The 221,949-nt window shown below is 70.4% G+C and carries 226 protein-coding genes, 2 tRNA genes and 1 pseudogene (2 of these 229 running past the window's edge); 108 read left to right on the top strand and 121 right to left on the bottom strand.

Translation table 11 applies throughout. The features are described 5' to 3' along the window. Positions 1–455: the 5' portion of an AIR synthase family protein gene (locus LT971_RS09235; protein WP_237006636.1), read on the bottom strand. The gene continues 559 nt to the left of window position 1, outside the view; only the first 455 of its 1,014 coding nucleotides appear in the window; its start codon is at positions 453–455; its stop codon lies off the left edge, out of view. A gap of 108 nt (positions 456–563) precedes the next feature. On the opposite strand from LT971_RS09235, the gene LT971_RS09230 reads away from it, so the two are divergent. Together LT971_RS09230 and LT971_RS09225 are read left to right on the top strand one after the other, a co-directional pair. Then, positions 564–1,643: an aminopeptidase gene (locus LT971_RS09230; RefSeq protein ID WP_237006635.1), complete on the top strand. Its 1,080-nt coding sequence runs from the start codon at positions 564–566 to the stop codon at positions 1,641–1,643. A gap of 202 nt (positions 1,644–1,845) precedes the next feature. After that, entirely contained in the window at positions 1,846–2,289 is a 444-nt protein-coding gene (locus LT971_RS09225) for a hypothetical protein (RefSeq protein ID WP_237006634.1), read from the top strand. A gap of 27 nt (positions 2,290–2,316) precedes the next feature. Here LT971_RS09225 and LT971_RS09220 read toward each other — a convergent pair whose 3' ends face one another. From LT971_RS09220 to LT971_RS09200, 5 genes are read right to left on the bottom strand one after another with little or no spacing between them, the layout of a single operon-like run. Next, a complete protein-coding gene (locus LT971_RS09220; protein ID WP_237006633.1) occupies positions 2,317–3,027 on the bottom strand; it encodes an ABC transporter ATP-binding protein in 711 nt (236 codons plus the stop codon). Then, complete coding sequence (locus tag LT971_RS09215; RefSeq protein ID WP_237006632.1) at positions 3,020–3,835, bottom strand: ABC transporter ATP-binding protein; 816 nt, start codon at positions 3,833–3,835, stop codon at positions 3,020–3,022. The genes LT971_RS09220 and LT971_RS09215 overlap by 8 nt, the downstream gene beginning before the upstream one ends. Next, a complete protein-coding gene (locus tag LT971_RS09210; protein ID WP_237006631.1) occupies positions 3,828–5,021 on the bottom strand; it encodes a branched-chain amino acid ABC transporter permease in 1,194 nt (397 codons plus the stop codon). Before LT971_RS09210 ends, LT971_RS09215 begins: the two co-directional genes overlap by 8 nt. Then, positions 5,022–6,032 (bottom strand): branched-chain amino acid ABC transporter permease, encoded by a 1,011-nt coding sequence (locus tag LT971_RS09205; RefSeq protein ID WP_237006630.1) that lies wholly within the window; start codon positions 6,030–6,032, stop codon positions 5,022–5,024. Positions 6,033–6,042: 10 nt separating this feature from the next. Then, positions 6,043–7,281 carry an ABC transporter substrate-binding protein gene (locus LT971_RS09200; RefSeq protein WP_237006629.1) on the bottom strand — a complete coding sequence of 413 codons (1,239 nt, stop codon included), beginning with the start codon at positions 7,279–7,281 and terminating at the stop codon, positions 6,043–6,045. Between the two features lie 179 nt (positions 7,282–7,460). On the opposite strand from LT971_RS09200, the gene psmA reads away from it, so the two are divergent. Together psmA and LT971_RS09190 are read left to right on the top strand one after the other, a co-directional pair. Next, entirely contained in the window at positions 7,461–8,222 is a 762-nt protein-coding gene (gene psmA / locus LT971_RS09195) for an archaeal proteasome endopeptidase complex subunit alpha (RefSeq protein ID WP_237006628.1), read from the top strand. A 79-nt stretch (positions 8,223–8,301) separates the two neighbouring features. After that, on the top strand, positions 8,302–8,634 hold the full coding sequence (locus tag LT971_RS09190; RefSeq protein ID WP_237006627.1) for a thioredoxin family protein: 333 nt from the start codon (positions 8,302–8,304) through the stop codon (positions 8,632–8,634). A 5-nt stretch (positions 8,635–8,639) separates the two neighbouring features. Here the strand turns inward: LT971_RS09190 and LT971_RS09185 are convergent, their stop codons facing one another. After that, positions 8,640–9,374 carry a DNA-directed RNA polymerase subunit epsilon gene (locus tag LT971_RS09185; protein WP_237006626.1) on the bottom strand — a complete coding sequence of 245 codons (735 nt, stop codon included), beginning with the start codon at positions 9,372–9,374 and terminating at the stop codon, positions 8,640–8,642. Between the two features lie 493 nt (positions 9,375–9,867). On the opposite strand from LT971_RS09185, the gene LT971_RS09180 reads away from it, so the two are divergent. Beyond that, a complete protein-coding gene (locus tag LT971_RS09180; protein ID WP_237006625.1) occupies positions 9,868–10,629 on the top strand; it encodes an HpcH/HpaI aldolase family protein in 762 nt (253 codons plus the stop codon). A 21-nt stretch (positions 10,630–10,650) separates the two neighbouring features. On the opposite strand, the gene LT971_RS09175 is transcribed toward LT971_RS09180, so the two are convergent. Then, positions 10,651–11,280, bottom strand: coding sequence for a DsbA family oxidoreductase (locus tag LT971_RS09175; RefSeq protein WP_237006624.1), 630 nt, complete (start codon positions 11,278–11,280; stop codon positions 10,651–10,653). Positions 11,281–11,720: 440 nt separating this feature from the next. Between LT971_RS09175 and nucS the strand changes: the two genes are divergently transcribed. Continuing rightward, positions 11,721–12,443, top strand: a complete 723-nt coding sequence (gene nucS, locus LT971_RS09170) for an endonuclease NucS (protein WP_237006623.1) — start codon at positions 11,721–11,723, stop codon at positions 12,441–12,443. Here the strand turns inward: nucS and mutS are convergent. Both mutS and LT971_RS09160 read right to left on the bottom strand, forming a co-directional pair. Continuing rightward, positions 12,415–15,069 carry a DNA mismatch repair protein MutS gene (gene mutS, locus LT971_RS09165; protein ID WP_237006622.1) on the bottom strand — a complete coding sequence of 885 codons (2,655 nt, stop codon included), beginning with the start codon at positions 15,067–15,069 and terminating at the stop codon, positions 12,415–12,417. The two genes, nucS and mutS, sit on opposite strands and share 29 nt — an antisense overlap. A gap of 82 nt (positions 15,070–15,151) precedes the next feature. Further along, on the bottom strand, positions 15,152–15,586 hold the full coding sequence (locus tag LT971_RS09160; RefSeq protein ID WP_237006621.1) for a CopD family protein: 435 nt from the start codon (positions 15,584–15,586) through the stop codon (positions 15,152–15,154). 143 nt (positions 15,587–15,729) lie between these two features. On the opposite strand from LT971_RS09160, the gene LT971_RS09155 reads away from it, so the two are divergent. The 4 genes from LT971_RS09155 (at position 15,730) to LT971_RS09140 (ending at position 19,274) form a co-directional block, all read left to right on the top strand. Further along, a complete protein-coding gene (locus LT971_RS09155; RefSeq protein WP_237006620.1) occupies positions 15,730–16,728 on the top strand; it encodes a carbohydrate kinase family protein in 999 nt (332 codons plus the stop codon). Between the two features lie 24 nt (positions 16,729–16,752). After that, positions 16,753–18,492 (top strand): MutS-related protein, encoded by a 1,740-nt coding sequence (locus LT971_RS09150; RefSeq protein ID WP_237006619.1) that lies wholly within the window; start codon positions 16,753–16,755, stop codon positions 18,490–18,492. Between the two features lie 32 nt (positions 18,493–18,524). Beyond that, on the top strand, positions 18,525–18,998 hold the full coding sequence (locus LT971_RS09145; RefSeq protein ID WP_237006618.1) for a cupin domain-containing protein: 474 nt from the start codon (positions 18,525–18,527) through the stop codon (positions 18,996–18,998). A 63-nt stretch (positions 18,999–19,061) separates the two neighbouring features. Next, the gene (locus LT971_RS09140; RefSeq protein ID WP_237006617.1) at positions 19,062–19,274 is read left to right on the top strand and encodes a DUF6199 family natural product biosynthesis protein; all 213 of its coding nucleotides are present in this window, start codon (positions 19,062–19,064) and stop codon (positions 19,272–19,274) included. 7 nt (positions 19,275–19,281) lie between these two features. Here LT971_RS09140 and LT971_RS09135 read toward each other — a convergent pair whose 3' ends face one another. Beyond that, entirely contained in the window at positions 19,282–19,941 is a 660-nt protein-coding gene (locus LT971_RS09135) for a hypothetical protein (protein WP_237006616.1), read from the bottom strand. 90 nt (positions 19,942–20,031) lie between these two features. Between LT971_RS09135 and LT971_RS09130 the strand changes: the two genes are divergently transcribed. After that, complete coding sequence (locus LT971_RS09130) at positions 20,032–20,547, top strand: DUF21 domain-containing protein (protein WP_237006615.1); 516 nt, start codon at positions 20,032–20,034, stop codon at positions 20,545–20,547. Between the two features lie 50 nt (positions 20,548–20,597). Here the strand turns inward: LT971_RS09130 and LT971_RS09125 are convergent, their stop codons facing one another. The 13 genes from LT971_RS09125 to LT971_RS09065 all read right to left on the bottom strand — a co-directional run bounded on the left by LT971_RS09125 (position 20,598) and on the right by LT971_RS09065 (position 33,048). Then, positions 20,598–20,759 (bottom strand): DUF8014 family protein, encoded by a 162-nt coding sequence (locus tag LT971_RS09125; RefSeq protein WP_237006614.1) that lies wholly within the window; start codon positions 20,757–20,759, stop codon positions 20,598–20,600. A gap of 4 nt (positions 20,760–20,763) precedes the next feature. Then, a complete protein-coding gene (locus tag LT971_RS09120) occupies positions 20,764–21,498 on the bottom strand; it encodes a GNAT family N-acetyltransferase (protein ID WP_237006613.1) in 735 nt (244 codons plus the stop codon). A gap of 43 nt (positions 21,499–21,541) precedes the next feature. Further along, a complete protein-coding gene (locus tag LT971_RS09115; RefSeq protein ID WP_237006612.1) occupies positions 21,542–21,982 on the bottom strand; it encodes a DUF8055 family protein in 441 nt (146 codons plus the stop codon). Continuing rightward, positions 21,982–23,643, bottom strand: coding sequence for an FAD-dependent monooxygenase (locus LT971_RS09110; protein ID WP_237006611.1), 1,662 nt, complete (start codon positions 23,641–23,643; stop codon positions 21,982–21,984). Before LT971_RS09110 ends, LT971_RS09115 begins: the two co-directional genes overlap by 1 nt. Beyond that, entirely contained in the window at positions 23,636–25,348 is a 1,713-nt protein-coding gene (locus LT971_RS09105; RefSeq protein WP_237006610.1) for an electron transfer flavoprotein subunit alpha/FixB family protein, read from the bottom strand. The genes LT971_RS09110 and LT971_RS09105 overlap by 8 nt, the downstream gene beginning before the upstream one ends. A 2-nt stretch (positions 25,349–25,350) precedes the next feature. Further along, positions 25,351–26,205 carry an electron transfer flavoprotein subunit beta/FixA family protein gene (locus LT971_RS09100; RefSeq protein WP_237006609.1) on the bottom strand — a complete coding sequence of 285 codons (855 nt, stop codon included), beginning with the start codon at positions 26,203–26,205 and terminating at the stop codon, positions 25,351–25,353. Positions 26,206–26,207: 2 nt separating this feature from the next. Further along, positions 26,208–26,537 (bottom strand): 4Fe-4S dicluster domain-containing protein, encoded by a 330-nt coding sequence (locus LT971_RS09095; protein WP_237006608.1) that lies wholly within the window; start codon positions 26,535–26,537, stop codon positions 26,208–26,210. 156 nt (positions 26,538–26,693) lie between these two features. Beyond that, a complete protein-coding gene (locus LT971_RS09090; RefSeq protein WP_237006607.1) occupies positions 26,694–27,281 on the bottom strand; it encodes a 50S ribosomal protein L15e in 588 nt (195 codons plus the stop codon). Positions 27,282–27,422: 141 nt separating this feature from the next. Continuing rightward, positions 27,423–28,412, bottom strand: a complete 990-nt coding sequence (locus LT971_RS09085) for a restriction endonuclease (protein WP_237006606.1) — start codon at positions 28,410–28,412, stop codon at positions 27,423–27,425. Positions 28,413–28,503: 91 nt separating this feature from the next. Next, positions 28,504–30,204 carry a DUF7282 domain-containing protein gene (locus LT971_RS09080; RefSeq protein ID WP_237006605.1) on the bottom strand — a complete coding sequence of 567 codons (1,701 nt, stop codon included), beginning with the start codon at positions 30,202–30,204 and terminating at the stop codon, positions 28,504–28,506. A gap of 76 nt (positions 30,205–30,280) precedes the next feature. Continuing rightward, complete coding sequence (locus LT971_RS09075) at positions 30,281–30,655, bottom strand: 2Fe-2S iron-sulfur cluster-binding protein (protein WP_237006604.1); 375 nt, start codon at positions 30,653–30,655, stop codon at positions 30,281–30,283. A gap of 120 nt (positions 30,656–30,775) precedes the next feature. Further along, entirely contained in the window at positions 30,776–31,678 is a 903-nt protein-coding gene (locus LT971_RS09070; protein WP_237006603.1) for a serine/threonine-protein kinase RIO2, read from the bottom strand. Positions 31,679–32,217: 539 nt separating this feature from the next. Beyond that, entirely contained in the window at positions 32,218–33,048 is an 831-nt protein-coding gene (locus tag LT971_RS09065) for a bacteriorhodopsin (protein ID WP_237006602.1), read from the bottom strand. Between the two features lie 142 nt (positions 33,049–33,190). Between LT971_RS09065 and LT971_RS09060 the strand changes: the two genes are divergently transcribed. Continuing rightward, entirely contained in the window at positions 33,191–34,003 is an 813-nt protein-coding gene (locus tag LT971_RS09060) for a lipoate--protein ligase family protein (protein ID WP_237006601.1), read from the top strand. Between the two features lie 11 nt (positions 34,004–34,014). On the opposite strand, the gene LT971_RS09055 is transcribed toward LT971_RS09060, so the two are convergent. Beyond that, on the bottom strand, positions 34,015–34,548 hold the full coding sequence (locus LT971_RS09055; RefSeq protein WP_237006600.1) for a redoxin domain-containing protein: 534 nt from the start codon (positions 34,546–34,548) through the stop codon (positions 34,015–34,017). Between the two features lie 82 nt (positions 34,549–34,630). Here LT971_RS09055 and LT971_RS09050 point away from each other — a divergent pair, with 82 nt between their 5' ends. The 3 genes from LT971_RS09050 (at position 34,631) to LT971_RS09040 (ending at position 37,602) form a co-directional block, all read left to right on the top strand. Then, positions 34,631–35,464, top strand: a complete 834-nt coding sequence (locus tag LT971_RS09050) for a deoxyribonuclease IV (protein WP_237006599.1) — start codon at positions 34,631–34,633, stop codon at positions 35,462–35,464. Positions 35,465–35,644: 180 nt separating this feature from the next. Beyond that, positions 35,645–36,451 (top strand): class I SAM-dependent methyltransferase, encoded by an 807-nt coding sequence (locus tag LT971_RS09045; protein ID WP_237006598.1) that lies wholly within the window; start codon positions 35,645–35,647, stop codon positions 36,449–36,451. Between the two features lie 53 nt (positions 36,452–36,504). Beyond that, entirely contained in the window at positions 36,505–37,602 is a 1,098-nt protein-coding gene (locus tag LT971_RS09040) for an aminopeptidase (protein ID WP_237006597.1), read from the top strand. A 112-nt stretch (positions 37,603–37,714) separates the two neighbouring features. Here LT971_RS09040 and LT971_RS09035 read toward each other — a convergent pair whose 3' ends face one another. Then, positions 37,715–38,362, bottom strand: a complete 648-nt coding sequence (locus LT971_RS09035) for a DUF7095 family protein (protein WP_237006596.1) — start codon at positions 38,360–38,362, stop codon at positions 37,715–37,717. Between the two features lie 95 nt (positions 38,363–38,457). On the opposite strand from LT971_RS09035, the gene LT971_RS09030 reads away from it, so the two are divergent. The 3 genes from LT971_RS09030 to ncsA all read left to right on the top strand — a co-directional run bounded on the left by LT971_RS09030 (position 38,458) and on the right by ncsA (position 42,456). Next, positions 38,458–39,843 carry an MFS transporter gene (locus LT971_RS09030; RefSeq protein ID WP_237006595.1) on the top strand — a complete coding sequence of 462 codons (1,386 nt, stop codon included), beginning with the start codon at positions 38,458–38,460 and terminating at the stop codon, positions 39,841–39,843. 85 nt (positions 39,844–39,928) lie between these two features. Further along, a complete protein-coding gene (locus tag LT971_RS09025) occupies positions 39,929–41,305 on the top strand; it encodes an HD domain-containing protein (protein ID WP_237006594.1) in 1,377 nt (458 codons plus the stop codon). 182 nt (positions 41,306–41,487) lie between these two features. After that, positions 41,488–42,456: a tRNA 2-thiolation protein NcsA gene (ncsA, locus tag LT971_RS09020; protein ID WP_237006593.1), complete on the top strand. Its 969-nt coding sequence runs from the start codon at positions 41,488–41,490 to the stop codon at positions 42,454–42,456. A gap of 166 nt (positions 42,457–42,622) precedes the next feature. Here the strand turns inward: ncsA and ftsZ (LT971_RS09015) are convergent, their stop codons facing one another. The 3 genes from ftsZ (LT971_RS09015) to LT971_RS09005 all read right to left on the bottom strand — a co-directional run bounded on the left by ftsZ (LT971_RS09015) (position 42,623) and on the right by LT971_RS09005 (position 44,742). Continuing rightward, positions 42,623–43,807, bottom strand: a complete 1,185-nt coding sequence (gene ftsZ, locus LT971_RS09015) for a cell division protein FtsZ (RefSeq protein WP_237006592.1) — start codon at positions 43,805–43,807, stop codon at positions 42,623–42,625. Between the two features lie 4 nt (positions 43,808–43,811). Next, positions 43,812–43,979 carry a transcriptional regulator CdrS gene (cdrS, locus tag LT971_RS09010; protein WP_089668569.1) on the bottom strand — a complete coding sequence of 56 codons (168 nt, stop codon included), beginning with the start codon at positions 43,977–43,979 and terminating at the stop codon, positions 43,812–43,814. Positions 43,980–44,154: 175 nt separating this feature from the next. After that, positions 44,155–44,742 carry a double zinc ribbon domain-containing protein gene (locus LT971_RS09005; RefSeq protein WP_237007039.1) on the bottom strand — a complete coding sequence of 196 codons (588 nt, stop codon included), beginning with the start codon at positions 44,740–44,742 and terminating at the stop codon, positions 44,155–44,157. A gap of 118 nt (positions 44,743–44,860) precedes the next feature. Between LT971_RS09005 and LT971_RS09000 the strand changes: the two genes are divergently transcribed. Continuing rightward, positions 44,861–44,934, top strand: a tRNA-Tyr gene (locus LT971_RS09000). Between the two features lie 322 nt (positions 44,935–45,256). On the opposite strand, the gene LT971_RS08995 is transcribed toward LT971_RS09000, so the two are convergent. The 3 genes from LT971_RS08995 to LT971_RS08985 form a co-directional block, all read right to left on the bottom strand. Next, positions 45,257–46,126 carry a UbiA family prenyltransferase gene (locus LT971_RS08995; protein WP_237006591.1) on the bottom strand — a complete coding sequence of 290 codons (870 nt, stop codon included), beginning with the start codon at positions 46,124–46,126 and terminating at the stop codon, positions 45,257–45,259. A 114-nt stretch (positions 46,127–46,240) separates the two neighbouring features. Then, on the bottom strand, positions 46,241–47,266 hold the full coding sequence (locus tag LT971_RS08990) for a lysylphosphatidylglycerol synthase transmembrane domain-containing protein (RefSeq protein ID WP_237006590.1): 1,026 nt from the start codon (positions 47,264–47,266) through the stop codon (positions 46,241–46,243). Between the two features lie 57 nt (positions 47,267–47,323). Beyond that, complete coding sequence (locus LT971_RS08985; protein WP_237006589.1) at positions 47,324–48,295, bottom strand: alkaline phosphatase family protein; 972 nt, start codon at positions 48,293–48,295, stop codon at positions 47,324–47,326. 273 nt (positions 48,296–48,568) lie between these two features. Here LT971_RS08985 and LT971_RS08980 point away from each other — a divergent pair, with 273 nt between their 5' ends. The 3 genes from LT971_RS08980 to LT971_RS08970 are packed head-to-tail and all read left to right on the top strand — an operon-like array spanning position 48,569 to position 50,443. After that, positions 48,569–49,153 carry a hypothetical protein gene (locus LT971_RS08980; protein ID WP_237006588.1) on the top strand — a complete coding sequence of 195 codons (585 nt, stop codon included), beginning with the start codon at positions 48,569–48,571 and terminating at the stop codon, positions 49,151–49,153. Then, a complete protein-coding gene (locus LT971_RS08975; protein ID WP_237006587.1) occupies positions 49,146–49,919 on the top strand; it encodes a nucleotide-binding protein in 774 nt (257 codons plus the stop codon). Before LT971_RS08980 ends, LT971_RS08975 begins: the two co-directional genes overlap by 8 nt. Next, positions 49,916–50,443 carry a DUF8054 family protein gene (locus LT971_RS08970; protein WP_237006586.1) on the top strand — a complete coding sequence of 176 codons (528 nt, stop codon included), beginning with the start codon at positions 49,916–49,918 and terminating at the stop codon, positions 50,441–50,443. The genes LT971_RS08975 and LT971_RS08970 overlap by 4 nt, the downstream gene beginning before the upstream one ends. An 86-nt stretch (positions 50,444–50,529) precedes the next feature. Here the strand turns inward: LT971_RS08970 and LT971_RS08965 are convergent, their stop codons facing one another. The 9 genes from LT971_RS08965 to LT971_RS08925 form a co-directional block, all read right to left on the bottom strand. After that, positions 50,530–50,676, bottom strand: coding sequence for a hypothetical protein (locus LT971_RS08965; RefSeq protein WP_237006585.1), 147 nt, complete (start codon positions 50,674–50,676; stop codon positions 50,530–50,532). Positions 50,677–50,873: 197 nt separating this feature from the next. Beyond that, the gene (locus LT971_RS08960; RefSeq protein ID WP_237006584.1) at positions 50,874–56,249 is read right to left on the bottom strand and encodes an integrin alpha; all 5,376 of its coding nucleotides are present in this window, start codon (positions 56,247–56,249) and stop codon (positions 50,874–50,876) included. Between the two features lie 384 nt (positions 56,250–56,633). Continuing rightward, positions 56,634–57,131, bottom strand: coding sequence for a DUF7261 family protein (locus LT971_RS08955; protein WP_237006583.1), 498 nt, complete (start codon positions 57,129–57,131; stop codon positions 56,634–56,636). Further along, entirely contained in the window at positions 57,128–57,574 is a 447-nt protein-coding gene (locus LT971_RS08950; protein WP_237006582.1) for a DUF7262 family protein, read from the bottom strand. The genes LT971_RS08955 and LT971_RS08950 overlap by 4 nt, the downstream gene beginning before the upstream one ends. Beyond that, complete coding sequence (locus LT971_RS08945) at positions 57,567–58,232, bottom strand: DUF7263 family protein (protein ID WP_237006581.1); 666 nt, start codon at positions 58,230–58,232, stop codon at positions 57,567–57,569. Before LT971_RS08945 ends, LT971_RS08950 begins: the two co-directional genes overlap by 8 nt. After that, positions 58,229–58,711, bottom strand: coding sequence for a DUF7266 family protein (locus LT971_RS08940; RefSeq protein WP_237006580.1), 483 nt, complete (start codon positions 58,709–58,711; stop codon positions 58,229–58,231). Before LT971_RS08940 ends, LT971_RS08945 begins: the two co-directional genes overlap by 4 nt. Next, the gene (locus LT971_RS08935) at positions 58,708–59,427 is read right to left on the bottom strand and encodes a DUF7289 family protein (protein ID WP_237006579.1); all 720 of its coding nucleotides are present in this window, start codon (positions 59,425–59,427) and stop codon (positions 58,708–58,710) included. The genes LT971_RS08940 and LT971_RS08935 overlap by 4 nt, the downstream gene beginning before the upstream one ends. Then, positions 59,424–61,271 carry a type II secretion system F family protein gene (locus tag LT971_RS08930; protein WP_237006578.1) on the bottom strand — a complete coding sequence of 616 codons (1,848 nt, stop codon included), beginning with the start codon at positions 61,269–61,271 and terminating at the stop codon, positions 59,424–59,426. Before LT971_RS08930 ends, LT971_RS08935 begins: the two co-directional genes overlap by 4 nt. After that, positions 61,268–63,436 (bottom strand): type II/IV secretion system ATPase subunit, encoded by a 2,169-nt coding sequence (locus LT971_RS08925; RefSeq protein WP_237006577.1) that lies wholly within the window; start codon positions 63,434–63,436, stop codon positions 61,268–61,270. Before LT971_RS08925 ends, LT971_RS08930 begins: the two co-directional genes overlap by 4 nt. A gap of 136 nt (positions 63,437–63,572) precedes the next feature. Between LT971_RS08925 and LT971_RS16530 the strand changes: the two genes are divergently transcribed. From LT971_RS16530 to LT971_RS08905, 4 genes are read left to right on the top strand one after another with little or no spacing between them, the layout of a single operon-like run. Beyond that, the gene (locus tag LT971_RS16530; RefSeq protein WP_237006576.1) at positions 63,573–64,538 is read left to right on the top strand and encodes a DUF4129 domain-containing protein; all 966 of its coding nucleotides are present in this window, start codon (positions 63,573–63,575) and stop codon (positions 64,536–64,538) included. Next, positions 64,538–65,116 (top strand): DUF7269 family protein, encoded by a 579-nt coding sequence (locus LT971_RS08915; RefSeq protein WP_237006575.1) that lies wholly within the window; start codon positions 64,538–64,540, stop codon positions 65,114–65,116. Before LT971_RS16530 ends, LT971_RS08915 begins: the two co-directional genes overlap by 1 nt. Beyond that, positions 65,116–66,378, top strand: a complete 1,263-nt coding sequence (locus tag LT971_RS08910) for a DUF58 domain-containing protein (RefSeq protein ID WP_237006574.1) — start codon at positions 65,116–65,118, stop codon at positions 66,376–66,378. The genes LT971_RS08915 and LT971_RS08910 overlap by 1 nt, the downstream gene beginning before the upstream one ends. Continuing rightward, the gene (locus LT971_RS08905) at positions 66,375–66,869 is read left to right on the top strand and encodes a DUF7519 family protein (RefSeq protein WP_237006573.1); all 495 of its coding nucleotides are present in this window, start codon (positions 66,375–66,377) and stop codon (positions 66,867–66,869) included. Before LT971_RS08910 ends, LT971_RS08905 begins: the two co-directional genes overlap by 4 nt. Here the strand turns inward: LT971_RS08905 and LT971_RS08900 are convergent. Continuing rightward, the gene (locus LT971_RS08900) at positions 66,866–67,822 is read right to left on the bottom strand and encodes an AAA family ATPase (RefSeq protein WP_237006572.1); all 957 of its coding nucleotides are present in this window, start codon (positions 67,820–67,822) and stop codon (positions 66,866–66,868) included. The genes LT971_RS08905 and LT971_RS08900 overlap by 4 nt on opposite strands. Before the next feature lie 101 nt (positions 67,823–67,923). On the opposite strand from LT971_RS08900, the gene LT971_RS08895 reads away from it, so the two are divergent. Together LT971_RS08895 and LT971_RS08890 are read left to right on the top strand one after the other, a co-directional pair. Further along, positions 67,924–68,008, top strand: a tRNA-Ser gene (locus tag LT971_RS08895). 321 nt (positions 68,009–68,329) lie between these two features. Next, complete coding sequence (locus LT971_RS08890) at positions 68,330–69,412, top strand: S1C family serine protease (RefSeq protein WP_425293271.1); 1,083 nt, start codon at positions 68,330–68,332, stop codon at positions 69,410–69,412. Here LT971_RS08890 and LT971_RS08885 read toward each other — a convergent pair. Then, positions 69,409–69,762 (bottom strand): DUF192 domain-containing protein, encoded by a 354-nt coding sequence (locus LT971_RS08885; protein ID WP_237006571.1) that lies wholly within the window; start codon positions 69,760–69,762, stop codon positions 69,409–69,411. The genes LT971_RS08890 and LT971_RS08885 overlap by 4 nt on opposite strands. 60 nt (positions 69,763–69,822) lie before the next feature. Here LT971_RS08885 and LT971_RS08880 point away from each other — a divergent pair, with 60 nt between their 5' ends. After that, positions 69,823–70,368 carry a DUF7097 family protein gene (locus LT971_RS08880; protein ID WP_237006570.1) on the top strand — a complete coding sequence of 182 codons (546 nt, stop codon included), beginning with the start codon at positions 69,823–69,825 and terminating at the stop codon, positions 70,366–70,368. 14 nt (positions 70,369–70,382) lie between these two features. On the opposite strand, the gene LT971_RS08875 is transcribed toward LT971_RS08880, so the two are convergent. Further along, positions 70,383–72,155: a hydantoinase B/oxoprolinase family protein gene (locus LT971_RS08875; protein WP_237006569.1), complete on the bottom strand. Its 1,773-nt coding sequence runs from the start codon at positions 72,153–72,155 to the stop codon at positions 70,383–70,385. After that, positions 72,155–74,200 (bottom strand): hydantoinase/oxoprolinase family protein, encoded by a 2,046-nt coding sequence (locus LT971_RS08870; RefSeq protein WP_425293276.1) that lies wholly within the window; start codon positions 74,198–74,200, stop codon positions 72,155–72,157. The genes LT971_RS08875 and LT971_RS08870 overlap by 1 nt, the downstream gene beginning before the upstream one ends. A gap of 244 nt (positions 74,201–74,444) precedes the next feature. Between LT971_RS08870 and LT971_RS08865 the strand changes: the two genes are divergently transcribed. Both LT971_RS08865 and LT971_RS08860 read left to right on the top strand, forming a co-directional pair. Beyond that, entirely contained in the window at positions 74,445–74,996 is a 552-nt protein-coding gene (locus LT971_RS08865) for a GMP synthase subunit A (RefSeq protein ID WP_237006567.1), read from the top strand. 9 nt (positions 74,997–75,005) lie between these two features. Beyond that, positions 75,006–76,877 (top strand): DUF2070 family protein, encoded by a 1,872-nt coding sequence (locus LT971_RS08860; protein WP_237006566.1) that lies wholly within the window; start codon positions 75,006–75,008, stop codon positions 76,875–76,877. A 142-nt stretch (positions 76,878–77,019) separates the two neighbouring features. Here LT971_RS08860 and LT971_RS08855 read toward each other — a convergent pair whose 3' ends face one another. From LT971_RS08855 to truD, 7 genes are all read right to left on the bottom strand, one after another. Beyond that, a complete protein-coding gene (locus LT971_RS08855) occupies positions 77,020–77,262 on the bottom strand; it encodes a DUF3194 domain-containing protein (RefSeq protein WP_237006565.1) in 243 nt (80 codons plus the stop codon). A gap of 3 nt (positions 77,263–77,265) precedes the next feature. After that, entirely contained in the window at positions 77,266–77,640 is a 375-nt protein-coding gene (locus tag LT971_RS08850; RefSeq protein WP_237006564.1) for a prefoldin subunit beta, read from the bottom strand. A gap of 117 nt (positions 77,641–77,757) precedes the next feature. Beyond that, entirely contained in the window at positions 77,758–78,021 is a 264-nt protein-coding gene (locus tag LT971_RS08845; RefSeq protein WP_237006563.1) for a KEOPS complex subunit Pcc1, read from the bottom strand. A gap of 7 nt (positions 78,022–78,028) precedes the next feature. After that, positions 78,029–78,163: a DNA-directed RNA polymerase subunit P gene (locus LT971_RS08840; protein WP_129114797.1), complete on the bottom strand. Its 135-nt coding sequence runs from the start codon at positions 78,161–78,163 to the stop codon at positions 78,029–78,031. Between the two features lie 5 nt (positions 78,164–78,168). Next, the gene (locus LT971_RS08835; RefSeq protein ID WP_237006562.1) at positions 78,169–78,468 is read right to left on the bottom strand and encodes a 50S ribosomal protein L37ae; all 300 of its coding nucleotides are present in this window, start codon (positions 78,466–78,468) and stop codon (positions 78,169–78,171) included. Positions 78,469–78,675: 207 nt separating this feature from the next. Further along, entirely contained in the window at positions 78,676–79,398 is a 723-nt protein-coding gene (locus LT971_RS08830) for a DUF2103 domain-containing protein (protein WP_237006561.1), read from the bottom strand. A gap of 120 nt (positions 79,399–79,518) precedes the next feature. Next, positions 79,519–80,880: a tRNA pseudouridine(13) synthase TruD gene (gene truD, locus LT971_RS08825; protein ID WP_237006560.1), complete on the bottom strand. Its 1,362-nt coding sequence runs from the start codon at positions 80,878–80,880 to the stop codon at positions 79,519–79,521. Between the two features lie 84 nt (positions 80,881–80,964). Between truD and LT971_RS08820 the strand changes: the two genes are divergently transcribed. Beyond that, positions 80,965–82,452 (top strand): carotenoid oxygenase family protein, encoded by a 1,488-nt coding sequence (locus tag LT971_RS08820; protein ID WP_237006559.1) that lies wholly within the window; start codon positions 80,965–80,967, stop codon positions 82,450–82,452. On the opposite strand, the gene pth2 is transcribed toward LT971_RS08820, so the two are convergent. Beyond that, a complete protein-coding gene (pth2, locus tag LT971_RS08815; protein ID WP_237006558.1) occupies positions 82,427–82,765 on the bottom strand; it encodes a peptidyl-tRNA hydrolase Pth2 in 339 nt (112 codons plus the stop codon). The genes LT971_RS08820 and pth2 overlap by 26 nt on opposite strands. An 83-nt stretch (positions 82,766–82,848) precedes the next feature. On the opposite strand from pth2, the gene LT971_RS08810 reads away from it, so the two are divergent. The 3 genes from LT971_RS08810 to LT971_RS08800 are packed head-to-tail and all read left to right on the top strand — an operon-like array spanning position 82,849 to position 84,992. Further along, positions 82,849–83,466, top strand: a complete 618-nt coding sequence (locus LT971_RS08810) for a YIP1 family protein (protein ID WP_237006557.1) — start codon at positions 82,849–82,851, stop codon at positions 83,464–83,466. A 33-nt stretch (positions 83,467–83,499) separates the two neighbouring features. Continuing rightward, positions 83,500–84,087, top strand: a complete 588-nt coding sequence (gene dcd, locus LT971_RS08805; RefSeq protein ID WP_237006556.1) for a dCTP deaminase — start codon at positions 83,500–83,502, stop codon at positions 84,085–84,087. Then, the gene (locus LT971_RS08800; RefSeq protein ID WP_237006555.1) at positions 84,084–84,992 is read left to right on the top strand and encodes a thiamine-phosphate synthase family protein; all 909 of its coding nucleotides are present in this window, start codon (positions 84,084–84,086) and stop codon (positions 84,990–84,992) included. Before dcd ends, LT971_RS08800 begins: the two co-directional genes overlap by 4 nt. On the opposite strand, the gene LT971_RS08795 is transcribed toward LT971_RS08800, so the two are convergent. The 6 genes from LT971_RS08795 to LT971_RS08770 all read right to left on the bottom strand — a co-directional run bounded on the left by LT971_RS08795 (position 84,984) and on the right by LT971_RS08770 (position 91,172). Beyond that, positions 84,984–85,751, bottom strand: a complete 768-nt coding sequence (locus LT971_RS08795; protein WP_237006554.1) for a DUF7551 domain-containing protein — start codon at positions 85,749–85,751, stop codon at positions 84,984–84,986. The two genes, LT971_RS08800 and LT971_RS08795, sit on opposite strands and share 9 nt — an antisense overlap. A 201-nt stretch (positions 85,752–85,952) precedes the next feature. Next, on the bottom strand, positions 85,953–86,702 hold the full coding sequence (locus LT971_RS08790) for a 4-phosphopantoate--beta-alanine ligase (protein WP_237006553.1): 750 nt from the start codon (positions 86,700–86,702) through the stop codon (positions 85,953–85,955). 55 nt (positions 86,703–86,757) lie between these two features. Continuing rightward, positions 86,758–87,603 (bottom strand): pantoate kinase, encoded by an 846-nt coding sequence (locus LT971_RS08785; protein ID WP_237006552.1) that lies wholly within the window; start codon positions 87,601–87,603, stop codon positions 86,758–86,760. Positions 87,604–87,703: 100 nt separating this feature from the next. After that, positions 87,704–88,978, bottom strand: a complete 1,275-nt coding sequence (locus tag LT971_RS08780) for an ABC transporter ATP-binding protein (RefSeq protein WP_237006551.1) — start codon at positions 88,976–88,978, stop codon at positions 87,704–87,706. After that, positions 88,971–89,981, bottom strand: a complete 1,011-nt coding sequence (locus tag LT971_RS08775; protein ID WP_237006550.1) for an ABC transporter ATP-binding protein — start codon at positions 89,979–89,981, stop codon at positions 88,971–88,973. The genes LT971_RS08780 and LT971_RS08775 overlap by 8 nt, the downstream gene beginning before the upstream one ends. Beyond that, the gene (locus tag LT971_RS08770) at positions 89,982–91,172 is read right to left on the bottom strand and encodes an ABC transporter permease (protein ID WP_237006549.1); all 1,191 of its coding nucleotides are present in this window, start codon (positions 91,170–91,172) and stop codon (positions 89,982–89,984) included. 100 nt (positions 91,173–91,272) lie between these two features. Between LT971_RS08770 and LT971_RS08765 the strand changes: the two genes are divergently transcribed. Then, positions 91,273–92,334, top strand: coding sequence for an ABC transporter permease (locus tag LT971_RS08765; protein WP_237006548.1), 1,062 nt, complete (start codon positions 91,273–91,275; stop codon positions 92,332–92,334). On the opposite strand, the gene LT971_RS08760 is transcribed toward LT971_RS08765, so the two are convergent. Next, positions 92,331–93,506, bottom strand: a complete 1,176-nt coding sequence (locus LT971_RS08760) for an ABC transporter permease (RefSeq protein ID WP_237006547.1) — start codon at positions 93,504–93,506, stop codon at positions 92,331–92,333. The two genes, LT971_RS08765 and LT971_RS08760, sit on opposite strands and share 4 nt — an antisense overlap. Before the next feature lie 99 nt (positions 93,507–93,605). On the opposite strand from LT971_RS08760, the gene LT971_RS08755 reads away from it, so the two are divergent. Both LT971_RS08755 and LT971_RS08750 read left to right on the top strand, forming a co-directional pair. Then, on the top strand, positions 93,606–94,595 hold the full coding sequence (locus LT971_RS08755) for an ABC transporter permease (RefSeq protein ID WP_237006546.1): 990 nt from the start codon (positions 93,606–93,608) through the stop codon (positions 94,593–94,595). A gap of 125 nt (positions 94,596–94,720) precedes the next feature. Further along, a complete protein-coding gene (locus LT971_RS08750; protein ID WP_237006545.1) occupies positions 94,721–95,731 on the top strand; it encodes an ABC transporter permease in 1,011 nt (336 codons plus the stop codon). Between the two features lie 15 nt (positions 95,732–95,746). On the opposite strand, the gene LT971_RS08745 is transcribed toward LT971_RS08750, so the two are convergent. Together LT971_RS08745 and LT971_RS08740 are read right to left on the bottom strand one after the other, a co-directional pair. Next, complete coding sequence (locus tag LT971_RS08745) at positions 95,747–96,454, bottom strand: phosphoglycerol geranylgeranyltransferase (RefSeq protein WP_237006544.1); 708 nt, start codon at positions 96,452–96,454, stop codon at positions 95,747–95,749. A 176-nt stretch (positions 96,455–96,630) separates the two neighbouring features. After that, positions 96,631–97,596, bottom strand: coding sequence for a transcription initiation factor IIB (locus LT971_RS08740; protein WP_237006543.1), 966 nt, complete (start codon positions 97,594–97,596; stop codon positions 96,631–96,633). A 181-nt stretch (positions 97,597–97,777) separates the two neighbouring features. Here LT971_RS08740 and rnhA point away from each other — a divergent pair, with 181 nt between their 5' ends. Together rnhA and LT971_RS08730 are read left to right on the top strand one after the other, a co-directional pair. After that, on the top strand, positions 97,778–98,377 hold the full coding sequence (rnhA, locus tag LT971_RS08735; RefSeq protein WP_237006542.1) for a ribonuclease HI: 600 nt from the start codon (positions 97,778–97,780) through the stop codon (positions 98,375–98,377). Then, complete coding sequence (locus LT971_RS08730; protein ID WP_237006541.1) at positions 98,370–98,918, top strand: DUF7108 family protein; 549 nt, start codon at positions 98,370–98,372, stop codon at positions 98,916–98,918. The genes rnhA and LT971_RS08730 overlap by 8 nt, the downstream gene beginning before the upstream one ends. Before the next feature lie 122 nt (positions 98,919–99,040). Here the strand turns inward: LT971_RS08730 and LT971_RS08725 are convergent, their stop codons facing one another. Then, positions 99,041–99,391 (bottom strand): PadR family transcriptional regulator, encoded by a 351-nt coding sequence (locus LT971_RS08725; RefSeq protein ID WP_237006540.1) that lies wholly within the window; start codon positions 99,389–99,391, stop codon positions 99,041–99,043. Between the two features lie 113 nt (positions 99,392–99,504). Here LT971_RS08725 and LT971_RS08720 point away from each other — a divergent pair, with 113 nt between their 5' ends. From LT971_RS08720 to LT971_RS08710, 3 genes are all read left to right on the top strand, one after another. Next, a complete protein-coding gene (locus LT971_RS08720) occupies positions 99,505–100,038 on the top strand; it encodes an inorganic diphosphatase (protein ID WP_237006539.1) in 534 nt (177 codons plus the stop codon). Between the two features lie 280 nt (positions 100,039–100,318). Then, positions 100,319–101,431 carry a DHH family phosphoesterase gene (locus LT971_RS08715; RefSeq protein ID WP_237006538.1) on the top strand — a complete coding sequence of 371 codons (1,113 nt, stop codon included), beginning with the start codon at positions 100,319–100,321 and terminating at the stop codon, positions 101,429–101,431. 57 nt (positions 101,432–101,488) lie between these two features. Continuing rightward, the gene (locus LT971_RS08710) at positions 101,489–102,847 is read left to right on the top strand and encodes an alkaline phosphatase family protein (RefSeq protein WP_237006537.1); all 1,359 of its coding nucleotides are present in this window, start codon (positions 101,489–101,491) and stop codon (positions 102,845–102,847) included. Positions 102,848–102,940: 93 nt separating this feature from the next. Here LT971_RS08710 and LT971_RS08705 read toward each other — a convergent pair whose 3' ends face one another. Further along, positions 102,941–104,014, bottom strand: coding sequence for a tubulin/FtsZ family protein (locus LT971_RS08705; protein WP_237006536.1), 1,074 nt, complete (start codon positions 104,012–104,014; stop codon positions 102,941–102,943). 79 nt (positions 104,015–104,093) lie between these two features. Between LT971_RS08705 and LT971_RS08700 the strand changes: the two genes are divergently transcribed. Genes LT971_RS08700 through LT971_RS08650 form a run of 11 tightly spaced genes read left to right on the top strand, consistent with a single transcriptional unit; the run spans position 104,094 to position 115,088 of the window. Continuing rightward, positions 104,094–104,528 carry a DUF7310 family coiled-coil domain-containing protein gene (locus LT971_RS08700; RefSeq protein ID WP_237006535.1) on the top strand — a complete coding sequence of 145 codons (435 nt, stop codon included), beginning with the start codon at positions 104,094–104,096 and terminating at the stop codon, positions 104,526–104,528. Further along, complete coding sequence (locus LT971_RS08695; RefSeq protein WP_237006534.1) at positions 104,525–105,016, top strand: DUF7311 family protein; 492 nt, start codon at positions 104,525–104,527, stop codon at positions 105,014–105,016. The genes LT971_RS08700 and LT971_RS08695 overlap by 4 nt, the downstream gene beginning before the upstream one ends. Continuing rightward, positions 104,961–106,757 carry a type II/IV secretion system ATPase subunit gene (locus LT971_RS08690; RefSeq protein WP_237006533.1) on the top strand — a complete coding sequence of 599 codons (1,797 nt, stop codon included), beginning with the start codon at positions 104,961–104,963 and terminating at the stop codon, positions 106,755–106,757. Before LT971_RS08695 ends, LT971_RS08690 begins: the two co-directional genes overlap by 56 nt. Further along, positions 106,754–108,334, top strand: a complete 1,581-nt coding sequence (locus LT971_RS08685; protein ID WP_237006532.1) for a type II secretion system protein — start codon at positions 106,754–106,756, stop codon at positions 108,332–108,334. The genes LT971_RS08690 and LT971_RS08685 overlap by 4 nt, the downstream gene beginning before the upstream one ends. Before the next feature lie 32 nt (positions 108,335–108,366). Beyond that, the gene (locus LT971_RS08680; RefSeq protein ID WP_237006531.1) at positions 108,367–108,837 is read left to right on the top strand and encodes a DUF7283 family protein; all 471 of its coding nucleotides are present in this window, start codon (positions 108,367–108,369) and stop codon (positions 108,835–108,837) included. Further along, on the top strand, positions 108,815–109,213 hold the full coding sequence (locus tag LT971_RS08675; protein WP_237006530.1) for a DUF7285 family protein: 399 nt from the start codon (positions 108,815–108,817) through the stop codon (positions 109,211–109,213). Before LT971_RS08680 ends, LT971_RS08675 begins: the two co-directional genes overlap by 23 nt. Further along, complete coding sequence (locus LT971_RS08670) at positions 109,210–109,665, top strand: DUF7284 family protein (protein ID WP_237006529.1); 456 nt, start codon at positions 109,210–109,212, stop codon at positions 109,663–109,665. The genes LT971_RS08675 and LT971_RS08670 overlap by 4 nt, the downstream gene beginning before the upstream one ends. Further along, positions 109,662–112,631 carry a DUF7286 family protein gene (locus LT971_RS08665; protein ID WP_237006528.1) on the top strand — a complete coding sequence of 990 codons (2,970 nt, stop codon included), beginning with the start codon at positions 109,662–109,664 and terminating at the stop codon, positions 112,629–112,631. Before LT971_RS08670 ends, LT971_RS08665 begins: the two co-directional genes overlap by 4 nt. A 23-nt stretch (positions 112,632–112,654) precedes the next feature. Then, on the top strand, positions 112,655–113,086 hold the full coding sequence (locus tag LT971_RS08660; RefSeq protein ID WP_237006527.1) for a DUF5791 family protein: 432 nt from the start codon (positions 112,655–112,657) through the stop codon (positions 113,084–113,086). Then, complete coding sequence (locus LT971_RS08655) at positions 113,086–113,979, top strand: SDR family oxidoreductase (RefSeq protein ID WP_237006526.1); 894 nt, start codon at positions 113,086–113,088, stop codon at positions 113,977–113,979. Before LT971_RS08660 ends, LT971_RS08655 begins: the two co-directional genes overlap by 1 nt. Positions 113,980–113,999: 20 nt before the next feature. Further along, positions 114,000–115,088 carry an aldo/keto reductase gene (locus tag LT971_RS08650; protein WP_237006525.1) on the top strand — a complete coding sequence of 363 codons (1,089 nt, stop codon included), beginning with the start codon at positions 114,000–114,002 and terminating at the stop codon, positions 115,086–115,088. Between the two features lie 3 nt (positions 115,089–115,091). On the opposite strand, the gene LT971_RS08645 is transcribed toward LT971_RS08650, so the two are convergent. Further along, positions 115,092–115,259, bottom strand: a complete 168-nt coding sequence (locus tag LT971_RS08645; RefSeq protein WP_237006524.1) for an HVO_0758 family zinc finger protein — start codon at positions 115,257–115,259, stop codon at positions 115,092–115,094. A 108-nt stretch (positions 115,260–115,367) separates the two neighbouring features. Here LT971_RS08645 and LT971_RS08640 point away from each other — a divergent pair, with 108 nt between their 5' ends. The 6 genes from LT971_RS08640 to LT971_RS08615 all read left to right on the top strand — a co-directional run bounded on the left by LT971_RS08640 (position 115,368) and on the right by LT971_RS08615 (position 121,522). Continuing rightward, complete coding sequence (locus LT971_RS08640; protein WP_237006523.1) at positions 115,368–116,567, top strand: MFS transporter; 1,200 nt, start codon at positions 115,368–115,370, stop codon at positions 116,565–116,567. 27 nt (positions 116,568–116,594) lie between these two features. Then, complete coding sequence (locus LT971_RS08635; protein ID WP_237006522.1) at positions 116,595–117,689, top strand: glycosyltransferase family protein; 1,095 nt, start codon at positions 116,595–116,597, stop codon at positions 117,687–117,689. Positions 117,690–117,715: 26 nt separating this feature from the next. Next, positions 117,716–118,171: a DUF7109 family protein gene (locus tag LT971_RS08630; protein ID WP_237006521.1), complete on the top strand. Its 456-nt coding sequence runs from the start codon at positions 117,716–117,718 to the stop codon at positions 118,169–118,171. Positions 118,172–118,225: 54 nt separating this feature from the next. Further along, a complete protein-coding gene (locus LT971_RS08625; protein ID WP_237006520.1) occupies positions 118,226–118,891 on the top strand; it encodes an NUDIX hydrolase in 666 nt (221 codons plus the stop codon). Between the two features lie 78 nt (positions 118,892–118,969). After that, positions 118,970–120,604 carry a hydroxysqualene dehydroxylase gene (locus LT971_RS08620; protein WP_272904765.1) on the top strand — a complete coding sequence of 545 codons (1,635 nt, stop codon included), beginning with the start codon at positions 118,970–118,972 and terminating at the stop codon, positions 120,602–120,604. A 114-nt stretch (positions 120,605–120,718) separates the two neighbouring features. Continuing rightward, on the top strand, positions 120,719–121,522 hold the full coding sequence (locus LT971_RS08615; RefSeq protein ID WP_237006519.1) for a DUF7388 family protein: 804 nt from the start codon (positions 120,719–120,721) through the stop codon (positions 121,520–121,522). On the opposite strand, the gene LT971_RS08610 is transcribed toward LT971_RS08615, so the two are convergent. Further along, positions 121,509–121,673: a hypothetical protein gene (locus LT971_RS08610; protein WP_237006518.1), complete on the bottom strand. Its 165-nt coding sequence runs from the start codon at positions 121,671–121,673 to the stop codon at positions 121,509–121,511. The two genes, LT971_RS08615 and LT971_RS08610, sit on opposite strands and share 14 nt — an antisense overlap. A 122-nt stretch (positions 121,674–121,795) precedes the next feature. On the opposite strand from LT971_RS08610, the gene LT971_RS08605 reads away from it, so the two are divergent. Next, complete coding sequence (locus LT971_RS08605; protein WP_237006517.1) at positions 121,796–122,923, top strand: NAD(P)/FAD-dependent oxidoreductase; 1,128 nt, start codon at positions 121,796–121,798, stop codon at positions 122,921–122,923. 6 nt (positions 122,924–122,929) lie between these two features. Here LT971_RS08605 and LT971_RS08600 read toward each other — a convergent pair whose 3' ends face one another. Together LT971_RS08600 and LT971_RS08595 are read right to left on the bottom strand one after the other, a co-directional pair. Continuing rightward, entirely contained in the window at positions 122,930–123,448 is a 519-nt protein-coding gene (locus LT971_RS08600; RefSeq protein ID WP_237006516.1) for an Hsp20/alpha crystallin family protein, read from the bottom strand. Then, positions 123,445–123,603, bottom strand: a complete 159-nt coding sequence (locus LT971_RS08595) for a DUF7559 family protein (RefSeq protein ID WP_237006515.1) — start codon at positions 123,601–123,603, stop codon at positions 123,445–123,447. Before LT971_RS08595 ends, LT971_RS08600 begins: the two co-directional genes overlap by 4 nt. A 99-nt stretch (positions 123,604–123,702) precedes the next feature. Between LT971_RS08595 and LT971_RS08590 the strand changes: the two genes are divergently transcribed. Genes LT971_RS08590 through LT971_RS08580 form a run of 3 tightly spaced genes read left to right on the top strand, consistent with a single transcriptional unit; the run spans position 123,703 to position 127,537 of the window. Next, positions 123,703–124,962, top strand: a complete 1,260-nt coding sequence (locus LT971_RS08590; protein WP_237006514.1) for a glycosyltransferase family 87 protein — start codon at positions 123,703–123,705, stop codon at positions 124,960–124,962. A gap of 11 nt (positions 124,963–124,973) precedes the next feature. Further along, positions 124,974–125,804 carry a DUF429 domain-containing protein gene (locus LT971_RS08585; protein WP_237006513.1) on the top strand — a complete coding sequence of 277 codons (831 nt, stop codon included), beginning with the start codon at positions 124,974–124,976 and terminating at the stop codon, positions 125,802–125,804. Between the two features lie 35 nt (positions 125,805–125,839). Beyond that, positions 125,840–127,537: a radical SAM protein gene (locus LT971_RS08580; protein WP_237006512.1), complete on the top strand. Its 1,698-nt coding sequence runs from the start codon at positions 125,840–125,842 to the stop codon at positions 127,535–127,537. Positions 127,538–127,606: 69 nt separating this feature from the next. On the opposite strand, the gene LT971_RS08575 is transcribed toward LT971_RS08580, so the two are convergent. After that, complete coding sequence (locus LT971_RS08575; protein WP_237006511.1) at positions 127,607–128,041, bottom strand: TRAM domain-containing protein; 435 nt, start codon at positions 128,039–128,041, stop codon at positions 127,607–127,609. Positions 128,042–128,126: 85 nt separating this feature from the next. Beyond that, positions 128,127–128,948 (bottom strand): YkgJ family cysteine cluster protein, encoded by an 822-nt coding sequence (locus tag LT971_RS08570; RefSeq protein WP_237006510.1) that lies wholly within the window; start codon positions 128,946–128,948, stop codon positions 128,127–128,129. 165 nt (positions 128,949–129,113) lie between these two features. On the opposite strand from LT971_RS08570, the gene LT971_RS08565 reads away from it, so the two are divergent. Beyond that, complete coding sequence (locus LT971_RS08565; RefSeq protein WP_237006509.1) at positions 129,114–130,991, top strand: PKD domain-containing protein; 1,878 nt, start codon at positions 129,114–129,116, stop codon at positions 130,989–130,991. Between the two features lie 21 nt (positions 130,992–131,012). On the opposite strand, the gene LT971_RS08560 is transcribed toward LT971_RS08565, so the two are convergent. Further along, positions 131,013–131,813 (bottom strand): MBL fold metallo-hydrolase, encoded by an 801-nt coding sequence (locus LT971_RS08560; protein WP_237006508.1) that lies wholly within the window; start codon positions 131,811–131,813, stop codon positions 131,013–131,015. Positions 131,814–131,849: 36 nt separating this feature from the next. Next, the gene (locus tag LT971_RS08555; protein WP_237006507.1) at positions 131,850–132,119 is read right to left on the bottom strand and encodes a helix-turn-helix domain-containing protein; all 270 of its coding nucleotides are present in this window, start codon (positions 132,117–132,119) and stop codon (positions 131,850–131,852) included. A gap of 118 nt (positions 132,120–132,237) precedes the next feature. Between LT971_RS08555 and LT971_RS08550 the strand changes: the two genes are divergently transcribed. From LT971_RS08550 to LT971_RS08540, 3 genes are all read left to right on the top strand, one after another. After that, positions 132,238–132,636: a PPOX class F420-dependent oxidoreductase gene (locus LT971_RS08550; protein WP_237006506.1), complete on the top strand. Its 399-nt coding sequence runs from the start codon at positions 132,238–132,240 to the stop codon at positions 132,634–132,636. Positions 132,637–132,699: 63 nt separating this feature from the next. After that, positions 132,700–133,404 (top strand): class I SAM-dependent methyltransferase, encoded by a 705-nt coding sequence (locus LT971_RS08545; RefSeq protein ID WP_237006505.1) that lies wholly within the window; start codon positions 132,700–132,702, stop codon positions 133,402–133,404. A 47-nt stretch (positions 133,405–133,451) separates the two neighbouring features. Next, complete coding sequence (locus tag LT971_RS08540) at positions 133,452–134,375, top strand: glycosyltransferase family 2 protein (RefSeq protein ID WP_237006504.1); 924 nt, start codon at positions 133,452–133,454, stop codon at positions 134,373–134,375. Between the two features lie 31 nt (positions 134,376–134,406). Here the strand turns inward: LT971_RS08540 and LT971_RS08535 are convergent, their stop codons facing one another. Then, a complete protein-coding gene (locus LT971_RS08535) occupies positions 134,407–135,225 on the bottom strand; it encodes an amidohydrolase family protein (RefSeq protein WP_237006503.1) in 819 nt (272 codons plus the stop codon). A 114-nt stretch (positions 135,226–135,339) separates the two neighbouring features. Between LT971_RS08535 and LT971_RS08530 the strand changes: the two genes are divergently transcribed. Beyond that, positions 135,340–136,686 (top strand): APC family permease, encoded by a 1,347-nt coding sequence (locus LT971_RS08530; protein WP_237006502.1) that lies wholly within the window; start codon positions 135,340–135,342, stop codon positions 136,684–136,686. On the opposite strand, the gene LT971_RS08525 is transcribed toward LT971_RS08530, so the two are convergent. The 3 genes from LT971_RS08525 to LT971_RS08515 are packed head-to-tail and all read right to left on the bottom strand — an operon-like array spanning position 136,670 to position 138,642. Then, complete coding sequence (locus tag LT971_RS08525; protein WP_237007037.1) at positions 136,670–137,275, bottom strand: trimeric intracellular cation channel family protein; 606 nt, start codon at positions 137,273–137,275, stop codon at positions 136,670–136,672. The genes LT971_RS08530 and LT971_RS08525 overlap by 17 nt on opposite strands. A 14-nt stretch (positions 137,276–137,289) precedes the next feature. Beyond that, positions 137,290–138,045 (bottom strand): SAM hydrolase/SAM-dependent halogenase family protein, encoded by a 756-nt coding sequence (locus tag LT971_RS08520; RefSeq protein WP_237006501.1) that lies wholly within the window; start codon positions 138,043–138,045, stop codon positions 137,290–137,292. Positions 138,046–138,093: 48 nt separating this feature from the next. Then, a complete protein-coding gene (locus tag LT971_RS08515) occupies positions 138,094–138,642 on the bottom strand; it encodes a nicotinamide-nucleotide adenylyltransferase (RefSeq protein WP_237006500.1) in 549 nt (182 codons plus the stop codon). A 178-nt stretch (positions 138,643–138,820) separates the two neighbouring features. Between LT971_RS08515 and lonB the strand changes: the two genes are divergently transcribed. The 4 genes from lonB (at position 138,821) to LT971_RS08495 (ending at position 144,887) form a co-directional block, all read left to right on the top strand. Then, entirely contained in the window at positions 138,821–140,899 is a 2,079-nt protein-coding gene (gene lonB / locus LT971_RS08510) for an ATP-dependent protease LonB (RefSeq protein WP_237006499.1), read from the top strand. A 319-nt stretch (positions 140,900–141,218) separates the two neighbouring features. Then, positions 141,219–142,493, top strand: a complete 1,275-nt coding sequence (locus LT971_RS08505; protein WP_237006498.1) for an MFS transporter — start codon at positions 141,219–141,221, stop codon at positions 142,491–142,493. A 72-nt stretch (positions 142,494–142,565) separates the two neighbouring features. After that, complete coding sequence (locus tag LT971_RS08500; protein ID WP_237006497.1) at positions 142,566–143,225, top strand: CPBP family intramembrane glutamic endopeptidase; 660 nt, start codon at positions 142,566–142,568, stop codon at positions 143,223–143,225. Positions 143,226–143,285: 60 nt separating this feature from the next. Further along, positions 143,286–144,887, top strand: coding sequence for a methyl-accepting chemotaxis protein (locus LT971_RS08495; RefSeq protein ID WP_237006496.1), 1,602 nt, complete (start codon positions 143,286–143,288; stop codon positions 144,885–144,887). Here the strand turns inward: LT971_RS08495 and LT971_RS08490 are convergent. Beyond that, positions 144,884–145,339, bottom strand: a complete 456-nt coding sequence (locus LT971_RS08490; protein ID WP_237006495.1) for an MGMT family protein — start codon at positions 145,337–145,339, stop codon at positions 144,884–144,886. The two genes, LT971_RS08495 and LT971_RS08490, sit on opposite strands and share 4 nt — an antisense overlap. A gap of 82 nt (positions 145,340–145,421) precedes the next feature. Between LT971_RS08490 and trpC the strand changes: the two genes are divergently transcribed. From trpC to LT971_RS08470, 4 genes are read left to right on the top strand one after another with little or no spacing between them, the layout of a single operon-like run. Then, complete coding sequence (gene trpC / locus LT971_RS08485) at positions 145,422–146,231, top strand: indole-3-glycerol phosphate synthase (RefSeq protein WP_237007036.1); 810 nt, start codon at positions 145,422–145,424, stop codon at positions 146,229–146,231. After that, positions 146,228–147,526, top strand: a complete 1,299-nt coding sequence (gene trpB, locus LT971_RS08480; protein ID WP_237006494.1) for a tryptophan synthase subunit beta — start codon at positions 146,228–146,230, stop codon at positions 147,524–147,526. Before trpC ends, trpB begins: the two co-directional genes overlap by 4 nt. Continuing rightward, positions 147,523–148,377, top strand: coding sequence for a tryptophan synthase subunit alpha (gene trpA, locus LT971_RS08475; RefSeq protein ID WP_237006493.1), 855 nt, complete (start codon positions 147,523–147,525; stop codon positions 148,375–148,377). The genes trpB and trpA overlap by 4 nt, the downstream gene beginning before the upstream one ends. Positions 148,378–148,401: 24 nt before the next feature. Then, positions 148,402–149,199 (top strand): 2-amino-3,7-dideoxy-D-threo-hept-6-ulosonate synthase, encoded by a 798-nt coding sequence (locus tag LT971_RS08470; RefSeq protein ID WP_237006492.1) that lies wholly within the window; start codon positions 148,402–148,404, stop codon positions 149,197–149,199. On the opposite strand, the gene LT971_RS08465 is transcribed toward LT971_RS08470, so the two are convergent. Next, positions 149,196–149,498: a hypothetical protein gene (locus LT971_RS08465; protein ID WP_237006491.1), complete on the bottom strand. Its 303-nt coding sequence runs from the start codon at positions 149,496–149,498 to the stop codon at positions 149,196–149,198. The genes LT971_RS08470 and LT971_RS08465 overlap by 4 nt on opposite strands. A gap of 102 nt (positions 149,499–149,600) precedes the next feature. Here LT971_RS08465 and LT971_RS08460 point away from each other — a divergent pair, with 102 nt between their 5' ends. Then, positions 149,601–150,764, top strand: coding sequence for a 3-dehydroquinate synthase II (locus LT971_RS08460; RefSeq protein WP_237006490.1), 1,164 nt, complete (start codon positions 149,601–149,603; stop codon positions 150,762–150,764). 33 nt (positions 150,765–150,797) lie between these two features. On the opposite strand, the gene LT971_RS08455 is transcribed toward LT971_RS08460, so the two are convergent. The 3 genes from LT971_RS08455 to LT971_RS08445 all read right to left on the bottom strand — a co-directional run bounded on the left by LT971_RS08455 (position 150,798) and on the right by LT971_RS08445 (position 153,008). Beyond that, complete coding sequence (locus tag LT971_RS08455) at positions 150,798–151,208, bottom strand: zinc ribbon domain-containing protein (RefSeq protein ID WP_237006489.1); 411 nt, start codon at positions 151,206–151,208, stop codon at positions 150,798–150,800. A gap of 102 nt (positions 151,209–151,310) precedes the next feature. After that, entirely contained in the window at positions 151,311–151,985 is a 675-nt protein-coding gene (locus LT971_RS08450; protein WP_237006488.1) for a type I 3-dehydroquinate dehydratase, read from the bottom strand. A 63-nt stretch (positions 151,986–152,048) separates the two neighbouring features. Continuing rightward, positions 152,049–153,008: a transcription initiation factor IIB gene (locus LT971_RS08445; RefSeq protein WP_237006487.1), complete on the bottom strand. Its 960-nt coding sequence runs from the start codon at positions 153,006–153,008 to the stop codon at positions 152,049–152,051. A gap of 285 nt (positions 153,009–153,293) precedes the next feature. Here LT971_RS08445 and LT971_RS08440 point away from each other — a divergent pair, with 285 nt between their 5' ends. After that, positions 153,294–154,004: a cobalamin-binding protein gene (locus tag LT971_RS08440; RefSeq protein ID WP_237006486.1), complete on the top strand. Its 711-nt coding sequence runs from the start codon at positions 153,294–153,296 to the stop codon at positions 154,002–154,004. Between the two features lie 25 nt (positions 154,005–154,029). After that, positions 154,030–154,587 (top strand): DUF84 family protein, encoded by a 558-nt coding sequence (locus tag LT971_RS08435; RefSeq protein ID WP_237006485.1) that lies wholly within the window; start codon positions 154,030–154,032, stop codon positions 154,585–154,587. Between the two features lie 11 nt (positions 154,588–154,598). On the opposite strand, the gene LT971_RS08430 is transcribed toward LT971_RS08435, so the two are convergent. Then, positions 154,599–156,440 (bottom strand): flippase-like domain-containing protein, encoded by a 1,842-nt coding sequence (locus LT971_RS08430; RefSeq protein WP_237006484.1) that lies wholly within the window; start codon positions 156,438–156,440, stop codon positions 154,599–154,601. A gap of 268 nt (positions 156,441–156,708) precedes the next feature. Here LT971_RS08430 and LT971_RS08425 point away from each other — a divergent pair, with 268 nt between their 5' ends. Then, the gene (locus LT971_RS08425; protein ID WP_237006483.1) at positions 156,709–156,951 is read left to right on the top strand and encodes a DUF7123 family protein; all 243 of its coding nucleotides are present in this window, start codon (positions 156,709–156,711) and stop codon (positions 156,949–156,951) included. A 388-nt stretch (positions 156,952–157,339) separates the two neighbouring features. Here LT971_RS08425 and LT971_RS08420 read toward each other — a convergent pair whose 3' ends face one another. From LT971_RS08420 to pyk, 5 genes are all read right to left on the bottom strand, one after another. Next, positions 157,340–157,945 (bottom strand): winged helix-turn-helix transcriptional regulator, encoded by a 606-nt coding sequence (locus LT971_RS08420; protein WP_237006482.1) that lies wholly within the window; start codon positions 157,943–157,945, stop codon positions 157,340–157,342. A 68-nt stretch (positions 157,946–158,013) separates the two neighbouring features. Beyond that, positions 158,014–159,192, bottom strand: coding sequence for an SPFH domain-containing protein (locus LT971_RS08415; protein WP_237006481.1), 1,179 nt, complete (start codon positions 159,190–159,192; stop codon positions 158,014–158,016). A gap of 106 nt (positions 159,193–159,298) precedes the next feature. Then, complete coding sequence (locus LT971_RS08410) at positions 159,299–159,898, bottom strand: NfeD family protein (RefSeq protein WP_237006480.1); 600 nt, start codon at positions 159,896–159,898, stop codon at positions 159,299–159,301. A 32-nt stretch (positions 159,899–159,930) separates the two neighbouring features. Next, entirely contained in the window at positions 159,931–160,128 is a 198-nt protein-coding gene (locus LT971_RS08405) for a DUF7312 domain-containing protein (RefSeq protein WP_237006479.1), read from the bottom strand. 37 nt (positions 160,129–160,165) lie between these two features. After that, positions 160,166–161,902, bottom strand: coding sequence for a pyruvate kinase (pyk, locus tag LT971_RS08400; protein ID WP_237006478.1), 1,737 nt, complete (start codon positions 161,900–161,902; stop codon positions 160,166–160,168). 105 nt (positions 161,903–162,007) lie between these two features. On the opposite strand from pyk, the gene LT971_RS08395 reads away from it, so the two are divergent. Further along, entirely contained in the window at positions 162,008–162,298 is a 291-nt protein-coding gene (locus LT971_RS08395; protein ID WP_237006477.1) for a GYD domain-containing protein, read from the top strand. Between the two features lie 164 nt (positions 162,299–162,462). Here LT971_RS08395 and metG read toward each other — a convergent pair whose 3' ends face one another. The 7 genes from metG to ppsA all read right to left on the bottom strand — a co-directional run bounded on the left by metG (position 162,463) and on the right by ppsA (position 171,910). Continuing rightward, positions 162,463–164,544 carry a methionine--tRNA ligase gene (gene metG / locus LT971_RS08390; protein ID WP_237006476.1) on the bottom strand — a complete coding sequence of 694 codons (2,082 nt, stop codon included), beginning with the start codon at positions 164,542–164,544 and terminating at the stop codon, positions 162,463–162,465. Between the two features lie 234 nt (positions 164,545–164,778). Then, entirely contained in the window at positions 164,779–165,471 is a 693-nt protein-coding gene (locus LT971_RS08385) for a LiaF transmembrane domain-containing protein (protein WP_237006474.1), read from the bottom strand. A 42-nt stretch (positions 165,472–165,513) separates the two neighbouring features. Next, complete coding sequence (locus LT971_RS08380; protein ID WP_237006472.1) at positions 165,514–166,086, bottom strand: VTT domain-containing protein; 573 nt, start codon at positions 166,084–166,086, stop codon at positions 165,514–165,516. Positions 166,087–166,158: 72 nt separating this feature from the next. Then, positions 166,159–167,226: a tyrosine decarboxylase MfnA gene (gene mfnA / locus LT971_RS08375; protein WP_237006470.1), complete on the bottom strand. Its 1,068-nt coding sequence runs from the start codon at positions 167,224–167,226 to the stop codon at positions 166,159–166,161. A 45-nt stretch (positions 167,227–167,271) separates the two neighbouring features. Then, entirely contained in the window at positions 167,272–168,243 is a 972-nt protein-coding gene (locus LT971_RS08370) for a hypothetical protein (protein WP_237006468.1), read from the bottom strand. 92 nt (positions 168,244–168,335) lie between these two features. Further along, positions 168,336–169,583, bottom strand: coding sequence for a M48 family metallopeptidase (locus tag LT971_RS08365; protein WP_237006466.1), 1,248 nt, complete (start codon positions 169,581–169,583; stop codon positions 168,336–168,338). Positions 169,584–169,648: 65 nt separating this feature from the next. Continuing rightward, positions 169,649–171,910 (bottom strand): pyruvate, water dikinase, encoded by a 2,262-nt coding sequence (gene ppsA, locus LT971_RS08360; RefSeq protein WP_237006464.1) that lies wholly within the window; start codon positions 171,908–171,910, stop codon positions 169,649–169,651. Between the two features lie 132 nt (positions 171,911–172,042). Between ppsA and LT971_RS08355 the strand changes: the two genes are divergently transcribed. Continuing rightward, positions 172,043–172,447: a hypothetical protein gene (locus tag LT971_RS08355; RefSeq protein ID WP_237006462.1), complete on the top strand. Its 405-nt coding sequence runs from the start codon at positions 172,043–172,045 to the stop codon at positions 172,445–172,447. Here the strand turns inward: LT971_RS08355 and LT971_RS08350 are convergent. Genes LT971_RS08350 through LT971_RS08340 form a run of 3 tightly spaced genes read right to left on the bottom strand, consistent with a single transcriptional unit; the run spans position 172,444 to position 175,779 of the window. After that, positions 172,444–173,355 carry a PhzF family phenazine biosynthesis protein gene (locus LT971_RS08350; RefSeq protein ID WP_237006460.1) on the bottom strand — a complete coding sequence of 304 codons (912 nt, stop codon included), beginning with the start codon at positions 173,353–173,355 and terminating at the stop codon, positions 172,444–172,446. The genes LT971_RS08355 and LT971_RS08350 overlap by 4 nt on opposite strands. 56 nt (positions 173,356–173,411) lie before the next feature. Next, complete coding sequence (locus LT971_RS08345; RefSeq protein WP_237006458.1) at positions 173,412–174,299, bottom strand: universal stress protein; 888 nt, start codon at positions 174,297–174,299, stop codon at positions 173,412–173,414. Positions 174,300–174,345: 46 nt separating this feature from the next. Continuing rightward, positions 174,346–175,779: an alpha/beta hydrolase gene (locus tag LT971_RS08340; RefSeq protein WP_237006456.1), complete on the bottom strand. Its 1,434-nt coding sequence runs from the start codon at positions 175,777–175,779 to the stop codon at positions 174,346–174,348. A gap of 126 nt (positions 175,780–175,905) precedes the next feature. On the opposite strand from LT971_RS08340, the gene LT971_RS08335 reads away from it, so the two are divergent. The 3 genes from LT971_RS08335 (at position 175,906) to LT971_RS08325 (ending at position 178,323) form a co-directional block, all read left to right on the top strand. Next, positions 175,906–176,607, top strand: coding sequence for a phosphoribosyltransferase (locus LT971_RS08335; protein WP_237006454.1), 702 nt, complete (start codon positions 175,906–175,908; stop codon positions 176,605–176,607). An 85-nt stretch (positions 176,608–176,692) separates the two neighbouring features. Next, a complete protein-coding gene (gene mtnP / locus LT971_RS08330; RefSeq protein ID WP_237006453.1) occupies positions 176,693–177,547 on the top strand; it encodes an S-methyl-5'-thioadenosine phosphorylase in 855 nt (284 codons plus the stop codon). Positions 177,548–177,621: 74 nt separating this feature from the next. Then, the gene (locus tag LT971_RS08325; protein ID WP_237006451.1) at positions 177,622–178,323 is read left to right on the top strand and encodes a DUF7504 family protein; all 702 of its coding nucleotides are present in this window, start codon (positions 177,622–177,624) and stop codon (positions 178,321–178,323) included. Here the strand turns inward: LT971_RS08325 and LT971_RS08320 are convergent. From LT971_RS08320 to LT971_RS08300, 5 genes are all read right to left on the bottom strand, one after another. Beyond that, positions 178,320–179,480, bottom strand: a complete 1,161-nt coding sequence (locus LT971_RS08320; RefSeq protein ID WP_237006450.1) for a segregation and condensation protein A — start codon at positions 179,478–179,480, stop codon at positions 178,320–178,322. The two genes, LT971_RS08325 and LT971_RS08320, sit on opposite strands and share 4 nt — an antisense overlap. Continuing rightward, positions 179,473–183,045 carry a chromosome segregation protein SMC gene (gene smc, locus LT971_RS08315; RefSeq protein ID WP_237006449.1) on the bottom strand — a complete coding sequence of 1,191 codons (3,573 nt, stop codon included), beginning with the start codon at positions 183,043–183,045 and terminating at the stop codon, positions 179,473–179,475. The genes LT971_RS08320 and smc overlap by 8 nt, the downstream gene beginning before the upstream one ends. 21 nt (positions 183,046–183,066) lie before the next feature. Further along, entirely contained in the window at positions 183,067–183,357 is a 291-nt protein-coding gene (locus LT971_RS08310) for a DUF7518 family protein (protein WP_237006448.1), read from the bottom strand. Positions 183,358–183,440: 83 nt separating this feature from the next. After that, complete coding sequence (locus LT971_RS08305) at positions 183,441–183,758, bottom strand: hypothetical protein (RefSeq protein WP_237006447.1); 318 nt, start codon at positions 183,756–183,758, stop codon at positions 183,441–183,443. Further along, positions 183,755–184,105 carry a winged helix-turn-helix domain-containing protein gene (locus tag LT971_RS08300; RefSeq protein ID WP_237006446.1) on the bottom strand — a complete coding sequence of 117 codons (351 nt, stop codon included), beginning with the start codon at positions 184,103–184,105 and terminating at the stop codon, positions 183,755–183,757. Before LT971_RS08300 ends, LT971_RS08305 begins: the two co-directional genes overlap by 4 nt. Positions 184,106–184,237: 132 nt before the next feature. Here LT971_RS08300 and gatB point away from each other — a divergent pair, with 132 nt between their 5' ends. Both gatB and LT971_RS08290 read left to right on the top strand, forming a co-directional pair. Next, a complete protein-coding gene (gene gatB / locus LT971_RS08295) occupies positions 184,238–185,713 on the top strand; it encodes an Asp-tRNA(Asn)/Glu-tRNA(Gln) amidotransferase subunit GatB (RefSeq protein WP_237006445.1) in 1,476 nt (491 codons plus the stop codon). 80 nt (positions 185,714–185,793) lie between these two features. Continuing rightward, on the top strand, positions 185,794–186,216 hold the full coding sequence (locus tag LT971_RS08290) for a GNAT family N-acetyltransferase (protein ID WP_237006443.1): 423 nt from the start codon (positions 185,794–185,796) through the stop codon (positions 186,214–186,216). Between the two features lie 64 nt (positions 186,217–186,280). Here LT971_RS08290 and LT971_RS08285 read toward each other — a convergent pair whose 3' ends face one another. Beyond that, complete coding sequence (locus tag LT971_RS08285; RefSeq protein WP_237006441.1) at positions 186,281–186,670, bottom strand: DUF7994 family protein; 390 nt, start codon at positions 186,668–186,670, stop codon at positions 186,281–186,283. 256 nt (positions 186,671–186,926) lie between these two features. Between LT971_RS08285 and LT971_RS08280 the strand changes: the two genes are divergently transcribed. The 4 genes from LT971_RS08280 to LT971_RS08265 all read left to right on the top strand — a co-directional run bounded on the left by LT971_RS08280 (position 186,927) and on the right by LT971_RS08265 (position 192,074). After that, positions 186,927–189,419, top strand: a complete 2,493-nt coding sequence (locus LT971_RS08280) for a DNA topoisomerase I (protein ID WP_237006439.1) — start codon at positions 186,927–186,929, stop codon at positions 189,417–189,419. Between the two features lie 312 nt (positions 189,420–189,731). Further along, the gene (gene nreA / locus LT971_RS08275) at positions 189,732–191,000 is read left to right on the top strand and encodes a DNA repair protein NreA (protein ID WP_237006438.1); all 1,269 of its coding nucleotides are present in this window, start codon (positions 189,732–189,734) and stop codon (positions 190,998–191,000) included. 31 nt (positions 191,001–191,031) lie between these two features. Beyond that, a complete protein-coding gene (locus LT971_RS08270; protein ID WP_237006436.1) occupies positions 191,032–191,250 on the top strand; it encodes a hypothetical protein in 219 nt (72 codons plus the stop codon). Between the two features lie 38 nt (positions 191,251–191,288). Continuing rightward, positions 191,289–192,074 (top strand): CPBP family intramembrane glutamic endopeptidase, encoded by a 786-nt coding sequence (locus LT971_RS08265; RefSeq protein ID WP_237006434.1) that lies wholly within the window; start codon positions 191,289–191,291, stop codon positions 192,072–192,074. Positions 192,075–192,235: 161 nt separating this feature from the next. On the opposite strand, the pseudogene LT971_RS08260 reads toward LT971_RS08265, so the two are convergent. Both LT971_RS08260 and LT971_RS08255 read right to left on the bottom strand, forming a co-directional pair. Then, positions 192,236–193,906, bottom strand: a pseudogene (locus LT971_RS08260) (methyl-accepting chemotaxis protein); the annotation flags it as partial. A gap of 115 nt (positions 193,907–194,021) precedes the next feature. Beyond that, positions 194,022–194,318, bottom strand: a complete 297-nt coding sequence (locus tag LT971_RS08255; protein WP_237006432.1) for a DUF5789 family protein — start codon at positions 194,316–194,318, stop codon at positions 194,022–194,024. Positions 194,319–194,408: 90 nt separating this feature from the next. On the opposite strand from LT971_RS08255, the gene LT971_RS08250 reads away from it, so the two are divergent. Then, a complete protein-coding gene (locus LT971_RS08250) occupies positions 194,409–195,371 on the top strand; it encodes a cell division protein CdpA domain-containing protein (protein ID WP_237006430.1) in 963 nt (320 codons plus the stop codon). On the opposite strand, the gene LT971_RS08245 is transcribed toward LT971_RS08250, so the two are convergent. From LT971_RS08245 to LT971_RS08235, 3 genes are read right to left on the bottom strand one after another with little or no spacing between them, the layout of a single operon-like run. Next, a complete protein-coding gene (locus LT971_RS08245) occupies positions 195,368–195,799 on the bottom strand; it encodes a Mut7-C RNAse domain-containing protein (protein ID WP_237006429.1) in 432 nt (143 codons plus the stop codon). The genes LT971_RS08250 and LT971_RS08245 overlap by 4 nt on opposite strands. After that, a complete protein-coding gene (locus LT971_RS08240; protein WP_237006427.1) occupies positions 195,796–197,574 on the bottom strand; it encodes a DNA polymerase/3'-5' exonuclease PolX in 1,779 nt (592 codons plus the stop codon). Before LT971_RS08240 ends, LT971_RS08245 begins: the two co-directional genes overlap by 4 nt. Then, complete coding sequence (locus LT971_RS08235; RefSeq protein ID WP_237006425.1) at positions 197,571–198,005, bottom strand: DUF5788 family protein; 435 nt, start codon at positions 198,003–198,005, stop codon at positions 197,571–197,573. The genes LT971_RS08240 and LT971_RS08235 overlap by 4 nt, the downstream gene beginning before the upstream one ends. 120 nt (positions 198,006–198,125) lie before the next feature. On the opposite strand from LT971_RS08235, the gene LT971_RS08230 reads away from it, so the two are divergent. The 3 genes from LT971_RS08230 (at position 198,126) to LT971_RS08220 (ending at position 200,835) form a co-directional block, all read left to right on the top strand. Continuing rightward, on the top strand, positions 198,126–199,115 hold the full coding sequence (locus LT971_RS08230; RefSeq protein WP_237006423.1) for a rhomboid family intramembrane serine protease: 990 nt from the start codon (positions 198,126–198,128) through the stop codon (positions 199,113–199,115). A gap of 4 nt (positions 199,116–199,119) precedes the next feature. Further along, a complete protein-coding gene (locus LT971_RS08225; protein WP_237006421.1) occupies positions 199,120–199,914 on the top strand; it encodes an endonuclease V in 795 nt (264 codons plus the stop codon). Between the two features lie 99 nt (positions 199,915–200,013). Further along, on the top strand, positions 200,014–200,835 hold the full coding sequence (locus LT971_RS08220) for an SDR family oxidoreductase (protein ID WP_237006419.1): 822 nt from the start codon (positions 200,014–200,016) through the stop codon (positions 200,833–200,835). 21 nt (positions 200,836–200,856) lie between these two features. Here the strand turns inward: LT971_RS08220 and LT971_RS08215 are convergent, their stop codons facing one another. Both LT971_RS08215 and LT971_RS08210 read right to left on the bottom strand, forming a co-directional pair. After that, entirely contained in the window at positions 200,857–201,972 is a 1,116-nt protein-coding gene (locus LT971_RS08215; protein WP_237006417.1) for an ArsA family ATPase, read from the bottom strand. Positions 201,973–202,023: 51 nt separating this feature from the next. After that, a complete protein-coding gene (locus tag LT971_RS08210; RefSeq protein WP_237006415.1) occupies positions 202,024–203,124 on the bottom strand; it encodes a pyridoxal phosphate-dependent aminotransferase in 1,101 nt (366 codons plus the stop codon). A 94-nt stretch (positions 203,125–203,218) separates the two neighbouring features. Between LT971_RS08210 and LT971_RS08205 the strand changes: the two genes are divergently transcribed. The 3 genes from LT971_RS08205 to LT971_RS08195 all read left to right on the top strand — a co-directional run bounded on the left by LT971_RS08205 (position 203,219) and on the right by LT971_RS08195 (position 204,650). Then, on the top strand, positions 203,219–203,563 hold the full coding sequence (locus LT971_RS08205; RefSeq protein WP_237006414.1) for a nuclear transport factor 2 family protein: 345 nt from the start codon (positions 203,219–203,221) through the stop codon (positions 203,561–203,563). 67 nt (positions 203,564–203,630) lie between these two features. Next, positions 203,631–204,146, top strand: a complete 516-nt coding sequence (locus tag LT971_RS08200) for a CinA family protein (protein ID WP_237006412.1) — start codon at positions 203,631–203,633, stop codon at positions 204,144–204,146. Positions 204,147–204,167: 21 nt separating this feature from the next. Continuing rightward, positions 204,168–204,650, top strand: coding sequence for a metal-dependent hydrolase (locus LT971_RS08195; RefSeq protein ID WP_237006410.1), 483 nt, complete (start codon positions 204,168–204,170; stop codon positions 204,648–204,650). Here the strand turns inward: LT971_RS08195 and LT971_RS08190 are convergent. Continuing rightward, positions 204,647–205,402 carry a PHP domain-containing protein gene (locus LT971_RS08190; protein WP_237006408.1) on the bottom strand — a complete coding sequence of 252 codons (756 nt, stop codon included), beginning with the start codon at positions 205,400–205,402 and terminating at the stop codon, positions 204,647–204,649. The genes LT971_RS08195 and LT971_RS08190 overlap by 4 nt on opposite strands. A 108-nt stretch (positions 205,403–205,510) precedes the next feature. Between LT971_RS08190 and LT971_RS08185 the strand changes: the two genes are divergently transcribed. Together LT971_RS08185 and LT971_RS08180 are read left to right on the top strand one after the other, a co-directional pair. Beyond that, entirely contained in the window at positions 205,511–206,692 is a 1,182-nt protein-coding gene (locus tag LT971_RS08185) for an acyl-CoA dehydrogenase family protein (RefSeq protein WP_237006406.1), read from the top strand. 323 nt (positions 206,693–207,015) lie between these two features. Then, positions 207,016–207,357: a DUF7565 family protein gene (locus tag LT971_RS08180; RefSeq protein ID WP_237006404.1), complete on the top strand. Its 342-nt coding sequence runs from the start codon at positions 207,016–207,018 to the stop codon at positions 207,355–207,357. Positions 207,358–207,410: 53 nt separating this feature from the next. On the opposite strand, the gene LT971_RS08175 is transcribed toward LT971_RS08180, so the two are convergent. The 7 genes from LT971_RS08175 to LT971_RS08145 form a co-directional block, all read right to left on the bottom strand. Beyond that, positions 207,411–207,680: a HalOD1 output domain-containing protein gene (locus LT971_RS08175; protein WP_237006403.1), complete on the bottom strand. Its 270-nt coding sequence runs from the start codon at positions 207,678–207,680 to the stop codon at positions 207,411–207,413. Between the two features lie 247 nt (positions 207,681–207,927). Further along, the gene (locus LT971_RS08170) at positions 207,928–208,368 is read right to left on the bottom strand and encodes a transcription elongation factor Spt5 (RefSeq protein WP_237006401.1); all 441 of its coding nucleotides are present in this window, start codon (positions 208,366–208,368) and stop codon (positions 207,928–207,930) included. Position 208,369: 1 nt separating this feature from the next. Next, positions 208,370–208,543, bottom strand: a complete 174-nt coding sequence (locus tag LT971_RS08165; RefSeq protein WP_237006399.1) for a protein translocase SEC61 complex subunit gamma — start codon at positions 208,541–208,543, stop codon at positions 208,370–208,372. Between the two features lie 179 nt (positions 208,544–208,722). Further along, positions 208,723–209,904 carry a cell division protein FtsZ gene (gene ftsZ, locus LT971_RS08160; RefSeq protein ID WP_237006397.1) on the bottom strand — a complete coding sequence of 394 codons (1,182 nt, stop codon included), beginning with the start codon at positions 209,902–209,904 and terminating at the stop codon, positions 208,723–208,725. Between the two features lie 27 nt (positions 209,905–209,931). Then, on the bottom strand, positions 209,932–211,293 hold the full coding sequence (locus tag LT971_RS08155) for a D-aminoacyl-tRNA deacylase (RefSeq protein WP_237006395.1): 1,362 nt from the start codon (positions 211,291–211,293) through the stop codon (positions 209,932–209,934). A 37-nt stretch (positions 211,294–211,330) separates the two neighbouring features. Beyond that, on the bottom strand, positions 211,331–212,683 hold the full coding sequence (locus LT971_RS08150) for a calcium:cation antiporter family protein (protein ID WP_237007035.1): 1,353 nt from the start codon (positions 212,681–212,683) through the stop codon (positions 211,331–211,333). 77 nt (positions 212,684–212,760) lie between these two features. Then, positions 212,761–213,717 carry a calcium/sodium antiporter gene (locus LT971_RS08145; RefSeq protein ID WP_237006393.1) on the bottom strand — a complete coding sequence of 319 codons (957 nt, stop codon included), beginning with the start codon at positions 213,715–213,717 and terminating at the stop codon, positions 212,761–212,763. 78 nt (positions 213,718–213,795) lie between these two features. Between LT971_RS08145 and LT971_RS08140 the strand changes: the two genes are divergently transcribed. The 6 genes from LT971_RS08140 to LT971_RS08115 all read left to right on the top strand — a co-directional run bounded on the left by LT971_RS08140 (position 213,796) and on the right by LT971_RS08115 (position 218,801). Continuing rightward, a complete protein-coding gene (locus LT971_RS08140) occupies positions 213,796–214,596 on the top strand; it encodes a shikimate dehydrogenase (protein WP_237006391.1) in 801 nt (266 codons plus the stop codon). Between the two features lie 26 nt (positions 214,597–214,622). Next, positions 214,623–215,219, top strand: coding sequence for a helix-hairpin-helix domain-containing protein (locus LT971_RS08135; protein WP_237006390.1), 597 nt, complete (start codon positions 214,623–214,625; stop codon positions 215,217–215,219). 15 nt (positions 215,220–215,234) lie between these two features. Beyond that, positions 215,235–216,740: an aminodeoxychorismate synthase, component I gene (pabB, locus tag LT971_RS08130; protein ID WP_237006388.1), complete on the top strand. Its 1,506-nt coding sequence runs from the start codon at positions 215,235–215,237 to the stop codon at positions 216,738–216,740. Next, positions 216,737–217,312 carry an anthranilate synthase component II gene (locus tag LT971_RS08125; RefSeq protein WP_237006387.1) on the top strand — a complete coding sequence of 192 codons (576 nt, stop codon included), beginning with the start codon at positions 216,737–216,739 and terminating at the stop codon, positions 217,310–217,312. Before pabB ends, LT971_RS08125 begins: the two co-directional genes overlap by 4 nt. After that, complete coding sequence (locus LT971_RS08120) at positions 217,297–218,154, top strand: aminotransferase class IV (RefSeq protein WP_237006386.1); 858 nt, start codon at positions 217,297–217,299, stop codon at positions 218,152–218,154. Before LT971_RS08125 ends, LT971_RS08120 begins: the two co-directional genes overlap by 16 nt. Positions 218,155–218,360: 206 nt before the next feature. Continuing rightward, positions 218,361–218,801, top strand: a complete 441-nt coding sequence (locus LT971_RS08115; protein ID WP_237006384.1) for a Rieske (2Fe-2S) protein — start codon at positions 218,361–218,363, stop codon at positions 218,799–218,801. Here LT971_RS08115 and LT971_RS08110 read toward each other — a convergent pair. Beyond that, a complete protein-coding gene (locus tag LT971_RS08110) occupies positions 218,798–219,088 on the bottom strand; it encodes a transcriptional regulator (protein WP_237006383.1) in 291 nt (96 codons plus the stop codon). The two genes, LT971_RS08115 and LT971_RS08110, sit on opposite strands and share 4 nt — an antisense overlap. A 58-nt stretch (positions 219,089–219,146) precedes the next feature. Between LT971_RS08110 and LT971_RS08105 the strand changes: the two genes are divergently transcribed. Then, entirely contained in the window at positions 219,147–220,115 is a 969-nt protein-coding gene (locus LT971_RS08105) for a nucleotidyltransferase family protein (protein WP_237007034.1), read from the top strand. Here the strand turns inward: LT971_RS08105 and LT971_RS08100 are convergent, their stop codons facing one another. Beyond that, entirely contained in the window at positions 220,116–220,847 is a 732-nt protein-coding gene (locus LT971_RS08100; protein ID WP_237006382.1) for a diphthine--ammonia ligase, read from the bottom strand. A 37-nt stretch (positions 220,848–220,884) separates the two neighbouring features. Next, positions 220,885–221,949, bottom strand: the 3' portion of a protein-coding gene (locus tag LT971_RS08095; protein ID WP_237006381.1) for a DUF373 family protein. Its footprint extends 87 nt past the window's final position; 1,065 of the gene's 1,152 nt are visible here — the last part of the coding sequence; the start codon falls outside the window, past its right edge; its stop codon occupies positions 220,885–220,887.

Below are 221,949 nucleotides of genomic sequence, written 5' to 3'. Positions count from 1 at the left end.
GGGAGCACGAGGTCGTCGCGTTCACCGACCGCGAGCGCCGTCGCGCCGCCCACGGTCGGGAACGAACACCCCTCGTAGGTGCCGGTGTGCCCGGTCGTCAGGCTCGCCCCGAGGCTCCGGGCCTCCCGGTCGAAGACGTCCCAGATCGCGTCGAACGTCGCCGCGCTCGTTCCCGGCGGGAGATTCAGGTCCACCGCGAGGTGTGCCGGCGGCAGCCCCGAGAGCGCCACGTCGCTGACGCAGATGTGGAACGCGAACCACGCCGCGCGCTCCAGCCCCAGCGCCCGCAGCACGAACACCGGGTCGGTGGCCAGCGCGACCACCCGGTCGCCGACGCCGATTGCCCCGAAGTCCGCGCCGTAGGTCGGCCCCAGCACCACGTCGTCCCGGTCGGCGCCCGTGCGGCCTGCGATGTACTCGTCGAAGAACGCTCCGCTGGCCTTCCCGTCGTCCATACCCCGGCTTGTGTACCGGGACACAAGAAGCCGATGCGGCTCGTCTCAGACTGCTTCCAGAACTCTCCTTCTGGAAACCCTTTTTGTGCATCGACGGGACTTCCGAGTATGGACCCCCGCGTTCGCAATCACGCTGACGTTGTCGTCGACCACTCACTGGACGTCCAGCAGGGCGACCAGATTGTCGTCATGGCACCGCCCGCCGCGGAGGACTTCGTCGTCGCCCTCCACGAGGCCTGCGGCGAGCGGGACGCCAACCCGATGTGGGTCGCTCGCAGCAGCCGCGCGTCTCGCGCGCAGTTGCTCGCGGCCGACCCCGACCAGTTCGCGCTCGCGGAACACCTGAAGGCGGTCGCCGAAGCCGCCGACGGAATCGTGCAGGTGCGAGCGAACACGAACGCCAGCGAAATCAGCGACGTCCCTCCTGAGAAGCTCGCCGCTCGCGGCCGGTCACAGGAGGCACTCCAGGACGCCTTCGACCCCGAGGACATGTGCATCACCCAGCACCCCACGGCCGGCAACGCCCAGCAGGCCGAGATGTCCACCGCAGCCTACGAGGCGTTCGTCTACGACGCCGTGAACAGAGACTGGGACGCCCAGCGCGCGTTCCAGGCGCAGATGGTCGAGATTCTCGACCCCGCCGAGGAGGTCCGCGTCGTCTCCGGTGACACCACCGACGTGACGATGAGCGTCGACGGAATGGTCACCGTCAACGACGACGGGAAGACGAACCTCCCGGGCGGGGAGGTGTTCACCGCACCGGTCCCAGATAGCGTCGAGGGGACTGTCCACTTCGACAAGCCGGTCGTCTGGCAGGGCAACGAGATTCTCGACGCCACCCTGACGTTCGAGGACGGCGAGGTCGTCGACTTCGCCGCCGACCAGAACGAGGCGACTCTGGAGGGTGTACTGAACACCGACGAGGGCGCCCGCCGGCTGGGCGAGCTCGGCATCGGGATGAACCGCGGCATCGACCGGTTCACGAGCAACATGCTGTTCGACGAGAAGATGGGCGACACCGTCCACTTCGCGCTCGGCCGTGCTATCGAACAGACGGTCCCCGAGGGCCAGCCGCAAAACGAGTCGGTCACCCACCTCGACATGATCGTGGACATGAGCGAGGACTCGTACATCGAGGTCGACGGGGAGATCGTGCAGCGCGACGGGACGTTCCGGTTCGAGGAATAGCGAGGGGCTGAGCGAAGCGAAGCCCCTCGGAAAGGCGAACGGGGAGCGTAGCGACCCGTGAGCAGTAGCGCAGGTCCGAGCGAAGCGAAGCCCCTCAGAATGGCGAGCGGGGAGGAACGACCCGCGAGCACGCCCTACGGCCCGGTCCCGCCCGCAGAGAACCCCACAAACGCATATCGTCTCCGTCCGCGTAGCGTACGGCATGGGCCCCGAAGCCACATCTGTCGCCGGCGATTCCTGGCTCGTTCGACCAGCCGTCCTGCTCGCGCCCCTCGGCGTCTGGCTCGCGATGGCCGTCCTCGCCGTCGCCAACGGGGTGGTTCGGGAACTCGTGGTGATTCCCCGGGTCGGCGAGTACCCCGGCCACGTCCTCAGCACCCTGCTGCTGGTCGGCGCCATCCTCGCCGTCTCGGCGGCGTACTTCTGGAGCACCGGGACGACGTACACGGACCTCGAACTGGTCGCCGTCGGCGCCGGGTGGACCCTGCTCACCGTCGGCTTCGAGTTCCTCGTCGGCTACGCCGAGGGGACACCGGTCTCGGTGACGCTCGGCCAGTACGACGTGTTCGCTGGACAGGTCTGGATTCTCGTGCCGGTCACGCTGCTGGTGGCGCCGTCCCTCTTCGGTCGCGTGCTGACGGCGTAACGGCGAGAGAACCGGCGGACTGAGCCGTCAGCCGCCGAGGTAGAGCTGGCCGACCTCGGGGTTGTCCAGCAGCGCGTCGGCGTCGTCCTCGAAGCGCACCGTCCCCTGGTCGAGGACGTAGCCGCGGTCGGCGATGCTCAGTCCCTCGACGGCGTTCTGCTCGACCATCATGATGGCCGTCCCGAGGTCGTTGACCGTCTGGACGTTGTCGAAGACGTCGTCGACGATGCTCGGCGCCAGTCCGGCCGACGGCTCGTCGATGAGCAGGACGTCCGGCTCGGTCATCAGCGCGCGAGCGAACGCCAGCACCTGCCGCTGGCCGCCCGACAGCGTGCTCGCCTTCGCCGAGCGCTTGTCGTCGAGGATGTCGAAGCGGTCGTACAGCCGGTCGATGGTCTCCGCCAGCCCGGACTCCCGGGAGACGCCGCCCATCCGGAGGTTCTCGTCGACGGTCATCGACCCGAAGACGTTCTCGATCTGGGGGACGTAGCCCATCCCCGAGCGCACGAGGTCCGCCGGCTCGGCGCCGGTGATGTCCTCGCCGCGGAAGGTCACCGACCCCTTCCAGGGCGTCAGCAGCCCGAAGACGGTCTTCAGCACCGTCGACTTCCCGGCGCCGTTCGGCCCGATGAGGCAGACGATCTCCTCGGACTCGAGGCGCATGGAGAGGTCGTCGAGCACCTGCACGTCGCCGTACCCGGAGTCGACGCTGTCGACGTCGAGGACGGTGTCAGTCACCGCCACCACCCCCGAGGTACGCCTCGACCACCCGGTCGTCGTTTTTGACCTCGTCGGGACTGCCCTCCATCAGCACGGCGCCCTGATTCAGCACGACGATGGGGTCGGCGAGGTCCATGATGAACCCCATGTCGTGCTCGATGATGAGGAACGTGATGCCGTCCTCGTGGAGCTCCCGGATGATGGCCTTGAGCTTGTTCGCGAGCGTCGGGTTCACGCCCGCCACCGGCTCGTCCAGCAACAGCAGGTCGGGCTCGGCGAGCATCGCCCGCGCGAGCTCGACGAGCTTGAGCTGGCCGCCGGAGATGTCGGTCGCGGGCTGGTCGGCGAGGTGGGTGATCTCGAAGCGCTCCAGCAGCTCCTCGGCCCGCTGGAGGTTCTGTCGCTCCTCGGCCGCCACCGCGTCCGGCTGCGTGAACAGCGGAATCACGGACTCGCCGAGCTGGCGCTGCGGGCCGACGAGCATCGCCTCGCGGACGGTCATCCCCTCCAGCTTCCGGGGCGTCTGGAAGGTGCGGACGAGCCCGTGCTCGGTCACCTCGTGGGGGTCCATGCCGGTCGTCTCCTCGCCGTTGACGACCACGGAGCCGCCGTCCGGCTCGTAGAACCCCGACACGAGGTTGAAGAACGTCGACTTCCCGGCGCCGTTCGGCCCGATCATGCCCGTGATGGTGCCGCGCTCGACTTCCATCGTCACGTCGTCGGTGGCTGTCAGGCCGCCGAACGTCTTCCGGAGGTTCTCGGTGCGCAGGACCGCGTCCCCGGCTTCCTCCGGCTCTTCGCTGCGCGCCGCTGCTGGTTCACTCATCCGTCTCACCCCCGCGGTGCGCGCCCGGCCAGATGAGCTCTTTGCGGGGCGGCAACACGCCCTGCGGCCGGAACCGCATCACGGCGATGATGAGCGCGCCGACGGCGAACAGCCGCCAGGACGCCCCGACGCCGAGCCCGCGGGACCCCTCGACGATGGCGACGATGACGACACCGCCGAACAGCGCGCCGCGGTTCGAGCCGCTGCCGCCCAGAATCACGGCGATCCACGCGTAGAACGTGAAGATGGGGTCGAAGATGCCGGGCGTGATGAAGTAGTTCGAGTACGAGTAGTAGACGCCCGCCAGCATCGCGACGACGCTTCCGAGCACGAACGCCTGCATCCGGAACGCGTACGTGTTCTTCCCAAGCGCCTCCGCCAGGTCCTCGTCGCTGCGGATGGTCCGCAGCACGCGGCCCCACGGCGACCGGTGGACGCGTCGCAACACGACGTAGGACACGACGACGAACCCGGCGACGATGGCGAAGTTCAGGAGCCCGTTCCAGAACTGGTAGCCGAGCGTGTAGATGCCGAGGTCGACGGTCCCGACGTCGCTGGCGAACGTCCCGAGGACCGGCACCCCCTCGAAGAACAGGGGGATGCCGCCGATGCCGTTCGTGCCGTTCGTCCACGACTGCTGGTTGCGGACGACGAGCCGCAGCACTTCGGCGAGCCCGAGGCTGGCGATGGCGAGGTAGTCCTCGCGCAGACTCAGCGTCGGGATGCCGATGGCGAGCGCGAGCACGACGGTCGCCGCGACGGCGACGAACAGGCCGGCGATGGGTGAGACGTCCCACGGGAGCGGCGACCCGCTCGCGGACAGCAACGCGGGGACGTACGCGCCGAGACCGAAGAACGCCGCGACGCTGAAGTTGATGAGGCCGGCGTACCCCCACTGGACGTTCAGGCCCAGCGACAGCAGCGCGTACATGCCCGCCAGCGACACCAGGAACAGGAGGTACGTCGGCGACACCAGCCCGACGAGCACGCCAGCGAGCAGTGCGACCGCGGCGGCGGCGATGCCGTAGTTGGTGAGGCGTTCGACGCGGCGCTGGCTGGTGTCCACGCCGCCTTCGAACGCAGACCTGCTGCCCCCGGGTCCGTTCCCGCCGGCTTCAGCGCTGCTGCCGTCGTCGGCGCCCTCGGGCTCGATGTCGTCCTCGGGCTCGTGGCTGTCGTCGGCCATCTACGACACCCCCTCCCCGGCGATGCCGGTCGGCCGCACGAGCAACACGAACACCATGATGACGAACGCGATGGCGTTGGCGTACGCCGGCTCGATGGGGAGCCCGACGTCCGAGAGCACGGGCGTCAGGCGGTTCACCATCCCGATGACGACGCCGCCGAGCATCGCGCCGTAGACGCTGCCGATGCCACCGAGGATGACGGCGGCGAAGATGACCAGCAGGAGGTCGAACCCCATCCGGGGGCCGAGCTGGTTGTACAGCCCGAGGAACACGCCGCCGGCGCCCGCGAGCCCGGCGCCGATGACCCACATCGACGTGATGACGCGCTCCGTGCGGATGCCCGAGACCTTCGCGAGGTCCTCGTTGTCCGCGGTCGCGCGCATCGTCCGGCCGAGCGTCGTGTACTGGAGGACGACGTGCAGCGCCGCGACGAGCACGGCCGCGACGAGCACGATGGCCAGCTCGTGTTCGGTGATGGTGATGCCGGTAGCGGCCTCGATCCACGGAACCGGTCGGAGCACGGCGACGTCGTACTCGGTGAAGTCCGTGCCGAACTGGAGCTGGACGACCGCCCGGTAGACGAACGCCACGCCGATGCTCGTGATGAGCAGACCGATGGAGTCCGTGTCCAGCGGCCGGTAGATGAAGTAGTGCGTGGCGACGGCGACGACGGCGGCCGCCGCGATGCCGGCCAGCAGCGCCGCGTAGAACCCCAGCGGGAGCGCGAGCAGTTGGGGGCCGGCGGTGCCGACGGCGCCCAGCGTGACGAGTCCGGCGTACGCGCCGACGGTCATCGTGTCGCCGTGCGCGAAGTTCGCGAAGTCGGCGATGGAGTAGACGAGCGACAGCCCGATGCCGCCCAGCACGATGATGGCCGAGAACACCAGCCCGTTCACGAAGTAGTTCAGCAGCTGCGGGACGTAGTCGAGCCCGCCGACTGCGAGCCCCGGTGCGAGCGCTGCACCGGCGACGACACCGCCGCTCGGTTGCGCGACGAGAGTAGCGAGCATAGGCAGGGGGCTACTCGCCCGTGACGAAGCCCGACGAGACGTACTCGTGGTCCTCGACCGTGTACACCTGGAGGTACGCCACGGGGTCCCCGTTCTCGTCGAAGTCGATGGGGCCGCTGACGCCCTGGTAGTCGACGTCGCTGGGTCCGCCGCCGTCCGCCAGAATCTCGCTGGCCGCCTCGAAGGAGAACACCTCCTCGCCCTCCGGCCGGGTGACGTCCCGGATGACGTCGCCGAGCGCGGCGCCCGTGAACTCGTCGGCGGCCTGGATGGTGAGGGCGGCCGTCACCACGCAGTCGTAGGAGTACGCCGACCACGCCGTCGGCGACGAGCCGTACTCGTCCTCGAAGTCGGTGGCGAACGACTGGTAGTTGTCCTGGTCGACGGCCGCCGACGGCAACACCACCTTCATGCCGTCGAGACTCCCCTCGGGCGTGTTCACGAGCACGTCCGACCCCTGCACCGAGTCGGCGCCGTACCAGTCCGCCTGTGCTTCGACGCCGCTGCTGAACGCCTCCTGGGCCATCGTCGTGAACTCCGGCTGGTAGGTGACGAACAGCCACGCGCCCGCGTCGGTGTTCGCCATCTGACTGACGACGTTGCTGTACGAGGATTGCCCCTGGTCGTGCGAGGAGTTGTAGACGACTTCACCGTCGTAGGCGTCGACGAACGCGTCCGTGATGCCGGAGCCGTAGTCGTTGTTCACCCACGTGATGGCGACCGAGTCGTTGCCGTCCTCGCTGATGATGTCGGCGAGTGCGGTCGACTGGGTGCGGCCGGTCGGCGACATCCGCAGCAACCCGGGGTAGGTGCTGAGCGCGGGGCTGGTGGAGTTCTGGGAGAGCTGGACGACGTCAGTCCCCTCGACGACGCTCTGGTAGATGGCGATAGAGACGCCGGACCCGACCGCGCCGATGAGGAACGGGACGCCCTCCTGGTTGACGAGCTGCTGGGCGGCGCTGACGCCCGCCTGTTGCTGGCTCTGGGAGTCCTGGACGCTGATGGAGAGCTCGCGGCCGCCGATGGTGACGTCGTTGACGTCGTCCAGCGCCAGTTCGCGGCCGCGTTCGTTGCGCTGTCCGAACGCCGACAGCGACCCGGTCTGGGAGTCCACCATCCCGATCTCGTAGGGGCCGCTGTCGCCGCCACCGCCGCCGAGGTCGACACAGCCTGCCGTCGCGAGGATGCCGGCCGCGCCGGTCCCCTTCAGTACATCCCGCCGACGCAGTCCATTGTTGTCGTTTGTCATGGTATCACTTCTACATCGGATTGCATCGCATATACTACTTGCCCCTCCTTCGGTGGGTTTCGCGGGCTACGTATCGGGTTCTCGAACGGAACGGGGCGCACTGGCCGGCGCCCACCCCCACCCCTGCCGAAAGTCAAAGCCCTTTACGTCGGGGGGTCGAATAGGCACGCAAGGAAATCATGCAGGGTCAGAACCAGCAGCAGGCCTACGACCGGGGAATCACCATCTTCTCCCCGGACGGCCGCCTCTATCAGGTGGAGTACGCGCGGGAAGCAGTGAAGCGAGGGACGGCGAGCATCGGCGTCCGCACCCCCGAGGGTGTCGTCCTCGTCGTCGACAAGCAGACGCGGTCGCCGCTCCTCGAGGGCTCCAGCGTCGAGAAGCTCCACAAGGTCGACGACCACGTCGGCGCCGCCAGCGCCGGCCACGTCGCCGACGCCCGCCAGCTCGTGGACTTCGCGCGCCAGCAGTCCCAGGTCGAGCGCGTGCGCTACGACGAGCCCATCGGCGTCCGCACGCTCACGAAGGAAGTCACCGACCACATCCAGCAGTACACGCAGGTCGGCGGCGCGCGACCGTTCGGCGTCGCGCTCCTCATCGCGGGCGTCGAGGACGGCGAACCCCGGCTCTTCGAGACGGACCCCTCCGGCACCTCCAACGAGTGGAAGGCCGTCGCCATCGGGTCGAACCGCGGCGACATCCAGGACTTCCTCGAGGCCGAGTACGAGTCCGACCTCTCCGTCGACGGCGGCATCGACCTCGCGCTGCGCGCGCTGAACGAGGGCCGCGACGGCGCCCTCCAGGGCGACGGCGTGGGCGTCGCCGTCGTCGACGCCGACACCGGCGTCTACCGCGAGCTCGACGCCGAGGAGTCCCAGTCCTACATCGACGAGATCGAGGGCGCGGGCGACGAGGCCGCCGACGAAGAGACCGAGGAGTAACGCCTCCCGTCGGCGCCGAGTCGCGGCGGCGACCACCCTCGAACCAGTCCTTTTGCGTCTCCGCAGCCTATCGACCCGTATGACCGAACAGCGACAGAAGCCCGTCCGCGTCGCGGACGGCGACGAACTGGACGACGTGCTGGCGGCCCACGACCGCGTCCTCGTGGAGTTCTACACGAAGGGCTGCACGCTCTGTCAGGCCATCGAGCCCGTGCTGGGCAACGTCGCCCGCGAGACCGGTATCACCGTGGCGATGGCCAACCCCGGCGACGACGTCTCGCTCGTCGAGGACTGGCAGATCCGGAGCGCGCCGACGCTCGTGCTCGTCGAGGACGGCGAGGAGGTCGCGCGGCTCGCAGACGGCTTCCAGGGCGGGAGCGCAATCGAACAGTTCCTCGACGAGAACACGTAACCCGGCTACAGGTCGCCGGCGTCGTCGTCGCCGCTGCGTCCGTCCGTCTCCTCGGACAGCGACGGCAGGTGGGGGTCGCGGTGGGGGTTGCGGCCGTACGCTGGCAGGCCATTCTCGAGCTGGTCGGTAAGCACGCGCCGCAGCCGGTTCAGGCTCGTCTGGTCGAGCTCGTAGCGGTCCGCGAGCCGCTGGAACGTCGGCTCGTCGGTGACGTCGTGGCGCTTGTAGCGTTCGAACAGCGCCTCCATGCGGCCCTGCGTGAGCTCGGCGCCGTCGAGGTCGTCGAGACCGAAGTACTGGCGGCGGTCGACGTCGACGACGTGGCGGACGACGACGAGCGCGACCTTCTCGATGGCGCGCTGGCTGCCGAACGCCGTCAGGTCGATCTCGTCCATCACGCCGAGCGCGACGTCGCGCTGCCAGGGCGTCACGCCGATGGCGTTACAGAGCGCCTGCGTGGTCCGGAGGCGGTCGAGGCGGTGCGCGCGCTCGCTGGTGCCTTCGGTGGCGTGGTGGCGCTCGTCGTGCAGCCGCCGCACGCTGTCGGAGAGGTCGGCGTCGGGGGAGTCCGCTCGCCCGATGACGGTGGCGCTGGGGGAGACGACGCCCCACTGGCGGACCGTCGAGTCGCGGCGCGCTTCCGCGCGGGACAGTGACCCGGAGCCGGTCCGCGTGTCGACGACGCGCTCGGCGTCGTCGGGGTCCTCCCACTGGAGGCTGGTGCCGGCGTCTGCTGGCATACCCGGTGCTCCGTGCTTCCACCGAATAAACCCTCGGCCCGGCGACGCCGCTGGTGGGCGTCGCTACCGTGAGAATCTCCGCTCGTATCTTATCCTTGTCGCCAGAACCACTTAAAGAAATGTCGGCGGGCTGATGGCTACCCGGGCAGGAGGGACATCGAGCAGCGCGCGAACGGAACTGCTCGGGGTACAGACCAGTTGCTGGGGGACGTAAGAATCACCAGAACACCGCACGACGCCGCTCGTATCTATCCCTTGTCGCCAGAATCACTTAAACGAGCAGTCGGTAGGCCGACACGAGCGGGCTACGGGAGACGAGGCCGGGGCTACGAGGCGAGCAGTCAGCAGAACGCCGCGTCACGTCGCTCATATCTATCCCTTGTCGCCAGAATCACTTAAAGAACTGCGGGGGTGGGTGGGTACATCCGCCGTCGCCGCCGGCGGTGCTGCCGGATGCCGAACGGCTTTGCCTCCGGGCGCGAACGCACCGAGCATGCACACTGGCTCGCTCGCAGCGGCGCTTCGGGACGGCGACGCCCCGGTCGGGGCGTGGTCGACAGTCGGCCACCCCGCCGTCGCGGAACTGCTGGCCGCCGAGGCCTTCGACTTCGTGGTGCTGGACGGCGAACACTCCGAGAACACCATCGGCGACCTCGCCGACGGCGTGCGCGCGGTCGCCGCGTCCGACGGGAACGCCGACCCCGTGGTCCGGGTCAGCGGCGCCGACGCCGCCGAGATTCGGCGCGTGCTCGACCTCGGCGTCGCCGGCGTCGTCGTACCACAGGTCGAGTCTGCGGCCGAGGCCCGCGAGGCGGTCGCCGCCACCCGCTACCCGCCAGAGGGCCGCCGCGGCGTCGCTGGTGGCCGGGCCTCGGGCTACGGCAGCGACCTCGGCGAGTACGTCGAGAGCGCGAACGACGACGTCGCGACGATTCTCCAGATAGAGACCCCGGGCGCCGTCGCCGACGCCGACGATATCGCGGCCATCGACGGCCTCGACGCCCTGTTCGTCGGTCCGGCGGACCTCTCCGCGCGCCTCGGCGCGTTCGGCGACTTCGACGCGCCCGACTTCCGAGAAGCGGTCGAAGCCGTCGTCGCTGCCGCCGACGACGAGGGCGTCCCCGTCGGCACGCTCGCCACCACTCCAGAAGAAATCACCGTCCGGCGCGACGACTGGGGGATGGACTTCGTCGTCGCCGGCACCGACGTCGGCCACCTCCGGGCCGGCGCCCGGGCATTCCTCGAAGAGACGTAACTGCGGTCGCCGCTCGTCGCCTCAGACGCCCTCGACCAGCCGCTCGAGCTGGTTCGGCGGCACCGCGCCGCGCGCGCCGTGGCCGTCGTAGACGAACGTCGGGACGCCAGTGATGCCGAACTCCCGGGCGTCCGCAAACTCGTCGCGCAGCCGGTCGCGCCACGCCTCGTCGGCGACGACGTCCCGGATCTCGTCGGCGTCCAGCCCGACGTCGTCGGCGATGTCGGCGAGCACGTCGGCGTCGCCGACGTCGCACTCGTCCTCCCAGAGCGCCGCGAAGACGGCCTCGTCGAACTCGAGCCACTGCTCGGGGTACGTCTCCTTGACGTACAGGGAGGCGACCTGCGCCTGGAAGCCGTCGACGTCGCCGACCAGGTCGGTGCTCATCTCGTCGGCGCCGTACTCCTCACGCAGCCGATCGACGTTCTCCCGCGCCTCCTCGTAGTACTCCTCGTCTTTCCCGGAGTCGACGCTCTCGTCGAGCGTGCCGTCCGGGCGTCGCTGCCGGCTGCGCAGGTCGAACGGCTGCCAGTCGATCTCGAGGTCGGCTGCCTCGTCGTCGCGCGTCTCCCGGTAGGTCTCGAGGGACTGCCGCCCGAGGTAACAGAACGGACAGACGTAGTCCGAGTAGATGGTGATGGATTCCGTCACGCAGTCCTGTACGGGAGCCCGACAAAAGAGCACGCCGCCTCCGGGGGTGTGTGCCGGCAGCGCGGCCGCCGCTGCTCGGCGTCGGGAGTTCCGCAGAAGACCGCAGGTCGCCGCTCGTATCTATCCCTTGTCGCCAGAGTCACTTAAACGGGGATCGGGTCACACGTTCGGCGCAACGGATAGGGGTGCTCCGGCGGAACTCTCTGCTGCGTGGCCGGTGGCGTCGCCCACGGGCACGACTCGTGCCACTCGTCCCGCGGGCGTTCGGCGGCGGACTCTCTCCGACGGCCTGGTGCCGGGGCCTGCACTCCGCTATCTCCCCCGCCGCCGGACCGCCACCGGCCACGAGTGATACTCGCGGCAGCCACCAGTCCCGTCGTGGCCGTGCGCCGCGAGTCCACACCCGGTCGCTTTTGCGACCCGCGAGCCAACGGACTGCCGTGACGCACTCGCTCGCCGACCCGACGCTCGCCGACGCCGAGGCCTTCGCCAGCGACGCGAACGCCGACGGCCTCGCGGTGTCGCTGGTCGGTCCCTGCGAGGCCACGTTCAGCGGGCGAGCGCACCGCGACCTCGCCGCCGGCGTCCGCCAGCTCCTCTGGAAGCCCGACGACACGCTGCTCGTGCACGGCGCCGGTGGCCGCGACCCCGACGCGTGGGCGTCCGGCGGGACGGTCACCGTCGACGCGAACGACGGCCTCGTCGTCGCCTGCGACGGCGGGAGCGCTGCCGACGCGCTCCGCGTCCGCTTCGACGCCGTGCACGCCGCGACCGCCTTCGACCCGGTCGACGCCGACGCCACCACGGTCTCGGGCACCGAAGCCGACCTGAAGGAGCGAGTGCTCGCTGACCCCGACCTGATCGAGCCCGGATTCCGGCCGCTCGCCACCGAGCGCGAGACGCCCGCCGGCCGCGTCGACGTCTACGGCCGGGACGCCGACGGCACCGTCGTCGCCGTCGAACTGAAGAACGTCCGCGCGAGTCCGTCGGCCGCCTCACAGCTCGAGCGGTACGTCACCGCGCTCCGCCGCGACCTCCACGCCGACGCCGAGGTGCGCGGGATTCTGGTCGCGCCGGCGGTCACCGAGAAGACGCGGCGGCTGCTCGCCGAGAGCGGGCTGGCGTTCTCGCAGGTCAGTCCAGCCGACGCTGCAGGTCGTTGAGGACGTTCAGCGCCTCGATTGGCGTCAGCTCCGCGACGCTCACGTCGCGCAGTTCTTCGGCGAGGGCGCCGTCATCGACGGATTCTCTGCGCTGGCTGTCGGCCTCCTCTGCGGACGCTCCGTCAGTGGCCGCCTCGCTTTCGTCATCGACGGCCGACTCCGGGGCGTCGAGGAACTCGCGGGCGCGGTCCACGACGTCGTCCGGAACGCCGGCGGTCCGCGCGACCTCCACGCCGTAGGAGGCGGTCGCGGCGCCCTCCTGAACTTCGTGCTCGAAAGTGACGCCCTCCGGTGTCCGGGTCGCGGCGAAGTGGAGGTTCACGGCGTCCGGCAGCCGGTCGGCGTCCGCCGTGAGCTCGTGGTGGTGGGTGGCGAACAGCGTCGTCGCCCCGACCTCGTCGTGGACGTACTCGGTGACGGCGCGCGCGATGGCGAGCCCGTCGGTGGTCGACGTCCCCCGGCCGACCTCGTCCAGCAAGACCAGGGAGTCCTCGGTCGCCGCGCGCAGAATCGACGCGAGTTCGGTCATCTCCACCATGAACGTCGACCGGCCGCCGGCGATGTCGTCGCTCGCACCGACGCGCGTGAACACCCTGTCGACGACCCGGAGGCGGGCGCCTGCAGCGGGAACGAAGCAGCCGGCCTGCGCGAGCACGACGACCAGCGCGACCTGCCGCATGTACGTCGACTTCCCGCTCATGTTCGGGCCGGTGACGACGGCGACGCGCCGGTCGTCGTCGAGGTCGGTCTCGTTCGGCACGAACCCGGGTTCGGTGCGCTCCACGACCGGGTGCCGTCCGCCCTCGACGTGGATGCCGTCGGCGCCCATCTCGGGGCGAGCGTAGTCGTGGGCGGCCGCGACCGTGGCGAACGACGCGAGCGCGTCCAGCGCGGCGAGCGCCGACGCGACGGCCTGCATCCGCTCGGCCTCGGCCGCCACCCGGTCCCGGACCTCGACGAACAGGTCGTACTCGAGGTCCTGGGCGCGCTGCTCGGCGCGCACGATCTCCTCCTCGCGGTCTTTCAGTTCGGGCGTGACGTAGCGCTCGGCGTTCTTCAGGGTCTGCCGGCGCTGGTAGTCGTCGGGGACGGCGTCGACGTTCGCCTTCGTCACCTCGATGTAGTAGCCGTGGACGGCGTTCTGGCCGACCTTCAGCGAGTCGACGCCCGTTCGCTCGCGCTCGCTGGCCTCGAGGTCGTCGACCCACTGCTTGCCCGCGCGCTCGGTCGCCCGCAGGTCGTCGAGGTCGTCGTCGTAGCCGTCCCGGATGACGCCGCCATCGGTGAGTTCCTGCGGCGGGTCGGGGACGATGGCGCGGTCCAGCAGGTCCCGGATCTCCGGCAGGTCGTCCAGTTCCGCCCGGAGGTCCCGCAGCTTCTCGCAGTCGGCGTCCGCTAGCAGGCCACGGACTTCGGGTACGACGTCGAGGGTGTCCTTCAGCGACCGCAGGTCGCGGGCGTTCGCTCGGCCGCGAGACACCCGGGAGACCAGCCGCTCGATGTCGTAGACGTCCCGGAGGTGCTCGTGGAGCTCCTCCCGCGTGAGCGGGTCGCCGACGAGTTCTCCGACGGCGTCGTGGCGCGCCTCGATGGCCTCCGGGTCGACGAGCGGCCGGCGCAGCCAGTCCGTGAGCTCGCGGCGACCCAGCGCACACGCCGTCTCGTCGACTACGTCCACGAGCGCGGTGCCGTTCGCGCCGTGGACGCTGCGCTGCTCGAACAGCTCGAGGCTGCGCAGCGCGACGGCGTCCATCTGGAGGTACTCGCGGGGGTCGTAGCGCGTGACGTGGTTCAGGTACTCCAGGCGCTGGTGGCCTTCTCCGCCTCGCGTGTACTCGGCGTACGACAGCAGCGCGCCGCAGGCCCGCACCTCGGCGTCGGCGGCCAGCGCGTCCACGCTCCCGAAGTAGGAGGCGACCCGCTCCCGGGCGCTGGCGTGCTCGAAGGCGGTGTCGTCGTACTCGGCGACGAACGCCTCGTCCTCGAAGCGGTCGGGTGCGACCCCGGGCCCGACGACGAGTTCGGCGGGCGCGAACCGGCCGAGTTCGTCCCGCACCCGGGTCTCGTCGTCGAGGCTCGTCGCGTAGCAGTCGCCCGTCGAGACGTCCAGCAGCGCCAGCCCGAAGCCGCCGCCGGTGTACTCGCGGCTATCACCGCTCGTTCGTCCGGTGGAGCGTCGCTCCACCTGGTCACTGGCGAGCGCCGCCACGAAGTTGTTGTCCGCGCCCGCGAGCAGTTCGTCCTCCGTGATGGTGCCCGGGGTGACGACGCGCGTCACCGCCCGGTCGACCACGCCGCTGACCTCGTCGGGGTCCTCGACCTGGTCGGCGACGGCCACCCGGTAGCCGGCGTCCAGCAGGTCCTCGATGTACGGCTCGGCGTTGTCGATGGGGACGCCTGCCATCGGGTAGCGGCCCGTCGAGTCCTCGCGGGCGGTCAGCGTCACCTCGCAGATGCGGGCCGCCGCCTCGGCGGCCTCGCAGAACAGTTCGTAGAAGTCTCCCACCTGGAAGAGCACGAGGGCGTCGTCGTAGCGCCGCGTGAGCTCGAAGTACTGGCTCATCATCGGCGTCAGGTCGCCCTCGCTGTCGGCCATCGCGTCCGGGGGGCCGAGCGCCGCGTCCATGCCCGAGACGCAGGACGCCGACGCTGTTATGCCCACCGATTGGCGGGACGGCGCCGACTCACTGCGGTGCCAGCCGCCGGTCTCAGAGCAGGCCCGCGAGCACGAGCAGCGCCACGCTCACGACGCTGGCGGCGCCGAACCACGGCGTCGCGTCGTCGGCGGCCGCGGCCACGTCGACGCCGTCGGCGGTGAGCCGGCTCGTCGCAACGTGCGCGAGTCCCGCCAGCACCAGCCAGAGGCCGGTCATCCCGAGCACGAGGTGGCCCCGCGAGGACTCCGCCAGCACCTCGAACGTGTAGAGGGTCCCGGCGAGGTGGCCGCCGGACAGCAGCATGACGACGACGCTCGCGACGCTGAGTTTCGTGAAGCGGTCGGCGATCCACTCGACGGGCGCGGCGTCGAGGACCCCGCGGCGGGCTGCGGGCACGACGAACAGCGCGACGGCGAGCGTGCTCCCGGTCCACGCCGCGCCGAACACCGCGTGGACGACGCGAGCGGCAGTGATGTCGAAGCTCATCGGCCCCCACTTCGGAGACGACCCGAAATAACGCGTCGATGTGCGGCGGGCCCGACGGTCCGCACGCTTCCCGCGCCCCCTCGTACGCTGCTCCGGCTCGCCCGCCGGAGACTACTAAGTGCCCGCGGGCCGTCGACAGCGGCGTGCACACGCCAGAAGTGCTGGTCGCCGGCGAGACGCTGGTCGACCTCGTGCCGGCGGGGTCGGGGAGCCTCGCCACCGTCTCCGGGTTCGCGCACCGGCCCGGCGGCGCCCCCGCGAACCTCGCGTCCGGACTCCCCGCAGTCGGCCACTCGCCGCCGGCGCTCTGGACGCGCCTCGGCGACGACCCGTTCGGCGACTTCCTCCAGTCGGCACTGGCCGACCACGGACTGGACGGCGAGTTCGTGGAGCGGGGCGACGCGCCGACCGCGCTCGCGGTCGTCGCGCCGACCGAGGACGACGGCCCCCGGTTCTCGTTCTACGAGCGGGGCACTACGACCCTCGCCTTCGACCCCGAGCGGGTCCCGGACCCCGCCCGCTTCGAGTGCGTCCACGTCAGCGGCGTCCCTCTCGCCCATCCCGAGGGCCGACGGGCGATGCTCGCGCTCGCCGAGCGCGCCAGCGACGCCGGCTGTCTGGTGTCCGTCGACCCGAACTACCGGCCCGAGCTCTGGCGACGGCCCGACGACGCGGGTGACGCGCTCGGCCGGCTCTGCTCGCACGCCGACCTGCTGTGCTGTTCGGCCGCCGACCTCGCGCCGTTCGGCCTCGAATCGCTCGCCCGGGACGACCCCGAGGCCGCAGCCAGCGCGTTCCTCGACGCCGGTCCCGGCAGCGTGGACGCCGGCCCGGATACGGTCTTCCTCACCCGGGGCGCCGGCGGCGCGACCGTCGCCAGCGACGCCACCGGGGCGGACGAGCGCGTCACGCACTCGCTGCCAGCCTTCGACGTCGACGCGGTGGACGCGACCGGTGCCGGGGACGCCTTCTGTGCGGGCGTGCTCGCCGAGTTCGCCCCCGGGCTGTCGGCCGGCCGCCTCCGGGACGTGCTCGCGTTCGCCTCGGCGGCGGGCGCGCTCGCGACCACCCAGCGCGGTGGCTTCGGTGCACTGCCCGGCGAGGCGGCGGTCCGGCGGCTCGCGGAGACCACTAACGCTTAGTCCCGGGGCGACGCAGCCCGCCGTATGCGACTCGAAGCGTACTGGGGGGTCGGCCCGAAGACGGCCGAGCGTCTGGAGACCGAGCTGGGGACCGCCGACGCCGTCGACGCCATCGAGTCGGCCGACGTTCGCGCGCTCGTCGACGCGGGGCTGTCCCGCGGCCGGGCGACGCGCATCCTGCGGCGCGCGAACGGCGGCGCGGGGCTGGACGCGCTGGCGACCGACGACGCCCGCGAGGTGTACAAGGACCTCGTCGCGCTCGCGGCCGAGCACGCGGTCACGCCACACGCCGGCGACCGCATCCGGGTGCTCACGCCGCTCACCGACCGCGACGAGATGCGGGCGCGACTCGACGACGTCGAGGCCGCCCGGGAGACGTGGCGCGGCCTCAACGCCGACACCCGGACGGCGGTGCTCTCGGTGTTCGACGAGCACGCCGGCGACAGCCGCCGGGCGGCAGTCCGGACCGCGCTCGCGCTGCTGGACGAGGGCGCCACCGACGGCGTGTTCGCCGAACTCGCGGCCCTCGACAGGGACGCCCTCGACGCGGCCGCCGACGCGCTCCAGTACCTCGACGACGACGGTGGTGGTGTCCGCGAGGGCGCGGACGCGAAACTCGACCGGCTGCGGGAGCGCGCGGCGACGCTGTCGGCGCTCGAACGCGACACGTTCGACGTGCTCGAAGCCGTGCGGTCGGAGGGCGTCGAGGGCACCGAGGCGTTCCGGGAGGCGTTCGTGCAGTACGTCGCCAGCGAGGCCGACGTGGAGCCCCGACTCGTCCGCGACGCGATGGCGCCCGAGGCCGCCGACGCCGCCGACTTCGTGAGCACGACGCTCCGGGACCTCGCCGGCGACGTCCGGGAGCGCGCCGAGGACCGCGAGCGCGACGTGGTCGCCGACCTCCGCGGCGAACTCTCGGCCGCCCGCGACGAGGTCGAGGCCGCCGTCGACACCGTCAGCGACCTCGCCTTCCACCTCTCGCTGGCCCGGTTCGCCGAGGCCCACGACCTCACCCGCCCCGCGTTCGTCGACGGGGACGCGCTCGCTGTCGAGGACGCCCGGAACGTCGCGCTGGCGGCCGACGGCGAAGACGTCCAGCCGGTCACGTACGCCGTGGGCGACCACGAACTCCCGGGAGCGCCCTCGGGCGACCGGGTGACGGTCCTCACGGGCGCGAACTCCGGCGGGAAGACGACGCTGCTGGAGACGCTGTGTCAGGTCGCGCTGCTCGCCCGCATGGGGCTGCCGGTGCCCGCCGAGCGCGCCGCGGTCGGCGTCATCGACTCGGTGGTGTTCCACCGTCGCCACGCCTCGTTCAACGCCGGCGTGCTGGAAGCCACGCTGAACTCCGTCGTGCCGCCGCTGTCCACCGGCGAGCGCACCCTGATGCTCGTCGACGAGTTCGAGGCCATCACCGAACCGGGCAGCGCTGCCGACCTCCTCCACGGTCTCGTCACGCTCACCGTCGACGAGGACGCCCTCGGCGTGTTCGTCACGCACCTCGCCGACGACCTCGAACCGCTGCCCGAGGCCGCCCGCACCGACGGCATCTTCGCCGAGGGCCTGGACAGCGACCTCGACCTGCTCGTCGACTACCAGCCGCGCTTCGACACGGTCGGGAAGTCCACGCCTGAGTTCATCGTCTCCCGGCTCGTCGCGGACGCCGACGACCGGGCGGAGCGAGCCGGCTTCCGCACCCTCGCGGCCGCCGTCGGCGAGGAGGCCGTCCAGCGCACGCTCGCCGACGCCGAGTGGTCGGAGTAACGCTTTCCCCGCCGGCCGGTGTCTCCCCGGTCGTGCCACTCGTTCACGAAACTGAGTTGGACTGGGCCGAGACCGACGAGGGCGACGCCCGCTTCCGCCGCAAGCAACTCGGCGAGGCCGCCGGCGGCGACGCCCTCGGCGCCAGCCTCTACGAGCTCCCGGCCGGCGAGCAGTCCTGGCCGTACCACTACCACACCGGCAACGAGGAAGCCATCCACGTGCTCGCCGGCGAGGGCCTGCTGGTCCTCGACGGCGACGAGCACGCCGTCGAGGCCGGCCACTTCGCCGTCTTCCCGCCCGACGAGTCCGGCGGCCACCGCGTCGTCAACGACGGCGACGAGCCGCTGCGATACCTCGCCGTCTCCACGATGAACGACCCGGACGTCACCGTCTACCCCGAGATGGACAAGGTCGGCGTGTTCGCGGGGTCGCCGCCCGGCGGCCGCGGCGAGCGCACCGTCCACGGCTACTTCGACCGCGACGACACCGTCGACTACTGGGACTGACCCGGGCCGGCCCAGTCGTGGTTGGCGAAAACGCTTTTCCGCGCGCTGACCGACGCTCCGGGCATGCCGAGCCCCGCAGCGATACCCCTCCTCCTCGTCGGCGCAGCAGCCGCAGTCTGGCCCCGGCAGCTCTCCCTCTGGCAGGAACGCTGGGACAGCATCGGCAGCACGCAGAACTGGAGCGACGTCGAACCCGCCGAGTGGCGGGTGACTCTCACCCGGGCCGGCGGCGTGCTCGCGATGCTCGGCGGCGTCGCTGCATACGCGTTCCTCTGAGACCTGCTCAGACCCGGCCGGCGAGCGGTCCAGCGTCCCCGTACGCCGCCTGCCAGTACCAGATGAGCGGGACGCCGACCGCCGTCGGCGCCAGCCACGCCACCACCGACGGCACCGGACCGGCGTTCACGACGGCGACGGCGGTCACCGTCGCGACGTAGCCGGCGACCATCCGGGAGAGGTGGTCGACCAGCCACAGACGGTCGGCGCCCGCCCGGAACGCCCGGAGGTCGGCCGCGCCGACGAGCGCGCCGATGGTTCCGAACACCGCCATCACGACGCCGAACGGGTCGCCGCCGGCGAGCAGCCCGGCGCCCCAGCCGCCGAGCGCCAGCGACGCCGCGACGGCGACGACGGCCCCGCCCCAGTCGACCGCCTCCGGGGCGTCTCCGGGGCGCTTCCGGGCGAGCGCGCGGTACCCGGACAGCACGAAGTACCCGCTGAACACCGCCACGAGCAACAGGAACGTCCGGAAGGTCGTCGGGTCGACGGCGAACAGCGGGACCACCGTCGCCACGACGACGGCCATCGACCCGACGTAGACGCGCCCCGCCCGAACGTGGCGCTGTCCGCCCTTCTCCGTGGCGAGCGCGAGGCCGCCCGCGACGAGCGCGAGTGCGCCGGCCGCGACGTGCACCCAGAGCGCGACCCCCTCGACGGTCTCCATGCGGACAGGACGCGTCGTCCGCGGCAAAAGTGTTCGTGCCGGCGCCGCGCCGACCCACGGCTTTTGTGACTGCCCGCCGTCGCCGCTCACATGGTCGAAACGGCCGTCATCACGTCGCTCGTCGTCGTCGCCGCCCTGCTGGCGGTGTCGGCGTTCTTCTCCAGCACGGAGATCGCGCTGTTCTCGCTGTCCGACGACCGCATCGCCGAACTCGCGGCCGACGACGTCCGGGGTGAGGACCTCGTGGACCTCCGGGAGGACCCACACCGGCTGCTCGTGACGATTCTGGTCGGGAACAACGTCGTGAACATCGCGATATCGAGCATCCTCACGGTGCTGCTGGTGGCGTACCTGCCGCCGGAGCTCGCTGTCGCCGGGACGACGCTGGCGGCGACGACGCTCGTGCTCGTCGGCGGCGAGATTCTCCCGAAGTCCTGGGGGCTGGCGAACGCCGACTCGTGGGCGCTCCGCGTCGCGAAGCCGATGCGGTACGTCGGCCTGGTGCTGTGGCCGCTGGTCGTCGTCTTCGACGTGCTCACGCGCGGTGTCTCCGACGCGACCGGCGGCGACCCCGGCATCGAGCGGGAACTGCTCGACGACGAGTGACAGCTGGCCCGGAGCCTCAACTGGCGCGTCTCCAGCCGAAATCCAGCGCCCTACGGCCACTCGGCGTCCGCGTCCTCGATGGGCGCCGCGACCACGCCCGGCTGCTGGGCGAGGCTGCGGCCGTGCGGCAGGCAGACGTCGCGGTCCCGCCCCCGGGGGTCGTGGACGCGGACGGCCGCCGGCCGGTCGCAGCCGTCCTCCGCGCACTGCATCCGCTCAGAGCCGGCGGGCCATCATCACCTCGTCGACGTAGTCGTCGCCGAGGCGGTAGTGGTCCGCGCGCCGCGCCTCGATCTCCCAGCCGCGGTCCTCGAGGAACTCGATGGCCGCGTCGTTGGTCGACGGCGCGCTGTTGTACAGCTTCTCGTAGCCCCGGCTCGCCGCCCACTCGAGGCCGCGCTCGAGGAGGTGGCTGCCGATGCCGTGCCCGCGGTACGTCTCGATGACGCCGACGGTGAGCTTCGCGGTGTGTGAGAGTTTCTCCAGTTCGGAGCCCGCGAGGTGCACCCAGCCGACCACGTCGTCGCCGACGGTGGCGACGAAGAACATGCGTTCCTCGACCTCGTTGTGTCGCAGCAGGACGTCCTCGTGGTCGACGACGTCCGCGACGGATTCGGCCTCGATGTAACTGCCCTCGTCGGCGACCTGCCGGATGGCGCCGACCAGTCCGGCGAGGTCGGCCTGCCGGGCCGGCCGCACGACGAACTCCACGTCGTTCGCGCGGTGTTCCTCCGCCGCGGTGTCGTCGAACGCGATGGCGATTGTGCCGTCCTCGACGGTGAGGTAGCCGTCGCGCCGGAGGATGGCGACGTGGTGGCGGATGCCCCGCGGGTCCAGGCGGAGGCCGGACTCGAGGTCGTCGAACGAGCACTCGCCGTGGCGCTCCACGTAGTTGTACAGTCGTTCCCGGTCCTCGTGCCCGAAGTCCAGCCGACGCTCCTGATTCTTCATAATCGACCGTACAGAATCCGAGTATTTAGTCTTTTGTCACGTGTTACCGTGCCCCGCTGTCGTCGTCCGGGACGCGCGTCAGCACCGCCGCGACGTCGGCGACGTTCCGCGTGTCCACCAGCAGCTCCGCGGCCTGCCGGATCGAGACGTCGACGTCGCGCTCGACCCCGTAGCAGCGCGCGTACAGCGCCAGCCACGTGCAGACGGCGTCCTCCAGCAGCGACACCTCCACCTCGCTGAACGCCGCCAGACTCCCGCCAGTCCGTCCCTCCACGTAGACGGAGATGGCGGGGCCGACGCCCTCCCGGAGGTACGTCATCGCGCGCTCCTCGTCAGGCGGGTCCGCCGGCGGGTCGAAACACTCCCGGTCGCGCCGCGCGCGCGACGCCAGCCGCCGCACGCGCTCCCAGTGCGCCGACCGGTCGGCCGACTCCGGGTCCGTCTTCCCGGCCGGCTCGCCGCTGCGCTCCGGGTCTGCGGTCATCAGCCCTCCCTGAACTCCACGCCCTTCCCGCCTCGGGGGTGCTCCCAGTCGGTCTCCGCGACGACCGCACACGTTCCACACTCCACGCAGGGCTGCGTGTCGAGGCTCACGACGCGCTCCTCGTCGCCGTTAGACTGGACGGTCTCCGAGCGGTAGCAGCCGCCGCCGAAGCCCTCGGCGCTCACCGGACACGCCGTCACCGCCGTGCCGCTGGCCTCGTACGACTCGTCGACCACCTCGATGTGGGGGTTGCCGATGTCCGTGTCGTAGGTCAGGTCGCCGATGCGGTCGGCCAGACTCGGCGGCTCCACGTCCGACTCGCCCTCGATCCGCTCGCCGAGCTCTTCGGCGAGGACTCGCGGAATCGTCACGTAGGAGGTTTTCGTGTCGGGAATCGTCCCGAGTACGAACGGCGAGTTGAACAGCCGCTGGACGGTCCCCTCCAGCGCGCGCAGCCCGACCCGGCCGAGCGGCGAGTCCACGACGGCGTCGGTCAGCCGCTCGACGGCGTCGTGCTCGGTGACGGCGCTGGACGCCCGGTAGCGCGTCGGCCGGAGGTCGTCCATCACGCCCTCTCTGTGGAGCTTCTGCTCGTAGAGCTCCCCGGCGGTCACGTTCCCGCGCGTGCGGGACTCCACGAACGCCTCGGCGGCCAGCCCGCCGGCGGACACGGCGTGGTTCATGCCCTTGATGATGGGGCCCTGCGCCTGCATCTGGCCGGCGGCGTCCCCCACCAGCAACAGCCGGTCCTCGTGGGGCGACGGGTGGGCGGCGCGCTTCGAGTCCGGCACGAGCTTCGCCGAGTACTCCACCTCGTCGTCGTCGCCGTCGACCCACTGCGCCAGCAGCGGGTGCGTCAGCAGGCTGTCCAGCAGCTCGTGGGGCTCGGCGCGCTCCTCGGCCAGCGAGTCCAGATGGAACACCGTGCCGATGGAGAGCGTGTCCTCGTTCGTGTAGAGGAAGCCGCCGCCGCGCACGCCGTCGAAGAGGTCGCCGGCGAACAGGTGCGACGCTCCTTTCCCCTCGGGGACGTCGAAGCGCTCCTCGATTGCGCCGTCGGGGAGGTCGACGACGGCCTTCACGCCCTGGAAGTACTCGTCGGGCTCCGCGTAGTCCATCAGGCCGGCGTCCCGCGCCAGCTCCGAGTTCACGCCGTCGGCCGCGACGACGACGTCCGCACGGATGGGGTCGAGCTCGTCACACGTGACCCCGACAATCTCCCCGTTCTCTCTGAGGAGGCCGTTCGCGCGCACCTCGGTGAGGAGGCCGCCGCCGGTCTCCCGGGTCAGCTCGTGGACGCGCTCGGCGAGCCACGAGTCCATCCGCCGGCGCAACACCGAGTCACACCACGCCGTCCCCTCGTGGTGGACGCGGTCGAGGTCGATGGTGTGAACCTTGTCGCCGGCGACGTTGTGGATGTACGACTCCGTGACCGGCCGCTCGGACGCAGCGTCCCGGAACTCGGGGAAGAGGTCGCCGATGGTGTAGGGCGCGTCCTCCTCGGCGAACAGCAGGCCGCCGCTGACGTTCTTCGACCCGGCGTCGACGCCGCGCTCGAGGACGAGCGTCTCCACGTCGTTGGCCGCCAGCGTCGCCGCCGCCGCCGCACCGCCCGGGCCCGCGCCGACGACGACCGCCTCGTAGTGCTCGTGCTCAGTCATCGTCACCACCTCCGGTGGCCAGCGCCGCCTCGTCCAGCTCCCCGGACTCCAGCGCGTCGACCAGCGCCGGCAACACCTCGAAGAGGTCGCCCTCGACGTAGTAGTCCGAGAAGTCCCGGATGTCGGCGTCGGGGTCCGTGTTCACGGCGACGATGGTGTCGGCCTCGTCGACGCCGACCTTGTGCTGGATGGCGCCGCTGATGCCCGCCGCGACGTACAGCTTCGGCTCCACGACCTGCCCGGTCTCGCCGATCTGGCGCTCCTCGCGGGCGTACTGTTCGACGTGCCCCTCGAAGTCGTACGAGGACGTGACGATGCCCCGGGTGATGCCGAGCGCGGCGTCCTCGAAGGCGTCCGCCAGTTCGAGGCCGAGCTCCATCCCCGCTGTCGGGTCGTCGCCGATGCCGCGCCCGAGCCCGACCACGACGTCGTGGCCGGTGAGGTCCACGCCAGAGTCGAGTTCGTCGTGCTCCGTGACGTCGACCCGAAACCAGTCCTCGGGCAGCGCGAAGTCGTACTCGTAGGCCTCGCCCTCCCGGGCGGGGTCGGGGTCCGGCGCCTCGAAGCTCCCCGGGATGACCGACGCGCCCTGCGGGTGGAACTCCCGCGTGGGGTTGTCCAGACAGAGGATGGTCGAGTACTCGAACCCCGAGAAGTCCGGGCGCTTCATGTGGAGGACGGCCTCGAACTCGCGTTTGTCGCCCTCCCGGCCGGTCTTCGCTGGGTTCGAGATGACGGTGTCCTCGATGTACAGCCCCGAGCAGTCCGACGCCAGCCCGGAGTCGAGTTCGCCCTGCACGAGCGCCGAGAGGTCCCGGCCGTCGTCCGTCGCCGGGAACAACACGTACCGGGGCTCGTCGTAGTCCCGCCACGACGAATCCCCGGCGTCGGGCTCCTCGTCCAGAGCGAGGCCGGTCTCACCGGCCTCGTCGTTTCTCGGGCGGCTTTGCCGCCCGAGCGCACCGCCCGCCCGGGCCATCCCCGCGAACAGCTCCGTGTACGGCTTGTGCCGGAACCGCGCGAGTTCGGGGTCGTCCTGGTAGACGACGACGTCGGCGCCCAGCTCGACCACCTCGTCGGTGAGGTCCGCGACGCCGTCCCCGAGCAGCACGGCGACGACGCGCTCGTCCCGTCCGTACTCGTCGTTGTAGCCGTCCATCAGCCGGCGGGCCTTCCCGAGCATCTCACGGGAGACGTCCAGCAGTTCGCCGTCGGTCGTCTCGCAGTACACCCACATGTCGCGGTACGTGCCGTCCTCAAGGTCCTCGACGTACTGCTTGTCGGCGGTCGGGTGGTCGAGGTCGGGGTGGCGCTCCTCGGGCGGCGCCCGGTCGACGACCGTCTCCTCGTCGCTGCCCTGGATTGAGTCGACGCGCTTGTCGATGAGGCGGAGGACGTTGTCCCGACTCCCGGCCGCCTCCTCCATGTCGCGAATCTCTTTGAGACGGTCGACGCTGTCGACGTCCTGGAGCGCGTTCGCGATGTCGGCGGGGCTCATCTCCGTCGGGTCGAAGTCGCCGTCGCCGCCGTCCTCGCCGTCCTCGCGGAACTTCTCGATGCGGGACTCGACGAGCTGTTTCGCACCGACCCGGTTCTCGCCGGCCTTCTCCGCCTCGAGGATGTCCTCGAGTTCGTCGACGTCCTCGACGTCCTGAATCGCGGGGCCGAGCTCCGAGATGTCGTACTCGCCTGGGTCAAGCGCCATCGCTAGTCACCCCCCGCGAACCGCGACATCTCGTCGACGACCCCCGCCATCTCCTCCGGGTCCGACGGGTCGACCATCGTGGCGTCGCGCTCGGCTGGCGCCTTCGGAATCGGGTCGACGCCCGAGACGATGGTCGGCGAGCCGTCCAGCCCGATGAAGTCGGGGTCGAGGTTCAGGTCGCTGTGGTCCCAGACGGTCATGTGGTCCTCGTGCTCCCCGGCGCGCTGCCGGGTCTCCTCCCGGAGGTCCTTGTGTGTCAGGCGGTGTTCGGCGCGCCGGTACGACGGCTCGAACTCGGGGTCGGTGACGACGAACGCCGGCAGCGGCGCCTCCACGGTCTCGATCTCGTCGGCGTCGCCTTCGACGAGGCGCTTGGCGCGCAGCGTCCCCGCCTCGGTGTCGACGTCGAGCGCGACGACGTGCGTGACCAGCGGCCAGTCCAGACACCACGCTGTCTGCGGGCCGGTGTGGCCGGTCTCCCCGTCGGCGGTCTTGAACCCCGCGAACACGAGGTCCGGCTCCTCGTCCATGTTCTGGATGCCCGTCGCGACGGTGATGGCGGTCGCCCACGTGTCCGCGGCCGCCATCTCGCGGTCCGACAGCAGGTAGAGGTCGTCGGCGTACACCGACTCCATCGCCTCCCGGAGCACGTCGCCGTACCCCGGCGGCCCCATGCTCATCACGCTCGCCGTGCCGCCGTTCCGTACTTTCGCCTGGAGAGACGCGCGCAGCGCCGGCTCGTCGTTCGGGTTCATCACGGTCGGCGTGTCCCCGCGCTCGAGGTGGCCGTCCTCGTCGAAGGACACCTGTCCCTCCCGGAAGTCCGGGACGCCCTTGGTGAGGGTGACGGTCCGCATCGTCACGCCCTCCCCGCCCGGCCGGCGTCAACGTCGATGGCGTCGACCGGACAGACGTCCACGCAGAGCATGCAGTCGATGCACTGGCTCTCGTTGGCCGGGTCGGCTTTCAGTTCGGACTCCGGGTGGTCGGGGGTGTCGACCCACTCGAAGACGTCGACGGGACAGTCCTCCACGCAGGCGCCGTCGCCGATGCAGATGTCGAAGTCGACCGCGACGTGGGTGCCGTGGATGCCCAGCTTCTCGGGCTCCTCTACCGGCCCCCAGACGTCGTGGCCCTGGTGTGTGTCCACTCGCTCCCGGTTCTCCTCGAAGCTGGAATCTATGGCCATTGTCAGCTACCAACACGGTTCTCGCCCGCCCACAAAACTGTGCGGGTCGTTAATTATATACTAGCGGCAACCAGAAGCCGGCGCCGGCACTCCTGACCGGTCACCCGACGCCAGCGCGACCGCTACTCGACGCGCAAAAACGGGGAGAACGTGATGCTACTTCTTCCGCTTGCCGCTGGACTGGGACGGACGGTCCTTCTCCGTGCCCTTCCCGCGGTTCTGCAGGCCACGGCCGCGGCGACCCGCGCTCGTCTTCCCGCGGAACGCGCGGTTCTTGTGGCTGTCGTCGCAGATCCAGTTCAGGTCGTCGTCGTTCTCGATTGCGCCGTGCTCGGGGTCCAGCAGAATCACTTCGAACCACTTCTGCGAGCCGTCCTCACCCACCCAGTAGGAGTTCAGGGTGCGGAGGTTCACGTACTTCCGGCTCGCGCGCTCCTCGGCGATGCGCTGGAGGTTCTTCGCGCGACCGATGCGGTTGACGCCCTGGCGCTTCGTCCGGCGGCCCGCCTTGAAACGGGACTTCCGGGCGGTACCCTTCCGGACACTGACGCGCACGACGACGACGCCCTGCTTGGCCTTGTAGCCCAGCTCGCGGGCCTTGTCCAGCCGAGTCGGGTGGTCGACGCGCTCGATGGCGCCCTGTTTCCGCCAGTCCTGCTTGCGCTGCCACTGCAGCTCGGCGAGCTTCCCGTCGTCCGGGTCCCGCCAGGCTTCCTTGATGTGGGAGTAGAAGCTTCGTGCCATAGTTTGTCCGCGGGCGTTGCGTGGTTCAATTCTCGGTCGCCCGAGAATCACATCCCGTCCTGAGTGCTCAGGAGCCCACTGGAGCCCGCCGCCAGCGAGTTATCCACTGCTACTCCACGCCGGGGGTTAAGAACTTCGGAACTACTCCACGTCGAACGCGAGGTCGTGGCTGCGCTCGAAGCGCAGCCCCGGCCCCTCGTAAGTCTCGACGACCGTCGCGCCGTCGAAGTCGGCGGGCGCCAGGAACACGACGACGCCGCGCGCCGACCCGTTCCCCGGCACCGGCTTCGGGAGCTGGGTCGACCGGAAGGAGTCGCTGGCGTTCTCGAACGACTGCACCGACCGGAACGAGTCGTTGACCGCCAGCGCGAAGTGACTGTCACGCAGCGCCACCGTCTCGTTGCCGGCCGCCGACGCCTCGAACTGCACGACGACGAACGTCTGGCCGTCGGGCGCCGAGTAGTTCCCCAGCTCGGTCTGCGTCCGCGCATCCCACTGCACGGTCGCCGCCGTCTCGTTGGCGTCGGACAGCGACAGCGCCGTCACTGTGGGCCCGTCCGCACCGCCGCCACCGTCGCCGCCGCCACCGCCGACGAACGGCACCGACCCGAGCAGTGTCGGCCCGACGAACACGGCGGCCGCCACCACCATCGCCGCCACCAGAATCGGGACGACCGGAACCCCCGCCGGCACCGACACCGGCAGCGCCGGCAACTGGCCGAGCAGGCCGCCGCCACCGTCGCCGTCGCCACCGCCGTCGTGCTCGCCGACGAGGTGCTCCGCGCCCTCGTCGCGGACGGACGTCGCCAGCTCGTTCGGGTCAAGCAGGTGGACGTCCGCCGAATCCGCCGCGCTCCGCGCGCCGGTCGTGAACCGCCCGCGGGTCGCCATCACGCGCACGTCAACGCCCTTCCGGTCGCAGAACGCCGCGAAGTCCTCGACCTCGGAGGCGTCTACCTCCGTGTCGGCGTCGGGGCGCACGCCGATGAGGCCGCGCGTGCCGCTGTCCTTGTCCCCGGCGACCAGGTACGTGCCGTCGTCGTTGGCGGTCACCGACGTGTCCCAGCCCTTCTCGCCCCAGAAGTCCGCGAGGAACTCGGGGAACGACGACTCGGGCATCTCCTCGAACATCACCGACCCGCCCCCGTGTGTCGCACCAGTCCGGTCATGCAGCGGTCGTTCACCTGCAAGGAGCACACCCGCTGTACATAAACTGCCGGGGTCACTGTCGCCCCGCGAGCACCGCGGCCGCCGCCAGCGCCACCGCGACCAGCACCGGCGATAGCGGCATCGTTCCACCAGCGGACCCTCCCCCACCGGCCTGATTCGGCGTCAGCGGCACCGACTCCTCCGTGTCGAGGCTCCGCTGCGTGGTCGTCGGCGCCGCCGTCTCGTTGCCCGGCTCCGTGGTCGTCTCGTTCGTCACCGTCGTGGTGTCGTTCGCGGGTTCGGGCTCCGGACTCACGGTCGCGTTCGCCTCGACGACTGCTCCGTCGACCCGGTACGCCGCGTCGCTGTCGTCGAGTGTCCCGTTGCGGTTCGCGTCCGCCACGGCCCTCGCCGTCAGCACCGTCTCGTTGCCGAGGCGGTCCACGAGCGGCACGCTCACGTTCCCGTGGTCACCGACGCCGAGCTGTCTGGACACCCCGAGCGTGCTGCTGTTGTTCGACCGGACCACTTCCACGAACCCGCCGTGGGACAGCGAGACGTTCTCCACAGTCACCGCCCCCTGGTCGACCTGCTGGTCGGCGAACGACAGCGACCCCTCCGCCTCCGTGAGCTCGACGGTCTCCTCGCTTTCGCCCCGGTAGTTCAGCACCCACAGCGGGAACTCGCTGGGCACCGCCGCCGTCGAGAACGAGAAGTCCGTGGTGAACGACCCGTCCGCCCCGACCTCGACGACGTTGCGCCAGAGCTTCGCCTGTGGAGTCTCCTGGAGCGCCCGAACGTCCAGTGTCGTCTGCGGCGCGAGGTTTGTCTGCCCCTCCACGCGCAACTGCCGGTCGTCCCACGGCGCCAGCGCGAACGACGGGCTCGCCGACAGCTCGACGTCCGGCCTGACAACTGTCACGCGCTCGCGCACGAGAACCTCGTCTTCCTCGACCAGATTGCTCGACGAAGTCAGCGTCACCCGGAACTCGTAGGTGTTGTTCGAGTTCCGGTGTGGCGCCACGTCGGCGTCCCAGAACACGGCGAACTCGTCGGACTCGCCAACGTCAGAGACGACGTGGACCTCGCCGCCAGAGTACGTCTCCGCGACGGTGTTCGGCTCGGGGTCGATCTCGACGACTTCCGCCTCGATCGCGCTGTCCAGCCGGGCGTCGGTGCTGGACTCCGGCAGAGCCCACCCCAGCCCGCTCTCGTTCACCACGACGGCGGCGTAGTCGTCGCGCGCGACGGTGTCCCGGTCGCTGACGCTGCCGAGGACGCCCCCGACGTCCTGCTCCTCGAAGTCGAGGTCGTCGGGCGCGATGCCAGCCGTCCCCGTGGTCTCACCGCGCGGCAGGACTTCCAGCGTCCCGGCGGCCTGCTCGACGCCGTCGATGGTCACCGACAGCCGGTACTTCCCGGGTTCGAGCGACTGGTCGATCGGGGAACTCACGAGCTCGGCGCTCCCGACCGAGAGGAAGTCGGTGGGGTCCGCAGACGTCGTGTTGTACGTCTGCAGGGTCACCGTGTCTGTCCCCGACCCGCCGAGTGGCACGCGCACCTCGAAGCCGTCGGACTGACTCCCGATGGTCAGGTTGGCGTTCGTCGAGTGGCTCACCGAGATGTCGACGTCGTCCCCGCGCACGACCGTCACGTAGCCGTCGTTACCGAACGACGCCGACTCGTCGTTCGGGTCGGCGGCAGCCAGCGGTGTCGCGGCGACGCCGGCGACGACGAGCAGGAGGGCGACGGTCGCCGCAGCAGTGCGTTCCATGCGTGAAGTCCCCCGAGTTAGCCCGACGTTACCGGGCCCACGATATAAATGCGCGTGGGTAGCTGTGTCGCGGCCCTCACTCGCGGCCGCCCCACACGCGCTTCTCGGGGAGCAACTCGACGACCATGCCGTCCTCGACCGACAGCTGGCAGGACAGCCGCGGGTACCCGAACCGGGCAGCCAGCCGGTCGTGCCAGTGCTCGGGCTCGCGGCTGTCGCGCAGTCGCACGCCGCAGGTGGCACACAGCCCGCGGCCGCCGCAGTTCGCGCGCGCCGTCACCGTCGAGTACGGCGACAGCCCGGCCGCGAGCAGTGCGTCCCTGAGCGGTTCGCCCGCCGTCGCAGCGATCTCCGTGGTGTCCTCGCCGTGCTCGACGACGACCCGAGCGCACCCGTCGTCTCCGCTGGCGCTCTCGTCGCTGTCGTCGTCACAGCGCTCCGCGTCGCTCATACGACAGCGTCGCACTCCAGCCGGAAAACCCTCACACCGACTTGTTTACTATCGCGACATACGGTATATCGAAGCGACGCGGAGCAGTCGCTACGCCGTCACCGAGCCCACAGGACGAGGTCAGTAGTCGTCGACGCTGCCGAACTCGCCGCTCGCGACCGCGTCGGCGACGGCGGTGAGGTCGACGTCCGGGACGTCGCTTGGGTACTTCTGCTGGAAGTACCGCACGATGTTCTCGACGTCGCGGTCCAGCAGCTCGCGCGCGTTCTCGTGGTCGGCCGGCGTCGCCTGCGGCCAGTCGAACAGCACCACGCCGTCCTCGTTCACGAAGACGTTGTACTCGCTGACGTCCGCGTGCACGTACCCCTCGCGGTAGGCGGTAGCCACCTCCCGCAGAATCAGATCGAGGACGCCGCTGGCCTGCGCCGGCTCCAGTTTCGCCTTCGAGAGCTCAGTGCCGTCGACTTTCTCCATAACGATGGCGTGGCGGTTGTGGTCGACCGGCCGCGGCACGTTCACCGTGGGGTACAGTGTCTCCAGTGCGTCGTACTCGCGTTCGGCGGCCTTGCGCGCGGTGTACTGCCAGGACGTGTGTTCCTTCTCGCTCGTGTAGTCCCGGCCCCGGTGGACTTCCCGGAACTGCGTGTAGCCCTCGCGGTGGAACTTTAGCGCCATCGGCCGGAACGACTGCACCTCGTAGACGTCGCTCTCCTTGCCGACGCCGAGCGGCGAACCGAACCCTTCGACGGTGTCCCGTTCGGCGAACGCGTGCAGCGCGAGTACGTCGTAGCCCGCGAACGTGAGCTGGACGCCCTCGTACTGGATGGTCTTGCGCTCGAGGAACTCCCTGTCGAGCATCCGCTCGAGTCGGTAGTCCACCTCCTCTGGCGTGAGTCGCGCGAACTCCGGGAGTTTCTCCCGGCTCACCCACTCCGAGAACCGCATCCCGTGCTCGACGCCCGACAGCAGGTGGAAGTCCTCCGGGTCGAGGTCCGCGATTTCGTCGGCGACGTTCCGCACCATTCGCCCGAGCGTAGTCGGCCGTCGGGTATAAGCCCCGTGGAGGGGCACTCACCCGCCCCAGCCGAGACAACCACCCCGACTTAAAGAAACGTGGGTTCGGCCGCATTCCACCGGTCTGGCGATTGCAGCGCCGATTCTGTGACCACTGCGAATCCCTGATAAATCCTAATGCGCGATATAGAAACTGGGGATGCCCCAACCCACGCCGCGGGTAGACGGGGAGGAAGCCGCGCCGAGCCGGCGCAAATACGGGATTCACCGCCGCGGCCGCGAACTGGCCGGCCTGCTGGCCGGTGCTCGTCGCAGGCGCAGGTGTCACTGGCCCGTCGGCGTCTCCCGCGAGCGAACTGTCGAGGAAGTGATTGCCAGCTGTTTCCACTAGGGGCGTCGTCACAGCAGCCGTCAGTCAGCTACCGGGTGGTCGCGGCATCCAACATGCTCGTCGCGCTGCTGGCCGGCTGTTCTCGCGCGAGATGAGCCGTCGGCCAGTCGGTCTAGCGCTCGACCGACCGGCCCGAGTGCGGGGCACCCTCCACCCGCTAGTCGTCGCCGGGTGCGGCGCCGAGTGTGCTGCCTGCCGACGCCACCGTCCGCTCGTTGTCCGCGACCCACTGCAACAGCAGGAACGCGAACACGTACTTCGCGAAGATGTCCAGCAGCGAGTACGCCCACGACGTCAGGCCGACGGACTCGACGAGCGCCAGCCCCTCGACGCCGACGGCCCAGATGATGGGGTAGCCGAGCCAGAGCACGACGGTGAGCACGCGCAGTGTCTGGAAAATCTCGGCAGTCCCCGCGTCTTCGGCGGCTGCCGTCCACTCCGTCAGGAGGGCGTACAGGACGACCACGAAGAACGCACAGCTGACGAGGTAGAACGCCCACCGGAACAGCAGCGAGGACGTCGTCATCGCTGCCGCCAGCCCGGTCACGCACATTCCGATGTCCGCCGCGATGACGGTGAACAGGCTCCCACGGTCCACGTCGGCGAGCAGGCCGAGTGCGAGCAGTATCATCGGTGTCGACAGCGCCCACGTGAGGTACCGGCCCCACTGGCTGAGCACTTCCTCGCCGGCGAGAGGGTGTCCGGCCGGCATCTGGAGGAAGCCGACAGTGAGCCCCGACAGCAGGCCGAGGTAGCTCGATATCGACACGAGGGGAATCATCAGCGTCGCCCCCCAGATGAGCCGCGCGCGGCCGCCCCTGACGTTCCGGCCCATGTACACGAACAGCAGGACGGCGACGCCGGCGAGCGCGACGTTCACCCACAGCGACGAGTTCAGCAGGGCGTCGTCCCGTATCGCGGAGACGACGTCTGACTGTGCGGTCAGTAGCGATGCCTGCGCCGCGAACTCCACGCCTGATCCAGACATACGAATGACATGACTTGGCACACCCACATATAACCCGGACCAAATCAGGGCAGTTTCCCGGTCGAACGTCCGGACCTGCCCGCGGCGACTGGCTGCCGCGGGGTGACGAACCGCTTTTGCCACTCGCAGCGAAACGTGTGGTATGGCTCTTGCCGACCGGGAGTGGCGACTGATTCGCGAGGAGGCTCGCAGCGGGCCCATGCAGATGGCGCTGGAGGAGGTCGCCGCGCAGACGGCGGCCGACGGCGGGCCCCGCACGGTTCGGGCGTACACGTGGTCGCCGTCGACGCTCTCGATGGGGTACCGGCAGGCTGCCGACTCCGTCGACTGGACGGACGCCGACGAGGCCGGCGTCGACGTGACGCGCCGACAGACTGGCGGCGGCGGCATCTACCACGACGAGCACGCCGACATCTCCTACACAGTCGTCGGTCCCGCCGACGAGCTCCCGGGCGACCTCATGGAGTGCTACGACCTGCTCTGCGAGCCGATTCTCGACGCCTTCCACGAGATGGGCGTCGACGCCGCGTTCGTCGACGAGGAGTACCCGGCGCTCCACGAGCCGGCGTGCTACCTGCGCGCGCTCCACCCCGCCCACGACATGGTCGCCGGCGGCAAGAAGATCGCCGGGAACGCCCAGTACCGCACCCGGGACGCCGTCATCCAGCACGGCTCGCTGTCCTACGACCTCGCCGTCGACGACCACCTCGGCGTGTTCGCCGACCCGGGGGTCGACGAGGCGAGATTCCGAGAGCGCGTGACGAGCATCCGCGAGCAGGCCGGCATCGGCCGCGATGAGGCGGTCGAGACGCTGGCGGACGCACTCCAGTCGTGGTGTGGCGCGACCGTCGGCGAGTGGACCGACGACGAGCTCGCGGCGGCCCGGGAGCTCGCGGCAGCGAAGTACGCGACCGACGACTGGACCCGCGAGCGAACAGACCCGACCGACGCCTGACCTCGGGCCGCTCAGTCGAACCCGAACGTCTCCGGCTCCTGTGGCGAGAGCTCCTCGACGGCTTCCCTGATCTCGTCCAGTGGCGGCTGGTCCCGCGTCGGATCCAGCGGGTGGTCGCCCACCCAGCGGTACCGGACGACGCCGTCCTCGTCGACGAGGAACACCGAGCGCTTCGAGCGCGGGAACACCTTGAAGGTCCGGTAGCTCACGCCGAACGCGTCCGACACGGCGAGGTCGCGGTCGGAGAACAGCGGGAAGTCGATGTCGAGGTAGTCGATGAACTTCCGGTGGGTCGCCACGCGGGACTTGCTCGACCCGACGACGGAGACGTCGCTGGTGGACGTGAACCAGCCGTAGTCGCGGAAGGAACACCACTCGTCCACGCAGTCCGGACTGAAGTCGTTCGTGTAGAACACGACCAGCACCGGGCCGTCCGCGTACAGCTCCGACAGCCGCGTGGTCTCAGTGCTGCCGTCTGCACGCACGAGTTCTGCGGCCACGTCGGGGACCTCGTCCCCCACCGAGAGCGCGTCGTCGGAAGCCATACCGCCTCCTACACTCCCAGCGACGCATAGGCGTTGCGTCCGTCTCCGAAGCCGCTAAGTCGGCCCGGTCGCAGGGTAGGGTATGCGCGTCGGTGCACACGTCTCCATCGCTGGCGGTGTCGACAACGCCGTCGAGAACGAACTCGACGTCGGCGGGAACTGCGGCCAGATATTCACGCACTCGCCGCAGGTCTGGCAGGACCCGAACGTCGGCGACGACGAGGCGGCCGCGTTCCGCGAAGGGACGGCAGGCGACCTCGACGGTCCCTGGGTCATCCACTCGTCGTACCTCGTGAACCTCTGCACGCCCAAGGACGGTCTCCGGGAGAAGTCCGTCGACAGCATGCAGAAAGAGGTCGACGCCGCCGACAAACTCGACATCCCGTACGTGAACGTCCACCTGGGCGCGCATACGGGCGCCGGCGTCGACCAGGGTCTGGACAACGCCGTGAGCGCGCTCGACGAACTCGACGTTCCCGACGACGTCACCGTCCTCGTCGAGAGCGACGCCGGCTCCGGCACGAAACTCGGCGGTGACTTCGAACACCTCGCGTACGTCCTCGCGGAGTCCGAGCAGGACCTCGAAGTCTGTCTGGACACCGCTCACATGTTCGCTGCCGGCTACGATCTCTCGACGCCCGCGGCCGTCGACGACACGCTCGCCGAGTTCGACGACGTCGTCGGCCTCGACGACCTCGCCTGCGTCCACCTCAACGACTCCAAACACGAGTGTGGCACCAACAAGGACGAACACGCCCACATCGGCGAGGGGCTCATCGGCGAGGACGGGATGCGTGCGTTCGTGAACCACGACGGCATCACCGACCACGACGTCCCGCTCGTGCTGGAGACGCCGAACGAGGACGGCAAGGGATTCGCGTGGAACATCGACCGCGTCCGCGACCTCCGCGAGTGACCCCACGGTCAAAGACGCGTTTCAGTCTGGGCCGGAACTAAGTCCGAGCCGTCCCACGGTTCGAGTGCGTCCGCCCGCCTGCCATCCCACGCTCCCGCCTGCCATGGCGCCCCGGGAGCGCGCGGCGGACGGCCGCCCCGACCCGTCAGTTTTTCGCCCCTTCCCCCCTTCGCTGTGTCCGTGCGCGAGTTCAGCGCCGACTACCTCACGGAGACGCGCCGCGGCATGTGGAGCGACCGCGACGCGCTCGCGTCGCTGGACCTCGCCGGTCGCTCGCGGATTCTGGACGTCGGCGCCGGCACCGGCGAGCTGGCGGCCGTGTTCGCCGAGGAGTCCGACGCCGAGGTCGTGGCGCTGGACGCGGACCCGGGCCTGCTCGGGCACGCGGCCGACGCGGACCACCGGCTCGCGGGCGACGCCACCCGACTGCCCGTACGGGACGACGCCTGCGACCTCGTCGCCTGTCAGGCACTGCTCATCAATCTGCCCGACCCGGCGGCCGCCGTCCGCGAGTTCGCTCGCGTCTCCACGGACCTCGTGGCCGCCGTCGAACCCGACAACGGCGCCGTCACGGTCGACTCGACCGTCGACTCGGAGACGACGCTGTCGGCGCGCGCCCGCCAGTTCTACGTCGACGGTGTGCAGACGGACGTCGCGCTCGGCGCCGACGCCGCCGACCTCCTCGAGGACGCAGGGCTCGTGGACGTCTCGACGACGCGCTACGACCACACCAGAGTTACCGAGCCGCCCTACGACGACGCCGCACTAGAGGCCGCCGCGCGGAAGGCGACGGCCGACCGGCTCGCCGACCAGCGCCCCGAACTCGCCGCCGGCGGGCTCGCCGACGACGCCTACGACGACCTGCGGGCGGCGTGGCGCGAGATGGGGCGGGAAGTCGTCGCGCAGATGCAGGCCGGCGAGTACGTGCGCCGCGAGACCGTGCCGTTCTACGTGACGGTCGGCGCGGTGCCACGTGACAGCGAGTAGACCGAGGAGTCGTTCAGGAAACCCTTTTCGGCGGTCGCTGTCTCGGTCCGGGCATGGACGAGCGAGTGCGCCAGCACGCGGAGATTCTCGTGGACCACTGCGCCGACGTGCAGCGAGGCGACATGGTCCAGATCACGGCGAGCAAGCAGGCCGAAGACCTCGTCGTCGCACTGTACGAGGCCCTCGGTGAGCGGGGCGCCCGGCCGTCGCTGACGTGGAGCCTCCCGAAGGCGTCCCGGGCGTACGCGCGAGCGATGGACGAGGACGACTACACGACGAAAGCCCACGACCTCGCCGCGATCGAAGAGACCGACGTGGTGTTCCTCGTCGGCGGCGGGCCCAACGCCTTCGAGACGAGCGACGTGCCGCCGGCGAAGTCGCAGGCGGGCAGCCGCGCCCACCAGCCGATTCTCGAAGAGCGGCTGGGCACCCGGTGGGTCATCACGACGCACCCGACGGCCGCCGGCGCACAGCAGGCCGAGATGAGCACTGGCGCGTACGAACAGTTCGTCTACGACGCCGTGAACAAGGATTGGGCCGAGCAGAGCGAGTTCCAGGCCCAGATGGTCGAGCTGCTCGACCCCGCCGAATCGGTGCGCATCGTCTCCGGCGAGTCGACCGACCTCACGATGCGCGTCGACGGGATGCAGGCGCTGAACGACGACGGCGACCGGAACATGCCGGCCGGCGAAGTGTTCACGTCGCCGGTCCCGGACTCGGTCGAGGGCGAGGTGTACTTCGACAAGCCGCTGATGCGGCAGGGCAACGAGATCGACGGCGTCTCGCTGACGTTCGAGGACGGCGAGGTCGTGGACTTCGCCGCCGACCAGAACGAGGACGTCCTCGAGAGCATCCTCGACACCGACGACGGCGCCCGACGGCTGGGCGAGCTGGGCATCGGGATGAACCGGGACATCGACCGGTTCACGTACAACATGCTGTTCGACGAGAAGATGGGCGACACCGTCCACCTCGCCGTCGGCGCCGCCATCGACGAGTGCGTGCCCGAGGACCGCGAGTTCAACGACTCCGCCGTCCACATGGACATGATCGTCGACATGAGCGAGGACTCGTTCATCGAGGTCGACGGGGAAGTCGTCCAGCGCAACGGCACCTTCCGGTTCGAAGACGGCTTCGACACCGAACAGTAGCGCCCGACAGTGGCGAACAGGCGGCGGTCGCTCCGACCGGGACTGCCGCGCTCCCGCCGCCCCCGGCCGGCGTCGAGTCAGTACACACCGGGGGTGGTCCCGCTATCGTACTTCAAACTACGTCGCCGCGTACCGTCGCGCCTGTCGCGCGCTCGCGGCGCTCTTTCACCGCGTCGGCGGCCAGTTCGGCTTCGTCCTCCTCGGCGCCCAGCATCTCCAGCGCCTCGGGGAACGTCGGGAAGACGAGTTCGCCGTCCCGGAGCTTCTGGAGGGCGTCCTCGCCGCGCTGGCCGTCAGCGTAGAGGCAGACGCCGCGCGGGTCGAGGACGTGCTCGTAGGTCTCGGTGGCGAGCGCGCCCTCCAGGCGCTGCGTGACGTTGTCCTCGAAGCCGGCGTTGCAGACTTCGAGGTGGATGGGTTCGTCGTCGTCCACGAGGTGCGCGGCGAGGCAGCGCTCGGGCGCGACGTGGCCGTTCTCGTTCGCCCGCAAGTGCTCGGGGTGGGCGTCGGCCCAGGACGCTCGCACCGTCTTCCCGACGCCGGCGACGCCGTACTCGCGTTCGAACTCGTCGGCGCGGTCGGCGTCGTCGCCCCGCAGCAGGACGTCCTTCGTGAGGTAGACGTCGAGGCGGTCGACGGGGTCGAGGCCGAGCGCCACGTCGCCGTACACCCAGACCTCGCGGACGGGCACCGGCATCTCGTCGTCGACGACCGTGTCGAGCAGCGCCTCGACGCGGTCGACGGCGGCGTCGCGGTCCATACACCCCGTTAGCGGGCGTGTGCCGAAAACCGTTGTGCAACGCCGGTGGCTCCCGAACCCGAGGAGTAACGTGGGCGCCCTGCGTGGTCCCTGGTATGGCAGACGGCGCCGCCGAGGAGCCCGGGGAGGTCGACGCGTTCGACTCCTACCGGCAGTTCTTCGCCCTGGAGCCGGACGTGCTCGTGCTGTCGGTGGCGATGCTCGTGTTCAGCCTCGCCTTCCAGATGACCACGCGGTACGTCCCCGAGTACATCTTCACGCTCGGCGCCGGCGGCGCCGTCGTCGGCCTGTACGGCAGTCTCGGCAACCTCATCTCGGCGGTCTACCCCTACCCGGGCGGCGCGCTCTCCGACCGGGTCGGCTCCCGGGTGGCGCTGACGGCGTTCGCAGTCGTGACGACGGTGGGGTTCCTCGTGTGGGCGGCCGCCCCGATGCTGCCCGGGTTCGTCGTCCCCGAGGTCGCACTGGGGCCGCTGGACCTCGGTGGCTGGGCGGTCGGCGCGTGGGTGTGGGTGTTCGTCGGGCTGTTCCTGACGCAGGCGTGGAAGTCGTTCGGGCTCGGCGCGACGTTCGCCATCGTGAAGCAGTCCGTGGACCCGGGCCGGCTCGCGATGGGGTTCGCGAGCACCGAGATCTTCCGCCGCGTCGGCTTCCTGCTCGGGCCCGCCATCGCGGCCGGCGTGCTCGCCGTCTACGAGTTCCAGCTGGGGTTCCAGTACGTGCTCCTGCTCGCGACCGGGTTCGCGGCCGTCGCGACTGTCGCCCAGCACTCCCTCTACGACGCATCCGAAGACACCATCGGCGACTCTTTCGAGGGACTGGACGCCATCAGGCGTGACCTCGCAGCGATGCCCGAGACGCTGCGCCCGCTGTTGCTCGCGGACACCCTCATCCGGTTCGCGAACGGGATGGTGTACGTGTTCTTCGTCGTCGTCGTGACGCGATACCTCGACGTCGGCTTCACGGGGTTCGGCGTCTCGCTGCCCCCGGCGGCGTTCTTCGGCGTGCTGTTGTCCGTCGAGATGGCGGTCGCCATCCTCACGAAGGTCCCCGTGTCGAAGCTCGCCGAACGCACGGGCCTCAAGCCCGTGGTCGGCCTCGGCTTCCTCGTCTACGCGACGTTTCCGGTGTTGCTCGTCAACGCGCCCGCCGACCAGTGGGCGCTCGTCGCGCTGTTCGCGTACTCCGGGCTACGGTTCGCGGGACTGCCCGCGCACAAGGCGCTCATCGTCGGGCCCGCCGAGCAGGACGCCGGCGGCCGCGTCACGGGCACGTACTACCTCGTCCGGAACACCGTCGTCATCCCGAGCGCCGCGCTGGGCGGCGTCCTCTATCAGGGCGACTGGACGGCCCCGGTTCCGGTCGTCGACGCCACCCTGACTGCCGGACCCGAACTGTCGTTCACGCTCGCGACCGTCGTCGGGCTCGCCGGCGTCGCGTACTTCGCCGCGTTCGGTCGGGAGTTCGAGGCCTACGCCTGAAGACCGAAAGACGGAGGCCGCTGCCCGCCGTCCGTCCGACAATCTCCGAGCGGTCCGCTCGCCGGACCATCGTTCACCCCCAGCCATGCCAACCACGCAACTCAAGGACCCAGTCCACGGCTACGTCGAACTCGACGCGGCGCTCCTCGACGGCATCGTCGACCGGAAGCCGTTCCAGCGGCTCCGGCACGTCCGCCAGCTGTCGGCGACGAACCTCGTCTACCCGGGCGCGAATCACACGCGCTTCGAGCACTCCATCGGCGTCTACCACCTCGCGAAGACCGTCTTCGAGAACCTCCGCGAGCAGCGGTACTTCTACCAGGACGCCACCACCGCCGAGCTCGACGACATCCAGCGCACGCTGGAGTGCGCGGCGCTCCTGCACGACGTCGGCCACCCACCGTTCTCCCACCTCGGCGAGCGCTACCTCGACCGGCAGGAGCTGCTCGACAGACTCGCCGACTACGCCCTCCAAGAGACGTTCGCGGACGCCGGCGTCGGCGACGCGCCGCTCCGGGAGGCCAGCCCGCACGAGCTGTTCGGCTGCCTGCTCGTCTGCCGAGAGTTCGCCGACGCCCTCGAATCGATGGACGTCGCCCCTCACGAGGTGTGCGCCCACGTCCTCGGCTACAGCCTCGCGTACGAGCGCGGCGGCCGCTGGCAGCACGGCGTCGCCGCCCAGATACTCCACTCCCCAATCGACGTCGACCGCCTGGACTACATCACGCGGGACAACCAGATGACCGGCGCCGACGTCCTCAGCTTCGACACCGCCCGCATGGTCGCGTCTTACACCGCCCACCCCGACGAGGGGCTGGCGCTCTCGGACAAGGCTCTCTCCACCATCGGGAACTACCTCGAGGGCCGCATCGCGCTGTACATGTGGGTGACCCAGCACCACAAGTCGGTGTACGCCCACGCGCTCCTCCGGGACATGCTGGACGAACTCGACGCGCTCAGCGACGACCCCCCAGTGACCATCGACGCCGTCCTCGAGGGCGGCATCGACGACAACACCATCCTCGAACGCCTCCGGGTCGCCGCGCGCGACCACCCCGACTCGACGCTCGCCGACCTCTACGACCGCTTCCGCGGCCGCGAGTTCCCGGAGACGTGCTGGAAGCACCGCATCGCGTACGCCGACCGCGTCGACGCCGACATCGACGACTTCGGCGACTGGCTCTCCGAGCACGCCGACCGCCTCGAAGCCAGCCTCGCCGAGGAACTCGGCGTCCCCGTCCACGAGGTCTGGATCGAGCAGTCCTACGTCCCCGAGTACGAGCCCCAGGCCCTCGAAGACATCCCCATCGCGTACGGCGGCACCACGCGCTCGGTCGGCGACTGGGGGCTGTACGGCGACCGCGCCTTCGACTCGCCGATCCCGTTCGTCTTCGTCCCCTACGGCGTCGAGAAGCAGGCCACGCGCACGCTCACCGCCTGGTTCCACGACGAGACGGCCTGACAGCGCTGTTTCCTCTGCCCGCGCTCCACCACGTCGGCCAGCGGCCGTGCTTCCCTGCGAGCGAATCTGTGTCCCGGGTCCGCCCGCCGCACCGCGATTTGCTATCCCGGTATGTGATTTACGAGTCGCTGCTCGCGCGCGTCCCGAAACGGTGAAACAACCGACGCTGCTACGTGAGGCCGATGGACTGCACGAAGTGCGACCGCGACGCGGTGATGCACGCCGCCTACTCCGGCGCCCACCTCTGCGAGCCGCACTTCCTCGAGAGCGTGGAGCGCCGCGTGCGGCGGCGCGTCCGCGAGGACGACATGCTGCCCGCCGACGCCACCCCCGAGGACCCGGATACGTGGGTCGTCGGACTGTCCGGCGGGAAAGACAGCGTCGTCCTCACGGACATCCTCCACGACACCTTCGAGGAGGACCCGCGGGTCGAACTGGTCGCGCTCACGATTCACGAGGGCATCGAGGGCTACCGCGACGAGAGCCTCGACGCCTGCGAGGAACTCGTCGCCGAGCACGGCATCCGCCACGAGGTCGCGACCTACCGCGAGGAGTTCGACGTCGAGATGGACGACGTCGCCGAGGAGGATCCCCTGGACATGGCGCCCTGTGCGTACTGCGGGGTGTTCCGGCGGGACGTGCTCGCGCGGTACGCCGACGAGTACGACGCGGACAAACTCCTCACCGGTCACAACCTCGACGACGAGGCCGAGACCGCCCTGATGAACGTCTTCGAGGGGAACGTCGAACAGGTCGCCAAACACTTCGACGCGAGCCTCGGGCCGTTCGGGGAGCGCAACGAGAAAGACGGGATGATTCCGCGCGCGAAACCGCTGCGGGACGTCCCCGAGAAGGAGGTCGCGCTGTACGCCCAGCTCCGGGACCTCCCGGTCCACATGGAGGAGTGCCCGCACGCCAGCGAGGCGTTCCGCGGCGAGATTCAGGACCTCCTGCTCGAGCTCGAAGAGAACCACCCGGGGACCCGCCACTCAATCATGGCGGGCTACGAGGAGCTGGCGAGCCTCGCCGCCGACGAGTACGGCGGCGACGAAGACAGCGAGGCGGTCGGCGAGTGCGAGGCGTGTGGCGCCCCCACGACGCAGGACCGCTGCCGGAAGTGCGGGCTGCTCGACGCCGTCGAGTCGGTGTAAGACGAGCCGATATCGTCTTTTTCTGTCGCTCTCCCAGGGGGGAACTGTGAGTGCGACGCACAGCGTCGAAGCGAAGCACCTGGAGAACGGAAAACCGGAGACTGCGGGAGCGCCGACACTGGCCGGGCAGCGAGACGGACAGTGAAAAGGGACCGCGCGTGGCGGCTTACCGGATGACGTCGAGGCCGTTCTCCTGCTCGACCTCGTCCTGGCCGCCGTCGGAGTGCGCGCCGCCGAAGCCGCCCGCGGTGGTGTCCTCGGTCGCGCGCTCGGTCGACGCGTCGACGTCCTGGAGCTCTTCCCGGGACTTGTCGGCCTGCTTCTGCGTGCTCGGGCCGAGCACCTGCGCGGACTGCACGCCCGTCATGATGGCCATGACGCGCACCTTGCCCTTGTAGTTCTCCTGGATGCGGGCGCCCCAGATGACGTTCGCGCTCGCGTCCAGCCGTTCCGTGATGTTGTCTGCGATGCCCTCGGCCTCTTTCAGCGTGAGGTCCGGACCACCGGTAATGTGGACGAGACCGCCGCTCGCGCCGCGGTAGTCGACGTCCAAAAGCGGGTGGTTCATCGCGTCCTTCACGACCTCGTTGGTCTTGTTCTTGTCCTGGGTCTCCCCGACCAGCATTACGGCGACGCCACCCTGGTTCATGATGGCGGTCATGTCGGCGTAGTCGAGGTTGATGAGGCTGGGCTGGGTGATCGTCTCCGAGATGCCCTTGACGGTCTCCGCGATGATCTGGTCCATCACGGAGAACGCCTTGCCGATGGGCAGGTTCGGGACGTAGTCCAGCAGCCGGTTGTTGTCGAGGACGATGATGGAGTCCGCTTCTTCGCGGAGCTTCTCCAGACCCTCCTCGGCTTTGACGGTGCGGGCGCGCTCGACGTTGAACGGGGTCGACACCATGCCGACGACGATGGCGCCCTGTTCTTTGGCGATCTTCGAGATCACCGGCGCCGCGCCGGTGCCCGTGCCGCCACCCATGCCGGCGGTCACGAACACGAGGTCGGCGTCGCCGAGTACCTCCTTGATGGTACCCTGCGCCATCTCGGTGGCGCGCTCGCCCATCGAGGGGTCGCCGCCCGCGCCGAGGCCGTTCGTCAGGGACTTCCCGACGAGGATCTTCGTGTCGGCCTCGATCATCTTCAGGTGCTGTTTGTCCGTGTTGATGGCGACGGTGTCGGCGCCCTCGACGCCGATGTTGTACAGCCGGTTGACCGTGTTGTTGCCGGCGCCGCCAGCGCCGACGATGACGATTCGGGGGTCACCGAACTCGTCGCCGTCGCCGTCGGCGTCCATCTCGCGCTGTTCCGCTTCGGCGTTGTCGAGGGCGTCCTGGACGATGTCCTGCATCTGTCTACACCTTCGCCCAGTTCTTCGGACCGGTCTGGTCCGTCTGTTCGTCGATCATCTCGCGAACGGCCGAGCGAATCGCCTCGCTGCGGTTGGGGAACTTCCCCCGTTCGACCATCTGTTCCACCTCGTCGATCTGTTGTTCCGGAATCCGGAGTGTCACACGCTCCATATTTGGTATCCCCGTGTTGGTAAGACGGACCCGGTCTCCCGCTCTCGTGTCTTACACCGCCGGCCCGGCGCGAAGGGGCCACGCCGTCCGGCGGTCCCGTGTAAGACGACCGTCTTACGTACGACAACCCACACTGCCTTGGGATAAATAATTAACGGCGGTGTAAACAGGTGTCTTACCCCTGCCGGTCGAGAGCGTCCGCCGACGCCGTTCGCCGACCGCAGTGTGGACAGAACGACCAGTCAGCCCGCACCTCGTCGCCGCACTCGCAGAACACGCGATGTGTCGCCTTCTCCCCGCAGTTCGGACAGTACACATGGTCGCCAGACAGCGTCGACCCGCACTGGTTGCACGACCCGTCAGCGGCCGGACTGTTCTGCTGGCGGTCCGGGTGACGGTCGCCGCCCGCAGCTACGGGATCGCTCTCGGTGGCTGCCGTCCGCTCGGCCTCCACGCTCGTGGCGGCCGGCGACTCGACCGTGATATTCACGTTCACGTCCCGCCCACGACCCGCCGAAGCGTGGGTGTCTCCCCCGGCGCGGCGGTCGCCGAGCGCGTCCTCGACGAGCTCGTCCACGCGGTCCGCTACCACCGCGTCCAGCGACCCGGCGTCGCCGCCGCCGCCACCGTTCCCGACCGCGGGCTCGCCGTGCTGGGCGAGGTACGTGCGGAGCGCCTCCCGCATGACCTCGCTCTTCGAGGCGTCGAGGTCCTCGACGGCGGCGACGAGGTCGTCGTCCGCGCGGAACGTGACTTTCGACATGGCGATTGTCATACAGTACCAGCCCCCGGGTTATTAAATCCCTGGGCGTGTCCGACGGCTGTCTCCCGGCCCGAATGACAACCCTTAAATTTCGACCACGGCCTACGTTTGGGTGCATCCGCCCTTAGCTCAGACCGGTAGAGCAGTCGACTGTAGATCGACTTGTCCCCCGTTCAAATCGGGGAGGGCGGACTGCTTCTGCGCGAACGCGCGAACTCAGTGAGCCCGTGAGCGCGACGTACGTCCGCCCGAACCGAATTGAGCTCGTGAGTCGCGCGCAGCGAAGCGAGCACGTCTCACGGCGTTCAAATCGGGGAGGGCGGACTTCCTTCGCGAATCCAACCGAGTAGATTTGAAGACGGCAGCCGCAGGCTCGCGAGCCGAGTGAGCGGCACCGTCCGGGCTCGGTTCAACTCTGGGCAGGCGGACGTCTCCTGCGAACGCCGTCCGCACTCGTACGTCTGGGAGCGCGACTTTCTGAGAGCCGCGTAAACGACGTCGAGAACGGCCGCGGCTACAGGAATCCGCCGGCGTCTAGGGCGACTGCCAGCACTGCGAGCGCGACGTGTTCGCCGTCGACCACGAGACCGTAGAAGAGCGCGCTGCGGTCGGGCGTCGCGAAGGGGACGTAGGCCGCGACGTAGGCGTGGAGGGCGAGCAGGACGAGGAAGCGAGCGGGGAGCACGCTGGCTGCGACCAGAACGGCGACGGCGGCGGCGAGAACTACGTTGGCGGCGGCCGCGGCGCGACGGGCGGTGGCGGGGTCGTAGACGACGGGGACGGTGCGGATGCCGGCGGCTGCGTCGCCGTCGACGTCTTTCACGTCGAAGACGACGGCAGCGACGGTGATGACGGCGCCCGTCCAGCCCGCGAGCAGCCAGACGTGGGGGTCGCCGAGCTGGTGGGCGTACGCGCCGACGCCGAGCGGGACGGCTGCCCAGGCGGCGCCGACGAGGAGGTTCTTCACGAGGAATACGCGCTTGGCTCGCAGCCCGGAGTAGACGGCGACAGCGACGACGGGGAGCGCGACGAACTCGACGTGGGGGACGTCGCGGGTGGCGGCGAGCGCGACGGCGGCGGCGTAGAGGACCACGCCGGCGGCGAGGAGGCGGCGGCCGTGGCGGCGGGCGAACGAGGCGCGAGCGGGGAGGTTTGCGGCGTCGGCGTCGGCGTCCGTGACGCGGTCGGCGCCGTAGACGAACAGGGTGGCGGCGAACACTACGAACAGCGCGAGCGGGTCGAGTGGGGCGTCGACGAGCACGCTGGTCGTGGTGGCGGCGCCGGTGGCGGCCAGCGAGACGAGGAGGTTGCTGTGGACAGTCCAGCGCGCGACCGCGGCTGCGGGCCCGAGCCAGTCCGGGAGCGGGTGGCGAGTGGACGCCATCCGGTCGGTGGGGAGTCGGGGCCGCCGACGAATAAAGCCGGTTCGCGTGCCCGAACTTCGGGAATCGACGGCGAGCGTGGGCACTACTGGTCGCTGGCCTGTCGTCGCGGGGCGTCAGGCGTCTCGTGCCCGCGCCCGGAGCACGGCGAGGGACCCGCCGCCGACGGTCATCGTCAGCCAGAAGCCGCCGATGCGGTGGATGACGACGGCGGCGGCGACCAGCGGGGCGGTGGCGCCGGTCATCGCCGTGAGGAGGACGACGTGGACGGACTCGATGCTGCCGAGGCCGCCGGGGGTCGGGCCGATGCCCGCCATGGTGCCGACGGGGATGACGAAGAACGGGACGTAGAGCGGGATGGGGGTGCCGAGCGCGGCGAAGATGACCCACATCGCGGTCGCCTGACACACCATCCCCAGCGTGGACAGCGCGAGCGCTCTCGCGAGCCGTCTCGGGTCGGCAGCGAGGCGCTCCAGGGAGGCGAAGAACTCCCGGACGCCGTCCTCGACGCGTTCGGGCGTCGGGACAGAGACCCGGGGCACGACGCGTGCGAGCAGGCGCAGCGGCGGTGTGAGGACTCGCACCACGGTGGCTTTCAGCGCGTCCCGGACGTACCAGATGGCGAGCGCGAGCGCGCCGACAGTCAGCCCGAACAGGCCGACGACCCAGACGACCGACTGGAGCCGCGGACCAACGGTGCTGAACACGGCGTACGTGGCGCTGCCGACCAGCCCGAGACCGGTGGAGGGGACGAAGTTGAGCGCGTCGGCGCCGGCGATAGCCGCCAGCGCGGTCTCGTAGTCGGCGTCCGAGACGTCCGTCGTAAGGAGAGCAGCGACCGGCTCGCCGCCAGCCTGTCCGAACGGCGTGAGGTTGTTCGCGAACGCCGCGCCCGCGAACACGAGCACCGCCGACCGCACCGGCACCGAGATGTCCAGAATCCGCCAGACGACCCAGAGCGAGGCCCCCTGTACGACGACCCAGCCCAGCATCAGCCCGCCGGCGACGCCGACGAGCGGGAGGCTGGCGCGGCCGAGCGCGTCGAGGATGTCGCCCGTGCCGATGATCCAGAACATCACCGCGAACACGGCCGCCGCGGCGCCGAACCCGACCAGCGTCGACCAGACCTGTGACCGGTTCATTGTCGAGTCTGGGCGTGCCGTGTCCGACGCCGGTGCGTCGTGGCAGTGCGAGGGTCGTTACCGGTAGCCGAGTGCTTCGAGCTGTTCACTGTTGGGGTCCGTCTGGTTGGTGTCTGTGGCGGTGCCGTCGCGGACGGTCTTCCGCTCGTCGAACGGCGGGACCGCCAGCGGGACTCTGACCAGCGGCGTCGCGGGCGTGTTCGCGGGGTGGCCCCACTGGGAGAACTCGCCGACCCAGCGGCCGTCGCGCTCGCCGAGGAGGTCGCCGTGGTCGGCCGTGACGACGGTCTTCCCCTCGAGGTCGTCGACGAGCGCCTCGACGTGCTCCATCGCGAGTTCGAGGGACTCCCGGTACGCCGCCCGAACGGTCTCGGGCTCGACGAGCCCGGCCTTCACGGCGGCGTACGGCTTCGAGTCGTCCATCTCCGCGTCGCCCGACCGCATCGACTGGATGGCGGCGCCGCTCGGGAGGTCGTCGGCGGTCGGCCCGATGTAGGGGATGTGTGGCTGGACGAGGTGGACGAGCAGCCGCTTGTCGGGGTGGTCAGTGGCGGCCTCGCGGGCGGCCGCACAGACGTCCTCGGGCATGACGGTGTCGTACTCGTCGTTCCACTCGTCCTGCCAGACGTGGCGAATCTCGTGGAAGTCGCCGGTCGGCTCGTTCGCCACCCGGGGGTTCGAGTTCACGTACACGAGGTCGGATTCAGTCACCGACGGCGGGTAGTTCGCCGCGAGGTACTGGCCGGTGTCCGAGCCGGCCGCGAGCCGCGGTCGCAGGTCCCAGGAGGGGTCGGCGACGGACTCGAAGGTGTCGTACCGGCAGGCGTCGAGGACGATGCAGTTGTCCCAGTCCGCGTCGCCGATCGTGGTGGCTTCGGCGTCGCCGGTGCGGCGCTGGTACGCCCACCCGGCTCGCCGCAGCGGCGCGGTGAGGACGTGCCGCCAGACGAAGTCCGGCCCCTCGAGCCAGAACGACGGGTCCCGCCAGTTGTCCCGGAGCACTCCGAGGGTCCGTCGGAGTCGGTTCACAGCAGCCGTTGTCTCACCACGCTCATAAATCCGTTACAATCGCTCGCTCGGCCCACAGCGGGTGGGCTCACGCTTCCCGGACGACCCGTGGCCTGGAGGACTCTCGCCCGCCGGAGTCGGATGTCGAAATCACGTCGACGGCGTCGGCGCCCGTTGGTCTCCCGGGTGTGCCGTCGCCGGCGTTCGGGGCGCCTGCCGGCAGCGTTCCCCACGAGCATGATTCCGTTTCCCGAATGCGAAAATATTTCGTCCGGCACGGCGAATCCGCTGCACGTGACACTACTGGTCGCGGACGACGACGACGGGCGGACACTCCGGGACGCCCTCGGCTCGGGAGCGGTGCTCGTCGACGCCGACGCGGTCAGTGACGCCCTCGCGCGCCACGACCCGGACGTGGCCGTCGTAGACACGGACGCGGTCGCGGACCCGGGTGGCGTCGTGGCCGCGATTCGGTCTGGTGGCGGCGGCGTCCCTGTCGTCTCCGTGGGGGCTGTGGAGACAGACGCGGACGTGACGTGTCCGTCGAGGGACGCGGACGCACTCCGCGCAGCCGTCGACCGCGCCCGCCGGGTCGCAGAGTACCGGCGCTCTGTCTCCGACCTCTACGAGCAGTGCAAGAACCGGGAACTCGGCCGGCCGGACGAGGCGCTGCGGGAGTCGCGAGCTGACGCCGACAGCCGTCTCGCCGACCTGCCGGACGACCGGTGGGCCGTCGCGGCCGCCCTCCGACCCGACGCAGGCGACGAGGACAACGGTACCGTCGACGGCCACGACGGCGTCGACGCCGAGGACAGTGGTGCCGACAACGGCGCCGACGACCCGGAGCCGGACCCGGCGGAGGGGAGCGACGATGGTTGAGGCGTTCGCCGTGGCGTCCGGGAAGGGCGGCACCGGGAAGACGACGAGCACGCTCGCGCTCGGTCTCGCGCTCGCCGAGGACTACGACGTCACCGTCGTGGACGCCGACACCGGGATGGCGAACCTCCTGTTCCACGCGGGACTGGCCGACGTCGACGTGACGCTGCACGACCTGCTCCTGGCGGACACCGACGCGGCGGTCGCGGACGCCGTCTACGACCGCCACGGAATGCGCGTGGTGCCCTGCGGGACCAGCCTGAGCGACTTCCGCGCCGCGAACCCCGACCGGCTGCGGGACGTCGTCGCCGAGCTCGCCGCCGACACCGACGTCCTCCTGCTTGACTCCCCCGCCACGCTCGCGAGCCGCGACGCCGTCCTCCCGGTGGTGCTGGCCGACCGCACCGTGCTCGTCGTGGAGCCGACCATCCCCGCCATCTCCGACGCGCTGAAAGTCCAGGAGTACGCCGCCTCCTACGGCACCGACGTCGCCGGCGTCCTGTTCAATCGCGTGACCGACGGCGATGCCGTCGACCGCGTCGCCGCGAAAGCCGACCAGTACTTCGAGGGGCCGACGCTCGCCGCCGTCCCCGAGGACGACGCCGCGCGCGCCGCCCGGCGGGCGGGCGAACCGCTGCTCGCGCACGCCCCCGACAGCGACGCCGCCGCCGCGTACCGGGAGGCCGCCGACGCGCTCGACGTCCACGCCAGCGACGCCGACGCGGTCGCCGACCGGTTCCGGAGCGCGGTCGTCCCCGACCAGCCATGACGACGGAGACACCGGTGACGTTCTCCCGCGTCGCCGCGGACGCCGCCGAAGCCCTCGAGCTCGTTCTCGACCGCGAGCTCACGGGCTACGCCGAGTTCACGCCACAGGACGCGCTGCTGCTCGACGACGGCGGCGCCGGCGTCCTCGCGTTCGCGGACGGCGTCCCCACGCACGTCAAGCACGCCGGGACCGGCCGCGGTGGCGACGCCGCGCTCGCGGACCTCGCGGTCCCCGGCCCGCTGCGCGTCGAGTGCTTCGCCGGCGGCGACCCGCCCGTCCCCGAGACCGACCAGTTCGCCGTCTCGCCCGGCACGCCGGCGGAGCGACTCGCGGGCGACGCCGCCCTCGCCGACCGCACCCGTGCCGCCGCTCCCAGCGACCGCGCCGCCAGCGGCGAGTCGATGGACGCCGTCGAAGCGTTCCTCGAGGACGACGAGAAAATCGACGCCATCCGGGAGCGCGCGAGGGAGGAAGCGACCGAGCGCGCCGAGGAGTGGGGGTTCGAGGAGTTCGGGGAGGAATAATCTAGGTCAGACGGGCAAGGGTGGATCCTACGCTGCGTTCGGTAAGTCGTTCGGCATGGCCGGTTGCCGGTACTCGTCTCGGCCTCTTACCCGAGGAGAATGGAGCGTCCGACGTTCGCCTGACGAAGCCCTTCGATTATCGTCTTGTAGTCCCGGATCTCCACCTCGCTGTCGAACTTGCTGGCGGCGTCTTCCATTCCCTTTCCGCCCGCGTCCTCTACGAACTTGGCCATCGGCTGGTGGGAGCACGTGTCAATGGCATGGCCGCTCGAATCGAAAACATCCAACAAAGCCAGTTTCAAAATATTAAATAGCAAATAGAAGTATCTTTGGTGGGAATAATAACTAGCAGTAGCATGGCTTAGATAGTATGGCTTCAGAAAACGCGTCAACTAAATTCAATTAAAAAGAATAGTTACTATTTCAACTATCAGACACAGCTATTTTCATTTACATATTCATCATTTATGTCCAATAATATGATATTCCCTGTTTCATCGAGGTCGTTTTTATTTAGGATGAACTTCCCCGCTCCATTCAGGTCAGCCGCGGTGAACTCCACGGTCGTTGTTTTCGTGTCGCCGCTGCTATTATTGTAACGGACATTCAGTTCAATTGCGCCATCAAATTCAGAGATGGGATTATCCTCAGAATCTAATGGCGTAATTTGAGCATTACCACATCCGTCGAATTGGACGTTGAGCGAGAGATCTTCTGCCTGCAAACCACAGTTGATTTCGACGGAGTCCCGGATGTCGACGGCCTGGTCTCCATTGGTGGTTGTGGCGCTCAGGTCGTAGTTGCCATTATCGAGGCCGGAGACGGTTTTGTTGGCGCTATTGGAGTCTTTGGGGCCGAGGGTGATCGTTTCTTCGCCGTCGCCGATGGTGACGGTGACTTTGGCGTCGTTGGGGTTCGAGAGGTAGAGGGTGCCGTCACCGTTCTCGCACTCCTTGTCGACGCCGATATCGCCGGTGATGTCGCAGTTGATTTCGACGGAGTCCCGGATGCCGACGGCCTGGTCTCCATTGGTGGTTGTGGCGCTCAGGTCGTAGTTGCCATTATCGAGGCCGGAGACGGTTTTGTTGGCGCTATTGGAGTCTTTGGGGCCGAGGGTGATCGTTTCTTCGCCGTCGCCGATGGTGACGGTGACTTTGGCGTCGTTGGGGTTCGAGAGGTAGAGGGTGCCGTCACCGTTCTCGCACTCCTTGTCGACGCCGATATCGCCGGTGATGTCGCAGTTGATTTCGACGGAGTCCCGGATGTCGACGGACTGGTCTCCATTGGTGGTTGTGGCGCTCAGGTCGTAGGTGCCGTCGTCGAGGCCGGAGACAGTTTTGTCGGCGTTGCCGGAGCCTTCGGGTCCGAGGGTAATTGTTTCCTCGCCGTCGCCGATGGTGACGGTGACTTTGGCGTCGTTGGGGTTCGAGAGGTAGAGGGTGCCGTCACCGTCCTCGCACTCCTTGTCGACGCCGATGGCGCCGGAGATGTCGCAGTTGATTTCGACGGAGTCCCGGATGTCGACGGACTGGTCTCCATTGGTGGTTGTGGCGCTCAGGTCGTAGGTGCCGTCGTCGAGGCCGGAGACAGTTTTGTCGGCGTTGCCGGAGCCTTCGGGTCCGAGGGTAATTGTTTCCTCGCCGTCGCCGATGGTGACGGTGACTTTGACGTCGTTGGGGTTCGAGAGGTGTACGGCGCCGTCGCCGTCCTCGCAGTCTGCATCGACGCCAATCTGCTCGAGCTCTTCTTCGCAGGCTACGACGGTGAGCTCCGCCTGGGTCTGGCCGTCGACGGTGACGTTGTCTGAGCCGAACTGGTCGTCGGTGACGTAGCGGGCGTCGACGGTGTAGTCGTCGGCGGAGACGTCGATGGTGACGCTCTCGCCGGGTGCGACGTTGTCGACGGTGGAGCTGCCGGAGTCGTTGCGGATGCGGAAGTCGACGGCTTCCGGGCTGTCACTGGGGTTGGTGAGGGTGAGCTGTTCGCAGTCTTCAGAGACGACCGGAGTGTCGATTGGTTCTCGGCAGTCCTCGACGGTGAGGTCGGTCTGGGCCTGGCCGTTGACGGTGACGTTGTCGGAGCCGAACGAATCCTGAGTGACGTAGCGGGCGTCGACGGTGTAGTCGTCGGCGGAGACGTCGATGGTGACGCTCTCGCCGGGTGCGACGTTGTCGACGGTGGAGCTGCCGGAGTCGTTGCGGATGCGGAAGTCGACGGCTTCCGGGCTGTCACTGGGGTTGGTGAGGGTGAGCTGTTCGCAGTCTTCAGAGACGACCGGAGTGTCGATTGGTTCTCGGCAGTCCTCGACGGTGAGGTCGGTCTGGGCCTGGCCGTTGACGGTGACGTTGTCGGAGCCGAACGAATCCTGAGTGACGTAGCGGGCGTCGACGGTGTAGTCGTCGGCGGAGACGTCGATGGTGACGCTCTCGCCGGGTGCGACGTTGTCGACGGTGGAGCTGCCGGAGTCGTTGCGGATGCGGAAGTCGACGGCTTCCGGGCTGTCACTGGGGTTGGTGAGGGTGAGCTGTTCGCAGTCTTCAGAGACGACCGGGGTGTCGGTTGGCCCTCTGGGCTCTTCGCAGTCGATTTCGACAGTCTGGGAGTCGATGACCTCGCCATCGGCGATTGTCTCGACGGTGTAGTCGCCGTCATCGAGGAAGCTGATGATCTCCGAATCGTCAGTGGAGCCGTTGGCCTCGAGGGTGTACGAGTTGCTACCGACGGTGAATGTGACGGGCTCGTCGTTGGGGTTGACGACGATGAGCTGGCCGTCGAACTCGCCGCTGCACTTCGTCTCGATGGTGACCGGGTCCGGTTCTTCTTCCTCGTCGCAGTCGACGGTGATGAGGCCGTCGTCGATGTGTTCGTTGTCCTCAACCGTAGTGGCGTTCCACTGGTAGTCGTCGTCGTCGAGGTCCGAGATGGTGACGACGTCACCGCTGTTGCCGTCGGCGGCCAGCGTGTAGGTCTTGCCGTCGATGGTGAAGTTGACGCGCTCGTCGTTGGGGTTGGTGACGATGAGTCCGCCCTGTTCGTCGTCGCAGTCCTTTTTGATGATGAGGTCCTCAGGCTCGGGTTCGTCGCAGTCGACGGTGAGGACGCCGCCGCCGACGTGTTCACCGTCCTCGGTTTCGGCGTCCCAGTCGTAGTTGCCGTCGTTGAGATCGTCGAGGGTGATGGAGTCGCCGTCGTTGCCGTTGGCGGCCAGCTCGTATTCCGTTCCTTCGATGGTGAAGGTGACCTTCTGGTCGTTGGGGTTGGTGATGGTGACTTCGCCCTGTTCGTCGTCGCAGTCCTTGTCGACGATGACGTCGTCGGGTTCGTCGCAGTCGACGGTGAGGGTACCGCCGCCGACGTGTTCGCCGTCCTCAGTGGTGGCGCTCCAGTCGTAGTTGCCGTCGTTGAGGTTGTCGAGGACGAGGGTGTCACCGCTGTTGCCGTTGGCGGCCAGCGTGTAGCTGTCTCCCTCGATGGTGAAGGTGACGTGCTCGTCGTTGGGGTTCACCACCGTCAGCTCACCCTGCTCGTCGTCGCAGTCGAGGGTAACGATGACGTCCTCGGGCTCGGGTTCGTCGCAGTCGACGGTGAGGACGCCGCCGCCGACGTGTTCACCGTCCTCAGTGGTGGCGCTCCAGTCGTAGTCGCCGTCGTCGAGGTCGTCGAGCGTAACCGAGTCACCGCTGTTGCCGTTGGCGGCCAGCTCGTATTCCGTTCCTTCGATGGTGAAGGTGACGCGCTCGTCGTTGGGGTTGGTGATGGTGACTTCGCCCTGCTCGTCGACACACTCCTTGGTGATGATGAGGTCCTCGGGTTCGGGTTCGTCGCAGTCGACGGTGAGGACACCGCCACCGACGTGTTCGCCGTCCTCAGTGGTGGCGCTCCAGTCGTAGTCGCCGTCGTCGAGGTCGTCGATGGTGATAGAGTCACCGCTGTTACCGTCGGCGGCTAGCGTGTAGCTGTCGCCTTCGATGGTGAAGGTGACGCGCTCGTCGTTGGGGTTAGTGACGGTGACTTCGCCCTGCTCGTTGTCGCAGTCCTTGGTGACGATGACGTTCTCGGGTTCGGGTTCGTCGCAGTCGACGGTGAGGACACCGCCACCGACGTGTTCGCCGTCCTCAGTGGTGGCGCTCCAGTCGTAGTCGCCGTCGTCGAGGTCGTCGATGGTGATAGAGTCACCGCTGTTGCCGTTGGCGGCCAGCTCGTATTCCGTTCCCTCGATGGTGAAGGTGACGCGCTCGTCGTTGGGGTTGGTGACGGTGACTTCGCCCTGCTCGTCGACACACTCCTTGGTGACGATGACGTCCTCGGGTTCGGGCTCGGGTTCGGGCTCCGGACAGTCGCCGGCGATGAGGTAGGCGGCGCCGGCGTCGACGGCGCTGGAGTTGTTGAGCGGCGCGCCGACGAGGACGTCCTTGTCGCCGTCGCCAGTCACGTCCATCGCGTCGGAGACGGCGGTGCCGGCGCGGTCGCCCTCGCCTTCGCCGACGAGCGTCGCGTCGGCGGTGGAGAGGTTGCGTTCGGTCGCGGGGAACTCGCTGCCGGCGACGACGTAGACGGCGCCGGCGTCGACGGCGCTGGAGTTGTTGCCGGGTGCGCCCACGAGTACGTCCGCGTAGTTGTCACACGTCACGTCGCCGGAGCCGGCCGACGAGACCGAGTAGCCGGCGTAGTCGTCCTCGCCGCTGCCGACGAGTGTCGCGCCGGCGTCGGAGAGGTTCACCGTGCCGGCGTCGTCCTCGCCGCCGTAGACGACGTACGCGATCCCGGCGTTCGTTTCGCTGTCCTCGGTTTCGGCGAACGGCGCGCCGACGACGAGGTCGTCGTAGCTGTCGTTGTTCACGTCGCCGGCTTCAGCGGCGTCCCAGCCGGCGCGGCCGCGGGCGGCCTCGCCGCGGAGCTTCAGGTGCGCGTCGGCGAGCGAGACCGTGCCGGTGACGTTCTCCGTGAGGAGATAGGTGGCACCGGCGTCGGGGGCGGTGGAGTTGTTCCGGGGTGCACTCACGAGGACGTCCTGGCTGCCGTCCCCGTCGAAGTCGCCGGCTTCGGCGACGACCCAGCCGGCCGAGTCGCCCTCACCTTCCCCGGTGAGAATCGCGGTCGCGTTCGCCAGCGAGTCGACGCCGGGGTCCGCGTCGGAGACGACGTACGCGGCGCCCGCGTTGGATGCGGAGGCGTTGCTGCCGGGTGCGCCGACGAGCACGTCGTCGCCGCCGGGCCGGTTCACGGCGGCGACGGACCAGCCGGCGCGGTCGCCCTCGGCTTCGCCGCGGAGCACGTGGTCCGCGGTCGAGAGCGAAGCGTTCTCGGGGAGGCCGGACCCGCCGTCGACGACGTACGTCGTGCCGGCGGACTGTCCGTTGGTGTCTTCGAGGGGTGCGCCGACGACGAGGTCGTCCGTGCCGTCGTCGTCGACGTCGCCCGCGGCCACGGCGTAGCCGGCGCGGTCGCCGGCTTCGACGCCGTGGAGCGTGACGTTCGCGGACTCCGCGTCGATGTCGCCCTCCTCGACGGGGCCGTAGAACACGTAGACCGCGCCGGAGTTGTTACCGGCGGCCGAATCGTTCTCCGGTGCGCCGACGACGACGTCCTCGACGCCGTCGCCGTTCAGGTCGCCGTGTGCGAGCGCGGACCCGAACGTGTCGTTCGCGTCCGCTCCCGCGAACGTCGTGTTCGCGTCGGTGAGTGAGTTCGTCCCGGAGACGAGCGGCGTCTGCTGTACCGGACTGGCGGCCGACGTGTCGTTGGCGTCGCCGGTCACGTCGGCGCCCGTGGCGCCGGTCGTCGTTCCGACGACCCCGAGGCTCATTGGGGCGACGACGAGTAGGCCGACGACCAGTACTGTGAGTAGTCTGCTCGTCTGTGACGATGCGCTTCGCCGTTCGTCTGGTGGCGTGCCCATAGAATCGCCGTCAACATCTGTTGGCTTTGTTATATAACCCCGATTCGCGAGTAAGCTCGGACCCAGACGCGACACGCTTCGATTACGACTCGCGGCTCCACGTGCTGGCGACCGAAACGCGGTCTTACTGTCGCTGCCGGACGAACGGGAGTTCAGCCACTGCGACCTGTGGCCGACGCGAGCGTCACACAGTCGGACTCCCGAACCCGTCGCCGTCCCGGAGTAACGGCGGCCAGCAGCCGACGCTGCGTCGCAAGCCGACGGCCGCCGTCGTCTAGGCTGGACGAACTGTCAGTTCGGTCGGATTACTCGCGTGAACGCAGTCGTTCCGTCAGACGTCGTCACTCGGACGTCGTAGGCTGCCGCGACCACGACAGTCTCGTTCGCGCGCTCCTGGACGACGACCCCGCCGTCGCGCTCGCAGGCACCGAACGCCCGCCCCGGGCCGCCCGGACAGGCGACGGCTGCTGCCGCCGTCCCGTTCTCTGTCACGCGAACTGCGACCGCGTCCCCGAGCCGGCTGCGCTCCAGCGTCGCCACCTGTGGCCCGAGCGTCGCGCGGAACTCCCCGATTGCGGCAGTGCGCTCGGCCCACGGCGCCCCAGTCGCTCGCTCGGCCGCCTCGTCCACCAGCCGGTCCAGCGCGCCGGCGACCCGCTCGCCGTGGTCGGGGTCCGGCTCGGCGACCGCCGGTGCGTACCCGAACTGGAGGTAGGCGGCGGCGACGGGGACGAGCGCGAGCGCGGCCACCGCCGCGGCGACGAGTACGAGCTGGCCGCGCTGTTTCACGCGTACCACACCCAGATTGTGACCGTGCCGCTGCCCGTCGGGACGGTCGCAGTACCGGCCGGGACTGTCGTCGGGCGGGCGTGCCCGACGTCGCCATGCGGGGTCGCCACCCGGAACAGGAGGTTGTCGGGGAGGATGCGGTCGACCCGTCGTTCGAGCGCGTCCGCTTCCCTGTCGAAGGCCGCCTCGGAAGCCGCCACTTCCGCGAGCCGCGTGCTGTCGGCGTGCCGCGGCGGCTCGTTCGCGAGGACGGTGGCTGCGTCCCTCGCGTACGCGTCCAGCTGTGCCTCCTGAGAGACACCGCCAGCGGGCGTCCCGAACGCGAAGGCCGCCGCGACGGCGACGACGAACAGCACGCCGACGGCCGCCTCGACGGCCGGGAGCGAGACCTGCCCGCGGTCGGCTCGTCTCCATCTCCGGCAGCGGGTCGGGCCGTCAGGCATCGACGGTCACCGCCACGACGGCCTTCCTCGTGCTCTCGACCCGGTACTCGACTTCGACGGCGCTGGCGCCGAGGTCGCGGCTCGCGTCGAACGCGAGGGTCACGGTGTCGTACCGGGACAGCGAGAGGTCGTAGCGGCCGTCGAGCCCGTCGGGGTCGTGGAGGACGACGCGGTCGTTCGCCCGGACTGTCGTGACTCGCGTGCCGGTCGGCGGGTCGACGGTGAGCGTCGCGTTCGCGGTGCGCCGCGGGAGCGTCACCGCGTCCTCGGCGGGGAGTCCCGGGTCGAGTGTTCTGCGCTCGGCGTCGGCGACGAGAACGATGCGCCGTACCGTCTCGCCGCCTCCGGGGTCTCCCCGGGAAGCAACTGGGTCGCCGTCCAGTCGGACGCGACAGTCCACGTCGCCTGGGCAGACGTCGTCGCCCGTCGCGTTCTCGACGGCGTCCGCGGCGAGCACGTTCGCCCGCACCGAGAGTGGGCCGTCAGGCGCGACGAGCCGGTCCGCGAGCGACGCTGCGACGCGGGCGTTCTCGGGGTCGGTGTCTGCCGTCGCGAACGCGCCACCGGCGAGTGCGACCGCGACGCCGACGCTCGCGCCGACGAGCAACAGCGCTACCGCGAGCGCGGGCAGGTTCGCTTGCGCGCGACCCCCGGTCACGACCCGTCACCCCCGGCCTTCGCATCGTTCGACAGCACGACGACGAGTCCGCCGTCGGGATGGGGTTCGACGCGCACCACGCCACCGCCGCCTGCAGTCCACTCGCCGCGGACGTCCCGCACGCGGTCCGGGAGCACGAGCGGCGTCGACCCGCCGACGCTCGGGTGCTCGTGGGTCAGGACGAGGGCGTCGCCGTCTGCCCCGGGAGCGACCCGGTAACCGCGGTCGCGGATGCTCTCGGGCAGCGAGACGCGCCGCTCGACGGTCGCCGTCTCGCCGGCTGGGGGCACGCTCGCTTCGACCTCGGCGGCCGCGTGCTCCAGCGCCCGGTCCCCCACTTCGCCGCCTGCGGCGTCCCGGGCGTCCGGCACCACGCCGCCGTACAGCGTGGTGGAGACGGCAGCGACGAACAGCACGACGATGCCGGCTTCGAGGGCCTTCCCGACTGCCGGCGTGACCGCCCGAGCGCGCCCCGTCACTGCACCGACACCTCCGTCTCGTGGACGACGAGGTAGCCCGTGCGCACGCCGTCGAAGCTGGCGACGACGCTCGGGACGCCGTCGCCGTCGAAGTCCCGGGTCGTAGTCGTCGCGCCCTTCGCTTCGAACTGGCCGGCGACGGCGTCGACGTGTTCGGTCTCGACGGCGACCCGGTAGCCGCCGTCGCCGAGGGGCCGCCGGTGGTGGGTGACGTTCGACCGGACCGTGCGCGTGACGCCGTGCCCGCCGCCGCTGGCGGCCAGCGAGACGTCGCCGCGGAGTGCTGGCACGCTCACGACGAGCACGTCGGGGTCGGCCGCGACCGCGACCGGATTGCGGGTCGTCGCCCAGCCGTCGCCGGACACGAGCAGGCTGCCGGCGAGGTACGTGACGCCGCGGCTGCCCGCGGAGAAGCGGACGGCGTTCGCGTCCACGGTGGCGACGACGCCGCTCGTGTTCAGCACGCGGACTTCCCGGTCGACGACGTCGAGTTCGCCGTCGGTGAACGCCACGTCGCCGCGGTGGACGCCCGTGGTCTCGACGGGTTCGAGGGCGTCGTCGAGGTCGCTGGCGACCCGCCGGGTGTCGCTGGCGGCGGCGTGCTGGTCGACGACCGTGCCGACGCTCGCCGTCAGCGCGCCGAGCGCGACCACGGTCACGCCGAGCAGGATGGCGACGCCGACGACGTTCGACTGCGCGCGGCCGTCGCCCGTCACAGCATCCCCACCCCGGCGAAGACGACGTAGGCGACGGCGACCAGCAGCCCCGAGTGCAGCAGGCCGTCGTAGCGGCCGCGGTTCGCGGCGCCAGCGAACCAGCCACAGGACAGCATCGTCGCCTGCGTGACGACGTAGAACCGGAACCGGTCGCGGTCGAGGTCCACGGCGCCCGGGTCGATAGCGAGTCCGCCGGCGTTGGCGGCGTTCGAGACCGCCGAGAGCTGTGCGAAGCTGTCGAGGACGGCGAGGTTCACGGCGACCGTGATGCCGACGACCAGCAGGGCGGTCGTCCAGCCGACGGCGACGTAGACCAGCAGCCGGGAGCGCAGCGCGCGCTTCTCGTGGTACAGCCGCCCCACTTCGGCCTGCAGGGCCTCGAAGGCGGCGTCGGCGTCGCTGCCGGCGTCGAGCGCGCCCGAGACCAGCCCCACGGTCTGGGCGGCGAGCTGGGTGTCGACGCGCTCGACGAACCGCTGGAGGGCAGCCGCCCGGACGTCTTCCTCGTGGGTGGTGACCGCGAGGTTGAACGCGAGGTCGTCGACGTCCGGATTCAGCGGCCCGAGGTCGACGTCGTCGGCGACGCGCGAGACGGCGTCGCCGAACGGCCGGCCGAGGCTGACGTGGCCGGAGACGGCGTGGACGAAGTCCTGTATCTCGCGGTCTTTCGCGTCGTCGATGCGGGCGCGGCGGGCCGCGACGGCGCCGACGGGCACGGCGAACGCCACGTACGACAGGAGCGCGACGTTCGCGGAGTGCAGGTGCCAGTCGGCCAGCCAGACGCCGACGGCTGCGGCCGGCAGGACGGCCACGATGGCTGCGTCTGCGGGATTCCGGGCGGCGTTGACGGCGACCCCGAGTCCCGTCGACCGGCTGTGGCCGTGCCACGCGAACCCCCGGGGTCGCATCTCGCCGACGAGCCACGCGGCGAGCGCGCCCACGACGAGGACGAACACCGCGCTCCCGTAGACGAGGAGCGCGCGAACGGTCGTCGTCCCGGCTGGCGTGGCGACCGGCGCGCCGAGGCCGGGCGCGAGCACGCTCAATACCGTGGCGACGATGACCAGCAGCGCGGGCAACACGAGCAAGACGATGAACAGTTCGGCGACCAGCTCGAGGAACCCTGCCGCCCGTTCGCGGCTGCGTTCGCGGTTGTTCGCCAGCATCCGCGACTCGAGTTCGAGGTACTGCGCGACAGCGTCCGGCCCCTGGGCGGCGTGCTCGCGGAGCTTCAGGAGGAACGGCGCGAGCACGTCCCGGCTCGGGGTGTCGCGGGCGACCACCCGGAGGCCGCGGTCGACGCTCCCGGTGAGCTCGGCAGTGTTGAGCACGCTCCGGAACGCCGCGGCGGTCTCGCCGTAGGCGGCGGGGCGGTCGGCGACGCGCGCCAGGAGGGCACGCTCCTCGGTCGTGCCGGAGGCGAGCACGGAGAGGTAGCGGACGGCGCCCGGCAGTGTCGCCTGAATGTCCGACCGTCTCGTGCGCGCTCGCCAGCCGAGGTAGTGACCGCCCGCCCACACGGTAGCGCGTTTGACGACCAGCCCGAGCGGGACACCGACAGCCAGCCAGACGGCCGTCGGCTGACTCGCCGGCAGGGCCTCGGCGACAGGCGCGAGTGGGCCGACGCCGAGCGCGACCCCGGCGGCCGCGGCGGTCGCGGCGACCGCCGCGAACGCGAGCCAGGACGCGCCGTACACCCGCGCGAGGAAGACGTCGAACCCGGGGTCGAGGCGGGTGGCGCGGTAGCGCTTGCGGTCGGGGTCGTGGCGGTCGCGGTCGGCCTGCCGCGCGAACAGCGCGTACAGCACGCGGTCGACGACGCCGAGGGTGTCGCCGCTGGTCACTCGTCGACCCTCCGCTGGAGGCGTTCGACGGTCGCGGTCTCGTCGGTTCGGAGGTCCGACAGCAGCCCGAACAGCTCCTCGAAGTCGCTGACGTTCTCCCGGTGGAGGTACTCGACGTACCGGCGTTTCCGCTCGAACTCCTCGCGGACGGCGTCGACGGAGCGGTCGGTGCGGGCGGCGAGGTGGTCGAAGAACCGCACGTCCTCGACGCCCCGGAACGAGTAGTTGCTGTCGTCGCCATCGCCTGCTCCACCAGCGTCAGCGTCTCGTTCGGCGACGCGCCGGAAGTGGACCGCGCCGCCGTCCTTCTGGATGGTTTCGGTGGCGTCGTCGGGGTCGTCGACGAACTCCACGACTTCGCCGACGTAGCGGTCGCCGTCGACGTGCCGGGGGAAGACGACCAGGTCGACCTCCCGCAGGAGGTAGGCGGGGACGCCCTGCTCGACCGCCCGATTCACGAGTGTCTCGACGTCCTCGGCGTGGGTGGTGCCCACGACGCCGTGGCCGGTGTTGAGGACCTGCGCGAAGCTCTCGAAGCTCTCCCGGGTGTTGATCTCGGCGATGACCTCCACGTCGGGATTGAGATAATTGGTCTCGGTCATCAGGTCGGCCATCGAGACGCGCTTGAACTCGCGCTCGTGGTCGCGGGTGGTCAGGGAGACGCCGGTCTCGTGTGGGAGCCGGACCTCCCGGCTGCCCTCGTCGATGCTGATGGGCCGGTCGTCGAAGGGCACGAACGGCATGTGGGCGTTCATGAGCGTCGTCTTCCCGACGCCAGTGGGGCCGGAGTAGAGGACGACGCCGTGGTGTTCGTAGCCCATCCAGAGCAGCGCGACGACCTCGGGGGTGAGACTGTCGCGCTCGAGGAGGTCGACCGGCGTGAGCGCGTCGGCGGCCTGCTTCCGGATGGAGACGTGCGGGCCGTCCTCGCTGATGGCGGGGAGCGCGACCGCACACCGAATCGTGACGTCGTCGGTCACTTCGGCCGGTTCGAGGTTCACCTTCGCCGACGGATTGGAGGCGTTGAGCTCGACGCCGTCCCGCGCGGCGAGCTGCGTGACGAGGTTGACGAACCGCTGTTCGTCGTCGAGCACGAGGTTGGTCGGGAGGCGGTCGCCGTGTGCGCGCAGGCCACCGCGCGGGACGACTTTGACGCGCTCCCCCAGGCGGTTCGCTTCGACGTCCTCGAGGTGCGGGTCGCGGATTGGGACGGTGAGTTCGCCGTCGCCGACGAAGTCCCGGAGGACGTAGTAGGTGAGGTCGTCCAGTCGGTCGTCGCTGAACCGCCGGCCGACCGGCGGGACGGCGAGGTCGTACTCGGCGAGCGCGGCCCGAACGCGGTGGCGAGTGGCGTCGAGCCACGCTCGCGTGTTCCGGACGGTGAGCCGCCGGGAGAGCAGGGTGCGTGCGCGTTCGGCGACAAACTGGGTGCGGTCCCGGTCGTCCCCGAGGACGTCGGAGACGCTGGCTTCCCAGATGCGTTCCTTGCACTCGGCGACCAGTTCGTCGTCGCCCGGGAGGCGGTCGGGCTCGCGGACGGCGTACTTCGTGTCGAAGGCGTCCCGGCCGAGCACGTGCTCGCGGTAGACGACGACCGGAATCTGGAAGTCGCGGAACGGGACGGTGTAGCGGGCGAACCGCTCGGAGAGGAAGCGGTCGAGGTGCGGCGGGTCGGCGGGGAGGTCGGTCTCTGCGGGCGCGTACTCGCTCGTGTGGACGGCGAGGCTGTCGCGTTTCGCGTCTGCGACCTCGACGTCGTCGTCCAGTGCGAGTGGAGTCAGTTCGTCGAGCCCCCGCAGTTCACAGAGCGCGTGGAACTCCACGCGGCGCCGGGCGGCGCGCGAGCAGTCGGTGAGCCGCGCGACGACCTGGCGGTGTTTCTCGGCGAGCCCGTCGGCGACGCGCTCGCGAGTGCCTTCCCGCGTCCTCGGCCGGGAGAGCTGGGCGTCCGCGAAGTACTCTCGGACGCTGTCCAGTGCGCGGTCGTCGCTCGCGCCGAGGACGGGACACCGGGCGTCGTACGCGAAGTTGCCGTCGCGCGTCTCGCTGACGGTGACGACGACACCGGGGTGGACCTCGTACTGCGAGCGGACGTCGGGCGCGTACCACGCGTCCGGGCTGTCCGGGGGCTCGGGCGCGGGAACGGCGTCGACCTGCTGAGCCATTACGCCCGATTGCCTCTCTCACAGATATAAAATTTAGTAATTAGAACAGAGAATACTACTGCCGTCTGCGGGTGTGACCGCGTGCCGGGTGAAACCTTCGCAAGAAATATACTTTCGAGTGGATAACCGCGGGACAGTGGACCGTAACGTACGCGCCCTGATGATTGCCCTCCTCTGTGTCCTCGCCGTCTCTGTCGCGGCAGCGACGCTCGCCAACCCCCAGGCAGACGCCGGCGCGGGCTCGGGCGCCGGCAGCGCAATCCAATCGGGTACAGACGACCAGTCCGGCGACGACGAGAGCGACGCCGAGTCCAGCGCTCCGTCAGTCCCCATGACCGGTGAACCAATCAGTATCTCTGGCGCCTGCGTCCCGTTCCTGTTGTCGCCGACGTTCCTCGGCGCCGCTGCCGTCGTGCTCGGCGGCCTGACCTGGGGCCTGAAGCGCCGCGACGGCCTGCTGTACGCGGTTGCGGTCGTCGGACCGCTGACGCTGTTCCTCGCGCCGCTGTACTTCGTGCTCACCGACTGCGGCACCGGCCCCGAAGAGCCCTCGCAGGACGCAGCTCTCCTCCCCGAGATGGCCAACAGTTCCGGTTCGGGCGACCTCGGCGGTGAGGTCGGCGGGCAGGCCGCCAACCAGTTGCTCTCGCCGACCGTTCTCTTTGCCGTGCTCGTCGTCGTCGCTGTCCTGTTCGCGCTGCTGGCGTACCGCGCGAGCGGCGACGACGAGGCGGAGGCGGAGCCGGTCGACGTCGCCGAGACGCCAGAGCCGGCGGACCGAGACGCGCTGTCGGCCGTCGGTGCCGCAGCCGGTGAGGCCGCCGACCGCATCGAGAACGAGGCCGACGTGGAGAACGAAGTGTACCGCGCGTGGCGGGACATGACCGACCACGTCGACGTCCCCGACCCCGAGACGAGCACGCCCCGCGAGTTCGCGACGGCCGCCCGGGACGCCGGCATTGACGCCGTCCACGTCGACGACCTCACGGACCTGTTCCGCGAGGTCCGGTACGGCGGCGCCGACCCGACTGCCGACCGCGAGCAGCGCGCCGTCGACGCGCTGCGTGCCATCGAGGACCGCTACGCCGGAGGTGACCAGTGATGCTCCGGCGCTTCCTGTTGCTGTTCGGACTGCTGTTCGCCGCCGTCGGGTTCGCCATCGCGGCCGAACCAGGACTGGCCGCAGTCATCGGGTTCCCGCCGCTCCCGACGATTATCGTTGCCGGGCTGGCAGCCGCGTTCGCGCTCGCGGAGGGGACCGCTCGCCGCCACACCGACTTCCGGGACGAGACAGACGACGAGGACCGCAACGAGACCCTCGAACCGCGCGTCGAGGCGCCGCGGCCGGGCGAAGACATCGACGCCCGCCTCCGGGAGGGCGCCGGCATCCGGAACGCCGGCGCCGGCAGCGCGCAGTTCAGTGACCGCCTCCGGGCCGTGACCGTGCGCGCGCTCGCTGACGCCCGCGGGCTCGCTCCCGAGGAGGCAGAGCGCCAGCTCGACGAGGGCACGTGGACCGACGACACGACGGCCGCTGCGTTCTTCGCGGAGGACGTGGACTCGCCCGCGACCGACGTCGTCACGTCGATCGTCAGCGCAGACCCGGTCTACGAGCGGCAGGCCCAGCACGTCGTCCGCGAGCTCCAGCGCATCACCGGCATCGAGGGAGGTGAGCAGTGATGGTGTCCGAGCAGACCCACCGCTGGCGGGGCGCGGTCGCGCTGTCCCTCGTCGCGATCGCCATCGGCGCCACGACGCGCGTCCCCGGCGTCCTCGTGCTCGGCGTGTTCGGCGCCGCCGTCGCCGGCTACGCGAAGCTGTTCACGCCACCGACGCCGTCGCTGACCGTCGAACGGTCGGTGTCCGACGACGATCCCGAGCGCGGCGACGAGGTCCAGGTGACGCTGACGGTGACCAACGAGGGGTCGTTCCTCCCGGACCTCCGGCTGATCGACGGCGTCCCAGACACGCTGGCTGTCGTCGACGGCACGCCCCGGCTCGCCACCGCGCTCCGAGCGGGCAAGTCGGCGACGGTCACCTACACCGTAGAAGCCGCCCGGGGCGACCACCAGTTCGGCACCGTCGACATGGTCGCCCGCGACGTCACGGGCAGCCACGAGACGCGGACCTCGGTCCCGGCCGACACGGCGCTGGCGTGCGTGCCGGACCTCCCCGCGCTGGAGTCGTTCCCGCTGCGCGAGCAGACCGTCCAGCGCGTCGGTCGCGTCCCGACGTCGACGGGCGGCTCGGGCGTGGAGTTCCACGCGACCCGCGAGTACCGCTCGGGCGACCCCCTGAGCAGAGTGGACTGGAAGCGCCTCGCCCGCGACGGCGAACTCGCCACCATCCAGTTCCGTGAGGAGCGAGCCGCCACCGTCGTCGCGGTCGTCGACACCCGGCGCGCCGCCCACGTCGGTGACGCCGACGGTACGAACGCGGTCGAGTACGGCGTCGAAGCCGCGGGCGGTGTCGCGTCGGCGCTCCTCGACTCCGGTGACCAGGTCGGCGTGGCGTCGCTGGGCCCGCACTGGGCGTGGCTCGCACCAGGTCTCGGCCGCGAACACAGCGCGCGCCTCGAAGAACTCCTGGCGCGCGACCGCGGCTTCTCGGTGTCGGCGCCCGACCGCCGGTTCCTCGGCGCGCTCGTGTTCCGCCGGCTCCGCAAACACCTCCCCGACGACGCACAGGTGGTGTTCTGTTCGCCGCTCGTCGACGACGACGCCGCCGAGTACGTCCGCCGTCTGGAGGCCAGCGGCCACCCGGTGACGGTGGTGTCGCCGGACGTCACCGGCTCGGAGACGCTCGGCCAGCAGTTCGCGCGCATGGAGCGCGCCGTCCGCATCCGGTCGCTGCGCGCCGCGGGCGTCCGCGTCATCGACTGGGGCGCCGACGACTCGCTGGCGCTGGCGGTCGCCGACGCCGAACGGGGGTGGTCGGCGTGAGCGAGTTCGACGCCCGCCCGCCGACGCGCGCCGTCCTCCCCGCGGCCGTCGCGGCGGTCGTCGCACTGGTGCCGACGCTGGGCTCCAGCACCGGCCTCGCCGCGGGCGCTGCCGGCGCGCTCCTCGTCGTCGGCGGCGGCCTCCAGGGCAACCGCCGGTTCGTCTCCGTCGGCGCCGCGGCGCTGGCCGTCGGCGTCATCCTCGGCGCGGCGACCGGCATCGACCCGGGGTACGCGCTCGTCGGCGGCGTCGGCGCCGTGGTCGCGTACGACGCCGCCGAACACGCCGTCGGCCTCGGCGTCGACGTCGGCCGAGACGGCCGCGTCACGCAGTCCGTCGTCGTCCACGTGTTCTCGACGGCGGCGCTGTCGCTGGTCGTCGCGGCGGTCGCACTGGTGGTCTACACACTCGGACCGAGCAGCCTCCCGCTGACCGCGCTGCTCACGCTGCTGTTCGGAGGGACGCTACTGGCGTACGTCCTCCGCGACTAGGCGGCCTCGACGGTCGGCACCGAAACCTCACTGAGGACGCTGTCCACGATCTCCTCTTTCGCGACGTTCTCGACGGCTGCGTCGGGCGTCAGCACGATGCGGTGAGCGAGCACGTTCGGCGCCAGCCGCTTCACGTCCTCTGGCACCACGTACTCGCGGCCCTTCACCGCCGCGCGCGCCCTCGCAGCCTCGAACAGCCGCTGGGTGCCGCGCGGACTGACGCCGACTTCGACGCGGCGCTCCTCGCGCGTCGCGCGTGCGATGGAGACCATGTACTGGAGGAGGTCGCCCTCGACGCGAACGTCCTCGGGGGCCTGCTTGACGGTCTGCACGCGTTCGTCGTCCAGCACGGGCTCGACAGTCGGGCTCCGGGTGTCCCGGCCGGCCCGCCGCCGCAGCAGGTCGAGCTCGCCCGCCTCGTCCGGGTAGCCGATGCCGGCCTTCGCGACGAACCGGTCCATCTGCGCCTCCGGCAGCGGGAACGTCCCCTCCTGGTCGACGGGGTTCTGGGTCGCGATGACGAAGAAGGGGTCTGGCAGCTCCATGGTCTCGCCGTCGATGGTCGCCTGCCCCTCCTCCATCGCTTCGAGGAGCGCGGCCTGCGTCTTCGGCGGCGCGCGGTTGATCTCGTCGGCCAGCACCACGTTCGCGAACACGGGGCCGGGCTGGAACTCGAACTCGCGGGTCTTCTCGTTGAACACGTGCGTGCCGAGCACGTCCGTCGGCAGGAGGTCCGGGGTGAACTGCACGCGGCTGAACTCGAGGCCGAGCGCCGTCGCGACGCTCCGCGCGGTCAGCGTCTTCCCGGTGCCGGGAACGTCCTCGAGGAGGACGTGGCCGTCGGCGAGGAAGCCGACGAGGACCGTTTCGAGGAACTCGCGGTCGGTGATGACCGCCGACTCCACTTCGCTCAGGACGGCGTCGCACTCGTCACGCACACTGCTGGCGTCCATACCACGACGTTCCCCGCTGCCGGTTTATCGTTACCGGTTAGCACGACGCGCGTTTGCCGAACCGAAACCACTAAACTCGCGGACGGCCTCGCATCGAACGAGCCGAGGTAGCCTAGCCTGGCCAAGGCGGTTGCTTCGAGAGCAACTGTCCACACGGACTCAGGAGTTCAAATCTCCTCCTCGGCGCTTCTCTGGAACCTGCACCGGCCAACGACGGCTATGTCGCTGGTCGTGCGGTAGCGTGTCGACGAGGGAGATTTGAGCCCTGCGAGACGCAGCGTTCGAAAATCGCTACGCGATTTTCGAGGCAATCAGAAATCCTCGATTTCTGATGACGGCGACCGGAGGGAGCGACCGTCTCGCTCTGGTTCAAATCTCCTCCTCGGCGTTCTCCGGAACTCGCGACGTCGAGCCGTGGCTCTCTCGCCCTGTCCCGCACTGTCCGGCCACCAGCACTGCGTGCGGCGTCCCGAAGCTATTCCCGGTATTCGCCCGTACAGACGGGTAGTGACAGACTCCATGCCGAGCCGACGCGACGTTCTCCGGCTGGGGGCGGGCGCGCTGGTTGCCGGAGTAGCTGGCTGCAGCGGGGCGCCGACGAGTCAGGACGCGACGACGGATGAAGCGACGACGAGTGACCCGGCAACGAGTACGCAGTCCGGCGCGGAGAGCGTCTACACCGAGGTGTACCGGGAGAGCGTCGACTCCGTGGTGCTGGTGCAGGCCGACACCGGGCAGGGGACGGGGTGGGTGTACGACGACTCGGTGATGGTGACCAACGAGCACGTGGTCGGTGCGGCCAGCGAGGTCGACCTGCGGTTCAACGACGGCGAGTGGCGGACGGGGTCGGTGCTGGGCGCGGACCCCAACAGCGACCTGGCCGCCGTCGAGGTCCCGGACCCGCCGGCTGCGGCGTCACCACTCCCGCTGCAGTCGAGCGAGCCGGTGGTCGGCCAGGAGGTCGTCGCCATCGGGAACCCGTTCGCGCTCAGCGGGTCGGTGACGACCGGCGTTGTGAGTGGGACGGACCGCGCGATTCCGGCGCCGACGGGCTACCGGATTCCCGACGCCGTCCAGACCGACGCTGCCGTGAACCCGGGCAACAGCGGCGGGCCGCTGATGTCGCTGGACAGCGAGGTGGTGGCAGTAATCAACTCCGGCGGCGGGGACAACATCGGGTTCGGCATCTCGGCGGCGCTCACCGAGCGAGTGATTCCGAGTCTCGTGGCGGACGGCGAGTACGAGCACTCCTACGTCGGGCTGGCGTTCACGGCGGTGACGCCGGCCGTCGCGGAAGCCAACGGCCTCGACGAACCTCGGGGGCTGCTGGTGGTGTCGGTCGACTCGACCGGGCCGTCGGCGGACCTGCTGGAGGGCAGCGACGACACCGCGTTCGTGGACGGCGAGCGCGTCCGCGTCGGCGGCGACGTGGTGCTGTCCGTGGACGGCACCGACGTCGACACCTTCGAGCAGCTGCTCAGCCTGCTTGCACTCCAGACCAGTCCCGGGGACACGGTCACCGTCGAGTTCCTGCGGGACGGCGAGCGCCGGACGGTGGACGTCGAACTCGGCGTTCGCTCGGAGAACTAGTCGTCGACCCAGACGCGGTCGCCGACGCTGACGCCGTCTGCGGCGCCCGCCGGCAGTTCGACGAGCGTGTCGCAGCGCGCTTCCGCGCGTCCGGTCCACGCCGACATCGTCTCGACGTGCTGGACTTCCTCGTTTTCGACCCAGACGGCGTCGATGTCGAACGGCACGAACACCATGTGGGCGTCCCGCACCGACGGCTCGCCGAACGGGAACACGAGCGCGTAGTCGTCGGGAATCGACGAGCGGAACATCAGCCCGCGGGCCTGCGAGAGGAACGAGTCGGCCGTGTCGACGGAGCCGGCGAGCGTCCGGACGTCCTCGCCGTCGCCGGGGTCGTGGCGGACGTGCACGGTCGCAGTCGCACGCGGGCGGCGAAAAGCGTTACCCCGCGCAGCCACGACACGTCGACGATGAAGAAGACGCCGACCGGGACCGCCGTCGGGGTCGAGGACCCCTACGAGCACGCCGGCGTCTGCGACCACGCCACCGACGACGGCAAGTGCCGGTACGCCTTCGAGTTCCCGGAGCAGGACCGCGAGTTCGCCGCCGAACGCCGCGACGACGACTTCCGGTGTCCGGTCGCCGACGGCGACTGGGCGTGGGCGGACTGTCCGCACTACCGGTGTCGGCAGCGCGACCGCGAGTGCGTGCGCTGCGGGCTCGCGGAGCGCCGGCGCGCCCACAGCGACGACGACCGGCCGCTGCTCGAGGAGCACCACCTCGCGTACGACAGCGACGAGGACGTCGGCCACGAGATAACCGTCTACCTCTGCCGGTGGTGTCACGCGAAGGTCCACGACTCGTGGGCGCGCGTCGACGACGACGTGAACCCCGACCCGGAAGCCATCGCCGCTGCCGAGCGCCGCCGGAGCGACGAGCAGGCCGAACTCGGGTTCGAGTCCGCCGCAGAACGCTTCGACGACGGTCCCGGCGGTGACGGCGACAGCGACACCTGAACGAGCCGTCCGGGCTACTCGTCTGCCTCGCCGTCGGTGTTGTGCCGTCCGCCGGCGTCGTCGTCCAGCACTCCCGGGTGGTGTTCTCGGACGTACTCCCGGGTGAGCTTCCCGAGGGCGAGGTCCCGGCAGACGGCGTCCGCGTCGCGCTCCCCGGGGTCGCCGTGCCCGCCGCCGCCCGGCGTTCGGATGCTCACGACGGTCCCCGGTGAGAGGACGCGCACGCACTTCTCCGGGAGGCGCTCCCCGTGCTCGTCCTCATCGTCCTCGCCGTCGTGGCCGTCGGCGCCGTACTCGCCGTCCTCGAACGCCAGCACCTCGCCGCGCGTGCCGGGTTCGCCGCCAGCCAGCCCGTAGGGCGCGTTGCGGTGGCGGTCGGCGAGCAGGCTGAACCGGGCCTCGTGGTCGCGGACCTCGACGTCCCGCCGAAGGCCGAGACCGCCGCGGCTGGCGCCCGCGCCCCCCGAGTCCGGCCGGAGCGCGTACGCCCGGACCCGCAGCGGGTACGCCGTCTCCAGCACCTCGACGGGCGTGTTCATCGTGTTGCTCATGTGGACGTGGACGGCGTCCAGCCCGTCGCCCTCTGGCCGACCGCCGAACCCGCCGCCCTCGGTCTCGTAGAACGCGTACGGCTCTCCGTTTCGTGGGTCGGTGCCGCCGAAGGTGACGTTGTTCATCGTGCCCTGTCCGGCCGCCGGCACGCGGTCGGGGACGGCTTCGGCGAACGCGCCGAGCACGACGTCGGTGACGCGCTGGCTCGTCTCGAGGTTCCCGCCGACGACCGCCGCCGGCGGCTCGGGGTTCACGATGCTGCGCTCGGGCGCGTCGATGGCGACGGGCCGGTAGCAGCCGGCGTTCGGCGGAATCCCCGGGTCGGTGACGCATCGAACAGCGTAGTAGGTCGCGGAGGCGGTCACGGCGAAGACGGCGTTCACCGGCCCCTCGGTCTGCGGCGCGGAGCCGGCGAAGTCCACGGACACCTCGTCGCCGTCGACGGTGACGGCGGCTTCGACCGGCAGGTCGGTGGCGCCGCGGCCGTCGCTGTCGAGGACGTCCGCGAACGAGAACGCGCCGTCGGGTAGCTCGCGGAGTTCGGCGCGCATCCGGCGCTCGGAGTAGTCCTGAATCTCGTCGAAGGCCGCCGCGAGCCCGCCGGCGCCGTGCTCGTCGAGGAGGTCGTGGACGCGCTCGCGGGCCGTCTCGTTGGCGGCTCGCTGGGCGCGCACGTCGCCCCGGCGCTCGTCGGGCGTCCGGGTGTTCGCCAGCAGCAGGGCCAGCACGTCCTCGTCGACCTCGCCGCCCTCGACGAGCTTGACTGGTGGAATCCGCAGGCCCTCCTGGTAGATCTCCGTGGAGTCGGCGGCGACCGAGCCGGCCGTCGACCCGCCGACGTCGGCGTGGTGCGCGCGGTTCGCGGCGTACGCCACGAGCTCCGGGTCGCTGCCGCCGGACTCGGGCTCGGCGTACACGGGAGAGACGAGCGTGAGGTCGGGGAGGTGGGCGCCGCCACGGAACGGGTCGTTGAGGAGGACGGCGTCGCCCGGCGCGAGGTCGCCGTCGAAGGCGTCGACGGCCGCCGCGACGGAGAACGGCATCGCGCCGAGGTGGACGGGCATCGTCTCCGCCTGCGCGACGAGGTCGCCGTCGGCGTCGAACAGCGCCGTCGAGCAGTCCCGGCGCTCCTTGATGTTCGGCGAGTAGCCCGTCCGCACGAGGTCGGCGTTCATCTCCTCGGCGATGGACTCGCAGGCGTTGCGCACGACCTCCAGCGTGACGGCGTCGACCATCACGCCTCACCCCCGTCAGTGTCGACGACGAGGTGGCCGTGGTCGTCCACGTCCGCGGTCTGACCCGGGTGGACCACGACGGTGGTCGCGTCGTCCTCCACGACCGCCGGGCCGTCGACGCTCGCGCCGGCGGGCAGCCGGCTCCGGTCGTAAATCGGCGTCTCGGCGACCGTGCCGTCGAAGGCGACCGGGCGCTCCGCTCGGATTGCGTCGGCGGCGGTCGTCCCGGCGGCTGGCGGGTCGAATGCCGGCGGGTCGACGACGCCGCGCGCCCGCAGCCGAAGCGTCACCAGCTCCACCGGCTCGCCGCGGTCGGCGTGCCCGTAGCGCTCGGCGTGGCGGTCGTGGAATCGCTCGACTAGCGACCCGACCGCCGACTCGTCGAGGTCGCCGTCCGGCACGGGCACCGAGAGGTCGAACGACTGGCCGGCGTACCGGAGGTCGGCGCGGCGCTCGAACCGCCGCCGGGCCGGCGGGACGCCCTCGTCGGCCAGCCGGTCGACGGCGTCCTCCCGGAGGCCGGCGAATGCTCCGGTCACGACATCGGGGGAGATGTCCTCCACACGCCTCACACGGGAGACGCCGTGGTCGTGGAGTACGTCGCTGACGAGCAGACCGAGCGCCGACAGCACCCCCGCCGCGCGCGGCACGACTACCCGGGGCATCCCGAGGTCGGCGGCGAGTCGGCAGGCGTGCAGCGGGCCGGCGCCGCCGAACGCGACGAGCGCGAACGACCGCGGGTCGTGGCCGCGCTCCACCGAGACTTCGCGGAGCGCGCGCCGGAGGTTCGCGTTCGCCACGTCCAGCACGCCCCGGGCGGCGTCCTCGGGCGTGGCGCCGAGGTGGTCGCAGACGGGCGCGAACGCCTCCCGGACGGCGGCCTCGTCGGCGCCGAGGTCGTCGGCGAGGAAGCGGTCGGGGTCGATGCGGCCCAGCAGGTAGTGGGCGTCCGTCGTCGTCGGCCGGCCGCCGCCCCGGCCGTAGCAGACCGGGCCCGGGTCGGCGCCGGCGGACTTCGGGCCGACGTGGAGCGCGCCGCCGTCGTCCACCCACGCCACGGAGCCGCCGCCCGAGCCGACGGCGTGCACGTCGACCGTCGGGACGCCGACGGCGTAGTCGCCGACGGCGACGTCCGTCGCGACCACCGGCTCGCCGCCGCGGACGAGCGAGACGTCACACGACGTGCCGCCCATGTCCATCGTGAGCGCGTCGGCGAGCCCGCACTGTTCGGCGACGAACGACGCGCCCCGGACGCCCGCGGCCGGCCCGGATAGCAGCGTCTCGACCGGGCGCTCGCGGGCGGTGTCGGCGGCCAGCAGGCCGCCGCCCGACCCCATCAGCCGCAGCCCCGAGTCGACGCCGAACTCCCGCACCCGGGCCTCGAGCCCGGCGAGGTAGTCGGCCATCACGGGGACGAGGGCGGCGTTCAGCGCCGTGGCGAGCGTGCGCTCGTACTCCCGTATCTCGGGCAGCACGTCGCTGGACAGCGAGACGGGGGCGTCGACGCCGGCCGCACGGAGCAGGTCGGCGACCCGGCGCTCGTGGCTGTCGTCCTCGAAGCTGTACAAAAGCGAGACGGCGACGCTGTCCACCCCTTCATCGGCTGCGAGCTCGCGGCCGACCGCGCGAACCGCGTCCTCGTCCAGTGGGTCCAGCACGGCGCCGCGCTCGTCGAGTCGACCCGGCACCTCGACCCGCCGGTTGCGGGGGACGACCGGCTCGGGTTTCTCGGCGTCGAAGTCGTAGATGTCCGGCCGGGCCTGCCGGCCGATCTCCAGCACGTCCCGGAACCCCTCGTTCGTCACGAGCGCGGCGTCCGCCCACTCGCCCTCGAGTACGGCGTTCGTCGCGACGGTCGTCCCGTGGCTCAGAAACGAGACGGCGCCCGGCGCGAACCCCGCCGCGTCGCTGGCGGCCGCCAGCCCGGTCACTGCGCCCTCGGCCGGATTCTCCGGCGTCGATGGCGTCTTCTCCACGTGGACAGCGCCCTCCCGGACGGACACCACGTCGGTGAACGTCCCGCCGACGTCGACCCCCACGCGCACACGGTCGCTGCCGCTGCCGTCGTCGTCGCTGCCGCCGTCACCACCGGCGTCGTCGGCGGCGTCGCTGCTGCCGTCACTGCCGGCACCGTCGTCTCTCCAGCCGTTCGCAGTCACGCGACCTCCCCCGGGCGCTCGCGCGAATCCATGCACGGCTCCTCGCGGGCCACGCACCTAAATCCCGCCGCCGGCACGCCCTGTCAGCGAACGAGTGGGTTTTTACGCCGCTGTTGCCTACCCGGCGCCAATGACGCGAATCCTCGTCGTCGACAACCACGGGCAGTTCACCCACCTGGAGCACCGGCTGCTCCGGGACATGGACGGGGTGGACGTGGACCTCGTGGACAACACGACCCCACCCGAGGACATCGACGCGGACGGCCTCGTCCTCTCCGGCGGCCCCGACATGGACGACGTCGGCCACTGCCGGGAGTACCTCGACCTCGACGTCCCCGTCCTCGGTATCTGTCTCGGGCTCCAGCTCGTCGCGGACGAACTCGGCGGCAGCGTCGAGTCCGGCGACTACGGCGGCTACGCCGACGTCGACGTCCGCATCACCGACGAAGACGACCCCGTCGTCGGGTCGCTCGCGCCCGAGACCCGGGTGTGGGCGAGCCACGCCGACGAAGTCGTCACCGTCCCCGACGGCTTCACGCGCACCGCCGAGAGCGACATCTGCGGCGTCGAAGCGATGGGCGACGCCGACCGCGACATCTACGGCGTCCAGTGGCACCCCGAGGTCGCACACACCGAGGAAGGCGAGGAGGTCTTCGAGAACTTCGTCGACGTCTGCGCGTAGCGCTCCGCCATGACCGAGACCCAGGGCGAACTGGCGAGCCTCTCGAAGTACATCTTCCGCGCGCCCCGCTGGTACACGAGCGTCGCGCTCTCGCTGGTCGTCGCGGCGCTGGCGGGCATCGCGGCCTTCGACAGCCAGTACGTCATGGAGGACGCCTGGCAGGGCGTGTTCTTCATCGGCGTCCCGACCGCCGTCGCTGGCCTCGCCACGACGCCGGTCGACCGCTACTTCGGCGGCCAGCTCACGTACAACCGGTCGTCGCTGCTCGCGGTCGCCTGCGAGGTCGTCGTTGTCGTCGTGCTCGTGCTCGCCGGCGTCGTCGCCATCCTCGTCCCGCGGCTCGGCCAGAACTTCGTCTTCGACGCGCTCATCGCCGCGCTCGCGCTCGTGTTCGCCATCCGGTTCCTCGTGATTCTGGCGGTGTCCCGGAACTCGCTGCCCGTGTCCGCGGTGCCGGCGAGCATCCAGACCGCGACCGCGGGGATACTGCTGTTCGTCTACGGCGGCACGCTGAACTATCTGGCCGTCGGCGGGTCGCTGCTCGGCGCGTTCCTCGCGCGGCCCTCGCACGCACCCCCGGAGATCCAGTACGCGTTCGCGCCACGCGACTTCCTGTTGCTCGCCGCGATGACGGCGCTGTACGGCGGCGTCGCCTACGGCCTCGTCGTCGTCATCGACCGGCCGTGGAAGCGCAGCCTCGGCGTCAGCGTGCTGGACTTCGTCGGCGGCTTCATCGGCCACATCGCCGAGGGCACCCGGGAGCTCGAGGACTTCTTCGAGCAGATCGGCGAGGAGGCCGTCGTCCCCGTGACTGTCCTGTCGTTCCGGCGGACGAGCGACGAGACCGAGAAAGCCCGCTTCGTCCTCCCGATGATCCACCCGGGGCCGATGGGCGAGATCGGCGGCGGGAACCTCCCGCAGCGCGTCGCTGAATCCGCCACCGGGCTGGCGTTCCCGCCGCACGCGACCGCCGGCCACGACTTCAACCTCGTCACCGAGCGCGAGGTGGACACGCTCGTCGACGCCGCCGCCGACGCCTACGACCGAATCGAGTACACCGAGACCGCAACCGGGCCGGTGCGCGTCGAGGAGGGCGAAGCGAAACTGCTCGGGCAGGCGTTCGACGACAAGGCCCTGCTCGTGTCGACGTACGCGCCCGGGTTCGCCGACGACGTCGAGTACGCCGTCGGCCTGTCCGCGGCCGCCGAAGCCCGCGTGGAGGGCATGGACGACGTGTTGCTCGCGGACGCCCACAACTGTAACAACGGTCTCGATGGCGACGACCTCGGTCACGTCTACCCGGGCAGCGAGCGGTCCTTCCAGATGATTCAGGCCGCTGGCGCCGCCGCTCGCGAGCTCGAGGACGCCGACGAACACGTGCTCCGTATGGGCGTCGCGTGGGACCGCACGCCGTGGCGCCCCAGCGACGGCATCGGCCCCCTCGGCGTCCGCGTCTCCGTCGTCGAGACCGGCGGCGACCGCACCGCGTACGTGCTCGTCGACGGGAACAACATGGAGCCCGGGCTGCGCGAGGAACTGCTGGACGCCGTCGCCGCTGCTGGCGTCGGCCACGGCGAGATCATGACGACGGACACCCACATCGTGAACACCGTGGAGTCCAGCAACCAGGTCGGTGGCGCCATCGACTGGGACGACCTCACCGACGTCGTCCTCGACCTCACCGAGGAAGCCGTCGACGATCTCGAACCCGTCGAGGCCGGCATGGCCAGCGAGCGCGCGGAAGTCACCGTCTTCGGCAACGACCGCACGGAGACGCTGGCCAGCCACGCCAACGCCGTCATCGCGATGGGCGGCGCCGTCGCGGGGCTGGCGGTTCTCGCCACGGTCACCATCAGCGTCCTCGTCTTCTTCCTGACGTAGCGAGCCGGCCAGCCGGCACCCCAAACGCTGGCTCCGGACTGGCTCCGACAACCGCCACCACGACCACAGACACGGCTGGCGAGTGCAGCGAACGGCGAGAAACTACTGCCCTCGTCGCCGTCGTCGGTGGCGTTCCCGTCGCCTACTCGTCCTCGTCGAACAGGTCGTCGACGGCCGCCTGCGCGGCGAGCGCGGCGTCGTCGGCGGCCTGCTCCACGTCGGCGTCGGCGTCCGGCGCCCGGACGTAGACGTCCACGTCCAGCACGCCGTCCTCGAACGTCACCGTGATGTCGAGGTCGTCCACGTCACTGGTCTTGAGCCGGTCGAGCACGAGGCCTTCGGCGGCCTCGGCGGCCGTCTCGACGACCGCCTCGTCGGTCGGCATCCGTTACGCGCTCGGGCCGCCCATTGCGCCGCCGGCGCCGCCGAGCATGTCCTGGAGCTCCTCCTGGAGGCTCTCGAACTGCTCCTGCACGCGGTCCTCCTGCTTCTGGAGGGTCTCGACGCGAATTTCGAGGTCGTTGACCTTCTCGTCGAGGTCGTCGTGGGCGTCGTCGTAGCCGGTCTCCACGAGGAGCTCGCCGACCTCGCGGTACATCGTCGTGTCCTCGTCGATGTCACCGAGCGCGTCGAGCGCCGTCTCGGCCTCGGAGAGCTGCTGTTCGGCCTGCTGCTTCTGCGCGGTGACGTTCTGGGCCTTCTCCTGAAGGTCCTGAAGCTTCTCGAGTTTCTCCTGCGCTTCCGGCGGTAGGTTACCCTGCATACCTCTTCGGTGGCGCGCCCGACGGAAAAACCCCCGCTTTGTAGTCGCGCACCTGGACGCTGCCCGTCGCGGCGTCTCCACCCCAACAGCGGCGTCTTCGACGCTGCGACCGCGCGGCTACTCGCTGGGCGGGCCGGCTGCGGCGTCCGCGACGCGCTCGGCCACTTCGACGAGCGTCAGCCACGTGTTCTGGCCTGCGCGCAGCGCCGTCAGGTCAGTGGCGTTCACGGTCACCGTCACGGTGTCGCCGTCGCGGTCGACGGCGGCCCGGCTGCGGTCGCCCTCGATGTCACCCGCCTCGACCGTGACGCTCGCTGCGACGACGGACGCGACGGCCGGCGAGTCGTACCGGAAAACGAGCTCCGTCGAGTGCGACGGCACGTCCCTGCTACTCGACGCTGACTTCCTTCACGTCGCGGCTGCGCTCCTTCAGGAGCACGCGGTGGCCGCAGTACGGACAGCGCACGCCGCCGTATTCGTCGAGTTCGACGTCCCGCTTGCAGCGCGAGCACTTGTACGACATCGTAGTTACTCGCTGTCGTCGTCGCTGCTGCCGTCGGCGTTCTCGCCGAGTGCCGTGCGGATCGAGCGCGTGACCGTCTTGCCACCCGGCGTCTGGGGCTGGTACGCGCCGCCCGTGTACTTGTAGTCGCACTTGCCGCACTGCCAGATGCCCGTCCCCTGTCGGGAGACGGACTCGGAGCCGCAGTCCGGGCAGGCGTGGTTCTCGTTCATCGTGCCCTCGATGTCGGAGACGCGGCGGCGCGAGACGCGCCCGTAGCGCGCACCGAACCGGCCGGCGCTCCCGGTGGAGCTCTGGTTAGCCATAGTGGCAGCGTCTACCGCCGTCGCGTACATAAACGCTACGAGTCGCGTCCCCGAGTGTAACCAGGGGACGGACTGAACGAGCGGGGAGCGCGTGCTCGACCGGCGGGAGAGCACGGACTGGTCGAACGGCGAGGCTACCGAGTCGTGAGAGCGTAGCGACCCGTGAGCTGTGTGCCCGACCGAAGGGAGGGCACAGGACTGCGAGCGCTACTCCCGGAGGGCTTCCTCGGAGAGCGCGCCGTTGAGGTCTTCGCGGACGCGCTCGCCGGTCTCGCGGCTCATCGCCGTCGTGACGACGCGGTTCTCCTGGACGCTGGAGCCGTCTCGCACGAGCAGCCGGAGGTTGCCGTTGTTGTCGGCTCTCGTCACCTTCGCGCGGACGCCGGTGCGGGAGCCGGAGCCGCCGGCGTCGATTGGGCCCGGGATGACCTTCTTCACGTTGGGGTGCGCGGCGACCGTGCGGATGGCCTGCTGGCCGTCGCGGTCGCCGATGAGCGTCGAGTGCCGGCCACCGATCTTCTCTCGCGCGGGCTTCTCGACGACCTCGAGCACGCGGTCGCCGCGCCGGTCGAGCACCGACTGCACGGGGTCGTCGGGCTCGACGCGGTAGACGTCGTGGTGGAGGTCCGCGCGCACCGCCCGGATGACCTCGTGGTCGCCCGCGACGAAGACGTCCTCCGGGCGTTTTCTGCGGATCTCGTCGGCCACTCGGCCCGCGAAGTTCCGGAGTTCAACGACGCCCGTCTCCGCGCCGTCCTCCGGCACCGTCGTCACGTCGGTCCGGCCCACGACGTCCTCGTCGTCGAGGAACGTCAGCGTCGCGCGCTCCCGACTGCAGTCCGCCACCACCGCGTCGCAGTTCCCGGTCCGGCACACCAGACAGTAGTCGGCCGGCTTCTCCAGGGGCGTGCCACACCGCGAACACTCCATACGCCGAGAGAAGCGGTTCGCCGCGCAAAAGGACGGTGTTTCTCGGGAGGAAACTGGTTCCGCTGTTCGTCTTCCGCTGTGGTCGGCGACACTCGAAAGCTCCGACGAGGCCGGCGGACCTCAGAGCTCCAGCGGACTGGTCTTGAGGAACTCGCGGAGGACGACCGTGGCGTAGCTGCCGGAGGGCAGCGCGAACTCGAAGGTCAGCGGGTCGTGGTCGATGGCGAGGTCCGGCTGGAGGAGAATCGCGCGGCGGGTGCCCTGGGAGTCGAAGTTCCCGGGGAGGTCGAAGTCGGCGGGCGCGAGGTCGAGGTCGTCGAGGACGCCGCGGGCGATGTCGCCGGGCTCGCCGTCGGCGAACTCGGTGTCGGTGCCGACGAGGGGTGCGGTGACGAACGCGCGGCCGCGCTCGCAGTGCCGGGCCATCACGTCCACGCGGGACTCGGTGACGCGCTGTTCGCGCGAGGAGTCGGGCTGGGCGACCTCGGCGGCGGCGTCACTGTCGGCGAACCACACGACGTCGCCGGCGACCGGCTCGTGGAACGGCAGCCCGCGCTCCATGCGCTCGGAGAGTATCCGGTTGAAGACGTACGACTGGGCGGCGTTGACGAACAGCCGCTGGAGGTTCGACGGGAACGTCTCGACGGCGTCACGGAAGCTGCCGCCGTCCACGAGCTCGTGGAGCATCGTGCGCTCGTAGCGCAGGCGCTGCGGGAACTCCTCTAAGGCGCCCTCCCAGTCGCGGGTGTTCTCGACGTACTCGCGTGCAGCCCGGGAGTCCTCGGGCTCGTGCTCGGTGGGGTCGCCGAGGTACGCCATCGCGGCGCCCTCCCAGTCGTCCCGCAGGATGGCGAGCCCGACCTCGTGGGTGACGGGGCGTTTGCTGCCGAAGCGCTGCTGACCGAAGTAGTTCGGCACGCCGACCGCGAGACGCGACGCGTCTCGGGACGAGGGAGCGGGCGAAGCCCGCGAGCCGGCCACCTCACCGCCGGCGAATCCGGCGAGGTCGTCGGCGACAGCCTCGGCCTGCTCGGGAGCGTCGGGCTCCCGCACGACGATCTCGAAGGCGTTGCCGGCGAGGTCGCCGAACTCGAGGCCGCGACCCGCCCGCCCGACGACTTCGATGTCGGCGTCCCGGATCTCGGGCAGCTGGTCGGCGTCGAGGTCGCGGACGGCGAACAGCTGGGTGGTGACGGCGTGGCGGTCTTTCGTCCCCGCCCACGTCACGCGCTCGCGGCTCATTCCGACGCTGTTGGCGAGCTCGCGGGCGAAGTCGTTGGTGTCCCAGCGGCGCAGCGTCGCGCGCACGACGAGCCACGGGTAGTCGCCGGTCGGCGCGTCGACGGGCTGGGTGTCGAACGCCTCGAGCTCGCGCACGCGGAAGTCCTCGGGGGACTCGCGGAGCCGGCCGCCCGTGCCGTCGCTGTCGCTGGCGTAGTACTCCATCTCGACGGCTCGCTCGACCGGGTGTGCCTCGCGCATTCCTCGAGTACTCGGTGGGCCGGTGGCTTAACCCGGGCGGTTCCCCGCCACGGCTATGCTACCGGCGCTCGAAGGACGGACCGGATGCCGGACTACCGAGTCGGCTTCACGTCCTGCGAGACCGAACACGACGACGTCGAACTCCCGGTCGAGGGGAGCCTGCCGGGGTGGCTGTCCGGGGCGCTGCTGCGGAACGGCCCGGGAAAGTTCGAGGCGGGCGACTCCGAGTCTCACGAGAGGCCGGCGGATACAGACGACGCTTCCTTCGAGCACTGGTTCGACGGGCTGGCGATGCTGCGGCGGTTCGCGTTCCCGGGCGACGGCACGGTCCGGTACTCGAACCGGTTCCTGCGGACCGAGGAGTACCGGGCCGTTGTCGACGACGGTGGACTGGATGCCGGCCAGTTCGGCACGGGTGCGGCCGGCTCCCTGCTGGAGCGGCTCCGGGCGACACTGCTCCCGGAGGCGACCGACAACACGAACGTGAACGTCACGCTGGCGGGCGACTCCTTTCTCGCGCTGACCGAGGCGCCCGAGCGAGTCGCTTTCGACCCGGAGACGCTGGAGACCCAGGGGAGCTGGGCGTTCGACGACGAGCGCTCGGGCCACCTCGCCTGCGCGCACCCGGTCGTCGACCCGGACTCGGGCGCGACGTTCAATCTCCACGTGCGCTTCGGGCGGCGGCCGACGTACGTCGTCACGAAGCGCGCCGCCGGCGAGACCGCCCGCGAGGTCGTCGCTCGCGTCCGGTTCTCGGACGCCGTCTACGTCCACAGTTTCGCGCTGACGCCCGAGCACGTCGTCGTCGCGGCCTGCCCCCTCTACGTCGACGTCTGGGGGCTGCTTCGCCCGGGCGGCCCGAGTTCCTTCCTCGACGCGCTCGACTGGCGGCCCGACCGCCCGGCGCGATTCGTCGTGGTCTCCCGGGACACCGGCGAGGTCGTGGCGGCGCCGACGGCGCCCGCGTTCTTCACGTTCCACCACGCCAACGCGTTCCGGCGCGGCGACAGCCTCGTCGTCGACCTCGTCGCGTTCGAGGACGCGAGCGTCCTCGGCGACCTCTCGCTGTCGGCGCTCCGCGCGGGCTCCGTGACGACGCTCGCTGGCGACCTCCGGCGGTACCGGGTTCCTCTGGACGGCGACACCGCGAGTCCGGGCCGGGCGACGTTCCAGACGCTCGCCACCGGCGGACTCTCGCTGCCCCGGTTCGACGAGCGGCGGCGCGGCCGCCCCTCACGGTACGTCTACGCGACGCGGACGGGAGACGCCGAGGCTGCGCCGAACCATCCCGCTCGCGTGGACTGCTGGCGGCGAGAGACCGCCGTCTGGCGAGAGCCGGGGACGTTCTGCGGCGAGCCCGTGTTCGTCCCCCGCCCGGGCGGCGGCGAGGGCGACGGCGTGGTGCTGTCGGTGGTCCTCGACCCCGAGCGGGAGCAGTCGTTCCTGCTCGTGCTTGACGGCGAGACGTTCGCAGAGCGTGCGAGGGCGTGGCTCCCCCACGTGCTCCCGTTCGACTTCCACGGCCAGTTCTACCCGGACGCCGCGCTCAGAACAGCGAGAGGTCGCCCGTAATCTGGTCGACGTCGGCGTCGGGAGCGGGACCGATGGCGAGCGCCGTCGGCGTCCCCGGCTCCAGCTGGGTGCGGCCGGCGTCCGAGATGAGACCGGTAGGCAGCCCCTTGCGCTTGGCTTCCTCGGAGAGCTCGTAGAGCTCGCGCTCGCTGCCGACCTTCACGACGACCTTCGTCTGGCCCTCGTCTTTCCACTGCCGGACCGCGCGGTCGTCGGCGAACTCGTAGGCGTTCAGGGCGGCGTGGGCGACCTGCGCGGCGAGTTTCCCTTTCCCCATCCCGATGTCGGTGCGGGCGGCGATGACCTGTTTCATGCCCGGGGCAACGAGTGGGTCCGGCATAGCGTTGGCTACTCGCGGCCGAAAACGGGAAGCCGGAGCCGGACGCAGCACGCCGCATGGCTCCCCGCACGCCAGTCGTCGCCCCCCACGAGTACTTCGAACGCAACGGCTTCGAACTGCGGCCTGCCGCCACCGCCGTCACGCTCGCCGCGCTCTCGCTGGTCGTCGCCCTCGTCGGCTTCGGCGTCCTCGTCGTCCGCCGCTTCGAGACAGCCGGCGGCGGTGGCGACGTGAGCGGCGCCGTCTGGAGTGCGCTCGCGGGCTACCTCGTCGGTGTCGTGCTCGCGATCGCCATCGGGTGGGTCGTCGTCGCCGGCGTCCTTCACCTGCTCGCGCGCGCCGTGGTCGGCCACGACGGCGACTTCGGCGAGACACTCGTCGTCGCGGGCTGGGGGACGCTGCCGACCGTCCTCACGTCGTTCGTGGCGTTCGGGGTGCTCGCCGTCGCGCTCGGCGACGCGTCGACGACGACGCCCCGGATGTTCGCCGACCAGTTCCAGGCGAACGTCCGGCGCTCGTCGGTGCTCACCCACGCCGTCGGCTTCGTCGTCGCCGGCTGGGAGACGTACCTCTACGGCCACGGCCTCTCGGTGGCGTTCGACGCGCGCTCCTCGGGGCCGTTCCTCGTCGGCGGGCTGGTGGCGTACGGCGGCTGGCTGCTGACCCTCTTCTGAAACCTTTAGGCGACCCCGCTCAACTGTTGGTGTATGATACTCTCCGACCGGGACATCCTCGCGCGCCTGGCGGACGGCGACCTCGCCATCGAGCCCCTGGAGGACGTCGACCTCCAGGTGCAGCCGGCGAGCGTCGACGTCCGACTGGGCCGGCGCTTCCTGGAGTTCGAGCGCGCGAACGTCCCCTGCATCCACCCGAACCGCGAGGCGGAAGTCGAGGACTACGTCACCGAGACCGTCGTCGACGACGGCGACGAGTTCATCCTCCACCCCGGGGACTTCGTGCTCGGCACGACGAAAGAACGCGTCGAGGTGCCGCCGGACCTCGTCGCGCAGGTCGAGGGCCGCTCCTCGCTCGGCCGGCTGGCCGTGGTAGTGCATGCCACAGCGGGCTTCATCGACCCCGGGTTCGAGGGGCGGGTCACGCTCGAACTGTCGAATCTGGGGAAGGTCCCGGTGGCGCTGACGCCGGAGATGCGTATCAGCCAGCTCGTGTTCACGGAGCTGTCCTCGCGCGCCGACCGGCCGTACGGCGAGGAGCGCGGCTCGAAGTACCAGGACCAGGACGGCCCGCAGGCTTCTCGCATCCGGGGCGACCGCGAGTTCGGGGGCGAGCAATGAAGTTCATCGAGGAGGTCGTCGTCGAGGAGTTCCTGCCGACGTTCCGGTCGCTGCTGGCAGCCGACCTGCGGGAGCGCGGGCTCACCCAGCACGAGGTCGCCGAGCTGCTGGGCGTCAGCCAGTCGGCGGTTTCGAAGTACGCCCACGGCGACGTCGCGACCGACGCCGACATCGAGAGCGACGACCGGGTGCGCGAGACGGTCGAGCGCGTCGGCGAGGGGCTGGCCAGCGGCGACGTCTCACAGGTGCAGGCGCTCGTCGAGGCCGAGGTCCTCATCCGGCGGCTCTCGGCCAGCGGCGACCTGCTGGCGGAGCGCCACGAGGACGCGAACCCGGCGCTTTCGGAGTACGACGGCGACTTCACGGTCCACGACACCGACAGCGAGGTGCGGGTCCGCGAGCGGGTGCTGTCCTCGGTGCGGCGCGGCGTCCGGATGCTCGAACACACCAGTGGGTTCGCGACGCTGATTCCGGCGGTCGGCGCGAACCTCGTGGAGTGCACGCCGGACGCCGAGGCCGTCGAGGACGTGGCCGGGGTCCCCGGCCGGATTCTGGACGTGATGGGACGTACGGAGATTCCCGCCGAGCCGGAGTTCGGCGTGAGCGCGTACGTCGCCACCGTCCTGCTGGCCGCCCGGGACGCCGGCGCCGACGCGCAGGCAGCGCTGAACGTGACGTACAGCGAGGACACCGTCGAGGCGCTGGCCGACGCCGGCTACGACGTCGTGGAGTTCGACCCCGAGGGTGAGTCCAGCGGCGACGACAGCTACGTCCGGGACGCGGTCGCCGACGCCGAGGCCGTCGACGTTCTCTACCAGACGGGCGGCTACGGCGTCGAACCCATCGTCTACCTGCTCGCCGAGGACGCCCCCGAAGCCGTGCGGATGGCTCGCGAGCTACTCTGAGCCGGCGGTCGCCAGCCCGCGGGGGCCGCCCGTCGGCCTGACTTCGACGCGGTCGGCCACCGGTGTGAACGCCGGCGCCTGCACTGACTCCGTCGCCAGCAGCGCCACCGCCACCGGAAGGGTCACCGGCCCACGCGCGCCGGTCGCTGCAGCCGCGAATCGCCAGCCGTCGGTCGTCCGCGTGACCGTGTCGGCGAGGCCCGCAGCGGCGACGGTACCCAGCGCACCGCCCGGCGTCGCGTCGGCGCCGACGACGTCGACGCGGCCGGCGGCGTCCCGGAGCACCGACGCCCGCTCCCCGGGCGCGAGGTGGCTGTCGAGGGCGTCGGCCGTCGACGCCAGCAACACAACCGAGAGGTCGTCGACGTCAGTGGTCGCCTCGGCGGCGGCGAGGTAGTCGTCGAGCACGGCGCGCTCGGCGGCCTCGTTGCCGCTGGCCGACAGCGCCTCGAAGACGGCGCCGACGACGTCGTGGCAGACGTCCGAGCAGTCCGGCGCCTCGGCCGCCGCCGGCGGCACGGGCGTGCCGTGGACCACGAGGTCGTACCGTGGCGTCCAGGGGTCGTAGCGCGCGAGCGTCTCCCGGTACGCGGTCGCAAGCGAGAGCGCGTCGGCAGCCGTCTCCCGGTCCGGGAAGCGCAGGCCGGCCACTGGGAACGGTCGCTCGCCGGTGCGGCCGCACGCGACGACGAACCCGCCGTCGGGGTCGGCCAGCGCCTCAAGGCGGCCGCGGATGGTCGCGAGGTCGGTGCCGACCATCTCAGGCGTTCTCGTCGTCCGCGCGCCGACAGTAGCCGGCGAGCGTTCCGCTGTGGCCGCTGCACGACGCTTGCTCGCTGCGCCCACGAGCCGGGGGCGCGCGACACTCGATCTGGGTCACGTAATTTAGGCCAACCTAAACAATCAAAAGGCGTTCGGTTCCTGCCAGTGACGGGGTGTTCCCGCATCGTGCTCTGCCACTCACTCCTCCTCGCTCGCTCCCGTCCGAATCCTCTCCTCCGCGGCGGCCAGCGCCGCCCCGGCGTCGAACTCTTCGACGACCGCTTCCAGCTCCGCCCGGCTCGCGCCCCGCAGGTCGCGAGCGTGGGCCGTGATGTTCGGGATGGCGCGCACCGCGTTGTCCACGATGGGCACCGAAGCAGTCTGGGCCGACCGCGAGAGCGGGTTCAGGTCCACGACGAGCTCCGTCTTCCCCATGTCGGCGAGCGCCTCCGCTCGGTCACCGTCCTCCAGCGGCACCAGCACCACGTCGGCGTCGAAGATGCCGTCGCTGTCGACCTTCGCGCGCTCGTGGTCCAGCCCCGGAATCCGGGCGTCCGCCTTCGTCCCCTTCACCTCGTCGGCGCCGTGCTCGCGGAGGTACTCGGCGATGCGCTCGACGCGCTGTTCGGTCCTGTTGAAGAGGTTCACTTCGAGATCGGCGCCAGTCACCTCGGCCAGCTCGACGAGCTCGCCCGGGACGAGCGCGGCGACGTTCCCGTTCACCGACAGCACGGGGTGGTCGGCGAGCAGCAGGTGGGCGGCCGCCGCCCGCTCGGCGTCGTCGGCGCTCGGAATCGTCTGCTCGCCCAGCAGGTAGTCGTAGGCCTCCCCGCGGCCCTGCGCGATGAGTCCCTGCCGGCTCGTCACGCCCCGGTCGACGCCGTCCTCGATGCGGTGGCGGGTCACCAGCGAGTCGTGGCGCGGGTGGTCCTCGGGAATCTCGGTCATACCACAGGGTCGCTCCTCTCGTGCAAAAATCGCCCGCTCTCGGCGCAGCGGCCGGCTACCGCAGCGACGCGCCCGCCCGGTGAATCTCGCAGCGCTCGGCGTCGTAGCCGGCGTCGCTGAGCCCCGTGCCGAGCGCGAACACCGTCCGGCCGAGCATCGCCATCGCCGCCTCCCCGCCCTCGGCCCGGACGGCCGCGATGGCGTCCTCGACCTCGCCGTCGAGCAGGCCGGCGGCGCGCGCGAACCGCCGCGAGGCCGCGAAGAACTCGGGGAGCGTTGGGTCCGCCCGGAGGCCGTCCAGTGCGTCCTCGCCGGCCGCCGACAGCTCGCTCGTGTCGCCGCCGATGACTTCGCTGGTGGACAGCCCGCCGAAGGAGACGTACTCGACGTGCCCGCTCGCCGGCACGCCGTCGAGGCTGCCGTACGGCGGTGCGCCCGCCTCCAGTCGGACCGGGACGCCGCCGCGCGCCTGTGCGACCACGTCCCCGAGCCCGGTGCCGGCCTCGACCTCGGCGGCGTGCGCGACCCGCACGAGGTCGTTCTCCGACCGCCCACAGTCGAAGGCCTCGTTGGCCGCCAGCGCCGTCGCCAGCGCCGTCGCGCCGGACACGCCGAACCCCGCGCCCAGCGGCAGTTCGGTCTCGGCGTACACCCTCGCGTCCACGCCGAGCGCGTCGAGCACGCCGAACGCGCTTTCCACGTCCGTCGGGTCGCCGTTCAGCACGACATCGCGGCCGCCGCCGCCGGGCGCCACCGCGACCGTCACGCCCTCCGAGAGCGTCACACCCGCTCCCCGGGAGCCGGTCCGCGCCGACTCCTCGGCGTCCGACGCGCTCACGCTGAAGAAGCCGGTCACGTGCCCCGGCGCGAACGCGGTCACCGCCTCGCCGTCGCTGGTCATTGCATCGCCTTCGACGGCGGGCGACCGTAAGCGTTGCAGTCTCGGCGCGCGGCTCTCACCGGCCCACTGCCGCCCCCGCCTGGTGGCGAGTCGCCGCCGGTCAGTCGTCGTCGCTGGCCGAGAGCTCTGGCGGTGCGTGTTCGCTGGCGGCGCCGTGGAGGTGGCACGCGGCGGGGTGGCCGGCGTCGGTCTCCACGAGCTCCGGCGCCTCCCGCTCGCAGACCGTCTCGAAGGCGTCGCCGAGCCGGTCGGCGGCAGCTCCGGTGTCCCCGGCGAGCACGTCCTCGATGGCCGCCGAGATGACGGCGTCGGCGTCCCCGTCGGGGAGCTCCGGCGGCAGGTCGAACTCGTCGCGGACGTCCGCTGGTGACGCGAACTCGTCGCCGTCCACGTCGCCGTTCTCGACGGACAGCCGGAAGTCCAGCACCTCGCGGAACGAGTCCTCGGGGAAGTCGTAGTCCGCCGGCGGGACGACGCGGGGACAGCGCGGGTGGAACGAGCAGCCACTCGGCGGGTCCGAGGGGTCCGGGACGTCGCCCGTGAGCTCCACGGCGTCGCCGCGGTTCCGGGGGTCGGGGTCCGGGATGGACGCCAGCAGCGCCTCGGTGTACGGGTGCTGGGGGTTCGCGAACAGCTCCTCGGTGGGCGCCATCTCCACGAGCTCGCCGAGGTACATCACGCCGACGCGGTCACAGACCTGCCGGACGACGCCGAGGTCGTGGCTGATGAGCAGCATCGACAGCCCGAGCTCGGACTGGAGGTCGTCGAGCAGGGAGAGAATCTCCGCCTGCACGGAGACGTCCAGTGCGCTCACCGGCTCGTCGGCCACGAGCAGGTCGGGGTTCAGGATGAGCGCGCGAGCGAGCGCGATGCGTTGCTTCTGCCCGCCGGAGAACTCGTGGGGGTACTGGTCGGCGTCGTCCGCCGACAGCCCGACGCGCTCGAGGAGGTCCTCGACGATGCGGCGCTGACGGTCCCCGTCGCGCAGCCCGTGGATGCCCAGCGGCTCGGCGACGGACTCCCCGACGGTCATCCGGGGGTCGAACGCCGAGTTCGGGTCCTGAAACACCATCTGGGCGCGCCGCCGGAACGCCTGCTCGTCGTCGCTGCCGTACTCGGTGATGTCCTCGCCCTCGAAGTACACCTCGCCGCCGGTCGGTTCTTCCAGCCGGAGCAGGCTGGTCGCCGTCGTGGACTTCCCGCAGCCGGACTCGCCGACGAGCCCGACGGTCTCGCCCTCGTGGACGTCGAAGCTCACGCCGTCGACGGCCTTCACGTGGCCCGTCACCCGGCGCAGCAGCCCCGACCGGACGGGGTAGTGTTTCTCCAGGTTCCGCACCGAGAGGATGGCGTCCGCCTCGGACTCGTCAGTCATCGTCGGCCACCTCCAGCATCGCGTCCGGCAGTCTGTGCTCGTCGCCGTGCAGCACGCAGGACACCTCGTGGTCGCCGCCGACGTCCTCGAAGTCCGGCTGGCTGCCGGTCTCGCACTTCGGGACTGCGTGGGGACACCGCGGGTGGAACCGGCAGCCGTCCGGCGGGTCCGTCGGGTCGGGCAGCGACCCGCCGATGGTCTCCAGCGCGCGGCCCCTGCCGGGCAGACACTCCAGCAGCGCGCGCGTGTACGGGTGCGATGGGTCCTCGAATATCTGGTAGACGTCGCCGGTCTCCATCACCTTGCCCGCGTACATCACGACGACGCGGTCCGCGATCTCGGCGACGACGCCGAGGTCGTGGGTGACGAACAGCATCGCCATCCCACGCTCGTCCTGCAGTTCGTCGAGCAGCCGCAGCACCTGCGCCTGGATGGTGACGTCCAGCGCCGTCGTCGGCTCGTCGGCGATGAGCAGGTCGGGGTCGCAGGCCAGCGCCATCGCGACCACGACGCGCTGTTTCATGCCGCCGGAGAACTGGTGGGGGTAGTCGTCGATGCGCTCCTCGACGTCCCCGATGCCGACCCGGTCGAGCAACTCGACGGCGCGCTCGCGGGCCCGCGACTTCGGCACGTCGCGGTGCAGCCGGATGGCCTCCACGAGCTGGTCGCCGACCGTGTAGACGGGGTCGAGCGCGCCCTGCGGGTTCTGGAAGACGTGCCCGATGCGGCCGCCCCGGTACTCCCGCAGCGCCTTCCCGGAGAGCCCGGTGAGGTCTTCGCCGTCGAAGACCACCTCGCCGCCGGTGATCTTCCCGGGCGGCTGTGGCACGAGCTTCGTGATGGACTCGCAGGCGACGGTCTTCCCGGAGCCGGACTCGCCGACGAGACAGACGGTCTCGCCGGCCTCGACGTCGAAGCTCACGCCGTCGACGGCCCGCACGGTCCCGTCGTCGGTGTCGAACTGCGTGTGGAGGTCGCGCACGGACAGCAGCGGTTCAGTCATCTAGGCCACCTCCGATTGCGGGTCGAGCACGTCCCGGACCACGTCCCCGAAGACGTTGAAGGACACGACCGTGAGCACGAGGAACAGCGTGATGAACCCCGCAATCCACCACTTCTGGTGCCACGGCACGGGGTTCCCGGACAGCCCCCGCAGCAGCACCTCGCCCAGCGAGCGGTAGGCGACGTTGTTCAGCTTGAGGTAGGCGAGTGCCACCTGCGCGAGAATGAGCAGGGGAATCTGGCGAGTCAGGGCCGTGACGATGGTAGCAGTGGAGTTCGGAATCACGTGTTTGCGGACGACGTGGAAGTCGCTGGCGCCGGCGCTGCGGGCGGCGCGGACGAAACCGTCGGTGCGACGCTGCATCGCCTCCGACCGGACGAGGCGGGCGATGCCGCCCCAGTCGAGGAGGCCGAAGATGAGTGCGAGCGCGAACAGTCCCTGTCCGAGGTACATGGTCGCGAGAACGATGTAGACGACGACGGCGGGAATCGTCTGCTGGACGTCGACGTACCGCATCAGCACGTCGTCGACCCAGCCGCCGAAGTAGCCGGCTGCGGTGCCCACGGCGGTGGCGACGACGACCATGATCATCGCCGCCGACAGCGCGAGCTGGAGGCCGATCCGGATGGCGTAGACGATGAGCTTCACCATGTCTTCGCCGACGCGCGTGGTCCCCAGCGGGTACTGCCAGGTGCCGTGGCAGACGTCCCCGACGGAGTTCCCGACGCAGGTGTAGGGCCAGACGTCGGCTGCGTCGAAGGTCGCGAACACCGGCGGCTGGAGTTTCGTCCCGAAGTCGACGCGCGCCAGCCCGAACCACTCCGGGCCGACGACGCCGAGCACGCCGAACGCGAGGATGTAGCCGAGGCTGAGCACGCCCGCCGGCCGCCGCGCGAACTCGGCGGCGTACGACGCCGCGCGGTCGCGGTTCGCGGCCAGCGGGACGACGGCGTACCTGACGAACAGCACCGTCGAGACCAGGAACAGCCAGTCGATGCGGGTGACGTCCCAGTCCAGGAACTCGAACAGCTCCCGGGGTGCCACCACGTAGTCGTAGGTGAACAGCGCGGCGACCACCAGCAGGGCGGCGACGAGGCCGGCGGTCCGGAGGCGGACCGACCGCCACCCCCCGGACTCCGTGGCCCAGTCGATACTGGTGAACCGCGCTGATTCGAGCTCGGTGGAGGGCATCGTGACGTACGTGGGAAGCCCGGGCAACAATTATAAAACTTTGTGGACAAGTGTCGCGGGAACGCATGCCGCCCACGCCCTCCACCGTGGTCAGCTATCCGTGCAGTTCGCCAACCGCCCACTCCCGGGGTGCTCGCCAGCCGGCCTCCGGGTGGCGCCGTCCGAGCACCGGGGGACGCGGATGAGCTGGCCGGCGTACGTCGTCCGCCGGACCGCGCTCGCCGCCGTCGCCGCGTTCCTCGTCGTGTCGCTGACGTTCCTCGTCGTCGCGGCGAACCTCTACGACCCGTCGACGCCGCCGCTGCTCGACCAGTACGTCACGTACGTCGGCGACGTGCTCGTCTTCGAGTGGGGGTACTCGGAGTCGCTCGGTCGTCCCGTCGGCGACGTGCTCCTCGCCGCCATCCCGCGGACGCTCGCGTACGTGCTGCCCGCCATCGTGTTCACGTACGCCCTCGCCATCGCAGGCGGGCTCACTGCGGCGTACGCGACGCCGGGGAGAGACCTCTCGATGCGCGTGTTCGCGTACGTGCTGCTCGGCGTCCCCGTGATGGTGCTCGGGTCCATGGTCATCTTCCAGCTCACCGATACGTTCCAGTGGCTCTCTCACCCGCTGTGGTGCACGAACACTCCCGGACCCGGGCGCCCGTCGTGCTGGCCGCCGTTCGTGCGCCGCGGCTTCCCCTTCCTGCAGCCGGTCGCCTGGGGGCCGGACGGCCAGTACGGCTGGCCGAACACCGCCCCCTGGCGGTCGCTGAGCCTCCGATATCTGCTGCCGGCGGCCGTGCTCTCGGTCGGCCTCGCCACCGGCCTGTTCCGCCACGTCCGCAATCAGGCGCTCACGTACAGCTACTCGATGGCCGCGAAGATGCTGCGAGCGACCGGCGGCGGCCGGCTCCAGGAAGCCCGCCACGCCGTCCGGAACGCCGCGCTCCCGCTGCTGGAGGTGTCGTTCGCGGAACTCGTGTCCGTCATCGCGCTGTGGGCGTTCGTCGTCGAGGCGCTGTTCCACATCCCCGGCGTCGCGGCGTACGCCCAGATCGCGGTGCGGCTCCGCGACCTCCCGCTGCTCGTCGGGACGACCGTCGTTCTCGCGCTCGTCGGCGTCGGCCTCGGGCTCGTCCAGGACCTCCTCTACGGCTACCTCGACCCCGAGACCTAGTCCCGGGGGTCGAGGGCGTCTCGGGCGGCGTCCCCGGCGACGTTCAGGGACGCGACGGTCAGCGCGACGACCACCACGGCCGAGACGGTCACCCACCACTTCGCCATCCAGCCGCCCGAGATGTACCGGGCGGCCAGCCCCCGCCGCAGCAGCTCGCCGATAGAACGCATGTTCGACTCGCTCAACAGCAGGAACGCCAGCCCGACCTGCGTCAGAACCAGCATCGGCACGCGGCGAGAGAGGCTGGTCGCGATGGCGGGCGACGCGTTCGGCACGAGGTGCTTCCGGAGCACGTGCCGGTCGCTGGCGCCCGCGGTCCGCGCGGCCCGCACGTATCCCTCGCTGCGCTGCTTGATGACGTTGCTGCGCACGAGGCGGGCGATGCCGCCCCAGTCGAGGAGGCCGAAGAACAGCGCGAGCACGACCAGCCCCTTGTCCCGCAGCACGAGCGTCGCGACCAGCACGTAGACGACGACGGTCGGCACGGTCTGCTGGACGTCGACGTACCGCATCAGGACGTCGTCGACCCAGCCGCCGTAGTAGCCCGCGACCGCACCGACGGCGGTGGCGATGATGCCCATCAGGGCCGCTGCCGACAGCGCCACCATCAGGATCTCGCGCATCCCGTAGACGACCCACGAGAACACGTCGATGCCGAGCCCGCTCGTCCCGAACGGGTGTGCGAGGGTGCCCCGGCACTGCCCGCCGACGACCGGCCCGACGCACTCCGAGATGGCGTCGGCCGGCACCCCGAACAGCCACGGCGGCTGCAGCTGCTGGCTCAAACTGGCTCTCCCGATTCCCCTGAACTCTGGCGCGAACAGCGCCAGCAGGACGAACACCACGAGGTAGGCGACTGACCCGACTGCCAGCGGGTCGCCGCGCACGCGCCGCCAGTACCGGGCAGTTCGCTCCCGGTCGACGGCCGCAGGCACGAGGACGAACCTCGCGAACACGATTGCGCCGAACCAGAACAGCCAGTCGATGCGCTGGGGGTAGTACCTCCCCCACAGTGGGCCGCTGTGCAGCCAGTTGTCGTACACGAACGCAGCCGCGAGCGCTGCGACGGCGAGGACGAGGCCGACCGTCCGGAGTCGCACCCGGCGGCGGTCGTCGACTGAGGCCCAGTCGACACTGGTGAAGTCGGCTCCGTCGAGTCTGCTGGAGGGCATCGTCGTTGCTGTGAGACACGAAACGCTTATACCTTGTGTTGACGCACGTCACTCCCGTCTGATGTCCCTCCGCCAGCCCTCCAGCAGCGGTGGTTCTCCGTGAGCTACGCGTCGTTCGTCGCACGGCGCGCCGCGTTCGCGGTGCTCGCGGCGTACCTCGTCGTCTCGCTGACGTTCGTCGCGTCGGCGCTCGTCCAGCAGAACAACCTCGGCGGCCAGATCTCTGCCGCACAGCGGGCGGGCGCCAGCCCGGCCGACATCCAGGAGCTCCGCGACGAGTTCTGGGCCGAACGCGGCGGTAGCAGCCACGTCGACCGCTACGTGAACTTCGTGACCGGGTTCGTCGCCCTCGACTGGGGCGAGTCGTACGCGCTCGAACGGCCGGTGACGGACGTCGTCGCCGACCGCCTGCCGTACACGCTCGCGTACGTCGTCCCCGGCGTCGTCACGGCGTTCCTCGCCGGCGCGCTCCTCGGCGTGCTCGGCGCGTTCCGCCGGAACTCGGTCTTCGACGGGATTCCCCGCCTCGGCGCCTACCTCGCGATGGGGCTGCCGTCGTTCTGGCTCGTCCACTACCTCAGCACCGAGTTCCCGTCCACGATGCCGTGGCTGCGGCCGACGCGCGCGGCCATCAGCGCCACGCCGCGCGTCAGCGAAGTCTGGTCGTTCGCGCACCCGCTTCGGTACGCCGTCCCGGCGTTCGTGCTGTCGCTGGGGCTGGTCGCCGGCCTGCTCCAGCACTCGCGGGCGGAGTCCCTCGAGTACGAGGGCAAGCCGTTCGTGAAACTCCTGGAGGCCAAGGGCTCCAGCCGGCTGCGGGTCGCCCGCCACGTCCTCCGGAACGCCGCCATCCCCATCCTCACGCTGTCGTTCGTCGAAATTCTCGGCGTTCTGATGCTGAACGTCTACATCCTCGAGGCCGTGTTCAACATCCCCGGCCTCGGGATGATCAGCCTCTACGCCATCGAGAACCAGGACACGCCGCTCATCGTCGGCACGACGATGGTACTGGTGTTCGTCGGCATCGGCGGGAACTTCCTGCAGGACGTCCTGTACGGCTACCTCGACCCGACCATCGCCCAGGACTGACAGAAGCTTTACGTCGCGGTCCTCGCATCCCCGAGACGAACGCCGCCCATGTCAGCCACTTCGCCCAGGTCCTCGACCCGCCAGCCGACTACCCACGGACAGCCAGCCGCCCCTGAGGGAGGACTGTGACCTGGCTGACGTACGCCGCCCGACGACTCGCGTTCGCCGCCCTCTCCCTGGTCGCCGTCGTGACCTTGACGTTCCTCGTGGTGAAGGCCGCACCCAACACCGACCTGAACGCGCTGGTCGCGACGCTCCAGCGCAACGGCGCCACCGAGGCGGAGATCGAGGCCGCCGTCGACCAGTACCGCGCCCAGCGCGGCCTCACCGGGTCGCTCGCCGACCAGTACCTTCGCTTTGTCGCCGGCGCGCTCACCCTCGACTTCGGGCTCTCGGCGGAACTGGGCCGCCCCGTCGGCGACGTGCTCGCCGAAGCCGTCCCGCGGACGCTCGCGTACACCGTCCCCGCCGTCGTCGTCGCGTACGCTGTCGGCGTCGCTGGCGGCCTGGCGAGCGCGTACGCCGGACGCAACGTCGACTGGGGCGTCCGCATCGCCGCCTACGCCGGCCTCGGCGTCACCAGCGTCGTCGTCGGCATCGCGCTCGTCACCTACGGTCCGGTCGACGTCGGCGGCGCCGCCGCCGGCCCCATCTGGGAGAACGCGCCGTTCGTGAGCCGCCTGGGCGGCGCGTCGTTCTTCGGTACCGAGCCGTGGCGTGCCGTCTCCCCGAAGTACGTCTGGCCGGCCGCGGTGCTCGCCGTCGGCCTCGTCGCCGGCCTGCTCCGCCACACCCGCAGCGCCGCCCTGAGCTACTGCCAGTCGGACGCCGCGAAGACCCTCACCGCGAAGGGCGCGTCGCCGGTCGCCAGCGCACGGCACGCCGTCCGGAACGCCGCGCTCCCGCTGCTGTCGGTGTCGCTCGCGGAACTGCTGTCCGTCCTCGCGCTCGGTACGTTCGTCGTCGAGTCGGTCTTCCGCATCCCCGGACTGGCGGCGTACACGATGGTCGGCGTGTTCACGCGTGACTACCAGCTGGTCGTCGGCACGACGTTCGTCTTCGGGGTCGTCGGCGTCGGCGGGAGCCTCCTCCAGGACCTCCTCTACGCCTACCTCGACCCCAGAACAGACGACTGAGCGGTCAGCCCGCGGTCACTCGGCGTGGGCGTCCTGTACGCCCTGCACGGTCTCCCGGACGGCGTCGACGCCCGCGTCGTGCAGCAGGTCGCCGACGACCACCGTGTCGGCGTACTGCCCCATCTGGTAAGCGGCGTCGTAGCCGCCGACACCGCCGCCGTAGAACAGCGTCGCGTCGTCGACGCCGTCGGCCGCCGCGGCGACGACCTCGGGGTCGCCGAGTGTCCCCGAGTACTCCACGTAGACGATGTCCTGGCCGAGCAAGCGCTCGGCGACGGTCGCGTACGCGCCCACCTCGTCGGCGTCCAGCCCGCAGTCGGCGTCGGTGTAGTCCGCGACGCTCGCCTCCGGGTTCATCACGATGTACGCCTCCGTCGTGGTGCGCTCCCAGTCGAGATTCGAGATGCGCACCCACTCCTTGTGCGCGCCCGTGATCCAGAACGGGTCGCCGGCGTTCAACACGACCGGCACGAGGTAGCCGTCGAGCGCGTCGTCCTCGACGACGACGGCGGGGTTCGACGGCTCCTGGTACAGCGGCACGTCGTGTTTCCGGCACGCGTCGATGACCCGCTGCATCTTCTCGGTGGTCACGTCCAGTGTCCCCCCGATCTCGATGGCGTCTGTGCCCGTCTGTGCGACGTCGTCGAACGTCTCGCCGTCCACGAGCGACTTGTCGGGGTCGATCTTGAGGACGTGGTCCCAGTCCGCCCACGGCGCAGTCATACCTGGCGGATTTCGCTGGCGCCCGCAAAACCCCTTCGATGCACGCTGTCGGCGCTGTGAACCGGCAGTCCGGCTGGTGCTGCCGCTGATCGGCGGCTCGAGATACGGCAGAAGAACGGCCGGCAGAACGCCCCTGTGGGCACTCTCCGACGGCAGAGCAGCGAGCGAGAGCCGACCTAGCCGTGGATGCCCATCGCTTCGATCTGCTCCTGGTAGCGGTTCCGGATGGTGACTTCCGTCACCTGCGCGACGTCGGCGACCTCGCGCTGGGTCTTCTTCTCGTTGCAGAGGAGGCTCGCGGCGTAGATGGCCGCGGCCGCGTAGCCGGTGGGGGACTTCCCGGAGAGCAGCCCCTCCTCGGCGGTCGTCTCGATGATCTCGTTGGCTTTCGACTGTACTTCCTCGGAGAGTTCGAGTTCGGAGCAGAACCGGGGGACGTACTTCTTCGGGTCGACCGGCTTCATCTCGAGGCCGAGCTCCTGGGAGATGTACCGATAGGTGCGGCCGATCTCCTTGCGCTCGACCCGGGAGACCTCCGAAATCTCTTCGAGACTGCGTGGGATACCTTCCTTCCGGCACGCCGCGTACAGCGCACTGGTGGCGACGCCCTCGATGGACCGGCCGCGGATGAGGTCCTCCTTGAGCGCGCGCCGGTAGATGACCGAGGCGACCTCGCGTACCGACCGTGGGACGCCGAGGGCGGACGCCATCCGGTCGATCTCGGAGAGCGCGAACTGGAGGTTGCGCTCGCCGGCGTCCTTGGTTCGGATTCGTTCCTGCCACTTCCGCAGTCGATGCATCTGTGAGCGTTTCTTCGAGGAGATAGAGCGGCCGTAGGCGTCCTTGTCCTTCCAGTCGATGGTGGTCGTCAGTCCCTTGTCGTGCATCGTCTGGGTCGTCGGCGCGCCGACGCGGGACTTCTCCTGTCGTTCCTGGTGGTTGAACGCCCGCCACTCCGGACCGGGGTCGATCTGTTCTTCCTCGACGACGAGGCCGCAGTCGTTACAGACCAGTTCCGCGCGGTCCGAGCTCTTCACGAGGTTGTCCGAGCTGCACTCCGGGCACTCCCGTACTCCCTCCTCGGAGTCCTCCTCCTGCTCTGCCGCCGTTTCTCGCTCCCGCTGGCGAGTGGACCGTGTCATCGCATTTTTATATTAGTGTCACGCACACGTTTAAACCCGTTGCCGGTTTTGGCGCCTCGGAGAGCCGACACAATCCCGGGGCTGATTCGCCGAGAACCACCGCAGGACGCGACGATTCCGCCGGGAACGCCGCCGGGACGAACAGTAACCCATAAACGGGAAGCGAGGTGACCTGACTTCAATGCCAGTCGTCGAGTGCGACGTCGAGGCGGCCCGGGAGGAACTGGCCGACGCCGGCGCCTCGTTCAGCGACGGCAACTCCGAGTACGAACTGTGGCACGCCGACCTCGGGGACGCCCACGCCGTCGCCTACGAGGACAAACTCGTCGTGCAGGGCGCCTCGCCGACCGACATCACCGCCGTGGTCGAACCGGACCGCGGCGGCCGCGTCCACGCGTACTTCGACGGTGCGAGCCGCGGCAACCCCGGCCCCGCCTCGGTCGGCTGGGTGCTCGTCTCGGGCGACGGCGGCATCGTCGCCGAGAACGGCGAGACAATCGGCCGCGCCACCAACAACCAGGCCGAGTACGAGGCCCTGCTGGCGGTCCTCGAGGCCGCCGGCGACTTCGGGTTCGACGAGATCGAGATTCGGGGCGACTCCCAGCTCGTCGAGAAGCAGGTCAAGGGCGCGTGGGACACCAACGACCCCGAACTCCGCGAGAAGCGCGTGCGGGTCCGGGAGTTGCTGGAGCGCTTCGAGGACTGGTCGATCACTCACGTACCGCGGGAGGTAAACGACCGCGCCGACGAACTGGCCAACGAGGCGCTCGACGATGCCTGAACTACCCGACGACGTCGTCTCGGAGGCGCGGCGGCTCGCGCGGCTCGCCCGCGACGCCAGTGAGGACGCCGCGGCCGACGCGTACCGCGACCGGCTGGACGACCTGCTCGCCGACCACGACCGCGTCGCCCGCGTGCGGGACGCCGACGCGACACTCGTCTGTTACCCCGCCGACTGGGCCGACGACGACGGCACCGTCCACCCGACGGACGTTGAGGACCCGGACCGCGCGGTGGAGGTGTCGCTGGCGGGGGGCGGCGAACAGGGCGACTACGAGGCGGCGGCCGAACGCAACGCCGAACTGGTCGACCGCGTCGCCGCCGAGTACGGCGACGAGAGCGTGCACGCCGAGAACGCCGCGGCGTTCGCAGCGTTCATGAACAACCACTACGCCCGGCCGATGGACACGGCGACCGACCGCGAGCGCGAGGAGTTCCGCGAGGACTTCTTCCCGCGGAACGCGTGGCCGACCGAGGAGCAGCGCGCGGTCCTCGAGGACTCGCTGGACGCCGTCGACGAGGTCGCGCGCGGCGACAACTGACTGCGCCGGCGCCCCCGCCGGCTGCTCGCGCCCGACAGCTCCCGCGTGAGAGCCGACTGCTCGGAGTGCGACAGCGCGGCCGCTGTGTGGTGTAGTGTCGAGAAAACGAGGATGCCCAGTCCTTACTCGTCGGCGACGATCGCTTCGACCTGCTCGCGGCGCTCGCCGTCGGTGACGAACTTCGAGAGCGTCCACTCGAGGTCGTCGAGGACGGCGTCGAAGCCGTCGTCGGTGAGCGCGTACTCGTTGGTGCGCTTGTCGAGTTCCGACTTCTCGACGAGACCCTTGTTGACGAGGTCGTCGAGGTTCGGGTACAGGCGGCCGTGGTTGACTTCCTGCCCGTAGTAATCCTCGAGCTCGCGCTTGATGGCGAGACCGTATCGCGCTTCTTCGCCGAGGACAGTCAGGATGTTCTTCTGGAACGCGGTCAGGTCCCGGGCGTCACTCCGGGTTTCGGGTTGTGCCTCTGACATAGGCGGGGGAAGTAGCCGCGTACATTTAAACACTTCTCAACAGTCCGGAGTTTCGGGAACGTCGGGGACAGATACGAAAACCCTTTTTCCGCCGGCGTCGCAGCACCAGAGGCATGACGAACCTCTGGGAAGACCTCGAGACCGGCCCCGACGCGCCCGACGTCATCTACGCCGTCGTGGAGTGTCTCAAAGGCGAGCGGAACAAGTACGAGTACGACAAGGACGTGCCCGGGGTGGTGCTGGACCGCGTGCTGCACTCGAACGTCCACTACCCGTCGGACTACGGCTTCATCCCGCAGTCGTACTACGACGACGGCGACCCCTTCGACGTGCTCGTGCTCGTCGAGGACCAGACGTTCCCGGGCTGCGTCGTCGAGGCGCGCCCCGTCGCCCTGATGGAGATGGACGACGACGGCGAGAAAGACGACAAGGTCATCGCGGTGCCGGACGAGGACCCCCGCTACGACGACGTCGAGGACGTCGACGACCTCAGCGACCAGCAGAAGGCCGAGATTTCGGAGTTCTTCGAGACGTACAAGAACCTCGAGGAGGGCAAGGAGACGGAAGTGCTCGGCTGGGAGGACGCCCAGACGGCGAAAGACGCCATCGAGCACGCCCAGGACCTCTACGACGAGAAATTCGCGTAGCGCTCCTGTAGACGCCGTTTTCACCTGCCGATTACTGGAAGGCATCCGCCGCTGGCTGCCGATGTGTTATGCGTATGGGTAATTACTTGGGGCGGACAGCCGTACGTTCGACCGTGATGAGCACCGACCGCCCCGCAGTCGGCGTCGACCACCCGACGGTCGTCCCGTCGAACTTCCAGCCCGAGGACAGCGACGGCGACACAGACGACGACCGTCGCCGCGACCGGACCCGCTGATCCCGGGACAAGCTACTTAACGGTTCGCGGTCACTCTCGGCCCAATGCTCCCAGAGGTGGGTCCAGTCTCGACCCCCGTTCTCGCGGCGCTCGCGGGCACCGCCGTCGTCGCCGGCGGCGCGGGCGCGTACGCAGTGAGTTCGGTACTCCGCCGCAGACGAACGGTCGACGAGAGCGAGGACTACGTACAGCTCCGGGACACCATCGCCGGCCTCGAGTCGGTCGCGCTCGTCGTCCCGGAGAACCCCAGCGTCGACGCGCTCGCCGCCGCAATCGGCCTCCGCGAGCTCTGCGAGGAGTGGGGCGTGACGGGCCGCGTGTTCGCGGAGGGCGACGTCACCAGCGACGACGCCAAGGCCTTCTGTAACCTCTTCAATCTGAGTCTCGACGTCGCCGACGACCCCCTCGACGACTACGACGGTGCGGTCGCCATCGGCGGCGGCGGCACCGTCCCGTCGTTCGCGAACCGGCCGCCGGTGGTCGCGGTCGTCCGCCACCGGCCCGCCGCCGTCGACCACCCGCTGGTGGTCGCGGGCAGCGAAGCCGGCGCCACCTCCACCATCGTCGCGCGGTTCTTCGAGCGCGCCGGCTACACGCCCGAACAGGACGTCGCGACCGCGCTCCAGTACGGCATCCGCGCCGGCACCCGGGAGTTCCGCCGCGTGCGGTCGAGAGAGGACTTCCGGGCGGCGAGCTTCCTCCAAGAGTTCGCCGACCAGGGCACCATCGACGCGCTGCGCGCGCCCGGCATGAGCAGCGAGACGTTCGACGTCATCGGGGAAGCCATCGCGAACCGCGAGCGCCGCGCCAGCTTCGCCGTCACGAACGTCGGCAGCGTCCCCTCCGTCAGCGCCCTCGAGGAGGCGGCGGACACGCTGCTCCGGCTCGACGGCGTCTCCTCGGCGGCCGCCTTCGGCGTCCACGAGGACACCGTCGTCACGGCCTGCCGGGCGGACGACGTGCGCACGAGTGCGATGGACGTTCTCGCGTCCGCGTTCGACCAGACGGAAGCGCTCGGCGGCGACGCCGACGCCGCCACCGCGCGCGTCCCGCTGGGCCTGTTCAGTCGCGTGAGCGCCGAACGCAAGGCGACGCTCGACGAACTCATCGACGCCAGCACCCGGAAGACCCTGTTCGCCGCCTTCGAACAGGCCTGAGTTCTCGTCTGGCCGCGTAAACCAACGCTTTAGTGCTGGAGCGGCGACGGGGGTGGTATGGGTCTGTTCGACCGACTTCGCGGGAGCGACGCTGGCCGCGTCGCGTTCGTCGGCATCGACGGCGTGCCGTTCAGCCTCGTCCGCGACAACCCCGAGACGTTCCCGAACCTCCACGACGTGATGGAGTCGGGGACGGGCGGCGCCATCGAGAGCATCGTGCCACCCGAGTCCAGCGCGTGCTGGCCGTCGCTCACCACCGGCGTCAACCCCGGCGAGACCGGCGTCTACGGCTTCCAGGACCGGGAGGTCGGGAGCTACGACACGTACGTGCCGATGGGCCGGGACGTGCAGGCGACCCGGGTCTGGGACCGCGTCACCGACGCCGGCCGGGACGCCACCGTCCTGAACGTCCCCGTGACGTTCCCGCCCCAGCGGAACGTCCAGCGGATGGTCTCCGGGTTCCTCTCCCCGGAGATCGAGAAGGCCGCACACCCGGCGGACGTCGCCGACTACCTCGAGTCCGTCGACTACCGCATCGACGCGAACGCGAAACTCGGCCACAAGGAGGACAAGCGTGACTTCGTGGAGAACGCCCACGAGACCATCGACGCCCGACAGGAGGCGTTCCTGAACTACGCCGAGGCCGACGACTGGGACCTCTTCTTCGGCGTGTTCATGTCCACGGACCGCGTCAACCACTTCCTCTTCAAGGATTACGAGGAGGACGGCGAGTACAGCGAGGAGTTCTTCGAGTTCTACGAGAAGGTCGACCGCTACATCGGCGAGCTCCGCGACGCGCTGGCCGACGACGTCACGCTCGTCGTCGCCTCGGACCACGGCTTCACGAGCGAGGACTACGAGGTCCACCTGAACTCGTGGCTCGCCGACGAGGGGTTCCTGTCGTTCGACGGCGACGACCCCGAGAACCTCGACGACATCAGCGACGACACCCAGGTGTACTCGTTCATCCCGGGCCGGTTCTACCTGAACCGGGAGGGCCGCGAACCCCGCGGCAGCGTCGGCGACGACGAAGCCGAGGACGTGCTCGCGGACGTCCGCGAGAAGCTCCTCGACCTCGAGAGCCCGGACGGCCGTCCGGTCGTCGACCGCGTCGTCGACGGCGACCAGGTGTTCGACGGCGACCACGACGCCATCGCGCCCGACCTCGTCGCCATCCCGAACCACGGCTTCGACCTCAAGGCCGGCTTCTCGGAGCCCGGTGACGTGTTCCGCCACGGCCCCCGCAACGGCATGCACTCCTTCGGGAACGCCACGCTGGTCGTCGACGACTCCGACGTGGAGATTCCCGCGACGACGAACCTCTACGACATCGCGCCGACGCTGCTGGACCTCATGGACGTCCAGTACGACGACCGCGAGTTCGACGGCGACAGCCTCGTCACCGCCGACGACTGACCGACGCAACTCGATTTTTCAGCGTGCGCTCGCGAACTCCGCGAGCGCAGTGGTGACCGCGAGTGGGGGACTGACGACGCAGGAAGCGGTACGTTACATCAGGTCGTCGAGCTCGTCCGTCTGGAAGTTCTGGGTCTCCTGCTCGGCTTCGACTTCCTTGCTGGCCTCTTTGGCGCGGTCCATGAAGTCCTGGAGGCGCTGGCTGCGCGCGACACCGGCGAGCAGAATGAGGACGGCGATGTTGTCCGACTCCAGGGGGAAGTCGCCGCCCCGGACCTGCATGCTGCGGGTCTCCTCTTCGACCCACGACCGGGCTTTCTCGACGCCCTTGCGGGGGATGCGGTCGTTCTCGCCGGCGGCGACGACGAGCGCAGCGCCGGCTTCGGTGGTCTCGGGGACGCTCATCCCCGACAGGAGCGCTTTCCGCGTGGTGGAGGTGACGACGTTGATGTTCTCGCCGGCGTCGGGCGCGGCCTCGGCGGACGCGAACCCGATGGCGGACATGTCCCCGGACTGGAGCGTGTTGATGACCTCGCTGGAGTCGACGACGCTCTCGCCGACGCCCTCGATGTTCTCGCCGGCGGCGAGCAGAATGCCGACCCGGCGCGCGATGCGTTCGTTGATGGCGTCGAAGGCCTCGGTGACGCTCTCGCCGGTCTTCCGCCACGCGTCGTTGTCGACGAGCAGCGTCGAGTCGGCCTCGCGGACGAGCGTCTTCAGCGAACGGCCGGCGTTCGCCTGGTAGATGCCGCCCTCGTCGCGGCCGGGGAGGATGCCGAGCGCGTACACCGGAATCTCGTAGACGCGCTGGAGTTCCTTCACGAGCACCGGTGCGCCGCCGGAGCCGGTGCCGCCGCCGAGCCCGGCGACGACGAAGATGGCCTCGGTGTGGGGGTCGACGACGCCGTCGAGGGCGCCCATGACCTCGCGCACGTCGCTGTTCATGACCTCGGCGCCGAGTTCGTTGTCCGCGCCGACGCCGTGGCCTTTCACGCGCTCCTGACCGACGAGCATCGTGTCGATGTCGAGGCCGTCGAGGTCGGTCTTGGCGGTGTTGACTGCCAGCGTTCCGCGAACTGCGTCGTAGCCAGCGCGGCGGTCCTCTGCGAGGAGAGCTTCGGTGACCTTGCCACCGGCCTGGCCGACGCCGATGAGGGCGGCTTTCATGTGTCACGACTATCACGCAGCCCGTATCAACGTTGTGCCACCCGGAGGTTCAAGTACGAACGCGGGGCCACCGCGTGGCGTGACCGACAACGACGACGAAGACGACTCACTGGCGGCGCGGCTGGCGGCTGTCGAGCGCGCGGTGACTGACGGCGAGGCACTCGACCTCTCGGAGGCGGCGGCCGTACAGCGACAGCTCGACGACGTCGCCGCCGACCTCGAGATACTGACCGAGCGCGTCGACGCGCTGGAGGCGACCGTGCAGTCGCTGCACGGCTACGTCGGCGAGATCGAGCACGTGAACGAGCGCGTGGAGCGGCGCGCCGACGCCGCCCGTGCTGCCGTCGAGCGACTGGACGACCAGCCGACCGCACGCCCGCCCGCTCGGTCCACGCGGCCCGCGGAGCGGGGGAGCCACGACGACGCAGCCGGCGACGCGGAGGACCCGGCCGACGACACCGCCACGACGGACGAAGCGGGCTCCATGCTCGACCGGCTGCGGTCGTCGCTGTGACCGTCCGGGTGGTCGCGGCCGTGCTTGCGGCGCTCGCGCTCACTGCTGTCAGCCTGCCGGCCGTCGAGCACGCGACCGACCAGCGGGACGCCGCCAGCGTCGACGCTGCGGTCGACCACACTGCCGACGCCGTCGACGCGCTCACCCGGCGCGGCGACCCCGGCGACCGGGTCGCCACCGCCCCGCGCCGGACCATTCGTCTCGACATCCCGCCGGACGCGACACTGACTGTCGAACCTCGGCCCCCGAGGCTCGTCGCGACCACGGCGAACGGCGCAGCGACCACTCGCCGCCTCCCGGTGCCCGTCCGGGTCTGCGGGGACCGTGAGTCGCTGCGCGGCGCCGTCACACTCGTGTACGTCGAGACACGCGGGAGCCCGGTCGTCGTCGCGCTACGAGGGTTTATCGGCGAGGACGGGAGCAAACCGGCCCATGCGTGCACTCCTGGACCGCGTTCGGGCGTCGCCCGACTCGGACTGCCGGTGTGAGGCGACGCTGGACGCCGGCGCCCTCCGGGTGGCCGCCGCCGACTGTCCCGGCGGCGGTGCACTCACGGCCGAGCCGGCCTGCCGCGAGACGCTGGCTGCCGCTTCCCGCCGCCACGAGCCGGCCCGAATCGTCGTCGACGCCGGCGGCTTCGAGCGCGCGTTCGGCGAGCAGGCGGCCGCGCTGTTCACCGCCGCGGGCCGGTTCGCCGCCCGTGCCGGGGACCGCGACGACCGGCTCGCCCAGCGAGCCCGCCGCGACCCGCTGGCGGCCGCCCGGGAGGCGACGGGGCGAGCGGGCCCAGTCGCCGACCTCGCCGCGGAGACCGGACTCGGCGCCGTCGGGGCCGGCATCCCGGAATACGACGCGCTGCTGGCACACCTCGGGCCGTCGCTCGCCGACGCGCGCGTCGACCCGACGCCGCCGCGGGACGGCCGACTCCGCGACACCCGCGACCTCGAGACGGGCGCGACCGTCCGCGAGTACGACGTCCCAGACGGCGTCCCGGTCTACCACGTCCTCCCACCTGCCTACGACCTGTCCCGCGACGAGTGGCGGCTGCTGGCCGCCGCCCGCAGGCGGCTCGCCGACGGCTCCGTCCCGGACGGGGAGGACGCCCCCGGCCGGGCAGTCCGGCAGGTCGCCGGCGAGCACCGCGAGGTGCTGGCCGACGCGCTCCGGAAGCACACGAGGGGGTTCGGCGTCCTCGAGGACCTGTTCGCCGACCCGCGCGTCAGCGACGTGTTCGCGTCCGCGCCGGTCGCGGACGGCCCGCTGCGGGCGACCGTCGACGGCGAGTCGGTGCGGACGAACGTCCGGTTCACCGAGCGGGGCGCGAGCAGGCTGGCGTCGCGGCTGCGCGCCGAGACCGGCCGGCCGTTCTCCCGCGCGTCGCCGACCCTCGACGCGACAGTCGACGGCCTCGGCGGGACCGGGCGGGTGCGCGTGGCCGGCGTGACCGACCCGGTGAGCGACGGGACCGGGTTCGCGTTCCGCGCCCACGACGCCGACCCGTTCCAGCTCCCGGACCTCGTCGCCAGCGGCACACTCCGCCCCGACGCCGCCGGGTTCCTCGCGGAAGCCGTCTCGCGGGGCGCGGCAGTCCTGTTCGCCGGCGCGAGGGGCGCCGGGAAGACGACCCTGCTCGGCGCGACGCTGTGGGCGCTCGCCCGCGAGACGCGACTCGTCACCATCGAGGACACGCCCGAGCTTCCCGTTCGCGCGCTCCGCGCCGACGACCGCGACGTCCAGGCGCTGTACGCCGGCGAGGACACCGCCGGTGCCGACGTCTCGATGGCGGACGCGCTCCGGACCGCGCTCCGCCTCGGCGACGGCGCCGTCGCCGTCGGCGAGGTGCGCGGCGAGGAGGCAAGCGTGCTCTACGAGGCGATGCGTGTCGGCGCCAGCGACGCCACCGTCCTCGGCACCATCCACGGTGAGGGTGCCGCCGGCGTCCGCGAGCGCGTCGTCGCCGACCTCGGCGTCGACCGCTCGTCGTTCGCCGCGACGGACCTCGTCGTCACCGCCGCCGAGACCGAAGCGGGCCGGCGCGTCACGCGAATCGAGGAGGTCACCGCCGACGGCGACGCCGCCATCTTCGCCGACGAGGACGGCGACGGCGCAGCACCGACGGGTCGAATCGCACGGGGGAACAGCCACGCCGTCGACGCGCTCGCTCGGCCCGGCGAGACGTACGGCGACGTCCGGTCGGCTGTCGACGCCCGGGCGAGCCAGTTCCGATGACCGACCTCGACCACAGCGAGCGCGTCGCCCTCACTGCAGCAGCGGCCGGCGGGCTGCTCGCTGCGGTCCTCTCGCGGTTCGCACCCTACACTGGCGCTGCCGTCGGCGTGCTCGCCGCTGCTACCGCTGCCGGCGCGCTGTACGCGCCACAGCTCCACGAGGTCGCGCGCCGCTCGCGCAGCCTCGGCGCCGCCCCGGACCTCGTCGCGCTCGTCGTGCTCGGGCTCCGGTCCTCACCCGCCATCGAGTCCGCGAGCGCGTTCGCCGCCGACGCCGGCACCGGCCGGCTCGCCGACAGCCTCGCAGCGCACGTCCGGGCCGCCCGTGGCGAACCGACCGCCGGGTTCGCGGCGTTCGCCGACGAGTGGCGGGACTCGCTGCCCTCCCTCCAGCGAGCAGCCGCACTCGTGGCCGCTAGCGTCGACGCGCCAGCGGGCGACCGCGAACGACTCCTCGACCGGGCGCTCGCGGCCGTCGTCGCCGGTACCCGCGAGCGCACCAGCGAGTACGCCGACGCTGTCCGTGGCCCCACGACGGCCGTCTACGCGTTCGGCGTGGTGCTCCCGCTCGCGCTCGTCGGCGTCGTGCCGGCCGCCGCCAGCGCCGGCGTCCCGCTGACTGTCGGCACGTTCGTCCTCGGCTACGACCTCGTGCTCCCGCTGTCGGTGCTCGCGGTCGCCGCGTGGCTGCTCGCGCGGCGCCCGGTCGCGTTCCCGCCGGCGCCCGTTCCCGGCGACCACCCGGCGCTCGACGGCCGCCGGCGCGACGCCGCACTGGCTGCCGGCGCCGCCCTGCTCGCCGCGACCGCCGCCACCGCGTTGCTGCCGGGCTGGGCGACGCCGCTGCTGGTCGCCGGCTGGCCGACGGGCGCGGCGCTGGCCGTCTGGTTCCGGCCCGCCTGCGACCTCCGGGAGCGCGCCCGCGACCTCGAAGCCGGGTTCGCGGACGCGCTCTCGCTGCTCGGCCACCGGCTCGGCGAACGCCAGGCCGTCGAGGCCGCCGTCGCGGACGTCGGCGACACGCTCGACGGCCCGACTGGCGAGGCGTTCGCCGACGCCGCCCGCCGGATGCGTCAGCTGCGCGTCGACGTCGAAGCGGCGTTCCTCGGCGAACACGGCCCGCTCTCGCGGACGCCCAGCCAGCGAGCCCGGGGCGCCGTCGCGCTCGCCGTGCGCGCCGCAGAGCGGGGGCCGGCGGGCGGTCGCGTGCTCGTCGACGTCGCCGGCCTCTTCGACGACCTCGCAGACCTCGACCGGGAGATCCGCCGGGAGTTCGCCGCGACCACCCGAACCCTCCGCCACACCGCGCTCCTGTACGCGCCGCTGGTCGCCGGCGTCACCGTCGCGCTCGCGGGCCGGGTGCGCGGACTGGACGGCGCCAGCGCGCTCCCCCAGTCGGCGCTGGCGCTGGCGGTCGGCGGCTACGTCGTCTGGCTCGCCGTCCTGCTGCCCGGGCTCGCTGTCGCCCTCGACCGCGGCCTGGACCCCGCGCTCGTCGGCCGCCACGCCGGCCTCGCCGTCCTCTGTGCGACCGCCGTCTACCCAGTGACGGCCGTCGCCGCCGGCATCCTCCTGTAGATTTAAATCGGAGACCGGGACCACCCCGTGGTGTGTTCGACACGCCCGCCGACGCACCGCCGCTGCTGGTCGCGCTGTCACTTGTGAGTACCGCCCTCGCCGGCGTCGCGTTCGCGGCGACCCCGCCGCCGGCGCCGAGCGCCGCACCGCTGGCCGGCACCGTCGACGCTGTTGCTGCCGCCGACACCGCCGGCACCGAGGCCCAGCGGGTGGACGCCGAAGCTGTCCGGCTCACGCCCCACGAGGTCGGCGTCCGCAGCGCCGGCGGCACCGCCCACGCGCAGTTCACCTACGGACCCGTGGTCCCCGTCACCGAGGACACCCAGCTCTGGCGCGTGCTTCACGGGACGCCGCCCGATGCCGTCTTCGACAGCCCGACCGCGCTCCGGGCCGTGACCCGGCACGCGGCCGACCGGGAGCACTGCTGGCGCCACGGCGCGTCGCGCCTGACCGTCCGCCGCGTCGCCTGGAGGGGCGTCGATGTCACGCTCGTCGGCGCGTAGGGCGCAGGTCGAACCGGTGCCGGCCGCGGTCGCCGTGCTCGCGCTTTGCCTCGCGATTGCCGCCTACGGGTCGGTCCGGGCGGGCGTGCTGCCACCAGCCGACGAGGGTGCGGCGCCAGCGGCACAGGTCCTCGACGACGTCGACGACGCGGCGACCCCGAACGGGAGTCTGGTCGTGGAGCCGGACCGGCTGTCGGTCGGCCCCGTTCCGGCCGGCTACGAGGCGACCGTCAGGCTCGAGGCGGGCGACCGGAGCTGGACCGCTGGCGCCACTCAGCCGGCGGCCGAGGCGTCGACTGCGTCGCGTCCCGTCCCGGTGCGAGTCGAGTCGAGTGCCGTTCGGCCGGGCCGGCTCACCGTGGTGGTGTGGCAGTGACCCGCGCAATCAGCACAGTCGTCGACGTCTCGCTGGCGATACTGCTTGTGAGCGCTGCGGCAGTGGCACTCGTCACGATTCCGAGCAGCGAGCCCGAGCCACCCGACCCGGACGCCACTGCGCGAACCGTGCTCGCGAGCACGGTCACGGTCGACTACGGTCAGACTGCGTCCGAGACGACGTCTGGGAGAGTGTCGACACTGCTCGCGCACGCCGCCGTCGCCGCCGAGCGCGACACCACTCCCGGCTTCGTCGCTGCGGTCGAGCGAGCAGTCGACGGCGTCGTTCGGGACGCTGGCGGGCGCGTCGAAGTGGTCGCAACCGCGGGAGCAGCGACGCTCCGCGTCGGCACCCGTCCGCCGCCGGACGCTGCCGCCGTGACTGCGACGACCTACGACGTCGACGCGAACGGAACGACCGCCTCGGTCACCGTCCGGACGTGGTCGCCGTGAGGCTCGCCGACGACGACCGCGGCCGCGTCCCGTTCGCACTCGTCGGTGTCGTCCTCCTCGTGGCGAGCGCGACTGCCGCAACCGTGCTCGCCGGGCGGGAGACCGCGCCCGACCGGACTCGCGGCGACCGCGCACTCGACCGGGCGCAGACCGGCGTCGACGCCGCGCTCGCGAGCGCCGCCCGGACCGCGCTGCGGAACGCCGCCAGAAATCCGGTCGTCTCGCCCGCCGATAGCCGGTACGGCGACGCGCTCGGCGACGAGACGGCGTTCCGCGACGCGCTGGCGCTCAGAGTCTACGCTCGCGTCGAGCGCGCGCTCCGAACGCTCGACGCGACAGCTGGCGGCGTGACCGCGTCGCCGTCACTGCCCCGCGTCCAGACGACCCGGGACGCCGAGCGCGCAATCGACCGGACGACCGTGGAAGTGGTCGACGAGTCGACCGTCGAAGTCCGAGTTGCGGGCATCGAGACGGCTGTTCGCCGCGGTGGACGGACGCTCGACCGCCGCGAGCGGGCCGCGACCGTTCGCGTGCAGAGCGCCGCGCTCGCGCTCCACGACCGGACCCAGGAGTTCGAGCGACGGCTCGACACCGGCGCCTTCGAGGGACCAGGACTCGACCGCCGGCTCACAGATCTCCTCCACCGTGTCGTCTGGCTGCGTGGCCCGCTGCAGTACGCCGGCGCGCCGGTCGGGAACGTGCTGGCGAACCGCCACGTGGCGCTGGCTGCGAACCGCGCGCTGCTCGACCAGCAGGCGGCCGCCTTCGGCCGGCAGGACGACGCCGGCGGCGAGGCGTACGCTCGCGCGTTCGCCGAGACGGGACTCCGGGACGTGCTCGCTGCCGGGAAGCGGTCGGCGAAGTCCCGGGCGGCGAGCGTCCTCGACGACCACGGCGGTAGCGCGACGGCCGTCGACGTCGGGTTCGCGGCGGCGAAGGCGGCCGCCGACGTGAGCGAACAGACAATCCCGGTCTCGGTGAACGCGACGGCCGACAGAGCCTTCGTGGGGTACGTCGACGGGACGGCTGAACGGTCGCTCGCTGCGACGCTCGACGCGGCGTTCGTCGGCCTCGCCGACCGGTCCGTGGCGGTGACTCGCGAGCGCGAGCGCCGGACGACCAGCGGGTCGGTCCCCGACGGCTGGCGCCTCGTCGGGACCAGCCAGACGACCGACGTGGCCGTGGAGTCGGCACCACCGGGGAGTGTCGATGTCGCTGGTCGACAGGTCGACGCAGTCGGGCGGCGCGTCGTCACGACCGAGACCAGAACGAGCCGGTACAGCAACGGCAGCGAGACCCGGACTGTCACCGAGACCACGCGGACGACGGACAGAGTGACCGTCGGCGTCGCGTACAGCGTCGACCCGCCGGTCCGCGAACTTGTCTCGACTGAGAGTGACACCGTCCTCGACGCCGACGCGCGGACGGTTCGCTCGCCGCTCCACGAGCGGTACGCGCGCTGTGCCACCCGGCGGCTCCTTCGGGACGCCGGCGGTGTCGACGCCGTCGCGCGCCGCGCTGTCGCCGGCGACGCGAACGTCGAGGAGCGCGCGCTCGTCCGACCAGACGTCCCGTCGTCTGTCAGGGAGCGCGCCGCTCGGGGGGTCGCTCGCCTGCGTGACGACGCCCGGAACGTTACCGTCGACCTCTCCACTGGTGACCTGGCGGACAGCACCAACCCGACAGGCGAGCTCGTCGACCGCGTCTGGCAGTTGCACGACGTCGGCTCCGGGTACGAAACAGTCGAGGCTCGCGCAGCGGCTGCGGCGCGAGAGACGTACCTCGCACTGGTCGTCGCCGACCTCCGCGAGCGCGACCGCGGCGGCGGTGTGGCATCGCTCGGCGGCGAACTGGCCGACCGCGGGGTCCAGCAGCCGCCAGCCAGCACCGCCGGAGACGCGGCCGACGGCCCGGTGACCGCCGTCGATGGGACGCCACCCTACCTCACGCTCGGCGAGGTGACGCCGGAGACGGCAGCCGTGTCGACGGCCTACCACCCGCTCGCGGCGCGGAACGAGAACTGGTTCACGGCGCCACACGGCGCAATCGCCGAAGCGGTCGTGTCGGCGGTGCTGCCCGATCCGCCCGATAGCGTCGGCCTCAGTCGGGCCGGGCAAACGCTCGCGGGCACGAACCGGGCGCTCGACGCTGAAGCGAACGGGACGCTCGCTCGCCAGCGTGACGACCTCCGCGAGGCCGTCCGAGACGGCGTCGCGGACGCCCGCGTCGCCTACGGCGGTGTGCTCGCAGAATCGCCAGTCTCGCTCTCGAGCCGGGAGCGCCGGGCGGCAACCCGGCGAGCGCTCGCCCAGTGGCCGACTGTTTCGGGGCGCGCTATCGCCGTGGCGAACGGCTCTGCCGCTCGCGCGGTCGCCGCCGAGGCCGCGGCCGTCGCGGACGCCGACGCCCGCGAGCGGGACCGGCTGGACGCCAGACTGCGCGCGAACGCCGACAGCGTGGCCACGAAGGGACGGGTGCGCGTGGACTCGACACTCGTCCGGGAGACGTCGCGGGCGGCGCACGCAGTCGTCGAGTCGGCAGCCGTGGAGGCCGTCGACGCGACCAGCGGAGCGCTCGCCGAGGAAGCCGCACGGCGAGCGGGCGTGCCGGACATGGGCGCCCTGCCGGCCGGACTGCCGCTCGCTCCCGTGCCCGGGTCGTGGTACGCGACGGCGAACGCGTGGTCGGTCGACGTCCAGGGCTCGTGGGAGACGTTCACGGTGCGAGCCGAGGGCGGGTCGCCAGTCGGAGGCGGGAACGGCACCGCCTACGTCCGGACGGACGAGTCGGTCGCGTTCGACGTGAACGGCGACGGGCGGCTGGACCCGGTCGGCGCGAACGAACGCGTGGCGTTCAGCGTGAACGCGACTGTCGGCGTCGTCGTCCCGCCGGGTCCACGGGGTGTCGGCGACACGTCCGGGGGTGCAACGGAGACGTCGCCCGGCTGGCAAGCGCAGTCCCCTTGAAGCCCGGGTGCGTACAGTGTCGCGTGTTTACCGACGAACTTCGGGACCCCGAGGAGACGACCGCCGAGGCGGTCCGCGCGGACTACGAAGCGACGCTGTCGGGCGTCGTCGAGGAAGCGGGCGTGGACGACGTGACGGCCGCGTCCGGCGTGGCGGAAGGCGTGCTCGAGGCGCTCGCGAACGGCGAGTCGCCCGAGCTCACCGTCGAGGAGGCGGCCGGCGTGCTCGCCGCGAGCGACGACTACCCGCCGGCGGACGCGCTGCTCGCGGAGGTACAGGACCACCTGATGCTCCAGATGAGCTCGGCCGTGATGGACGTGGACGCGCTCGCCAGCGGGCTGGACGACGACTACGACGCGAAGGAGCTCCAGCAGAAGCTGGAGGGCCGGCAGCCGATGACGCTCGCCGAGTACGCGCGCATCCACCGGTACATCGCGTCGGAGAACCCCTACTGATGGACGTCGCCATCCTCGGGTGTGGGTACGTCGGGCTCGAACTCGCGCGCCAGCTCGAGGCCGGCGGCCACGACGCCGTCGGCGTCCGGCGCTCCGAGGACGGCCTGACGGCGGTCCGCGAGACGGGCGCCGAGGCCGTGCAGGCCGACGTGACCGACGCCGACTCGCTGGCGGCGGTGCCGGACGTGGACGCCGTCGTGTTTGCAGCGTCCTCGGGCGGCCGGGGCGCCGAGGCGGCCCGCGAGGTGTACGTCGACGGGCTGCGGACGGCCGTCGAGCACTTCGGCACCCGTGCGGACACCCCCGACCAGTTCGTCTACACGTCGAGCACGGGCGTGTACGGCGACCACGACGGCGGCTGGGTCGAGGAGGCGACGCCGCTGGACCCGACGACAGAGAAGACCGAGGTGCTCGTCGACGCGGAGCGCGTGGCGCTCGACGAGGCCCCCGTGTACGGGATGGACCCGACCGTGGTGCGATTCGCGGGGCTCTACGGCCCGGACCGCTACAGGCTGCTCCGGTACCTCGAGGGCCCCGTCACCGAGGGGTACCTGAACATGGTGCACCGTGACGACGCCGCCGGCGTCGTTCGGTTCGCGCTCGCGGCCGTCGACGAGGACGTGTTGCTGGCGGTGGACGACGAGCCGGTCGACAAGTGGACGTTCGCCGACTGGCTCGCCGACGAGGCCGGCGTCGACCACCCCGAGAAGCAGACCGTCGAGGAACGCATCGAGGCCGGCGACCTCTCGACGCCCGCCGAGCGACGGCTCCGCACGAGGAAGCGCTGCTCGAACGACCGGCTCCGCGAGCTCGGCTACGAGTTCGCGTACCCGACGTTCAGGGAGGGGTACCGAGCTGCCGTCGAGACGTTCGAACGCGGCGAGTACAAGTAGCGGCCGGCCGAACCACGGGTATGGCTACAGCCGACGGGACCTTCGACTACAAGGAGCGGTTCGGCGAGGAGACGGCGCGCACGTACTTCCGGCGCGTGGGCGACCGAGCCGTCTCCAGCGTCGGCCTCGGCACCTACCTCGGCGACCCGACCGACGCGGTCGACGACGCGCTCTACGAGACCGTGCAGGCTGCCCTCGAGTCGGGCGTGAACGTCCTCGACACCGCCGTGAACTACCGTCACCAGCGCAGCGAGCGGGTCGTCGGGCGCGCGGTCCGGGACAGCGACGTCGACCGGGACGCCGCCTTCGTCGCGACGAAGGGCGGGTTCGTTCCGTTCGACGGCGAGCGACCCGAGAACCCCGCACAGTACGTCCAGCGCGAGTTCGTCGACCGCGGTCTGGTCGACGCCGACGACCTCGCGGCCGGCAGCCACAGCATCGCGCCGGGGTTCGTGGACGCGATGGTCGACCGGTCGCTGGAGAATCTCGGACTGGACACCATCGACCTCTACTACGTCCACAACCCCGAGACCCAGCTCGACGAACGGCCCGCAGGCGAGGTGTACGACCAGCTCGAGGCGACGTTCGAGCGGCTGGAGGAGCGCGTGGCTGCTGGAGACATCGTTCACTACGGCGTGGCGACGTGGGACGCGTTCCGGGTGGCGCGGGACCACGAGCGCTTCCTCGACCTCGGGGAAGTCATCTCGCGGGCGCGGAGCGCGGCGAAGACGGTCGGGAACACGGCGACGCACCTGCGCGCCATCCAGGTGCCGTTCAACGTCTACATGGCGGACGCGTTCACCGTCGAGTCACAGGAAGGCCCCGACGGCCCCCAGAGCGTACTCTGGTACGCCCACGAGGCCGGGCTGAGCGTGTTCACGTCGGCGAGTCTGGCGCAGGGCGAGGTGCTGTCCGGCGTCCCCGAGGACGTCGACGCGAAGCTCTCCGGGGACACGCCCGCCCAGCGCAGCCTGAACTTCGCGCGGAGCGCGCCCGGCGTGACGAGCTCGCTCGCGGGGACGACCAGCCCCGAGCACGCCAGGGAGAACGCCCGCGCCGGCGAGTTCGAACCGCTCGGCGCGGACGCCTTCGACGCCGTCTTCGAGTAGCCGTTACCGTATCTGCTTCCACTCGCGGCCGCAGCTCGGACACGCGCGCCGCCACCCGACGCCGCCGCGGTCCTGCGTGACGAGGCGCGTATCGCAGTCCACGCAGACGAGCCGCTCGTACGTGTCTTTGCGTACCGCGCCGGACCGAAGCGCCTTGTTAATGGAGCTCATACGTCCGGCGTACCACACCGGGGTCCTTCGGTAGTTACGTGTTAACCACTGACCCGCGTCGGTGGCCGGAACCGGAAGCGTTGTGCCCGCCCGCCGAGAAGCCGCCGTGTGGCTCCGACCAGCGACGGCGACGCGCGCCGGCTCCCCCTCTTCGGGTCGCTGTGCGCGCTCGTCTTCCTCGTGAACTTCGGCCGGGTCGTGTTCGCGCCACTGGTGGCGCCGCTCCAGGAGTTCTTCGCCGCGAGCGACGCCGCCGTCGGGCTGGTGGCGACGCTGGCGTGGCTGGGTAGCGCGCTCCCCCGGCTCCCCACCGGCTACCTCCTCACGCGCGTCGCCCGCCACCGGGTCGTGCTCGGCACGGGCGCCCTGCTCACGGTGGCGTCGGCGCTGATGACGCTCGCGCCCACCATCGAGCTGGTGATGGTCGGTGCGCTGCTCGTCGGGCTGGCGTCGGGCGTCTACTTCGTCGCCGCCAACCCCCTCGTGAGCGAGCTGTTCCCCGACCGTGTCGGGCGCGTCATCGGCGTCCACGGCACGGCCTCGCAGCTCGCCGCCGCGCTCGCACCGCTGCTGGTCGGTCGCGTGCTGCTCGTCCACTACACGTGGCGCGCGCCGTTCTACCTCCTGTCGGCGGCCGCCGCCGTCGTCACGCTCGTGCTGTACGTCACCGCGAAGCGCGCCGACCTGCCCGACGCGGCCGGCGCCGACCGCGACCTGCTCGGCGGCATCCGCCGCCAGTACCGCGTCGTCGCGCTCGGCGTCGTCATCGTCGGCGTCACCGGGCTCGTCTGGAACGGCTTCTTCAACTTCTACCCGAAGTACCTCGTCGAGACGAAAGGCGTCCCCGAGCGCACCGCGAACGTCCTGCTGACGGTCGTGTTCGCGGCGGGCGTTCCGGCGTTCTGGTACACGGGCCGGCTCGCCGACCGCTTCCGGCACGTGCCCCTGATGCTCGCCGTCCTCGGGTCGTTCGTCGTCACGCTGCTCGCGATGACGGTCGTCGAGGGCACGCTGGGCGTCGCCGTCGTCTCCCTCTTCCTGGGGTACGTCATCCACAGCCTCTTCCCCGCCATCGACACCTTCCTGCTGGACAGCCTGCCGGACAGCGACCGCGGGTCGGCGTACGCCGGCTACAGCGCGACGATGATGATCGTGCAGGCGTTCGGCAGCGTGGTCGTCGGTACGCTGCTCGGTACCGGGTTCGCCTACGACGCCATCTTCCGCACGGCCGCCGCCGGCCTCGGCGTGCTCGTCGTCGGCCTCGTGGTACTCCAGCGGGCGGGGCGCTTGCCGCAGGGCGCAAGCTAATTCCCCCGGCGCCCCTGCCCGTAGCGTATGGACTACACGCAGGAGCGCGTGGCGACGCTCCACGACTACGGCGACGCCGACCCGCCGGCGCCAGCGGGTCGCGCTGCGGTCGTCGTTCCGATGACCGACCGCGAGTACGCCAGCCTCGCGACCGAGCGCGTGTTCTCGGAGCTGGAGCGCGTCGACCCCGCGGAGGTCGTCGTGCCGCTGCGAGCGCCCGCCGAGCGCGTCCCGGACTTCCGTGAGTGGCTCGCCGGCTTCGACCTCGACCTCACCCTGCTGTGGTGTGACGGCCCCCGAGTGGGGGAACTGCTCGCCGACGCCGACCTCGACGGCGCTCGCGGGAAGGGCCGAGACGTCTGGCTGGCGCTCGGCGTCGCCGCCCGCCAGGACTTCGTCGTACTGCACGACGCCGACACGGACACCTACGAGGCCCGGGACGTCCGCAAGCTGCTGTTCCCGCTGGCGGACGGTTTCGAGTTCTCGAAGGGGTACTACGCTCGCGTGGAGAACGACCGGCTGTACGGCCGGCTGTTCCGGCTGTTCTACGAGCCCCTCGTCGCTGCCCTCGAGGACACCCACGACCACGACGTGCTGGACTTCCTGGGGTCGTTCCGGTACGCGCTCGCCGGCGAGTGCGGGCTGACCAGCGAGACCGCTCGCGGCCTGCGCGTGCAGCGCGAGTGGGGCCTCGAGGTCGGGACACTCGGGGAGGCCTACCGGCTCGCGGGCCTCGACGGCGCCGCACAGGTCGACCTCGGGCGCTACGAGCACGACCACCGCGCCGTCTCCGGGCCGACGGGGCTCTCGGAGATGAGCGAGGGCGTCGGCGCCGCGCTGTTCCGCGCCGTCGAGGACGCCGGCGTCGACGTCGAGTACGACGCAGTCCGCGAGCGCTACCGCGAGCACGCCGGCCGGTTCGTCCGCGCGTACGGCGCCGACGCCGCGTTCAACGGCTTCGAGTACGACGCCGAGGGCGAGCGCGACCAGACTGGGACGTACGCCGAGGCCGTCCAGCCGCCGGGCGAGGACACCCGGCTGCCGGCGTGGGACGACGCCCCGCTGGACCCCGGGGCGGTCGCCGCCGCCGCCAGCGAGGACGCCGACGACGCACCAGATTGAAGCGGGGGCGGCGGCCACCCGGAGGCATGGACGGCGACCACCTGGCGGGCATCGCGGACCTCTTCGGCGGACTGACGCGCGAGGAGTTCGACCGCGCCCTCGACGAGCTGTCGTTCCGGCGGGACGAGGACATCGACGCCGACGTCGACGAGGCGGTCCGGGACTACTACCTCGTCGGCGTCGAGAGCGCAGCGAGCGACGACAACGAGGCGACCGAGGTGTTCGCGCCCGGCCCCGTCGCGTTTCCGGAGCCGCCGGACGGCGCCGAGGACCTCCCGCACATTCTCGGCAACGTGGACCGCCGAGACATCTCCCGCGAGGAACTCGCAGCGGCGGTGCGGAACCGGCTGACGACGGACGCCGACCACGCCGAGGCGGGCAGCGACCGCGCGCGCTACCTCGTGGACGTCACGTACGACGCCGAGGCGTGGGCGCCGGTCGACCTCGCGGACGTCCGCGCGGCGCTCGCGGACGGCGACTGAGCAGGGACTGCGGTAGACGCGTGAATTAAGGCCGTCGCCCCCGTCGCCTCCGACATGGACCTCTCCGGGGTAGCCGCCCACCGGCCGGTCCGCGTCACCGACCAGGACCGGGACGCCGCCGTGCTCGTGCCGGTCGTCGACGAGGACAGCGAGCGGGACGGCGGCTGGAGCGGCCCGACGAGCGGCGGGGCCGACGGTGACGGCAGCGCGTACGGCGAGCCAGCGCTCGTGTTCACGAAACGCGCCGACCACCTCGGCGAGCATCCCGGCCAGATGAGCTTCCCCGGCGGCGGCCGGGAGCCCAGCGACGTCGACCTCCGGGACACGGCCGCCCGGGAAGCCGAGGAGGAGATCGGGCTGCGGCGGTCGGAGGTCCGGTTCGTCGGCCAGCTCGACGACATCGCCACCATCACCGACTACTCGGTGACGCCGTTCGTCGCCCGGGTGCCGGGCCGCGAGTACGACCCCGACGAGCGCGAGGTCGAGGAGGTCGCCGTGCTCCCGATTTCGGGGTTGACGGACTCGTCGAACTACGAACTCGAGAAGCGCACGCACCCCGAGTACGGCGAGGCTCTGGTGCACTTCTTCCACGTGGACGGCTACACAGTCTGGGGGGCGACGGCCCGCATCCTCGTGCAGTTCCTCGACCTCGCTGCCGGCTGGACGCCGCCGGACCGCGACCCGGAGGTCGTGGAACTGGACCCGGACTACCCGGAGTGAGAGACGAGCGCGCCGGAGACCCGGCGACGCCCGCCGGTGGGGGGTAGCCTGAAGTCCGGTCGGCCCCACTAGACGGCCATGCCAGAGTCGCGCCGCGTGGCCGTACTGGGGGGAGGAATCGCCGGGCTGACGGCGGCCATGGAGCTCGCCGAACGCGGGTACGACGTGACCGTCTACGAGGCCAACGACCGCGTCGGCGGGAAGGCGCGCTCGATGCCCGTCGACGACGACGCCGGCGACGACGGTTTGCTCGGCGAGCACGGCTTCCGCTTCTTCCCGGCGTACTACACGAACGTCGTGGAGACGATGGAGCGCATCCCGGACGGCGACGGGCGGTCGGTCGCCGACCACCTCGTGCCCACCACGGAGACGCTCATCGCGAACACGGACGGTGAGGGCGCGGTGGCGTCCACGGAACGCCCGTCGACGCCCCGGGAGTGGCTGGACGCCCTCCAGCCCCAGATTGCCGGCGGCGAGGTCCCGCGCCGGGAGCTGGCGCACTTCGTCAGCCGACTGGCGGTCCTGCTGACCAGCTGCGACGAGCGCCGCGAACAGGAGTTCGAGCAGCAGTCGTGGTGGGAGTTCATCGACGCCGACGAGATGTCGCCGGCGTACCGCAAACACCTCGCGCAGTCCACGCAGTCGCTGGTCGCGCTCCGCCCGGAGAAGGGCAGCGCGCGCACCGTCGGCACCATCTACCTCCAGTTGCTGCTCGGCCAACTCGACCCGAACGCGCCCGCCGAGCGCGTGCTGGACGGCCCGACCAGCGAGGTGTGGCTCGACCCGTGGCACGAGTACCTCGACGCGCAGGGCGTCGACGTCCGGCTGGAGAGCCCCGTGACCGCCATCCACAGCGACGGCCACCGAGTCACGGGCGTCGAGGTCGACGGCGAGACCGTGACGGCCGACCAGTACGTCGCCGCGCTCCCCGTCGACGTCCTCCCGGAGCTGCTGACGCCCGAGCTGCGGCGCGCGGCGCGCTCGCTGAGTGGCGTCGAGCGCGTCGAGACGGCGTGGATGAACGGCGTCCAGTTCTACCTCGACCGCGACATCGAGGTCGTCGGCGGGCACGCCGTCTACGTCGACTCGCCGTGGGCCATCACGTCGGTGAGCCAGCGTCAGTTCTGGGCCGACCACGACCTCGAAGCGCGGTCGGACGGCGACGTCGAGGGCGTGCTGTCGGTCATCGCCTCCGACTGGGACACCCCGGGCGTCCTGTACGACAAGCCCGGGCGGGAGTGCACCCGCGAGGAGGCCGTCGAGGAGATCTGGGCGCAGGTGCAGGCCCACCTCGGCGAGGACACGCTGCCCGACGACGCGCGCGTCTCGCACTTCCTCGACCCCGAGCTCTCGGAGACCCCTGAGGGGCTCCGGAACGACTCCCCGCTGGTCATCAACACCGTCGACAGCCTCCGGAACCGCCCGGACCCGGACACCGAGGCGCCGAACCTCGCTGTCGCGGGCGACTACGCGCGCGTCGACACCGACCTCGCGACGATGGAGGCCGCAAGCGAGGCCGGGCGGCGCGCCGCAAACGCGGTCCTCGACGCCACCGGCGCCGCCGCGCCCCGCGTCGAGGTCTGGGGGCTGGAGGAGCCCCGTGCGTTCGAGCCGCTGAAGCGACAGGACCGCCTGCGGTTCAGGCTCGGGCTGCCACACCCCGGCGAGGTCGGCCACGACGCGTGGCAGCTCTCGCGCAGACTCCGCCCCTGACGACACGCTTTTCCCCTCGGACACGGTACCCCGGGTATGGTCGCAGAGACGATGGATCGAGTTCCGGCACTGTTCTAGTACTACAACCAGTCTCGCGACCCGGGGTGGTTCGTCGTGCTGAGTCCCAGTAGCGACGCCCACGCCGCGGTCGCGGGCATCGACGCGGTCGCAGTGAAACCCGCCGAACACGACTGGCGGCGCATCGAGCATCTGGCCGACTCCGTCGGCACCGTGACGGTCGACTACGAGGGCCGCGAGCACCTCCCCGACCTCGACGGGCTCGCCGCTCTCGCGGGAGACAGCCGCGAGATTCGACTGACGACGCCCGTACGAGCGGACGGCTTCGACCCCCTCGGGGACGACTCGCTGGCCGCCGACCTCCCCGAAAGTCTCGGGCGCGTGCTGGTCGCGGGCCACGGCGCCTACCTCACCGACGAGGAGTCCAGCCGCGCGGTCGCCCCCAGGCTCGGCGCCGCCGTCGAGGCGGCGACCGGCGACGCCTGGGTGGGCACAGAGGGCGTGGAGCGCGCCGCACTCGCCACTGGCGCTACCCAGTTCGAACTGCTCTCGCGAGGCACCGAGCGCGACCTCCACGGGCTGCGCGCGGCGGGCTTCGACGGCGACGTCGCCGTCTACGCGCCCACCGTGCTCACCGACGACGAGAACGAGATTCTGGACGCGGTCGGGGACTACACCGCCCGCCGGGGGCCCGTGCGGCGCGCGCTCCCCGACGACGCCGAGACGGGCGCGGCCGCCGACGGCCGCGCCCGCGAGGTGCTGTCGAAGGCCGTGCGGGACTACGCGCTCGTGGGCGACCGGGAGACGGTCCGGGAACGCGTGACGGCGCTCCGGGAGGCAGGCGCCGACCACGTGGTCGCGTACCCCGCTCGCGGCCTCGACGCCTTCACTCGCGCGTGACGACGAACGTCCGGCCGCCGCGGCGCTCGATGTAGGCGTCGTCGTGGGTGTCCGCGTAGGCGGCGACGCCGGCGGCGGTCATCTCCGACACCTCGACGCGGTGGCGGTCGCTCGTGGACGGTCGCTCCGAGCGGCGCGTCTGAACAGGCATACCTCTTCGTGCACCCGGAACGGGCTTGAAGGCCACCCGTCCGGAGTGAAAGTGAAACTGACCGAGGGCGCCGGTTCGGCGCGTCCACGGGAGTTATCGGGGTCGCGCGCCCACCAGCCTGCATGGACGACGACGACGCTGACGCAGGGCCAGCGCGCCGGGTCGCCGTGGTCGGCGCCGGCGCGGTCGGCCTGACGGCCGCCCACGACCTCGCCGCCCGTGGCGCTGACGTGACGGTGTACGAACGGGAGACCGTGGCCGCCGCGAGCACGGGGCGCGCGGCCGGCATCTGCTACGACGCGTTCGCCGAGGACGTCGACGCGCGGGTCGCTGCCCGCGCCGTCGAGCGCTTCCGCGAATTCTCCGGCCGCGGGGACTTCGAGTTCACCGTGACGCCGTACGTCTGGTTCGTCACCGAACCGGGCGCGAAAGCCGACGCTATCCGCAAGCAGGTGGCCGCGATGCAGCGCCACGGCCGTGCCGTCGAGCGCGTCGACGGCGACGACCTCGCCGTCGAGTTCCCGGCGCTCCGCGCGGACGACGTCGTCGAGGCCGCAATCGCCCGGGACGCCGCCGTCGTCGACACGAGCGCGTACGCCGACCTCCTCGCCGACCTCGCGCGCGACGAGGGCGTCGAGATTCGCGAGCACGAACCGGCGACCGTTGCGGTCGACCCGGTCGCAGTCAACGGCACCGGCTACGACGACGTGGTGGTCGCCGCCGGCGCGCACACGAAACAGGTGCTCGCAGACGCAGGCGTCCCGGTGCCGCTGAAACCCTACCGGGTGCAGGCACTCACGGCAGACGCACCCGGTGAGGGGCTGCCGACCGTGTACGACGCCACGGCCGGCTACTACGCTCGGCCGCATCCAGAGGGCCTGCTCGCCGGCGACGGCACCGAGCCCGTCGAGGCCAGCCCCGACGGCTACGACCGGGACGGCGACGACTGGTTCGTCGACGCGATGGACGACCGGCTCCGCGACCGGTTCCCGGGCTACCACCCCGACGTCGAGCGCGCGTGGGCCGGCCTCTGTACCGCTACGCCCGACCGCGACCCGCTGCTCGGCGAACTCCGCGACGGCCTCTACGTCGCCGCCGGCTGGCAGGGCCACGGCTTCATGCGCGCTCCCGCCACCGGCGAAGTGATCGCAGAACAGGTCCTCGACGGCGAGGGGATTCCGGCGTTCGACCCGGCGCGATTCGACGGCACCAAGTCGTTCGACGTCGTCGAAGGGATGGCCGTCGAGTAGGCGGCGCTACGCCTCGTCGCCGTCGCCGGACGCGTCCTCGCTTTCCTCGTCGTGGTGGTCGTCGTCGCTCTCGTGGTCGTCACCGTGCGCTGGCTCGTCTCCGTGCTCCTCGGGGGCGGACGCGGTGACGTCGATGGTGGTCGCGTCGTCGCCGCGCTTCGGCAGGAACACGTACAGCGTGCCGTCGTCTTTCAGCTCTGCGCGCGCCGACTCGGCGTCCACGACGGCGTCCTCGGGCAGCGTCGCGCTCCCCTCCAGTGTGAGCCCGCGACCCGGGAACACCATCTCGAAGCCCTCACGGAACCCCCGGAAGCGGTCGACCCGCACGTGGACCTCGCTGCCCTCGTAGCTCACCTGGACGTCGCTGGCGTCGGCGCCCGGCGCGTCGAACACGAGCAGGTACTCGTCGTCGCCCTCCAGCATGTCGACGGGCAGCGGCGACTCCTCCTGGAACCGGGAGGCCGCACGCCCCGCGCGCTTCAGGACCTCGCTGCCGACGGACTCCGCGAAGTCTTTGCCCTTCATAGCTCGATCTCCGCGAGGTCGTCAGTGGTCCCGCAGTACGGACACGAGAAGTCGGCGACGCCGACGTCGTCGGGCATGTCGTAGGTGTAGTGGAGTTCGAACATGTCCATCTCGCAGTCCCCGTTGTCGCAGCGAACCTCAAGCGTAGCTGGCATACGCTTCTGTTGGAGCGCCGCGGCCAAAAAGGGGGTGGCCGGGGCGAGAACGACCCCCTCGCCGGAACAGGCAAGTGGCCGGCGGTGGCTCGCTCTCCCGTGCAAGCGACTCGCCGCCTCCGCTCGCTCCCCGCTCGCGGCCGCCGGTTCGTCGCCGCGCACGCATCTCGGCTGGTGCTGGCTGCCGCAGTCCTCGCCGGGATTCCGACGGCAGCAGCCTTCCCGACGGCGAACCCCGGGCAGGTCGCGCTCGCCAGCGACGCCTACTACGCCGCCGGCCGCGCTGTCCTCGCCGGCCAGCCCCTCTACGACGTGGGGTTCCTCTACCCGCCGCCGGTCGCCGTCGCGTTCCTCCCGAACGCCCTGCTGGGGGACGCCACGCTCGCGTACGCCTACCAGTTGCTCGTCGGCGTGCTGGCGCTCGCCGCCGTCGCCGTGACGGGGGTCCGCCTCGCCGAGCGTGCGGGCGCCAGCCTCGACCGCACCGACCGCTGGCTCGTCGGCGCTGCCGTCCTCGCCAGCCCGCCGTCGGTCGTGAACCTCGTGAACGGCCAGGTCAACCCCGCCCTCGCCGCCGCACTCGGCGCCGGCGCGCTCGCGCTCGAAGCCGACCGCGAGTGGGCCAGCGGCGCGCTGTTCGCCGGGGCTGCGCTCGTCAAACTGTTCCCGGCGCTGGCGGGCGCGTGGCTGCTCCGCCAGCGCGCGTGGCGCGCCGTCGCCGCAGCGACGGCTGTCGGCACGGGCGTCCTGCTCGCCGGCCTCCCGCTGTTCGGCGTCGACGCCTACGAGACGTTCGCCACCACTGTCCTCACCGGCGAGACGAACGTCGCCACGTTCCCCGACGGCCCCGACCCCTCGGAGCCGTACGCCACCCTCCGGCGGCAGTTCGCCGCCGTGGCGCCCGGACTCTCCGGCAGCCAGCTGCTCGCCGCGAGCCTCACCGTCCTCGCGCCAGTCGTCGCCGCCGCGAACCGGGTCACTGCGACCGTTACGGACCGCCTCGTCGGCCTCCACGCCGTGCTCACCGCGATGCTGGTGGCGTTCCCGCTGGAGCCGTTCTACGCCGTGCTCTCCTACCCGACGCTCGTCGGGCTACTGTTCGCGCTCGAAGCCGGCACGGCGAGGCGGCTGTTCCTCGCCGGCGCGCTGCTCACCGTCGTCCCCCTCTCGGTGGCAGACGTCGCACTCGTCGCCGAGGCCCCCGCCGTCCCCGCGGCCGTCGGCGACGCACTGCTCGCCGCCGCCGAAACCGCCTTCACGTACGTCCGGACGGCGACCGTCGGCGCCGCCCTCACGCTGGCCGCCTGCGCGCTCCAGCAACACCGCCGTGTGGGGACAAGAGCTACGGCCGAGTACTGAGACACTCGCGTGTGGCCGTCGACACGATATACGGCGTCGACTTCAGCGGCGCGAAGTGCGCCGGCGAGAGCGTCTGGCTGACTGAGGCGAGCGTCGAGGACGGCGCGTTTCGCGTCCGAGACTGCGGGCGCGCCCCCGACGTTCTCGCCGACTACTACGACGGCGAACCCAAGACCGACAGGGGGCCGACACTCGCCGCGCTCGCGGCGTTCGTCCGGAGCCAGCCCGACGCGACCGCCTTCGGCTTCGACTTCCCGTTCGCCGTCCCGCGAGCCGTCGCCGAGGGCGCGTTCGACGCAGCGACGTGGCGCGACGTCGTCGACGCCGTCGCGGACTGCAGAGACGCCGACGCCTTCGCCGAGGTCTGTGTAGAGTGGACGAACGCGAACGCCGACGGCACCACGTACCTGAAGCGGGATACGGACCGCGAGCACGGCGCGTTCTCGCCGTACCACTTCTTCGTCCAGCACCAGACCTACCACGGCGTCGCCGACGTGCTCGCCGAAGTCGCGGACGACGCGCAAGTCGTGCCCTTCGACCCGCCTGCGGCCGGCGGGCCGGCCGTCGCCGAGACGTACCCCGCCGGCGTGCTGGACGCGCTCGGACTCTGCCGTGAGGGCTACAAGGGGACGGGTGAGTCCCACCAGACTCGTCGCGCCCGGAACCTCGACGGCCTCGCGGCGCTCGCGGACGTGTCGATTCCCGGGGGGCTTCGCCAGCGCTACCTCGACGACACCGACGGGGACGCCCTCGACAGCCTGCTCGCGGCGGTCGCAGTGTTCCGGAACCACGGTGACTGGGGCCACGAGCCGGACTCGCTGGAGGCCCGCATCTACGTGTAGTCACGTTCTTACGCGTCGACACCCAACGCCAGTGTATGATTGCCCCCGAGGAGCTGGACGTGACGCTCGTGGACGGCTACGTCGACGAGCCCGCGCACTTCGGGGTGCCGCCGTACATCTCGACGTACCCCCGGTACACCGCCGGCGCGCTGGTGGACGCGGGCGTCGACCCCGAGAACGTCACCTACCACACCATCGACGAACTCCGTGAGGACAAGTCGAAGTTCAACGACGTGGCGGACGCCGACCTGTTCGTGTACGTCGGCGGGATGACGGTCCCCGGGAAGTACGTCGGCGGCACGCCCGCCGAACCAGACGAGGTCCGGGAACTGGCGTGGCTGGCCGACGGCACGAGCGTGATGGGCGGGCCCGTGCGGTTCGGCGTCGGCGAGGAGAACGCCGGCGCCCAGGAGATGGAGCGCTCCGACCTCGACTTCGACTTCCTCGCGATGGCGGACATCGAAGCGGCCGCCTACGACCTCGTGAACAGCGGGCTGGAGGGCTTCGAGGACCGTTACCGGGACAACGAGGAGATCGACCGGTGGGCGGCGAAGGGCGCGTTCGTCGTCGAGCAGCACCCGAACTACCCCGAGTACCTCATCTGCGAGATGGAGACCTCGCGGGGCTGCGCGTACCGGTGTTCGTTCTGCACGGAGCCGATGTACGGCGACCCCTCGTTCCGGTCGGCCGACTCCGTCGTCAGGGAGGTCGGCGAACTGTACGACCACGGTGCCCGGCACTTCCGGCTGGGCCGGCAGGCCGACATCCTCGCGTTCGGCGGCGACGGCGAGGCGCCGAACCCGGACGCCATCGAGCGCCTGTACGCCGGCATCCGGGAGGTCGCGCCCGACCTCGGGACGCTGCACCTCGACAACATGAACCCGGTGACCATCGTGGACTACCCCGAGCAGTCCCGGGAAGCCATCCGCATCATCGCCGAACACAACACGCCCGGTGACACGGCGGCGTTCGGCCTCGAGTCGGCGGACCCGCTCGTCCAGGAGGAGAACAACCTCCTCGTGAGCGCCGAAGAGTGCCTCGAAGCCGTCCGCGTCGTGAACGAGGTCGGCGGCTGGCGGCCCGGCGAGTCCCCCGAGGACGCGCCGTCGTGGGGCGACGGTTCCCCCGACCGGCTGCCGAAACTCCTGCCGGGCATCAACCTCGTGCACGGCCTCACCGGCGAGCGCGCGGAGACCTTCGAGCACAACAAGCAGTTCCTCCAGAGCCTCCTCGACGAGGGGCTGATGGTGCGCCGCATCAACATCCGGCAGGTCATGGCCTTCGAGGGCACCGAGATGGCCGAGACCGGCGTCGACCTCGCCGAGAACCACAAGCAACTGTTCAAGCAGTACAAGACCGAGGTCCGGGAGACCATCGACAACGCGATGCTCCAGCGCGTCGTCCCGCCGGGCACGGTCCTGAAAGACGTCACCCTCGAGTACCACCAGGACGGCAAGACGTTCGGCCGCCAGCTCGGCACGTACTCGCTGCTCGTCGGCATCCCGGGCGAGCGCGAACTCGGCCAGACTATCGACGTCGCCATCACCGACCACGGCTACCGGTCGGTCACCGGCATCCCCCACCCGCTGGACGTCAACGACGCCACGATGGACGAACTCACCGCGATTCCCGGCATCGGGTCCAGTACGGCCGGCGACATCCTCGTCGACCGGCCCCACGACTCCTCGCCGAGCGTCGAAGACGTGGACCTCGGGAAGTTCACGCGTCCCTGAGAACGAGTCGCCGGCCCGAGCGGGCCGTCGAGGTCGACGCCAGTGATCGCCGTGGCGCCGCCGCCGTCGTCAGTACTCTTCGTCGATAATCTCGCCGACCGCGAAGTTCGACTTCACTTCGGTGACTTCGACTTTGACGCGCTCGCCGATCTCGGCGTCGGGCACGATGATGACGTAGCCGCGCTCGACGCGGGCGATGCCGTCGCCCTGCTTGCCGATGTCCTCGATCTCGACGTAGCGAATCTCGCCCTCCTCGACGGGGGGCTGGGGTTCCGAGGACGCTCCAGTGGACGCCGAGGACGACGACGTCGAGGACGTCGAGGACGACGTGCCGTCGCTGCCGCCCGCGTCGCCGTGTCGCTCGATGAGCGCCACCCGGTAGACGTCGCCGGGGTCGACCGAGCCGGTCTCGATCTCGCTCTTCGGGACTTCGACCACGTACTCGTCGTCTTTGACCGTTACTTCCGCGTTGAACAGACAGAGCAGTTCGTCAGATATCTCCAATGTCGAATACCTCCACCGGAATGTCACCCCCTCGGAACTTAGTCGTTGTCACACCGGAGGCGGCGAGTCGCGGATTCGCTGTGGGTCACTCGCCGTACGTCGACCCGTCGGGGCGCTTGGCGCCTTCGGAGTCGTGGACGACCGTCTCCCCGGGTTCGGGATTCGCCGGCTCGTAGTTGTCGCGGACGTCGATGGCTTCCTCAAGTTCCCTGACTGCCCGCTCTTTCAGCGCGCTCGCCAGCGACTCGGCGTCCTCCCGGGAGATGTCGCGGCCGAGCCCCTCGCACTCGTGGGCACGCACCATCCCCTCCTCGTCGCCGGTTTCACCGGCTTCTCGTTGCCCTTCCAGGCCAACGCTGTCGACGGCTTCGCCCATCGGCTGGGTCGTCCCGCCGAGCGCCACGCTGAACGGGTACGTCTGGCAGATGAGCGGCCGGCTGCCGTGCACGGAACACGACCCCGTTCCATTCTCGTCTTCCTCGTAGAACGTGCAGTCGCCACACGAGTCGGTCTGCAGCGCCCACTCGAAGGTCTCGCCCGCGCCGTCCTCGTCGAGGCCGTACGGCATCGGACGCGCGACGTCGCGCCAGTCTCGTGAACGCTGTGAACGAGACCTCGAAGCGGCATCGCCGCTTCGGCGGTCTCGCTCTTCCGTCCGGTCGTCACTCTCGGCGGCCTGTACCTCCCGCACTTCGTCGGGGAAGACGGTCGCCGTGTGCGGGTCGTCCTCCTCTGCTCCCGGGTCGCTTCGCTCCCCGGTCGCAGGTTCGTCGGAACGTGGTTCCGACTCGCTCTTGCAGCACGCCCCGCAGCGCGTGCACTCGAAGCCGATGGTCTCGATGGCGTCCGCCAGCTCCGCCACGTCGAGGGCGCGGGCGTCCTCGAGTTCGGATTCGAGTTCCTGCACGCGAGAGGGCAGGCGCTGGACACGCAAAAGCCACGCGCTGGCCGTCGGGCTGCCGAGGGCCGCAGGGAACCGACAGACGCCGTCGAACTGCGGCGACCCAAACAGTGATTGAACTGGCCGAGAGAGGCCCGCCCGTACTGCCTCCAGTCGCTTTCTCGATACGCTATGGACCACACAGAAGACACGACGACGGACCGACGCACACTGCTGAAGACGACCGGCGCCGCCCTCTCTGCCGGCGTGGCGCTCGGGACGGGCCCCCGGCGGACTCGAGGCCAGTCCGCCGAGGCCTCGATCACGTTCGAAGACCAGACGGCGACAGACGGGACGGTCGTCGTCGCCGAGATCAGCACGGACGTCGACGCCCGGTTCGTGCTCCGGACGACTGGCGAGGGGAGCGAGGAGGTCGCGGCCCCGGTCCAGTTCGACGCCGGCGAGTCGGTCTCGGACTACGAGGTCGGCCTCTCGCCCGTGCCCGAGCAGTCACAGGAGGTCTCGGCGAACCTCTACGACCGGTCGAGCGGCGAAAACATCGCCCGAGTGCTCGCCGAGGTGACAGTCGACGGTTCGGGCGACCGCACCGACGGCGTCCCGAAGACGTTCGTCGAGGCCGACCCGGACGCGGGGTTCGAGTACCCCTACTACCTGTACGCGCCGGCCACCGCCGAGAGCGAGGACCCGAAGCCGGTGGTGCTGGAGCCGACGAACTCCGGGCAGGCGACCGACGACTTCTCGGTACAGCGGCGAGCCGGCGAGCGCACGCTCGAGGGCGGACTGGGCCGCACCGTCGCCGACGGAGTCGGCGCGGCGTACGTCGTCCCGGTGCTGCCGCGGCCGCGCACCGAGCCGGTCGACGCCATGCACTACGTCCACGCCCTGGACGACACGACCCTGGCTATCGAGGACGGGCCGCTGGAGCGAGTAGACCTGCAGGTGTTGCGCATGGTCGAAGACGCCCGGAGCCGGCTCGCCGACCGGGACTACCAGACGGCGGACGGCCTGCTGCTCGCGGGGTTCTCGGCGTCTGGGAACTTCGTCGACCGGTTCACGGTGCTCCACCCCGACGAGGTACTGTCGGTGACCGCCGGCGGCCTGAACGGGATGCCGATTCTCCCCCTCGAGGAGGCCGACGGCCACCGGCTGCCGTACCACGTCGGCATCGCCGACGTCGAGGCACTCACGGGCGAGCCGGTCGACCTCGACGCGCTCGACGACGTCAACCAGTTCCTGTTCATGGGCGCGGAGGACGCCAACGACACCATCCCCTACGACGACGCGTGGACTGACGACGGCCTCCGGCAGACAGCGCTGGACGTCTACGGGGACCACATGATCGAGGAGCGCTTCCCGCGCTCGCAGGCGGCCTACGAGGCGGCGGGCGTGGACGCACAGTTCCGGGTCTACGAGGACACCGGCCACAATCCGGCGCCCGCCATCGGGGACATGGTGGCGTTCCACGAGCGCACCATCGCCGGCGAGGACGTCAGCGAGTTCGGCGAGACCATCCAGACGGTGCTGCGGGTGGACGCGTCTCCGGAGCCGCCGACGGCCGGCGAGCCGGCCGAACTCGACGCATCGGGGTCCGACGGCGGGACCCGCGACCTCGAGTACTTCCTCTGGGACTTCAGGAACGGCGACACGGCCGTCGGCGAGACGGTGACGTACACGTTCGATTCGGCCGGCGAGCAGTCGGTCACCCTGACGGCCGTCTCGGACCGGGGCACCGAGAGCGAACTGACGGAGACGGTGGTCGTCGCGAACGAGGACGGGTCGATTCCGGAGGACGTCGAGACCGAGACGACGACGGACACCGAGTCGGCGACCACCGAGGTGCCAGAGCCGACGACAGACTCGGGCGGGACGGACGACGGGGGAGACGATGGGCGCGACGGCGACGCCGACGAGGGAGCGGAGGCGGATTCGGGGACCGGCGCGACCAGTCCGGGGTTCGGCGTCCTCGGTGCCCTTGCCGGGCTCGCCGGCGGGAGCTACGGGCTCGGGGAGCGCACTGCTGGCGACGACGGCGACAGCGACGACCCCTGAACGCCCTCCGGCTGGCGACGCTCAGTCCTCGACCGGATAGGCGTGCGCGCCGTCCCAGTCGACGCGGCCGTCGACCAGCAGTTTGTCGAGGTGCGCTCGCACGGTCTGCCCGGCGAGGTCGCGGACGCCCGATAGGTCCTTGTCGTAGGCGTGGTCCAGAATGGCGTCGACGGTGCTGCAGCCGTCGGCGACGGCGGCGAGCACGCGGCGCTCGCGGTCGCGGCGGTGCGCGTAGAGCGCGTGGAGACGCTCGCGTGGGTTCTCGACCGGCGGGCCGTGACCGGGGTGGAGACGGCCGTGACCGGGGTGGAGACGGTCGAGGTCGCGGGTGGCGAGACGTCGCAGGGAACTCAGGTAGGCGCGCATGTCGCCGTCGACGGCGCCGACGAAGACGCTGCCGTCGGCGAACACGAGGTCCCCGGTGGCGGCCTCGCCGTCTGCGAGGAAAGCGACGTGGTCGGGCGCGTGGCCCGGCGTGTCGAGGACGACGACGCCGGAGGCGCCGAGCTCGTCGCCGGGGCGGAACAGCCGGTCCGGCACGACGCCCGTCTCGCGCTCGAAGCGGTCGGCGAACCCGGCGTGGGCCCACACCGTCGCGCCAGTGCTTCCAGCATAGTGGGCGGCTGCGCCGACGTGGTCCGGGTGGGCGTGCGTGACTGCGAGGTGGTCGACGCCGCCGGACTCGGTGGCCTCGTCGAGCGCGTCGGTTCGCGCGGCAGGGTCGACGAGCACGCGCTCGCTGCCGCCGTCGCTCAGCAGGTACGCGTTCGTCGAGCCGTGGGGGGCGCGGGTGTCGACGGGGGCCGGCCGGCGTTCGAACACGCCGCTACGCAGGGCCTGCGGGGAGAAAAAGCCCGGTCAGTCGGCGAGGTAGTACACCTGCTTGCGGGCGTCCTCGAAGCTGTACCGGGACTCGACGAGGCTTTCCTCGCCGAGGCGGTTCAGCGCGTAGCGGACCGTGCGGTCGGGCAGCAGCGACTCCTCGGCGAGCTCTCCCTGCGAGAGCGGGGAGTCGATCTCCAGGACCTTCGCGACGAGCTTCGCGCTCGGCGGGAGTTCGCTCAGGCGGTCGCGGAATTCCTCGTCGTCTGCAGGCGCCGACTCGGCCTCCGTCGCGGACAGGCTCATGGCAGCATTTGCCACACTGAGGAAGGTAAAGGTTGTCTACCCGTGTAACTTAATTCCTTATATTGTATTAGGCGGGCTCACCCGGTCGATTTACCAGCGTGGGAAGTGACCTCCCGACATGGTTGCCATACCCGAGGAGTACCACGACCTCTTCGAGCGCCGCTCGTTTCTGAGTCTCGGCACACTCACCCCGGACGGCGTCCCCCACGTCACGCCGGTCTGGGTGGACTACGACCACGACGCCGACCACGTCCTGTTCAACACGGCCGAGGGCCGACGGAAGGAGAAGAACGTCCGCGGCGACGACCGCGTCGGCGGCTGCATCCTCGACCCCGACGACCCCTACCGGTACGTCGGCTTCCAGGGCGACGTCGTCGAACACACCACCGAAGGCGCCGTCGAACACATCGACGAACTCGCGCAGCGCTACATGGGCGAAGACGAGTACCCGCACCACGGCGACGAGGACGGCGACCGCGTGCTCGTCCGCATCGAACCGACGCGCGTGTTCGGATAGGGGCCGGCGGCGTGGCGTTCCAGTACGGTTTTAACGGCCCGCCCACCACGTGGCGATAGAAGCGTGAAGGGACAGGAGTGGTACCAGGCCACCGAGGTCGCCGAAGAGTACGACGAGAAGCGGTTCTCTCGCGGCGGCCGGTACATCGACCGCCGGGAGAAGCAGGCAGTACTCGACGCGCTCGGGCGCGTAGAGGGCGACCGCGTCCTCGAAATCGCCTGCGGTACCGGCCGGTTCACCACCATGCTGGCCGAGCGCGGCGCGGACATCACGGGTCTGGACATCTCCGGGCCGATGCTCCAGGAGGGCCGTCGGAAGGCCCAGAAGGCGGGCGTTGCCGACACAATCGAGTTCATGCGCGGGGACGCCGGCCGGCTGCCGTTCCCGGACGACCACTTCGACACAGTGTTCGCGATGCGATTCTTCCACCTCGCGGACACGCCGGCGAAGTACCTCGCGGAGATGGCGCGCGTCTCGAAGAACCAGGTGTTCTTCGACACGTTCAAGCGGTTCAGCACGCGGTCGCTGTACAACTGGCTGCTCCCGATGGGGTCGCGGCTCTACGGCTCCCGGGAGGTCCACGACCTCGTCGGTGAGGCCGGGCTGACGCTCGTCAACGACGAACACGACTTCGTCGCGCCGTACGGCTTCTACCGGGAGGTCCCGGACTGGGTGGCCCGGCCGTTCCGGCGCGCGGACACCGCTGTCGGCGCGACGCCGTTCGGCGAGGCCCTCGCGTCGGTGTCGTACTGGGACGCACGCGTCTAGGGCTCCGAGCCGGGACGTTTTTACCGGCGGCTCCGAACGGACGGGGTATGGACCTCTCGGTGGTTGTACCGACGCTGAACGCGCGGGACGCGCTCGTCGAGGCGCTCGACGCGCTCGCGGCCCACGCGCCAGCCGCCGAGGTCGTCGTCGCGAACGGGCCGTCAGTCGACGGCACGTCCGGGACAGTCCGGAGTCACGACGCCGTCGACGTGCTCCTGGAACTCTCCGAGCGGAACCTCAACGCCGCCCGGAACGCCGGCATCGCGGCGAGCAGCGGGAACGTCGTGGCGTTCGTCGGCCAGGACACACAGGTCCGGGAGGCGTGGACGGGCGCCGTCGCGGACGCCGTCGCGGGCGGCGCCGACGCCGTCACCGGCCCCGTCCACCGGGACGTCGAGGGCGGCGTGACGACGGAAGCCGTCGAGCGACGCACAATCTCGGGCCGCGACGTGACGTTCTTCGACGGCGGAAACGTCGCGCTCACCCGGGACGCGCTCGAGGAACTGGACGGCTTCGACGAGTACCTCCAGACGGGCGCCGCCCGGGACGCCGCCCACCGGCTCGCGGGGATGGGCCGCGAGGTAGCGTGGGCGCCGAACGTCTGCGTGCTGCGCGACGAGCGCGACGACATCCAGCACCGGCTCCCCGAGGACACCGAGGAGTCGCCGTGGGGGCTGAAGTACCGGGCGCTCGCCTACCGGCTCGCGAAGAACTACGGCGCGACGCCCCGCATCGCCGCGCGCGTCTTCCGGCACGCGTCCGGCGACGCCGTCTCCGTCGGTGCGGACGTCGCTCGCGGCGACGCCGAGCTCTCCGAGTGGGCGGCGGCGGGCGCCGCCGTCCTCCCGAACCTCTGGCGCGGCGGACAGGACGGACTCTCGGCGCGCGTCGCCGACCGGACGCCCCGCAGGAACCCGAACGGCGTCTCCGCCCGAATGGATCGCGTGCACGCCCGCCACGACGGCCAGTAACTCGTCCGGCTGGCAGGCGGAAAACCGCCGGCTACTCGCTGTCGAGGCCGGGAATCACGCGGCTGGGGTTCCGGCCGAACGCTTTCGTCATCGCGTCCTCCGTCACGTCGAGTGTCAGCAGCTCCATCAGCGCGACGTTCGGGTGGGTGGCGGGCGCGCCCGACCCGAACAGCACGCGGTCGGGGTGCTCGACGATGGCGCGCTCCAGCAGCTCCCGGTACCGGACGGCGGCCGTGTCGAGGTAGAGGTCGTCGTGGCGGTCGAGCAACTCGATGGCCTCCCGCATCAGCTCGCGGTCCAGCGGGTGGCCGCCGAAGTGCGCCAGCACCACGGGGAACTCTCGGTCGAGCAGGGCGTCCTCGAGGGCGCCCGGCGGGAATTCCCGGCCGCCGTGCACGAGCACCGGTAGCCCGACGTCGTCGAGCACGTCGAGCACGTCGCCGTCCGGCAGCCCGTCCTGGGTCGGGTCCAGCTTGAAGCCGTGGAAGCGGTCGTCGTACGCGTACTGCTCGATGTCCTCCGGGCTGGTCTGCCACTCGTCGCGGGACGAGGTGAAGTTCCGGAGCGTCGACGTCGCGCCGTCCCCTGGGTCGCGGGGGCCGTCGATGCGCGCGAACGCGATGAACGGCCGCTCGACTGCCTGCCGGGCGACGGCGTTGTTCGCCCGGAGGTAGCCCTGCTCGCCCTTCTGCGGGCCGGGGAAGACGACGGCGCGCACGATGCCGGCCTGGTGCATCTCGCGCTCGAGGTCCTCGCCGCCGATGGTCCGGCCGCGCACGGGTCGGCCCGGGCCGGCGTGGAGTCGCGCGTGGCAGTCCACGACCCGGAACCCGTGCTCCAGTTCCAGCATGCGGAAGTGCTCGCCGGCCGGCCATATCGGTCTGACGGTGCAGGTACACCGCAGCCGACGCGCGGCCAGCCGGCCACAACCTTTAGCCGCGACACCGCTCTGGGAGCCGACACGATGAGCGACCAGCTCGGCCTCGCCGGGTGCGTTGCCATCGCGCTCGGCGGCATGATCGGTGGCGGCATCTACGCTGTCCTCGGCGTCGTCGCAGGCATCGCTCGTGGAGCGACGTGGGTCGGGTTCGTGCTCGCGGGCGTCGTCGCGGCCTGTGCGGCCTACTCCTACCACGTCCTGAACGCCCGTGGCGACAGCGGGGGTGGCTCCGTCTCGTTCGTCCAGCGGTCCCTCGGCAACGACACGCTGGCGGGCGTCGTCGGCTGGACGCTGCTGTTCGGATACGTCGGCTCGATGGCGATGTACGCCTCGGCGTTCGCGGAGTTCGCCCTGACGTTCCGGGGCGTCCCGGAGAGCATCGCGGGCGTCCCGCTGCGCCCCGCCGTCGCAGTGGGTGCGGTCGCCCTGTTCGTCGCCCTGAACCTCGCCGGCACCCGGACCACCGGCTCCGTCGAGGAGGGACTCGTCGCGGTAAAGGTCGGCGTCCTCGTGGCGTTCGGCGTCGGCGGTCTCGCGTACGCGTTCGGTGTCCCGGAGTCCGGACTGACGCTCGGCGCCGGCCGGCTGGGGTCCACGGACCCGGTGGTCGCGGCCGCCATCTCCTTCGTCGCGTTCCAGGGCTGGCAGCTCCTCTTCTACGACCAGGAGTCCATCGCCGACGCCGTCGAAACCATCCGGCGAGCAGTCTCCGTCTCGATTCCTGTCGCCGTGGCCGTCTACGTCCTCGTCGCGGTGGTCACCGTCTCGCTCGCGCCCGAGGCGCTGCGGAACAACCCTCACGTCGCGCTCGGGCAGGCCGCCTCGACGATGCTTTCGGAGGTCGGCCTCGGCTCCGCCGGGTTCGCCGTCATCTCCGCGTCCGCGCTGTTCTCCACCGGCAGCGCCATCAACGCCACCCTGTTCTCGGCGGCGCACTTCGCGAAGCGGCTCCTCGGCGGCGACTTGCTCTCCGACAGGCTCGGGGACGCCGACGCCGATGGCGTCCCCGAGCGCACAGTCGTCGTGCTCGGCACGCTCACCGCCGCGTTCGCCGCCTGGGGGAGCCTCGGCGCCGTCACGTCGTTCGCGTCGCTGGCGTTCGTCGTCGTGTTCGGTGCCGTGAGTGCGCTCGCGTTCCACGAGCGGGAGAGCGCCGATGCCCACCCCCTGCCGCCCGCGGTCGGCGCCGTCGGCGCGCTCGGCTTCGCGCCGCTGATGCTGTGGAATCTCTACACGCGCGAGCCGGAGACGTTCTGGATGGTGCTCGTGCTCGGGGTCGGCGCCGTCGCGGTCGAACTGCTGTACTTCGAACGTGAAGCGCTCTCCGAGGAGTTGGCCGAGGCGGAGAGCGCGGTTACGTCGCTGCGCTGAGCCGCACCGTCGGCAGCCGCCAGTCGAACCTGATGGCGAGCAGGCGCAGCGCGAACGTCAGCCCCGCACAGGCGGCGGTGCCGGCGGTCGGGGAGCCGCCGGCCGCCGTGACGGCCCAGAGAGCGGCGCTCCCGGTGACGGCGCAGGTGGCGTAGAAGTCCTCGGCGAGCACGAACGGCACGCGCTGCAGCAGGACGTCCGAGACGAGGCCGCCGCCCACGCCCGTAATCGTCCCGAGGACGACGACGCCGAACGGTGACGCGCCGGCTTCGACGCCGACGAGCGCACCCGTCGCGGCGAACGCTGCCAGCCCGACGGCGTCCGGCACGACGACGGCGGGGTGGTCGAGCAGGCCGGTGCCGAGGCGCCGCGCCAGCACGACGGCCAGCAGCACGCCCCCGAGCGCGAACCCGACGTCGGTGGTGGACTGCAGCATCGCCGGCATCCGGCCGACGAGCACGTCCCGGGTGGCGCCGCCGCCCAGCGCCGTCAGCACGCCCAGCACCGCGACGCCGAGCACGTCGAACTCGGCGTCGACGGCCTTCAGGGAGCCGACGGTGGCGAACGCGACCAGCCCGACTGCGTTCATCACGTCGAACGGCGTCACCACGACACCGCCACCTCGTCGCCGACGGCGACGTCGAACGCGTCGTCGCCGCGCCCGCGATTCACGGCGAGTTCGACGTTCCCGTGGCTGCCGACCGTGACGAGCCGCTGGCCGGCGCCGACGTGCGCGTACGACCGCGCGACCGGCGCCGGCTCACCGTCTACCCGTACCTCGTCGCCGAACCGGCCGTCGAGCACGCGCCCGGGGACGTTCGTGACGGCGTTCCCGAAGCCGTCGACGACCAGCACCTCGCCGACGATCTCGTCGCTGGCCAGCTCGGGCTCCGGGAACGAGACGGCCTCGTAGTCGTCGGTACGCTCGTACCCGGGGTACTGGTGGAACGTGTCGACGCCACGCTCGTGAACGTCAGCTGCCGCCGGTGCGAACACGTCCCGGCCGTGGAAGGTCGAACTCGCCGGGTCGTCGACGTCGAGCTCGAACACCTCGACGTCCTCGGCGATGCGGCGGGCGGCGGGAACCGCCACGCCGTTGTCCGGCGCGACGAACGCGTGCTTGCCCGCCCGCACCACGACGGCCGCACGATCCGTGCCGACATCCGGGTCGACCACCACCAGGTGGACGGCCGGCGGGAAGTACGGCAGCACCTCCCGCAGCCAGAACGCCGCCGCGCGCACGTCCTGCCGGGGGAAGTCGTGGGCGACGTCCACCAGCCGGGCGTCCGTCGACTGGAGCGCGACGCCCTTCATCGCCGCCGGATACGGCGACCCGAAGTCGGAACTCAGCGTTATCATGTGCTGGCGTTGGAACGCGCCGACCGAAAAGCCCCCGCCCTCCGCGCGCTACTCGGGGTTCGGGTCGTCGCTGTTCGGGTCCTCGCCGTTCGCGTCCGTGTCGGTCACGTGCTGGATGCGCTCGACGCCGTCGATCTCCGCCACGACCTCCTCGACGGCGTCCGGCACCAGGCTCTCCCAGTCGCCGCCCTCGACCATCCGGTCGCGGATTTCGGCGCCCTCCAGGACGTCCCGGTCGTACATCGGGGACTGCCGGACCTCCACGTCGGCCTCGTCGAACAGCCGAATCACGAGCGGGTTGTTCGAGTACGCCACGTCGAACTTCGGGCTCATCGACTGCACGTGACTCACCCAGACGGCGTTCCGGTCGAGGTCCTCGATGGGGACGGCGTACGTCACCAGGTCGAAGTCCACGAGCGCCTTCGTGATCATCTCGATCCGCTCACCGGCCGTGAACGGGTTCCGGGCCGAGTGGGAGTCGCCGGCGCTCCCGATGCCGACCACCAGCTCGTCGACCTCTGTGGCGATCTGTTCGACGACGCGGTGGTGGCCGGCGTGATACGGCTGGAACCGGCCGATGTAGAACCCGCGAGTCATCTCTCGCGTAGACGAACCCGACCGGCGACCATAAGAATGGCGAGTCCGGCCCGACACCCCAAACTCCGAACGTGGAGTAGGAGGCCCGAAGGCGGCGAAAACGGCCGATTAGGTGACGTTTCGAGGGAGAAAGTATATCAGTCGCCCACCCGTGGTTTCTGGTGTCGAACCAACTTCTATGAGCAACGAATCGACGAAGGACGCGCCCCTTCGCGACGACCCCCCCGACGGTCAGGACGACGGCCCCAGAGAGGGCGGTCCCGAGCCCGACGTCCGTGAGGACGTCGAGGACCTGGAGGACCTCGGGAGTGACGTCGGCGTCGAAGGCGACGTGTCCATTGACGAAGAAAACGCCGAGGACGACCTGCTCGGCGGCCTGAAAATCGACGACACGTCGGACATCAAGGTCCCCGACCGACTCGTCGACCAGGTCATCGGGCAGGAGGCGGCCCGCGAGATCGTCATGCGCGCGGCGAAACAGCACCGCCACGTGATGATGATCGGGTCCCCGGGCACGGGGAAGTCCCTGCTGGCGAAGGCGATGAGCCACCTCCTCCCGAAGGAGAGCCTGCAGGACGTCCTCGTCTACCACAACCCCGAGGACTCCAACGAGCCGAAGGTCCGCACCGTCCCGGCGGGGAAGGGCGAACAGATCGTCGAGGCACACCAGGAGGAAGCCCGCAAACGCAACCAGATGCGGTCGTTCCTCATGTGGATCATCATCCTGCTGGTTGTCGGGTACGCGCTGCTGATGGCCCGCCAGCCCCTTCTGGGCATTCTGGCGGCCGGCGTCATCTACCTCGCGTTCCGGTACTCGAACCGGGGCAGCGACGCGATGGTGCCGAAGCTCCTCATCAACAACGCCGACCGCCAGGTCGCGCCGTTCGAGGACGCCACGGGCGCCCACGCCGGCGCGATGCTCGGTGACGTCCGCCACGACCCGTTCCAGTCCGGCGGCATGGAGACGCCGAGCCACGACCGGGTCGAGGCCGGCGCCATCCAGAAAGCCAACAAGGGCGTGTTGTTCATCGACGAGATCAACACGCTCGACGTGCGGTCCCAGCAGAAGCTGATGACCGCCATCCAGGAGGGCGAGTTCGGCATCACTGGCCAGAGCGAGCGCTCCTCGGGTGCGATGGTGCAGACCGAGCCGGTGCCGTGTGACTTCATCATGGTCGCCGCCGGGAACATGGACGCCATGGAGAACATGCACCCGGCGCTGCGCTCCCGCATCAAGGGGTACGGCTACGAGGTGTACATGGAGGACACCATCGAGGACACCCCGGAGATGCGCCGGAAGTACGCGCGGTTCATCGCCCAGGAGGTCGACAAGGACGGGAACCTCCCGCACTTCCACCCGGAGGCTGTCCGGGAGCTCATCCTGGAGGCGAAGCGCCGTGCGGGCCGGAAGGACCACCTCACGCTGAAGCTGCGTGACCTCGGTGGCCTCGTCCGGGTCGCCGGCGACATCGCGCGCTCCGAGGGCCACGAGCTCACGCGCCGCGACGACGTCCTCGAGGCGAAGAAGCGCTCGCGGTCCATCGAACAGCAGTTCGTGGACAACTACATCGAGCGCCGCAAGGACTACGAGCTCAAGGTCTCGGACGGCGACGCGGTCGGCCGCGTCAACGGCCTCGCCGTCATGGGCGGCGACTCCGGCATCATGTTGCCCGTGATGGCCGAGATCACGCCCGCACAGAGCCAGGAGGAGGGCCGCATCTACGCGACCGGCCAGCTCCAGGAGATGGCCGAGGAGGCAGTCGAGAACGTCTCCGCCATCATCAAGAAGTTCAGCGACGAGAACATGTCCGAGAAGGACACCCACATCCAGTTCGTGCAGGCCGGCGAGGGCGGCGTCGACGGCGACTCCGCCTCCATCACGGTCGCCACGGCCGTCATCAGCGCGCTGGAGGAGATTCCCGTCGCACAGGACCTCGCGATGACCGGCAGCCTCTCGGTCCGCGGCGACGTGCTCCCGGTCGGCGGCGTCACCCACAAGATCGAGGCCGCCGCCAAGGCCGGCTGCAGCCGCGTCATCATCCCGAAGGCCAACGAGAACGACGTGATGATCGAGGACGAGTACGAGGAACAGATCGAGATCATCCCCGTCTCCCACATCTCGGAAGTGCTCGACGTCGCGCTCGTCGGCGAACCCGAGAAGGACTCGCTCGTCGACCGCCTCAAGTCCATCACCGGCAAGGCCCTCGAGGGCGGCGCCGAATCCGGGACGACTGGCGGCAGCCCGAGTCCGCAGTAGAAGTAGTACCTTTTTACTTCGAGAGGCGGCCTCCGGCGACCTCTCTCGCAAAAAGCTACGCCGGGAGAGCACAGATCTCCCGAGCCCTGCTTCGCTACGCTCAGCAGGACGCCAAAAACTCCCCGCTCGCTCACTCCGTTCGCTCGCGGTGGGTATTCTCGGACAGCCACGGGTGTGGAGATTGCCGTAGCCCACCGGGTTTCGAGGTTGCTATAGTCTGCCGGCTGTGGAATCAGGCTGCGCACACCTTCTTGTCGAATTTTCTACTAAAACTGGCTCTCGGGAACGACTTTTGCGGTGACTCCCGTGTCTCCGTTCGATGGACGCCGACCGACGGACGCTCTGGCGGTACTACGCCTACCTCGCTACCACCGCGTACGGCTTCTACCTCCCCGTCGGCCTGCTCTACCTCCAGCGGGAGTTCGGGTGGGGCGTCGTCGGCCTGACGCAGGGCGTGTTCGCGTTCGCGCTGCTCGCCGCCGAGATTCCCACCGGCTACCTCGGGGACCGGATCGGCCGACGGGCCAGCCTCGCCGCCGGCAACGCCATCAGCGCCGGCGCGCTCGGCGTCTTCGTCTTCCTCCAGACGCCCACCCAGTACGTCGTCCTGTACGCCGTCTGGGCGTTCGGCTGGGCGTTCCGCTCGGGCACCGAGCAGGCGTGGCTCTACGAGTTCCTCGCCGCCGACGGCGACGACGACGAGTACACCCGGCTCAGCGGCCGGGGCAGCACCGTCGTCCTCCTGACGTCGGCCGCCACGGCCGTCGCGGCCGGCTGGCTGGTCGGCTTCGGCTGGGCGGTGCCGCTGCTCGCGAACGCCGCGCTGTCGGCGGTCGGCGTCCCGCTCGTGCTGTCGCTGCCCGCCGCCGCCGTCGGCGCGGACCCCGAGAGCGTCGACGACGCGGCCGGCGACGACGACGACCGGCCGGGGGACGACGCCTTCACCGTGCGCGAGGCCGTCGAGATGCTCCGCGTGCAGGCCGCCCGCCCCGAAGTCCGCTGGGTGGTCGCGTACGTCGCCGTCTTCCACGTCCTGTTCGCGGTGACGCGTCCCTACGAGTCCCCGGTCGCCGAGCAGGTCGGCGTCCCGGTCGCCGCGCTCGGTGGCATGTTCGCGGCGTTCAAACTCGTCTCGGCCGGCGCCGCCAGCACCGCCGGCTGGGTCCGGGACGCGCTCGGGACGCGACGCGTGTTCGCGCTGCTCGTGCCGGTGTACGGGCTGGCGTACGCGAGCGTGGCGTTCGTTCCCGCGCTCGTCGTGCCCGTGTTCTTCCTGAACCGCAGCGTCCAGACCGTGGTGCGGCCGCTGCGCGACCAGTACCTCAACGACCGCATCGCCGACGTCGGCCGCGCGACGGTGCTCTCGGGCGCGTCGATGGCGCTGTCGCTGGCGTCCGGCACGGCGACCCTCGTCAGCGGTAGATTCGTCGACGCCCTCGGGCCGCTGTGGTTCTTCGCGGCGACGGGCGTCGCGCTCGCCGGCGTCGGCGGCGTGCTCTGGCTAGCCGTCGACCCGGTCCGGGCCACGGGCGCGGGCGACGGCAGCGAGGACGGCGACGAGGACGACAGTCTGGCGCCGACTGCGGCAGACTGACAGCGTGCGTGTCCTTCCACTCGGCACCAGGGACCGTCACGCTTCTGAGGGGGCGGGCCGTCAGTGCTGTCGATGACCGACTGGGTCGCCTTCGGGGCGTTCGCGGTGGTGCTGTCGGTCGCCGTGGTGGCGATGACGCGGCGGTCCGCCCGCCTGCTCGACCGCGTCGACCTGCCGCCGGTCGCGCTGCTGGCGAACACGGCGGGCACGCAGGTCGTGCTCGGCGTCGTCGTGGCGGCCGCTGGGTGGCTGGCGTCGGTGCCGCTGTCGGCCGTCCGGCCGGGACTGTCCGTCGAAGCGGCGGCCGTCGGCGCCGGCGCTGGCGTCGCGCTCGCCGCCGGAAACGACGCGCTCGCACGAGTGTTCGACGCGGCGGGCGCCGGCTACGACGAGTCACTCCGGGCGGCGCTGACGCCCGAGACGCCCCGGGGGTGGGTGTTCCTCTTCTTCGTCGCCTTGCCGGTGGTCGCGGGGTTCGAGGAACTGCTCTTCCGTGGCGTGCTCGTCGGGGCGCTCGCGACCGGGCTCGGGGTGTCGCCGTGGCTGCTCGCGGTGGCCGCAAGCGTCCTTTTCGGCGCCTCCCACACCGCGCAGGGTGTCGCTGGGGTGACCGTCACGGCGCTACTGGGGCTGGTGCTGGCGGGCGTGTTCATCGTAACCGACAGCCTGCTCGCGGCTGTGGTCGCGCACTACGTCGTGAACGCCGTCGAGTTCGGCGTCCACGCGCAGTAAATGTCAATACATGATACGTATTGCACAACATTATGCCTATCTAGTGGTGAGTGGCAGCCCATGAACGTGGATCCTGTCGAACTGTTCCCGGCTCGTGTCCAGGAGCGGATGCTGTACGAGGTGCTGGCGAGCTACGGCGTGGCTTCGCTGGTGGCACTGGTGGTCATCGCCGCCGTGTTCCCCGGGGCACTCGTGCCCGCGCTGGGCGGGTGGTTGATTGCGTTCGTGACGATGGTCTCGATGGTGCTCGTCGTCAGTTTCGAACTCATCGGGGCGTCCAACGAGATGACGGCGAACGCGAAGCGGCTCGCCGACGGCGACTTCTCGGCGACGTTCGACGACGACCGGCGGGACGAACTCGGTGACCTCGCCGCAGCCTTGACCGACGTGCGAGACAACCTCGAGTCGCGCATCGAGGAAGCGGAACGCGCACAGGCCGAGGCGGAGGACGCGACGGAGGCCGCCGAATCGGCCCGGGAGGAGGCCGAGGCGGCACGCGAGGAGACGCGCGCCCTCCTGGAGTCGCTGGAGGCGCAGGCCGACGCGTACGCGGAGACGCTGTCGGTGGCGGCGGACGGCGACCTCACGGTGCGGCTTGACGAGGACACCGACAGCGGGCCGATGGCGCGCATCGCCGAGGCGGGCAACGAGATGCTGGCCGACCTCGACGCGACCCTCGGCGACGTGCGGCGGTTCGGTTCGGCAGTCGACGAGACGGCGACAGCGCTCGCCGAGGACACGACCGACGCCGAGGACGCGAACGAGCGCGCAGTGGAGGCGGTGGAAGCCATCGACGACGCGGTCGTGGCCCAGCGCGAGCGCCTCGGTGAGGTGGAGTCGGAGGTGCAGTCGCTGTCCGCGACCGTCGAGGAGGTGGCGGCGCAGTCCGACGAGGTCGCGGCCGACGCGTCGCGGGCGGCCGAGCTCGGCCGTGAGGGTGGTGAGTCGGCGACGGCGGCCATCGACGCGATGGAAGCCATTCAGGCGGAGATGTCGACGTCGCGGGAGGCGGTCGACCGGCTGGTCGGCGAGATGGACCGCATCCGGGAGATGGTCGAACTCATCGAGGACGTCGCCGAGCAGACGAACATGCTGGCGCTGAACGCGAACATCGAGGCCGCCCGTGCCGACGAGGACGGCGACGGGTTCGCCGTGGTCGCCGACGAGGTCAAGGACCTCGCGGGGGAGACCGGTGAGGCCGTCGAGGACATCGCGGCGACCATCGACGAGGTCGAGGCGGAGGCGGAGGCCGTCGCGGACGCCATCGAGGCGACCGACGAGCGCGTCGACGCGGGCGTGGACGCCGTCGAGGAGACCGTGGACGCGGTCGGGGACGCCGTCGACGCCGTGTCGGACGCCGAGCAGGGCGTGCAGTCCATCGCGTCGGCGGCCGACGACCAGGCGCAGACCGCCGAGCAGGTGGCGGCCGTCACCAGCGAGGTGCGGGCCGAGAGCGAGGAGACGACCGACGTCGCGGCGGCGGCCGTGTCGGCCGGTGGACGCCAGCGCGAGGTCGTGGAGACGGTTACAGACCGGGTCGAGACGCTCGCGGACCGGACGACGACTCTCGACGACCAGCTGTCGTCGTTCACGCTATCGGCGGTGGAGGCGGCGAATCTGGAGGGACACCGGCGGCAGCCGACCGAGCGCGCGGGCGACTAGGCTTCGAGCTCTCTGAAGGCCCGTGCGACGCGGTCGGGGGCGCCGCTGGGTGCGCCGTCGACGCGGTGGTCGGGGACGAACGGCGGGACGGGGTTGGCGGTGAGGGCGTCCCGGACGGTTCGCCGGCCGTCCTCGCTGTCGTGGTCGAGGTCGGGGGTCATTCGGGCGGCGAGTTCGACGTCGATGCGCTCGCCGTAGGGGACGTTCCGGATGGCCTCGAGGACGCGGCGCTGGTCGGTCGGGAGCGTCAGCCCGACGGGGACGTCCGCGAAGTCGTCTTCGGCGCCGGCGAGGTAGTCGCCGACGCGGTCCAGTAGTTCGTGGTCGGTGCCGGCGTCTATCGGACGCTCGCGGGGGAAGGAGACGCTGATGACGCGGTCGCCCGCGACGCCGAGCTGTACGAAGCAGTCCAGGGAGTCGAACTCGCGGGCGTAGATGCCGGCGGCGCTCATGGGGACAGCGTGGTGCCTGCGGGTCTTGAGCCTCCCGACCGACGCAAGCCTTATGTACAGAGTAGTGCATCGATGTACAATGATGGACGATAGTTCGGCGCTGGCGCCGGCGGTGCAGTCGATTCTCACCGCGGCCCGCGAGCGAGACCCGCCAGCGACGCGGCTCTCGGTGACGCCCCGGTCGCTGCCGGCAGCACTCGACGACGCGGCCGCGGACGGTCGCGTGCCCGTGATCGCCGAGGTCAAGCCGACGAGCCCGACGACGGACGGCGAGCGCGACGACGACCCGGTCGAACTCGCCCGCGAGATGGTCGCCGGCGGCGCGGCCGCGCTCTCCGTGCTCACCGAGCCCGAGCACTTCGACGGCAGTACGGACGCGCTGCGGGCGGTCAGAGACGCCGTCGACGTGCCGGTCCTCCGGAAGGACTTCCTGCTGGAGGCGGCGCAACTGGACGCCGTCGAGGCCGACGCCGTGCTCCTCATCGCGCGGTTCCTCGACGGCGACGGCGAGCTCGAGTCGATGCTCGCGGCGGCCCGCGAGCGTGGCTTCCAGGCGCTCGTGGAGGTCCACGACCGCGAGGAGCTGCGGCGGGCCGTCGACGCCGGCGCGGACGTAATCGGCGTGAACAACCGCGACCTCGCGGCCCTCGAGGTCGACCTCGACACCTTCGAGTCGGTGGCACCCCACGCCCCGGACGACGTGACACTCGTCGCCGAGTCCGGCATCTCCACGCCGGCCGACGTCCGCCGGATGCGGGCGGCGGGCGCGGACGGCCTGCTCGTCGGGAGCGCAATCATGGACGCGACGGGAAGTGAGCCGGCGGACGGCGACGAGAGCGGCGACGGCAACAGCGACGTGCGGGAGAACACCCGGAGGCTGGTAACTGCATGAGCACACAGGACGAGGCGACAGACGGCACACAGCGGGACGGAACGTTCGGGGACTACGGCGGCCAGTACGTCCCCGAGGTACTGATGCCGGCGGTCGAGGAGCTGACCGACGCCTACGAGCGCTACGTCCTCGGCAACGAGGACGGCTTCGTGGACGACTTCCGGGCGCGAATCCGCGAGTTCGGCGGGCGACCGACGCCGCTGAGCCACGCCGAGAACCTCTCGGCGCAGTACGGCACCGATGTCTACCTCAAACGCGAGGACCTGCTGCACGGCGGCGCCCACAAGCTGAACAACGCGCTCGGGCAGGTTCTGCTGGCGAAGTACATGGGCAAAGAGCGCATCGTCGCGGAGACCGGCGCCGGCCAGCACGGCACGGCGACGGCGATGGCGTGCGCCTACCTCGACATGCCCTGCGAGATCTACATGGGGCGCACCGACGTGAACCGCCAGCGGCCCAACGTCTTCCGGATGCGCCTGCACGACGCCGACGTGAACCCGGTGACGGTCGGCTCGGGCACGCTGAAGGAGGCCATCAACGAGACGATGCGTGACTGGGCGACGAACGTCGAGGACACGCACTACGTCATCGGCTCCATCGTCGGCCCGCATCCGTTCCCGTCGATGGTCCGGGACTTCCAGGCCATCATCAGCGAGGAACTGCGCGAGCAGGCCCGCGACCAGATCGGCCGGCTGCCGGAGGCCGTCGTCGCCTGCGCGGGCGGCGGGTCGAACACGATGGGGGCGTTCGGCGCGTTCGTCGGGAGCGCGAGTCTCCCCGGACACCCCGAGGGCACACACGAGCCGGCGCCCGAGGTGGACCTGCTCGCCGTCGAGGCCGGCGGGTCGAGCCTGGGCGTGGACGAGGACGAGGGGTACGCGCCGAACTCCGCGAGCCTCTCGACGGGCACGGAGGGCGTGCTGCACGGCGCCCGCACGAAGCTCCTCCAGACCGACGACGGCCAGATTGTGGAGTCACACTCCGTCTCGGCCGGCCTCGACTACGCCGGCGTCGGGCCGGAGCTCGCCCACCTCGTCGACGAGGGCCGCGTCCAGCCCGTGAACGTCGACGACGACGCCGCACTCGAAGCCTTCCACCGGCTCTCCCGGGAGGAGGGCATTATCCCCGCACTGGAGACCAGCCACGCCGTCGCCTACCTCGAGCACTACGAGGGCGACGGCCCGGTGGTCGTGAACGTCTCGGGCCGCGGCGACAAGGACCTCGACACCGTCATCGAGGAGTCCGCGGCGAAAGACATCGACGGCGCACCCACCATGGAGGTGTTCGAGGAGTGAGCGACGCCAGCGATGCCACCCGGGGTCGCAGCGACCTCGCGGCGGCGTTCGACGACGAGCCGGCGCTGGTCTCGTACGTCGCCGCCGGCGACCCGTCGCCCGCCGCGACGGAGCGCTACGTCGAGGCGCTCGTCGAGGGCGGCACGGACGTGGTCGAACTGGGGCTGCCGTTCAGCGAGCCGGTCGCGGAGGGGACCACCATCCAGAACGCCATCAAGCGCGCGCTGGACGCCGGGATGACGCCGGACGTCTACCTCGACCTCGTCGACCGACTGGACGTGGACGTCCCCATCGTCTGCATGACGTACTACAACCTCATCTACCAGTTTGGTGAGGAGCCCGGGCCCGAGGAGTTCGTCGCCGCCGCCGCCGAGGCGGGCATCTCGGGGTTCGTGGTGCCGGACCTGCCCGTCGACGAGTCCGGGCCGCTGGCCGAGGCGTGCCGCGAGCACGGCCTCGACCTCGTGTTCATCGTCGCGCCGACGACCACGGAGGAGCGCCTCGAGCGGATGCTCGACCGCACGACTGGCTTTGTCTACGTGCAGGGGCGGCTCGGGACGACGGGCGCCCGCGACGAGGTCAGTGACGACACGCCGGACGCGCTCGCCCGCCTCCGGGACACCGACGCGCCGAAGGCGGTCGGCTTCGGCATCTCGTCGGGCGAGCAGGCCCGCGAGGTCGTCGCCAGCGGTGCCGACGGCGTCATCGTCGGGAGCGCGTACGTCGACATCGTCGCCGAGGGCGCCGAAGCGGGCGACCCAACCAGCGAGGTCGCCGACCGTCTGCGTGCCCTCGCGGACGAACTGAAGACGGGCGCCGTCGCCGGCGTGCCGGAACCGGAACACAAATAGCCGAACCCTTGCTACTCGTTGACAATGACTGACGCCGGGAAGACCGCACGACTCGACCGCATCAGCACAGCCGACCGACTGGTAACGATTCCGATGGACCACGGCATCACGCTCGGAGCCGTCGACGGCCTCGTCGACATCGAGTCCACCATCCACGAGGTCACGAGCAACGGCGCGGACGCCGTCCTCACCCAGAAGGGCATCGCGCCCCGCGTCCACCCGAACAAGAACGACGCCGGCTACATCGTCCACCTCAACGCCTCCACAACGATAGGCCCGGACACGAACGACAAGCGCCGCACGGGCACCGTCGAGGAGGCCGTGCGCGCCGGCGCCGACGCCGTCTCGTTCCACATCAACGTCGGCAGCGACCACGAACCCGACCAGATTACCGAGCTCGCGGACGTCGCCGCCGACGCCGAGCGCCTCGGCATCCCCGTGCTCGCGATGGCGTACGCCCGCGGCCCCGGCGTCGACGAACACGACGCCGAGAGTCTGGGCCACGCCGTCCGCCTCGCCGAAGAGGTCGGCGCGGACGTCGTCAAGACCGCCTACTCGGGCAGCCGCGAGAGCTTCGAGCGCGTCGTCGAATCCACCGCAAAACCGGTCATCATCGCCGGCGGCGACCCCGCCGGCGACCGCGAGACGCTCCAGGGCGTCCGCGACGCGATGGACGCCGGCGCCGCCGGCGTCTCCACTGGTCGCACCGTCTTCCAGCACGACGACCCCGGCGCGATGACGGCAGCCATCTCGGCGGTCGTCCACGACGACGCAGAGCCGGAGGAGGCACTGCGGCTCGCCGGCCTCCCGGTCGAAGCCTAGAACTCGGACTCGGTCACCTGCCACTCCCCGGGCAGGTGCGCGAGCGCGTCCTCGACGTCGGTCGTCGCCAGCCCGAAGAAAGACTCCCGGCCGACCGCTGTCCGGAACCGCGCGATGACCGTGTTCGGTGTCGCCTCGAACACCGTCAGCGAACAGCTCCGGGTCGCGTGCTCGAGGTGAGCGCGCTCGGGTTTTCGCTCGGCGAGCTCGCTGCCGAGGTCCCAGCTCAGCGACTGTGCGGCGTCGATGGGGAGCGGCACGCGCTGGGCGAGGAAGCTCTCCGCTTCACGGGTCGGCATGCCACACGCACGGCGACCGCGCCGCATAAATCGTGTCCTTCCGGCGCGACTGTCTCCGAGTCCTCCGGTACGCTTTAGGCCGCACCACGCCACCTTCCCCCAATGACACGGTCCGTCTGGCTGAAGGCCGACGACGAGGTCGGCGACTGGGAGACCCGGAAGCGACGCATCACGGCCGGCCTCGAGGCCGGCGTCGACTGGGTGCTCGTCGACCGCGAGGACGTCGCCAAGGTGCGGGAACTCGGCTCGGTGAACGTCGCCGCGTTCTCCACCGACGACGCCGACGTCATCGAGGACGTCGAGGGCGACGACGCCGAACCGGACGCGTTCGTCGCCGGCAAGGGCGGCGAGGGCGACGGTACCGTCGACCTCCCCTCGGACTTCTCGGGGAGCGCGGACCTGTCGGCGCTCCGGCGAGGCCACGCCAACAGCGCGTACGTCCGCATCCTCGGCGAGGAGTACGAGTCGTTCGCCCAGGAGGCCGCCGGCGACGCCGACTACACCATCGTCGTCGGCGAGGACTGGACCATCATCCCGCTGGAGAACCTCATCGCGCGCATCGGCGAGGAGACGACGCTGGTCGCGGGCGTCGACTCCGCCGAGGAGGCAGAGACCGCCTTCGAGACGCTGGACATCGGCGCCGACGCCGTCCTGCTGGACAGCGACGACCCCGACGAGATCCGGCGCACCGTGAGCGCGCGGGACGCCGCCGACCGCGAGCGCCTCGACCTCTCGTGGGCGACCGTCACTGCGGTCGAGGAGGCCGGCAGCGCCGACCGCGTCTGCGTCGACACCGGGAACCTGATGGACGACGACGAGGGGATGCTCGTCGGCTCGATGAGCCGCGGGCTGTTCTTCGTGCACGCCGAGACCGCCGAGTCGCCGTACGTCGCCGCGCGGCCGTTCCGCGTGAACGCGGGTGCCGTGCACGCCTACGTCCGCACGCCCGACGGCGGCACGAAGTACCTCGCGGAGCTCACGAGCGGCGACGAAGTGCAGGTCGTCGACGGCGAGGGTCGCACCCGCACTGCCGTCGTCGGCCGCGCGAAAATCGAGAAGCGGCCGATGTTCCGCGTCGAGGCGGAGACGGAGGCCGGCGACCGCATCGAGACGCTGCTGCAGAACGCCGAGACCATCAAAGTCGCCACCCCCGACGGTCGCAGGGCCGTGACGGACCTCGAGGCCGGCGACGACATTCGCGTCTACCTCGAGGAGGGCGGCCGGCACTTCGGCGAAGCCATCGACGAACGCATCATCGAACAGTAGTCGCGGCACCGAGCGGGCGGCCGCAAGCAGTTGTCACTCGGTGTCCACGGGCGCGTCGAGGCGCTGCGTACACCACGGACAGAAGTCGATGTCGTCGTCGAGTTCTTTCCCGCACGACGGACACACGTTCGCGTCGGGGTCGTCCGCCACCGACGGCGCCGACTGCCTGACCGCGAGCACGTAGGCGTCGAGGACGCTGAACACGCGCACCGCCAGCAGGCTCAGCGTGACCTCCATCCCGAAGGATTCGCTGGCGTCGACGAGGCCCTGGAAGCCGCCGGACTCGAACGCCTGATACGCCGACTCGGGGACGACCAGCGCCGCCGTCAGCACTGCCAGCCCGAACCACCCGACTGCCCGGAGCCACGCCCGCAGGTACGCGTGTCCCAGACCGGGGTAGAGGAAGGCGAGCACGCCCGCGACGAGTCCACGTCTGTTGACCACACCGGTGGTCTCTCCCCGGCACCCCTAAACCCACCGACAGGCGACGACGCCGGGCCCGGGTGACAGCGGCGCCTCGCCGGACGGCCGCCGGCGGACGTGGCGCTACCGGAGGTCTGCGAGCAGGCCGCGAAGCGCCGCCGCGCTGTACTGGCCGGGCGCCGTCGCGTCCTCGGGGTCGACGGGCGCGTAGCCCAGAATCGAGCCGTACAGCGGCGCCACGGCGCGCGTGTGGCGGCCGAGTTCGCCCATCCCCATCGTCGCGACGGTCATGCCGGCCGCGCTGTACTCGTGGGTGACCCGCAGGAGATTCAGCGCGTCGCCGCGGTCGGTGGGGGTCACGGCGAGCTTCCCGACGTCCCCCAGCGAGCACGCCTCCCCGAGGCGGTCGGCCATCCCGGAGAGGGCGGGCGCGCCCTCGAAGTCGTGGGCGGAGACGACGGTAGCGGTGTCCGTCGACCGGGCCGCCGCCAGCGCCTCGGCACCGTCGCCGTCCTCGTCGACCAGCGAGTCGAGTTCGACGTCGATGGCGGCGACGCAGTCGGTGCGCGCGGCCTCGGCGAGGGCGTCGATGCGGCCCTCGTCGTCGGCCTCGCCGCCCTCCCACTCGGGGCGGTTCGTCGCCAGCACCGGGAGCTCGCCCCCGTAGTCGTCGAGGTCGGCGAGTGGGTCCTCGGCGAGGTCCATCCGGAACTCGACGAGGTCGGCGTGCTCGCGGGCCGCCGGCTCCGTGGAGAGGTCGCCGGTCGAGGCCGCCAGCAGGAAGTCCTGGAAGTCCATACCCGCCGTACGCGCGGCCAGCGGCAAAAAGGGTGCTACACGCTCCCGAACGGAGCCGGACGGCTACACCGGGATTGTGTCTTCGGCTTCCAGCAGCTCGTGGTAGCGGTTGCGGATGGTGACCTCGGAGATGTCTGCGACTTCCGAGACCTTCGCCTGCGTCGTCTTCTCGTTCGTCAGGAGGGCGGCGGCGTAGACGGCGGCGGCCGCGAGGCCGACCGGGGACTTCCCGGAGTGGACGCCCTTGTCCTTCGCCGTCTTCAGGAGCTCGCGGGCGCGATGAGAAGCCTCGTCGCTGAGGCCGAGGTCGCTGGCGAACCGCGGCACGTAGCTCTCGGGGTCGGCGGGCGCTACTTCCAGACCGAGCTCGCGCACGACGTAACGGTAGGTGCGCGCGATCTCGGCCTTCTCGACGCGGGAGACGTCGGCGATCTCGTCGAGGCTGCGCGGGACGCCGGCCTGCCGGGCGGCGGCGTACACGCAGGACGTCGCGACGCCCTCGATGGACCGACCGGGCAGCAGGTCGTCCTCGAGCGCGCGGCGGTAGATGACCGACGCCGTCTCCCGGACGTTGTCCGGCAGGCCCTGAGCCGAGGCCATGCGGTCGATCTCGCCGAGCGCCTGCTTGAGGTTGCGCTCTTTCGCGTCTCGGGTGCGGAAGCGCTCGTTCCACTTGCGCAGGCGCTGCATCTTCTGGCGCTGGTTGCTGGACAGCGAGTTGCCGTAGGCGTCCTTGTCCCGCCAGTCGATGTTCGTCGACAGCCCCTTGTCGTGCATCGTGTTCGTGGTCGGGGCGCCGACCCGGGACTTCTCGTCTTTCTCCTTGGAGTCGAACGCGCGCCACTCGGGCCCGCGGTCGATGCCCTCCTCCTCGACGACGAGCCCGCAGTCGGCGCAGACCGACTCGCCGTGCTCCTCGTCGTTGACGACGAGGCCGCCGCACTCTGGGCAGCCGTCCGTCGATTCCGATTCCGTCTCGTCCGTGCGCTCCTGCTCGCGGGAACGCATTCGTGCGTCTGTCATACTAGCGTACAGCCCCCCGGAAAAACCCGGATGAGTCGTAGCCCATTCATTTACTCAGTTCCCCCTTAACAGTTGTGTATTCTGGTCGGCCCGTGTGTCGGTGTGACGCGTCCGCACGCTGGCGAAATCCCGGAGTATGGCTGGTGTGGTAACCTCGAATTAATCCGTAGCACGAAAACAGGAAAAAAGCCGGCTTCAACAATGATTATTACTGATGAACTCTGGTCAGAACAGTCGACTGCTGGTACCGCGAGCGTTTTCCTCCCGGTCACCGAACGAGGGGGTATGCGCGTCGTCTCGCTCGCGCCGAGCGCCACGAACGTCGTCGCCGCCCTCGACGCCGCCGACCGCCTCGTCGGGGCGACGACACACTGCAGCGCGGACGCGCCCGCCGTCGGCGGCTGGCTGAACCCCGACTACGAGGCGGTCGCCGACTGCGACCCGGACGTCGTTCTGACCAGCGACGACCTCCAGGCGGACATCCGAGACGACCTCCGCGACCGCGGGTTCGACGTCCACCACACCGAGCCGGCGACGCTCGACAACGTCCTCGCGTCGTTCGCCGCTATCGGCGCAGCCGTCGGGCTCCCGGAGCGCGGCGAGCGACTCGAAGCCGACTGCCGCGAACGCGTCGACGTAGTCCGAGCCGGCGCTCCCGACGACCGCCCCGTGGTCTACTGCGAGGAGTGGGCGGACCCGCCGATGGCCGCCGGAAACTGGGTGCCCGACGCTGTCGAGGCCGCTGGGGGCCGGTACCCGTTCGTCGACGCGGGCGAGCGCTCCCGCGAGGTCGACCCTGCGGCCGTCCGCGACACCGACCCCGGCCACGCCGTCGTCCACATCTGCGGGACTGGCGAGCAGACGGACGCCGACCCGGCCGCGCGCTGGGGGCTCGACGCCGAGGTGCACGTCGTCGACGACAGCCTCCTGAACCAGCCCAGCCCCCGGCTCGTCGACGGCATCGAGGCCCTGGCTCGCCGGCTCCGGGACGACTAAGGCCCACCGCCTCGCGTCTTCGGTCGTGCACGTAGCAGTCGGCTCTGGGAATCCCGTGAAGCGCGACGCCGTCCGGCGCGCGCTCCCGGACGCGACAGTGGAGCGCGTCGCCGTCGAGAGCGGCGTCAGCGAACAGCCGTGGGGCGACGACGAGACCGTTGCAGGCGCCCGCAACCGCGCCCAGCGCGCGCTCGACGTTCGGAAGACGACGACGTCGTCTTCCGCAGCCCGTCAGAACGCTTCGCGTTCTGAGGATGACGACCACGACCTCGGCGTCGGTCTGGAGGGTGGCGTCGCCGAGCGGGCCGGCGACCTCTACCTGATAATGTGGGCCGCCGCCACCGACGGCGACCGCATCGAAATCGGGGCGGGACCGCGCCTCCGCCTGCCCGACGATGTGGCCGACCGTCTCCACGACGGCGCGGAACTCGGACCGGTGATGGACGACCTGCTGGACACCTCCGGCGTCGCCGAGAATCAGGGCGCTGCGGGCGTGCTGACCGCCGGGATGACCGACCGAACGGAGGCGCTCCGGACGGCAGTCGCCGGCGCAGTCGGCCCGTTCGTCACCGAGCACTACTGACTGCGGGCCGCCTACTCGTCGACGGGGGCCGCGTCACTCTCGGCCGCCACGTCCGCCTCCCGACCGTCGACGGCCTCGGTCAGCGAGACGTTCAGCGTCGTCATCGAGACGGCGCCGCCGACGACGGTGACGACGTTCTTCACGATGTGGTCGACGATGGCGATGCCGAGTGCCGTGCCGAACGCCACCGGGAGCAGCGTCGAGACGATGGCGGCGAACGCGGCCTCGTAGATGCCGATGCCGCCGGGCGGTCCCGGGATGACCTTCGAGAGGTTGCCGACGCTCACCGCGAAGAACCCGACGGCGAGCAGGCTCGTCGGCGACAGCTCGAGTCCGAACGCCAGAAACACGAGCAGCGCCGTCGCCACGTCGATGGTCCAGATGACGACGCTGGAGGCGCCGATGCCAGCGAACGCGCGGCCGTCGACGGCGACCTTCTGCACGTCGCCGACGAACCGCTCGAAGATGTCGGCGACGAACTCGACGTAGGAGTCGTCGCTGGCCCACTCCACGACCCCGCGGACGTAGTTCGAGTCGGTTCGCGCCGACCACACGATAGCGACGACGGTGGTGATGGCGAGCGCGCCGACGACCGTCGACACCACCGTCGCCTGCTGGACCGCGGCGGACTCCTGTCCGCTGAGCCCCTCGCCGGCAGCCGTCGACGCCAGCTCCGCGAGCGTCGACGGCGAGAACGCCGACAGCGCCACGAGCACGCCGCCGGCGAGCACGGTGATGGTCAGGAGGTCGAAGACGCGCTCGACCGCCAGCGACGCGAACCCGGTGGTGTAGGGGACGCCGCGGCGCGCCTTGACGACGTACGCGCGGATGGCGTCACCCGCCCTCGCGGGGATGACGAGGTTCCCGGTCTGGCTGATGAACACCGCGCCCGTCAGGAACCACACGTCCTCGCGGTACCCGAGTTCCTCGAGGATGTCGCGGTAGCGCTGGCCGCGCAGCGGCCACGACGTCAGGTAGACGACGGCGCCAGCCGCGACCAGCGCGGGGTCGGCGTTCGAGACGGCGTCGACGAACGCGTCGACGTCGATGTAGACGAACATCAGCGCGAACGCCGCCACCGACAGCAGGCTGCCGACCACCATCCCCGTGCGGCGGTTCGCGTACGGGCTCACGGAGAACTCCCAGAAACACCGGAGAATCTGGCTGCCCATCCCGAAGACGTCCCGCACGAGGTCGACTTTCGAGTCGCCTTTCGACGTCCACTCGACGGCGAACTCCTTGACGTCGAGGCCCTGTCGCTGCGCCCGGACGAGCATCTCGGTGTCCCAGAACCAGTGCTCGTCTGCCACGTCGTCGACCAGCGTCTCGAAGGCGTTCCGGCTGAACGCCTTGAACCCACACTGGTGGTCCCGGAGCTCCGACCCGAGCAGCGCCTGCACGGCGACGTTGAACCCCTTCGAGGGGACGCCGCGCTTCGCCGGCCGGTCGGCCGCCTCGCCCGGCATCCACCGCGAGCCCGTCGCGAGGTCGTAGCCCTCGCTGCGGACGCTCTCCACGAGCTCCTCGAGGTGGCGCATGTCCGTCGCCAGATCCGTGTCGAAGTAGACGAGCGTGTCACCCAGTGCGTCCCGGAACGCGGCGTTCAGCGCGCCGCCGCGGCCCAGCCGCTCGTCGCTGTGGAAGTGCCGGACGCGGTCGTCGTCGGCCGCCAGCCGGGCCGCAATCTCGGGCGTCTCGTCCTCGCAGCCGTCTTCGGCCACGACGACCTCGAAGCTGCCCGCCGGCAGGAAGCCGTCGAGGGTCTCCAGCGTGGTCCGAACCGTCGCCTCGATGGTGTCGGCCTCGTTGTACGCCGGGAGGACGACACTCACCTCGACGGCCGAGTCGCTCATTGGCTGCACAGTCGTCTAGCTCGCAGTAAGTACCTTCTGACTCCGCACGCGGGCGGCGGGCCCGCTCGACTGACGGACACTGCTGCTGGCGTCCGCCCCACCGCTCGGCACGCTCGTCTCGCGGGGATTCCTCCAGTTAACCAGTCCTACCAGGCGGGGGCCGTACCGGCCCCGCGGGACCGCCCGACAGCCGAAAAACCGCAAGAAGGCGCGGATTTTTACTGGCCGTACCAAATCCCTCTTGGGCTGGTACGCCCTCCATACAGACATGAGCGCGACCGCCGCGACGAGCCAGTCACTCACCCCGAAACAGCACCGGATTCTCGAGTACCTCCGCGACCACGCCGACGACCGCACGTACTTCAAATCGCGGCTCATCGGCGACGAACTCGAGCTCTCCGCGAAGGAGGTCGGCGCCAACATGCCCGCCATCGAGGACGCCGACGACCACGACCTGGAGGTCGAACGCTGGGGCTACTCGTCGTCGACCACCTGGAAAGTCGTCGCCTGACCGGCGAGCGACACGCTCCCGCCGCGACACCGCTGTCGTCCACTCGCCGGTCTCGCTGTCATCCACCTGCGTTTTCGGTCAGTCGCCGACCGTCGACGGCGACACCCCACCCGGTCAGTCGCCGACCGTCGACGGCGACACCCCACCCGGTCAGTCGCCGACCGTCGACGGCGACACCCCACCCGGTCAGTCGCCGACCGTCGACGGCGACACCCCACCCGGTCAGTCGCCGACCGTCGACGGCGACACCCCACCCGGTCAGTCGCCGACCGTCGACGGCGACACCCCACCCGGTCAGTCGCCGACCGTCGACGGCGACACCGCTACCACTGTCAGTATCTGTCTTCGCAGCCAACCCGGGCTGCGTGCTCCAGACCGTCAGCGACAGCTACGACGGGTCGTAGGAGAGGAGGTCGGCCGCCTCGCCGGCGAAGTCGACGGCGTTGGCGTCGAAGGAGTCGGCGTACCGTACGAGCAGCGTGACGAGGGTCTCGGGCTGCTGGACGGCGTACCCGTCCACGCGCGACAGCATCCCGGCGTCCTCCAGTTCGGCAGCGTACTTGCTCACTGTCGCGGGCGACACGTCCAGCGCGGCCGCGAGGTCGCCGCCGGTCGCGTCCGGGTCCCGGAGCAGTTCGACCACCATCCCCCGCGGGGTCTCCCGACGGAGGTAGCCGAGCGCGCGCTGCTCGAACGTCGAGAACTGGCCGGCCGGATAGAAGCGCTTGTAGTCGCCGTCGCGCACGCTCTCGACGGCGCCGTCGTCCAGCAACCGCTGCAGGTGGTGCTGGGTCTCGCCCGTCCCCAGCTGGAGGTCGTCGCGGAGCTTCGAGAAGTGCGCGCCCGGCGTCGTCGCCAGGTAGCCGGTGATGGCGTCCCGGACGTCGCTGCTCCCCTCGACGCCGTCCTCGCCCGCCAGCCGCGTCAGCGGACTGGCTGCGCCCACCGCGGCGAACCGGCGGAGGGTCGCGCGCTTGTCCTCGTCGATGCCCATTCGCGTCACCGTACGCGACGGGCAGAGAAAAACGTTCGGTGCGACCCGGTGGCCGGGCTAGGCAGCCACTAGGACGAGTCGTCGCCGTTGTCGGTCTCGAGTTCCGCGTCCATCTCCTCGATGACCTCGTCGGCGTCCTGCAGGCCGGCGTCCTCGCCGCGCTGGACCGCCTCTGCTTTCTCCTCCAGTTCGGCGGGGTCGACGTCCGCCTCCTGGCTGATCTGGTTCAGGATGTCGTCGATGTCGTCGAGCCCGATGAGCTCGCGGGTCTCGTCGTCGAACTCCATGCTCTCGAGGTCGCTACCGCCGTCGCCGACGTCGCTGCCGGCGAGGTGCTTGCCGTAGCGGCCGACGAGGCTCGTGACCTCCTGCGGGAGCACGAACGTGTTCGACTCGCCGTCGCCGATGCCCTCCAGGGTCTCCATGCCCTTCTCGATGATGGCGCGCTCGCCCATCGACTCCGCGGACTTCGCGCGGAGCACGGTCGAGATGGCGTCACCCTGCGCCTCGAGAATCTGGGACTGCTTCTCACCCTGCGCGCGGATGATGTTCGACTGCTTGTCACCCTGCGCGTTCTCGATGGCGGACTGCCGTTCACCCTGCGCCTCCAGAATCATCGCGCGGCGGCGACGCTCGGCGCTGGTCTGTTGCTCCATCGCCTTCTGGACCTCCTGGCTCGGGTTGACCTCGCGGACCTCCACGCTCTCCACCCGGATACCCCACTCGTCGGTGGGCTCGTCCAGCTCCGTCCGGATGCGGGCGTTGATCTCCTGTCGCTTGTTCAGCGTGTCGTCGAGTTCCATGTCGCCGAGCACGGCGCGCAGTGTCGTCTGCGCGAGGTTCGACACGGCGGTCTTGTAGTCGTCGACCTCGAGGAACGCCCGCTTGGCGTCTCGCACGCGGATGTACACCACGGCGTCGGCCGTCACCGGAGAGTTGTCCCGCGTGATGGCCTCCTGACGGGGCACGTCGATTGTCTGTGTCCGCATGTCGAAGGTGTACGTCCGGGAGACGAACGGCGGGATGATGTTGATACCGGGCTCGAGCAGCCCCCGGTACTCGCCGAACACCGTCAGCGCCTGCTTCTCGTAGGCGTCGACGATCTGGACCGTCTCGTAGACGACGACCGCAAGCAACACGAGCAACAGCAACCCGACGACCGTCGTCAGCGAGTTACCGACGATGGTCGCGGGAGTGCTGGTGGCGGCCGCCCAGAGGGTGCCGCCTCCCTGTAATGGACTGAGCATCGTCCTGAACGTTCGGCGAACGGACAATAAGTGTTGGCGTCGCTCGCGGTCGCTGCAATCGCCCGCCTGCTCGGCGCAACCCCCGAGTCAGCACCGGCCGCAGCAGTCAGGCGCCCGCCACCGTGTCGTCGGTCTCGTCGTCGGTGTCGGTGCCGCCGTCGCCGCCGCTGCTGTTGCCGTCGTTCTCGCCGTCGCCGTCGTCCTGCTCCTGCACGAGGGTCGCATCGTCCCCCGCAGCCGGGTCCTCGAGGCGTTCGACGGTCACGACGTTACCCCCACCCGGGTCGACCACGACGATCTCGGTGTCGGCCGGGATGGTGCCGGTCGTCGTCCGCGCCGCGTACGAGGAGTCGAATCCGCCGCCTTCGAGGTCCACTCGCCCCGACCGCGGCGTGACCTCCTCGACGACGTAGCCCGTCTGCCCCCGGAGGTCACTGGAGGCGAACGTCTGCCCGCTCCCGGTGCCCTCGTAGATCTCGTAGTACCGGTAGAAGTACAGCGCGACGAGGCCGACGACCAGCACCAGCCCGGCCAGCACGAACGGCGTCGCGTTCGACAGCAGGAACATCCCCACGAGTCCGGCGGTGAGCAACGCGACGCCGAGCACGATGAGGTGTGCACCGGGCGCCAGCGCCTCGGCGATACACAACACTGCCCCCGCCACGACGAGCACGAACGACAGCGACTGCCCGAACACACCGTCCATGCCACCGACTTGGGAGGGTGGGGTGAAAACCGTTACCCGAACAACAGCAAGGCGATGGCGCCCGCCATCGTCGCGACGCCCAGCAGGAAGAACGCGACGTTCTCGACGGACGGCGACCCCGGTTCGATGGGGTCCGGGCCGAGGTCGGCCTCCTCGCCGACCTCGTCGAGGCCGAACCGCCACTCGCCCTCGGCGTTCTCGCCGCCGCTGCCGTCGTCCGTCTCACTCATACCCGTGCTTGGCCGCCGACGGGCAAAAGCCCCCGGGTCACTGGTCGGCCTCGTAGACGACGCCGCGCTCGCCGTCGACGGTGACGAGGTCGCCGTCCGGAACCGCGTCCACGTCGGCGTCCCCGACCATCGGTACGTCGAGTTCGCGGGCGATGACGGCGGGGTAGCCGGTGAGTCCGGTGTCGGCGCTCACGACCGCCGAAAGCTTCGAGAGGTCGCCGTCGAACTCGCCGTCGAAGCCCGGCTCCAGGAGGACGACGGCGTTCTCCGGCGCGTCCGAGAGGTCGCCGTCGGTGGTGCGGAACGCCCGGACCGTCGTCCGGCCGTCGACGACCGACCGGCCCGCGACGAGGGTATCGGCGGCGACGTGGACCTTCAGGGTGTTCGTCGTCGAGGCGCCCTCCAGTTCGGTCATCATTCCGACGAGCACGACCACGGTGTCGCCGCTCGCGACCTCGCCGGAGTCGACGGCTGCCTGCACCGCGCGCTCGACGACGGTCGTCGCGTCGCCCTCGGCGACCTCCGCGTAGTTCGCGTGCACGCCCCAGTTCAGTGCGAGCTGCCGCCTGACGCCGTGCGAGGGCGTCGCACAGACGACCGGCACGCTCGGCCGGAACTTCGCCGCCTTCCGCGCCGTGTACCCGGACTCGGAGGCGACCACGACCGCGCTCGCGTCGATGTCTCGCGCGAGGTAGCGCGCCGACCGCGCCAGCGCGTCCGTCTTCGCCGTCCCGGTCGCCGTCGGCACGCGCTGCTCCTGGAGTTCGGCGTACTCGTCGCTCTCCTCGACCTCCCGCACGATGCGGTCCATGGTCTCCACCACGCGCGTCGGGTCCTCACCGACGGCCGTCTCTGCCGACAGCATCACGGCGTCCGTGCCGTCGAGGACGGCGTTGGCGACGTCGCTGGCCTCCGCCCGGGTCGGCCGGCGCGCGCTCACCATCGAGTCCAGCATCTCCGTCGCCGTGATGACGGGGACGCCCGCGTCCCGGCACTGCCGGATGATGCGCTTCTGGATCATCGGTACGTCCTCCATCGGGCACTCGACGCCGAGGTCGCCGCGGGCGACCATCACGCCCTGTGCGGCCTCCACGATGCCGTCGAGGTTCTCCACGGCGCCCGCCCGCTCGATCTTCGCGACGATGGGGATGTCGTCGGCGCCGAACGACTCCAGGACCCGGCTCACGGCCAGCACGTCCTCGGCGTCCCGCACGAAGCTGGCCGCGACGTAGTCGACGTCCAGTTCCGCCGCCAGTTCGAGGTCCCGGCGGTCTTTCTCGGTGACGACGTCCAGTCCGAGTTCCACGCCCGGGACGTTCACGCCCTTCCGGCTGCCGAGGGCGCCGCCGGACAGCACGTCGGCGTACACCGTCTCACCTTCCACGCGGTCGACGACGGCTTCGATACGGCCGTCGTCGAGCAACACGGTGTCACCGGGCGCCGCCGCCGCGATGCTCGTCGAGAGCCCGACCCGCTCGGGCGTCGTCGTCTCCTCTTCGGCGAACGCCACCTCCGTGCCTTCCCGAATCTCGACCTCGCCGTCGGTTGCTGCGGTCCGGACCTCCGGCCCCTGGGTGTCCAGCATCACTGCCACCGGCTTCTCGGTCTGTTCGTCCACCGCTCGCGCCGTCTCCACGAGCTCTCGGCGGGCCTCGGCGTCACCGTGGCTCGCGTTGATGCGCGCCACCGTCATCCCCGCGTCCGCGAGCGCTCGCACCGACGCCTCGTCGTCGGTCGCCGGCCCGAGCGTGCAGACGATCTTCGCGTTTCTCATTGCCCGGGCGTACGCCACCACCCGGCAAAAATCCACGCTATTAACTCGAAACCGAGTACTCACTCAGCCACAGGGGTTTTTACTCACTCTGCGGTATGGCAACATATGCCGACCTACGCTGCCTTCGCGAACGTCAAGACCGGCCAATTCCAGAACGTCCAGGAACTCGGTTCCATCTGGGGCGACCTCCGCCAGGACCTCGAGACCCGGGAGTGCTCGCTGCGCGACGCTTACGTCCTCCTCGGCGAACGCGACGTTCTCCTCCTCTTCGACGCCGCCGACCGACAGGCAGCACTCGAAGCCTCCATCGCCGCCGAACGCTACGGCATCGAACTCCAGACGATGGAAGCCATGCACGTCGACGAACTCGGCAAGCTCGCAGAAGACGGGACGTAGCGACGGCGCCGCCGACGGCGTCCCGGACAGACGTTGCCACCGGCTCCGTAGATTCAAGTACGAGTCCGGGACCACTCCGGCGCGTGACGTAACAGCCGGCCGGTGCGTGCGGACGCGGAACGGCGACACCACGCACCGGCGCCGTCCCGTCGCCTGCACGCCTCCTACAGGACCTTCGTGCCCGGTTCGCTGTCCTCGTGCGTGGTGAGGAGGTCGGCGTCGTCGCCGGCCGCCAGCACCATCCCGTTGGACTCCACGCCGAACAGCTCGGACTGCTCCATGTTCGCCACCACGACGACCTTCGTGCCCGGGAGGGCGTCGAGGTCGTGGAGCTGCTTGATGCCGGCCACGACCTGGCGGACCTCGTGGCCGATGTCGACTTCGAGGCGCGCGAGGTCGTCGGCGCCCTCGATGCCCTCGGCGGACACGACTTCGCCCACGCGCAGGTCGAGGTCCTGGAAGTCCTCGAAGCTGATGCGGTCGTCGGCCAGTGGTTCCAGTTCGGTCGAAGCGTCGTCTTCGTCGTCGGTCACGTCTCCGTCGTCGTCCGCCTCGCTACTGGCTGCTTCGATTTTCGCCTCGAGCTTCTCGTCGAGTTCCGCCACGCGCTCGTCCTCGACCTTCTCGAAGAGCTCCTCGGGCTCGCCGAACTCGGCGGCCGGCGCCTGCAGGCAGTCCGCCACGGTGGCGTCCGCGGCGTTGCCGTCCTCACCGATCTGACTCCAGAGGTCGTCGGTCTTCTCCGGCAGGAACGGCTGCAGGAGCACCGCGACGGCCTTCACGAGCTGCACGCAGTCGCGGATGACCGGCGCCGCCGCCTCGTCGTCGAGCTTCCAGGGCTCGTTGCGCTGAATGTACTCGTTCCCGAAGCGGGCGAGCGCGACGGCTCGCTCGCCGGCGGTCCGGAGGTCGTAGTCGTTCAGCGCGTCCTCGTAGTCGTCCATCGCCTGCGCGATCTCGGTCTCGACCTCGTCCGAGAGCTCGGCGTCCTGGGGCGTCCCGCCGAAGTTCCGGTTCGCGAACAGCAGCGCGCGGTACGCGAAGTTCCCGACGGCGTCCGCAAGCTCCGTGTTCACACGCTGCGCGAACTGGTCCCACGAGAAGTTCACGTCGCGCTCGAACCCGCTGGCCGTCGCGAGGTAGTACCGCAGCAGGTCGGGGTGGAACCCCTCGTCGAGGTACTCCTCCGCCCAGATGGCGCGGTTCTTCGAGGTCGACAGGCCCTTGCCGTCGATGTTCACGAACCCGGTCGCGCACACGGCCCGGGGCTCGGTGTAGTCGGCGCCCTCCAGCATCGACGGCCAGTACACCGTGTGGTGCTGGATGATGTCGCGGCCGATGACGTGGATGATCTCGCCGTCGCCGTCCTTCCAGACGGACTCCCAGTCGAGGTCACCGGTGCGCTCGCTGTACTGTTTGGTCGTGGAGACGTATTCGATGGGGGCGTCCACCCAGACGTACAGCACGAGGTCCTCGCTCCCGTTCGCGGCTTCGCCGCTCTCCCCGGGGTAGTCGATGCCCCAGTCCATGTCCCGCGTGATGCAGAGGTCCTGCAGTTCGCCCTCGATCCACTCCCGGGGCTGGTTCTGGGCGTTGCTCGTGCCCTCCAGTCGCTCGATGAACCCCTTGAGGTGGTCCTGGAAGTCCGAGAGCCGGAGGAACTTGTGCTCGCGGCGCCGGTACTCGGCGGGGTTCCCGGTGAGCGTCGACACGGGGTCCTCGATCTCGCCGGGTTCGAGGTGGCGCTGGCAGCCCTCGTCGCACTCGTCGCCGCGGGCGTGTTCGCCGCAGTACGGACACGTCCCCTCGACGTATCGGTCGGGCAGCCACTGGTCGGCGTCCGGGTCGTAGGCGACGTCGATCTCCTTCTCGTGGACGTGGTCGTTAGCCTCCCAGGCGCGCACGAACTCCTTCGTGAGTTCGGTGTTCGTCTCTTCGTGGGTGTGGCCGTACTGGTCGAAGTCGACGTTGAACTTCGGGAACGTCGCCTCGTACTGTTCGTGGTGGCGGAGCGCGAACTCCTCGGGGTCGACGCCCTCCTCGGCGGCGTTGACGGCGATGGGGGTGCCGTGCATGTCGCTGCCGGAGACGTAGATGGCGTGCTGGCCGAGTTTCCGGAGGCCGCGCGTGAGCGCGTCGGCGTTCACGTAGCTGCGCAGGTGGCCGACGTGGAGGTCGCCGTTGGCGTACGGCAGTCCCGCCGTGACCACCGCCGGGTCGTCCGTGGGGTAGTCCTCGTCTGTCATGTGTTCGTGTTGCCGTGGCGCGGGCCTAAAGCCCGCTGGTTGTGTCGTGGCGTGCTGGTTGTCGGGCTCGAACTGTACTGGCGGAGAATGCGTGGTTCGCTGCCGTCCGACAGCCGCACGAGGGCTCGTTGGCGGCGGTCCACCCGCTGGCAGCGCTACGCTCGCATGCGCATCGGCCGCCGGTGGTCGACCGCGCGAGTCACGGACACCCGTCGGGGTGGGTCGACAAAAAGTCTAGCGTTCGACCGAGACGCCGCCGAACAGGGCGAGGCCGGTGACGACGAGGTCGGTGTCGCGGTCGCCACGGCTGTCGGCGGCGGGTGGTCTGGCGTCCTCGCTGCCGCCGAAGACGCTGAGCACGTCCAGTTCGACCGTCCAGTCCTCGGGGACGTGGATTTCGGCGCCGCCGAACGCGACGAGGCACTCGACGGTCGCGGGCGGGTCGGCGACGTCGGCGTCCCTGAGGTCGAGCTCCGCGCCGCCGAACGCCGCGAAGACGTCGCCGCCCCGGAAGCCGCTCCCGGTGACGCGGCGCTGTGTGCCGCTGAACACGCTGACCAGCGAGACGTCGCCGGCGTCGCTGGCGTCGACGGAGACGCCCCGGGTGCGCCGGGACCGGCCGACGACGTAGAGGACGCCGAACAGGACGACGAACAGCGGCCACCACTCGCCGATCTGCTGGTTGGTGAGGTAGCCGAGGTTCCGCGCCTGGAAGGTGCCGGCGACGGCGACGACCATCACGGGGCCGGTGAGGTTCCGGAAGCCGCTGCGGACGACCGCCCAGACGCCGAGCGCGACGAAGACGAGCGGCAGGTAGTCCCAGAGGTTCTCGGTGGCGACGAGGTCGGTCGTCGACAGCAACAACAGCAGTCCGACGAGGACGATGAGTCCGCCGGTGGTGAGCCGGCCGGAGCGGAGGCGAGCCATACGTGCGGCGACCACGCCGGTTGTGTTAACAGTACCGCTGGTTCACGCGAGGATGACGACGCCTTCGAAGAGCGCGATGGTGACGACCAGCCGGCCGACGCCGCCGGCGAACGCGGCGGCGGCGAACCGCCGGTAGTCCTTGTCGATGACGGAGAACGCGTACACGGAGATGGTGTCGGGGAAGAAGGGGACGGAGAGCGCCATCGCCATCCCGTAGTAGCCGTACTGTTTGACGAGGTCGACGAGCGTCGAGCGCGACCACTCCATGGGCTGGTAGCCGAACCGACGGAGGGTGCGGACGACGACACCGGAGTGGCTGGCGTTGTACCCGAGGTGGAGTGCAACGACACTGCCGAGGGCTTTCCCGGTGGCACTCACGACGATGACGAGCAGGACGAGCGGGGCGCCGGAGAGTCCGAGGCCGAGATGGGCGGCCTCGCTGCAGACGTAGCCGGCCGGACAGAGCACGACCTCGCCGGGCAGCGGGAGGACGAACGTGATGAGAAACGAGTAGACGAAGATGAGCGTGAGCCCAGTCCAGCCGGTTGCGGCGCGGACAGCGCCTTCCACGCCGCCGAAGTCGAAGCCCAGCAGGAGGGGAACCGTGACAGACACTACCTGCCCGAAGGAACCCATGGGTCAAAACCCTACTGGAGTCCCACGGACTGGCCGCAGTCGGCCGACTGGTCAGGCGACGGCGTCGATGTCGGCGAGGAAGGCGTCGAGCATCTCGCGGGTGACGTGGGGCATGCAGACCACGCGGAGCGCGTTCGACGCCGTGCGGGAGATGCGCCAGCCGCGGTCGCGGAGCGCCCGGAACTCGCCGTCGGGGAGGTCGGCGGCGACAAGCGGGAGCTCGGGCTCGACGACGTCGTAGCCGCGAGCCGACAGCTCGGCGGCGAGGTAGTCGGCGTTCGCCTGCGAGCGCTCGTAGGTCTCCCGGTAGCCGGCCGGCCATAGTGCCTCGAGTGCGGCGTGTGCGCCGGCGACACCCGCGCCGGAGCGCGTACCACCCAGCGTCGGCTGTGTGTCGGATTCGAGGTACGGAGTCGCGATGGCGAGCGCGTCGAGCGTCTCCGGGTCACGGGCGAGGAACCCGCCGGCGGGGACGGGCGCCTGCCCGACCTTGTGCGGATCGATGGTCATCGTGTCCACGGGGGCGTCCGCGAAGTTCCAGTCGTGGTCGGTGAACGGCAGCACGAACCCGCCCCAGGCGGCGTCGACGTGGAGGCTGGCGTCGACGTCGGCGGCGACGTCGGCGAGCGCGGGAATCGGGTCGACGCGGCCGTACTCGGTGGTGCCGGCGACGCCGACGACGACGGCCGTGTCGTCGTCCGCGAGGTCGGCGGCGGCGTCGACGTCAGCCCGGTGGTCGTCGTCCGTCGGCGCGAGCCGCAACTCGACGTCGAGGACGTCGGCGGCCTTCTGGAAGCTGAAGTGCGCGCTCTCCGGCGCGACGACGTTGACGTCGTCGCCGTCCGCGAGGTTGCGGGCGGCGCGGACTGCCTGGAGGTTTGCTTCGGTGCCGCCGGCGGCGACGTACCCGTGGGGGTCGTCGAGCTCGACGACGTCGCCGAGCATCCCGACGGCTTCCCGTTCGAGTTCGGTGACTGTAGGGTAGGTCTCCGGGTCGCCGGGGTTCGTCGCGAGGAAGCGCTGTGCTGCCTCGCGGGCGGCGGGGTGTGGGTCCGTGCACATCGAGGACAGCACCCGGTCGAAGTCCTGTGGCGCTCGCCTCGCTTCCGCACGCGTCATACCCACGGGGAGAGCCAGCAGCGGTTTAGCGGTTCCGCTATCGTATCAGCCGTCCGCGTTCACGGTGGCCCGTTCCGGCGACACAACGCCCGTGACGGTGACTGTGACCTCGCCGTCGACCGGGTCGCCGGTCCACATCGTCGCCACGTCGTACGAACCCCTCTTCTCGCCGACGTACAGTTTCTCGCCGGGCTGGAAGTCCTCGTGGGTGAGGAGCTGGCGGTCGACCCGGAGGCGGGCGTCGAAGGCGTCGCCGCCCGCGTGTTCGATGACGACGTAGCCCTCGCTGTTGGTGGAGACGTCGATGTCGGCGTCCGGCAGCTCCTCGCGGGCGTCACTGGTCCAGTCCGGCGCCGGCAGGCTGTCGACGGAGGTCGACGCGAGCGTGACGGTGTACTGGAAGTCGTCGGTGGCAGCGTAGTCGGTCAGCCGGTAGTCGAGTTCGTGGACGAGGCCCTCGTCGCCGACGAGCAGGGTCGCGCGCTGTAGCTCGAAGCTGACGTCGGCGTCATCGGTGAGGCTGCTGGCGCGCAGGCGGGCGACCCGGTCACCGTCGTGGGTCGTCGTGCCGGCGGTCTGGAAGTCTGCCAGCCGCAGCAGGTCGAACTGGCTGGGGATGCCGTGCGCGCTGCCGGCGCTGTACCGGGACCCGATACTGAACGTCCCGTCTGGGAGCTTCGAGGCCGTGAACGAGTCGGTCGACAGCGACTCGTAGACGCTCGTCGCGTCGTCTTTCGTCGTCGTCTCTCGGTGGACGAACGTGTCGCCGTCGGCGACGACGACGCGCATCTCGTCGCTCGAGGTGGTGTTCCCGGCGGTCTCCTCGTGGGTGGTCTGGACCTCGTAGCTGTCGCCGCGCTCGTCGAGGTGTGCCTCGACCAGTGCGGTCTCGTTGGCGAGCTCGCCGTCCTCGACGCCGGGCGGGTCTACGTCTCCGCCCACTCCGGGGAGGGCGGTGCAGCCGGAGACGGTGAGCAGTGCGACGGCGACGAGCAGTCCTGCAGTCAGTCGCTTCACGACACATTCTGGGCTCGCTACCGAATAAAAAATTTACCAAACTTTGAGAGAAACGAAGTGCGTTCCAGTCGACGGCCGCACCCGACGACGAGTCAGGACTCGTCGCCTTCGGTGAGGTAGCGGATGCGTTCCGGGACCGGCGGGTGCTGGTAGTGGAACGCCTCGTAGTAGGGGTGCGGGAAGGGGTTGCCGAGGTTCTCGCTTGTGAGGTCCGCGAGCGCGTCCGCCAGCGACTCGCCGCCGCCCATCACGTCGACAGCGAACGCGTCGGCCTCGCGCTCGTTGGCGAGCCAGAGTTTGTTCTGGAGCGGTGCGGTGAGCTGGTTCAGCGGCTGCAGCCACAGCCCCGCCAGCAGCAGGCCGGCGGCCGGCTGCTCGGGCACGCCGAACATCCCGTACAGCCAGCCGGCGTCCAGCAGGAACGACGCGACGAACAGCAGGACGGCCGCCTGCAGCGCGCTCGCGGCGACGTTCTGCCAGATGTGGCCCTTCTTCCAGTGCGCGAGCTCGTGGGCGAGCACGCTCTGGACTTCCTCGTCGTCCATCTGGTCGACGAGCGTGTCGAAGAGGACGACGCGCTTCGTGGCGCCGAACCCGGTGAAGAAGGCGTTGGAGTGCCCGGAGCGCGAGGAGGCGTTCATGACGTACACCTGGTCGCAGGTGAAGCCGGCGCGGTCGAAGACGTCCTCGACGGCGTCCCGGAGGCTGCCGTCCTCGACGGGGTCGAAGTCGTAGAACAGCGGCATCACGACCCGGGGGACGAGGACCTGCGTGGCGAGCAGGAACGCGACGACGACGCCGGTCGCGGCGACCCACCACCACTCGGGGAACGCCTGCACGGTGAACAGGACGGCCGCACCGAGGATTGCGACGAACACGGCGCCGACGGCGGTGCCGACGAGCTTGTCGCGGGCGAACAGCGCCGGGGACTGCTCGTTGAACCCGAACGCCGTCTCGACGGCGAACGTGTCGAAGACGTCGAACGGCAGACTCACGACTTGCAACGCGACTGTCGAACCGACGAACAGCGCGACGCCGGCGAGCAGGTCGTTGCCGACGGCGCCGTACACCCACTCGACGGCCCCGCCGAACACGCCGGCGTACAGCGCGAGGAGAACGACGCCGACAACGACCACGGACTCCAGCTGGCTGGCGGCCGTGCCGAGCCGGTGGTACGCGAGCAGCTCCTCGGGGTCGTCGACGCCGATGCGGTCGGCCAGCCACTCGGTGCGCTCGCGGACTGCGCGCTCGGCGTACTGGACGTTCAGGGCCGCGAGAGACGCGAAGAACAGCGTCGTTCCGGCGACGAGCGCGAGGAAGACGGCGTGGTAGACGAGCATGTCCACCAGTAGCCGCCTTCACCCCTAAGTAATTCGGGCGAGGGAGGCGGCGACGGCGGGCGGGCTTACTCCCGGACGGACTCCAGCAGCATGCGCTGTTCGACGCGCTTGACCTCGTGCTGGACGTCGCGGACGGCGTCGATGTTCGCGGAGATCGAGGAGACGCCGGTCTCCACGAGGAAGTCCACCATGTCGGGCTTCGAGCCGGCCTGCCCGCAGATGCTGGTGGCGACGTCGTGCTCGCGACACGCCTCGATGGTGTGCTCGATGAGCTGCAGCACGGACGGGTGGAGCTCGTCGAACCGGTCGGCGACGTTGCCGTTGTTGCGGTCGACGGCGAGCGTGTACTGCGTGAGGTCGTTCGTCCCGAAGCTCGCGAAGTCCACGCCCTCCTCGGCGATCTCGTCCATCGCCAGCGCGGACGCCGGGGTCTCGATCATGACGCCCCACGACCGCTTCTCGACGTCGATGCCCGCGTCCTCCATGAGGGTCCGGGCGCGAGCGACGTCCTCGGCGTCGTTCACGAGCGGGAACATCACCTCGACGTTGTCGTAGCCCATCTCGTAGAGCTCGCGGAACGCCTCCAGCTCGTGCTTGAAGACGTCCGGGCGGTCGAGGCTGCGGCGGATGCCCCGGTAGCCGAGCATCGGGTTGTGCTCGTGGGGTTCGTCGTTGCCGCCCTCGAGCTGCCGGAACTCGTCGGTCGGCGCGTCCAGCGTCCGGACGCGGACCGGCCGCGGGTAGAACTCCTCGGCGACGCCCCGGACGCCGTCGACGAGCTCCTGGACGTAGGCGTCCTCGCCGTGGTCCTCGATGTACCGCTCGGGGGTCTTGTTCGTGGAGAGGATCATGTGCTCCATGCGGAGCAGGCCGACGCCGTCGGCGCCGGTGGCGGCGGCTCGCTCGGCGGCCTCCGGGATGGAGACGTTGACCTTGACCTCGGTGGCGGTCATCGGCTTCACCGGCGTCGTCGGGCGGGCTTCCTCGATGGGGTCGTGTTCCGCTTCGGTCTCCTCGCGGCCCTCGCGGACGACGCCGCGGTCGCCGTCGAGGGTGACGATCTGGTCGTCGTGGAGGCTGGTGGTGGCGTCGGTCGCGCCGACGACCGCCGGACAGCCGAGTTCGCGGGAGACGATGGCGGCGTGGCTCGTCATGCCGCCCTCGTCGGTGACGATGCCGGCCGCGCGCTTCATCGCCGGGACCATGTCCGGCGTGGTCATCTCGGTGACGATGATGTCGCCGTCGCCGACCTTGTCGAGCTGGTCGAGTTTCGTGACGACCCGCACCGGACCGGACGCGACGCCCGGGCTGGCGCCGAGGCCGTTCACGAGCGTTTCGCCGTCGCCGCTGCCGTCGGTGTCAGTCATGTCTTCCTCGTCGGTGTCGTCGATGGTGGTGATCGGCCGGGACTGGAGCATGTAGACGTCGCCGTCGACCATCGCCCACTCGACGTCCTGTGGGCTGTCGTAGTGGTCCTCGACGCGCTCGCCGATGGCGACGAGGTCCCCGATCTCGTCGTCGTCGAGCACGCGTTCGGTGCGCTTCTCGTCGGGGACGGCGCGCTCGACGGTCTCCCCGGTGTCGGTGTCCTTGACGTGCATCACCTTCTTGTCCGCGACCGTCACCTCCTGGACGGCGCCGTCGTCGCGGTCGACGACGTAGTTGTCCGGCGAGACGGACCCGGAGACGACTGCCTCGCCGAGCCCCCACGCGGCCTCGATGATGGCCTCGTGGGCGCCCGTCGACGGGTGGCTGGTGAACATCACGCCGGACTTCTCGGCGTCGACCATGCGCTGGACGACGACGGCGATGTTCACGAGGTCGTGGTCGAAGCCCTGTTCCTGTCGGTAGTAGATGGCGCGCTGCGTGAAGAGACTCGCCCAGCAGCGTTTCACGCGGTCCAGCAGGTCCTCTCGAGTGATGTTGAGGAACGTCTCCTGCTGGCCGGCGAAGCTCGCGTCCGGGAGGTCCTCGGCGGTCGCCGAGGAGCGGACGGCGACGAACGCCTGCCCGTCGTCGAGCGCGTCGTACGACGAGAGGATGTCCTCGCGAAGCGACTCGGGGAACTCGGTGTTCAGGATGAGGTCTTTCGCTCGCGCCTCGGCGTCCGCGAGTGCGGCGGAGTCCTCCGCGTCGACGTCCACCGCCTCGAACAGTTCCTGGTCGATACCCGCTTCCTCGATGAACGTCCGGTAGGTGCCGGCGGTCACGACGAAGCCCGGTGGGACGGGGAGCCCGGCGTCCGTGAGCTCGCCGAGCGACGCCCCTTTTCCGCCGACGCTGTCGATGTCGTCGGCCCGTACGTCTTCCAGCCAGCGTACAGCCATGTGGCGTCTGTACAGTCACAGAAAGCCCCTAAGAAGATTCCGAACGCCTCGGCCGAACTGACAGGTACAACTCGGTTCCGAGTTGTCGTTTCGGACGATGGCTTTTAGCCGGCGGCTTCCATCGAAGCGCGCATGGACGCGAAACGCTCTGCCGTACACGCCGGGAAGTACTTCCTGCTCACGACGCTGCTGGGCGTGGTCGCGCTCGCGCTCGTCGGTTACGGCGCCGTGCTGGCCGAATCGGCACTCGAGTCCGGGCTGTCGACGGGCGAGCGCGTGAGCGAAGCACTGCCCGGGCTCGTGCTCGCCGTCGCCGGCGTCGCAATCTACCGGTTCGGGGAGTCGTGGGCGCTGTACACGACGCTGACGGCGGCCCACGAGGAGGCGCTGTCGACCACGTTCGACACCGAGCGCGTGAAAGCCGACATCGTCAGCGTGCTCGACGACCGCCTCGCGGACATGCAGAACGACCTCCAGTCTGTCAACCGCGAACTCCGCAAACTGAAAGAGGACGACGCCTTCGACTTCAGCGACTAGGCCTCGAGGATGTCGTCCGTCTCGGGGTCGGGCACCGAGAGGTCGCCGTCCAGCGTCTCGACGGCCGTCCCGCCGACGGTCGGCGCGCCGCCGTCGCCGCCGACCCGCACCCGGACCCGGCCGGGTCTGTCGACGAAGTGCCCCTGCTCGAACACCATCTCTTCGGGCGTGTCGTCGTCGAACGCGCCGAAGTGGTCGAGGTACGCGCCCGCAGCGCCGCTGGCTGTCCCCGTTACCGGGTCCTCGTCCACACCCGCGCCCGGCACCCACGCCCGGCCGTGCAGCGTCGAATCACGGTCCAGCGCGTCGAAGGAGAACATGTAGACGCCGGCCGCCCCGACGTCGTCGGCCAGCGCCTCGACGGCGCCGAAGTCCGGGTCGGCGTCCCCCAAATCTGAGAGGTACGTGATGGGCACCACGAGGAACGGCAGGCCAGTGTCGGCGACCGCCAGCGGGAGGTCGTCGCTGGCGCCGCGCAGCGCCGCCGCGTCGGTCCCCGTGGCCTCGGCGACCCGCTCGTAGGGCACGTCGACCTCGCGGATTTCGGGGGCGTTCTGCGTCATCCACACCGTCCCGTCTTCGGTCACCTCGATGTCCAGCACGCCGACGTTCGTCTCCAGCGTGTGCTCGCCGGCGTCGACGGCGCCGTCCGCGAACAGGTGCGCGTGGCTCGCGATGGTCGCGTGCCCGCAGAGGTCGACCTCGGTGGTCGGCGTGAAGTACCTGATTCGACGGTCGGCGTCGTCGCTCGGCCGCAGGAACGCCGTCTCGCTGGCGCCGAGTTCGGCCGCTATCGCCTGCATCTGGTCGTCGGTCAGTCCGTCGGCCTCGGGCACCACGCCCGCGGCGTTGCCCGCGCACGGGTCGTCGGTGAACGCGTCCACGAGCAGCGCTCGCCTCTCGGTCATGGGCGCCGGTTCGCGGGCCTCCGGTTTGCGTGTTTTCCTCCCAGTGTCGCTCCCGTTCAGTCGTCCTCCGCCGGGGACCGCACCGTGAGCACCGGCACCGGCGACGTGCGCACGAGGAACTCCGCGGCGCTCCCGAGTACGAACCGGTCGAAGCCCGTCCGGCCGTGGGTCCCGACGACGAGCAGGTCGACGTCGTGGTCTTCGACGTACGACCGGATGCCGCGGCTGACCGACGGCGCGAACTCGACGACCGACGCCGCCGGAGTGACGCCCGCCTCGGTCGCGAACGCCGACGCGTCGTCGACGACTTCCCGGGCGCTCTCCTCGAGGGCCTCCCGGTAGACGCCCGTGCGGACGTCCGCACCGAGGCTCGTCGTGTCCACGATAGAGAGCACGTTGAGCGTCGCGCCCGTCCGGTCGACCACGTCGATTGCCCGCTCGAGGGCGGCGCGCGCGCAGTCGCTGCCGTCGGTCGCCAGCAGCACGGTCTCGAAGGGGTAGTCGAACGCGGCGTCGCGGTCCTCGTCGTCCGGGTGGAAGGTGAGCACAGGCACCTCACAGCGCCGGACGACGCGCTCGGTGGTGCTACCGAGAAGGTACCGCGCCAGTCCGCGCCGGCCCCGCGTCGGCATCGCCACGACGTCGACCTCCACGTCCGCCGCGTAGTCGCAGATGCGCCGATGCGGGCTGCCCTCCAGCACTTCGGTGGTGGTGGTGACGCCCCGTTCGGCGGCGCGCTCGGCGGCGCTCTCGACGGCCTCCCGAGCGCGGTCTTTCAGGGTCCCCTCTATCTCCTCCGCTTGCTCCACGGGGCTGTGCGTCGTGTTCGCGACGCTCAGGAGGTGGACCGTCGCGTCGTGGGCCGCCGCGACGTCGAGCACGCGGTCGAGTGCCGCCGTCGCGCCGTCGCTGCCGTCCGTCGGGAACAGTATCCGGTCGAACATACCTGTACAGACGTGACAGTACTACAAAACGTTCGGGTCGGTGGGGCTACGTCCCGGTCAGCCAGCCGGCGAGGTCGTTCACGACCGCTTCGGCGACGTTTCCCGGCTGGACGTACTCCGCCGGACCGGGGTCGCCCGCTCCCGCGACGAACAGGTGGTTGAGGTCGTCGTACAGTCTCGTCCGGGCGTCGCCGAGCGCGTCCCGCCACGCGGGGAAGTCCTCGGTGGGGCTGACCTGGTAGTCCCGGCCGCCCTGCAGCGCATACACTGTCTGGTCTAGCCCCTCGGCTACCGCCACTGGGTCGTAGTCGGCGACGTCCCGCCAGAACGCCGGTCCCCAGGCGAACCCACCGGTCTCGTAGTCGCCGTCTGCGAGCCGGTCGGCGGTCGCCTCGGCGGCCTCGAGCTGTTCGCGCTCGCCGTCGGTCACCTCGCCGTCGCGGTTCGCGAGGTACCGCACCTGGTCGGGGACAAGCTCGTACAGCGGGCGCGAGGGCGCAGCCAGCAGGAACGCCGCCGCGTCGCCGTCCTCCCGGGCGATTCGTGGCGCGGCGTACGCGCCGAGGCTGTGGCCGACGACGGCCGACTCCTCGATGTCGGTCTCGGCCCGGAGGCGGTCGAGCGCGGTCAGCGCGTCGTCGACGACGAGCGGCCCGAACCCGAGTTCGTCGGTCTCGACGTCACAGGCGTACGTGCGCTTGTCGTACCGGAGGACAGCGACGCCCTCACTCGCCAGCCCCCACGCGAGGTCCTTCAGGGGCCTGTTCGGGCCGATGCTCTCGTCCCGGTCGTTCGGCCCGGAGCCGTGCACGAGCACGACGCCAGTCTCGCCGCCGCCCCCGGGCGTAGTGAGTGTCGCGCCCAGCCCGCAGGCCGGCGAGTCCAGTACGAGCTCGCGCTCCGAGAACGCCGACTCGTCGGCGTACGACGGCGGCGAGTACTCGCCGCTCGCGGACGCGAACTGGAGGCCGGCGACGGCCGCTCCGTCGAACACCACCCTGACGTTCACGACGCCGGCCTCGAACTGCGCGCGCACCACGAGGACGTCGTACCCCCGGTCGGTGGAGCGCTCGACGCCTGCAGTGCCGCGGAACGCGCCGACGTCACCGGCCTCGCTGTCCCACGCCGACGCCAGACTGCTCGGCGAAATCTGGTCGCGCACGCCCGGTGCGAGCACACCGTGGGCGGCCTCGAAGTCGCCCTCGCCGAGCAGCCGAGCGAGCCGCACCGCCGTCTCGCGCTGTTCGCCGGGTGACGCCCCGGCGGTCGTCGTCGTCGTCGTCGTCGTCTCTCCGTCTCGCGTGGTCGTCGCGTCTCCGGCCGTCGTCTCGGTGTCTGTCGGCGTGTCGGCCCCGGCTCCGTCGCTCCCGCCGGCGCAGCCCGCGAGCGCCGCGAGCGCGACGGCGCCGACCGACTGGAGGACGCGCCGCCGGGCCCTCGCGGGGGTCGCCGCCCGCTCTGCCTCTCGTGGCGTCGCCATACTCGACTCGTCGGCCGCGCTGCACTTCTACGTTTCCAGCACGCGGAGACAGCTCGGCACGGGCACACGCCCCCTCGGCCGGCCTGTAAACGGTTAAGTAGCGACACGCGCGAGCCCCTACACGCAATGAGTGACCTCCCGGACGATTTCAAGTGCACTATCACCAACTGGGAGTACATCTACGGACTCTGCCGGAGCGTCAGCGAACAGGTCAAAGACTCCGAGTTCGAGCCCGACGTGGTCGTCGCGCTCGCGCGCGGCGGCTGGTTCGCGGGCCGGTGTCTCTGTGACTTCCTCGGCCTCGACGACCTCACGAGCCTGAAGATGGAACACTACGTCGGCACCGCACAGAAAACCGGGGAGCCCGAGGTCCGCTACCCGATGCCGGAGGGCTCCGTCGAGGGCAAGGACGTGCTCATCATCGACGACATCGCGGACACCGGCGGCTCCATCGAGCACGCCCAGGAGTACGTCGAGGACCGCGGTCCGGACTCCGTCCGCACTGCCACCCTCCAGCTCCTCCAGACCAGCGAGTTCGAGCCCGACTACGTCGGCGAACGCCTCGACGAGTGGGCGTGGATCGTCTACCCGTGGAACTTCATCGAGGACATGGTCGACGTCATCTCCGGCGTGATGGAAACCGACGGCGACGGCCCTTACACCGCCGAGGAGATCCGGAAGCTGCTCGCGGACTACCACGACGTCGAACGCATCCAGATGGAGATCGCCCAGCCCGACCGCCTCGACGAGGTGCTCACCGAGATGGTGCGCCGCGACGTGCTCGTCGAGACCGGCGACGGCGAGTGGGCGCTGACCGCCGACGCCTGACGCGCGAATCGGCTCCCGAGGCCGACTGGCTCCCGGTCGTGCGCACTCCGATTCTTTTAGGACGCTGCCGGCACCACTCCGGGACATGATCGGCTTCATCGGAGGGTCCGGCATCTACGAGGCGCTGCCGCTGAACGACGTTCGCGAGGAGGACGTGTCGACGCCGTACGGCGACCCGAGCGCGCCGGTGACGGTCGGCGAGTTCGGCGACACCGGCACCGAGGTGGCGTTCCTGCCGCGACACGGCCCCGACCACCAGCGGTCGCCGACGAACCTCCCGTACCGGGCGAACATCTACGCGCTCAAGCAGCTCGGCGTCGAGCGCATCCTCGCGTCGAACGCCGTCGGCAGCCTCAAAGAGGAGCTGTCGCCCCAGACGCTGGTCGTCCCCGACCAGATCTTCGACCGGACGAAGCACCGCGACTCGACGTTCTTCGGCGACGGCGTGGTCGTCCACCAGCCGTTCGCGGACCCCTACTGCCCGCACATGGTCGACCACCTCCACGACGCCGCCGAGGACGCGACCGACGCGAACACCCAGAAGGGCGGGACGTACGTCTGCATCGAGGGCCCGCAGTACTCGACGCGCGCGGAGTCGGAGTTCTACAAGTCCCAGGGCTGGGACCTCGTCGGCATGACGGCCATCCCGGAGGCGAAGCTCGCGCGGGAAGCCGAGATGTGTTACGCGACCGTCGCGGGCGTCACCGACTACGACGTCTGGAAGGCGGACAGCGAGGTCACGCTCGAAGAGGTTCTGGAGAACGCCGCCGCCAACGAGGACGCCATCAAGGCGACCGTCGAGCACGCCATCGAGACGCTGCCCGAGGAGCGCGACTGCGACTGCGGGCACAGCCTCGAGGGCACCGTGAACACGCCGACGGAGGCCATCCCGGCGGACACGCGAGAGCGCGTCGACCCCATCCTGGGCGGGTACCTGTAGCGCGGCGAACGCACTAAGATTCGCGCGAGTAGACACAAAATGTAAATACTGGTCTCCCGTTGGTTAGGGTAACTATGCAGGGGGACGTGGACGCGCAGGCGTTCTCGACGGAGCTCGCCGAGCTGAAGCGAGGCGGCTGCACTGTCCTCGTCGCCAGCGACGCGCCCGGCCGCGACACCGCCTGCGAGCGGCTGCTCGGCGCGCCCGAACTCGACCGCAGCCACGTCTTCCTCTCGACGTCGACGGACGTCTCCACGGTGCTCGACCGCCACAAACCACGACGCACCGACCCCGGGTCGTTCGCCGTCGTCGACGCCACGCCGGACACGCGCAGCACGGCCGCCGCCACGAGCGCCGCGCCGACCGGCCTGACGCCGACCGACGACTGGTACGTGCGCGGCCCCAACCGCACGGACTTCGACGAGCTGTACGCGGCCACGCGGGACGCCCTCGACCGGGTCGCCGCGGGCGCCGACGCACCGGGCGAAGTCCGGCTCTGCCTCGACGGCCTCGACCCGCTGCTCGACGCGGTCGAAGCCGGCGAGACGACCGAGGAGGAGCTGTTCCGGTTCCTGCACGTGCTCGGCGGCGCCGTCCGCGACGTCGACGGCATGGGCCACGTCCACGTCTCCGAGACGGTCGGCGCCGACGTCCTCGGGACGTTCGAGCCGCTGTTCGACGCGACTGTCGAGATCGAGACCACTGCCACGGGCGGCACCCGCCAGCGCTGGCGGCTCCACGACTCCGGCCGCGAGACCGGCTGGTTCCAGCTCTAGGCGGTCGGCGTCGCCTCCCGTTCTTCGACCGCGTCGGGGTTACACACCCAGAGGTCGCCGAACAGGTCGTCCTGTTCGAGCGTGACCGCGCCGCGGTGCGCGAGGAACAGTAACGCGAGGAACGTCTCCACTCTGGAGGGGCCGGCCTCCGCGATCTCCGCGTACAGCACTTCCGTCCGTCCGGAGTCGTACTGGTCGTCGAGCACCTCCTCGACGTCCGCGATGGTCGCCTCGATGTCCTCCTCGTGGGCGTTCCCGAGCGCCTCCTCGGCGGTCGGCTCGTCGTCCATCCGGAACTCGTCGCCGCTGTGGTAGTCCAGCTCCTGGACGCCGCGCCGGAACCCCTGCGGGCTGTCGGAGGTGTCGTACTCGCGGGACTCCTTCCACCACGACCCGCGCTCGGCCTCCCGGAGCTCGCGCACGAGTTCGTCCAGCGTCTGCGGGCTGCCGCGGGCGTGCTTGCGCTCCAGCCGCCGGTCCATCTCGGCTTCCAGCGCCGACACGGGGTCGTAGGCGGGCTGCTCGCCGTCCTCCCCGGGCGGCGGTGGCTCCCAGGGCGCGCGCTCGGGTTCCTCGGCCTCGGCGTCCTCATCTTCGTCGTCGTCGTCCTCCAGCATCGCGTCACTCTTCATCCGCAGGAGGACGCTCGCGTAGAACAGCGCGCGGCCCGACGTCCGCAGGTCGGCCTCGTCCAGCGCCTCGAGGAACTTGTCCGTCACCGCGACGATGTCGATGTCCCACGGTTCGATGTCGCCGCGCTTCGCGAGCTGCACGAGCAGCTCCACGGGCTCGACCTCGTCGTCCTCGGGGTTCGGTTCGGGGTCGGCCGGCGCGTCCGCCAGCAGCGACTCGGCGTCCACGCCGTCCCCGTCGCCGTCGTCGCTGCCGCCCTCGCCCTCGTTCTCGACGCCTCCCGAGTCGTCATCGAACACGCCGGCCGCACCGTCGTCGCTGCTCTCTCGCTCTTGCTTGCGCTCTTCGTGGCCCGTGATGTCCAGCGGGACACCATCGCCCGCTGCTCCCGGGTCGCTGCGCTCCCCGGTCGCTTGTTCCGAGGGCTCCGTCGCCTCCGGCTCTTCTTGCTCGCGGGTCGCGTCGCTCCCCGCTCGCTCTATCGCGGACTCACTGCGTTCGTCCGCGCTGCCCTCGCTAGTCATTCGCGACTGCCCCCTGCGCCGAGAGGTCGATGCCGGTGACGACGCTCTGGTTGTTCTCCTGCATCGTCACGCCGATGGCGCGCTCCGACCGATCCAGCATCGCCGACCGGTGGCTGACGACGACGAACTGCGCGTCGCCGGCGAGCTCGTCGACGAGTTCGCCGACGCGGTCGGCGTTCACGGCGTCGAGGAACGCGTCCACCTCGTCCAGCGCGTAGAACGGCGCGGGGTTGTGCCGCTGGATGGCGAAGATGAACGCCAGCGCCGTCAGCGACTTCTCCCCGCCGCTCATCGCGTCCAGCCGCTGGACGGGCTTGTCCGCCGGCTGGGCCTTCATCGTCAGCCCGCCCTCGAAGGGGTCCTCGGGGTCCTCGAGTTCGAGTTCGCCGGTGCCCGCGGACAGTCGGGAGAAGATGCGCTGGAAGTGCTCACCGATGGCCTCGAACGCCTCCATGAACGTCGACTTCTTCTGCTCGTCGTAGCGCTCGATGCGCTCCCGGATGCCGTCGGCCTCCTCCACGAGCGTCTCGCGCTTCGCCTCGAGGTCGTCGAGGTCGGCCTCCACGTCGTCGTACTCCTCGATTGCGAGCATGTTCACGGGCTCGAGGGCCTCCATGCGACGCTCCAGCCGCGCGACGTTCTCCTCGACCTCGTCGAGGTCCGGAATCTCCTCGGGGTCGTAGTCGCCGACGGCGTCCTCCAGTTCGTCGATTTCCTCGCTGAGCTTCTCCTCCGCCTTCCGCAGGCTCTCCAGACGGTTCCGGACTTTCTCGACCTCGCTGGCCTGCTCGTCGCGGGCGTCTTTCGCGTCGCGGAGGTCGCCTTTGAGGTCCTCGCGGTCGCTTTTCAGGTCTGCGAGCTCCTCCTCGAGTTCGGCGACTGCCTCCTCCTTCTCCGCGAGTTCGGCCTGTTTGGCCTCGATGTCGCCCTCCAGCTCCTCGATGCGCTCCTGCTGGTCGGCTTTGCGGTTCTGGGCGGCCTCGATGTCGTCGTGGAGGTCCTCGACGGCGTCCTCGGCGTACTCCTTCTCCAGCTCGAGGCTGTTCAGCTCGCCGTCGAGGTCGTCCACGCGGTCCTCCAGGTCTGCGATGGTCGCCTCGATGTCCTCCTTCTCGGCGGTGAGCTCGGGAATCTTCGAGTCCGCCAGCTCCGCCTCCAGCTCGTCGATTTCGGCCTCGAGGTCGGCGATGTCGCCCTGCTTGTCGGCGATGTCGGCCTCGATGGCCTGCATCTCCTCGTCGACGTCCTCGCGTTCGCCCCGCAGCTCCTCGATGCGCTGCTCGAGTTCGCCGACGCGCTCCTCGGCGGCGTCGCGGTCCTCCTCGGCGGCCTCGATGTCGGTCTGGATAGACCGCACCTGGTCGGTGGCGTCCTGCCGGCGGTCCCGCGCGTCGTCCAGCCGCTGGTCGATTTCGCGGACGTCCTGCCGGATGTCCTCGCGCTCGTCCTCCAGGCGCTGGATGCGCTCGGCCACCCGCTCGAGCTGGCCCTTGCCCGACTTCGAGAACGAGTACCGGGAGCCCGACCGGCTGCCGCCCGTCATCGCGCCGGACTTCTCGACGAGCTCGCCAGCCAGCGTCACGAGCCGGTAGTCGCCCATCAGGTCCCGGGCGGTCTCCATGTCCTCGACGACGAGCGTGCTCCCGAGCACGTACGAGAAGATGGGTGCGTACTGCTCGTCGAAGTCCACGAGGTTGTACGCGAAGTCCACCACGCCCGGCATACTGGGCGTGCTCGACAGCGACCGGTGTTGCATCTTCGTGATAGGGAGGAACGTGGCGCGGCCGGCGTTGCGCTGCTTGAGGTACTCGATGCAGCGCTGGCCGACGCCGTCGTCGTCCACCACCACGTTCGCAAGCCGGCCGCCTGCGGCCGTCTCGCAGGCAGTCGCGTACTGCTCGCCCACGCCGCCGAGCTGCCCGACGGTGCCGTGCACGCCGTCTTTCTCGCTTTGCAGAATCGTCGTCACGGCCTTCCCGTACGACGAGTCTCCGGACTGGTCGGCCTGCGCCTCCAGGCGCGCGTACTCCTCCTGGGCGGCGGAGAGGTCGTCTTCGACCTCCGCGAGGTCGTCCTGGCGCTCGCTCTTCTCCTGCTTGAGGTCCTCGACCACGTCGACGATCTGCTCGCGATTCCGTTTCGCCTTCTCCAGTTCGTCCGCGAGCTCGTCCAGCGTGGCGTCCAGCTCCGGAATCTCGGCGCGCGCGTCCTCCAGGTCGGCCTCGGCGTCCTCGAGCTGTTCGCTGCGGCGTTTCGCCTCGTCAAGCAGCCGGTCCTGCTCGCGCTGGAGGTCGTTGCGTTCGCTTTTCGCGTCCTCGAGGGCCTCCTTCTTCTCGCCGAGGTCGGCTTTCAGCTCGTCGAACTCGGTGTCCACGGACTCGATCTCGGCCTCGACGTCGGCGAGTTCGCTGCGGCGCTCCTGGATGTCCGCCGTCACCGACGCCTTCTCGACTTTCACGTCCTTGATGTCGTCCTCCAGCTCGTCGATCTGCTCCTGCTTGCGGTCGATCTCGACGAACGCCTCCCGGCGCTCGGCCTCCGCGTTCTGAATCCGGTCCTCGCAGGCCTCGGTCTTGTCTTCCAGCCGCGAGATGTCGCCTTTGATCTCCTCCATCTCGCGCTTGATGGCGAGCTGCTCGTCCTCGCCTTTCCGCTCGATTTCGGCGTTCAGGTCCTCGAGGTCCTCCTCCAGGCGGAGCACGGTGCCGCGGCGCTCGTCCAGTTCCGCCTCGAGTTCGTCCAGTTCGGCCTCCCGCTCGGCGATGTCCGCCCTGGTGGCCGCCACGTCCGAGCGCTTCTCCTCGAGCTCGGCGGCCTTCGCGTAGCTCTCGTACTCCTGCTTCTCGTCCTGGAGACCCCGGTACTCGAGTGCGGTCTCCCGCTCGTCGGCGAGCTGCTCGAGGCGGTCGCGCTTCTCCTCGATTTTGAGGTCGGCCTCGCCGATGCGGTCCTCGACGACCTCCAGCTCCTCGAAGGCGTCGGCCTTCTTGGCGTCGAACTCCGCGACGCCCGCGATCTCGTCGACGATCTCGCGGCGCTCGCCCGCGGTCATGTTGATGATGCCGGTGACGTCGCCCTGCATCACGACGTTGTACCCCTCCGGCGCGACGCCCGCCTGCGCGAGCAGGTCCTGGATGTCCGAGAGGTTCACCGACCGGCCGTTCAGGTAGTAGTACGAGTAGTAGTTGTCGTCCGTGCGCTTCACGCGCCGCTTCACGGTGATTGTGTCCACGTCGCCGACGTTGTCCGAGCCGGCGGCGGTGGTCACCTGCGACCGGGACAGCGCGCCCTCCTCGTTGTTCAGGACGACCTCGACGCTGGCCTCCGCCGGGCCGGCGGTGCCCTCGGCGTCCTCGTGGGCGGGGTTGTAGATGAGGTCGGTGAGTTTCTCCGCGCGCATCCCCGACGTGCGCGCCAGCCCCAGCGCGAACAGCACGGCGTCGATGATGTTCGACTTCCCGGAACCGTTCGGACCGCTGATGGTGGTGAAGTCCTCGTAGAAGGGAATCCGGGTGGTACCCGCGAAGCTCTTGAAGTTCTCGAGGACGATTTCCTCTATGTACATGGGGGAGAGGCGGAGCCGCCCTCAGGCGACGATGATGTCGTCCAGGCCCGACTCCTCGTTGTCGTCGGCGTCGTCGCCCGTGCTCTTAGGCGCTTCGTCATCGTGGTCGGCCGTCTCGTCGTCGGGCTCGACGGGCGCCTCCTCGCGGGCCTCCCGGAGCTCGGCCGTCGAGGGCGTCCGGTCCAGTTCGGCTTCGAGTGTCCGGATGCGCTCGCTGGCGTCGACGAGCTCCTCGGTCAGGCCCCGCACCGTCGCCTCCAGTTCGGCGACCCGGTCCTCCAGCTCGTCCACGCGGTCGTCGTCGTCGCTCATACCGTGTGAACCGGTCTCGATACGTAAAAGGGTGTATCGGACGTGCGTCAGACACGCGTCGCACAACAAACTGGCCGACGCGTTCACTCGCGAACGTACAGGGACGCGACGAGCGCACCGATGCCGGCGAGCCGGAGCAGCTGTTCGGCGATCTCCACGAGCAGCCGGGGAACCACCTGTACTGGGTCTCCGAGCGCTGGCCGCACGACTGTTCCCCACGACAGGGCGACGGCGGTGGGCGCGACCATGACCAGCAGCAAGCCGACACCGAACAACAGCATGGACCGGTCGTCGTGGCGCCGGTACGCGACGAACGCCTTTCCGGCGAGGAACAGTGTCGCGGCAAGTGCCAGCAGTCCGAGCCCCGAGTTCACCCAGACGAGCACTTCGCTGGTGCTCATCGGACGTCCCTCCAGAGCGCCCGGAGCCGCTCGGCAGTCTCGTCGTGGTCCGTGTAGTCGGCGTCGAGCTCGAAGCCGTCGCCGGTCACGCGAACCACGAGCCGTTCGAGGCGGGCGTGGTACTCCGCGTAGTGGTTCCCGTCGGCGTCCCGGCGGGTGGTTTCTGCGAGGAAGCCGGCGGCTCGCAGGTCGTCGATGCGCTCGTAGACGGTGGATTCCGCGGCGTCGATTTCGGCCGCGATGCTGGTTGCTGTCATGGGTCTGTCCGTGGCGGCGATGAGGACCGCGCGGGCGTACTCGTCCCCGAGGAGCGCGAGGAAGTCGTCGGGCGGCGGCGCGTCGCTCACACCTGCTGTTCAGGGCACGGCACAAAAAGCGCTCCCCGCGGTCCGCGGTCTGCAGAACGCCGCGCGAGCGAGTGACCGGCCGCCAGCGCCCAGACGTAATGCTTTCGGCACCGGTCCCCGTAGCGGGACGCAATGAGCCAGCAAGTCCAGGACAGGGACCTCGCGGCCGTCATCGGGCTGGAGGTCCACGTGCAACTGGAGACGGACACCAAGATCTTCTGTGGGTGTTCGACGGACACCGCCGACGCCGACCCGAACACACACACGTGTCCCGTCTGTCTCGGGCTCCCGGGGGCGCTGCCCGTGCTGAACGAGGGCGCCGTCGAGGCCGCCGTCAAACTCGGGAAGGCTATCGACGCCAACATCCCCGAGCGGACGCGCTTCCACCGGAAGAACTACTTCTACCCCGACCTCCCGAAGGGGTTCCAGATCACGCAGTACGACGCCCCGATCTGCCAGGACGGCGAACTCGAGGTCGGCACCGGCGACGACCGGCGCGTCATCGGCATCGAGCGAGCGCACCTCGAGGAGGACCCGGGGAGCCTCCAGCACGTCGGCGGTAGCATCGAGGACGCCGACTACACGCTCGTGGACTACAACCGCGCCGGCACGCCGCTGATGGAGATCGTCACCAGGCCGGACTTCCGGGCGGCCGACGAGGTCCGGTCGTTCCTCGCGAAGCTCACCGAGGTCCTGGAGTACCTCGGCATCTTCGACGCCGAGCGCGACGGCAGCCTGCGCGTCGACGCCAACATCTCGATGGTGGACAGCGAGGACCTGGACGGTGGCCCGAGCCACGAGGTCCTCGAGTCCGCGAACCGCACAGAGGTGAAGAACATCTCCAGTCACCGCGCCGCCCAGAAGGCGCTGGCCTACGAGATCACCCGGCAGCGCAACCAGCTCGAGCGCGGGATGGCGGTCGAGCAGGAGACCCGCCACTGGGACGAGGCCCGGGGCGTCACGGTCTCGATGCGGTCGAAGGAGGAGGAGAAAGACTACCGCTACTTCCGGGAGGCCGACATCCCGCCACTCGAGGTCTCGGACTGGAAAGAGGAGATCCCGATCCCGGAGCTGCCGGACGCGCGCCGCGAGCGCTTCCAGGCGGAGTACGGCGTCGGTGACGAGACCGCGTCGAAGCTCACGTCGCGGAAGGCTGTCGCGGACCTCTTCGAGGAGCTCGCCGACGAGTACGACGCCGGCCTCGCGGCGACCTGGGTGGCGGACAACGTCCTCGGCGAACTCAACTACCGCGACCTCTCGCTCGACGACGTGGCGGACCGCTACGACGAGTTCGAGCGCCTGGTCGAACTGGTCGCCGAGGACGAGATCACGTCGAAGAACGCCGAGGAGGTCGTGTTGCGGACGATGCTCGACGAGGGCCGCGGCCCGGACGACGTCGTCGAGGCCGAGGGCCTCGGGAAGACCTCGGGCGACGAGGTCGCACAGGCCGTCACGGAAGCCATCGAGGAGAACCCCGACGCCGTCGAAGACTACCACGACGGCGAGGACGACGCGCTGAACTTCCTCGTCGGCCAGGTGATGGGGAAGACGGGCGGCAGCGCCGACCCCGGGCAGGTCAACGAACTGCTCCGCGAGGAACTGGCGTAGGCGAGCCCGTCTACTTGTCTCGGATTCGCGCCGCTGAACGCCGGCACTCGTCTGGCCCGGTGGGCCGAACCGACACGACTTTGCGCCGAGTCCAGCCACGCCAGGGTAAGAGCTACGAACTCCGCGAGGCGCTCCCGACGGTCGAGCGCTTCCAGGAACTGCGGGCCGCAGCCGGGATGTCTGCGCGCTCGCGGGAGGGCGTCGAACGCGGCCTCCCGAACTCCGTCTACGGCGTCACCGTCGTCGAGGAGGGGTCCGACACGGTTGGTATGGCCAGAATCGTCGGGGACGGCGGCTCGGTCTACCACGTCTGTGACATGGTCGTCCACCCCGACCACCAGCTCCAGGGGCTCGGCACGCAACTGATGGACGCCGTGATGGCGTACCTCGACGAGCACGCGCCGCCGAACGCGTACGTGAACCTCACGGTGGACGTCGACGGCTTCTACGAACATTCGAAAATCGCCTCGCGATTTTCGAGAACGTCAGAACGCGCGTTCTGACGGCAGTGGGGGTTCGAGGAGACCCGGCCCGCCTCGAAGGGGATGTTCTACCGGGTGGAGTGAGTCACTGCTCGGGGAAGCCGTCGGGCCCGAGACCGAACGCGGACGGCCGGACGATGTACGCCAGCCCGACGCCGACGAGGCTGAGGCCGCCCAGCAGCACGGCGGCGGCGTAAACCACGTCGCCGTCGGTGCCGCCAGCGACGTCGCCGAGGCCCGAGACGGCCAGCGACGCGCCGAGGAGGACGTTGCCGGCGCCGAGCAGCCGGTGGGGGCCGACGCGCTCGCGGAGCGCGCTCGGCGTCCCGGAGAGGATGTGGAAGCCGCCGGCGACGACGAGCAGGACGGCCTGTGCGCCGAGAGCAGGGGAGGGCGGGTAGACGAGTGCGAGCGCACCGGCGCCGAGGACGAGGAGGGCGATTCCGAGGAGTCGCGAGTACTCGTAGCGATTCACGAGCGAGTCGACCCGGGCCACGGGGGTAGTTCTTGCGTGCGCTCGCAGGCGCTGCGAGCGCGACGCGGCCGCCCGCCTGCGGCGCTCGCGAGTCCCCGCCCGTGACGCAGGCGACTGCTCGCACGGCCGCGCTCGGTCGACCGGCCGCGAGCGCGTCTGGGGCGGCGCCTGCTGGCGGTTCTGGCGTGCGAAATCTTTACCCGGGGTCCCGGCCTATCGCCGGCAACGACACCCGCAGGGGTGGAGGTAGTACACCGTGGAACTCATCGTCACAGAGAAGAACAACGCCGCGCGGCGCATCGCCGACATCCTCTCGGAGGGAGGGGCGTCGACGACGCAGACCGCGGGCGTGAACGTCTACGAGTGGGGTGGCCGGCGCTGCATCGGGCTGTCCGGCCACGTCGTCGGGGTCGACTTCCCCCCGGAGTACAGCGACTGGCGGGACGTCGAACCCGCGGAACTGGTCCACGCCGACGTGGTGAAAGAACCCACGCAGGAGGACATCGTGAACGCGCTCCAGCGGCTCGCGCGGGAGGCCGACGACGTCGTCATCGCGACCGACTACGACCGCGAGGGCGAACTCATCGGGAAGGAGGCCTACGAGCTCGTCCGCGAGGTGAACGAGCAGGTGCCGGTCAAACGCGTCCGGTTCTCCTCGATCACGGACAACGAGGTCCGGTCGGCGTTCGCCGACCCCGACGACATCGACTTCGACCTCGCGGCGGCCGGTGAGGCCCGCCAGATCGTCGACCTGATGTGGGGGGCGGCGCTGACCCGGTTCCTGTCGCTGTCGGCGGGCCAGATGGGCGAGGACTTCATCTCGGTCGGCCGGGTGCAGTCGCCGACCCTGAAGCTCATCGTGGACAAGGAACGCGAGATCGAGGCCTTCGAACCCGACGACTACTGGGAGCTGTTCGCGGACCTCGCCAAGGACGACACCACCTTCGAGGCCCAGTACTTCTACGAGGACCCCGAAGACGGCACGGAGGCCGAGCGCGTCTGGGACGAGGACGACGCCGAGGCCGCCTTCGAGACGCTGCGCGAGGCCGGCGAGGCCGTCGTCCAGTCCGTCTCCCGGCGCACCCGCACGGACGACCCGCCGGCGCCGTTCAACACCACGCAGTTCATCCGCGCGGCGGGCTCGCTGGGGTACTCCGCGGGCCGCGCGATGAGCATCGCCGAGGACCTCTACACCGCGGGCTACATCACGTACCCCCGTACGGACAACACCGTCTACCCGGACGACCTCGACGAGCGCGAACTGCTGGAGGCGTTCGAGCAGACGGTGTTCGGCGACGACGCCGAGTCGCTGCTCGAGCAGGACCGCCTCTCGCCGACCAGCGGCGACGAGGAGACCACCGACCACCCGCCGATTCACCCGACGACGGACTTCCCGGACCGGAACCAGCTCTCCGAGGACGAGTGGGAAGTGTACGAACTCGTCGTCCGGCGGTTCTTCGCGACGGTCGCGGACCCGGCGGAGTGGGCGCACCTTCGCGTGGTCGCCGCGGCCGGCGGCGAGTCCATGAAGGCCAACGGGAAGCGCCTCGTCGAGCCCGGCTACCACGACGTCTACCCGTACTTCGACAGCTCCGAAAACTACGTGCCCGCCGTCGAGGAGGGGGACGCGCTGGCCATCGCGGACGCCCGGCTGGACGCCAAGCAGACCCAGCCGCCCCGCCGGTACGGCCAGAGCCGGCTCATCGAGACGATGGAGTCGATGGGCATCGGGACGAAGTCCACCCGCCACAACACCATCGAGAAGCTCTACGACCGCGGCTACATCGAGGGCGACCCGCCGCGGCCGACGACGCTCGCGAAGGCGGTCGTGGAGGCCGCCGAAGACTACGCCGACCTCGTGGTCAGCGAGCAGATGACCAGCGAGCTGGAGGCGGACATGACCGCCATCGCCGACGGCGAGAAGACCCTCGACGACGTGACCGAGGAGTCCCGCGAGATGCTCGACCGCGTGTTCGACGAACTCACCGCCTCCCGGGAGGACATCGGCGAACACCTCCGGACGTCGCTGAAGGCCGACAAGACCCTCGGCCCCTGTCCCGAGTGTGGGGACACGCTGCTCGTCCGGCAGTCCCGCACCGGCTCGTACTTCGTGGGCTGCGACGGCTACCCCGAGTGCCGGTTCACGCTCCCGCTGCCCTCGTCGGGCGAGCCGCTGGTCCTCGACGAGGTCTGCGACGAACACGACCTCCACGAGGTGAAGATGCTCGCCGGCCGGAACACGTTCGTCCACGGCTGCCCGCTGTGCGCGGCCGAGGCGGCCGACGAGTCCGAGGACCGCATCATCGGTCCGTGTCCCGATTGTGGCGAGGAGCACGGCGGCGAACTCGCCATCAAGCAGCTCCAGTCCGGCAGCCGGCTCGTCGGCTGCAACCGCTACCCGGACTGCGAGTACTCGCTGCCGCTGCCCCGCCGGGGCGACATCGAGGTCACCGAGACGTACTGCGACGACCACGACCTCCCCGAGCTCGTCGTCTACGACGGCGAGGACGACGACGACCCCTGGGAACTCGGCTGTCCCATCTGTAACTACCAAGAGTACCAGGAGCGCCAGCGCCAGCAGGGCCTCGAAGCGCTGGACGGCGTCGGCCCGAAGACCGCCGAGAAGCTCGAGGACGCGGGCGTCGAGGACGTCGGCGACCTCGCCGACGCCGACCCGGAGGGCGTCGCCGACGAGGTCTCGGGCGTCAGCGCCGACAAGATCCGGGACTGGCAGGCGCAGGCGGACTGACGAGACCGACGGTCACGCCACGGAACCGACGGTTCTTCTGGCCGTTCTCCGTCGGCCGGCGACCGACCGGGTCGTTCATCGAACAGGCGAGCGGATAGCGTACACAGGAAGAGCGCGGGCGAGCGGACAGCCCGCACCAGCAAGAGAGCGTGGGCCAGCGAGCGTGCGCTCGCGGACCCGAGCGTGTGACCAGCGGCACCCCCGAGTGCCGCGAATCCACGTAGGAACTCTCGGAAGGGACGTGTTTGGGTTCCGGCGGAACGGGCCGCGAGTAGCGCCGCGGTCAAGTGAGTGCGCACACTACGAGCGAGCGTGCACCTCGACGAGTACATCGACGACCTCCAGCCGGACGGCGAGCAGCGGCGCCGCCAGCAGCTCGCCGAGGAGAAGTCCTACGAGATTCTGGACTTCGTCGAGGACGTCGAGCAGGGCGTCGCGGAGGCGGTGCAGGGCGACAGCCTCGTCGGGGCGACGGCGCCGTCGGTGTTCGTCGGGCGGTCGTCGTATCCGGACGTGTCGGCGGGCATCCTCTCGCCGGTCGCCGGCGACGCCGACCCCGAGGAGTTCGCGACGAGCGGCGAGTGGTACCAGCAGGGCCTCGACATCGACAACGTCCTCCAGTACCGGACGGGGCTGTTGAACTCCCGCCGGGCGGCGAACGTGAACGTCCACGACGTCTGGGACGGCTTCGTCGGGACGCAACGGGAGGTCGCGATGGCGGACCGGCCAGTGGACATCGAAATCGGGCTCTCCGACACGCCGGAGTTCGATCGCGACGAGTACACGAACCCGGCGGCGAACGCGCCCTCGGGGCCGAACGCGCGGGCGGAGTCGGCGGACCTCGGCGAGAACCCCCACGTCCCGCGGTACGTCGAGAAGACCCTGGAGGACGACGACTGGGCGGCGGAGGGCGCGATGACGTACCTCTACCGGCGCGGGCTGGACGTCTACGACATCAATCGCGTGCTCTCCGTGGGCGCGCTCGGGCAGGCCCAGCACCGCCGGTTGGTCCCCACCCGGTGGTCGATCACGGCCGTCGACGACACCGTCGGCCAGTACCTCCGGGGGACGATTCGCGACGCGCCGAGCGTCGACGAGGTCTCCGTCCACGTCAACGAGTACATGGGGAACCGCTACTGGGTGGTGCTGGCGCCCGGGCGCTGGGAGTACGAACTCGTGGAGATGAAGGCCCCGGGCAGCATCTGGAACCCCGACCCGGGCGGCGACCTCTGGATGGCGTCCGCCAGCGAGGGCTACGCGGGCCGGTCGGGGTACGTCGACGAGACGGCGGGGGCGTACTACGCCGCCCGCCTCGGCGTCCTCGAACACCTCTCGGACGTCGGGCGGCAGGCGAAGGCGCTCGTGCTCCGGGAGGTCAGCGACGACTACTGGGCGCCCGTCGGCGTCTGGCAGGTCCGAGAGAGCGTGCGGAACGCCTTCGACGGCTCGCCCGGCGAGGCGGAGACCTTCCACGGCGCAGTGGCGGAAATCAGCGACCACCTCCCCGTCTCGCTGGCCGCGCTCCGCCGCAAGTCCGACATGGTCGCCGGCGTCCAGAGCGACCTCTCGGAGTTCGCGTAGCTTTTTGACCGGGCCGGCCGTCAGTACAGCCATGTCCCTCCCCGCGTTCGTCGGCGGCACGCCCGGCGGCATGGAGATCGCTATCATCGTCCTGAACCTGATTCTGCTCGCGGCAATCGTGTACGCCATCGTCAGCGTCGTGCGCTCGCTCTCGAACCGCACCGACAGCGACCTCGAAGCGCGGGTCGAGAACCTCGAGGGACAGGTCGCGGCGCTGCGGGAGGAACTCCAGGAGCGCGACGAGTCGTAGCACCGGGCTTTTTCGAGGGGCGTCCCCAATCCCGCCGCATGGAGTCGGCCACCTCGAACGATGGCGGTAGTCAGGCGCGCGCGGTCCTCGTCGCGGCCGGACTCGCCCTCCTCGGTATCGCCGTCGGCGTCGTCGCCACCATCCCCGTGGCGCTGGCGTACTCGTCGCTGACGAGCACGCCCGTCGACGAGATCAGCGGCGTCGCACTGCTCGGCATCTCGCTGGTCAGCCTCCAGGGCCTCGCGTTCCCGCTGGTCGCGTGGGCGTACGTGACGCGGCGGGGCGAGGGCTGGTCGTTCGTCCCCGCGTCGCTGCCGTCGCTGGGCGACGTCAAGTACGTCGTCGGCGGCTACGTCGCCTCGTTCGGCGGGCTCGTCGTCATCTCCGTCCTGCTGACCGTGTTCTCCGTGGAGGCGGCGTCGAACACGGCCGGCGAGACGGCGCTCCAGAACCCCGGCATCATCCCCTACCTCGCCGTCCTCCAGTTCCTCCTCGTCGGCCCGGGCGAGGAGCTGCTGTTCCGCGGCGTCATCCAGGGGTCGCTGCGCGAGCACTTCGGCGCGTGGCCCGCCATCCTGCTGGCGTCGCTGATGTTCGCGCCCATCCACATCACGGCGCTGTCGGGCGGCGTGTCAGCCATGGCCGTCACCATCGGTATCCTGTTCCTGCCGAGTATCGTCTTCGGCTACCTCTACGAGAAGACGAACAACATCGTCGTGCCCGCGTTCACGCACGGGCTCTACAACGCCACCCTGTTCGGCGTCACGTACCTCCAGACGCAGGTCGAGCCCGCACAGGAGCTCGTCGCGTTCTTCCCGGTCTGACCGGCGACGACTCAGGCGTCCTCGACCCAGTCGAAGGCGGTCTCGCCGCCGTCGGTCATCGCGTCCGACCGGCCGCCGTCGCTGACGGCACGAGACTCCCCGTCGCCGCCACTGCTCCCCGTCGACCGCGGTGACACGCCGACGCCGCCGTCGGAGTCGTCGCCCGCGTCCGCCGGCACGTCGAAGTCGTCGAGCATCGCCGCCAGCGCCGCCGTGCGGTCGGCGAGCTCCTCCATCTGGCCGGCGACCTCGTCGGTCGCCTCCGTCTGTTCGGCGGCGTTGTCGGCCACCGTGTCCGCCTCGGCGGCGGTCTCCTCGCTGACCGACGCCACCTCGTCGACCATCCCGACGACGTCCGTCACGGACTGCGCGCCCTGGTCGGTCGCGTCCGAGATCTCCTGGACGGCGTGGTTCACGTTCGCGACCTCGTCCACGATGGCCTCGAAGTCACGCAGCACGCCCTCCGTCTTCGTGATCTTGCGCTCGACCTCGGCGTCCACCTCGCCGATGGCCGTCGACGCGTCCTCGGCTTTCATCGTCACGGCGTCGACGATCTCGGAGATGTCCGACGCCTGCTCGCGGGTCTCCTCCGCGAGGCTCTTGACCTCGTCGGCGACCACGGCGAAGCCGTCGCCGTCGCCGTCCGTCCGGGCGGCCTCGATGGAGGCGTTCAGCGCCAGCATGTTCGTCTCCTCGGCGATGTCCTCGATGAGTGCGGTGATGCCGTCGATGCGCTCGACCTCCTCGGCCAGCGACTCGACGGTGTCGGCGACTGCCTGACTCTGCTTGCGGAGCGCACGCAGCTCCTCGATGGTCTCCTCGACCTCGCCGCGGCCTTCCTCGCCGCGGTCCGTGGCCGCCTGCGCTGTCTTCGCCACGTCGTCGGCGCTGGCGGCGATCTCCTCGACGGTCGCGGACACCGTGTCCATCTCCGCGGCGATGTTGTTCAGTTCCGTCGTCTGCTCGTTCGCACCGTCGGCGATCTCGTCGACGCTCGAACTCACCTCGGCGCTCTTCGCCGCCACCTCGTCGACGCGGTCGTCGGTGGCCTCGGAGACGTCGAGGACGGCGTCGGAGAACGACTGGATGTCGGCGATGGTGTCGGCCAGCGTCTCGAGGAGGTCGTTGAAGTCCTCGACGGCCTGGCGGTGTTCGTCGGCCACGTCCAGCGCGTCCGGGTCGACTGTCGCCGTCAGGTCCCCGGAGCGCGCGGCCTCCGTCGCCTCCGACAGCGCGACCACGAGGTTCTCGAGCTGCTCGGACTGTCGCTGCAGCTCGGCCTGCTGGCTCTCGAGCTCCTCGGTCTTGGCCTCGAGCTCTTCGGTGTACGACTCGAGGCTCTCGGCCATCGTCGTGATACTCTCGCCGAACTGTCCGGGCACCTCCTCGGCGAGCGCGGGGTCGTCGAACTCCTGGCGGGCGAGCGCGTCAGCCTGCCGGGAGGCCGTCTCGAGGTTCGACTGCATCCCGCGGAACGACGCGACGAGGCTCGCGATCTCGTCGTCGCGCTCCGAGGACGGGATGTCCGCGCGCTCGAACTCGCCGGCCGCGATGTCGTCGGCCGCCGTCTCGAGGTCGACCAGGGGGTCCACGAAGTCCCGCTCGGCGATGAGGTACGTGTTGAAGAACGCCACGACCGATAGCACCAGCGTCGCCCCGACGCCGACGACCTGTGCGGTCCCGGACGTGAACACGGCGAGTGCCGCCATCGCCGCGGCGGCGAGGAACTGCAAGCCGACGGCTGTCAGCATCTTCCGCTCGACGCTCCCCGTCGCCCCCACCGCGCCCATCGACGACCACAGCAGGGACTCGTAGGTGCTCCGCAAGCTCATGGGTGTACCTCTTTACCCGGCGACAAAATGGTTGTCCCGTCGTTCCCGGCCGGTGGGAACCTGTTCAAGGGCGGCTTACGCCGACGTAGTCACGTGATTCTGTGGTAGGAGCGTCCTACTCGGTCTGGACCGGGCCGGTGCCGACTGCCGCCCGAACGTCCGCCTCGAACTCGCGGCGCGTCTCGAAGTAGGGGTTGTCGACGTCCTCGAGGACCGCCGAGAGCTCCCGGGGGCCGTCGGGCGTCCGAATCAGGGTGTCGCCCTCCTTGCGGTCGACCTCACTCTTCTGGAGCGCCCACGTCAATCGGGACGCCACTCGCGCGATGGGTGCGCCCTCGACGGACTCGCCGTCGCCGAGCTCGACGGCGGGTGCCTCCTCTGCTTCGGCGTCCTCGTTGTCGTCCTCGCTCATGCCAGCGGGTTCGGGGGGCCGTGGATTCAAGCTTTCGAACCGGGTCGCGTCTGACGTAGTGTTTTTACCCTGCAACCACAAGGCCACCTCATGACCAGCCTCGGGGAGGCATACGACAGCCGCGGCGGGGAGGCGAGCACCCGCCGGGTCTACCTCGGCACCGGGTTGTTCGCCGCGGGCGCGCTGCTCGTGGTCGGGGGCATCCTCGCGGGCGCGACCGGAGCCCTCGTGTCGAACGGCTTCGGCATCTACGAGAGCCGCGAAATCGCGGGCGTGCTGGCGGGACTGGGTATCCCCGCCGTGTTCGTCGGTATCTTCACGGTGCTGCCGGCGAACCGCCTGCAGCGCGCGGCGGCCGCCGTCGGCTCGGGACTGGCGGTGCTCGGCGTGATGCTGTTCCGGGTCGCGTACCCCTACCAGTGGTACGCGGCCGGGTCCGGTGTCCCGTCGACGGAGACCCTCGGATTCATCGTCGTGTACGCCGCCGGCATCATCACGACGTTCTGGTGTCTGTTCACGGCGGTCGCGACGTTCAAGACCCGCAACGACCCGGGCGGGACGGTGACCCTGACAGTCGAGAAGAACGGCGAGACGCACACCGTCGAGGTGCCGACGACGGACCTCGAGAGCGCGCGCGAGAAGCTGACCGACGAGGGGTTCGGCGGCGTCGGCGTGTTCGGCGACGTCGAGGAGCCCGAGCAGCGGACGCGCGCGAACGCCTCCGAGCCGGAACCCGAGCCCGCGACCGGCACCACCACCACCAGTAGCAGTGGCAGCACCACGCGGTCTGGGCGCTCGACGCCGGACCCGTCGCCCGGGCCGGCAGCGTCGGTCTCTGACGGCGGCGCTGCAAGTCAGGACATCTCGTCGCCGCTCGACGACGCGGACGCCGGCGCTGGCGACCGCGGCGGCCCGGGGCCCGACGAGTACTGCGGGAACTGCACGCACTTCGACTACGTCGACACCGACGACGGCATGCAGCCGTACTGCGGCCTCTACGAGGAGCAGATGGACGACATGGAGGCCTGCGAGTGGTGGGAGCAGAACAGCTAGGGCAGCCTGTCCTCGACGTCGTCCCAGTGGCTGCCGCGGTAGAACTGCTGGCCGCAGTCCCGGCACGCCCACACCGGCCCGGCGTCGTCGGGGACGTACTCGGCCGCCGCTTCTCCGTCCCGGAGTTCGCGTAGCTCGCCGTTACAGGCGCCACAGCGCTCGCCGCCCGACAGCAACAGGTCGACACCCGCGGCCGCGAGCTCGGCGAGCTGGTCGTCGACGGTCTTCGACTCGAGAAGCAGGCTGTCGGGCGCGCGAGCGGCGAGCTGTCGGTCGCGCGTGAGCAGCGTCCGCTCCTCCCGCTTTGCGAGCGCGAGCACGTCGTCGTCGGCCTCCACGCCCCGGTCGAGACAGTAGGCGGTGTCGTGGCCGCACATCCGGCAGATGCGCGCGAGGCTGCCGAGCATCGCGTCCGCCAGCAGCTTCACGAGTCGTGGAGGAACTCGCGGACGCCGTCGGCGTCCCGCACGTTCAGGACGTCGCCGGCTTCGGCCCAGCCCCGGCGAGCGGTGTGGACGCCGAACTCGACGTTCGCCAGCTCCGGAATCGAGTGTGCGTCCGTGTTCACGGCGACGGTCGCGCCCGCCTCGACTGCGGCCTGCACGGCGCTCCCCCAGAGGTCCAGCCGGTGGGGGTTGCTGTTGACCTCGAGCGCGGTACCGGCGTCGGCGGCGGCCGCCGCCACCTCGCGGGGGTCGAACTCCATCGCTGGCCGCTGATTGATGAGCCGTCCCGAGGGGTGACCGAGCACGTCGACGTGCGGGTGTTCGACCGCGCGAATCAGCCGGTCCGTCTGGTCGCCGCCGCCGTCGCCGAGGCCGCTGTGCGGGCTGGCGACCACGAGGTCGAGGTCGGCCAGCACGTCGTCGCTGACCGCCCCGACGTTCCCGTCGGCGTCCACGTTCGCCTCGACGCCGTGGAAGACAGTGATGTCGGTGTCCTCGCGGACGCGCCGGACTTCCGCGGCCTGCTCGCGGAGGTCGGCGTCCGAGAGCCCGGCGTCGGCGACGACCCCCGGGCCCTCGGCGTGGTCGGTGACACAGAGGTAGTCGTGGCCGAACTCGGCCGCGCCGGTGACGAGGTCCGCGACGGTGAGCACGCCGTCGGACCACTCGGTGTGCGTGTGGAGGTCGCCGCGCACGTCTCCGCCCGCGAGGAGGTCCGGGAGGTCGCCGTCACGGGCGGCTGCCAGTTCGCCGCGGTCCTCCCGCAGCTCCGGCGGAATCCACGGGAAGCCGACGGCGTCGTACACCGCCGCCTCGCTCTCGCCGGCCAGCCGCTGGCCGACGCGCTGGCCGTCCCCGTCGCCCGTTTCGGCGCCCGGCTCCGCTTCCACGTCGGAGACGTCGAAGACGCCGTACTCGTTGATCTTCTTCCCCTGCTCGATGGCCTCGCTGCGCAGCGCGACGTTGTGGTCCTTGCTGCCGGTGAAGTACTGGAGCGCGGCGCCGAACTCCCCGTCGACGACCACACGGAGGTCGACGCGGAGGCCGTCGACGCGCACGCTCGTCTTCGTGTCGCCGTGGTCGAGCACGTCGTCGACGCGCTCCCAGTCCGCGAGCGCGTCCCCGACCGCCGCGCCGTCGCTGCTGGCGGCGAGCACGTCCACGTCGCCGATGGTGGGCTTCCAGCGCCGCAGCGACCCGGCGACGTCTACGCGCTCGACGGCGTCGACGTCTGCGAGGAACTCCAGGACGTCCTCTGCTGCCGGCCGGGCGTCCCCGAGCAGTTCGCGCTCCTGGGCCTGCCGGGCGAACGCGATGCCGTCGAGGATGTTCTGCTCGGTGGTCGCGCCGAACCCCGAGACCGCCCGGATCTCGTTCGCCTCGGCGGCGGCCTCCAGATCGTCGAGCGTCTGCACGCCCAGCGCCTCGTAGAGGCTGCCGACGGTCTTCGGGCCGACGCCCTCCACGGCCGTCAGCTCGTCCATCTCGACGGGGAGCTTCGCTCGCTCCTCCTCGAGCTCCGCGATGGACCCCGTCTCGAGGTACTCGACGATCTTCGACGCGATGGCGTCCCCGACGCCGTCGATTTCGGCGACGGCGTCCTCGCCGTCGTCGGCCAGCCCCTCGACCGCTGCGGCGTGTTCGCGGACGTTCTCCGCCGCCCGCCGGTACGTGTTCGGCTTGTACTCCACGCCCTGCGCCTCCAGCAGGTCGGCGTACTCCTCGAGCCGGTCGGCGACCTCGGCGTTCCGGCTCACCGCGACACACCCGTGTTGTCGTCCTTCCCGAGGGCGTCCTGCAGGAAGGAGAACCACCGCTTCTTGTCCATCCGGTCCTGGGCCTCCTGTTCGGCCTCCAGGTCCGTCGGCCCCAGCGACTCCAGGGCGTGCAGCGCCCGGTCTAGCCCGATGACGACCTCCGCCTCTCGCTCGCCCTCCTCCCGCGTGATGTCGCCGTCCTCGATGCGCTCGACGCGCTCCATGCGCTCTCTGCGCAACAGCCGCTTGGCCTGCTTGACCTCCGCCTGGAGGTCCGCCGGCACCGTGTCGTGGCGCTTCACCTCGAAGACGAACGACGCCAGCTCCAGGGTCTCGCCCTGCACGTCGACCTCGTCGGGAATCGACGCTCCCACCGTCGCCGTCTCCCGGTCGACGCGCTCCAGGAGCTGCTTCCGCTCGAACTCGCGCATACCGTGAGTTGTCGGGCCGCCAGCAAAAGCCCCCCGGCTGTCCGGGGTGGCCGGGGTCGGGTGGCCCATTCGCCGCTCCGACCCAAAGCCCTAACCAGAGCCCACACTAACCCTCGGCCGATGGCGACGTGTGACAGGTGTGGCAAGCAGGAAGCGATGCCATACCAGTGTCGGCTCTGTGGCGGCACCTACTGTTCGGACCACCGCCTGCCGGAGAACCACGAGTGTCCCGGGCTGGACAACTGGGGCGACCCGGACGGTGTCTTCGACAGCGGGTTCGACGACAGCGTCAACGACCAGTCGTCGAGCCGGTCGAGGGGCGGCGGCGGTGGCGGCATCGCCGACGCTGTCCCAGTAGACACGGGACCGGGCGGCTGGGTGGCGTACTTCCGGGGGAACCTCGCGTTCTTCTTCCTCGCGGTGATGTGGGCGACGTTCGTCGTCCAGTACGCCGTCGCGCCGCTGCTCGGCGTGGCCGCCGGCTCCCCGACGTGGTACAACATCTTCACCGTGAACACCGCGCACCCGGAGTACGTCTGGACGTGGCTCGTGTCCGTGTTCTCCCACGGCGGGTTCACGCACATCGTGTTCAACAGCATCGTGCTGTACTTCTTCGGGCCGGTCGTCGAGGACCGCATCGGCTCGAAGAAGTTCGCTGCGCTGTTCCTCTCGGCGGGCGTGCTCGCCGGGCTCGCGCAGGTCGGCGCGACCATCGCGATGAACCCCGAAGTGCTCGGCGTGCCGCTGCTCGGGCTGCCGAGTCAGTCCGCTGTGCTCGGCGCCAGCGGTGCCATCGCGGGACTGCTCGGCGTGCTGACGGTGCTGAATCCGGGCCTGCGCATCTACCTCTACTTCGTGATTCCGATGCCGCTGTGGCTCGCGACCGGGCTGTTCGCGGCGTACTCCATCCTCGTCTCGGGCGCCGGCGGCATCGGTGCCGGCGGCGTGGCACAGCTCGCGCACCTCGCCGGGCTCGGCATCGGGCTGGCGTACGGCTGGAAGCTCAAGCGCGACGGCAAGCGCGCGCCCCAGCAGCTCCAGTTCGGCGGCGGCGGCGGCGGTCCGGGCGGCCCCGGTGGCGGCCCGGGCGGCCCCGGCCGGCGGCGCTGACAGCATGGACGTCGTCCGCCCCGAGTTCCTCCCGGACCCCTCGCTGGACACCGGCGACATGGAGTCCCTCCAGCGCGACATCGCGGCTGCGGCCGACTTCTCCGACGACCACGGCCTGACGCCCGCGAGCGTCGCGCTCGAGGAGACGCCGAGCGAGCAGACGACCCTCGGCGAGTCCACCGCCAGCGACGGGGACGCCCCGGTGGTCGTTGGCGTCGACCAGGCGTTCCGTGGCGACGAGGAATCCGTGAGCGCCGCCGTCGCGATTCGAGACGGCGCCGTCGTCGAGCGCGCGGCCGGCCGCGCGCCACTGGACATCCCCTACGTGCCGGGGCTGCTCGCGTTTCGCGAGGGCGGCGCCATCGTCGACGCCCTCGAGTCGCTGACCGTCGACCCGGACCTGCTCGTGCTGGACGGCAGCGGCCGCATCCACTTCCGGCAGGCCGGCCTCGCGGCGCACGTCGGCGTGCTCTTCGACGCGCCGGCGGTCGGCGTCGCGAAGAACCTCCTCTGTGGCACCCCAGCGGAATCGCTCGCCGACCCGCTGCCCGAGGGCGCCCGGGTCGCCATCGAGGCCGACGACTCGATGGACGCCCCCGACGGCACCGTCGTCGGGTACGCTCTCCAGTCCCGCCAGTACCCGAACCCCGAGACGCGCCACGTCAACCCTCTCTACGTCAGCCCCGGCCACCGCGTGAGCGCCGAGGCGGCCGCCGACCTCGTCGAAGCCACCTGCACCGGCTACAAGCTCCCCGCGCCCACGCGGCTCGCCGACCAGCACGCCGACGACCTGAAGTGACCGCTCGCCGGCACGCCAGCAGCAGCGCCCTCGCTCCTCACGGGTGGCTGGGCGGTCGACTACTCAAGCATTAATTACCCGGCCCCCGACGGTGCCAGCATGGAGAAGGTCGCACTCGTGACCGGGTGTTCGTCGGGCGTCGGCGCGGCGACGGTTCGGTCGCTCGCCGACGAGGAGTGGACGGTCGTCGCGACGGCGCGAGACACGGACGACCTCGCAGACCTCGCAGACGAGACCGACTGCGAGACCGCCGAGCTGGACGTGACGAAGCCCGCTCAGTGCCGGAACGTCGTCGACGACGTCGCCGACGAGCACGGCCGGCTGGACTGTCTGGTGAACAACGCCGGGTTCGCGCAGCTCGGGCCGCTGGAGGACGTCCAGCCGCGGAAGCTCCACCGGCAGTTCGACGTGAACGTCTACGGCCCCCACCGCCTGATTCGGGCCGCCCTCCCCCACATGCGGGAGCGCGAGGACGGCACCATCGTGAACGTCTCCAGCGTCTCCGGCCGCGTGGCGACGCCGGGGATGGGCGCCTACAACGGCTCGAAGTTCGCGCTGGAGGGGATCAGCGACGCGCTCCGCAACGAGGTCGCGGAGTACGGTGTCGACGTCGCGGTGGTCGAACCCGGCCCGGTCGACACCGGCTTCCAGGACCGCGCCGAGGCCGAACTCGACGACCTCGACCACAGCGGCGCCTACGAGCGCGTCTACTCGTGGTTCGAGGACGCGAGCGCCGTCAACGGCATCGGTGCCGTGCCACCGGAGCGCGTCGCCGAGGTCATCGTGGAGGCGGCCGTCAGTCCGAACCCGGCGGCCCGCTACCCGGTCGCGCAGGCCGGCCGCGTCGGCGTGCTCGCGCGCTTCCTCCCGGACACGCTACTCGACGCCGGCTACCGCGCGCTGCTGAAGTTCATGACGTAGCGCCCGGGCAGGAAACCGCCTCTACTCCAGACAGGACGCCACGACGCGCAGCGGCCGCTCGCCCCGGACTTCCTCGGCGAGCAGCGGGACGCGCTTGACCTCGTGGCCGCGGAAGAGGTCCTGGGCGTCCGCCAGCGCCTGCTGCTGGACGTCCCAGCGGCGCGCGCAGAACTCGCAGTCCTCGTGGTTCGGCGCGACGAACGCGTCCGCGGGGACGTCGGTGACGTCCGCCAGCGGCTCCATCACGCGGTTCACGACCACCGTATTGACGGGAACGCCGTACTCGTCGAGCCGCGCGACCAGCCGGTCGGACTCCGCGACCGAGAGCTCCTCGGGGACGAGCACGACCCGGAAGTCGGTGCGCTGCGGGTCGGTGAGCACGGCGCGGAGGCGTTCGACGCGCTCTTTGACCGCGTCGAGGTCGCCCATCGCCTGCTCGGCGTCGGCCGCGTCGTCGTCGCCGCCGCCGAACATGCCCGTGAGCCCCTCCATCATGCCGCCGAAGCGTTCGCGCAGCTGCATCAGGCGGCCGACCATCGAGTCCATCACCTCGGGGAGTTCCAGCAGCCGGAGCGTGTGCCCGGTCGGCGCCGTGTCGACGACGACGCGGTCGAAGCGGTCGTCGTCGAGGTACTCCAGCAGGAGCTGCATCGCCGCGGCCTCGTCGGCGCCCGGCATCATCGCCGCGCTGTTACCGTCATCGTCGCCGGGTGCTCCGCCCGCGCCCGCCGCTCCGGGGCCAGCGTCCGCGCCGCCACCGCCCATCCCAGGCATCCCGCCGCCGCCCCCGCCGAGCAGCGTGTCGAGGCCGCTGGAGAGCGCGCCGTCCTGCCCGAACATGCCGGCCTGGTCGAGCGCGTCGTCCGGGTCGATTTCGACCGCCCACAGCGGCACGTCCTCCCGGATGCGGTGGGGCCGGCTCGGAATCTCCGCCTCCAGCGTGTCGGACAGCGAGTGCGCGGGGTCCGTGGAGACGACGAGCGTGTTCGTGCCGTCGCTCGCGCTCGCGAGCGCCGTCGCAGCAGCCATGGTCGTCTTCCCGACGCCGCCTTTGCCGCCGTACAGCACGTACTCGGCGGTGTCGACCTCGACGCCCGGGTCGAGAGAATCGACTGCCTCGACCTCGATTTCGTCCATACCCCTGCGTCGGGCGCCCACCGGGGTCAATCCGTTGGTCGCGCCCGGCTGTCAGTCGAAGTAGTCGGCGAGCCGGTCGGCCGCCTCCTCGGCCCGGGGCGTGACGAGCGCGAACCGCAGCCAGTCCTCGCGGGACTCGCCGAAGCCGGCGCCCGGCATCCCCGCGACGCCGGCCTCGTCGACGAGCTCGTAGACGTTCTCAAGCGTCCCCGGGAAGCCGGGGAACCGCGCCATCACGTAGAACGACCCGTCGGGCGTCGTGTACTCGGCGCCGGCAGCGTCCAGCGCGTCGGTGAAGGCGTCGATGCGCTCGCGGAGCAGCGCCCGAGTGTCCTCGTAGTACTCTGGGTCCGTCTCGCGCAGCGCGTGCAACACGGCGGCCTGCGACGGCCGGCTGCCGGCCACGCTCGTGAGCATGTGCCGGGACTTCATCGGCTCGGCGTGGCGCTCGTCGGCGATGGCGTACCCGACCCGGAACCCCGTGATGGCCAGCGACTTCGAGAACGAGTTCGTCACGATGCGGTTCGGGGAGTCGAACGACAGGGCGCTCGTGAACCGCCCCGAGTAGTCGAAGTGGTCGTACACCTCGTCGCTGACGAGGATGGCGTCGTGTCCCTCCGCGATAGCGACGAGTTCGCGCATCGTGTCCTCGCCGTACACAGCGCCCGTGGGGTTGTTCGGCGTGTTCACGACGATGCAGGCCGTGTCCTCGCTGGCCGCCGCCCGGACGTCGGCGGGGTCGAGGCTGCCGTCGTCGGCGACCGGCACGAACCGCTTGCTGCCGCCGAGCATCGTCGTCTTCCCCGGGTAGTAGGGGTACACCGGGTCCGTCATCACGACCTCGTCGCCGGCGCCCCGTTCCAGCGCGCGCCCCATCGCGAGGTAGTTCGCGCCGCCGCCGCCGTTCGTCACGACGACCTGCTCGACGTCGACGCCCCGGCGCGCCGCGATCTCCTCGCGGAGCTCCCGCAGGCCCTCGCTGGGCGGGTACTGGAAGTCGTCGCCGCCCGTGTCGGCGTACGCGTGCAGCCCCTCGCTGACGGCTGGCGGCGACCCCCAGTCGGGGTTCCCCGAGACCATGTCCACCACGTCGCGGTCGGCGGCGGCCGCGTACTTCATCACGCGGAAGAACAGCGGCTCCTCGTACTCCATATCGGAGCCTCGGTGCGTCGGTACCTGTGTCTTTCGCCCGGCAAACGTCGCCGGGAGGCTGTCGTTGACCCGCCTTCCCGCCGTCACTCTACACATGGGCCACCGAGACCTCGTCCACGAGTACTACGACGCCGTCGACGACGACCGCGTCGACGACCTGCTGGCGCTGTTCGCCGACGACGTCACCTACGAGCGCCCGGGTCAGACAAGCATCGACGGCAAGGACGCGCTCGCGACGTTCTACCGCGAGGAGCGCGCACTCGAGGGCGAACACGAGATTCACGACGTCGTCGTCGACGGCGACCGGGTGGCCGTCCGCGGGACGTTCACCGGCGAGCAGGCCGGCGAGCCGGTCTCGTTCGGGTTCGCCGACTTCCACTTCGTCGCGGACGGCACGATCGCCGAGCGGCACACGTACACCGACCGCGACACGGTCTGAACGAGGCCGTCCCGAAGCTAACTGGCTGCCCGCCACCTTCTTGCAGACGCCAGCAGAACCTCCGTTCATGCGCGAGTACGCCGCCGACCCGCCGGTCGAGGAGACAGTCGGGGACGCGCTCCGGGACGCCGGCCACACCGTCGCCACCGCCGAGTCCTGCACGGGCGGGCTGATCGGCTCGCTGCTCACCGACGTCCCGGGCTCCAGCGACTACTTCGACCGGAGCTACGTCACGTACACGTACGACGCGAAACTCGACCACGGCGTCACACGGGAAGCCCTCGACGAGCACGGCGCCGTCAGCGAACCCGTCGCCCGTCAGATGGCGCGGGGCGTCCGCGACCGGGCGGGAGCGACGTGGGGTGTCGCGACGACCGGCATCGCCGGGCCCGACGGCGGCACCGACGAGAAGCCAGTCGGCACCGTCTACGTCGGGCTCGCGCACGCCGGCGACTGGGGCAGTCAGGACTCGTACGCCACGGTGGTCCATCGCGAGTTCGACGGCGACCGACTGGCGGTCAAAGAACAGATTGCACGTGCTGCGTTGACACGACTCGAGACCGAACTCGAAAACATCACGTGACCCCCTCGTCTGAACGGTAACGTGAACAAAGGCGACCACGTGCTGAACGGCATCCTGCTGGCAGTGGGGCTCGGGTACGTCCTGCACCCGGACGGCGGCATCCAGACGTTCGAGACCATCGCCGCGACCCTCGTCCCGGTCGTGCTCGGCACCCTGTTCCCCGACGTCGACACCGACTTCGGGAAACACCGCAAGACCCTCCACAACCTCCCCGTGCTCGCGTTGCTGTACGCCTTCCCGTTCTACTTCGGGAACCTCCAGTGGGTCTGGGTCGGCATCGCCAGCCACTACGTCCTCGACGCTGTCGGCAGCAGGCGCGGCATCGCCCTGTTCTACCCGCTGTGGGACGAGGAGTTCGGGCTGCCGGTCGGCGTCACGACGTCCTCGAAGTGGGCGACGCTCGCCACTGTCGTCGTCACCGTCCTCGAACTCGCCGCCATCGCCGCCGTGCTCTACCTGGCGCCACAGGTCCTGCCGATGGACGCGGTCGGGAACGTCCTCTAGTAGACCGCGACGTCGTCGAACCGGCCGTCGTACGCGATGTGGCGGGGGTGGGTTGGTTCCATCCCCGAGAGCAGCAGTCGGTCGACCTTCTCCCACGTGTTCTCGTAGACGAGGTGGAGTTTCTCCGCGAGCCGGTGGCGGTAGTGGCCGGTGCCGTCCTCGTGGTGGACGCTCCGGCTCACGCCCGACTGTAGCGCGTCCACGAGTGCGGTCGCCGAGTCGATGTCGGCGTCGAACTCCGTCCAGACCTGCCCGACGCTTCCCGGCAGGTGGGCGTACGACGACCCGAACTGGGGGAGGTCGTGGGCGTCGGCCACCCGGCGAGCCCGCTGGTCGTGGTGGGGGAGGTGTTTCGGGTTGTACGTCTCCACGCCGTCCAGCCGGTCCCGGTACGCCTCCACGTCCGCGGGCGTGAGACTCACGGTGAGGAAGTCCGGATGAGGGGCGAGAACGGCGGCGCCCTGCCGCTCGAGTTCCGTGAGCGCGCCGTCGAGGGTCACGAAGTCCGGGACGCCCTCGTTGAGGCCGACTGCGAGCACGTGCTTGCGGTCCCGGTACGACCCCGTGAAGAGCTCCCGCCCGGGCACCACGAGGAGGTCCTCGTCGCTGAACGCGGCCGCCCGCTCCCGGATGTCGGGAAGCCGCGTGAAGTGCGGCGCGTACACGAGCACGTCGACGCCGGCGGCCTTCGCGCGACGAACGACGGTTTCGTCGAGTACCTTCACGTGGAGGTCGACACGAGTCGTCGGCACGCCCCGGGGTTCGCGTGGCGGCAGTTAGCCGCTTTCGGTCTCGGTGAACGCTTCGCCCGCCGTTCGCCGTTCGAGCGGGCTTATGGGAGTGGCGTCCCAAGAGAGGGTATGAGCTTCGAGTTGCTCTCCGAGGACGTGGTCCCCGAGCACGCCCGCGACGTGAAACGCGACGCCCGCGAGTTCGCCGCCGAGCACGTCGCGCCGAACGCCGAGGAGTACTACCGGACGGGCGAGTACCCCTGGGAGATACTCGAAGCCGGGATGGACGCCGGGCTGGTCGCCCAGGACATCAGCGAGGAGTACGGCGGCCGCGGCCTCGACCTGACGCAGGTGCTGGCCATCGCCGAAGAGTTCTTCCGGGCTGACGCCGGCATCGCGCTGACGCTCCAGCTGGCGAGCTTCGGCGCCGAGCTGATGCAGGAGTACGGCAGCGAGGAACAGAAAGAGCGGTTCCTCCGTCCGGTCGCGGAGAACGAGCAGCTCACGGGGCTGGCGGTCTCCGAGCCGGAGGTCGGCTCCGACCTCGCCGGCATGCAGACGACCGCCGAGAGAGTCGAACGTCCCGGTGGGGACGCGGGCGACGAGTACGTCCTGAACGGCGAGAAGTACTGGATCGGCAACGGCGTCGAGGCGGACTGGGTCACCGTCTACGCGAAGACCGCCGACACCGACGACCGCTACATGAACTACTCGCTGTTCGCCGTGCCGACCGACACCGATGGCTACGAGGCCGAACACATCCCCGAGAAGATGGGGATGCGCGCGTCGAAGCAGGCCCACATCGTCTTCGACGACTGCCGGATTCCCGAGGCCAACCTCATCGGGAGCGAGGGAGCCGGGTTCATGATGCTCGCGGACTTCTTCAACCACGGCCGCGTCGTCGTCTCCGGCCACGGCCTCGGACTGGCCGCGGCCGCCTTCGAGGAGGCCTGGGAGTTCACGCACGGTCGTGAGGAGTTCGGCCGGAACATCTCGGACTTCCAGGCGGTCCAGCACGGGCTCGCCGACATGCGTATCGAGTTCGAGTCGGCGCGGGCGCTCGCGTACCGCGCCGCCGAGAAGGTCGAGGCCTACGAGAACCCGGGCCTGTGGGCGGCGATGGCGAAGACGAAGGCGACGGAGGTCGCGACCGCGAACGCCGAGCAGGGGATGCAGTTCCACGGCGGCCGCTCGAACCTCACCGACCGCCGCATCGCCCGCGTCTACCGCGACGTCCGCATCCCGGTCATCTACGAGGGCGCCAACGAGATCCAGCGCAACCTCGTCTACCGGCAGTCCGGCGAGGAGTAGGGAGACGGACGTTGGGAACTCTTCGGTTCCCGGCAGTCCGGCGAGGAGTAGGGAGGCATTCGAGGAGACTCGATGGGTCTCGGGAGCGCACCGAACACGACTGGGCTGCTAGCTGACCCTGAAGCCGTCGCGAACCGAGAACAGTGGGGAGGTCGCGTCTACCGTCGGGCGAGAGCACTGCAAATGGGTTGTTAACACTGAACAGACTCGTTATCACGTGCGAGACTGCGTCTGACAGGTGGCCGACATTCGGCAGACTCGTGGGGTTCAGTTCTCTAGCCGGCGACACAAAGTTTATGCGCGCGCTCGGGCTACCACGGGGTATGCCCGGGTGGGAGTGCGCAATCGTCGGCTGTGGGTCGACGTTCGAGACAGTGGAAGCGCTGCTGGCACACCAGGTGACCGACCACACCGACCACGAGTGCGAGGTGTGCGGCGAGCCCGTCCCCGAGGGCTACTTCGCCATCAAACACGGCCTCGAGGAACACACGCGCGCCGAGTACGTCCGGTTCTACGACGGCGACGCGGCCGCAATCCGCGAGCGCGAAGGGGTTCTCGAAGCGGTCGGCGACGCCCTCGACCCCGGCGTCCTCGAAGACCTCCTCAGCGACGAGCGCGCCGACGCCCTCGACACCACCGACCCGACCCCCGTCACCACGAGCTGACGGGCCACCGGACCCGCCCCACCCACACGGAGCGACCTTCGATTCTCTCCTGCCTACACTTCCACGAAACGCGCTCGTCCGTTCTGTTCGACGGTCACCCTGTACGGGCCGTACGTGAACGAGATCTCGACCTGCGCGTCGGGCGCCGGCGGGTCCGAGAAGACGGGCGAGAGGACGTCGTCGATCTGGTGGTCGGCGACCGGAGCGTTCTCGACGTCCCCCTCGGCCAGTGACGCGACGATTTCGCCGACCTGCTCACCGGGGGCCGGTCCGTCCGGGTCCAGCTCGCGCCGGACGATACGGTTCTCCTTCGAGTCGCCCATGTGGCGGGTTTCGGCGACCAGCGGGAAAACTCTCTACGCACCGTAGGTTCGACTGCGCGCCGGATGCTCTCCGGCTGCCGGCGGAACGCCGCTCGGGAACGTGCCCAGTACCGTCATATTCTTGACTGACTGGGTCGTGTCGCGAGCTCCCGGACGACGGACGAACTGTGAGAACCGAGCCGTACGCCGCGCTTAGCGCGCTTCGCTGGTCTCGCGAGCGATAGCGAACGAGACGTCGAAGAACGCGCTACTGGCGTTCTTCGGAGTCGAGAACGCGAATCTGGTCGCCGCGGACCGTCACCGGAATCGGGACCGTCGCCTCGTAGAGTTCGACTGTGACCTGGTCTTTGCCTTCGTCGATGCGCTGCACCTGCGCCTTCTCGCCCTTGAACGGGCCGGCGATGAGCTCGACGATGTCGTTCTCCGCGATACCCTCGACGTCCGGCTTCGGGGAGAGGAAGTGCTCGACCTCCGAGATGCCGGACTCGCCGGGCACGAGGCTGCGCGCGTGGGGAATCTCTTCCATGACGCGCTCGATGGCGGCCGTGCCCTCGGCTTCGACCATCACGTAGCTGGTGAGCGCGTCGGGCGCGAGCACCGCGTGGATGGTGTCCTCCTCGCGGTTCGCGATCATGCTCGCGACGGTCTGTTCCTGGCTCGCGGTCGTCTTCACGGCGAACACACTCATCTCAGATCACCGAGACGACGCCGCCCATGATGAGGAAGATCACGAACCCGATGAGGCCGATGAGCAGGATGCCTGCGCCGGCGATCTTCGCAATCTGGGAGAACTCCTCCCAGGACGGCGTGCTCGCCAGCCGGAGCACCCGGGTGTACGCGGAAAGCTCTAGGGGAACGTCCATACCGGAGTGCACACGACGCTGGCTTTTCTATCTATTGATGCTGGCCGCCGGCTCACAGAGCATACGCGCGGCGTCGCCGCGCGTTTCCCTGCGCGAGCGAAGCGACTGAGCGGGACATTTTTAGCGTCGCTCGTTGCGGGCGGGGTCGTCTGCGGCGACCCTTCGAAGCAAAAAGGGACCTATTCGACGTAGTCGATGTCCTCGATCTCGCTGGTGGGCTGCTGGGGTTCGGGTTCCGGCTCTGGTTCGGCCTCGGGGGCTTCGTTGCGGCCGTAGATCTGGGGGGAGTCGACGCCGGTGACGACGACCATGGTGCGCATCTCCTCTTCGATGTCCTCGTCGACGCTGGTGCCCCAGATGATGCGGGCGTCGGGGTCGATGCGGTCGTAGAGCTGTTCGACGACGCCCTCGGCCTCCTCGATGCTCATGTCCGGTCCACCAGTCACGTTGATGAGCGCGGAGTTCGCCGAGGAGATGTCGACGTCGAGCAGCGGGGAGCGCAGCGCGGACTGGACGGAGTCGGCTGCTTTGGCGTCGGAGTCGGCTTCGCCGAGGCCGATCATGGCGACGCCACCCTTCTCCATCACCGTGCGGACGTCGGCGAAGTCGAGGTTGACGAGACCGGGCTTCGTGATGAGCTCCGTGATGCCCTTCACGGAGCGCATCAGGACTTCGTCGGAGACCTTGAACGCCTCGCGGACGGGGAGCTTGCCGACCGAATCGAGGAGGCGGTCGTTCGGCACGACGATGACGGTGTCGGCGACGTCGCGGAGGCGCTCGAGGCCGGCTTCGGCGTTCGTGCGTCGGACCTCGCCCTCGGCCGTGAACGGTGTGGTGACGATGGCGATGGTGAGCGCACCCTGTTCGCGGGCGGCCTTCGCGACGACGGGGGCGGAGCCCGTGCCCGTGCCGCCGCCGAGTCCGGCCGTGACGAACACCATGTCGGAGCCGGCGATGGCCTCCCGGATTTCGTCCTGAGATTCGATAGCTGCCTCCTCGCCGACCTGCGGGAGCGAGCCGGCGCCCCGGCCTTGGGTCTTCTGCTGGCCCATCAGAATCTTCGTGTCCGCGTCGACGTCGACGAGGTGCTGGACGTCCGTGTTGGCCGCGACCAGGTCGGCGCCGTGGATGCCCTCTTCGGCCATCCGGTTGACCGTGTTCGAGCCGGCGCCACCGCACCCGACTACCGTGATGTTCGTCTTGAGTTCCTGGAGGACGTCCTCGAGTTCGTCGTCGGTCATCGTGCCGGTAGGGACTGCCTCACCGCCCCCGCCGTCCGCGACGTCACCCGCGTCCGAGGCAGGGGAGTCCTCTCCGGACTCCTCTGCCTCGTCGATGGCGTCCTGTACGATCGAGTCCATTGTTGCCTAACGGGTAGCGTGTGAGGCTTAATTACCTTTCCCCTCCGCGTCGGACGGGCGTCGCACGCGCTCTCGCGCCCGCTCGCGGAGGGCAACCGAAACCGTCACCGACTCCTCGCGGGCCACCTCGTCGGGGGTGACAGTAACCCCGTCGTACTCGACAGCCTGCCCGTTCGTGAGCTTCCCGTAGGCCGGACCTTCCGGGACGCCGAGGTCTGCTGCGGCTGCCGGGTCGAACGTCTCCCGGACGGCGGTGAGTTCCGCCTGCTCCCGGGTGACGTCGTCGTAGTCGGTGGCGAGCACGTCGACGAGGTCGTCGACCAGGGCGTCGTAGTCGTTGCCGCTGGCGAACGCGGCGGCGCCGGCGAGCCGATTCCCGTTCTCCTCGGTGACGACGGCGAGTGCACGCTGGCGGCCCGCAGCAACCGTCGCCCCGGGGTCGACAGCGTGGGCGGCGTCCAGCAGCGCCGGTGGGAGGTCGACGACGAGGTAGTCGCCGTCGTGGTCGCTGGCCGGCGCGCCGAACCGGAGGCCGTCGTCGACGCCGACGAGGTCGGCTTCGAGGTCGGTCGCGAGGTCCAGCGGGACGCCGTCGGTCTCCCGGACCCACGTCTCCGAGACGACGTCGTACCCGAGGTCAGCGACGGCCTCCCTGACGCGCGGCTTCTCGCCGTCGACCACGGCGTGCTCGGCCCCACTGGCCTCGAACATCGCGTCGAGGACGTCCCGGTTCTCGAGGGGGTCGCCGAGGTCGTCGAGGCTCCAGTCTGCGGCGACGTGCCCGACGGGCCAGTCCGTCTCCGCGAGAATCCGCGTGGGGCGGGGCGCGTAGTGGCCGCCGCCGAACGCCACCAGAGCCCGGTCCCCGTGCGGCCAAGTCCCTTCGAGGTCGAGCACCGCTCGTGCCACTGCTCGGGCGCCATCGGGGTCCCGCCACTCGGCTTCCGCGCTGCCCAGTTCCACGAACATCGACGGCGAGCCGACGCTCGTCGGGCCGTGGTGCGTGCACTCCATGGCGACCTCGTACTCCTCGGGCGCGTACTCTCGCAGCGAGTCGAGGACGGCGTGGTGGGCGTTCGGGCACGCCGGGGCCAGCGACCGGTCGTCGCCGCCGAACTCCGCCGCGCCGAAATTCCCGGTGTAGTGCGCGGACAGCAGCGGCCCGGTCTCGCCACTGTGCCGGGAGACGAACACCACGAGGTCGGGGTCCTCGTCGAACGCGTCGGCGGCGTCGTCGGCGTAGATGTGGAGGTCCTCGACCGCCCGGAGGACGAAGCCGTCGGCCCGGTAGGCGTCGTCGGCGACCCGCTCGAAGTCCCCGACGTCGAGGAGGTGTTCGCCGATGTGTTCGGACGCCTCGTCAGCGCGACTCACGACGATGCCAATCACGCCCCGGGGTACGTGGTCGGGCGTGAAACGACTGCCGTTAGTCGCCCGCCTCGGGCTCCGGCCGGCCCGAGCCGTAGGCTGACTGGATGCTCCGATTGGTTCGCTGGAGCAGGCGGACCAGCGACTCCCGCCGCCGCCAGAACAGGCCGGCGGCCAGCACGAGGTAGACAACCGTGTAGGCGTGGAGGACGAAGATGCTCAGTTCGGTCTCGACGGCGGCGTCGGCGACCGTCTGGATGATGGCGAACTCGACGACGACCTGACTGACGAACAGCACCAGCAGTGCCGTTGCCTCCCGCAGGCTGATCGAGAAGTTCGCGAGGATGGCCAGCGCGAACGCGCTCTGGGCGGCCGTGATCCAGATCTCGGCGGTCTGCTTCTCGTCGAACGGCAGCGAACCGACCTCCCCGAGGCCGATGCTGTAGACGACAGCGAGCGTACCGATGAGCAGCGTCCACTGGTTCAGCTTCGAGGAGATGAGCGCGTTGAACCCGGCCGTCGACCGCGCCTTGTTCACGAGGTAGGCGACGACGATGAGTTCGGGGCTCTCGGAGGCCAGTGGCGCAATCCACTGGATCATGAAGAACGGTGGTACGCCGGCCTGTTCGCCGATGGCTTCGAGCCCGTGAGCGAACGGGTGGACGGCGGTGAAGATCATCGCCCCGGAGTACGCGAACAACACCAGCACGGCGGCGACCCGGACCAGTTGCCTGAGTCCCTGGAGGTACTTCGGGACGCCCACCTGGTGGTCCGGCGCCTCGACGTCGCCGCGGATGACGATGCCGATGTAGGCGACGTACAGCCCGACCAGCACGACCGTGTCGAGGATGCCGATGCCCTCGCCCAGCGGGACGAAGAAGGCGTAGGCGGTGGCCGCCAGCAGGAACGCGATCTCGGTGCTGATGTTGCGGTCGAGCTGGACGGCGCTCGTGAGGAACCCGGAGCGGTGTTCGACGGCGGCGTCGGCGGTGGTGCGAGACCGGTAGACGGTGAACATCGCGATGCCGGACCACCCGAGGCCGATGAGGATGCGGTTCGCGCCGGTCATGTTCGCCACCGCGAGGTTCCCGGCTTCGATGCCGCGGGCCGTGCCGGCGTTCGTGCCCGCGGTCCACGCGTAGAGCGCGTCGACGGCGTACTCGGGGGCGACCGCGAGCACGGCGAGGACGGCGATGGCGAACGCCCGCGGCACGTCCTTCTCCGCGGTCTCGGCGCCCCACGCGAGGAGGAAGGACGCGCCGAGCACGGCGACGCCACTGACGGCGACGGTCACGGGCTCCGAGAGCCCGAGTGTATCCGGGCCGCCTGCGAGTTCGACACCGACCCACGGCGCCGTGACGAGGACCGCCACCACGAGCGCTGCCAGCGGGTGCTTCACTCGCTCTCTCAACATACCGGCCTAGTCTGTCAACCACTCCCTAACGCTTGTGGTTGGGGGGCGCCCGGCGGGCGGCGTGGCGTCCGCGCTCAGGGGAGCAGGAAGTAGACGAAGCCGACGTAGCCGCCGATCAGACCGACGCCCTCGATTCGAGTGATGCTGTCGCCGAGCGCCATCAGACCGAGCGCGACGAACGTGAATCCCAGCATCACCGGGAGCTCGAACCCGATGGTGCCGGGCTGGACGGTGATGGGAACGAGGATGGCGACGAACCCGATGACTGCGAGGACGTTGTAGATGTTCGACCCGACGACGTTCCCGATGGAGAAGTCGGCCTCGTCCCGGAGGGCGCTCACGACCGAGGTAGCGAGCTCGGGGACGGAGGTGCCGAACGCGATGATGGTGAGCCCGATGAAGAGGTCGCTGAAGCCGAACGCCGAGAGCACGCCGCGGCCGCCGGAGATGAGGCTCCGGGAGCCCGCGAGCAACAGGACGATGGCGCCGACGAGCACCGCGTACTCCCGGAGGCCGGTCGTCGTGTCGTCGTCGTCCATCTCGACGTCTTCGGGGAGTTTCACGTCGCCCTCCTGCTGAGACTGGTAGTAGAGGTAGCCGGTGAACCCGGCGAGCATCAGGAGGAGAATCGTTCCGTCGACTGCCGCGAGTTCGCCGTCAAGCGAGAGCCCGACGAGGGCGAGCGCGGCAGCGAGCATGAACGGGCCGTGCTGGTAGAGGAGGGTTTTGTCGACCTCCATCGGCCGGAGCACGGCGGCGGTGCCGAGCACGAGACCGATGTTGGCGATGTTCGACCCGACGATGTTCCCGAGGGCGATGCTGTCGTCGGCGGTGATGCCGCCGACTGTGCTGACGAACAGTTCGGGTGCGGTGGTGGCGAACGCGACCACGGTGACACCGACGGTGGCAGCTTTGATGCCGTGGGAGAGCGCGAGCGCGGAGGCGGCGGAGACCAGCAGCTCCGCGCCGACGTACAGGAGGAGGATGCCGGCGACGAGGACGACGCCGTCGACGAGCAGCGATTCGGCCATACCGACCGGAATCGGCCTGCGAGTAAAAAGCGGTTCGGTGTGGGTGCCAGTTATGGGCGCGCAGCCACGACGGCCGGTATGGACGTCTACGGACTCGTCGGAAATCCGGTCGGGCACTCGCTGTCGCCGCCGATGCACGAGGCGGCCTACGACCACCTCGGCATCGACGCGCGGTACGTCACGTTCGAACCGGCGGCGACCGACCTCGAGGCAGCCATCGATGGGGCGCGAGCCCTGGGCGTGGCGGGCCTGAACGTCACGGTGCCGTTCAAGGAGGCCGTCCGGGACCTCGTAGCGGTCGACGACCTCGCGGCGCGCGTCGGCGCCGTGAACACCGTCGACTTCTCCGGGAGCGAGCCGACCGGGCACAACACGGACGTCGAGGGTGTGCGGCGCGCGTTCGCCCACCACGACGTGCCGCTCGCGGGCGAGAGGGCGGTCGTGGTCGGCGCGGGGGGCGCTGGCCGAGCGGTCGCGTTCGCGCTCGCCGACGCCGATGCGAGGGTCCACGTCGCCAACAGGACCGTCGAGACGGCCGAGTCGCTCGCTGCGGACGTCGGGGCGACGGCGCACGCGCTCGACGAACTGCCGGCGCTGGTCGGCGACGCCGACGTGCTCGTGAACGCGACGACGGTCGGGATGGACGCCCCCGACCAGTCGCCGGTCCCGGCGGACGCGCTCCACGGCGACCTCGCGGTGTTAGACGCTGTCTACACGCCCCTGGAGACGCGATTACTGCGGGACGCCGGCGCCGTCGGAGCGACCACCGTGGACGGAGCGTGGATGCTCCTGTTCCAGGGTGTCGCGGCGTTCGAGCGCTGGACGGGCCGGGACGCGCCGGTCGAGGCGATGAACGCCGCGCTCCGGGCACGGCTTTAAGTAGGGGAACGGTATATACCCGGGTGATGGGACTGCTCTCGAAACTCAAATCGATGCTCGGGCTGGAGGAGACGGAGCGCGCGCCGGGCAGCGGCGTCGACGTGACCGTCGAACACGAACCCGACGCCGACAGCGAGCGCGCGGTCAAGGAGTCCGTCGAGGACGAAGACGGCGACGCAGCGCCGACCAGCGACGGCGACGAAGCGGAGAAAGAGGAGGAGCCGATCGCCGCCGGCACGGACGCCGCGGCGTCCACGGAGTCACTCGTCGACGAGGACGCCAGCGGCGACTCCGACCGGGCCGCCGAACCCGCCGAAGCAGCCGGAACCGCCGCTGGGGAGGAAGGGGACGAAGCGGCGCCGGTCACCGACGACGACACTGCGGACAGCGCAGCGGCGGCGACGACCGAATCCGACGAGGCCGGCGGTGACGATACGGCCGCCGAACCGGACGACCTCACGGAGATCAAGGGTGTCGGCCCGGCCTACGCCGAACGGCTCGAGGGCGCCGGCGTCACGACCTTCGAGGCGCTCGCCGACGCCGACGCGGACGAACTCGCTGCGGCCACCGACCTCTCCCCGAAGCGCGTCGGTCGCTGGATCGACCGCGCCGGAGACCACTGAGCGTGCGGCCGACGGATGCCTGAGCCGACGGTGGGGACCGACCGCGCGTCGTTCCGGGACGCCGTAGCGGACGCGCCGGCCGACGCGCGGGCAGTCGTCGAAGCCCGCCTGTCGGTCGAAGACCCGTTCGACGCCTACCGCCGGGCGCGCGGCAGCGACCCGTCGTTCCACTACGAGACGACCGGCGGCAGCGACGGCTGGGGGTACTTCGGCGTCGCTCCAGAGTCGATGCTCCGGGTGGCGGCCGGCGAAGACGGCGCACTGGACGCGCTTCAGCGCGAGGTCGGGACGCCGCTGGCTCGGGCGGGCTGCGAGGTCCCCCACCCCGGTGGCCTGTTCGGCTGGCTGTCCTACGACGTCGCCCGCGAACTGGAGGACATCCCCGACTCGACCACCGACGACCGGGGGCTCCCCCGGCTCCAGTTCGGCGTCTACCCGACGGTCGCGGCGTGGCGCGAGCCCTTCGAGCCCGGCGACGACCTCAAACTGGTCGCCGCAGTGCCGGTCGACGGTCGAGACCCCGACGCCGCCTTCGAGACCGGCCGAGCGCACGTCCTCGGGCTCGCCGACCGCATCCGGGACGGCGACCCGGGCGTGGGTCCAGCGCCCGCCGACGACCCGGCGCCGTTCGAGAGCGCGACGGGCCGCGACGACTTCGAGGACCGCGTCCGGCGGATTCAGGACGCCATCCGCGAGGGCGAGACGTTCCAGGCGAACGTCAGCCACCGGCTCGAGGCGCCCGCGAGCGTCCACCCCGTGCGAGCGTTCGCCGCACTGCGCAACGCCAACCCGGCGCCGTACTCCGGGCTCGTGGAGTTCCCGGGCGTCGACCTCGTGTCGGCCAGCCCCGAGCTCCTGCTGGAGCGCCGCGGCCGCGACCTCGTCACCGAACCGATAGCGGGGACGCGACCGCGCGGCGACACGGCCGACGAGGACGAGGCGCTGGCGGCCGAACTGCTCGCCGACGAGAAGGAGCGCGCCGAGCACGCGATGCTCGTCGACCTCGAACGCAACGACCTCGGGAAGGTCAGCGAGTACGGCTCCGTGGAAGTCCCGGACTACCGGCGCGTCGACCGGTACAGCGAGGTGATGCACCTCGTCAGCGAAGTCCGGGGACGCCTCCGGCAATCCTGTTCGCTATCCGACGCGATAGCCGCGGTGTTCCCCGGTGGAACTATCACTGGGGCTCCCAAGCCACGCACCATGGCGCTCGTCGACGACGCCGAAGCCACCCGCCGCGGCCCCTACACTGGCAGCCTCGCAGCGGTCGGCTTCGACGGCGACGCCACCCTGAACATCGTCATCCGGACGCTCGTCCGGCACGCCGACGAGTATCACCTCCGGGTCGGCGCCGGCGTCGTCCACGACTCCGACCCCGGCAGCGAGTACGAGGAGACGCTGGACAAGGCCCGCGCGCTCGTCACTGCAATCGACGACGCGCTCGCCGCGGACGCGGACGGCGACCTCGCCGTCGATGCCGACGCAGCACCCACGGACCGGCCGGACGGTGACGACTCGTGACCCGCGTCCTCGTCGTCGACAACTACGACTCGTTCGCGTACAACCTCGTCCAGTACGTCGGCGCGCTCGCCGACGACGTGGTTGTCCGCCGGAACGACGCCGTCACCCTCACCGACGTCCGTGACCTCGACCCGGACGCAATCGTCGTCTCCCCCGGCCCCGGCACACCCGGGGAGGCCGGCGTCTCCGTTCCGGTGTTCCGCGACCTCGACTACCCGACGCTCGGTGTCTGTCTCGGCCACCAGGCGCTGTGCGCCGCCAACGGCGCCACGGTCGAACACGCCCCCAGCGTCGTCCACGGCAAACCCTCGACGGTGCGCCACGACGACACCGGAGTCTTCGCCGGGCTCCCCGAGCGCTTCGAGACCGGCCGCTACCACTCGCTGTCCGTCCCCGAAGACTCGCTGCCCGACAGCCTCGAACCCGCCGCATGGACGGCCGAGGGCGTCCTCATGGCCGTCCGCCACCGCGACCGTCCCCACGTCGGCGTCCAGTTCCACCCCGAGAGCATCCTCACACCTGCAGGCAACCAGCTCGTCACGAACTTCCTCGACACATGCGCTACCACGTAGACGGCGACCTCGTCGCCGACGACGACGCGACAGTCAACGTCCGAGACCGCGGGTTCCAGTACGGGGACGCCGTCTTCGAGACCCTCCGCGCGTACGGCGGTCAGACGTTCGCCTGGGCCGCCCACTACCGGCGCCTCGGCGCCACGTCTGACGCGCTCGGCATCGACCACGGCCTCGACGCCGCCGACCTCCGCAGCCGCGTCCACGAGACACTCGCCGCCAACGACCTCACGGACGCCTACGTCCGCCTCTCCATCTCTCGCGGCGTCCAGAGCGGTCGGCTCACCCCCAGCGGCGACCTCGACCCGACTGTCGTCGTCGTCGTCGAACCGCTCCCACGGGGCGGCGTCGACGGCGAACGCGTCTGGAACGCCCCCGCAGTCGTCGAATCCACGGACGTCCGCCCGCCAGCCGACGCCACCGTCCCCAGCACGGCCAAGACCCACAACTACCTCCCCGGCATCCTCGCCCGCCTCGACGTCTCCGAGGACACCGACGAAGCCCTCTTCGTCGACGACGACGGCCACCTCACCGAGGGCGCCACCAGCAACCTCTTCTTCGTCGACGACGGCGTCCTCTACACCCCCAGCGGCGACCTCGACCTCCTCCCCGGCGTCACCCGCTGGGCCGTCTCCGAACTCGCCGCCGACCTCGGCATCCCTGTCGAGACCGGCCACTACACTCTCGAGGACCTCTACGCCGCCGACGAAGCCTTCCTCACCAACACTACGTGGGAAGTCCGGCCCATCGTCCGCGTCGACGGCGCGGCCTACGACACCTGCAAAGTCGGCGCCGCACTCGCCCGCGAATACGCCCGCGAAGTCGAACGCCGGCACTACTAGGCGACCTCTTGCTCGTAGCTTTTGCTGCGGTCGCTCGCTTCGCTCGCTCTCTGCTCACGGGCGCTACGCGCCCGTTCGCATATTCGGCGGTTCTCGCTTCGGTCCGAACCGCCCGCCGCTCGCCCGCGGATGCTAGCCCGGTCGGTTTCACTCACTGGCTGCGGCTTTCGGTGCGTTCAAGCGCCATGAGTCGGTAGCGGGCGGCGATGGGACACGACGAGGGCGACGGCGAGGGAGCGCGTATCGCGGGCGTGGACGAGGTGCCGGCCGACGACAGCTTCCTGTTCACAGTCCGAGAGACCGACGGTGGCGACGAGAAGGAGGCGATTCTGGTCGAGCTGTCGGACGGCTCGATTGCGGGGTGGCTGAACTACTGCATGCACTGGACGGACGTCACGCTCGATTCCGGCGACGGCGCCGTACGGAACGGCGAGCTCGTCTGCCGCAAACACGCTGCCACGTTCGAACCCGACTCAGGGGTGTGCACGCACGGCCCCTGCGAGGGCGCCGAACTCGACCCGATTCGTGTCGAGGTGCGGGACGGCGCCGTCTACCTCGTCGACCCCGGCTACGAGTTCGTCCAGCAAGGCGTCGACACCGACCCGGTCGACCTCTCCACGTCGCCCGGGTCGAGGGTCGGCTTCTAGGGCGACTCCACGACGAACGCCGGCTCCTCGATGGCCTCGCTCTTGCACTCCGGGCACCGCGACGGCACGTTCACGGGGTCGTCGAAGCCGTCGAACCCGCAGTTCCGGCACTCGGGCGGCCGCACGAGCAGTTCCTCGTCGGTGCCGTCGAGGCTCTCCGAGATGTGCCGGACGTGCGTCAGTGCGGTGCCACGCGCCACCTCGAACTCCTCGGCGACGGCGCTCGGCGTGCGCGGCTTCTCGCGGAGGGCGTCTAGGACGCGTTCCCGGGTCGTCTGATCGTCCATACGCGTCCCGTGTTCGCGGATGAAAAAGGACTTACCGGACGACGTGGACCTCAGAGTCATGAAAGCCGTCGTGCTCGCCGGCGGATACGCCACCCGGCTCTGGCCCATCACGAAGGACCGGCCGAAGATGTTCCTCCCCGTCGGCGACACCACCGTCATCGACCGCATCTTCGCGGACCTCGAGGACGACGACCGCATCGAGGAGGTGTACGTCTCCACCAACGAGCGGTTCGCCGACGACTTCCGCGAGCACCTCGCCGACTCGCCGTTCGACAAGCCCACGCTCTCCGTCGAGGACACGACCGGCGAAGACGAGAAGTTCGGCGTGATGGGCGCGCTCGCCCAGCTCGTCGACCGCGAGGACGTCGACGACGACCTCGTCGTCGTCGCCGGCGACAACCTCATCTCCTTCGACGTCTCCGAGTTCGTGGACTTCTTCGCGGAGAGCGACGACCCCGCCATCGCCGCCTACGACGTCGGCAGCTACGAGCGAGCGAAGTCCTACGGGCTCGTCGAACTCGAGGGCGACGAAGTCATCGACTTCCAGGAGAAACCCGAGGACCCGAACAGCACGCTCGTCTCCATCGCCTGCTACGCCTACCCCCGGGAGGTCGTCGGCGACATCGACACCTACCTCGCCGAGGACGGCAACCCCGACGAGCCCGGCTGGTTCGTGCAGTGGCTCCAGGAGCGCCAGTCCGTCCGCGCCTACACGTTCGAGGGCGCGTGGTTCGACATCGGCACGCCGGAGTCGTACCTCGACGCCGTCGCGTGGATGCTCGACGGCGACAGCATCGTCGCTGACGACGCCGTCGTGGAGAACACGACCATCGGCGACAACGTCCACGTCCTCCCGGGCGCCGAGCTGGTGAACTCCACCGTCGACAACTCGGTCATCTTCCCGAACGCGACGCTGCGGGACTGCGACGTCCGCAACTCCATCATCGACGAGGACACCGTCCTCGAGTCCATCGACTTCTCGGGCGCGCTCGTCGGCGCCCACACCACCATCGAGAACGGGTCGTAGCTACGACTCGCCGAGCCGCGCGTCAGTAACCTCGAGGTGGCCGCGGTCGCCTTCCCAGACCGTCTCGTACGCCAGTTCGATGGGGCGGCTCATGTGCGGGGCGTCGGTGACCAGCGTCTCGAACTCGCCGCCCTCCCCGAGCACGTGGACGCCGTACTCGTCGTGCAGGGCTTCCAGTTCGTCGAGGGCGTCCCGGTCCAGGGTGCGTCCGAGCCAGGACTCGTCGAGCCCGTAGGCGGCGACCTGGATGATCTGGATCTCGAAGCCGGCGTCCAGCATCGCGTCCGCGAGCTCGCGGGGGTCTTCCTGCCAGAGCGGCGCGAACAGCTCGCAGCCGAGGCGGTCGCACATCCCCCGGATGCGGTTCGTCTGGAACTCGCTCTCGACGGCGCCGGCGGTCACACCGGCCAGCCCGCCGTCGAGGTCGTCGGCGAGGTCTGCGAGCGCGGCCTCCATCGGCTCGAGTTCGCTGTCTCCCTGGGCGCTCGCGTCCGTCGCCGTGGCCGCCTCGAAGTCGTCGGGCTCCACCTCGACGAGCGGGATGCCGGTGCTCTCGGCGGCGAGCTCGGCGAGCCGGGTCGCCGGCACGTGGTACATGTACGAGTCACCCTCCGGGTGCACCGTCAGGAGGCGGGCGACGTCCAGACCCGCCTCGAGCGCGCGGTACAGCGCCCACGAGGAGTCCTTCCCGCCGGAGAACAGACTCACCCACTGGCCGTCGTCCGTGGTCATACCCGGGCGTGGCACGCCAGCGCCATAGGCCTCGCGCTTACGACTGCTCGACCGGGTCCTCGACGTCCTCCAGGTCGACGCCGGTGAAGTGCGTCGCCACCCGGATGCCGACGACGCTCACGAACACGCCGAGCACGACGAACGCGGCCAGGCGCTGCTCGGGCGACAGCGCGAACCCCTCGATGGAGAGCGCACCGATCTCGGCCGCCGGCACCTCGAGGGGGCCGACGCGGCCGGCACGCTCGACGAAGTACGCCGAGAACCCGCGGACGACCAGCGCCACCGCGAGCACGCCGAACGGCAGATTCAGGAACGACGTCCGCACCTCGTCGCGGCGGATGAGCTCGTCGAACAGCCGGCCGGCGCTCGCGGCGAGCGCGCCCAGCGCCACCCACGGGATGCTGTAGTACGTGAACGTCATCACGAGCAACAGCTCCGGGGTGTTCGCCGGCTGGTCGGAGAGCCCGAGCGCGCCCGCGAACACGCCGACGAGCGCGAGGCCGACGGCGACCACGTAGGTGACGATGGAGACGCGACCCGAGTACAGCGCGTCCCGGGCCTGCCCGGGGAGCGAAGCGACGTAGTCGTCGACGCCCATCCCCTTGTACAGGAGGAACAGCCCGATGACGGTCGTGATGCTGGCGGCGGCGACCGCGAGACTCCCGGTCAGCATCATCAGCGCCGGGAACACCAGCAGGACGATGCCGATGGGGACCAGAATCGTCTGGCGCATCTCCTCGTCGCCGAGGAACTGCTTCAGGAGGTAGTACGTCGACTCCAGGTCCCGGGCCTGCCGGACGACCACGCGGTCGACGGCGTCGACCTGGACGCGGCTCTCCACGATGGGGACGACGCGCTCGTCCTCGGCGCTGTCGACGACGAGCACGCAGGAGTCGGGCTCGTAGCGATCCACGAGGTCGTCGAACTGGCTCGCGATGGAGCGGTCGGCGTTCACACCGTCGCCCTCCGCGGAGACGGCCGCGACGACCGCGTCGTCCTCGCCGTCCCGGAGGTCTCGTGTCACCCGCAGTGCCTCCAGCAGGCAGTTCACGCCGGAGTCCTCCGGGTCTGCGACGCCCATGTCGGTGACCAGCGACTGCAC

Origin of the sequence: Halobacterium rubrum (assembly GCF_021729015.1) — an archaeon.
Taxonomy (GTDB): domain Archaea; phylum Halobacteriota; class Halobacteria; order Halobacteriales; family Halobacteriaceae; genus Halobacterium; species Halobacterium rubrum.
Note: the sequence above shows the minus strand (reverse complement) of the source record. Positions and strands in the feature narration are given on the sequence as shown.

Excerpts from the sequence above, each read along its gene's own strand:
- LT971_RS08525 (WP_237007037.1), bottom strand. The coding sequence starts at position 137,275 with ATGAACGCAGTCGGGCTGGTCGCGTTCGCCACCGTCGGCTCCCTGAAG.
- LT971_RS08335 (WP_237006454.1), top strand. The coding sequence starts at position 175,906 with ATGAGTGACCTCCCGGACGATTTCAAGTGCACTATCACCAACTGGGAG.
- LT971_RS08860 (WP_237006566.1), top strand. The coding sequence starts at position 75,006 with ATGACCGAGACCCAGGGCGAACTGGCGAGCCTCTCGAAGTACATCTTC.
- LT971_RS08610 (WP_237006518.1), bottom strand. The coding sequence starts at position 121,673 with ATGCCTGTTCAGACGCGCCGCTCGGAGCGACCGTCCACGAGCGACCGC.
- LT971_RS09160 (WP_237006621.1), bottom strand. The coding sequence starts at position 15,586 with ATGAGCTTCGACATCACTGCCGCTCGCGTCGTCCACGCGGTGTTCGGC.
- LT971_RS08645 (WP_237006524.1), bottom strand. The coding sequence starts at position 115,259 with ATGAGCTCCATTAACAAGGCGCTTCGGTCCGGCGCGGTACGCAAAGAC.
- pyk (WP_237006478.1), bottom strand. The coding sequence starts at position 161,902 with ATGAGAAACGCGAAGATCGTCTGCACGCTCGGGCCGGCGACCGACGAC.
- LT971_RS09095 (WP_237006608.1), bottom strand. The coding sequence starts at position 26,537 with ATGGCCATAGATTCCAGCTTCGAGGAGAACCGGGAGCGAGTGGACACA.
- LT971_RS08405 (WP_237006479.1), bottom strand. The coding sequence starts at position 160,128 with ATGAGTGAGACGGACGACGGCAGCGGCGGCGAGAACGCCGAGGGCGAG.
- LT971_RS08710 (WP_237006537.1), top strand. The coding sequence starts at position 101,489 with ATGGGTCTGTTCGACCGACTTCGCGGGAGCGACGCTGGCCGCGTCGCG.
- LT971_RS08120 (WP_237006386.1), top strand. The coding sequence starts at position 217,297 with ATGCGCTACCACGTAGACGGCGACCTCGTCGCCGACGACGACGCGACA.
- LT971_RS08965 (WP_237006585.1), bottom strand. The coding sequence starts at position 50,676 with ATGGCCAAGTTCGTAGAGGACGCGGGCGGAAAGGGAATGGAAGACGCC.
- LT971_RS09060 (WP_237006601.1), top strand. The coding sequence starts at position 33,191 with ATGGCTCTTGCCGACCGGGAGTGGCGACTGATTCGCGAGGAGGCTCGC.
- LT971_RS08135 (WP_237006390.1), top strand. The coding sequence starts at position 214,623 with ATGGGACTGCTCTCGAAACTCAAATCGATGCTCGGGCTGGAGGAGACG.
- LT971_RS08310 (WP_237006448.1), bottom strand. The coding sequence starts at position 183,357 with ATGAGCGACGACGACGACCGCGTGGACGAGCTGGAGGACCGGGTCGCC.
- LT971_RS09025 (WP_237006594.1), top strand. The coding sequence starts at position 39,929 with ATGCCAACCACGCAACTCAAGGACCCAGTCCACGGCTACGTCGAACTC.
- LT971_RS08490 (WP_237006495.1), bottom strand. The coding sequence starts at position 145,339 with ATGAGCGCCGCCGGCATCTACGCCCGCGAGTTCGACTCCCTGGACTGC.
- LT971_RS09130 (WP_237006615.1), top strand. The coding sequence starts at position 20,032 with ATGGTCGAAACGGCCGTCATCACGTCGCTCGTCGTCGTCGCCGCCCTG.
- mfnA (WP_237006470.1), bottom strand. The coding sequence starts at position 167,226 with ATGACGCGTGCGGAAGCGAGGCGAGCGCCACAGGACTTCGACCGGGTG.
- LT971_RS08470 (WP_237006492.1), top strand. The coding sequence starts at position 148,402 with ATGACTGACGCCGGGAAGACCGCACGACTCGACCGCATCAGCACAGCC.
- LT971_RS08855 (WP_237006565.1), bottom strand. The coding sequence starts at position 77,262 with ATGCCGACCGACGAGGCGGTCGTCGAGACGGCCGCCGAGGCCGCCGAA.
- LT971_RS08500 (WP_237006497.1), top strand. The coding sequence starts at position 142,566 with ATGACCGACTGGGTCGCCTTCGGGGCGTTCGCGGTGGTGCTGTCGGTC.
- LT971_RS08325 (WP_237006451.1), top strand. The coding sequence starts at position 177,622 with ATGCAGGGGGACGTGGACGCGCAGGCGTTCTCGACGGAGCTCGCCGAG.
- LT971_RS08430 (WP_237006484.1), bottom strand. The coding sequence starts at position 156,440 with ATGAGCGACTCGGCCGTCGAGGTGAGTGTCGTCCTCCCGGCGTACAAC.
- LT971_RS08830 (WP_237006561.1), bottom strand. The coding sequence starts at position 79,398 with ATGGAGTGTTCGCGGTGTGGCACGCCCCTGGAGAAGCCGGCCGACTAC.
- mtnP (WP_237006453.1), top strand. The coding sequence starts at position 176,693 with ATGATCGGCTTCATCGGAGGGTCCGGCATCTACGAGGCGCTGCCGCTG.
- smc (WP_237006449.1), bottom strand. The coding sequence starts at position 183,045 with ATGTACATAGAGGAAATCGTCCTCGAGAACTTCAAGAGCTTCGCGGGT.
- LT971_RS08970 (WP_237006586.1), top strand. The coding sequence starts at position 49,916 with ATGACGACGGAGACACCGGTGACGTTCTCCCGCGTCGCCGCGGACGCC.
- LT971_RS08730 (WP_237006541.1), top strand. The coding sequence starts at position 98,370 with ATGCCTGAACTACCCGACGACGTCGTCTCGGAGGCGCGGCGGCTCGCG.
- LT971_RS08450 (WP_237006488.1), bottom strand. The coding sequence starts at position 151,985 with ATGGACTTCCAGGACTTCCTGCTGGCGGCCTCGACCGGCGACCTCTCC.
- pth2 (WP_237006558.1), bottom strand. The coding sequence starts at position 82,765 with ATGAAACAGGTCATCGCCGCCCGCACCGACATCGGGATGGGGAAAGGG.
- LT971_RS08625 (WP_237006520.1), top strand. The coding sequence starts at position 118,226 with ATGGACCTCTCCGGGGTAGCCGCCCACCGGCCGGTCCGCGTCACCGAC.
- LT971_RS08880 (WP_237006570.1), top strand. The coding sequence starts at position 69,823 with ATGAAGAAGACGCCGACCGGGACCGCCGTCGGGGTCGAGGACCCCTAC.
- ppsA (WP_237006464.1), bottom strand. The coding sequence starts at position 171,910 with ATGGCTGTACGCTGGCTGGAAGACGTACGGGCCGACGACATCGACAGC.
- LT971_RS08350 (WP_237006460.1), bottom strand. The coding sequence starts at position 173,355 with ATGACCGAGAGGCGAGCGCTGCTCGTGGACGCGTTCACCGACGACCCG.
- LT971_RS08995 (WP_237006591.1), bottom strand. The coding sequence starts at position 46,126 with ATGGCGTCCACTCGCCACCCGCTCCCGGACTGGCTCGGGCCCGCAGCC.
- LT971_RS08270 (WP_237006436.1), top strand. The coding sequence starts at position 191,032 with ATGTCCCTCCCCGCGTTCGTCGGCGGCACGCCCGGCGGCATGGAGATC.
- metG (WP_237006476.1), bottom strand. The coding sequence starts at position 164,544 with ATGACAGACGAGGACTACCCCACGGACGACCCGGCGGTGGTCACGGCG.
- LT971_RS08775 (WP_237006550.1), bottom strand. The coding sequence starts at position 89,981 with ATGACTGAACCGCTGCTGTCCGTGCGCGACCTCCACACGCAGTTCGAC.
- LT971_RS08145 (WP_237006393.1), bottom strand. The coding sequence starts at position 213,717 with ATGGCCGAATCGCTGCTCGTCGACGGCGTCGTCCTCGTCGCCGGCATC.
- LT971_RS08555 (WP_237006507.1), bottom strand. The coding sequence starts at position 132,119 with ATGAGCCTGTCCGCGACGGAGGCCGAGTCGGCGCCTGCAGACGACGAG.
- LT971_RS08630 (WP_237006521.1), top strand. The coding sequence starts at position 117,716 with ATGGACGGCGACCACCTGGCGGGCATCGCGGACCTCTTCGGCGGACTG.
- LT971_RS09185 (WP_237006626.1), bottom strand. The coding sequence starts at position 9,374 with ATGCCAGCAGACGCCGGCACCAGCCTCCAGTGGGAGGACCCCGACGAC.
- LT971_RS08535 (WP_237006503.1), bottom strand. The coding sequence starts at position 135,225 with ATGCTGGAACTGGAGCACGGGTTCCGGGTCGTGGACTGCCACGCGCGA.
- LT971_RS09205 (WP_237006630.1), bottom strand. The coding sequence starts at position 6,032 with ATGCTCGCTACTCTCGTCGCGCAACCGAGCGGCGGTGTCGTCGCCGGT.
- LT971_RS09200 (WP_237006629.1), bottom strand. The coding sequence starts at position 7,281 with ATGACAAACGACAACAATGGACTGCGTCGGCGGGATGTACTGAAGGGG.
- LT971_RS08235 (WP_237006425.1), bottom strand. The coding sequence starts at position 198,005 with ATGCGCGAGTTCGAGCGGAAGCAGCTCCTGGAGCGCGTCGACCGGGAG.
- LT971_RS08540 (WP_237006504.1), top strand. The coding sequence starts at position 133,452 with ATGGACCTCTCGGTGGTTGTACCGACGCTGAACGCGCGGGACGCGCTC.
- truD (WP_237006560.1), bottom strand. The coding sequence starts at position 80,880 with ATGCGCGAGGCACACCCGGTCGAGCGAGCCGTCGAGATGGAGTACTAC.
- LT971_RS09110 (WP_237006611.1), bottom strand. The coding sequence starts at position 23,643 with ATGACTGAGCACGAGCACTACGAGGCGGTCGTCGTCGGCGCGGGCCCG.
- LT971_RS08715 (WP_237006538.1), top strand. The coding sequence starts at position 100,319 with ATGCTCCCAGAGGTGGGTCCAGTCTCGACCCCCGTTCTCGCGGCGCTC.
- trpB (WP_237006494.1), top strand. The coding sequence starts at position 146,228 with ATGAGCACACAGGACGAGGCGACAGACGGCACACAGCGGGACGGAACG.
- LT971_RS08200 (WP_237006412.1), top strand. The coding sequence starts at position 203,631 with ATGCGCGAGTACGCCGCCGACCCGCCGGTCGAGGAGACAGTCGGGGAC.
- LT971_RS08520 (WP_237006501.1), bottom strand. The coding sequence starts at position 138,045 with ATGATAACGCTGAGTTCCGACTTCGGGTCGCCGTATCCGGCGGCGATG.
- rnhA (WP_237006542.1), top strand. The coding sequence starts at position 97,778 with ATGCCAGTCGTCGAGTGCGACGTCGAGGCGGCCCGGGAGGAACTGGCC.
- LT971_RS08915 (WP_237006575.1), top strand. The coding sequence starts at position 64,538 with ATGCTCCGGCGCTTCCTGTTGCTGTTCGGACTGCTGTTCGCCGCCGTC.
- LT971_RS08165 (WP_237006399.1), bottom strand. The coding sequence starts at position 208,543 with ATGGACGTTCCCCTAGAGCTTTCCGCGTACACCCGGGTGCTCCGGCTG.
- LT971_RS08875 (WP_237006569.1), bottom strand. The coding sequence starts at position 72,155 with ATGGTCGACGCCGTCACGCTGGAGGTCGTGCGCAACGCCTGCGAGTCC.
- LT971_RS08530 (WP_237006502.1), top strand. The coding sequence starts at position 135,340 with ATGAGCGACCAGCTCGGCCTCGCCGGGTGCGTTGCCATCGCGCTCGGC.
- LT971_RS09075 (WP_237006604.1), bottom strand. The coding sequence starts at position 30,655 with ATGAGCGACGCGGAGCGCTGTGACGACGACAGCGACGAGAGCGCCAGC.
- LT971_RS08255 (WP_237006432.1), bottom strand. The coding sequence starts at position 194,318 with ATGAGCGAGGACGACAACGAGGACGCCGAAGCAGAGGAGGCACCCGCC.
- LT971_RS08745 (WP_237006544.1), bottom strand. The coding sequence starts at position 96,454 with ATGACTGCGCCGTGGGCGGACTGGGACCACGTCCTCAAGATCGACCCC.
- LT971_RS08580 (WP_237006512.1), top strand. The coding sequence starts at position 125,840 with ATGATTGCCCCCGAGGAGCTGGACGTGACGCTCGTGGACGGCTACGTC.
- LT971_RS08425 (WP_237006483.1), top strand. The coding sequence starts at position 156,709 with ATGAGCGCGACCGCCGCGACGAGCCAGTCACTCACCCCGAAACAGCAC.
- LT971_RS09215 (WP_237006632.1), bottom strand. The coding sequence starts at position 3,835 with ATGAGTGAACCAGCAGCGGCGCGCAGCGAAGAGCCGGAGGAAGCCGGG.
- LT971_RS08395 (WP_237006477.1), top strand. The coding sequence starts at position 162,008 with ATGCCGACCTACGCTGCCTTCGCGAACGTCAAGACCGGCCAATTCCAG.
- LT971_RS09005 (WP_237007039.1), bottom strand. The coding sequence starts at position 44,742 with ATGTCGAAAGTCACGTTCCGCGCGGACGACGACCTCGTCGCCGCCGTC.
- LT971_RS09040 (WP_237006597.1), top strand. The coding sequence starts at position 36,505 with ATGGACGAGCGAGTGCGCCAGCACGCGGAGATTCTCGTGGACCACTGC.
- LT971_RS09050 (WP_237006599.1), top strand. The coding sequence starts at position 34,631 with ATGCGCGTCGGTGCACACGTCTCCATCGCTGGCGGTGTCGACAACGCC.
- LT971_RS09065 (WP_237006602.1), bottom strand. The coding sequence starts at position 33,048 with ATGTCTGGATCAGGCGTGGAGTTCGCGGCGCAGGCATCGCTACTGACC.
- LT971_RS08865 (WP_237006567.1), top strand. The coding sequence starts at position 74,445 with ATGACGCGAATCCTCGTCGTCGACAACCACGGGCAGTTCACCCACCTG.
- LT971_RS08725 (WP_237006540.1), bottom strand. The coding sequence starts at position 99,391 with ATGTCAGAGGCACAACCCGAAACCCGGAGTGACGCCCGGGACCTGACC.
- LT971_RS08835 (WP_237006562.1), bottom strand. The coding sequence starts at position 78,468 with ATGGCTAACCAGAGCTCCACCGGGAGCGCCGGCCGGTTCGGTGCGCGC.
- LT971_RS08850 (WP_237006564.1), bottom strand. The coding sequence starts at position 77,640 with ATGCAGGGTAACCTACCGCCGGAAGCGCAGGAGAAACTCGAGAAGCTT.
- LT971_RS08100 (WP_237006382.1), bottom strand. The coding sequence starts at position 220,847 with ATGACCACGGACGACGGCCAGTGGGTGAGTCTGTTCTCCGGCGGGAAG.
- LT971_RS08185 (WP_237006406.1), top strand. The coding sequence starts at position 205,511 with ATGAGCTTCGAGTTGCTCTCCGAGGACGTGGTCCCCGAGCACGCCCGC.
- LT971_RS08650 (WP_237006525.1), top strand. The coding sequence starts at position 114,000 with ATGGCTACAGCCGACGGGACCTTCGACTACAAGGAGCGGTTCGGCGAG.
- ncsA (WP_237006593.1), top strand. The coding sequence starts at position 41,488 with ATGGACTGCACGAAGTGCGACCGCGACGCGGTGATGCACGCCGCCTAC.
- LT971_RS08110 (WP_237006383.1), bottom strand. The coding sequence starts at position 219,088 with ATGGACGATCAGACGACCCGGGAACGCGTCCTAGACGCCCTCCGCGAG.
- LT971_RS08340 (WP_237006456.1), bottom strand. The coding sequence starts at position 175,779 with ATGGCGACGCCACGAGAGGCAGAGCGGGCGGCGACCCCCGCGAGGGCC.
- pabB (WP_237006388.1), top strand. The coding sequence starts at position 215,235 with ATGCCTGAGCCGACGGTGGGGACCGACCGCGCGTCGTTCCGGGACGCC.
- LT971_RS08105 (WP_237007034.1), top strand. The coding sequence starts at position 219,147 with ATGAAAGCCGTCGTGCTCGCCGGCGGATACGCCACCCGGCTCTGGCCC.
- LT971_RS08600 (WP_237006516.1), bottom strand. The coding sequence starts at position 123,448 with ATGAAGGGCAAAGACTTCGCGGAGTCCGTCGGCAGCGAGGTCCTGAAG.
- LT971_RS08210 (WP_237006415.1), bottom strand. The coding sequence starts at position 203,124 with ATGGAGTACGAGGAGCCGCTGTTCTTCCGCGTGATGAAGTACGCGGCC.
- LT971_RS08655 (WP_237006526.1), top strand. The coding sequence starts at position 113,086 with ATGGACGTCGCCATCCTCGGGTGTGGGTACGTCGGGCTCGAACTCGCG.
- LT971_RS08720 (WP_237006539.1), top strand. The coding sequence starts at position 99,505 with ATGACGAACCTCTGGGAAGACCTCGAGACCGGCCCCGACGCGCCCGAC.
- LT971_RS08515 (WP_237006500.1), bottom strand. The coding sequence starts at position 138,642 with ATGACTCGCGGGTTCTACATCGGCCGGTTCCAGCCGTATCACGCCGGC.
- LT971_RS09105 (WP_237006610.1), bottom strand. The coding sequence starts at position 25,348 with ATGGCGCTTGACCCAGGCGAGTACGACATCTCGGAGCTCGGCCCCGCG.
- LT971_RS08675 (WP_237006530.1), top strand. The coding sequence starts at position 108,815 with ATGTCACGCTCGTCGGCGCGTAGGGCGCAGGTCGAACCGGTGCCGGCC.
- LT971_RS08420 (WP_237006482.1), bottom strand. The coding sequence starts at position 157,945 with ATGGGCATCGACGAGGACAAGCGCGCGACCCTCCGCCGGTTCGCCGCG.
- LT971_RS09225 (WP_237006634.1), top strand. The coding sequence starts at position 1,846 with ATGGGCCCCGAAGCCACATCTGTCGCCGGCGATTCCTGGCTCGTTCGA.
- LT971_RS08770 (WP_237006549.1), bottom strand. The coding sequence starts at position 91,172 with ATGCCCTCCACCGAGCTCGAATCAGCGCGGTTCACCAGTATCGACTGG.
- LT971_RS08305 (WP_237006447.1), bottom strand. The coding sequence starts at position 183,758 with ATGAGCACCAGCGAAGTGCTCGTCTGGGTGAACTCGGGGCTCGGACTG.
- LT971_RS08740 (WP_237006543.1), bottom strand. The coding sequence starts at position 97,596 with ATGACACGGTCCACTCGCCAGCGGGAGCGAGAAACGGCGGCAGAGCAG.
- LT971_RS08225 (WP_237006421.1), top strand. The coding sequence starts at position 199,120 with ATGGACGTCGTCCGCCCCGAGTTCCTCCCGGACCCCTCGCTGGACACC.
- LT971_RS08900 (WP_237006572.1), bottom strand. The coding sequence starts at position 67,822 with ATGGACGCCAGCAGTGTGCGTGACGAGTGCGACGCCGTCCTGAGCGAA.
- LT971_RS08445 (WP_237006487.1), bottom strand. The coding sequence starts at position 153,008 with ATGACAGACGCACGAATGCGTTCCCGCGAGCAGGAGCGCACGGACGAG.
- LT971_RS09135 (WP_237006616.1), bottom strand. The coding sequence starts at position 19,941 with ATGGAGACCGTCGAGGGGGTCGCGCTCTGGGTGCACGTCGCGGCCGGC.
- LT971_RS09120 (WP_237006613.1), bottom strand. The coding sequence starts at position 21,498 with ATGAAGAATCAGGAGCGTCGGCTGGACTTCGGGCACGAGGACCGGGAA.
- psmA (WP_237006628.1), top strand. The coding sequence starts at position 7,461 with ATGCAGGGTCAGAACCAGCAGCAGGCCTACGACCGGGGAATCACCATC.
- LT971_RS09055 (WP_237006600.1), bottom strand. The coding sequence starts at position 34,548 with ATGGCTTCCGACGACGCGCTCTCGGTGGGGGACGAGGTCCCCGACGTG.
- LT971_RS08170 (WP_237006401.1), bottom strand. The coding sequence starts at position 208,368 with ATGAGTGTGTTCGCCGTGAAGACGACCGCGAGCCAGGAACAGACCGTC.
- LT971_RS08180 (WP_237006404.1), top strand. The coding sequence starts at position 207,016 with ATGCCCGGGTGGGAGTGCGCAATCGTCGGCTGTGGGTCGACGTTCGAG.
- LT971_RS08705 (WP_237006536.1), bottom strand. The coding sequence starts at position 104,014 with ATGAAAGCCGCCCTCATCGGCGTCGGCCAGGCCGGTGGCAAGGTCACC.
- LT971_RS08220 (WP_237006419.1), top strand. The coding sequence starts at position 200,014 with ATGGAGAAGGTCGCACTCGTGACCGGGTGTTCGTCGGGCGTCGGCGCG.
- LT971_RS08175 (WP_237006403.1), bottom strand. The coding sequence starts at position 207,680 with ATGGGCGACTCGAAGGAGAACCGTATCGTCCGGCGCGAGCTGGACCCG.
- LT971_RS08620 (WP_272904765.1), top strand. The coding sequence starts at position 118,970 with ATGCCAGAGTCGCGCCGCGTGGCCGTACTGGGGGGAGGAATCGCCGGG.
- LT971_RS08250 (WP_237006430.1), top strand. The coding sequence starts at position 194,409 with ATGACCAGCCTCGGGGAGGCATACGACAGCCGCGGCGGGGAGGCGAGC.
- LT971_RS09125 (WP_237006614.1), bottom strand. The coding sequence starts at position 20,759 with ATGCAGTGCGCGGAGGACGGCTGCGACCGGCCGGCGGCCGTCCGCGTC.
- LT971_RS08685 (WP_237006532.1), top strand. The coding sequence starts at position 106,754 with ATGACCGACCTCGACCACAGCGAGCGCGTCGCCCTCACTGCAGCAGCG.
- LT971_RS08780 (WP_237006551.1), bottom strand. The coding sequence starts at position 88,978 with ATGACTGACGAGTCCGAGGCGGACGCCATCCTCTCGGTGCGGAACCTG.
- LT971_RS09090 (WP_237006607.1), bottom strand. The coding sequence starts at position 27,281 with ATGGCACGAAGCTTCTACTCCCACATCAAGGAAGCCTGGCGGGACCCG.
- LT971_RS08440 (WP_237006486.1), top strand. The coding sequence starts at position 153,294 with ATGCGCGTCGTCTCGCTCGCGCCGAGCGCCACGAACGTCGTCGCCGCC.
- LT971_RS08785 (WP_237006552.1), bottom strand. The coding sequence starts at position 87,603 with ATGACCAGCGACGGCGAGGCGGTGACCGCGTTCGCGCCGGGGCACGTG.
- LT971_RS08550 (WP_237006506.1), top strand. The coding sequence starts at position 132,238 with ATGGTTGCCATACCCGAGGAGTACCACGACCTCTTCGAGCGCCGCTCG.
- LT971_RS08385 (WP_237006474.1), bottom strand. The coding sequence starts at position 165,471 with ATGGCTCGCCTCCGCTCCGGCCGGCTCACCACCGGCGGACTCATCGTC.
- gatB (WP_237006445.1), top strand. The coding sequence starts at position 184,238 with ATGAGCCAGCAAGTCCAGGACAGGGACCTCGCGGCCGTCATCGGGCTG.
- LT971_RS08910 (WP_237006574.1), top strand. The coding sequence starts at position 65,116 with ATGGTGTCCGAGCAGACCCACCGCTGGCGGGGCGCGGTCGCGCTGTCC.
- ftsZ (WP_237006592.1), bottom strand. The coding sequence starts at position 43,807 with ATGCAGGACATCGTCCAGGACGCCCTCGACAACGCCGAAGCGGAACAG.
- LT971_RS08415 (WP_237006481.1), bottom strand. The coding sequence starts at position 159,192 with ATGCTCAGTCCATTACAGGGAGGCGGCACCCTCTGGGCGGCCGCCACC.
- LT971_RS08320 (WP_237006450.1), bottom strand. The coding sequence starts at position 179,480 with ATGACTAGCGAGGGCAGCGCGGACGAACGCAGTGAGTCCGCGATAGAG.
- LT971_RS08790 (WP_237006553.1), bottom strand. The coding sequence starts at position 86,702 with ATGACCGAGATTCCCGAGGACCACCCGCGCCACGACTCGCTGGTGACC.
- LT971_RS08820 (WP_237006559.1), top strand. The coding sequence starts at position 80,965 with ATGCCGGACTACCGAGTCGGCTTCACGTCCTGCGAGACCGAACACGAC.
- LT971_RS08230 (WP_237006423.1), top strand. The coding sequence starts at position 198,126 with ATGGCGACGTGTGACAGGTGTGGCAAGCAGGAAGCGATGCCATACCAG.
- LT971_RS08760 (WP_237006547.1), bottom strand. The coding sequence starts at position 93,506 with ATGCCCTCCAGCAGACTCGACGGAGCCGACTTCACCAGTGTCGACTGG.
- LT971_RS09085 (WP_237006606.1), bottom strand. The coding sequence starts at position 28,412 with ATGTTCGAGGAGATGCCCGAGTCGTCGTTCCCCGAGTTCCTCGCGGAC.
- LT971_RS09140 (WP_237006617.1), top strand. The coding sequence starts at position 19,062 with ATGCCGAGCCCCGCAGCGATACCCCTCCTCCTCGTCGGCGCAGCAGCC.
- LT971_RS08140 (WP_237006391.1), top strand. The coding sequence starts at position 213,796 with ATGGACGTCTACGGACTCGTCGGAAATCCGGTCGGGCACTCGCTGTCG.
- LT971_RS08265 (WP_237006434.1), top strand. The coding sequence starts at position 191,289 with ATGGAGTCGGCCACCTCGAACGATGGCGGTAGTCAGGCGCGCGCGGTC.
- LT971_RS08840 (WP_129114797.1), bottom strand. The coding sequence starts at position 78,163 with ATGTCGTACAAGTGCTCGCGCTGCAAGCGGGACGTCGAACTCGACGAA.
- LT971_RS08975 (WP_237006587.1), top strand. The coding sequence starts at position 49,146 with ATGGTTGAGGCGTTCGCCGTGGCGTCCGGGAAGGGCGGCACCGGGAAG.
- LT971_RS08365 (WP_237006466.1), bottom strand. The coding sequence starts at position 169,583 with ATGCTCGTCTACCACGCCGTCTTCCTCGCGCTCGTCGCCGGAACGACG.
- lonB (WP_237006499.1), top strand. The coding sequence starts at position 138,821 with ATGAGCAACGAATCGACGAAGGACGCGCCCCTTCGCGACGACCCCCCC.
- LT971_RS09070 (WP_237006603.1), bottom strand. The coding sequence starts at position 31,678 with ATGGTGCGGAACGTCGCCGACGAAATCGCGGACCTCGACCCGGAGGAC.
- cdrS (WP_089668569.1), bottom strand. The coding sequence starts at position 43,979 with ATGGAGCGTGTGACACTCCGGATTCCGGAACAACAGATCGACGAGGTG.
- LT971_RS09190 (WP_237006627.1), top strand. The coding sequence starts at position 8,302 with ATGACCGAACAGCGACAGAAGCCCGTCCGCGTCGCGGACGGCGACGAA.
- LT971_RS09210 (WP_237006631.1), bottom strand. The coding sequence starts at position 5,021 with ATGGCCGACGACAGCCACGAGCCCGAGGACGACATCGAGCCCGAGGGC.
- LT971_RS08635 (WP_237006522.1), top strand. The coding sequence starts at position 116,595 with ATGGACTACACGCAGGAGCGCGTGGCGACGCTCCACGACTACGGCGAC.
- LT971_RS08410 (WP_237006480.1), bottom strand. The coding sequence starts at position 159,898 with ATGGACGGTGTGTTCGGGCAGTCGCTGTCGTTCGTGCTCGTCGTGGCG.
- LT971_RS08990 (WP_237006590.1), bottom strand. The coding sequence starts at position 47,266 with ATGAACCGGTCACAGGTCTGGTCGACGCTGGTCGGGTTCGGCGCCGCG.
- LT971_RS08495 (WP_237006496.1), top strand. The coding sequence starts at position 143,286 with ATGAACGTGGATCCTGTCGAACTGTTCCCGGCTCGTGTCCAGGAGCGG.
- LT971_RS09150 (WP_237006619.1), top strand. The coding sequence starts at position 16,753 with ATGCGACTCGAAGCGTACTGGGGGGTCGGCCCGAAGACGGCCGAGCGT.
- trpC (WP_237007036.1), top strand. The coding sequence starts at position 145,422 with ATGGACGATAGTTCGGCGCTGGCGCCGGCGGTGCAGTCGATTCTCACC.
- LT971_RS08795 (WP_237006554.1), bottom strand. The coding sequence starts at position 85,751 with ATGGTCGGCACCGACCTCGCGACCATCCGCGGCCGCCTTGAGGCGCTG.
- ftsZ (WP_237006397.1), bottom strand. The coding sequence starts at position 209,904 with ATGGACTCGATCGTACAGGACGCCATCGACGAGGCAGAGGAGTCCGGA.
- LT971_RS08810 (WP_237006557.1), top strand. The coding sequence starts at position 82,849 with ATGGCTCCCCGCACGCCAGTCGTCGCCCCCCACGAGTACTTCGAACGC.
- LT971_RS08205 (WP_237006414.1), top strand. The coding sequence starts at position 203,219 with ATGGGCCACCGAGACCTCGTCCACGAGTACTACGACGCCGTCGACGAC.
- LT971_RS08595 (WP_237006515.1), bottom strand. The coding sequence starts at position 123,603 with ATGCCAGCTACGCTTGAGGTTCGCTGCGACAACGGGGACTGCGAGATG.
- LT971_RS09030 (WP_237006595.1), top strand. The coding sequence starts at position 38,458 with ATGGCAGACGGCGCCGCCGAGGAGCCCGGGGAGGTCGACGCGTTCGAC.
- LT971_RS09035 (WP_237006596.1), bottom strand. The coding sequence starts at position 38,362 with ATGGACCGCGACGCCGCCGTCGACCGCGTCGAGGCGCTGCTCGACACG.
- LT971_RS08800 (WP_237006555.1), top strand. The coding sequence starts at position 84,084 with ATGAAGTTCATCGAGGAGGTCGTCGTCGAGGAGTTCCTGCCGACGTTC.
- LT971_RS08950 (WP_237006582.1), bottom strand. The coding sequence starts at position 57,574 with ATGCCTGACGGCCCGACCCGCTGCCGGAGATGGAGACGAGCCGACCGC.
- LT971_RS08690 (WP_237006533.1), top strand. The coding sequence starts at position 104,961 with ATGCGTGCACTCCTGGACCGCGTTCGGGCGTCGCCCGACTCGGACTGC.
- LT971_RS08355 (WP_237006462.1), top strand. The coding sequence starts at position 172,043 with ATGGACGCGAAACGCTCTGCCGTACACGCCGGGAAGTACTTCCTGCTC.
- LT971_RS09100 (WP_237006609.1), bottom strand. The coding sequence starts at position 26,205 with ATGCGGACCGTCACCCTCACCAAGGGCGTCCCGGACTTCCGGGAGGGA.
- LT971_RS08960 (WP_237006584.1), bottom strand. The coding sequence starts at position 56,249 with ATGAGCCTCGGGGTCGTCGGAACGACGACCGGCGCCACGGGCGCCGAC.
- LT971_RS08115 (WP_237006384.1), top strand. The coding sequence starts at position 218,361 with ATGGGACACGACGAGGGCGACGGCGAGGGAGCGCGTATCGCGGGCGTG.
- LT971_RS08925 (WP_237006577.1), bottom strand. The coding sequence starts at position 63,436 with ATGGCTCAGCAGGTCGACGCCGTTCCCGCGCCCGAGCCCCCGGACAGC.
- LT971_RS09115 (WP_237006612.1), bottom strand. The coding sequence starts at position 21,982 with ATGACCGCAGACCCGGAGCGCAGCGGCGAGCCGGCCGGGAAGACGGAC.
- LT971_RS09180 (WP_237006625.1), top strand. The coding sequence starts at position 9,868 with ATGCACACTGGCTCGCTCGCAGCGGCGCTTCGGGACGGCGACGCCCCG.
- LT971_RS08605 (WP_237006517.1), top strand. The coding sequence starts at position 121,796 with ATGGACGACGACGACGCTGACGCAGGGCCAGCGCGCCGGGTCGCCGTG.
- LT971_RS08345 (WP_237006458.1), bottom strand. The coding sequence starts at position 174,299 with ATGTTCGACCGGATACTGTTCCCGACGGACGGCAGCGACGGCGCGACG.
- LT971_RS08505 (WP_237006498.1), top strand. The coding sequence starts at position 141,219 with ATGGACGCCGACCGACGGACGCTCTGGCGGTACTACGCCTACCTCGCT.
- LT971_RS08215 (WP_237006417.1), bottom strand. The coding sequence starts at position 201,972 with ATGGACGAAATCGAGGTCGAGGCAGTCGATTCTCTCGACCCGGGCGTC.
- LT971_RS08460 (WP_237006490.1), top strand. The coding sequence starts at position 149,601 with ATGACACGGTCCGTCTGGCTGAAGGCCGACGACGAGGTCGGCGACTGG.
- LT971_RS09080 (WP_237006605.1), bottom strand. The coding sequence starts at position 30,204 with ATGGAACGCACTGCTGCGGCGACCGTCGCCCTCCTGCTCGTCGTCGCC.
- LT971_RS08565 (WP_237006509.1), top strand. The coding sequence starts at position 129,114 with ATGGACCACACAGAAGACACGACGACGGACCGACGCACACTGCTGAAG.
- LT971_RS09230 (WP_237006635.1), top strand. The coding sequence starts at position 564 with ATGGACCCCCGCGTTCGCAATCACGCTGACGTTGTCGTCGACCACTCA.
- dcd (WP_237006556.1), top strand. The coding sequence starts at position 83,500 with ATGATACTCTCCGACCGGGACATCCTCGCGCGCCTGGCGGACGGCGAC.
- mutS (WP_237006622.1), bottom strand. The coding sequence starts at position 15,069 with ATGGACGCGGCGCTCGGCCCCCCGGACGCGATGGCCGACAGCGAGGGC.
- LT971_RS08465 (WP_237006491.1), bottom strand. The coding sequence starts at position 149,498 with ATGCCGACCCGTGAAGCGGAGAGCTTCCTCGCCCAGCGCGTGCCGCTC.